The following is a 230,686-nucleotide window of genomic DNA, read 5'->3' as shown; positions in this document are numbered from 1 at the left end:
TGATCGAATTGAATGGCACATACCTGAAGTGAAACCTCTCGAAATAGAGGCTGAAGATATTCCACTAGATATTATTTATGAAGATAATGATTTATTGGTTGTAAATAAGCCTCGGGGAATGGTAGTACATCCATCGGCCGGACATGGTTCCGGCACGCTTGTTAATGCGTTGTTATACCATTGCAACGACCTATCAGGAATTAATGGTGTAGAACGACCAGGTATTGTACATCGACTTGATAAAGATACTAGTGGACTTTTAATCGTTGCGAAAAATGACCAAGCACATGTGGGTTTATCAGAGCAGCTAGCAAATCGTGAAGTGGACAGAAAATATATAGCTCTTGTCCATGGGGAAATCCCGCATGAAACAGGGATGGTCGATGCACCAATTGCAAGGGATCCTAAAAATAGACAGCGTATGGCTGTAGTGGATAATGGAAAAAAAGCAATCACTCATTTCCGAGTATTAAAGAGATTTCCTGATTACTCTTATGTGGAATGTAAATTAGAAACTGGTAGAACCCACCAGATACGTGTCCATATGAGATATATCGGTTACCCATTAGTAGGTGATCCTTTATATGGACCTAGAAAAACATTGGATTTAAATGGTCAGGCTTTACACGCTAAAGAAGTTGGATTTATACATCCGATAACAGGCAAATATATGCAGTTCAGTTCCGACATTCCAGAATTTTTTACGGAAGCATTGGAAACAATTGAAAAAATGTATTGACATTTATCATGTCATTTGAAATAATGTATGGAGATGAACGACCTTTAATTATAGTCCCGTGAGGCTAAAAAGGAACGGTAAACATTGGATACATTTGTGTCTAAATCCCTTTTTTCCTCTGGAGAAAAGGGATTATTTTGTTGGAAAATGTTAGGAGGAAAACATAGCCAATGAAGAAAAAGACAGTAGTTCTTGACGCACCAGCAATCAATCGAGCACTTACACGCATGGCCCATGAAATTTTAGAAAGAAATAAAGGGGCAGATGATTTAATTCTTGTAGGAATTAAAACGCGTGGTGTTCCGTTAGCAAAACGCCTCCAGGAAAAAATTAAACAAATTGAAAATATTACAGTACCAATTGGAGAACTCGATATTACGCTTTACCGTGACGATTTAGAGAAGGTCACAGAGAACAATGACCCAGAAGTTAAATCATCGAGTATCGATGAAGAAATCACTGGAAAACTAGTCGTTTTGGTTGACGATGTATTATTCACAGGTAGAACTGTCCGAGCCGCGATGGATGCGGTCATAGACATAGGCAGGCCATCGCAAATTCAATTAGGTGTCCTGATTGATCGCGGTCATCGAGAATTACCGATTCGTGCAGACTATGTAGGGAAAAATATCCCTACTTCAGAAAAGGAAGTAATTGTTGTACGTTTGAATGAAGTGGATAAAAATGATCAAGTGTCCATCTTTGAAAAATAATATAGGAAACAACTTTTAATTAAATCCGAGAGATTTAAAAGGTTGCAAGTGTCATGTCCGTCATGGGGCATGTCTATCTTCCTGCAATCTTTTGCAGGAAGATTTTTTTTGGAAAGTTAAATCATAAATCGCTATCCAGGTGCTACACCTAGCCAACAGCCAATTCAAGGAAAGTGGAGGGAGAATGACATGAGACACTTTATTTCTGTAGACCAATTAACCACGGGGGAGATTTACAACCTACTGCAGACAGCTGAGGAATTTCGGAAAAATAAATATCAGGTCAACGAGCAAGTTTTTGGTGCGAATCTCTTTTTTGAACCAAGCACGAGAACAAAAATGAGCTTTGTCGTCGCAGAGAAGAAACTTGGTATAGAAAGTCTTGATTTTAACGCTAAGAATTCAGCCGTATTAAAAGGTGAATCATTATACGACACTGCAAAGACTTTTGAAGCGATAGGTGCGAATTTCTTAGTCATTCGACATGAATCTGACACTTGGTATGAAGCACTTGAAGGAAAGTTCTCCATTCCAATCATTAATGCAGGGGCTGGGGCGAAAGAACATCCTACACAAACAATGCTTGATTTATTGACGATCTACCAAGAGTTTGGCAAATTTGAAGGAATAAAAATTGCGATATGTGGCGATATCAAACATAGCCGGGTAGCAAGATCCAATGCAATTGCATTAAGAAAACTGGGCGCAGAAGTTTATCTTAGTGCGGCACAAGGATTTGAAAGAAATACACTGGAATTCCCTTATATGCCAATTGATGAAGCAGTAGAAGAATGTGATGTAGTCATGTTGTTGAGAATTCAACATGAACGACATGAATACTCCGTGAATACGTATGACTATCTAGAACGGTACGGCTTAACGAAGGAAAGAGAAAGCAGGATGAAAGATGATGCGATCATTATGCATCCAGCGCCGATAAATCGTGGTGTAGAGATTGATACAGACCTCGTTGAATGCAAAAAATCGCGAATCTTTGCTCAGATGGAAAATGGGGTTTATGTAAGAATGGCGATTATCACTACGCTACTAAAAGAATGGGGGATCATCAATGAGAACGTTATTAAAAAATATCAAACTGCTATCTAAAGCGGGTGAACAGTTACCACATGAAATATTAATAGAAGAAGGTCAAATCGTAAAAATTGCACAAAAAATAGATGAAACTGTGTGTGAAGAAATCGATGGCCGTGGAAAGTTAGCGTTACCTGGATTTATTGATTTGCATATCCATCTTAGAGAACCAGGTGGAGAGCATAAAGAAACAATTGAGACCGGAACGAAAGCTGCCGCAAGAGGTGGATTCACAACTGTCGCTGCAATGCCTAATACAAACCCTGTTCCGGATCATCAAGAAATACTTGATACACTCTTTGAAAAGATAGAAAAAGATGCAGTTGTACGGGTTCTTCCATACGCTTCCATCACAAAAGGCCTTGAAGGTAAAGAGCTAACTGACATGGAAAGTATGAAACATGCTTTTGCCTTTACAGATGATGGTGTTGGAATCCAAACTGCAGATATGATGTTACAAGCGATGAAACGTGCAGCAAAATTAAATAAAGCAGTTGTTGCTCATTGTGAGGATAACTCGATAGTATACGGGGGAGTCGTCCATGATGGTGAGGTAAGTGAACGTCTCGACTTACCAGGATTACCCGGTATAAGTGAATCTGTACAGATTGCAAGAGATGTTTTACTCGCTGAAGCTGCAGGTTGTCACTATCATGTTTGTCATGTAAGTACGAAAGAATCGGTACGTGTCATTCGGGATGCTAAACGAGCAGGGATTCGAGTGACTGCAGAGGTTACACCACATCACTTATTATTGAACGAAGAAGATATCATTTCAGATGACCCTAATTACAAAATGAATCCACCTTTACGTGCAAAGGAAGATCAAAAGGCATTACTTGAGGGGTTATTGGATGGCACGATTGATTTTATTGCCACGGATCATGCACCACATGCTGAAGAAGAAAAGGCTCAAGGATTCTTACATGCACCATTTGGAATTGTAGGGTTGGAAACAGCATTTCCACTTCTATACACTCACTTAGTGAAAACAGGAACCCTAAGTTTGAATCAGCTTGTGGATTATTTAACGGTAATTCCGGCAAATGTATTCAATTTACCATATGGTAGATTAGAAGAAAATCTACCAGCTGATATTGTACTTGTTGATTTAGAAAATGAAACGATTATTGATAAACATGATTTCTTATCGAAAGGCAAAAACACACCTTTCCATGATTGGAAAGTTTTTGGAGAACCAGTGTTAACGATTGTTCATGGAAAGGTAGTCTTTCAGAAAGAGTTAGTACAAGAAATTATAAATTAATAGTATAAGTGAAAATGGGGTCTTTACAATGCGAAAAGTAGAAATGAAGCTGGTTTATGCACGACAAATTGCAGAAGATACGATTGAGATGAAGTTAGAAGATAATTATATAACACAAATTGCGGAGCCCGGGCAATTTATCTACATTGCCCTACCGAACTTTACGTTGAGAAGACCAATTTCAATCGCGGATGTAGACAGAGAGCAGAAACAATTGACGATTTTATTTAAAATTTTTGGCAGAGGAACAGCATCGTTTGCTGCATATGAACCTGGTATGATTGTCGATTGTATAGGCCCAAATGGAAATGGATTTCCGTTCGATACAGACAAAATGGAAAAAGTGTTATTAATTGGGGGCGGAATAGGTGTTCCTCCTCTATATTATCTAGGGAAGAAACTTAAAAGTAAGGGAATTGAAGTCACATCTATTCTAGGATATCAAACAGCAGCCCAAGTCTTCTATGAGGAAGAATTCAATCAACTTGGAGAAACAATTGTTGTAACGGATGATGGATCTTATGGTGAGAAAGGTTATGTTACAGATATAATAACAGACTCTTTTAATTTTGATCTCTATTATTCTTGCGGGCCAACCGGAATGTTGCGTGCACTCACAAGCAAGCTCCAAGACAAGAAGGGCTATATTTCTTTAGAAGAGAGAATGGGTTGTGGTGTCGGTGCTTGTGCTGCCTGTGTAGTGTCAACAAAGAATGAACAAGGATATCTGAAGATTTGTCACGATGGTCCTGTCTTTCCAGCCAAGGAGGTCATCTTATGATGGATTTACAAGTGAAATTGCCAGGATTGAATTTGAAAAACCCTGTTATGCCCGCATCCGGTTGTTTTGGTTTCGGGAAAGAATATAGCAGGTTTTATGATCTTAGTTTACTCGGCGCTGTAATGATGAAAGCCGCGACTGGTACGGAGAGGTTAGGAAACCCCACCCCTCGAGTAGCAGAAACAAGTAGTGGGATGTTGAACGCCATCGGCTTGCAAAATCCAGGTGTAGATAAAATTATTGCAGAAGAAGTACCTTTTCTTGCTCAATATGATACAGAAATCATTGCAAATATAGCTGGAAGTACAATTGAAGAATATAAAGAGGTTGCTAAAAAGTTCAACGATGCACCTGAGGTTAAAGCGTTTGAATTAAATATTTCATGTCCTAATGTGAAAGAGGGCGGCATTCAATTTGGTACGGATCCGGACATGGCAAAAGAAGTAACAACTATCGTAAAACGTGCTAGTGATAAACCTGTATATGTGAAGCTTTCCCCGAACGTGTCCAACATTGTGGCAATGGCAAAGGCTGTAGAAGAGGCTGGAGCGGATGGTTTAACGATGATTAATACATTGACTGGGATGCAAATTCATCTTCCAAGTAGACGACCTCTAATTGCGAATAAAACCGGTGGACTTTCAGGGGCTGCTATTAAACCTATAGCAATTCGAATGATTTATGAAGTAAGGGAACAAGTTAATTTGCCGATTATCGGTATGGGTGGCATTGAAACGGCAGAGGATGTGCTGGAATTTTTACTAGCGGGTGCAAATGCAGTGGCAGTTGGAACAGCAAACTTTCAGAATCCTTTAGTCATGCCTGAAATTATTAATGAGTTACCTAAAACCTTGGAGAAATATGGATTTTCATCAGTCCATGATGCAATAGGAAAGGCGGTGTTTGTGTAATGAACCAGATTTACTTAGCACTTGATTTTCCCGACTGGGAAACTACCGATGCATTTCTCAGAAACAACGAATTACATGGTGTACCGGTAAAAATCGGTATGGAATTATTTTATCGTGAAGGTCCAGACTTGATTGAGAAGCTGAAAATGAGGGAGCATCCTATATTCTTGGATTTAAAGCTTCATGATATTCCAACTACTGTTGAACGGGCTATGCAGAATCTAGCTAAATTGAATGTTGACATGGTCAATGTTCATGCCTTCGGTGGAAGAGGAATGATAGAAAGAGCAAAAGAGGGGTTGTTGTCTGGTGGAGGAAATCGTACAAAACTATTAGCCGTTACGATACTAACTTCGATGAACGAGAGAACGTTATATCATGATTTAAATATACAGCAACCTTTGGAAGAGCAAGTCAGTCATCTAGCAAGTCTATCCAAACAAAGTGGAGCAGATGGAGTTGTATGTTCTGTTCATGAAGTGAGACATATTAAGCATCACTGTGGAGATGATTTTCTGACGGTAACACCAGGAATTCGTTTGAAGGAATCTGATGCTAATGATCAAAAGAGAGTGGCTACTCCGAGTGAAGCAGTATCTCTTGGTGCAGATTATTTAGTAATTGGACGAAGTATCACACAAGCTCATGAACCAAAAGCCGCCTATGAAAATGCGATAAAGGAGATTGCTGTACATGGTAATTGAAAAAGAATTAGTACATGATTTACTTGAAATTCAGGCAGTACAGATTAATGCTGACAATTATTTTACTTGGACCTCAGGGGTCAAGTCACCTATATATTGCGATAACCGCCTCATTATGTCATACCCTCAAATTCGAAAAAAGATAATCAATGGATTTATCGAAATCATAAATGAGAAAAAATGGCAGCCAGAAGTAATTGCAGGTTGTGCAACTGCTGGAATTCCTCACGCGGCCTGGTTGAGCGGGGCATTGGATCTTCCTATGGTTTACGTCCGATCCAAACCAAAAGGTCATGGTAAAGGAAACCAAATAGAAGGTAAAGTGTTACCTGGTCAACGGGTACTTGTCATCGAGGATCTTATCTCTACTGGTGGATCGAGCATAGAAGCAGCAAAGGCTCTTTCAGCTGAAGGTGCAGAAGTGATTAGTATAATGGCGATCTTCTCATATGGATTACCAAAAGCAAAGAAAAATTTTGAGCTTGCAGGATATATATATGATACGATTACTAATTTCGATAGATTACTTGATGCGTTAGTGGAGACAAGTCAACTTACGATTGATGAAAAAAATGGGATGATAGAGTGGAGAAATACATTATAATCACTTTTATTATGGTAGTGACCGAATGGATTTATGGTATCCATTCGGTCTTATTTTTTTGAAATTCATTGAAATGTAAATTTTTACTACTTTCCAGTGGCTGATTATTAAAGATTATTGCTATATAATAAAAGTATCTGATGAAGTAAGGGAGTTAGCTATGAAAATAAGTGATTATGAGCTCTTAATTAAATTAGATGAGATAGGCACGATTAGAGGTACAGCTAAAGTTGTTCTAATTTCCCAACCGGCGGTTACTCAAAGGTTAAAATACATAGAAGAATACTTTGGTGAACAAATATTTTTAAGAACGGCGAAGAGGTTGAAACTCACTCCGGCTGGAGAAATTATTCTTTCTCATGCGAGGGAAGTAATTAAGCGGGAGGAGGAACTTTTGAATCGGCTTGCTCAGTCAAGCGAAGAAGTACAAGGAACATTATCGATTGCTTGTTCCTCACTCATTAGCCAACGATTCTTACCAAAGATTTTAGGTGAATATACTACCAAGTTTCCTAAAGTTGCAATTAACCTCGTGACAGGGATAAGTGAAGATATACGCCAAGATCATAAGAAGTATGATGTATGTATTATCCGCGGAGAGAAATTGAAGGAAAGTGCCTGTGTCCGATTGTTTGCTGACCCATTATATATTTTTGATACAGAACCTTTTCCTGATGATGAAGTGAAAAAGAGACCATTGATATCTTTTAAAAGCGATGACAGTATGCATGAGTTAGTGGAAAATTGGCTTTATTATCATCAGGATTCGATTAAAACAATAAAGACCATGACAGTTGACCAAATTGAAACCTGTAAACAGTTTATGAAGCAAGGGATTGGTATGGCAGTTTTGCCTAAGAGTGTTTCTGACTCCATGATGAATGAGTATCCACATTTGCCTCTTATGTTAGATGGTGAGAGTGTTACAAGAGATACTTGGGTTTGTTACCAAGAGGAATCAAAACAATTGCCACAAGTAAATCATTTTATCGATGCGCTTACATCCACAAAGTTTCTTTAATGTTTTCTTTTCCTCAAAAGGGGTACAAGACTACTAGAAGAGAAAAGGAGTGGTAGTTAGTGAGTGATGTACTCTTTACTTCAAGTGCAACTGCAAAAAATGGCCGAGACGGATATGTGGAATCTTCAGACGGTACTCTTAAATTTGAGCTTGTAAACCCTCTGAAAGATAAGGAAAAAACCGGTACAAATCCAGAACAACTTTTTGCTGCTGGTTATGCAGCATGTTTCGATGGTGCATTAAATCTAGTAGCATCCAAGAAAAATAAACAAATTGAATCTGAGACAACTGCAGAAGTCAGTTTTTTAAATGATGAAGCAGATGGAGGCTATAAAATAGCCGTTACTCTAAAAATAGAAATGAACGGAGTCAGCCCTGAAGAGGCAGAAGAATTAACTCAAGCTGCACATGAGGCGTGTCCGTATTCTAAAGCAACAAGAAACAATATTGATGTTACCCTGCTTCCACAAGCTGTTGAATAGAGAACAAAGGCGTAAGCGCCCGTTTAGGTTCGTGAAGTTGGCAGTCCCTGGGCGCTGGAGCCGGACGCAAAAAGGATCATTCCACTCTCCCCTTGGAATGATCCTTTTTTAGTTTTATTTTAAATACACGTGTTGAATAATTGTAATCAGGATACTTTTCTTCCTAGAATCGCAGTCCAAATACTTTGAGACTCCTGCGGGAGGACAGGCCTAGTGGAAAACCCAAAGGGAACTTGTGCCCGAGGCAGACCGCTGTGCGTCGAAGGCTCCCCAGCCGCCCGCGGAAAGCGAAAGGTATTTGGACTGCGGACCACAGTAAGGAGTGTTTCTATACTAAACTCAATATATTAGCAGCTTGTATCAATTATATAAAGGATAGAATTATTTTTTCCTACGTTCTTTAACAAAGTCAGCTGATGGAGTGACATAGATGGTTTTTTGATTGTCATAAATGACATAGCCTGGTTTGGCACCATTTGGCTTTTTCACATGGCGAATTGCTGTATAGTCCACAGGAACGGAAGAGGAATTCTGTGATTTACTGAAATACGCAGCAAGTGTCGCTGCTTCCATTAACGTTTGTTCACTCGGTTTTGAATCGCGGATAACAACATGCGATCCTGGAATATCTTTTGTGTGGAGCCAAATTTCGTTTTTCCTTGCAAGTTTCATCGTTAAGTATTCATTTTGCTTGTTATTCTTTCCAACTAATATAATTGTTCCGTCTGAAGCGATATATGTTTCAGGATTAGGTTTTTGAACTTTGTTCTTTTGGTTTTTTCCACGTTGTTTTTTTAAGTAGCCTTCTTCACGCAGTTCCTCTCGTATTTCCTCAATGTCTTCTACGCTTGCTACTTCTATTTGTTGCAATAGTTGGTCAAGATAATCAATTTCTTCTCTTGTCTTTTCAATTTCTTTTTCAACGATTTTTCTCGAGTTCTTTAGCTTTTGATAAGTTTTATAAAAACGTTGTGCGTTCTCACTAGGAGAAAGTTGTGGATTCAATTCAATCTCCATTTCTCTCTGTTCTGGATCATAGTAATCCACTACCAAGACTTTTTTGTCTCCTGGTTGAACCAAGTGGAGATGAGCTGTTAATAACTCCCCACGTTTTTGATATTCTTCTGCTTTTTCTGCTCTTTTTAATGTTTGGTAATGTTTCTTTAATTTTCTTTCGTTTTTATTTAATTCATTTTTAATGAATCGGGATAGGTCTTTGGCTTGTTGTTTCACTCTGTCGCGTTCTGCTTTACCAGAATAAAATGTATCCAGCATTTCACTTACGGATTCAAATAGCTGTTTTTGTGAGGTTCGAGAAATCATTTCGATTACATGGAAATCTTCTCTTCCATTAGTGTATATTGTAGGCTGGTAGATATTTTCTATCACCTGATGATTTACTTCTTCGAACTTTTCTCTGTAAGTGGAAATATCACCTAAATTAGCACGATGGACAATTTCCTTAGTTATAAAGGGTGAATAACCGTTAAGGATTTGAACAAGTTGTAGATCAATTTTTCCAGCGTTGAAATCAATTCTCTTGATCACTTCTTCACCGTCTGTAAACAACGGATTCAATTTATCCTGTTCAGGCGGTTTAATGTAATCTGCCCCAGGTAAAATAGTGCGATGGCGGTTTTGCGACATGGAGATATGTTTCATGCTGTCGATGATTTTCTCTGTATCTTTATTAATGAGAATAATATTACTATGCTTTCCCATCAATTCTACTATTAATTGTTTTTCACTTTCATCACCAATTTCATTTCTCGTAAGGAATGTGAAAATTATAATTCGTTCCAACTTATCCTGTTCGATGGATCGGATGCTTGCTCCACCTAAATGTTTGCGTAACACCATACAAAACATAGGGGGTTCTTTTGGATTAACATAAGTATCCTCCGTTAAATGGATACGAGCATATGATGGGTGAATAGAAAACAATAAGGAATGGTTTTTCCCTTGACTTCGAACTGTAAAAACCAGCTCTGTAGTTGTCGGTTGATAGATTTTTGAAATTCTTCCAGATTGCAGCAACTCCTGTAATTCTTGCGTTACTGCTCGTGTTACGATTCCGTCAAATGGCATATGATCACCTCTCTTAAGCATTATAGCATTATTTACAAATCGACGGCATATATATGGGTGTAGTATCGGATCATGCAATGTTGGAGGAATGCGGATGAATTGGTATCAATTAGATGTTGATAAAGTAGAAGACGAGCTACAAGTTAGTATAGTTGAAGGGTTATCGGAAAAAGAGGTACAAGCCCGCAAAAATAAGTTCGGTGAAAATGAACTGGATGCGCAAAAAAAACAACCTCGTTGGCTTTTGTTCCTGAAACAATTTCAAGATTTTATGGTTCTTGTATTATTAGGTGCTACCTTAATAGCTGGCTTATTGGGGGAGTACATTGATGCAATTGCGATTATGATCATCGTTTTAGTGAATGGTTGTATTGGATACTTCCAAGAGCAAAAAGCAGAGAATTCTCTAGAAAAAATAAAACAGCTCTCTGCACCCATCAGTAATGTAAAACGGGATGGTAGATGGGAGAAAGTTAATTCTCGTGATCTTGTCATCGGAGACGTGATTAAAATAAAAAGCGGAGACCGCGTCCCTGCAGACATTAGAATTGTTGAAGCAAGCAGCTTAGAGTTAGAAGAGTCCGCGCTAACTGGTGAATCTTTACCTGTAGCAAAAACTGGACGGGCCATACATCAGAATGACCTTGACCCGCAGGACCAACTCAATATGGGGTTTATGGGTACACTGGTCACTAAAGGAAACGGGATTGGAATTGTCGTTAAAACTGGCATGAACACAGAAATGGGAAAAATCGCATCTTTAATGATGACGACTAAAAAAATCATTACTCCGCTGGAACGGAAATTGGCTGAATTAGGCAAAATATTGATTGTCGTGGCTTTAGCACTCACTGCATTGGTTGTCGTGCTGGGGGTATTACAAGGTAGACCACTCTACGATATGTTCTTGGCCGGTGTGTCATTGGCAGTGGCTGCTATTCCGGAAGGATTACCAGCAATTGTTACCGTTGCTTTATCACTTGGCGTTCAGCGGATGATAAAAAGAAAGGCGATTGTCCGCAAACTTTCTTCTGTAGAAACGTTAGGATCCGCTTCTGTCATTTGTTCAGATAAAACCGGAACGATGACAGAAAATCAGATGACAGTTAAGAAGATTTTTCTTAATGATAATTTCCTTACCTTGAGCGGAGAAGGCTATCAAATTAATGGTGACATTTTACTTGGTGATAGAAAGGTTGGAGCAAACTACCCTAATTTAGATGCTATGTTACGTTATGGTGTGCTTTGTAATCAAGCTACTTTGAAATCTATCAATGGTCAATATGTTATCGATGGTGATCCTGTAGATGGTGCACTTATTGTTGCTGCAAGGAAGTTTGGAATGGCTGAAGATATAAAAAATGAATATCAGTTGCTAAAAGAATTCCCATTTGATTCTGAAAGAAAACGGATGAGTGTAATTGTGGAAGATGAAAATGGCAGGCGGTTCCTGATTGTAAAAGGAGCGCCGGATGTTTTACTTCCTAGATCAAGTTTTTATCTTGCCAAAGACGGCAGAAAACAATTAACTGCTTCTGATCGGGAACGGTTTAATCAAGCACTTGAAAATATGGCTAGCCAAGCACTGCGTATTATTGGAATTGGCATTAAACCATTAGGGAAAGAGCCAATTAATGATGAAGATAGATTGGAAATGGATATTACCTTCATCGGTTTGTATGGAATGATCGATCCCCCACGTAAAGAAGTTAAACCAGCCATCCTCGCTTGTAGGCAAGCTGGGATAAAAACAGTGATGATTACTGGTGACCATATCAATACAGCAACCGCAATCGCTAAGGAATTGGAACTGTTGCCGGAATCAGGACAAGTTGTTTCAGGCAGTGAACTGAATCAGATGAATCAACAAGAATTGGAAAAGAAAATAGAAGATATCTATGTGTTTGCACGGGTGACCCCGGAGCATAAACTTCGGATTGTTAAAGCTTTTCAAAGTAGAGGTCATGTTGTAGCAATGACAGGCGATGGAGTAAATGATGCACCATCTATCAAGGCAGCGGATATTGGAATTAGTATGGGAATCAGCGGGACGGATGTCACGAAGGAAGCCTCTTCGCTTATATTAATGGATGATAATTTTGCTACGATTAAAGCTGCCATTGACGAGGGAAGAAATATATATGAAAATATCCGGAAATTTATCCGTTACTTGCTCGCCTCCAATGTAGGAGAAATTCTAGTGATGTTATTTGCAGTTATGCTTAAATTGCCTTTGCCTCTAGTTCCTGTGCAAATTCTTTGGGTGAATCTTGTAACGGATGGTCTGCCAGCGATGGCCTTGGGCATGGATACATCCGAAGAAGATGTTATGAAGCGAAAACCGAGGAATCCTATGGAAGGAATTTTCGCCCGTGGTCTCGGTTATAAAATAGTCAGTCGTGGAATTATGATTGGAGTTGTATCATTAATCGCGTTCATGATAGCTTTCCAAAACAATCCAGACAATCTTATTTATGCACAAACAATGACTTTTTCTACATTAGTCATGGCGCAGTTAATCCATGTATTTGATTGTAGAAGTGAAAAATCCATTTTCTCTAGAAATCCATTCGAAAATAAGTATTTACTATTTGCAGTAATTTCGTCTATTCTCCTTTTATTGATTGTTGTTTATTGGCCACCGTTACAACCTATTTTCCATACTACTGCTCTAGGTTTATTTGATTGGATTCTAGTTTTAGGATTAAGCCTCATACCAACTGTTTTATTTGCCATAACAAAGAAATAAAAGTCTTGCCCAGCTAAATGTTTATTGTAACAATAGGCTGGGCTTTTTTTGTCTATATAAATCAAATATTTATGATACAATTAAGTACCAATATACATATTTTAAGAAGACGACAGAAGGTTGTGATCGTATGCTTTCAAGTATGACTGGATATGGAAGACAAATTGTGGAAAGAGACAGCTATCGGATTGTAGTGGAGATGCGTTCCGTCAACAATCGCTTTCTTGATATTTCTTTAAAGATGCCTAGGAGCTTATTGCATCTGGAAGATAAAATTAGAAGGATTATTAAAAATTATTTTTCACGAGGCAAATTTGAAATATATATTTCCATTACCGGCCAAGGAAATATAACTAAAAAATTACATGTCGATTGGGAGTTATTAGGACAATACATAGAACAAATTGAAGAAATAAAAAAACGGCATCAAGTAAAAGGTGAAGTTGCTGTTGATGATTTACTTAAGTTAGAAGAAATTTTTAATGTAGATGAAGAAGAAAAGCAGGATGAGGCTCTAAAGGATCTATTATTTCAAGCAGTAGAAAATTCTTGTGAGGAACTTCAGGAGATGAGGCAGACGGAAGGTACTTACCTTAAAAATGATTTGTTACTACGATTAAACAAAATGGAGGAACTAACTGAGTCTTTACAAGCGATGAGATCAAAAGTCGTACAAAGTTACCGTGAACGAATAAGAAATCGGATAAATGAGCACCTTGCACAATACGCACAAATTGAAGATGGTAGAATTATTCAAGAAGTTGCAGTGCTCGCAGAAAAAGGTGATATCACAGAGGAATTGACTCGTTTGAGTAGTCATATCAGCCAGATGAGGAAGGTAATAGATAAAGCTGGGAGCGTAGGACGTAAACTTGATTTCATTTGCCAAGAAATGCACCGTGAAGCGAATACAATTGGCTCCAAATCAACAGCCGCAGAAATTAATGAGATAGATGTATTATTAAAAACAGAAATAGAAAAAATCAAAGAGCAAGTACAAAATATTGAGTAATCCAGAATTCGATTGGATATCTTTATAAATTTTTGTTATTCTAAAGTATAGTATAGTTATGAAGTCTGTCTGGCTGAAGTTAGGGGGAGCGAAGTTGAATCTTACGCTTATAAACATAGGATTTGGCAATGTTGTTTCAGCTAACCGAATCATTTCGATTGTATCACCGGAGTCAGCTCCGATTAAACGGATTATTACGGTTGCGAGGGATAACAATAAATTAGTTGATGCTACATACGGGAGAAGAACTAGAGCAGTAATTATAACAGATAGTGATCATGTGATTCTTTCTGCTGTTCAACCAGAAACAGTAGGTCAAAGGGTCATGAACCATGAAGAAGTGACAGAAGAATCATAAGTCTGTTGCTTCGCCTTTTGGAAGGCTAATTGTGATTTTAGGAGGATATTCAATTGAAAGACGAGTCAGGTATTTTATTTGTCCTTTCTGGTCCATCTGGAGTTGGGAAAGGCACTGTTCGTCAAAGACTTTTTGAAGAACAGACCGAGTTGCAGTATTCCATTTCCATGACGACAAGAGCAATGCGTCCAGGTGAAAGAGAGGGCGTTGACTATTTTTACCGCTCAAATGAAGAATTTGAGCAAATGATTGCTAATAACGAGCTTTTAGAATATGCAAAATATGTCAATAATTATTATGGGACACCGAGAGCGTTCGTAGAGGAAACGTTGGCAAAAGGAAAAGATGTGTTCTTGGAGATTGAAGTTCAGGGAGCATTACAGGTGAAAAATAATTTTCCTCAAGGAGTTTTCATTTTTCTATTTCCTCCTAGCTTAGAAGAGCTGAAGAATCGAATTGTCGGCCGAGGGACAGAAACAGAAGAATTGGTTATCAATCGATTAAAAGAAGCTCGAAAAGAGATTGAAATGATGCACGCATATGATTATGTGGTCGTAAATGACGATGTGGATAAAGCTGTCCAACGTGTTAAATCAATTATTCAAAGTGAGCATTTGAAGAGAGAACGGGTAGAAAAGCAATATAAAAGGATATTGGAGGTAGAATAATATGATGTTGGAACCATCCATCGACCAACTACAAGAAAAAATCAATTCAAAATATGAACTTGTTACATTGTCAGCACGACGAGCTAGAACGCTTGCGGATGAGCAGAAACCATTAGTGGATGACCCGAAGTCCCATAAACTTGTCGGAGTGGCCCTAGAGGAAATCGCGGCTGGTAAATTATTCATTGCAAATGCACAAGCATAAAGTAGACCTCGCTTTTAGACAGCGAGGTCTTTTTATTTGCAAGAGGCTATTCAAATTTCAACGGCCTATAGTCGATAAGTCGAGATCTTCTCCTAGCGTTGTCCTGTCTCTTTTATCTCCTTTTGATTAAAAGGGAAGTTTGACTAAAAAGACCACATCCTGTGCGGGGCAGTTTGGAAGTCCCTAACCGCTTGCTTCCGCTTTTGGTTCGTTTAACTCCAGCAAGCAGGGACCGTCCAAACTTCCTGCACCTCCAGTCGAAAAGTCAACATCAGCTCCCTATGGTCGCTGTGTTTCCTTTATCTCCTTGCGCCGCAGTCCAGTTTGAAAGTCCCTAACCGCTTGCTTCCGCTTTTGGTATCGTCTAGCTCCAGCGTGCAGGGACTGGCAAACTTCGTACTCCTTCAATCGATAAGTCAACATCGGTTCGTCCCTCACCGTGTTTCCTTTATCTCATTCAGTAGTACTCCAGTTTGTACGTCCCTAAGCGCACGCTTCCGCTTTTGATGTAAAATATGTTAAACTTGATTCATTAGGAAAGGGGTTTGTTGTATGGTTAGTGGAAAGAATATTCTGCTGGGTGTGTCTGGTGGGATTGCTGTTTATAAGGCATGTGCTTTGACTAGTAAACTTACACAAAAAGGTGCGAATGTGAAAGTAGTCATGACTGAAAATGCTAGTAAATTTGTTTCCCCACTTACATTTCAGGCGCTATCCAGAAATCCAGTTTACATAGATACTTTTGATGAAAAAGATCCTGAGAAGATTGCCCATATCGACCTTGCTGATTGGGCGGATATTGCAATTATTGCTCCAGCTACGGCAAATATTATAGGCAAATTGGCAAACGGAATTGCTGATGATATGCTCTCTACTACACTATTAGCAACTCGGGCGGATGTCTACATCGCTCCTGCTATGAATGTACATATGTATGCACATCCTGCGGTAGTTGATAATATGAACCGATTGGATGAATTTGGTTATCATTTTATTGAACCAGGTGCAGGTTATTTAGCTTGTGGCTATGTTGGAAAAGGGAGATTGGAGGAACCTGAGACAATTATTGAAGTAGTTGAAAATCATCAACAAAAGGACGAACCATTAAAAGGAAAGAAAGTTTTGATCTCTGCCGGTCCGACCCGTGAAGTGTTGGATCCGGTCCGATTCTTTTCCAACCGTTCGTCAGGAAAAATGGGTTTTGCACTAGCAGATGCTGCTGCTGAACTAGGCGCGGAGGTGACGGTTGTAGCGGGCCCGACAGATGTTCAATTGGAATATGCTCGTATCAAACGAGTAGATGTCGTATCCGCTGAGGACATGTATACTGCGATTCATGAAGAATTTCCTCACAGTGATATTGTAATTAAAGCGGCAGCAGTCGCTGATTACCGTCCGAAACAAACCTTTACAGAGAAGATGAAGAAAACTGGAAGTGATCTCCTCGTTGAAATGGAACGTACGAAAGACATCCTAAAGTCTCTCGGGGAAGAAAAGAGCAATCAATTTTTAGTAGGATTTGCAGCAGAGACACAAACGCCTTTGGAATATGGTAAAGGCAAACTGGAAAAGAAAAAACTAGATGCTATTGTAATAAATAATGTGGCTGTTGACGGAGCAGGTTTTGCCGGAGATACAAATATTGTTACCTATTTGAACAAATCTCTTCAACAGGAGAATTTACCGTTGGCTTCAAAGAAAGATATTGCTAAAAAGCTATGGGAGTTTATTATCCGTGATATGAAGGATGAGAACAAGTGAATGTAGCAAAAGTAATCGTTGATGTGCCTTCAGCGGCCATTGACCAAACATTTGATTATGAAATCCCAGAACGTTTTATGGATATACTTACACCAGGCATGCGTGTAATTGTTCCTTTTGGTCCAAGAAAGATCATGGGATTTGTTGTTCAAATTACAGATCAATCGTCGTTTAATAAGTTAAAGCCGATTCTGGAAGTATTGGATTTAGTCCCCGTTCTTACAGAAGAATTACTTAACTTGGGAAGATGGCTGGCAAATGAAACACTCTCTCTATCAATCAATGCGTTACAGGTTATGTTACCACAAGTATTAAAATCAAAATACAAAAAAGAGATTGTCCGTTCAACCGAAGAAAATCTTCCTTTAGAACTGGAAGATTTATTTCAAGGACGGGATGTTATTCCTTTTGAGGAATTTGAAAACTCACCTCTTACATATAACCAACTAAAAAAGGCGGTAGATGCGGGTGACGTGTCCATTGATTATGTAGTGCAATCGAGAATTACCAAAAAATATATTACCATGGTTGCTCCGTTAAAGGAGATCCACTTATTAGAAGAAGCTTTACAAGACTTGCCGAAGTCAGCAAAAAAACAACGGGCAATAATTGAATATTTTATTGAACAACCAGAAGAAATTTCACAAAAACTACTCTTAAGCAAATTGCAAACAACGAGTAGTACGATTAAATCTCTAGTTGAAAAAGGCTTAATAGAGACATACCGGAAAGAAGTCTATCGAAACCCTTATGACGACGATGCAATTGAAAGGACAGCGCCTCTAACTCTAAATGCAGAACAACAGTCAGCAATTGAGCCGATATTAGAAAGTATTGAGAATGAAAAGCATGAGGTATTCCTGTTGCACGGTGTAACAGGAAGTGGAAAAACAGAAGTGTACCTTCAAGCGATACAAGAGGTTATTAATAAAGGACAAGAAGCAATTGTGCTTGTTCCAGAAATTTCGTTGACTCCACAAATGGTCAACCGTTTTAAGAGCAGGTTTGGAAAAAGTGTAGCTGTTATGCATAGTGCTTTATCAGCTGGAGAAAAGTTTGATGAATGGCGAAAAATTCAGCGTAGAGAAGTACAAGTAGTTGTCGGGGCACGTTCAGCAATATTTTCACCGTTTGAAAATCTAGGAATCATCATTATTGATGAGGAGCATGAAAATAGTTATAAACAGGAAGAACAACCACGCTATCATGCAAGAGATGTGGCTATTGAGAGAGGGAAAAATAATAGTATCCCTGTCATTCTCGGTAGTGCAACTCCTACCCTGGAATCGTTCGCTCGAGCGTCAAAAGGAGTCTATAAACTGGCAACACTTAAAAATAGAACGAATAACAAGCCGATGCCTGAAGTCATAACGGTTGATATGAGGGAGGAGCTACATGCAGGGAATCGGACCATGTTCTCCAGGTTATTGATGGATAAAACCAGGAACTGCTTGGAAAAGGGCGAACAAATAGTTTTGCTTTTGAATAGAAGAGGATACTCCACTTTTATCATGTGTCGTGATTGTGGACATGTAAAAGAATGTCCACACTGTGACATCGCCTTGACTTATCATAAAAACAATCAGACATTAAAATGCCATTATTGTTCATACGAGGAGCTTGTACCACATAGTTGTACGGAGTGCTCCAGTGATTCCATAAGATATTTTGGTACCGGTACTCAGCGGGTGGAGGAGGCATTAGCCCAAATTATTCCCGAGGCAAGAGTTATCCGTATGGATGTGGATACAACGAGGAAAAAAGGTGCTCATGAAAAGCTGCTTCGAGATTTTGCGGAGAAAAAGGGAGATATCCTCTTAGGGACTCAGATGATTGCTAAGGGATTGGATTTTGAAAATGTAACATTAGTTGGCGTACTTACCGCAGACTCTATGTTACATATACCTGACTTCCGCTCTTCAGAAAAAACTTTTCAACTTTTAACACAGGTTAGTGGTCGTGCAGGAAGACATGAGTTGACAGGGGAGGTTATTGTTCAGACCTATACCCCCGAGCACTATAGCATAGAACTTGCGAGTAAGTATAATTTTGAAGAATTTTATAAAAAAGAAATGGCTATGCGGAGGGCTTTTCAATACCCGCCTTATTATTATTTAGCATTGATTACGATTACCCATCCTAATCAAGTAGTGGTTGTACAGAGTGCACAGCAGATGGTCAAACAACTGCAGCAGATCGTCCAACCAGGATCGATAATACTAGGCCCAACCCCTTCGCCAATACCTCGCATCAAAGATAGATATCGCTATCAATGCATGATAAAATACAAACACGAACCTAACTTGCGTAAAAATATTCAAGCAGTCATGAATTATTTCAAAGACCAAATTCAAAAAAATGATTTACAAATTATAGTTGATATGCAACCTTATCAAATGATGTAACAACTTAGATGGTAAGTAAAGAAAGTAGGTAAGATTTAATGAAAAAAATCGTATTTATGGGAACGCCAGATTTTTCGGTGCCAGTTCTTGAATCACTGGCCAAGTCAGATTATGAAGTTGTTTTAGTCGTTACCCAGCCTGACAGGCCAAAGGGAAGAAAACGTATCATTACTCCATCTCCAGTGAAGCAGAAGGCAGTAGAACTAGGATTGCCAGTATTCCAACCAGAGCGCTTAAGAGATAACTTTGAAGAAATTTTACAAGTAAAACCAGATTTAATTGTAACCGCTGCGTATGGTCAATTACTACCCACTAATTTGCTAGAAGCGCCTCCGTTCGGTTGTATTAATGTGCATGCGTCGCTCCTGCCGGAATTACGAGGTGGTGCACCGATACATCATGCGATTATTCAAGGAAAAAAAGATACAGGTATAACCATTATGTATATGGTAGAGAAACTAGATGCTGGTGATATCTTAACGAAGGTTAATGTACCTATTGAAGCGGAAGATCATGTTGGGACTTTACATGATAAACTATCAGTCGCTGGGGCAAGCTTGTTAATAGAAACATTGCCTAAGTTATTTAATGAAGAGCTCACCCCGATAAAACAAGATGAGGAAAAGGCTACATTCGCTGCAAATATAAAGCGTGAGGATGAATGGATTGATTGGAGTAAAGACAACACTGATATTTATAACCAAATCCGTGGTTTACATCCATGGCCCGTTGCTTATACCACCTATCTTGGAAAGACGTTAAAAATCTGGTGGGGTGAATTGGATAACAGCGAATATGATGGGAAACCTGGAGAAATCGTAAAGAAAAATGAACAGGATGACTTTGTTGTTTTGTGCGGAAATAAGCGAGGTATTCGAATTACAGAGATTCAACCAGCAGGTAAAAAGCGGATGTCGGTGAAAGATTATTTACAAGGATCCAGTGATAGAATTAAAGTCGGTGTTATACTAGGAGAATAATATGAAAACAGCACAGTTGAGAATGTTAATTTTAGAACTATTACTCCGGATTGAAAAAGATCGCAGCTTCAGTCATCTTTTAATAAATCGGGAAATACAAAAAAGTAACCTTACAACAAAAGATGAGGCTCTCCTTACACAAATTGTATATGGAACACTTGAGAGGAAGCTGACGTTGGATTATTATCTCTCAAGCTATGTTGATCCAACAAAAAAACTCGACCTTTGGGTGAAAGTGTTACTGCGGATGTCTGTTTATCAAATGATTTTCTTGGATAAAATCCCGGATCATGCAATTATCCATGAAGCGGTAGAAATCGCTAAGCAAAAGGGGCATAGAGGAACTCAAGGGTTTATTAACGGAGTATTACGAAATGTCCAAAGAAAGGGAGTACGAGACATTTCTGAGATTAGTGATCCGGTTGAAAGATTATCGATAGAAACAAGTCATCCCCTTTGGCTGGTAAAGCGTTGGATAGAGCAATACGGTTTTCAGACCACACAAGAAATCTGTCTGGCAAATCTTGAAGAAAAACCTATATCCGTACGAATTCAACCCCTGCGAATAGCAAGGGGGGAAGCGATACAATATTTGGAGAATGAAGGCTTCCAAGTCAAACCTTCCATCTTCTCTGAACAGGGAATTATTATTGAAAAAGGAAATATTTTAACTAATAATCTATTTAAACAAGGCATGCTAACCATTCAGGATCAAAGTTCCATGTTAGTTGCTGAAGTGTTGAAACCTGAACCAGGAATGACGGTTCTTGATGCTTGTAGCGCACCAGGAGGCAAAGCAACGCATATTGCTGAGAAAATGAAAAATGATGGCATTGTTTATGCACATGATTTGCATAAAAAGAAGGTAAATCTTATAGAAGAAAAGCAAAGAAACCTTCAACTATCCATTATCGAAGCAACAGCTTATGATGCGCGTAAGCTACAAGATAAATATAAGAATACCAGCTTTGATAGAATTCTTGTTGATGCTCCTTGTTCAGGCCTTGGAGTTATTACAAGTAAGCCAGAAATTAAATACGAAAAAACTGCCGAAGACATTGAGCGGTTACAATCGGTTCAATCGGACATCTTGAATCATGCAGCACAACTTCTAAAAGACGATGGATTATTGGTCTATAGTACATGTACGATTGAGAAAACAGAAAATGAAGAGGTAATTCATCAGTTTCTAGAAAAAAATCCAGAATTTATCGTAGATACAAGCTTTTTCAACGAGTTGCCAGAAGTCCTCCAATCTTCTATAGGAATAACTGAATTTGGGGTACAACTATTTCCGCAAAGTTTCAAGACAGATGGTTTTTTCCTGACTCGTTTGAAAAAAGTTAAATAAACTATTCTTTATTATTTCTTATTATGCAATAATCAAAGAAGAATGGAATGGAAATGTTTGGATTAGGGGGGGCAATATGAAGGCTTGTTTTATGACTGATGTAGGAAAAGTAAGGAGTAATAACGAAGATTCTGGTGGAATTTTTCGCAATAAAAGTAAACAAGTGTTGGCCGTTGTTGCTGATGGGATGGGTGGCCATGCTGGTGGAGAAATCGCTAGCCAGTTAGCAACGCAAATTGTTCAGGATAAATGGGAAAAAACAGAAGTTTTTCAAACTGCAGCTAACATTGAACAATGGATCTCGGAGACGGTTTCAGAAGCAAACCAAATCGTTTATAAGGAATCTAAGGAGAAAGCAGATTTGGAAGGAATGGGCACCACACTTGTTCTAGCTGCTTGTATGGAAGAATTTATAACGGTTGCACATATTGGAGATAGCCGTTGTTACCTTTCGAACGAAGGGGGATTAAAGCAGCTTACTGAGGATCACTCGTTAGTTAACGAGCTCCTTCGCGCTGGTCAAATCTCACCCGATGATGCTGCATATCATCCAAGGAAAAATGTCGTATCCCGGGCATTAGGCACGGATAAAGCAGTGAAAACCGATATTCAGACAATTGGTTGGGAATATGGTGACAAGATACTGCTTTGCTCTGACGGACTAACGGATAAAGTCCATGCTGATGAACTGGCAGAATTTTTGGGTAAGGATGAAGCGATTAGCGAAATAGGGGAGCAATTAGTAGATCTTGCCAATGGCCGTGGTGGAGAAGACAATATTTCATTGGCAATTGTACATTATGACTGGACAGCGAGAGCAGGTGAGAATGAATGAGAAAAGGCCATCTTTTGAATGAACGCTACAAGATAATAAGAAAAATAGGTAGCGGCGGAATGGCTGAAGTTTATCTTGCAAGAGATACAATTTTGGAAAGAGATGTAGCAATAAAGGCTCTTAAAAGTGAATATATCAATGACCATGAATTTACGACTCGCTTTGATCGTGAAGCTCAAGCTGCAACCAGTTTAAGTCATCCAAACATTGTAAGTATATATGATGTCGGGGAAGAAGAAGACATCCTATATATGGTTATGGAATATGTAGACGGCTTAACGTTGAAGGAATACATACAACAGTACGGTCCAATTAATGTTAATGATGCGATCGATATTATGAAGCAGGTCACTTCTGCTATTGCTCATGCTCATGATAATGACATTGTTCATCGTGATATTAAGCCACAAAATATACTAATGAATAACTTTGGAGAAGTGAAGGTCACAGACTTTGGAATTGCTATTGCGTTGAGTGCAACTGCACTTACTCAAACGAATTCGATTTTGGGTTCCGTCCATTATTTATCACCAGAACAAGCAAGAGGTGGGATGGCTACTAAAAAATCGGATATATACTCAATTGGCATCTTATTTTATGAATTATTAACAGGAAGACTACCTTTTTCTGGCCAGTCTCCCGTTTCCATAGCTTTAAAACATTTGCAAAATGAGACCCCTTCGATAAGGAAACATAATCCAAGCATCCCACAGAGTGTAGAAAATATTGTTCTAAAGGCGACTGCGAAAGACCCATTCCATCGTTATGATTCGATTTATGATTTGGAAGATACAATTAACAGTGCATTAGATCCTGAACGGCTAAACGAAGAACCATATGAGCCTCCGATAGAAGTTGGTGAGGAGACCAAGGCAATCCCTATCATTACGGATGATCAATTTTCTGGATCAGAAAATGAAGATACGATAATAAGTAACACAGGTACTGTAAATAAGACAAAGGCCTACCCACCAAATAAAAAGGCCAAAAAGAAAAAAACAAAAGAAAAAAAGAAAAAAGGTAAGAAGAAAAAATTCTTAGTTATATTCAGTATTTTGTTTATACTTCTTGCAGCAGGTATTACAGCATTGTTCTTCATCCCCGGATTACTGCAACCAAAGGACGTTGAGTTGATGGATGTTGTGGGCATGGAATATGAAGAGGCAAAAGAAGCACTCGAAAGTTTGAATCTGGTCGTTGAAGAGGAATTGACCTATTCTGAAGATGTGGAAGAAGGGTATGTTGTTTCCATGAGTCCATCTGCGGGAAGAACTGTAAAAGAAGAATCAACAGTCACATTAGTAGTTAGTGAGGGTAAGGAACGGATTGTCGTAGACGACTACGTTGGACAGGATATAAATCAAGTTGTGAAGATTCTAGAAGGGCTTGGTTTTGAGTCGGATAGTATTATAACGATTGAGAAGTATTCAGATCAGCCGAACGGTGAAATTTTAAACCAACTTCAACCTTCACCGGAAACAGAGGTTATTCCGAGCGAGAGTAAGGTCATATTTGAAGTTAGTATGGGACCTGAAAAGATAAGCTTGAATAATTTAACCGGTATGACAGAATCACAAGCGCGCGACTATTTGGATGAAAATAATCTCGTATTCAGGAAACATGAGGAACATTCTGATACGGTGGAAGAAGGAAAGGTAATCCGGCAATCTCCAGATTCAGGCACTGAATTACAAGAAGGGGATGCTGTAGATGTATACATTTCCATCGGTCCTGAGGAAGTCCGCCCGGCTTCCCATCGAATAACTCATACAGTCCTCTACACAGGTGATGAAGGGGAAGAGGAAGCTGATGATGGAAATGAAGAAGAAAGTTCCGAACCTGTTGAGCAAATCGTGCGGATATATATTAGGGATGTCAACAATGATATTGCTGATGTCTATGAGGAAATACCTATTACAGAAGATACTCCGGTTACTTTCACATTGCTTATACCTCCCAACGGAGATGCGGAGTATATAATTAAAAGAGACGATGAGACCGTAGCAAATGATGTAATATCTTACGAAGAAGGTGACTAAATGGCAGAAGGCAGAATTATTAAGGCGTTGAGTGGTTTTTATTATGTTAAAACTGATGAAGGTCTGATAGTCCAATGCCGTGGTAGAGGGGTATTCCGTAATCAGAAGATAACCCCTCTAGTTGGGGATCTTGTTGTCTTTGAATATGACGATCCTAATGAAGGATATATCATGGAAATTAAAAACCGTTCAAATGAACTAATACGTCCACCTATATCCAATATAACCCAGGCAATTATTGTGACTTCTGCAAAAGCGCCAGATTTTAATCATTCTTTATTAGATCGTTTTCTTGTACTGATTGAATCTATGGATATCAAGCCTGTGATTTTTATTACAAAAATGGACTTGGTATCACTGGAAGAAAGGAAGGAAATCGAATCTTACCAAGAGGCTTATGAAAAGATTGGATATAGCGTGGAATTATTATCGAAAAAAGATAAACCCTCTTTTGAAGAATTAAAGAATTATTTTAAAGACCACATTACTGTCATTGCAGGTCAATCAGGAGTCGGAAAATCTTCCATACTTAATATGCTGGATAGCAACCTCGATTTAAAAACTGGCGAAATATCGGAAAGCCTAGGCAGGGGGAAACATACAACACGTCATGTTGAATTGATTGAGATTCATGGCGGGCTTGTCGCTGATACTCCCGGGTTTAGTTCGCTGGATCTTGAAACATTAGAAGCGGATGAATTGTCTTACTGTTTTCCAGAATTCCGCAATCGAATGCAGGGTTGCAAATTTAGGGGTTGCATGCATGTGAAAGAACCGAAATGTGCTGTGAAAGCTGCTGTTTCTGACAAAGAGATAGCGTCCTTTCGCTATGATAATTATCAAAGGTTTTTAGAAGAAATAATGTTAAGAAAGCCGAGGTATTAATATGGTAAAAATTGCACCATCTATATTATCAGCTGACTTTGCAAAATTAGGAGAGGAAATCAAGGAAGTAGAAGCTCATGGTGCCGATTATATTCATGTAGACGTGATGGATGGTCATTTTGTTCCCAATATAACAATTGGTCCTTTAATTGTCGAAGCAATCAGACCTGTGACCAGCCTTCCTCTTGATGTACATCTAATGGTTGAGAATCCTGATGAGTTTATTCCGGAATTTGCAAAAACCGGGGCTGATATCCTTACTGTTCATCAAGAGGCTTGTGTACACCTTGATCGAACCATACAACTGATTAAAGATAACGATGTAAAAGCGGGGGTCGTGATTAATCCTGCTACACCTGCCGAACTTTTGAAGCCTATTCTTCCAAACGTAGATCTTGTCCTTGTTATGACTGTGAACCCAGGATTTGGTGGTCAAAAGTTTATTGAGGGAGCTGTAGAGAAAATTAGGCAACTCCGCACATGGAGAGAGGAAATGAGCCTTTCATATGAGATTGAGGTAGATGGCGGAGTTAATGTGGAAACTATTAAGTTATGCACCGATGCAGGAGCGGACGTCCTTGTAGCCGGCAGTGCTATCTTTGATAAGTCAGATAGGAAGCAAGCTATCCAGGATCTGCTACATGCAATAAGGGATTAAGCATGGAAAAGATAACAATTGGAATTGTCGGGAGCGGTCCAGAAGGGGCAATTCCCGATCTCCTCCCTTACGATAAAAATATCGACTTATGGATCGGTGCAGACAGAGGTGCTTTATATTTATTGAAACACAAGCTCAACATCGATTATGCCGTTGGGGATTTCGATTCGGTCACAGCTGATGAAATAGCGAAAATCAGGGAGAATACAAAAGAAATGATTCGGATGCCCAGCGAGAAAGATGAAACGGATCTTGAATTGGCAATAAACCTCGCGTGTAAGTTGAAGCCTGAGACCATTTGCTTGTTCGGAGTAACGGCAGGACGGAAAGATCATGAATTAATCAATATCCAATTGCTATACCGATTGTTAGAGCAAGGGATTACAGGTAAGATAATTGATGAACAAAATGAAATCATAATGACGAAACCAGGTTCCTATCTGATTACTAGAAATCCCGAATTCCCGTATATTTCTTTTATTCCGTTTACTGAAAAAGTGGAAGGTATCCATTTGGAAGGATTTTATTATCCGTTGAATAATGCTGATATATCTTGGGGATCCACACTTTGCATATCAAATGAACTATCTTCAGAAAGTGGGAATTTTTCGTACAGACGAGGCATATTATTATTAATAAAGAGTCGAGATTCCTTTAAAATGTAAAGCCTTGTTTTACGAAGGAGGGGGAACCTATTAAATTCTATACGATTAAGCTCCCAAGGTTTATCGGTGGTTTTGTCAAAGTAGTCATGGGTGTTTTTAAAAAAGATAAATAAAGAACACAGCTTTTGTCCCTTCCGTGGCAGAAGCTGTGTTTTTTGTGCATGTCCAGGAATAATATTATTTGAACTATAAATCCTTCAGTTCTCACAAGATTGTTAGTATCTTGGAGAAGCCAAAATACGACGGGCAATAGGCTTCACTCACCACAGGAAGTCTTGAGTAAGTAGATTTTACGCTCGTCGTATTTCCCTTAAAATAAAAAAAGCACTCGTTAATAGAGTACTTTTTTGATCGTAAATTCATACGATTGAGTCTTGTAGTTGTGTAGATTATACACGTTCTACTTTTCCTGATTTTAGTGCACGAGCTGATACATATACGCGTTTTGGCTTACCATCTACCATGATACGTACTTTTTGTACATTAGCTTTCCATTTACGTTTGTTGGAGTTCATAGCGTGAGAACGTAGATTTCCTGTGCTAGTTTTACGTCCAGTTACAACACATTTTCTAGCCATGACAGTCCCTCCTTACTTTACCAAATATCGTTTTTCATACTTATACAATTTACCATAAGTTCGTTAAGAATGCAATTAAACTTTTCTGTTGAGAAGAACGTTAAGTTGTAGAATAATTTCTGTATTCAATCATGCAAAGAAGATATACTTGACAGATGGAATAAATTCCGCCATTCTTATAAGAGAAAATTACTAGTAAGGAATTCAGTAGCCGCTTTTAAATTATGTCGGGATGTAGTAGAATAACCTTATGCTTTATATGTTATAGGATGGACTTATAAAAAAGTGTTTTTTATTTATATTGAATGAGATGAAGGAGGATGCTCATGTCCATTGAACTTCACACCAATGACGGTCAAGTGACAATTACAAATGATGTGATTGCAACAATTGCTGGTGGAACTGCGGTTGAATGTTATGGAATCGTAGGAATGGCATCAAAAAGTCAAATACGCGATGGTATCGCAGAAATACTTAGAAAAGAGAATTATTCTCGTGGAATAGTAGTACGTCAGGAAAATGACGAGCTGCACATTGATTTATATATTATTGTCAGTTACGGTACAAAAATTTCTGAGGTTGCAAGTAACGTACAATCCCAGGTGAAGTACACGTTAGAGCAATCTCTAGGTCTATCCATTGACTCGGTAAATATATACATTCAAGGTGTTAGGGTATCTAAAGATTAATGAGTCTATTAAAGAATGCCTGTCTTAGCACTTCACTATAAACTGTTCGGTAAAAATTACTGAACAGTTCTTGGTGCGTAATAACAAATGAAGACAGGCTTGGTTTAATTAAGGAGGAAATATGGTGTCTATACATAGTGTGAATGGTAGTCTTTTAACACAAATGATCCTCTCTGGAGCTCATCACTTATCTAATAATGCGGATAAGATTGATGCATTAAATGTCTTTCCGGTTCCAGATGGAGATACAGGAACAAATATGAATCTTTCCATGACTTCAGGCGTTAATGAAGTGAAACAAAATGAATCGGATAATGCTTCCGCAGTAGCTAATGCACTTGCAAAAGGTTTATTGATGGGTGCAAGAGGTAATTCAGGGGTAATCTTATCACAAATATTCCGTGGCTTTGCTAAAGGGATGGGGAGCAAGGAAACTCTTGATGCGAAAGACTTTGCCGAAGCGTTTGATGCAGGAGTTGCGACTGCTTATAAAGCAGTGATGAAACCGGTGGAGGGTACAATCCTTACGGTAGCAAAAGATGCTGCACGTGCAGCAGTTGAAGCGGCAGAAACAGAGACAGAAATCATTGCGTTGATGGAGAAGATACTATCAGAGGCAAAAGCTTCTCTAAAGCGTACACCAGATTTACTTCCTGTTCTAAAAGAAGTGGGAGTAGTCGATTCAGGAGGGCAAGGTCTTGTAACCATTTACGAAGGTTTTCTTGCAGCGTTAAAAGGTGAAGAACTTCCTGAAGACACAGGAATTGAAATGGAAGAACTCATAAATGCTGAACATCACAAAGTAACCCAAGATTTTATGGATACTTCAGAAATTGTCTATGGTTACTGTACGGAGTTTATGGTTAAGTTTGAAGATGATAAATTACAGAATAACCCATACGATGAAGAAAAATTCCGCCAAGAGTTAAGTGAATTTGGTGATTCATTACTAGTCGTTTCTGACGATGAAATTGTTAAGGTTCACGTCCATTCAGAAAGGCCAGGAGATTGCTTGACGCTAGGCCAGCGTTTTGGAAGTTTAATCAATATGAAAATAGAAAATATGCGTGAACAGCATAGTGCAATCGTTGGTAAGAAAGAGAAGGATAATAAACCAAAGCAAAAATCTGAGTATGCTGTAGTTACTGTTGCTATGGGGAATGGCCTCAAAACCTTATTTGAAAGTTTGGGTGTGACCGTCGTTATTGAAGGTGGACAAACCATGAATCCTAGTACACAGGACATTGCGGATGCAATTACATCAGCTAATGCGAAAAAAGTCATTGTGCTACCTAATAATAAAAATATTCAAATGGCAGCAGAGCAAGCTGCTGAATTATCTGAAGCAGATGTCGCAGTGGTTCCGACTCGTACCATTCCTCAAGGTATAAGTGCGATGCTTGTATTTGATCCAGAAGTTGATCTTGTTTCAAATCAGCAGACAATGGAATCTGCAAGTAAGGAAGTTAAAACTGGTCAAATAACTTATGCTGTACGAGATACTCAAATAGATGGCATCACAATTGAAAAAGATCATTTCATGGGAATTGAAGATGGTAAAATCATTACCTCCCATGAGAGTAAACAAGAAGCCGTCAAATTATTACTGAATAAATTGATTACTGAAGATGATGAAATATTAACTATTCTTTATGGTGAGGATATCAGTCAAGAAGAAGTAGATGAAATCGAAGCTTTTGTTGAAGAAAACTTCGAAGACGTCGAAATTGAGATTCACAATGGAGAACAGCCAATCTATTCTTATATCTTCTCAGTAGAATAATCATAACCGCATCAACCAATCAATGGTCTGATGCGGTTATTTTGTTTTCTATATGAAATTAGTCTTACATTCTTCCTGAGGTTCGCAGACCCCGATACACCTTCGCTCCCAGAGGAGTCTCTGGTGTATCGGGGCTGCGGACTACCAGGAGCAATTCATTTTTATGTATTTATCATTTGCTCAAACAATTTTCTTTATAATAATTCAAATGATTCAGTCTCTTGTCAGTGAATTAATGCAGATTCTTGCTATTTTTGATATACTTATAGAGAAATTTACTAGTCTGTAAAGGCGGTGCTAAAATGAAGTATAATTCCGTTTTTGATATAATCGGTCCGGTTATGATAGGACCTTCCAGTTCACATACTGCGGGAGCAGCACGAATCGGACTTGCTGCACGTAATCTATTTGGTAAGCAGCCTAGTTGGGCAAAAATCTATCTATATGAATCCTTTGCGAAAACATATAAAGGCCATGGGACGGATTTTGCACTAGCTGGAGGTCTATTAGGATTTGCTACTGATGATCTTCGTATGAGTAAGGCACTAGATATAGCAAAAGAAGCTGGTTTAAAAATAGAATTTATTGAAGACAATTCTGGAGTCGATCATCCAAATACAGCTAGGCTTGTAATTGGTGATGAGAATGACCAATTAGAATTGGTCGGAATTTCCATAGGTGGTGGAAAAGTCGAGATAACAGAATTAAACGGTTTTGAACTCCGATTATCTGGAAATCATCCAGCAATACTTATCATGCATAATGATAGGTTCGGAGCGATTGCTTCCGTGACAAGAATACTGGCTAAACATGAAATAAATATCGGCCACATGGAAGTGAATCGTAAAGATGTTGGTAAGGAAGCGTTGATGGTCATTGAAGTCGACCAAAATGTTGGAGATGATATATTACAAGAACTGCAATATGCTGACCATATCATTCAAATTTCGAAAATAGATAGTTAGAAGGGGGTAAAATAATGTTTCGTACAATCGCTGAATTAGTTGAAATTGCAGAAACGAAAGAAATACCGATTTCAGAAGTAATGATTCTACAAGAAATGGATGTTAAAGAAAAAACTCGTGAAGAAGTATTTGCTGAAATGGAAAAAAATCTGCAAGTTATGGAAGATGCAATAGAGAGGGCGCTTCAAGGAGTCCAGTCTGTAACAGGGCTTACTGGGGGAGATGCTGTGCGCGTCCAACAATATATGAAAGAAAAAACCCCTTTATCAGGACCGATTTTACTTGACGCGGTAAGTAAAGCGATGGGGACTAATGAAGTAAATGCAGCTATGGGTGTCATTTGTGCCACACCTACGGCAGGAAGTGCAGGATGTGTACCTGGTACCCTATTTGCTGTGAAAAATCAGCTCAACCCGACTAGAGAACAGATGATCCGTTATTTGTTTACAGCAGGTGCGTTTGGTTTTGTTGTGGCCAATAATGCATTCATCTCAGGTGCTGCGGGAGGATGTCAGGCTGAAGTTGGTTCAGCTGGTGCAATGGCTGCAGCCGCGATCGTTGAGATGGCTGGCGGGACACCACAGCAATCAGCTGATGCTTTTGCCATCACATTAAAAAACATGCTCGGATTAGTATGTGACCCTGTTGCAGGTTTAGTTGAAGTACCTTGTGTGAAACGTAATGCATTAGGTTCCTCACAAGCTATTGTTTCTGCAGACCTTGCTTTGGCAGGTGTTACTAGCCGTATTCCTGCTGATGAAGTAGTGGGTGCAATGTATCGTATAGGCAGACAGATGCCTCCAAGTCTACGTGAAACAGGTGAAGGTGGACTTGCTGACACACCTACTGGGAGACTTCTGAAAGAAAAAATATTTGGCGTATCTGTTTAGAAGAGAAAGAGTGATTTTGTGCTTAATCAACCCGTATTACAAGTCAAAGGTATTGGAGAAAAATTCGCTGAAGACTTAGCCAATATGCGTATCTTCACGATTGAAGATTTACTTCATTATTTACCGTATAAATATAATGTGCTGGAAATCTTACCACTGAGCGAACTTATTCATGATGATAAAGTAACCATTATGGGAAGGGTTTTATACGAGCCTTCCCTTACTTTTTATGGACGTAAAAAGTCCCGATTAGTATTGACGGTAGAAGTGGAAAATGTTGCGATTAAGGCGGTGATGTTTAATCGTTCGTTCGCCAAGAAACAATTAAAGCCAGGTGATATAGTGACGCTCACTGGGAAGTGGGATGCACATCGTCTGCAGATTACGGTAAGTAACTATCGAAAAGGTGCTCAAGAGGAGAGTACTGATATCCAACCAATTTATTCCGTAAAAGGTGATGTGACATCTTATAAATTAAAAAAAGTTATTTCTCAGGCATTCAAAGATTATGGAGACGAAATAACCGAGATTCTACCATCATCTTATTTGAAGTCGTATAAACTTCCGACGAGAAAGGACACTCTTCGGATGTTGCATTTTCCACAAAACAACCTCGAATTGAAGCATTCCCGCAGAAGGTATATTTATGAAGAACTACTACTTTTTCAATTGAAAATGCAATTACTACGGAAAAAACATCGAGAAGCGACGGATGGAAATACCCAAAACTATGATGAAGATAAACTTGAACAGTTCATTCAACGTTTTCCGTTTCAATTAACGAATGCACAAAAATCATCATTAGAACAAATTTTGAGGGATATGCGTTCTCCATACCGTATGAACCGTTTACTTCAAGGTGATGTAGGTTCAGGAAAAACAGCAGTTGCTGCCGTTTCGTTATACGCTTCTGTTACAGCTGGAAAACAGGGTGCATTAATGGTTCCAACAGAAATTCTTGCCGAACAGCATTATCAATCATTGAAGGAATTATTTGGAGATTTGGCGAGCGTTCATTTGCTTACAGGATCAACAAAGACAAAAGAGAGAAGGACTATTCTTGAAGGCCTTGAAAATGGTGAGGTAGACATCATCATCGGCACACATGCCTTAATACAAGATGATGTAAAATTTAATGATTTGGGTCTTGTGATTGTTGATGAACAACATAGATTTGGAGTGGAACAGAGACGCACACTTAGGGATAAAGGCCTCCAACCCGATGTCCTGTTTATGACCGCAACGCCTATACCAAGAACCCTTGCGATTACGGCATTTGGTGATATGGACGTTTCAGCCATCAATGAGATGCCAGCTGGGAGAAAAGCAGTGGAGACGCTTTGGGTTAAAGAGAATATGTTTGAGCGAATTCTCAAGTTTATTGAAAAACATGTAAATAATGGCGAGCAAGCATATCTCATTAGCCCACTTATTGAGGAATCGGATAAATTGGATATCCAAAATGCCGTAGATTTATATCATACTCTATTAGAGTTTTTCCCGCCGGAAATCAAAGTTGGTTTAATGCACGGTCGGCTTCCGTCCGATGAAAAAGAATCAGTTATGAAAGAATTCGCAGAAAATAATATTCAAGTTTTAGTATCTACGACTGTTGTCGAAGTAGGTGTTAATGTTCCAAATGCTACAATTATGGTCATCTATGATGCAGAAAGGTTTGGGCTGTCTCAGCTTCATCAACTTCGTGGAAGAGTAGGTAGAGGTGATAAGCAGAGTTACTGTATTTTAATAGCCGAACCTAAAAATGAAGTTGGAAAAGAACGAATGAGTATTATGACTGAAACCAATAACGGTTTTGAATTGGCGGAAAGAGATTTGCAACTTAGAGGTCCAGGGGATTTCTTTGGCAGAAAACAAAGTGGAGTTCCCGAGTTCAAATTGGCAGACATGGTTCATGATTATCGAGCTTTGGAGACAGCGAGACAAGATGCTGAAGATATCGTGCAAAATGGTCTGCTTTACAATGATCCTTCTTATGAGAATCTACGTAAACTTCTAGAAAAAGATCCAAGTCTTCAGACAAAAATGGATTAATTCTTTTGGAGAATTGCTTGCATAATTATTTTTCGTATTATATATTACTATTAGTACCAAGTCATAAAATGATGTTATATGGTGGACGGTGCATACATTGAAAATAACAAAAGCAGAGAGGCAACAACTATTAAAGGGAAAGATAGAGGAAATTCCTTTTGTAACAGATGAACAATTAGCTAAAGAATTCGGAGTGAGTATCCAAACAATCCGTTTAGATAGGATGGAACTAGGAATACCTGAAATGCGTGAGCGGATAAAATCTGTTGCAAAGGACCAATGGAACGAGACGTTACGGACTTTACAAATCGATGAAGTAATTGGTGAAATCATAGATTTAGAGCTTGATCAACGAGCCATATCTATCCTGGATATTACTGGAGATCTTGTTTTTTCAAGAAATAAAATTGCCAGAGGGCATCATTTGTTTGCACAGGCAAATTCACTTGCTGTTGCTGTAATAAATGATGAACTGGCTTTAACGGCAAAGTCTGAAATCACTTTTACCCGTCAGGTAAAAGAAGGTGAAAGGGTTATCGCCAAGGCAATAGTTGCTGGTAAAAATGATAAAGGGCTTACTGTTGTTGAAGTGGAAAGTTTTGTAGATAAAGAAATTGTATTTACTGGGACATTCCAGATGTACCAATCCAATGAAGAGATAGGTGACAACTAAATGAAACTAGCAATAGATGCAATGGGTGGCGACCATGCCCCTAAGGAAATTGTATTAGGGGCGATGGAAGCCATTTCGCAATTTGATGACTTAACAATCACCTTAGTGGGTGACGAATCGAAAATTAGACAGCATTTAACAAACCCAAAAAATATTTCTATTATACATACAGAAGAGGTAATTACAGGAGAAGATGAACCTGTACGAGCAGTACGTCGCAAAAAAAATGCATCCCTCGTCCTAATGGCAAAAGAAGTTAAAGAGGGTAGGGCTGATGCTTGTATCTCAGCAGGGAATACAGGTGCTTTAATGAGTGCGGGATTGTTTATTGTTGGCCGAATACCAGGCATTGCCCGCCCGGCCTTAAGTCCAACACTGCCGACGATCAACGAGAAAGGCTTTTTATTTTTAGATGTTGGTGCCAATGTAGAGGCAAAACCGAGTCATCTTTTACAATACGGCATCATGGGTTCTGTCTATTCGGAAAAGGTTAGAGGCATTCCTAATCCTCGCGTGGCCCTGCTAAACGTAGGTACTGAAGATTCGAAAGGAAACGACCTGACAAAAAATGCCTTTGAATTACTAAAAAATGCACCAATTAATTTTGTAGGAAATGTGGAAGCAAGGGACTTGTTTGATCATGTTGCTGATGTTGTTGTAACAGATGGTTATAGCGGAAATGTTGCACTTAAAACAATCGAGGGAACTGCCCAAACGGTATTCTCGTTACTGAAAGAAACATTTTCCTCGTCATTGAAAACAAAATTGGCTGCTGGTCTTGTAATGAATGATTTGCGTGCTTTGAAAAATCGCCTTGATTATTCCGAGTATGGTGGAGCCGGATTATTTGGCTTAGCTGCTCCAGTTATTAAAGCTCATGGTTCGTCTAAAGCAAAAGCGATCGTCAGTGCGATTCGTCAGGCGAAGCATATGGTGGATCATGATGTAACGGAAACAATCCGCAAAACAGTTGAAACTATGAATATTGAGGAGTGAACGTCGTGAAACGTGTTGCATTTATGTTCCCTGGTCAAGGCTCTCAAGCAGTCGGGATGGGAAAGGAATTTTATGATGCTTATCCGCAGGTTCAGGAGCTATTTCATCAAGCAAATGATTATTTAAATAAAGATATAAAAGAAATTATGTTTTCTGGTCCAGAGGAAACGTTGACAGAAACTGAAAATGCACAACCTGCACTATTACTTACAAGTGCGGCTATCCAACAAGTGTTGATATCTGAAGGCATTCAACCTGTTATGACTGTTGGTCATAGTTTAGGTGAATATAGTGCATTAGTTGCTGCAGGATCCATTTCAGTTGATGATGCTTTGCCTCTTGTCGCAACTCGTGGGCGTTTAATGGAACAAGCTTTTCCAAAAGGGCAGGGAACGATGGCGGCTGTCCTTGGTCTCAAAGAAGCAGAAATTACTGAAGTGCTAGAAGGCATCACAGATGAAGTTGTCGACCTTGCCAACTTGAATTGCCCAGGACAAATTGTCATCTCCGGCTCACAAGCAGGAGTGGAGATAGCATCGGAACAGTTGAAACAAAAAGGTGCAAAGCGGGTTATCCCTTTAAATGTCAGTGGCCCGTTCCATTCAAGACTGATGAAAGCTGCTAATAAGGAATTTGCAAATTATTTGGATAGAATAACGATTAACAATGCCAGTATTCCTGTTTACGCAAATGTTTCGGCTTCTCCTGTAACAGAAAAGGAGCAAATTAAAGAATTGCTCATTAAGCAACTTTATTCTCCAGTTCGCTTTGAAGAATCCATTCGTGCGATGATGGAAGAAGAAGTTGATGCATTCGTAGAAGTCGGCAATGGGAAAGTCCTCTCCGGTCTATTAAGAAAAATTGATAGGAAGACAAAAACCTTTGCCGTGCAAGATATAAAATCATTACAAGAATTTGTCGCGTGGTTTAAGGGAGATGAGTAAATGTTAAAAGGAAAAAATGTCCTGGTCACCGGTGCTTCAAGAGGTATTGGTAGAACAATTGCTATTGAGTTTGCGAAACAGGGAGCAAACGTAGCGGTTAACTATGCAGGAAGTGAGGCGAAAGCTAAGGAAGTAGTGGAGGAGCTTATCAGTTATGACGTTAAAGCATTCCCTATTCAAGCTGATGTCTCTGATGAAAATAGTGTAAAAGCAATGGTGAAAGAAGTTATTGGTCAATTTGGAAGTTTAGATATCCTTGTGAATAATGCTGGAGTTACGAGAGATAATTTATTAATGCGTATGAAAGAAGACGAATTTGACGAAGTGATCAATACGAATTTAAAAGGTGTGTTCCTATGCACTAAAGCTGTAACAAGACAAATGATGAAGCAACGTGCTGGTCGAATTATTAATGTTGCTTCAATTGTCGGTGTGAGTGGAAATCCAGGACAAGCCAACTATGTTGCTGCAAAAGCAGGGGTAATTGGATTGACAAAGACAACTGCGAAAGAGCTTGCAACAAGAAATATTTTAGTCAATGCTGTTGCACCAGGTTTCATTTCTACGGATATGACCGATGCACTTACAGATGAACAAAAAGAAGCAATGCTTGCCATGATTCCACTTGAAAGATTTGGCGCGCCTGAAGATGTGGCAAAAGTTGTCCGCTTTTTGGCTTCAGACGATGCAAGCTATATTACTGGCCAAACGATACATATCGACGGTGGAATGGTAATGTAGATTATTATCCTTTTGAAGGGAGGTGAACGGTGTGGCCGATGTTTTTGACCGTGTTAAAGCAATCATTGTCGATCGTCTAGATGTAGATGAGGAAAAAGTAACATTAGAAGCATCTTTTAAAGATGACCTGGAAGCTGATTCTCTTGACGTTGTTGAGCTTGTAATGGAGCTTGAGGACGAATTCGATATGGAAATTGCTGATGAAGAAGCTGAAAAGATTAATACAGTTGGTGATGCTGTAAATTATATCAACAGTGTTAAATAATAAGGGAAGTCTCGCTTGATGCGAGACTTTCAACTATTTATACGAGGTGAGCTGTATGGACATAAGTGAATTAGAAAAACAGCTGAACATAGAATTTAAGCAGAAAGAATTACTCGTCCAGGCTTTTACCCATTCATCTTATGTGAATGAGCATCGTCAGGAACAATTTGAAGACAATGAGAGGCTAGAGTTTCTTGGAGATGCGGTTCTAGAATTAGGAGTCTCACAATACCTATTCAATACGTATAAGCAGCTACCTGAGGGAGAATTGACAAAATTACGGGCAGCCATTGTTTGTGAACCGTCTTTAATGAACTTTGCCCAGGAATTAGACTTCGGTAAGTTTCTTTTACTTGGAAAAGGTGAGGCGCAAACTGGCGGAAGAGAACGTCCTGCTATCTTGGCAGACGTATTCGAATCTTTCTTAGGAGCTCTTTATCTCGATCAAGGGTATGAAAAGGTGATTCAATTTCTAGAGAAGCATGTCTTCCCGAAAATCAACACTGGCGCTTTTTCGCATGGGATGGATTATAAAAGTCAACTGCAAGAAATTATCCAACAAGATAAAAATCAAAAGGTGACCTATAAAGTAATCGAAGAGAAGGGTCCTTCGCATGACAAGGAATTCCTGGTTCGTGTTTATATTAATGATGATGCTGCAGGAGAAGGGGTTGGCCGTTCCAAAAAAGAAGCGGAACAACATGCGGCAAAAATCGCTTTAGGTAAGATTAATGCATCAAATTAAAAAAACAGTGGGGCTATACCCCACTGAATTTATTTCTTGCGGATTGCCGCTAATTCATCAACGAATGCTTGTGTCTCTGACGCACTTAATCTTCCTTTGTCTACAACTACTTGATAAAGAAATTTCAAATCTTTATATTTACTTAAATCATAGTCTTCGACATCAAATAGCCCACGATTAGCAACATTCATACGATCTGCCAGTTCATTCAGCATCAATGCCAGATTTGTTTTGTTTGCATCCTCTAAATTCATGAAAACTCTCCCCTAACTCATTTATTTATAAGCCTGTAAGAAATGAAAATATACCTCTAAATATATCAATATAACGAGCTACATGCAAGACAACCTGAAAATATTGGCCAGACTTCTTTTGGCTGTTAGATTATGATAAAATGAATAGGTTGAAAACCCTGTATGCACAATCATTTAATGCAGGTTGATCTAGCAAATCAATTTTAACCGAAACATCATTCAACGGGAATTCCATTCAAAATGTTTTTTAACTCCCGTTGTAAGAAAGCCCAAGTGGTTTTGGATCGTCCGTTTTTTATTATTTATTCTTGTAAACATCTGTTTTTATGGACGGTTGCACTTTGGTATATAGGAGAATGTGTATGTATTTGAAAAAATTAGACAGTGTCGGCTTTAAATCATTTGCCGAACGTATTTCTATTGAATTCGTTCCAGGAGTAACTGCAGTTGTAGGACCCAATGGAAGTGGCAAAAGTAATATTACAGATGCGATCCGTTGGGTACTCGGTGAACAATCTGCTAAATCTTTACGTGGCTCCAAAATGGAGGATATTATTTTTCAGGGTAGTGATACACGTAAAGCATTGAATGTTGCTGAAGTTACCTTGGTCTTGGATAACCAAGACAAATCACTGCCGCTTGATTATGAAGAGGTTAGTGTAACTAGAAGAGTATATCGTTCAGGAGAAAGTGAGTTTTATATTAATAAACAATCTTGTCGTTTAAAGGATATCATTGATTTATTTATGGACTCCGGTCTAGGTAGAGAAGCTTTCTCCATCATCAGCCAAGGTAAAGTGGAAGAAATTTTGAGTTCAAAAGCCGAAGAACGGCGTACAATCTTTGAAGAAGCGGCTGGTGTCCTTAAATATAAGCAAAGAAAGAAAAAATCTGAATATAAGTTAGCTGAAACCCAAGAGAACCTCAACCGTGTAGAGGATATCCTGTACGAATTGGAATCACAGCTGGGTCCTTTGGAAAGACAAAAAAATATTGCTAATCAGTATTTAGAGTTGAAGGAGCAATTGAAGGAAAAAGAAATCTCACTGCTCATTGCTGAAATTGAAACGTTGCATATTAAATGGGAACGGATAAAACAAGAGATTGAAAAAGAAAGACAAAAGCAAATTGCCCTTTCCACGAGTATCCAAAAGCGGGAAGCGTGGATTGAAGAGCAAAAACAAGCAAATTTAAAACTTGATCAACAAATTGAGGAAATGCAAGGAAAGCTACTTAAATCAACCGAACAGCTTGAAAAATTAGAAGGAAAGAAGCAGCTGTTCTCGGAGCGTTCTAAGCATTTTGGGGAGAATAAACAAAAGTTAATTGAAGAGAAAAAACAGACTGAAATCCAGCTGGCTAATCATGAAAATGAATTGGCCGAAGAAAAAGAGAAACTGGAACAGCTTAAACATGAAAAGGAAAAAACGAAAGCTAGTATTAAAGAATTGGAGACGAAGCTTCAACGAAATGAAGAGGCCATAGCCGATCAGATTGAGGATTTAAAATCGGAATACATTGAGCAGTTAAATGTTCAAGCAGCATCACGTAATGAGAAGCAATCCATTGAAAAACAGCTTGAACAGCTCTACTCTAAGAATTCGAGACAGTCTGAAAGGTTTCAAGCGTCATTAGAAGAACGTAAGAAACTAGAAGAAGAAAAACAAAAATTGCAAGAAAGACTTTCCTCGCATAAAGAAATCTGTTCAAACAGTGAGCAACATATAAAACAATTGAAATCCGATATTGAAAGAGATCGAAAACAGTTTCAAGAAATGCAGACCAAGTTATATCAAGGATATCAATATATTGAGAAGTTAAAATCAAGAAAAGAAATGCTCGAGGAAATGAAAGAAGACTTCCAAGGATTCTTCCATGGTGTAAAAGCTGTTTTGAAAGCGCGGGAAAATGGCAGTTTACAGCAGATTGCTGGAGCAGTCATTGAATTGATTGATGTTCCAAAACAGTTTATACCCGCTATAGAAGTTGTACTAGGTGGGCAAGCGCAACACATTGTTGTCCAGGATGAGAGTACAGCGCGGACTGCTATTTCCTGGTTAAAGAAAACGAATAATGGAAGAGCAACTTTTCTACCGCTAAACACAATCCAAGAGCGTTTTATCCCTGATCATCTTATTGAACGGATAAAAAGTCATCACGGATTTGTAGGAGTAGCTGCTGACTTAGTATCAACTGAAACGGAGTATCAACGAGCTGTTAATCATTTGATGGGACATGTATTAATTACCGAAACACTAAAGGATGCCAATGAAATTGCCGCCATAACGGGCCGGAAATACCGTATTGTTACACTTGAAGGTGATGTCGTTGCCCCTGGTGGAGCTATGACGGGCGGAGCCAATAGAAAAACAAACCAATCATTGTTTACGAGAGAAAAAGAATTGGAAGAAATCCGTGAAAAGTTAACGAACTATGAAGAACGAGCAAATATGTTTGCGGAGAAAGTAAAAGAACAACAATCAATCATAGATGATAGAGAGAATCAACTCGAAATGTCGGAGATAAAATTTGCAAAAGAACAACAAGACCTTCAGGAGTTGCAAACATCCTTCCATGAGATTGAACTGAACTTAAAATCATTAAATGACAGCCTTTCAATCTATGATCAAGAGGAAAAATTATATCAAGAAGATACAAACTATCTGAAACAAAGAAAAGCTGAACTTGATGACCAACTCACTGCACTTCAAGAGAAGCTTAATGAGATTGAGCAACACATACAAAAGCTGACGGAAGAAGAAGCCGCTGTGAAAGAAAATAAAGCGTTATTGCAAGAGAAATATCATGAACAGAAACTAATCTTTGCTAAACAAGAAGAGCGTTATCGTAATCAGTATGACAGGGTTAAAAGCCTCGAGGAGCTCGTACAAACAACAAAAAACTTGTTGGCTGAAGAAGCTCAAAAGCTAATGGATTTGGCTGAATTTGCTGCTAATATAGAATCCGAAGAAACAATTGATCAATCAATAGCGGAAGAAAAAACAAAGAAAACCGAATACACACAAGTAATTCAGGAATTGCGTAATGAACGAAGCAGGATAACCCATGAAATTAGTGATGAAGAAATGGAACTGAAGGAAGAAAATAAACGCAGCCAGATCCTACTTGCTGAGATCCAAGATAAAGAAGTACAAATAACCCGTTTAGATGTAGGATTAGAAAATCGTCTAAACCATCTTCAGACCGAGTATACAATCACGTATGAAAGAGCAAGGAAAGAATATGAAAAAACTGATGATGTGGACAAATCACAACAAGAAGTACAGGAATTAAAACGTAAAATCACTGATTTAGGCACGGTCAACCTCGGATCCATCGATGAATATGACCGGATCCACGAAAGGTATACGTTTTTAAGTGAGCAACAACAAGATTTGCTTAATGCAAAGAACACACTGTTCAATGTAATCAGTGAACTGGATAAAGAGATGATTGAGCGCTTTGAAACAACCTTTGAAGCGATTAAAAAAGAGTTTACAATTGTATTTAAAGAACTTTTTGGTGGAGGTAAGGCTGAGCTGAAGCTTACTGATCCAAGCCATTTGTTAGAAACCGGAGTAGAAATTATTGCACAACCGCCTGGTAAGAAATTGCAGCATTTAGGTCTTCTCTCAGGTGGTGAACGGGCTTTGACAGCGATAGCGTTATTGTTCGCCATTTTAAGGGTGCGTCCTGTTCCGTTTTGTATCCTTGATGAGGTCGAAGCTGCGCTGGATGAAGCGAATGTCAGCCGGTTTGCTAAATATGTAAAACTTTATAGCAAACATACGCAGTTTATTGTAATTACCCACCGAAAAGGGACGATGGAAGAGGCTGATGTATTATATGGGGTTACGATGCAAGAATCGGGCGTCAGCCGTTTGGTATCTGTAAAATTAGAGGAAACTGCTACATTAATTGAATCATAAGGAGGCTAGGAAAATGAGTTTTTTTGAAAAAATTAAGCAACGTTTTAAACAAGATGAAAAGACAGAACAAGTCCAAGAAACATATAAAGAAGGTATGAAAAAGACCCGGGGAGCATTTTCAGGGAGAATCAATGATTTAATTGCAAGGTATCGAAAAGTGGATGAGGACTTTTTCGAGGAGCTGGAAGAAGTTCTAATTTCAGCCGACGTCGGTGTCACCACTGTGATGGATTTAGTGGATGAATTGAAACTGGAAGTCAAACGCCGGAATATAAAGGACACAGAAGAAGTAAAGGAAGTCATTTCTGAAAAACTTGTTGAGATTTATTACGGCGATGATAGCGGTGAAGTTGAGAAGTTAAATATCCAAGAAAATGCAATGACGGTTATTCTTGTTGTAGGAGTTAATGGTGTAGGTAAAACAACTTCCATCGGTAAACTTGCTCATCGATTTAAGCAGGAAGGGAAGAAAGTCATGCTTGCTGCTGGAGACACATTCAGAGCTGGTGCGATCGAGCAATTGGAAGAATGGGGTAAGCGTGCTGACGTTGAAGTGATTAAACAAAGTGCTGGAAGTGATCCAGCTGCAGTTATCTATGATGGAATCCGGGCTGCCAAATCTCGTGAAGCGGATGTATTGCTTTGTGATACTGCAGGAAGATTGCAAAATAAAGTGAACTTGATGAAAGAACTGGAAAAAATTAAACGGGTAATTGAAAGAGAAATTCCCGGGGCGCCACATGAGGTGCTGCTTGTGTTGGATGCTACTACTGGACAAAACGCTCTTAATCAAGCGAAAACTTTTTCGCAAGCTACAGATGTCTCCGGAATCGTATTAACAAAGCTTGACGGTACAGCAAAAGGTGGAATTGTACTTGCGATTCGAAAAGACTTGGATATTCCAGTGAAATTTGTAGGGTTAGGAGAAAAGATGGAAGATCTTCAAGAATTCGATGCTTCCCTTTTCGTTTATGGCCTGTTTGCTGACATGTTGGAAGAAGAAGCTTAATATAAACCTTTCTTGACATAGAAGCAACTGATTCGTTATGATGTTTTGTAAAGAGATTTCACTTAACAAGGGGCGTTTTCATTGCTGGAAAAGACAATGCGCATTAACTTTTTATTTGATTTTTATCAGGATCTCTTAACCGAAAAACAACAGAAATACATGAAAATGTATTATTTGGAGGATCTTTCACTTAGTGAGATATCTGAGGAGTTTTCCGTTTCACGTCAGGCTGTCTATGACAATATTAAACGTACTGAATCTATGCTTGAATCCTATGAGGATAAGTTGAATCTATACGAGAAATTTACAAGACGCCAAGAGATTATTGAAGAATTGGAAAAAAATGCTCCGAACAAAGAAATAAAGCAATTGCTAAATAAACTAAAAGAATTAGATTAGGAGGTTACCTTCTATGGCATTTGAAGGGTTAGCCGAACGCCTGCAAAGTACGATTAAAAAAATTACTGGGAAGGGAAAAGTCTCGGAACAAGATATTAAAGAAATGTCCCGTGAAATTAGACTTGCTCTTCTAGAAGCTGATGTTAACTTTAAAGTAGTAAAAGACTTGATCAACCGTATTAAAGAACGAGCGGTAGGTCAGGAAGTAATGGAAAGTCTTACTCCTGGACAACAAGTTATTAAAATTGTCCGTGATGAATTAACCGAACTAATGGGTGGGGAAAACAGCAAGATTGCTGTAGCAGACCGTCCACCTACTGTAATCATGATGGTTGGATTGCAAGGGGCAGGTAAAACAACGACAACTGGGAAACTGGCAAATTTACTGAGAAAAAAGCATAATCGCAAACCATTGCTTGTTGCCTGTGACGTATATCGTCCTGCTGCGATCCAGCAATTGGAAACATTAGGTACACAATTGAATATGCCTGTGTTTTCCCTAGGTACAGAAGCAAATCCTGTTGATATTGCAAAACAAGCGATGGATAAAGCGAAAGAAGAACATCATGACTATGTCATCATTGATACTGCTGGTCGCTTACATGTCGACTCTGACTTAATGAATGAATTAGCGGAAATAAAAGCAGCTGTTTCCCCGGACGAAATTTTCCTTGTTGTGGATGCGATGACGGGTCAAGATGCAGTAAACGTAGCGGAAAGCTTCAATGAACAACTCGATATCACTGGTGTAGTACTGACGAAGCTTGATGGGGATACGCGGGGTGGAGCTGCACTATCCATTAAAGCGGTAACGGATAAACCTATAAAATTTGCTGGTATGGGTGAGAAACTCGATCAGCTAGAAGCCTTCCACCCTGAACGGATGGCCTCCCGGATTCTTGGTATGGGTGATGTACTATCGTTAATAGAAAAGGCACAAACTAACGTAGATGAACAACAAGCCAAAGCTTTGGAAGAAAAAATGCGTTCGATGTCATTTACTTTTGATGACTTTCTTGAACAAATGGCCCAAGTCAAACAGATGGGTCCACTTGATGAGCTGCTTGATATGCTTCCGGGTGCTGGAAAGATGAAAGGCTTGAAAAATGTACAAGTAGATGAAAAACAATTAGGTCAAGTTGAAGCAATTGTAAAATCTATGACAAAACAAGAGCGCCAAGAACCAAGTATCATTAACGCAAGCAGGAAGAAGCGGATTGCAAAGGGATCAGGTACGACTGTATCCCAAGTAAATAGATTGCTGAAGCAGTTCGAAGACATGAAGAAAATGATGAAACAAATGACGAATATGCAAAAAGGCAAGGGTAAAAAAGGTAGAGGTGGCTTTAAACTGCCGTTTATGTAAAATGTTTTTTCTTTGTAATGTAAAAACACTTTACAGACCTATTATTTTCTGTTAGAATTTAAACTTGTGAATAACTATTAATTGGAGGTGCAATTTACATGGCTGTTAAAATTCGTTTAAAACGTATGGGTTCTAAAAGAAATCCATTTTATCGTATCGTTGTAGCAGATTCTCGTTCTCCACGTGACGGACGTCAAATCGAACAAATCGGAACATATAACCCGGTATCTAACCCGGTTGAAGTGAAGATTGATGAAGAAAAAGCTCTTAAATGGTTAGCTGATGGTGCTAAACCAAGTGATACAGTACGTAATCTATTTTCAACTGAAGGCATCATGAAGAAATTCCACGAACAGAAAAATCAAGCAAAGTAGTGTGATACCATGAAAGCCCTAATTGAAACTATTGTCACTTCTCTTGTCGATCATCCAGAGGATATCGTAGTTACAGAAAGAGAAGAGGAAACAAAAGTTGTTTACCATCTTCAAGTTCATGAAGAAGATGTTGGCAAAGTTATCGGCAAAAATGGACGTATTGCAAAAGCGATCCGAACCGTTGTATACGCAGCGAAAACGGATGAGAACAAGCGAATCTACTTAGATATTATGTAAAAGGGAAAGGAGCCAATGGTTCTTCTTTCCCTTTTTATACATTCTCACCGAATCACCTGAAGATAATGGGAGCTCAAGAATACAACTATTGATACTCGAGAGTGGGGGAACATGGTGAAAATTATTAAAAAAGTTGAAATTAAGCAGGTAATTACCGAACAAAGTAAAGCCAAAATAAAATCCAATTTCTTTGAACAAAAAATGCGACTTGAACAAGAGTGTCAACAACTCCTATTTGAAAAGCGAAAAATGCTGAATAAAAAAGGTGTGCCGAAGCAGGAGATAGAGTTGAGGTTCCAAAAGGAAATCAGTAAACGTAAGGATGAAATTGAACTGATTACATTTAAAGAGGAACAACTAGAAATATTGGAAGACGGAAGTGAAATTGTCGAGGGGGAAGTTGAATCTCTTGTTGAAGTAAGTATTGGTGCAAATTGGGAACAATTAATGAAGAGACAAGCGATTGTGATTAAAGATGACATCGTTGTGCGAATAGACGAATAGGTAGGTGGAAGTAATGGCGAATAAAATGTTTAATATCGGTAAAATTGTAAATACCCATGGGATTCGTGGAGAAGTGAAAGTAAAAAGAATTACAGACTTTGAAGAACGGTTTGCAAGCGGTGAAACAGTTTATATTAAGGATGAAAATCATACAGTACCCTTGATTATTGAAAGTCATCGAATACATAAAGGTTTTGACCTTTTAAAGTTCAAGAACCTGAACAACATCAATGATGTCGAAAAATATAAGGGACTCTACTTGCAAATTCATGAAGAACAACAATTAGAGTTACCAGAGGATGAATTCTATTACCATGAGATTATTGGATGTGAAGTATTCGATCTCAATGGTGAAAAGTTAGGCGATATTAAAGAAATACTAGCCCCCGGTGCGAATGATGTATGGGTGTTGAGCCGTCATGGAAAAAAAGATGCTTATATCCCTTATATAGAGCCTGTTGTAAAAAAAGTTGACATTGAAAATAAGAAAATTTTTATTGAACTGATGGAAGGACTGCTGGATTAATGCATATAGATATTTTAACGTTATTTCCCGAAATGATGGAAGGGGTATTTCAATCGTCCATATTAAAAAAAGCTCAAGAAAAAGATAAATTTTCATATAATCTAGTGAATTTCAGAGATTATACAGAAAATAAACATAGAAAAGTTGATGATTATCCCTATGGCGGAGGAGCCGGGATGGTTCTCACTCCCCAGCCTGTATTTGATGCTGTAGATGCCCTGCTTGAAGAGAAAGATACGAAGCCGCGGATTGTTCTACTTTGCCCTCAAGGGGAACAGTATACACAAAAAAAGGCTGAGGAATTGGCAAAAGAGGATCATCTCATTTTTATTTGTGGACATTATGAAGGTTATGATGAACGTATTCGCTTAGGATTAGCAACGGATGAAATTTCGATTGGGGATTATGTATTGACTGGTGGCGAGCTGGGAGCAATGGTGATTGTTGACAGTGTTGTCCGTTTGTTGCCTGATGTATTAGGAAATGAAGAGTCCGCGGTAGAAGATTCGTTTTCAACTGGTCTACTGGAACATCCTCATTATACAAGACCAGCAACTTATCGCAATATGAGCGTGCCTGATGTTCTGCTCTCTGGAGACCATGCTAAAATTGCCAAATGGAGAAAAACACAATCCCTAAAACGCACACTTGAACGCAGACCCGATCTCCTAGAAACCTATCCACTCACAGAAGAAGAAAAACAAATCATACAAGAACTAAAACGAATAGAATAAAAAACATTTCCATATGAAGTCCGCAGTCCAAATACCTCTCGCTTTCGGCGAGCGGTTGGGGGAGCCTCCGTGGGCATAAATGCCCTATGGGGTCTCCCCCCTAGGCCTTTCCTTCCGCAGGAGTTACGAGGTATTTGGACTGCTCCCTGCTATACATTTATTAGTTCAGTGGATTATGGGTATTGTATATAGCGACAATTATTTCATTACATTTCTATTAATTGTTAATTTATAATATATATTAGTAAGTAAAAGCTTATATATTAATTAATACCATTCAAAGATCCAACTAATAGATTTTTCTGGGAGCGGCTCGGATACACCGAAGACTCCTGCGGGAAGAGAGGCATCGATGAGACCCCGCGGGGCGTAGCCCGAGGAGGCTCATCAGCCGCCCGCGGAAAGCGAAGGTGTATCCGGACTGCGGACCTTGGAGCGGAGTTGCCTCGCATAAAAAGAAATCATTAATTATTATACAATCTATGTAAGCTACAAAATTTACAAAGATTATTTTTAAAAATAAGTTGAATATGTTGTTTGTTTATGCTATATTTAAACTTGTGTTTATGCACGTATAAACGATGTTCCGCTGTTCCTATAGAGAATGATGAACATTGGTTTGGAAGGAGTGAAGCAAATGCAAGAACTAATTGCAGAAATTACTAAAGATCAGCTTCGTACAGATCACCCAGAATTCAGAGCTGGAGATACGGTAAAAGTTCACGTGAAAGTTGTTGAAGGAACTCGTGAGCGTATCCAGATTTTTGAGGGTGTAGTAATCAAACGTCAAAACGGTGGTATCAGTGAAACATTCACAGTAAGAAAAATCTCTTACGGTGTAGGTGTGGAACGTACTTTCCCAGTACACTCACCACGTGTTGACAAAATTGAAGTTACTCGTCGTGGTATTGTACGTCGTGCTAAGCTTTACTATCTACGTAATCTACGTGGAAAAGCTGCACGTATTAAAGAACGTCGCTAATTTCAAAACAGATCAAATAAAACACGAAAGGAGCTTGAGCAATTGTTCAAGCTCCTTTTATAATTTTATAGTTAGTCGTTAAATGTTATAATGTACATACTTATTGATTAAACTTATGAATGGATAAGGAAATGTGAGTGTCGGAGGAGAACTATGGCGAAAAAGAAGAAGAATGAATGGTTAGAATGGATGAAAGCTTTATTGGTCGCGCTTGGTATAGCTTTTATCGTTCGGATGTTTTTATTCGCTCCAATCATTGTAGACGGTCCATCCATGTTGCCAACATTACATGACCGGGATCAGATGATTGTGAATAAGTTCAGTTATAACTTTAAAGATCCAGAGCGATTCGATATTGTGGTTTTTCATGCGGACGCCCAAAAAGATTTCATTAAGCGTGTAGTTGGTCTACCTGGTGAGCATGTAGCAGTGGTCGATAATGTTCTCCACATAAACGGTGAGCCTGTTGAAGAGGAATTTTTACCGGAAAATAAGCAATCGGCTACATTCCAGTCTGTAAAGAATGATTTTACTCTCGAAGAACTACCAGGCAATCATGAAGTAATCCCAGAGGGTTATGTATTGGTACTAGGTGACAATCGTGGGAATTCCACTGATAGTCGAATGATCGGATTAATAGATATGGATCAAATTGTAGGAAAAGCCAGTCTGATTTATTGGCCATTTGATCGTATTCAATTTGTGGGAGAATAGGTGATATAGATGCAAGTACAATGGTTTCCAGGCCATATGGCCAAAGCTAGACGAGAAGTCGAACAAAACTTAAAACTAGTTGACTTTGTAATAGAACTCTTGGATGCTCGGGCACCACAGTCGTCAGAGAACCCCTTACTGCACCAGATTATCCAGAATAAAGATAAAATGGTAGTTCTAATGAAGCGGGATCTCGCTGACCCAAAAGTAACAGAAAAATGGTTATCTTATTATAAAGACAACGATATACCAGCAGTGGCTGTGGATGTGAACAATAAAGAAGATATAAAACAAGTTATATCATTAGCGAAAAAAATCGGTCAAAAGAAAATTGATAAGTTAGTGGCTAAGGGGGTAAAACCCAGGGCACATCGCGCAATGATACTTGGTATACCTAATGTAGGGAAATCCACTTTAATCAATCGATTAGCCAATAGAAAAGCAGCTAAAACGGGTGACCGTCCAGGAATAACTAAACAACAGTTATGGATTAAAATAAAAAAAGATTTTGAACTGCTAGATACTCCAGGTATTCTATGGCCAAAATTTGAAGATCAAACGGTAGGATATCGTCTTGCAGCCATTGGCACTATTAAAGATACAATCTTATCTTTACAAGATATTACAGTATATGTGATCCGCTTTCTGCAAGTACATTATCCTAATGAGCTTTTTGATCGTTTTTCAGTACCGGCAGAATTAGACGATATGTTGGAAGTGTTTGAAATTATCGGCAAAAAGCGTGGTGCATTGGAAAGCGGAGGAGAAGTTGATTTCGATAAAGTCTCTGAGTTACTCCTACGCGATCTTCGTGCTGGCAGAATAGGGCGGATTTCACTAGAAGAACCGGAACAACTAGAATCATGAACAAGATGTGTGCGGGGGAAATGTTGAATATGAATACTAAATCGATTGCTGTTATAAGACAGATGTTTGAACATAATGAAATCACGGAGGAATTAATAGAGCAATTAAAGCGGGATGAACGCAAAGGGGTTCAAGTTCTCCTTCATAAATATGAGAAAGAAAAATTAAAGAAAGAGCAACAGCTTGCTAACTTTGAAGAAATGTTGACATATGAGAAACATGCTAAGAATAACGGTCATCAATATATAGCGGGTGTAGATGAAGCTGGGCGTGGTCCTTTAGCGGGGCCTGTAGTCGCGGCTTCTGTTATTTTACCGGATGATTTTGTCCTGCTTGGCTTGAATGATTCCAAACAACTTACGGAAAAAGAAAGAGAGAATTTCTTTGACATCATCATAGAACAAGCTGTTAGTTATAATGTGGCAGTGATTTCCAACGAACAAATTGACCATTTAAATATACTGGAAGCTACAAAGCTTGCTATGTATCAAGCGGTTGATGGTTTATCGCAAAAGCCTGATCATGTGCTTCTTGACGCAGTTGCCTTACCTCAATTGACTATGTCGTTTGATGTAATCGTTAAGGGTGATGCAAAAAGTATTACTATTGCAGCTGCAAGTATATTGGCTAAGGTGACACGTGATCGTTTAATGAGAAAAATACATAATGAATACCCGATGTATGACTTTAATTCTAATATGGGTTACGGTACAAAAAAACATATGGAAAGCTTAGAAAGGTATGGTGCGTCTCCATATCATCGTAGATCTTTCGCACCAGTCCGGAAATTCATTGGTCAATAAAGGAGGTTTCACCATTGCATTTTTCCAAAGTATCAAACATGCCCTCTTTAAATCCAATACGCAATGGTCCAGTACCACTCCGTTCAGGTCAAATCATTCAGGGGAAAGTACTAAAACTTTATCCGGAAAATAAGGCTGAAATCAGTCTTGGTGGAAACCGTTTTGTTGCCAAGCTAGAGGTTGGATTAGAGCTTGGAGCAAGATATCATTTTCAGGTTACTGCAAATGCAAGTATGCTGCAATTAAGAGTGCTTGGAGACCAATTGAAAAGAGAAGAAACAACCAATTTAGCCAAACTATTAAAAAGTCTTGGAATTAAGAGCTCAAAGCAAAATTTGCAGTTGCTGCAACTGCTTACAAATTATGCTATACCTTTTGATAAAGCTGAGCTTCAATCCGCTATTCAACTCCTAAAGGGGGAGAAAAATAGTGGATTGGTTTCCATGGTTTTATTTGAAATGATTTTAAAAAAGTTGCCGATTACTGAATCTACTTTTCAGTCTCTTTTAGCTAGCAAGTCGACAAGTATTAGTGAGGAATTGACTGCCTTAAAGGAGCATTCCTCTTCTAACTTGAACTTTCTTACTAGTGAAAATAGGAGGAATTTAGACAGACATTTTGTCAACACGGAGCGGCAACTGCTTGAAATGATTGATAAATTAACTGAAAAGCCAGTGAGCTTTCGGGATGGATTATTACAATATATCAACACCCAAAATAAATCTAATAACGATGCGATGTATCGGATCTTAAAAGGTTTAGGCTTTATTTCACATAAGGTGGACTTTACAACATGGGTCAAAGAATGGAGTCATTTTACGGGAAAAAATCTAACTAATCCCACTAATCAACTCCCTATTCAATTGAATGACCGAGATATTCTGCGGGTATTTTATCATATCGATTCACGAAGAAACGAATTTACGAAAGCAGTGCAATTATTCCTAGATAAATGGACTCCGAGAATCATGCTTCAACAAGCAACAGGAAACGCATTATCAGGTGAGTTATTGAATTCATTGCAAAGCGAGTTGAAACAGCACATTTTTCCTTTTATTCCGCAAAACCACCATCAAACTTTAAATTCTCTACTTCAATCACAGCAAAATATTTTAGCTGTATACCGAGGGTTGCAAGCATTAAATAATGGGGAGCATCTGGATCATATATTACGCTTAGCAAGGACCACGATGGAACAAGAGAACTTTTTGGAACTCTCTACGAAAGAGAAGTTTATTGAGCATATCCGCCAATCATATACAATGTTGGGTTTGGACTATGAACATCGCTTGGTAACTGAGAAGGTTCCCAGTAACTTACAACAGACGATAAAAGGATTGTTACTCCAGCTAATAGGAGGACAGGAGTATATCAGCCAGGATCAGTATTCAAGATTACTTAACGTCATTCAAGGAGTACAAATACAAAGCGTCAATGATACGGCAACTTTTGTACAGGCTGCTCTGCAGCTTCCTGCAGAAAGATTGGGGCTCGTCAATGATCTCGCCCTTGAATTCGAAGGTAAGAAAAATGAAGATGGAGAAATTGACCCTGATTACTGTCGAATCATTTTTTACCTAGAATTAGAGAAGCTTAAAGAGACGGTGATTGATGTAAACATCCAACAACGGGCTGTGGCAATTACTGTTTTTAATAATACAAAAGGTCTTCCAGTCATTTCGAAACAATTTAAAGAAAAACTTGAAACAGGTCTGGACGCTTTAAATTATCGGCTATCTTCTATTCAATTTAGAAAGTTGAAAGAGAAGGAGAAGCATTCTATCGGTCAAGAAGCATATCGCAGGGATGATAGCCAGGGGGTGGATTTTCGTATATGATGGAAAGCCAAAGGAAGGCCGTGAGCCTACGTTATAACAAAGATAAGGACTCCGCTCCATTTGTAAGTGCAGCTGGAAAAGGATATATCGCTGAAGAAATTATTAAACTTGCTGATCAGCATGATATCCCAGTCGTTGAAGATTCCTCATTAGTAGAGCTATTGGCTGAATTGAATGTGAATGAATATATACCTGAGGAACTTTATCAAGTTGTCGCTGAAGTATTCGCTTTTATCTATGAAACAGATAAACAATTGGAAGATAAAGAGTGAATGAATAAAAGATTTACAATCTCATATCTCTTATCTCTTGTGAAAACGGTTTTAATTTAATACAATGGAATTGCATTTAATATGTTGGGGAGGATGAAAGATGAACATTCACGAATATCAAGCTAAAGAATTACTGCGCGATTTTGGTGTGAAAGTTCCTAGAGGGCATGTAGCTTATTCCGTTGATGAAGCGGTAGAGGCTGCTGAAAAGCTTGGAACTGATGTAACTGTAGTAAAGGCGCAGATTCACGCAGGGGGACGTGGAAAAGCCGGAGGAGTCAAAGTAGCTAAAGGTTTGGATGAGGTTCGTACATATGCTGATGAAATACTAGGCAAAGTACTTGTTACGCATCAAACTGGGCCGGAAGGTAAAGAAGTTAAAAGACTCTTGATTGAAGAAGGCTGCGATATTAAAAAAGAATATTACATAGGTGTGGTTCTTGATAGAGCAACATCCCGTGTCGTGCTAATGGGTTCCGAAGAAGGAGGAACCGAAATTGAAGAGGTTGCAGCGGCAACACCTGAGAAAATCTTTAAAGAGGTTGTTGATCCTGTAGTTGGACTAGCACCTTACCAAGCTAGAAGATTGGCATTCAATATGAATATCCCGCATGAATTAATAAATAAAGCAGTCGGATTTATGACTTCATTATATGAAGCGTTTGTCGCTAAAGATTGCTCGATTGCTGAAATTAACCCACTCGTTACAACTGGTGACGGAGAAGTATTGGCATTGGACGCAAAGTTGAACTTTGATGATAATGCGTTATATCGTCACCCAGACATTGTCGAATTACGTGACTTAGATGAAGAAGATGAAAAAGAAATCGAAGCTTCCAAACATGACTTAAGCTATGTTTCGCTTGACGGAAACATTGGTTGTATGGTTAATGGGGCAGGTCTTGCCATGTCAACGATGGATATCATCAAATATTATGGTGGCGATCCGGCAAACTTCCTTGATGTTGGAGGTGGCGCTACGGCTGAGAAAGTTACGGAAGCGTTTAAGATCATCCTTTCAGATCCAAATGTTAAAGGGATTTTTGTTAATATATTCGGTGGAATTATGAAATGTGATGTTATTGCTGAGGGAGTTGTTGCCGCTACAAAAGAGGTTGGCTTACAAATTCCGTTAGTAGTCCGTTTAGAAGGAACAAACGTAGATTTAGGTAAGAAAATTCTAAACGAATCTGGTTTAGATATCACACCAGCGAACTCCATGGCTGATGGGGCACAGAAAATTGTTTCTCTAGTAAAATAACTCAAATTAGAAATCAGAAAAACGTAATTTTGGAGAAAGGGCGGACGAAACGATATGGGCGTATTTGTTGATAAAGATACAAAAGTAATTGTCCAAGGTATTACCGGGGGAACTGCTAGATTTCATACGAAGCAAATGCTAGAATACGGGACAAAAATTGTTGGAGGTACCTCTCCGAAAAAAGGTGGAACAGAAGTCGAAGGTGTACCGGTGTTTAACACTGTTCAGGAAGCGGTGGAGGCTACGGGTGCTACAGCATCTGTAATCTACGTACCTGCTCCATTCGCTGCGGATGCAATCATCGAAGCTACAGATGCGGAGCTAGATCTTGTCATCTGTATTACCGAGCATATACCAGTATTAGATATGGTAAAAGTAAAACGATATATGGAAGGTAAGAAAACGCGATTAATTGGTCCAAACTGCCCAGGTGTCATTACGGCTGATGAATGTAAAATCGGTATTATGCCTGGATATATCCATAAAAAAGGTCATATTGGGGTTGTTTCCCGTTCAGGTACATTGACATATGAAGCTGTACATCAATTGACTGAAGCAGGATACGGGCAAACTACCGCAGTAGGGATCGGTGGCGACCCTGTTAACGGTACAAACTTTATTGATGTGTTGGATGCATTCAATAAAGACCCTGAAACTGAAGCAGTTATCATGATTGGTGAAATCGGTGGAACAGCCGAAGAAGAAGCTGCACAATGGGTAAAAGAGAATATGACAAAACCTGTAGTTGGATTCATTGGCGGAGCAACAGCACCTCCAGGTAAAAGAATGGGGCATGCTGGTGCAATCATTTCTGGCGGCGAAGGAACTGCTGAAGCGAAAAATCGTGTGATGAAGGAATGTGGAATTGCGGTTGCAGAAACTCCTTCCGTCATGGGCGAAACAATGATCAAACTCCTTAAAGAAAAAGGATTGGCGGAAAAGTGTAAGACACATTAAGCTATAAATCATACAATGAGCTTAAATGATGATTTTTGCACGGTATGACTTATGTGATACCTGTAGTAAAAGGGCTAAAAGTGCTGACTTTTGGCCCTTTTTTCTAATAAATATAAGAGGAAGTGAGTAAATGAAACGAACCCGTTACCGATTAATCCATCTCTCCATGACTAACCTTTTAAGCAGACGGTTATTACGTCAATTTTTGTCGAAGGATCCCACTTTATCATCGATATATGAATTTAGCCCTGCGGAACTGAATCTCCATTACTCTATACCAATGAAAACAGCAACCCATCTGTATCAAACCCTCCGTGACCCACACCTCAGAAAAATTGTTATCGATGCACTTAACACATACAAAATAATTACAATAGTTGACGAAACCTATCCAGCTGTGTTAAGAACGATAAAGGATGCTCCAATGGTATTATACTGTCTTGGCGACATAGAAATACTAAAGCAGAATAAATTGCTTAGTGTGATAGGTTCTAGAAAACCATCAATGGAAGCAAGGCCAAAAATGGATTATATTCTTACGCCACTGGTGAAGGAGCATTGGGTTATTGTCAGTGGGATGGCAAGAGGAATTGATGGTTATGCACATGAGCTCGCTTTAAAGTTAAAAGGTAGGACAATTGCAATTTTAGGTGGCGGATTCGAATATATTTATCCGTCAGAACATATTCCATTATTTAAAGAGATTGTTCAAACAGGTCTCGTTATTAGCGAGTACCCTCCTTTTACAAAACCTGCGAGGTACCATTTCCCCGAGCGCAATCGAATTATTAGTGGCCTATCATTTGGTACACTTGTGATTGAAGCAATGGAAAAAAGTGGAACAATGATTACCGTTGACCAAGCGTTGGAGCAGGGTAGGGAAGTTTTTGCTGTACCAGGATCCCCTCTGATTCAACAAACGAAAGGTTGCCATCTCCTGATACAAGAAGGTGCAAAATTGACCCACCATGCCAATGATATACGTGAAGAATGGTTGAGGCAGCAGGAGTATGGGAAAGAAAATACAGCAGTTAGCACATCTAACTAAAAGACTTCAATTATTGATGAGATAAATAGTTATTTTAGATAATAAGTTTGACAAAACAAGATTAAGTCATTAGTATAAGTGAGGATTTCACTTTTAACAGTTTGCTTGAAATCTTTACTTTTAAAAAACTTCGAGGAAATAATGTAAATCCTAAAGGTATAAGTTTATACCTTCATTCATTCAATTGGAAAATTGATGGCTTGGACAAGATTGTCCTCGTCAATCAATTCAATTTATCAGAACTTGTTTTACAACCTCATTTTAGGAGGAAACAGTATGGCAGATTATTTAGTGATTGTAGAGTCGCCTGCTAAGGCCAAAACAATCGAACGTTATTTAGGAAAAAAATATGAAGTTAAAGCTTCCATGGGTCATGTTCGTGACTTGCCTAAGAGCCAAATGGGCGTTGATATAGAGAATGGTTACGAGCCAAAATACATTACCATCCGTGGTAAAGGTGAAGTGTTGAAAGAACTTCGCAAGTCTGCAAAAAAGGCGAAGAAAATCTATCTTGCAGCTGACCCGGATCGCGAAGGTGAAGCAATTGCTTGGCATTTGGCCCATGCACTCAATGTTGACGGGGATTCCGATTGTCGGGTCGTTTTCAACGAGATTACCAAGGATGCTATCAAAGAATCGTTTAAACATCCACGATCCATTAATCATGACTTAGTAGATGCCCAACAAGCGAGGAGAATACTTGATCGATTAGTCGGCTACAATATTAGTCCTCTGCTTTGGAAAAAAGTGAAAAAAGGACTAAGTGCTGGTAGGGTGCAATCTGTTGCACTTAAGATGATCATCGACCGAGAAAAAGAAATTGAAAATTTCAAACCAGAAGAGTATTGGTCAATTGAAGCTGTTTTTGAAAAGGAAAAAGAAATTTTTGAAGGAGCTTTTTACGGAGTAGGCGGTAAAAAACAAGAATTGAAATCAGAAGAAGATGTCAAAAAGATTCAACAACAAATGAAGGGAAATAGTTTCCTTATCGATAAGGTAAATAAACGAGAAAGAAAACGTAATCCCGCAAAACCGTTCATTACTTCTTCGCTACAACAAGAAGCAGCTAGGAAATTAAATTTCCGAGCAAGAAAAACAATGATGGTGGCTCAGCAACTTTATGAAGGTATTGATCTTGGAAGAGGAGCAGGAGGCATTACCGGTTTAATTACCTACATGCGTACAGATTCTACACGAATCTCTGAAACTGCAAAAAAAGAAGCGAAGGAATATATTGAGAGTAAATATGGAAATAAATACGTAGGCTCTCAAAAGGATACTGCGAATAAGCAAGGAGCCCAAGACGCCCACGAGGCTATTCGTCCGACTTCCGCCTTACGTGACCCACGTTCTTTGAAAGATGTTCTGAGCAATGATCAATATCGACTGTATAAACTGATTTGGGAGAGGTTCATTGCGAGCCAAATGGCACCAGCTATTATGGACACGGTAACTGTACATCTCAAAAATAATGAGGTGGAGTTTAGAGCTACCGGTTCGCAGGTGAAATTTAGTGGATTTATGAAGGTTTACGTTGAAGGTACCGACGACAATAAAAAAGTGGAAGATAAACTGCTTCCTGAACTGGAAGAAGGAACAGTAGTAACTTCAAAAGAAATTAACCCGAATCAACATTTTACTCAACCTCCACCACGTTTTACAGAAGCAAGACTAGTCCGTGCGATGGAAGAATTGGGAATCGGAAGGCCATCCACTTATGCGCCGACATTAGATACCATTCAACGAAGAGGCTATGTTTCTATCGATAACAAAAGATTTATTCCAACAGAATTAGGAACAATTGTAAGTGAAGCCGTAGAAGAGTATTTTCCTGAAATCATCGATGTGGATTTTACTGCATCAATGGAAAAAGATTTAGACACAATTGAAGAAGGAAAAACAGAATGGGTAAAAGTTATTGATGAGTTTTATCAAGACTTTAAAAAACGGTTAAGTTTTGCGGAAGAAGAGATGGAAAAAATCGAAATTAAAGATGAACCTGCTGGCATAGATTGTGAAAAGTGTGGACATGAAATGGTCTATAAGCTTGGTCGGTATGGTACATTTATGGCTTGCTCCAATTTCCCGGATTGCCGCAATACAAAACCGATATTGAAAGAAATTGGTGTAGATTGCCCGAAATGTAAAGAAGGCAATATAGTTGAACGTAAATCGAAAAAACGCCGAGTGTTCTATGGTTGCGATCGCTTTCCGGAATGTGATTTCGTATCATGGGATAAACCAATTGCGCGTCCTTGTCCAAAATGCGAATCACTTTTAGTGGAGAAGAAAGTCAAAAAGGCAACTCAAGTCCAATGTACCAATTGTGACTATAAAGAAGTAGAACAAAGCTAGCTGTTCCATGATACGAACGGCTAGTTTTATTTTGCCGTGGTTTTAACGTAATTATAATTCATTTGGATTGTTCGCTATTTCTTAAAAATTCTTTCAAAGCATGAATATATATGGAATAGAATGGCAATATTGATAATAATATAATTGATAGTATTGTTTTGTTTGGTAATTTTCCTGAAATATGAGATACTAATCAACGGAATTTTTGTACTGCTGCTCGTCAATGTAAAAATATATTCACAAAATGTTCACCAAATTGTATTTTTCTAAGAAAAATCTAATATATTCTGATTGACTCGAGTATTACAAATGAATATAATTACCAGGTGGTGGGTAAAATAACAAACTAGACCGAGTGAATAAGTCGAATTATTTTGATATGCCATAATGTAGACCGATTCTGAATTTTGTTTTAATTTTGGTAAATCAATTGATTTTGAAGATAGGCTATGTTATTATTTATTCAGGAAAAATATGGGGTGAAGAATTGGAGAATTTTGTACAAAATTGTCAAGGATTTGTAGCTTATTTACAAATTGAAAAAAATGCTTCCCCTTATACTATCAAATATTATCAAGACGATCTTCACTCCTTTCACCAATTTCTGAAAGGAGAAGGAATTACTGATCTTTCCAATGTGGATGCACAAGTAGTCCGCTTATATCTTACTCAACTATATGATCAACAATTATCGAGAAAATCCGTTTCCAGAAAAATTTCATCTCTTCGTAGCTTTTTCAAGTATTTGGAGAGAGAGGATGATGCGATAGTCAATCCGTTCATTCATATCCATTTGCCAAAACAAGAACGAAACGTTCCTGGTTTTCTTTATGAAGAGGAATTGGAAAAGCTTTTTGAGGTGAATGACATGACGCAGCCTCTTGGTCAAAGAGATCAAGCATTGTTGGAAGTTCTTTACGGAACGGGAATCCGTGTAAGTGAATGTCAGGGATTGCGGCTAGGTGACATCGACTTTACTATTGGAACCATTTTTGTTAGAGGGAAAGGCAGAAAAGAAAGATATGTACCTTTTGGGAGATTTGCAGAGATAGCTCTTGAAACATATATTAATGAAGGTCGTTTAAGTTTAGTTGAAAAATCAAATCAACAAACGGATGCCTTATTTCTGAATGCAAGGGGAAATCCGCTCACTACAAGAGGAATCAGACTCATCCTGAATAAGATGGTAGAAACCGCTGCTCTTACAATAAACCTCCATCCACATAAATTACGTCATACATTTGCTACCCACTTATTGAATGAAGGAGCAGATTTACGTACTGTGCAAGAGTTATTAGGGCATGAAAATCTATCTTCCACGCAAATCTATACCCACGTTACAAAAGATCATTTGCGTGAGGTTTATATGAAGACACACCCGAGGGCAAATGATAATTAGTTAAATCAGATGCGAGGTGATGGGAATTGACCCAAGAGATGCATGCCACAACGATATTCGCTATTCAACATGATGGTGCATGTGCCATGTGTGGTGACGGTCAAGTCACAATGGGGAATGCAGTAGTGATGAAACACCGAGCAAAAAAAGTACGAAAACTGTATAACGGCCAAGTTTTAGCAGGTTTTGCCGGTTCTGTTGCAGATGCATTCACACTTTTTGAAAAGTTTGAGAGCAATTTGAATGCATATAATGGGAACTTGGCCCGCGCGGCCGTTGAACTGGCTAAGGAATGGCGCAGTGACCGAGTGCTCAGGAAGCTGGAAGCGATGTTGATCGTCATGAACAAGGAAAGTATGTATCTTGTTTCCGGAACAGGGGAAGTAATAGAACCTGATGACGGAATTCTCGCTATCGGTTCGGGTGGGAATTACGCCTTGAGTGCAGGTAGAGCACTTGTCAAACATGCAAATAGTTTGTCTGCCGAACAAATAGCGCGAACTGCTCTGGAAATCGCTGGAGAGATTGATGTTTATACAAATAATCAGCTGACTGTAGAGGTACTTAATTAATAGGAGGTATTTCCAAAATATGGGGATGGAGCTTACTCCAAGACAAATTGTTGAACAATTAGATAAGTACGTTGTCGGGCAGAAGAATGCCAAACGCTCTGTAGCAGTAGCCCTAAGAAACAGATACCGACGGATGAAGCTGGATGAGCAAATCAAAGATGAAATTGTACCGAAAAACATTTTGATGATCGGACCAACTGGTGTAGGTAAGACTGAGATTGCAAGGAGACTTGCTAAGTTGGTAAAAGCACCATTTGTAAAAGTTGAAGCAACAAAGTTTACTGAAGTTGGGTATGTCGGCAGAGATGTAGAATCCATGGTTCGAGACTTGGTTGAGATGTCGGTTCGAATGGTAAAAGAGGAGAAGTTGGCAAAAGTCCAAGATGCTGCGAAAAAAGAAGCAGATAAACGTTTAGTCAACTTACTCGTACCTCAGACTAAAAAGCAGACATCCATTAAAAATCCGTTTGAGATGCTCTTCAATCAAACTCCTCATGATAGTGAAACACAGAATGACACGCAGGATGAGGAAGTTAGAAATAAACGTCAACAAGTAGAGCGTATGCTTGCACTTGGAGAGTTGGAGGATAAGATAGTAACGGTTGAAATTACCGAAACTCCGCCCTCCATGTTTGACTTGCTGCAGGGTTCGGGTATGGAACAAATGGGGATGAATATGCAAGATGCATTTGGACAATTCATGCCAACTAAAAAGAAAAAACGAAAGGTCCCTGTTCGGGAAGCTAGAAAAATATTGACTCAACAAGAAGCACAGAAATTAGTCGATATGGAAGAGGTTTCCCAGGAGGCTACTGAGCGTGCTGAACAAGCGGGTATCATCTTCATTGATGAAATCGATAAGGTTGCCGGTGGTGCAAAAGAGCAGGCGAATGTTTCTCGGGAAGGTGTTCAACGCGATATCTTGCCGATAGTGGAAGGTTCTACCGTTGTGACCAAACATGGGCCGGTAAAAACAGATCACATTCTTTTTATAGCTGCCGGTGCATTTCATATGTCAAAACCATCCGACTTAATACCTGAATTACAAGGAAGATTTCCGATTCGTGTCGAATTGGAGAAATTGTCCGTAGAGGACTTTAAACTAATACTGACCGATCCTTCGAATGCTCTAACAAAACAATATGAGGCTCTTTTAAGGACGGAAGGAATAGAAGTTGTATTTAAAGAAGATTCCATTGAACGTATTGCGGAAGTAGCATACCAAGTGAATCAGGATACTGACAATATTGGTGCACGTAGACTCCATACAATTTTGGAAAAATTACTCGAAGATTTATTGTTCGAGGCACCGGATATTACCCTGGAAAGAATTGATATCACTTCTGCTTACGTGGATCAAAAACTAGGAAATATAGTAAAGAACAAGGACTTAAGTCAATTTATATTATAAAAATTCAAATGCAAATGGAGGATTATCATGAAACTATTAGATCGAGCAAGAAAAATTAATGCAATGTTACAAAAAGCGGCAGGTAAATCAGTTAACTTCAACGAAATGTCCGCAACTCTACGAGATGTAATTGGCGGTAACGTATATATCGTCAGCAGGAGAGGTAAGCTTTTAGGAGTTGCAGTAAGCCAAGAAATTCAAAATGAGCGCATGAAGAATATGCTGGAGCAAAGACAGTTCCCAGAGGATTATACTCAAGGTTTATATAACGTATATGAGACAACAGCTAACTTAGATATAAATAGTCCGCAAACTGTGTTTCCGGTAGAGAACAAAGAACTATTTCAGAATGGTTTAACGACTATTGTTCCGATTCTTGGCGGTGGAGAACGTCTTGGTACGTTAATCCTAGGCCGTGTGGAAGAGGCTTTTAATGATGATGATTTATTACTTGCAGAATATGGTGCAACTGTTGTAGGTATGGAAATCTTACAAGAAAAAACAGAAGAGATCGAGATGGAGGCAAGAAGTAAAGCAGTTGTTCAGATGGCTATCAGCTCTCTATCTTACAGTGAACTTGAGGCAATTGATCATATTTTCGAAGAGCTTAATGGTAATGAAGGCCTGCTTGTTGCAAGTAAAATTGCAGACCGTGTAGGTATTACACGTTCAGTTATTGTAAATGCACTTCGTAAGCTAGAAAGTGCGGGTGTCATCGAATCTCGTTCTCTAGGTATGAAAGGGACGTATATTAAAGTATTGAATGACAAGTTCCTTGTAGAATTAGAAAAATTACGTTCTAGATAAGAAGTTACAAGCTGAGAGGTTTGATTATCTTGGGCTGCTGAATAATGTGATCAGCGTTTAGCTGATGCTTATATATTAAATTGGAAAACATTCAAATGAGTGTTTTCCAATTTTTTTTGGGGAAAAACTTAGTTATATTAATAAGGATTTATACCCCTACAAAATTTACTAGATAACAAATCTATGGTATAATATGGAAATGTTGGTACCAAAAACAGCAAAATAACCATTTTTCAGCCAAAATTCAAATAATTAAAACTGAAATTTAGTGCTAAAGAACTGGTATTTTATAATTATTTTGTCGAAAGTTGGAGTAAATTAGCGAAAAAGATAGACTTTGATAATGAATTAACATACAATGTTCGTAGGAGTTAGCTATTATATGTCCGTAGGAATGATACTTTTTAATTAGGAGGAAGTTGACATGGACTTGTTTGGAGGAACTATATCCAACTTAGAGCAGTCGCTGAATTACTCAGCTACGAAAAACCGTACGATTTCTAGCAATATAGCAAACGTAGACACACCAAATTACAAGTCGAAAGAAGTGGTTTTTAAAGAAGTATTGAACGATACCCTCAGTAATTCTTTTCATGCAAAGCGTACAAATCCACGGCATATCCCCTTTAACAGTTCTAAAGGAGCGGGCCATCAAATAATTACAAACAACCGTACGACTTACAACCATAATGGAAATAATGTTGATATTGATAAAGAAATGTCTGAGTTAGCTAAAAACCAAATCTATTATAATAGTTTAATTGATCGAATCAATGGAAAGTTCGGAAGTCTTCAAACTGTAATTAAAGGAGGGAGATAGGGATGTCTATTTTCCATAGTATGAATATTAGTTCTAGTGCACTTACCGCACAACGTCTACGTATGGATGTCGTATCCTCAAATATTGCGAATAGCGAGTCTACACGCGCTAGAGTGAATGAAAATGGAGAGTGGGAGCCTTATCGTAGAAAGTTAGTTTCTTTTAACAGCGATGGAAGCAGCTTTAAATCACATTTTAATGCTGCAAGAAATAACGGGATCGAGACATCAGGTGTGAAAGCTTCAGTTATCACGGAAGCTCAGACACCTTTTAAAATGGTCTTTAATCCAAACCACCCAGATGCTAACGAGACTGGTTACGTACAAATGCCTAATGTGGACCCTTTACAAGAAATGGTTGACCTTATGAGCGCAACCAGGTCCTATGAAGCGAATATTACTGCATTAAATGCTAGTAAAGGGATGCTCATGAAGGCACTAGAGATTGGTAAATAACGGGAGTAAGGAGTTGCCATAATGAATATTAATTTAAATCCTAACGTTGGGACTGAAAGGATACTTACATCTACAAACAAGTCTACCCCAGCTGAAGCACAATCAAACTTTGCAAACACACTAAAAGGGGCAATTGAAAAACTAAATGAAGCTCAAAATAAATCGGATCAAATGACTAATATGTTAGCGACAGGACAAGTGAAGGATTTACATAACGTTATGATTACAGCTCAAAAAGCGAGTATTACACTTGAAATGACTGTTCAGGTCCAACAAAAAGTAATCGATGCTTATAATGAGGTAATGAGGATGCAAGTCTAGTTTAATAATTGGTATATTGCGATATAGAGAAAAATAATCGCTTTAGCGTACACATTGGTGGAGGATGCTATGAAGGAAAAGTTATTACATTGGAAAGATTCATCTAAGGACTTTTGGAAAAGGCAATCAAAAAAAAATCAAAAAATATATATTGGGACGGCAGTTGCAAGCATCCTAGTTATCATTGCCATCTCTTTTTTTACGTTTAATTCCAAAGAGAAATTGGTTCCATTGTATTCGGATTTATCCGTGCAGGAAGCAAGTCAAATAAAAGCGGAATTGGATTCTAGAGGTGTTGCGTATGAATTGAAGGACGGTGGTACAACCATTACCGTTCCAGAAAATCAAGTGGACACTTTGCTGGTGGAATTGGCAGGTAAAGGTCTACCGAATAATGGTAATATCGATTATTCCATATTTAGCGAGAATTCGTCTTTCGGTATCACTGATAATGAATTCAATATGATGAAACTTGATGCAATGCAGTCAGAACTTGCTAATCTAATCACTAGCATCGAAGGTATTCAAAAAGCAGAAGTTATGATCAATCTTCCGGAAGAAACGGTGTTTGTTGGCGACAATGCAGGAGAAACATCAGCTGCCATTGTACTGCATACTCAACCAGGTTATCAATTTGAGGAACATCAAATACGTGCGCTCTATCATTTGGTTTCAAAAGCAGTTCCTAATCTTACGGAAGAAAATATCGGGATTATGAACCAATACTTTGAGTACTTTGATCTGAATAGCACATCTCAATATGCAACACAAAATTCACATACATATCAACAAACCGTGAAGAAGGATGTTGAGCGAGATATTCAACGTAGACTGCAACAAATGCTAGGTGCGATGGTAGGACTAGATAACATTATTGTATCGGTTACCGCAGATATTGATTTTACACAAGAAAACCGAGTTGAAGAACTAGTTGAGCCGGTAGATATTGAAAATATGGAAGGGTTGCCTGTCAGTTTAGAAACTATCCAAGAATCTTACACTGGGAATCCTCCAGAAGGTGGTACAGTAGGCGCGGGAGAGGATGATGTACCAAATTATCCTGGTGCGGCTTCTGGCGATAATGGAGATTATGAATTTGACAAAGAGATGATCAATTATGAATTCAATCGTATACGGAAAGAAATTGTAGAAAGTCCGTACAAAATTCGTGACTTGGGAATTCAAGTTGCCGTGGACAACGTGAAAGATGTTAACGGGGAAGAAACTGAGTTCTTAACTTTACAGGAACAGAGTGATGTAGAAGAAGGCATAGGATCTATTCTAGAATCTATTGTCAGCACGTCAATTGACACAACTTATGGAGAAGTGGAAACAGATAATAAGTATTCAATCGTATTTCAAGAATTTAGTGGTAATCCGGTTATGGAAGAAACGGAATCGCCGGCCATACCGACATGGGTATATATAGTGGCAGGGATATTACTAGTACTTATCATTCTATTAATCTTCCTTCTTATTCGTAGTCGCCGAGGGGAGACTGAGGAAGTAGTTGAAGAAATTTCACTTAATGAGTTTTCGGAAGATGTGCCAGATTTACCTCAACAAAAAGAGGATGAGTCAATTGTCCGAAGAAAACAATTAGAAAAAATTGCTCAGGAGAAACCGGAAGACTTTGCGAAGTTATTAAGAAGTTGGATTGGTGAAGATTAGGGAGGAAATTGTTAATGGCAAGACATAAACTCAGTGGGAAACAGAAAGCGGCGATTTTATTAGTTTCCCTTGGTCCCGATGTCTCCGCACAAGTGTATAAGCATTTGACGGATGAAGAAATTGAAAAATTAAGTTTAGAAATTTCTTCTGTGAAAAAAGTGGATTCAGTGATGAAGGACGAGATCATTGAGCAATTTCATCAAATTGCAGTTGCTCAAGATTTTATCACTCAAGGCGGGATCGGATACGCAAAAACGGTGCTGGAAAAAGCGTTTGGCAAACAGGAGGCTGCCTCCATCATTAACCGTCTTACCTCTTCTTTACAAGTAAGACCATTCGACTTTGCAAGAAAAGCTGATCCACAACAAGTACTTAATTTTATCCAAAATGAACATCCTCAAACCATTGCACTAGTATTATCTTACTTGGACGCTGAACAAGCAGGTCAGATTCTTTCTGAATTACCACAAGAAATGCAAGCTGATGTAGCAAAAAGAATCGCAACAATGGATTCTACTTCACCTGAAATCATCAGTCAGGTAGAGCGTGTACTTGAAAGTAATTTGTCAGCATCATTAACAGAGGATTACACACAGACTGGTGGAATCCAAGCGGTTGTCGAAGTGTTGAATGGAGTCGACCGTAGTACAGAAAGAACCATTCTTGATACTTTAGAAGTCCAAGATCCAGATCTTGCTGAGGAGATCAAGAAGCGGATGTTCGTGTTTGAAGATATCGTCATTCTCGATAACCGGGCTATTCAACGAGTGATTCGTGAAGTGGAAAATGATGACTTACGTCTCGCACTAAAAGTTGCTAGTGAAGAAGTTAAAGATATTATATTTAATAACATGTCACAACGAATGGCGGAAACATTTAAAGAAGAAATGGAATATATGGGACCAGTCCGTTTACGAGATGTGGAAGAAGCACAAACCAATATTGTATCAACCATCCGCAGATTAGAAGATATCGGTGAAATTGTTATCGCAAGGGGTGGGGGGGACGATATCATTGTCTAAATTGAGAAACAATGAGCTCCCTCGTAGAGAAATAAAAATCAAACCGATTGAACAAATCAGAAAAAGTATGAATGAAACAAACCCTGAGGATGAAATAAAAAAGACTTCAGCTGAACTTGAACAACTAAAAAGAGAACTCCTACAAATTGAACAACAGCAGAAAGCATTGCTTGAGAATGTTCAATCTGAAATAGAAGCGGAAAAAGAAAATTGGCATATCGAGAAAAGTCAGTTGATTGATAAAGCAAGAGAACAGGGGTTCCAAATTGGCTATCAAGAAGGAGTGCGATCTGGCAGGGAAGTATACCAGAATTTAATTACAGAGGTAAATGACATCGTCGACCTTGTAAAAGTGGACTATCAACGAACACTGGAACAAACGGAGAATGTGATTATTGACCTGGCTATTTATACAGCGGAAAAGATTCTAGTTGATAAATTACGAGATGACCCAAGCAGCTTCGTGCCAATTGTACAAGCTGCCCTACGAGAAATTAAAAATCAACCAGTAGTATCAATATATTTACATCCTGTAAATTACCACACAGTTTTAGAACAAAAGGAAGAGCTTAAACGGTCATTAGGCAAAGAGACGAAGCTATCATTATATATTAATGATGAATTAAAAGAACATAGTTGTGTGATAGAACATCCATTTGGTAAAGTTGATGCTTCTGTTGACACTCAACTTGAAGAAATCCGTCTCGCATTGAAAGAATTTGTACGGGAGAAAGAACAATGATGATAGAAGATTATCTTCTCACAATTGACAAAACAGACCCTTATAAACGATACGGTAAAGTCTCGCAAGTTGTCGGAATTATGATTGAGTCCCAAGGACCAGAGGCAAATATTGGTGAAGTATGTCTTATTCATTCAGCTACTAAAAAACGGAAACCAATACTGGCAGAAGTTGTTGGCTTTAATAATGAAAATATCATACTAATGCCTTATAGCGATGTAACCGAGATTGGTCCAGGTTGTTTAGTTGAATCAACCGGTAAGCCTTTAACAATTAAAGTAGGTAGAGGCTTGATAGGACAGGTTGTGGATTCTTTAGGGAAGCCTCTGGATGGTTCTACATTGCCTAGTGGCTTATCTACATATATGACAGAGCAAACCCCGCCAAACCCTTTGGAACGCCCTCCCATATATGAAGTAAATCAAGTAGGCGTAAAAGTTATTGATACGTTACTAACGATGGGGAAAGGTCAGAGGGTTGGTTTGTTTGCTGGGAGTGGTGTAGGTAAGAGTACATTACTTGGAATGATTGCTCGCAATAGTAATGCAGATATAAATGTTATTGCGTTAATCGGTGAACGGGGCAGGGAAGTACGTGAGTTTATTGAGAAAGACTTGGGACCGGAAGGATTAAAAAAATCAATTGTAGTAGTTGCTACTTCGGATCAACCCGCACTAATGCGCATAAAAGGAGCTTATACTGCCACAGCAATCAGTGAGTACTTCCGTGATCTTGGGTTGCAAGTGAACATATTGATGGATTCTGTGACTAGAGTAGCGATGGCACAAAGGGAGGTTGGTCTTGCAGTTGGCGAACCACCAACAACAAAGGGATATACCCCTTCTGTTTTTTCAATCCTACCCAAATTACTGGAACGGACTGGAACAAATAAAAATGGTGCTATTTCAGCTTTTTATACTGTCCTTGTGGATGGTGATGATATGAATGAACCGATTGCTGATGCGGTGCGAGGAATACTGGATGGTCACTTTGTAATGGACCGTAAACTTGCCGAACGCGGCCAGTATCCAGCAATAAATGTATTAAAATCCATTAGTCGTGTAATGAATCAAATAGCAAATGCAGAGCATAAAGAGATTGCAAAAGAAATACGAGCGATAATGGCAGTGTATGAAGAGAATAGTGAATTAATAAATATCGGTGCCTACAAAAAAGGTTCGAACCAAGAAATTGATCGAGCAATAAACTATTATCCCAAAATCCTACATTTCTTACAGCAGGATATTCATGAATTTATCACTTTAGAGGAAGCGATAGACAAGTTGTATCGTCTAATTAATGGAGGAATGACCTAATGTCACAAACAGTTTCGTTAACTAAAGTGCTGCACCTTCGGGAAAACGAGAAAAAAATTGCGCAGAAAGCATTTTTATCTTCCCAAGAAGCTTTTGAAGAGGTCGCTACAAAACTATATCACTTGTTGAAAAAAAAGGAGTTTGCTGAGGCGTCATACGATGAGTTTATCCAACAAGCGACACCGATTGAGAGAATCAAAGAACAAATCGCATACATTGAAAAATTAAATAATGAAATAAATATGCTTCAACGGGAAGTTCAATTTGCTAGAAACCAGATGGAAAAGAAGCAACAGGTTTTATCTGATGCATACATAGAAGTAAAAAAATTTGAAACGATTATTGATAAACGAAAGCAAGACGAACTTCATGAACTGGCTAAAAAGGAAAAAGCCTTTTTAGACGAGATTTCGATTAATCAATATTTAAGTAATAAAAATAGGTGAACAGAATGACGTCGAAAAAGCAAACAGAAAAAAAGAAAATGAACCCGATACTATGGTTTTTATTTGCGATTGTTATACCACTGATTATAGTGTTGATTATTATTGCAGTTATCTTAAGTTTTTCAGGGTTCAATATCGTAGACTGGGTAAAGAAAACAGGGAGCAATACACCAGTAATCTCTCATTTGATCACGAGTCAAGAAGAAGACCAATTAGAGGAAGAGCTGGAGCGTTTGAACCAAGAACTACAATCGAGAAATGAAGAGCTTGATCAATTGAACACGCTCAAGACAAACTTAGAGGCAACAATTGAAGAGTTAGAGACTGAATTATCCAAACAAGAGGCAACCATTTCCCGCTATGAGTCTGAGAATCATGTAGACAGTGATAGTGAGGAAATTGAAAGTGAAGTATCGCTTAAAAACCTTGCAAAAACCTTTGAGGAAATGAAACCAGTTAGAGCAGCAGATATACTCAGCAATATGACTCAAGAAGAAGTTATACTCATTCTTAAAGAACTTTCCGACGACGTGCGTGGTGGTATTTTAGAAGCGATGGATGCTGAACTTGCAGCTAATATTGCAAGTGAAATGCTAAATTAACTGAATGAATTTTGAGGGGAGGTGAATACAATTCAAGCGAAAATGTTATTATGGCCAATGGGAGAGATGAACACTCCTATAGGTAAAAAAAAGCAAGCGACAACGACTGCAGAAAGTGGCTCCCAAACGTCAAACTTTCATCATCTACTTGATGAAAAGTTAACTAAAAAAAATAGTAATGAACCTATATCACGAGTTGCTACTAATACGGTTGAGGCAGAATCATTAAGCAACGTCCGTTCAAAGTTAATGGAGCTTGAGGAAGCGGAATTTCTATTATTTTTATCAGAGTTGAAGGAAGTAATGGGAGAATCTTATAGTGAGTCTATAGAGAATGTTAATCACCTACTTAGTATAATAGAGTCTTATTTGTCTTCAGAGAAAATGGAAGAAGAAAGCCTATCTGAAGTTAATAAAGGGGAGCTAGTAGAACAAATTCTAACTTATTTCAGATCGATACCTGAGGTAGAGCAGGAAGATTTTATTAACCCAATCGAGCAGTTCTCCAGTCTATTCAATGATAGTAGCAAAAACGGTATGGATGATAGTCTTCTAATACCGTTAAGTATGAGTCAGATTAATAGTCAAGCTATAGGAATACCAAATGAGGAAAGTGTGGCTCAATTTTTAACACAAATCGAGCAGGCTTTAAGTCAGATTAGGGACGATTCTGATATTGAAACTCTTGCACCTAAGTTACTTCGATATTTGGAAGCTTGGCAACAAATAGACGGTAAAAGTGGTATTTCTCAGTTGTCGTTGAAAGAGAGCAATACTCCATTGAGGAGTGTTTGGCAAGAACTTGTCCAACTATACCAACAAAAAACTAATCTACATACTAAGAATATATATGCATTGGAATCAGAGGTAACAACCACAGATGTGATTCGTTGGTTAGGGAAAATTTTAGGTGCCTATAGCCAAAAGGTTGCAAATTCCTACATAGTACCTGCTCAACTTCCAATATCCAACGTTGAACAACATGTCATCCAACTTCCACAAGCGGTTGGAAGTCAAAGTAAGTTAGGTTCTGAATCGTTTATGGAGCAATTTAATCGTTTGATTGATGTGAATAAGGTTGCTCTTCAACAGCCAAAGGGACAATTAGCTATTATGTTAAGACCTGCTAATCTTGGGGAAATGATGGTGCGATTTACACAAGTAAACGGCGAAATCATTGTTAAAATTATGGTTACAACTAAAGTTGCAAAAGAGATGTTAGAGGGCAACATGCAGCAATTAAGGCATATGTTTGCACCACATCAGGTCGTCGTTGAAAGGCAAGATAATGTGACTCAACAAGCACAGAATCAATATGATGAAGATAATCAACATCAAGAACAGTCATCGAGTCACCAATCTGCATCTGAAGGTGAAGATAAAGATGAAGAACAATCTTTCTCTCAAATGTTTGAAGAATTAATTCTCAATGAAAAAGTGTAGGTGAAAACCATGAATAAAATTGATCCGTCATTATTCTTAACTAATCAAACGAAAACAAGGGAACCAAATCCACAACTTGATAAAGAAGGTTTTCTGAAAATATTGATGGCTCAAATGCAGCAACAGGATCCAACCGATCCAATGAATAGTAAAGAAATGGTAGCTCAGATGACACAACTTTCTTCCCTTGAGCAAATCATGAATATGACGAATTCGATTGAAATGCTAGTGCAAAGTCAATTGATTTCACCAGTAATTGAATATAGCCATATGATTGGAAAAGTTGTTTCTTATGAAAAGGAAAATCTAGCATCTCCAGAAGAAGCTTCAGAAAACAAAACAAGTGAAGTGATAGCTGTGAGCCAAAAGGATGGTTGGGCTATTCTAGAATTAGAGAACGGTGATAAGATTTACGCGGATGCAGTGATAACAGTGAAAAGCAAGGGAAACGAATAAGAATTAAAAGGATGTGAATGGTATGGACCATCGGATACATCAAGTACCAAAGCATGCAGTACAATTTCCCACTTCCATTCCGCCAAAGCAAAAAAAACCGAGTATTACATTTAGGGAAGTTCTAAATGAACAACATCCACTTAAAATAAGCAAGCATGCATCAGAGCGGATTCGTGAGCGGAATATCGATATTCCTGAAAAGCTTTGGCACACGATTGGCGAAAAAGTAAATGAAGCTAGACAGAAAGGCGTCACTGATTCACTGGTTGTTTTGAATAATGCAACTCTATTAATCAGTGCAAAAAATAATACAGTGGTAACCGCTATGGACCGTGGAGAGAATGATAGCCGAATATTCACGAATATTAACGGTACCATTCTAATTGATGAGTAGGCTGGACCTGTAAAGGAAGCCTTCATAGCTATGGACAGATAGAAATAGCTAATCAAATTGACAACAATTAAAGGAGAAATGAAAAATGTTACGATCAATGTATGCTGGAATTTCAGGTATGAAAAACTTCCAAACTAAATTGGATGTCATCGGGAACAACATTGCAAACGTTAGTACAGTAGGTTTTAAGAAAGGACAAGTTACGTTCCAAGAAATGATGAGTCAAACAGCATCGGGTGCACAAGGATCGACTGGTGCGCGTGGTGGTGTGAACGCCTCTCAGATTGGACTAGGGGCACAATTAGGTACGATTAATAACATTCATACACAAGGGTTTCGTCAAACAACAAACAATCCACTAGACCTTTCCATTCAGGGAGATGGGATGTTTGAAGTTGTGCTTGTTGAAACCCCAAATGGTGAGGGAAATACTTTTGTTCCGATTAATTTTGATGCTGCCGGCGGTGGAAATGCAGCACAAGTAGAAGACCGTTTCTATACAAGAGCTGGTAACTTTTACTTGGATGACCGTGGGTTTATTGTAAACTCAGAAGGTATGTATTTAGTAGGTTTCGAATATGTGGATGGGAATCCTGTCGACAGTAACGCTCCGGGTGTGCTTCGTATTCCGTTAGATGCACAAAGTTTCAATATTTCAACAAATGGAACGGTTAATTACATTGATGCCAACGGGGAGAATCAAGTAGCAGGGCAAATTGGACTTGCCAACTTCGCGAACCCAACTGGCCTAACGAAAGAAGGAAATAATTTATATAGAGAGTCGCAAAACTCTGGTGGAGTTGAAAGAGTACTGCCTGAAGAAAGTACTTCATCACAAATAATCAGCAATTCTTTAGAAATGTCCAATGTTGATTTAGCAGAAGAGTTTACAGAGATGATCTCTGCACAACGTGGTTTCCAAGCGAATTCGAGAATAATTACCACGTCTGATGAAATTCTACAAGAACTAGTAAATCTAAAACGATAATAAGGAGGTAGGGAGTGCTTGAACTGTATAGGCACTCCCGCCCAAATCTATGATTCAATTGAAGAAGTTGAACGGCGATTTATTTTCTTTAAACGCACTTTTAATTGAGCAGGTCCAGGCGATGCCAGATACGACGATCACCTTAATCAATGGCAAGAAAGTAATCGTTCAAAATCCGCCTGAAGAAGTGCTCGTATTGATTCAAAATTATTATAAAGAAATTGGCCTGCAACAGGTATATAAACAAGTAGGTGACCAGAATGAGTAAATTAGTAAAGATTATGATGACATCGTTAGCTATCCTATTAATTGCTGCCATTGCATTCATTATTGTTATTCTTAATGTAGAAGGGGCAGATGACGAAAAAGAATTGACGATTGATGAGATTGTCGAATATTCCTATCAAACCCCGGAAATTACTACAGACTTGCAGGACGGTACTTTTGTCAGAATTCAATTTCAGATTTTGACAGATGGAAAAGACGCTCACGCTGAAGTTAGTAAACGGGACTTTCAATTAGTAAATATTTTAATTAAAGAGTTAGCCGTTATGAACGAAGAAGATTTCAAAGAAGGTTTAACAGGACTTGAAGCAACTATTAAAGATAGACTTAATGAAGTGATGGTTGATGGTGCCGTTACGGAAGTCTATACCATTAATAAGATATTGCAGTAAAAGGCTCCTGCTTGGAGGTGAGGTTACAAGATGGAGGAAATTCTTTCTCAAAATGAAATTGATGTATTACTTTCTGCAATCACATCAGGTGAAATGGATGCAGAAGAATTAAAAAAAGAAGAAGAGGAAAAGAAAATCCGTGTATATGACTTTAAACGGGCGTTACGGTTTTCAAAGGATCAGATTCGCAGTATTTCAAGAATCCATGAAAACTATGCGAGAATGTTGACAACTTTCCTATCTTCACAGTTACGCACTTACGTACATATTGGTGTAGAATCGGTGGACCAAGTGCCATATGAGGAATTTATCCGCTCGATTTCATCTTTAACCGTGTTGAACATTTATAGTATGTCACCACTTAAAGGGAGCATGGTCATTGAAATCAACCCTAATGTTGCATACGCATTGCTAGACCGTATCCTTGGTGGTAAGGGGACTTCAGTGACAAAAACGGAAAGCCTCACTGAAATTGAAAAGATACTATTAAATCAGATATTTGAAAAGGCAACAGGGACGTTAAAAGAGGCATGGTCCTCACTCGTAGATGTATCCCCAGTACTCGAAGAATTTGAAGAAAATCCACAATTTATTCAAATGGTGGCACCTAATGACACAGTAGTTGTCGTATCTATGTCTGCCGAAATCGGAGAAGCTTCAGGAATGATTAATTTATGTATTCCACACACATTATTAGAGCCAATCATTCCTAAATTATCTGCCCACTATTGGATGGATAACACGACTGATGAACGAGATGAGGAAGCTTTTCAAAAGCTTAGCAGCAATCTCCAAACAACGAAAGTAGATGTTCAAGCAATATTAGGCGAAACAAGAATAACCATTAATGAATTTTTAAAGCTGGGCATAAATGATGTTGTTTCTCTAGAGCAACAAATTGGTGACCCACTAACTTTGACGATTAATCAAGAACCTAAGTTTTATGTACAACCTGGTCAACTAAAGAAAAAAATAGCCGTACAAATATTGGAAGAAATTGAAAAGGGGGTAAACACCCATGAATGACGGTATGTTATCTCAAGATGAAATTGATGCATTATTAAATATAAGTACAGAAAATGATAAAAACCACGAAGCAGAACCATCTATACACTTATCAGACATAGAGATTGATACAATCGGTGAAATTGGGAATATTTCATTTGGAAGTTCTGCTACTGCACTTTCCACTTTACTTAACCAGAAAGTCGAAATCACTACTCCTTCCGTTAGTATTATTGAAAAGGATGAATTAGCAGGTGAATTAACTTTTCAACCTGTTAGTATTCAGGTCGATTATACAAAAGGATTCAGTGGAAGAAATGTACTCGTTATAAAAGCTAGAGATGCTGCAATAATTGCAGATATTATGCTCGGAGGAGATGGCACAAACCCAGATGAATCTTTACCAGAAATATATTTGAGTGCAGTTCAAGAAGCGATGAATCAGATGATGGGAACTGCAGCAACAAGTATGTCGACCGTGTTTAATAAAACAGTCGATATTTCTCCACCAACAATTATTGAAGGTACAATTGAAAGTGATGCAAAAGAAATATTTCAAGAAGATGTATATGTAAAAGTGTTTTTCAGGCTTATCGTAGGTGACCTGATTGATTCAAATATGATGCAGTTGATTCCTCTTAGCTTTGCTAAAGAATTAGTGAATCAGTTGTTGGATACAGGAGATTCGGAGCCGATCGACATACCTGTGCAAGAGGAAACTGCAGCTACAACTATTGTAGAAAATCCTGTCAAAATACCAGATAGATCAATAGAATCCAATGAACAAGTTGATTCCACGTTTATGGATCGGGAATCCTTTGATGATCGTGTTGATAACAAGAGGAATCAACCTCAATTTCTAGGTAATACATACAATCAGCAAGATGCATCAATTGAACAGGCGACATTCGCAGAATTTGAACCAACACAATTATCCAGCAACGAACAAAGTAATTTGAACATGTTATTGGATATTCCTCTTAAAGTGACGGTCGAACTAGGCAGGACAAAGAAAACCATCAAAGATATTCTTGACTTATCTCAAGGATCCATTGTTGAGTTAGATAAACTTGCAGGTGAACCAGTTGATATCTTGGTTAATGGCAAGTTGATTGCAGAAGGCGAAGTCGTTGTCATTGAGGAAAATTTCGGAGTACGGGTAACAGATATTATTAGTCAATCTGATCGAATAATGAAATTAAAATAACTTGATTTTTAGGAGGAATTTAGATGTCTAAGAAAATTTTAATTGTCGATGATGCAGCATTTATGCGTATGATGATAAAAGATATACTTACAAAAAATGGCTATGAGGTTGTAGGAGAGGCTCAAGATGGAAGAGAAGCAGTGGAGAAATTCAAGGAACTGCAGCCAGATTTAGTGACGATGGATATTACCATGCCTGAAATGGATGGAATTTCAGCTTTAAAGGAAATTAAAACAATCAACCCAGATGCAGTTGTCATCATGTGTTCTGCTATGGGACAGCAAGCAATGGTAATTGATGCAATCCAAGCTGGTGCGAAAGACTTTATTGTTAAACCATTCCAGGCAGATCGTGTATTGGAAGCTATTCAAAAGGCATTAGGATAGAGATCACTGTTAAATGAAGAATGTATTAAAGCTTTTTGTAATTTTATTGGCTGTAAGTTTTTTGTCTTTCATTGAGCCCGTCTCTATCCAAGCTGAGGTAGATTATGTAAATGAATGTTTAGAGCAACCGGAATCTTGTGAAGAACCACTCATCGATGAGGAAGAACAAGATCAGACAGTTGTTTTACAGGAGGAGGAGCCCGGCTCCTTGTTTTTTGAGCTCGTAAGGTTAGTATTCGCTTTATTGCTCGTACTTGGTCTAATTTATGCATCATTGTACTTCTTAAAACGGAGAAATAAGATTGGTAACCAAATCAATAGTCTAGAAAATGTTGGCGGAATTTCTGTCGGTCAAAATAAATCTGTACAATTAGTCCGGTTAGGCGACCGAATCTATTTAATTGGTGTTGGAGAAAATGTCACTTTATTAGAAGAAGTTGAAGATCAAAGTATTATAAAAGAAATTATGCAGGCGAGGCAGGCTAGGGAAGAACAATCTTTGGAAATGAGTGCTAAGAATATAGTTTCTTCAGTATTTCAACATAAAAAGACTAGTGGTAATAAAGAAAAGCCTTTTAATAAGCTTTTTCAACAGGAGCTGAATCGCCTGCAAAAAAATCGTAGAACTATCATTGATAGGCGCAAGGAAGATCGAGAATGAATGAATTCATAGATATATTTTCAAGTTCGGACCCAACGAATGTAGCTACATCCGTTAAATTAATCCTCTTACTGACTATTTTTTCTTTAGCTCCTGGAATTCTAATATTAATGACCAGTTTTACAAGGATTATCATTGTTCTATCATTCGTCCGAACGAGTCTTGCTACTCAACAAATGCCACCCAATCAAGTATTGATTGGTTTGGCATTGTTTCTGACCTTTTTTATTATGGCACCTACTTTTTCTGAAGTATATGATGACGCCCTTGATCCCTTATTTTCTGAAGAAATTTCTTTGGATGAGGCATACGAGAATGCTAGTGTACCGATGAAGGAGTTTATGGCGCAACATACTCGTCAAAAGGATCTTGCTTTATTTCTAAACTATTCCGGTGCTGAACCACCGGAGACCATTCAGGATATACCATTAACTACATTAATTCCTGCTTTTGCAATAAGTGAATTGAAAACAGCATTTCAAATGGGTTTTATGATTTTCATCCCATTTTTAGTTATTGATATGGCAGTTGCGAGTATATTGATGTCAATGGGGATGATGATGCTGCCACCTGTAATGATATCACTACCCTTTAAGATATTGTTATTTGTACTGGTAGATGGATGGTATCTCATTACGCATTCCTTGTTAAGTGGATTTTAGCTTGTATATTTCTAAAAGAAGGTGTTTCAAATGTCGAGCGAACTTGTTTTAGCGTTGGCTGAGCGAGGCATTTATACGGTATTACTTGTTACAGGGCCGTTGCTCATCCTTGCTTTAGCGGTTGGGCTTTTGGTCAGTATCTTTCAGGCGACAACACAAATACAGGAACAAACGTTAGCATTTATACCAAAAATAGTGGCAGTTTTGATTGGACTCATATTTTTTGGTCCCTGGATGTTATCAACCATGGTTGAATTTGCTGCCGACATATTTCAAAATTTAAATGCATTAGTAGGTTAGAAGATGTTGTTAGAATTGATAGATATAAATCGGTTACCGATATTTTTACTCGTGTTTGTGCGATTATTGTCGTTTTTCTTAGTTGTTCCATTGTTTTCTTATCGGACGATTCCATTACCATTCCGTATTGGTTTCAGTTTCTTTTTAGCATTAATTTTGTTCCAAACAATAGATTCAACTTTATTTGTACTTGACCATACATATATTTTTTTGATTGTTAAGGAAGCACTTGTGGGGCTGCTCGTAGGACTGCTTGCATTCATTATTGTGTCCGCCATTCAAGTTGCGGGTGGGTTTGTTGACTTTCAAATGGGGTTTGCGATTGCGAATGTGGTCGATCCCCAGACTGGTGCACAAAGTCCACTGACTGGACAATACTTCTATATGATTGCTTTATTATTTTTATTAGCAGTGGATGGTCATCACTTAATAATTGATGGGATATTTACAAGTTATCAGTTTATTTCAATCGATGCGTTCATCCCGTTTGAAGATGGCTCGATTACAGAATTCATTATACAATCTTTCAACTATATGTTTATTATTGCTTTTCAAATGGCAATCCCTATTGTTGGTACATTATTTCTTGTTGATATCGCTCTAGGGATTATTGCTCGTACTGTCCCACAACTGAATGTGTTTGTTGTTGGTTTGCCATTGAAAATACTAGTGAGCTTTGTAGCGATTTTAATTTTCCTATCTTTATACATTACTGCGATAGAGAATTTATTCGGAACAATGTTTCGAGCAATGCGCGGATTACTGCAAATATTCGGGGGTGCTTGATAGATGCAATTGAAGATGGATCTACAGTTTTTTTCAGGTGAAAAAACCGAAAAAGCGACCCCGAAAAAACGGCAGGATGAGCGGAGAAAAGGAAGAGTCGCAAAAAGTCAGGATATAAATACCGTTATCTTGTTGACATTTTGTTTGTTTGCTCTGTTCATTTTTGGCGGTTTTATGTTGGAGACGATGACATTATTATTTATTGAAGCATTCACGAACTTGATACACTGGGATGTTACGAGTGAATCTGTTGCTTATGTATTCAATGGGGCAAGTTTGGAGGCAGCAAAAATCCTTGCGCCTATTATGCTGCTTGCAATCATTGCCGGAATCAGTTCAAATTTAATTCAAACCAGGGGCTTCTTATTGTCGACGGAGCCGCTTAAATTTGATTTGAAGAGATTGGATCCAATTCAAGGTGCTAAGCGGATTTTTTCTGTAAGAGCGTTAGTGGAATTGTTAAAATCATTATTAAAAATCACGTTTATTGGTACAATCACCTTTGTTGTCATTTGGTTGTATAAAGATGAAGTGCTCATGCTTATATTTAAAAATGCTGAGAATGCTTTGTCATTATTTGGCCGGATAGCTATCATTATGGGGTTTGCTGCTACGGCGGCACTTTTATTTTTGGCAGTACTCGATTATTTATATCAGCGCTATGACTTTGAAAAAAATATGCGTATGTCAAAACAGGATATAAAGGATGAGTATAAAAATATGGAGGGTGACCCACTCATCAAATCTAAGATTAAAGAACAACAGCGTATGATGGCTACCAGACGTATGATGGCTGAAGTGCCAGAAGCTGATGTAGTCATCACCAACCCGACCCATTATGCAATAGCGTTAAAATATGATGAAGAAAAGGCATTAGCACCATATGTAGTAGCTAAAGGTATGGATAGAACCGCACTTAAAATTAGAGAAATTGCTGAAAAGCATCAAGTCGTTACCGTAGAGGATAAACCACTTGCCAGGTCTCTATACGGCATGGTTGAAATCGGGGAATCTATACCCGAAGAATTTTATCAAGCTGTAGCAGAAGTTCTGGCTTATGTTTACCAATTAGAGAATAAAGTGTAATTTTTGGAGGAGAGACATCACACATGAAGGCACGTGATTTAACCGTATTAATGGGTGTTATTTTAATAATTTTAATCCTAGTTATCCCGCTTCCGGGAGGAGTTTTAAGTGTACTTATCCTTACGAATATCAGTATTTCGCTTTTAGTAATTTTAGTGGCGATGAATACGACGCATGTCCTTCAATTCTCCGTCTTTCCAACCCTCCTCTTACTGGTGACTTTGTTCAGGTTAGGTTTGAATGTTTCCACTACAAGAGCAATCCTTTCTGAAGGGGATGCTGGTGGAGTGGTCGAAACATTTGGTTCTTTCGTAATCGGAGATAATCCGCTTGTTGGTTTTGTGGTGTTCATTATCCTTGTTATTATCAACTTTATTGTAATTACTAAGGGTGCCGAACGTGTTTCTGAGGTAGGAGCAAGGTTTTCTCTTGATTCGATGCCTGGTAAACAGATGAGTGTCGATGCAGATCTAAATGCTGGTCTTATTACGGAGCAAGAGGCTAAAGAGCGTCGTAAAACAATTGAAAAAGAAGCGGATTTCCATGGGTCAATGGATGGTGCGAGTAAATTCGTTAAGGGAGATGCAATTGCATCCATTATCACTGTTTTAATCAATATTATCGTTGGAATAATAATTGGTATGGTTCAGATGGGACTCTCAATAGGTGAATCCGTTGAATTATTTACCCGACTGACAGTAGGTGACGGATTAGTTAGTCAAATTCCTGCATTGCTCATGTCAACAGCAACAGCAATCGTTGTAACACGATCGAGTGACGGAAGTAATCTAAGTGCGGATGTTGTTACTCAAATGACTCAATATCCTAAGCTATTATATGTAGCGGCCGGAACGATTTTTCTACTTGGGTTAACACCGATTAATTTCTTTCTAACAACAACGATAGCAGGTGTCCTAGCATTTACAGCTTATATGCTGCAAAGAGAACCTGATATTCCAACTGATTTGGATGAAGATGAGCTGGATGAAGCAGAAAGCTCAGAACTGCGTGCCCCCGAAAATGTGGTCAGCTTAATTAACCTGGATCCGATTGAATTTGAGTTTGGTTATGCACTAATTCCGCTTGCCGATGCAAATCAGGGTGGGGACCTATTGGAAAGGATTATTATGATTCGCAGACAGTTGGCCATTGAACTAGGAATGGTTATACCTGTTGTACGAATCAGAGATAATATCCAATTGAACCCAAATGAGTATCGCCTGAAAATTAAGGGAAATGAAGTTGCTGGTGGTGAATTGATGCTGGATCACTATTTGGCAATGGCACCTGATATGGAGGACGACGGGATTGAAGGCATTGACACGGAGGAGCCTGCATTTGGCTTGCCTGCAAAGTGGATTAACGAGGAATTTAAAGATGAGGCTGAACTTTCAGGTTATACGGTCGTTGATCCTCCATCAGTAGTTTCTACACATATAACAGAGGTAATCAAACGTCATGCTCATACATTGCTCGGCCGTGAAGAAACAAAACAACTTATTGACCACTTGAAAGAAAGTCATCCGATACTAGTCGAAGAGGTTACGCCTGAGCCTCTCGCAGTTGGTGATGTACAAAAAGTACTTGCCAAGTTACTGAGAGAAAATGTTTCCATCCGCAATCTTCCAGTTATATTCGAGACGTTAGCTGACTTTTCGAAAATGACGAATGATACAGATTTACTGGCTGAGTATGTGAGACAATCCTTATCTGCACAAATTACGAAACAGTACATGAAACAAGATAAGACGCTGCCGGTGATCACTGTTTCAGGAAAGGTAGAGAAACTGATTGCCGAGAACATTCAGCAGACCGAACATGGTAATTTTTTATCATTAGATCCAGATAAGCAGCAAGAAATTATTACAACCATACATCAGGAAGCTGAGAAAGTTTCACTACAGGAAGAAACAGCAATTGTACTATGCTCACCAGCAGTTCGAATGTACTTGAAACAGTTGCTTGACCGTTTTCTTCCTCATGTTATTGTTTTATCCTATAATGAACTAGAACCAGATGTGCAGGTTCAAAGTCTAGGGGTGGTGAATATTGCGTGAAGGTAAAAAAATATATCTCAGATTCCATGCCTGAAGCAATGAATGAGGTTAGAAAAGATCTTGGATCGGATGCGGTTATTCTTCAATCGAAAGAAATAAAACAAAAAGGTTTTCTTGGCTTGTTTCAAAAGAAAAAAATAGAAGTCATCGCAGCTAAAGATCCTGACTTAATAAAAGATGCGAAGAACGAACCAACGCATCGGAAAACAGATACAGTTCCAATAAATCCTGTAGTAAAAGAAGAGGTAGATTCTAACCTTGCCATTCTTCAAGAAATCAGAAGCTTAAAGGAAGTTATTAAACTTGAAACGGCTGACAATGAATTAAACATACCGGTAGATTATAAGCTAGCCTATCATCAGCTCATTGACCAAGAAGTCAATCCGAAGCTTGCTGATGAAATTATTCAACATACAGTCCGACTGTTGGCAAGTAAAAAAGAAGAAGTGACCCAACACGAAATAAAAGCAGAGGTTAAACGAGTAATTGCTGAAAAATATAGAGACAAGGAGTCTGAGGGGATTAACGGAAAACACAAAATTGTACAATTTGTGGGACCGACAGGAGTTGGCAAAACAACAACGATTGCGAAAGTTGCCGCTAAACTTATGCTGAAAAAGCAGAAGAAAGTGGCGTTCATTACTACTGATACGTATCGAATTGCTGCTATTGAGCAATTAAAAATTTATGCCAGGATTCTTAATATCCCGGTTGAGGTTGCTTATAATGTGGATGATTACAAACAAGCCATTCAAAAACTTTCTAACTATGATGTTATCCTTGTCGACACAGCAGGTAGGAACTTCCGTAATCCTGTCTATATCAAACAACTGAAAGAACTGATGGGAAACGTAGACCATATCGCCACTTATTTGGTGTTATCTCTTACTGCGAAGCCAAAGGATTTACAAGATATTTTCATACAGTTCGAGGAGATTCCACTGAAGGAAATAATCTTTACCAAACTCGATGAAACCAGCCAATACGGTAGTATTCTAAATATAAGTTTGATGAACAATATCGGTATAGCCTATATGACAAATGGACAAGATGTTCCAGATGATTTGGTTCAACCAACTGCTGCAAGTATAAGCGAATGGATAATGGAGAATGGAAAATGACTGATCAGGCAGAAAATTTACGAAGAAAAATGGGTGTTTCATTTTCATATAGAAAGAGTCAGGCGAAGACGATTGCTGTCATTAGTGGAAAAGGTGGAGTCGGAAAATCGAATTTCGCCTTGAATTTCTCTTTGGAATTGATAAATCGGGATAAGAAAGTAGTTATTGTGGATTTGGATGTTGGTATGGGAAATATCAATATTCTACTTGGATTGCAGCCGAAAAGAACAATCGTGGATCTTTTTAATGACCAGCTATCTATCTTTGAGATTTTAGAAAAAGGTCCAAGAAATTTATCATATATTGCTGGCGGGACTGGATTAAGTCAATTCATTACAATGGGTGACCAACAGAAGGAATTCTTTTTTGAACAATACAGGCAACTGGTAGAGGTGTACGATTATATAATATTTGACATGGGGGCAGGGGTTACTGAAGAAAGCTTATACTTCATTCTTGCCGCTGATGAATGCATCACTATCACAACTGGTGAACCGACCTCGATTACAGATGCTTACAGCATGATAAAGCAAGTTGTAATCAATGGGGGGGAAATGCCAATACATGTTATTTTAAACCGTGCCCGATCCCGTAATGAATGGAGCGGTTTAAAACAATTTCAGCAAGTTGTCCAACAGTTTTTGCAAATTAGAGTTCATCCTTTAGGGATCATTCCGGAAGATAAAAATGTAACAGAAGCAGTAATTCGTCAAATTCCATATATTTTATTAAATAAAAAAGCGCCGTCTGCAAAGTCCTTAAGGCAATTGACTGACAACTATCTTATCAATAGTGATGAAATTCAATTAACCTATCAACCGGCATTTTTAGACCGGTTTAAAAATCTATTAAGAGGTAAAATTTAATGAATCCAATTCGTGTACTAGTTATTGATGATTCTGCTTTTATGCGAAAAATGCTTACAGATATTCTAGAAGGTGACCCACGTGTGATAGTCGTTGGCACAGCAAGGAATGGCGAGGATGGTATTAGTAAAGTAAAAGAACTGGCTCCTGATGTTGTAACGATGGATGTTAATATGCCTGTATTAGATGGTATAACTGCACTTGAAGAAATAATGCGTACGACACCTGTACCTGTAATCATGTTATCAAGTGAGGTTCGTAGTGGCACCGAAAATACAATTAGAGCTATTGAAAACGGAGCGGTTGATTTTATCATGAAACCATCCGGGGAAATCTCCTTAGATATCGAATCGATTAAGGAAGAAATTATCTCTAAAGTAATTGCGGCAAAAGATGCAACTCTTCAGTCCCCTCAAAGTAAAATGAATAAACGTTTCGTTAATCCTGATCGTTTAACGATACAATCATCACCAAATATAACCAAAGATGCTTTCGTTGTAATCGGTACGTCAACTGGAGGACCAAGAGCGCTCCAACGTATCTTGAAGGATTTACCAGCGGATTATCCAATGCCAATTCTCATTGTGCAACATATGCCGCCGCATTTCACAAAATCACTGGCTGACCGATTGGACGCTTTATCAGGTATTCATGTAAAGGAAGCTGTAAACGGAGAAATTATCAGGGCAGGTACGGCTTATATCGCTCCTGGTGATTTTCATATGACTGTTGTAAAAGCTGGCACAAGTTATGTCATCAAGTTAAACAAGGAACAACCTATAAATAATCATCGTCCATCGGTGGATGCTTTATTCGATTCTGTTGCAACTTTAAATCGGACTTGTAAAATAGCGATCGTTCTGACAGGAATGGGTAGTGACGGAGCCGAGGGTATCAGAAGTATTAAACGGATGGACAAGGATGCGATCACCATCTCCGAGTCGGAGGAAACAGCAGTTATTTATGGTATGCCTAAAGCTGCAAAGGAAACCGAATTCGTGGATGAAGTAATGCCGTTAAACCAAATCGGTCACTACTTGAAAGGTTTGAGCTAGTTAGCTGTATTTGGTGCCGGTAAAAGCATAGAGAGGACAGATAAAGATGGAAGATACGTTATTAGAAAATCAAAAGGTAATAGTATTTCAATTACAAAATGAGGAATATGCGCTTCCTGTAGAATACGTTGGTGCGATTGAAAGAATGCATCCGATAACAAGAGTTCCCCAGACAGCTAGCTTTGTAAAAGGGGTCATTAATTTGCGGGGTGTCGTTATTCCTATCATCGACCTTCGATTACGATTTGGAATTGCAGAAAAGGAAGTGTCGGAAGAGCAGCGGATGATTATCGTATCAGTGAATGGGGTGGAAGTAGGTATAATTGTAGATGCGGCTAGTGATGTCATCGATTTGCCGGTTGACAGTATCGAACCGAATCCTGAAGTTGTAGGTTCTGCAGCAGTAGATTATATTGATGGTGTCGTAAAAATAAATGACCGACTGATCATCCTTTTAAACCTGGAAAAGGTTCTTATTTCTGAACAACATCAATTGACTGTTAAAGCGGAAGGATAAGAGCGATATGACCTATGAAAATTTATCTCCAATACAATTTGATGCCTTAAGGGAAATTGGAAATATAGGAGCTGGTAATGCTGCCACGGCTTTATCACAGCTGTTAGATCAGAAGGTCAATATGGTTATTCCAACAGTAAAGATTGTAACATTTGATGAAATGATGGATTTAATCGGTGGTCCAGATGCTTCGGTGGTGGCGATTCTTTTTAGAGTTTTTGGTGATGCTCCTCTGCATGTATTCTTTGTTCTTTCCATTGAAGAAGCAGAAGTACTAGTGCAAACCATGACACATAATTCTACATTTTCCTTAATGGATGAAAATAGCGCAAATAAAATTAACTATTCTGTACTTGAAGAAGTGGGGAATATAGTTGCTGGATCTTATATTTCTGCTCTTTCTGATTTTACAAACCTGAATTTTCAACCATCTGTTCCGCACTTGGGTATAGATATGGCTGCAGCGATTCTTACATATGGTTTAATTGATATTTCGCAGGTTTCAGACTATGCAATTGTAATTGACTCAAAAGTTAATAGTGAAGATAGTGACAATACCATGAAAGGTAATCTTTTTTTGTTACCTCATCCAGAATCACTGCAAACAATATTTTCATCGCTAGGAATCAAAGAATATGTATAAGGTCGGAACGGTTGTTAGAGTTGGGATAGCTGATTTGAATACGGTCAGGGAACCAAATACGATACGTACTTTAGGACTTGGATCTTGTGTAGGAATTGTCATCTATGATGAACAAAAGAGAGTTGCGGGATTAGCCCATATTTTGTTGCCAGATTCCAGTGTTACAAAACAAAAATCAATAAATGAATATAAGTATGCAGATACAGCTATACCGGTACTGGTGGACCGTTTATTAGAAATAGGTGCTAGAAAGCATGCCTTGAAGGCGAAAATTGCTGGTGGTGCCGAAATGTTTAAGTTCAGTTCTGGTTCTGATTTATTGCGTATTGGCCCTCGAAATATCGATGCGTCCTTAAATGAGTTGAATAAGTTGAAGATTCCAGTCATCGCTCAAGATGTTGGAGGGAATATTGGGAGAACAATAGAATTCGATCCAGCAACTGCAAAACTTAAAATCCGAAGAGTAAACAGGGAAGAAATAATAATTTGATTCCTGTTTTGATCAATCCATGAATTTAGGAAGGAGTGGAGAGCCATGAGTTCAAAATCATCATATGAACAGTTACTTTGGCAACGGTGGCAAGAAAAAGAAGATGAAGCGACATTAAATGAAATCATTCATTACTATACATATTTAGTTGATTATCATGTAGAGCGTATTTCCAGCCATTTACCAAACAATGTGAGTAAGGATGATATTAGAAGCTTTGGTCTCCTCGGCCTATATGATGCAATTAAAAAGTTTGAGTTCGAGCGAAACTTAAAATTCGATACATATGCTTCCTTCCGAATAAAAGGAACAATAATTGATGGTTTAAGGAAGGAAGACTGGCTTCCGCGCTCTTTAAGGGAAAAAGCGAAAAAAGTTGAACGGGTTTCTCAGGAATTGGAACAAGAATTACAACGGATACCTACATCAAAAGAAATTGGCAATCGTTTAGAGATGTCTGAAGATGAAGTGGAATCCGTTGTCAGAGATGCTCTATTTTCAAATGTATTATCAATTGAAGAAAAACCGAAAAAAGAACAAGAATTCAGTGAAGGTATTGGTTACACCATTCCCGATGTAAATGCAGCTTCTCCAGAAGAGAACATGACTAAAGACGAATTAAAACAAGAACTGATAGAAGGTTTGAAGAGTCTAAATAAAAATGAACAAATGGTTATCAGTCTTTTTTATTACGATGAATTGACATTGACCGAAATAGGAGAAGTATTAAATTTAACTACCTCTAGAATTTCACAAATACATAAAAAAGCAATTTATAAACTGAAAGATATTCTAGCGAAGGTTGCAGAGCATTAACGTTATCTTGGGGGAATCAATTTGGAAAGATTACGGCAGTATTTTCGAATTCATTTTAGAGAGAAAGACATGATAGCGGAAGTGGATTGTAGGGAACCGTTTTTGGAGCTTGAGGAAAAGTTGGAAGTTGATATCGATATCTGGAAGAGTTTTTTAACTGCATCAAATGTTAGGTTCGGTATCCAATATCAAGCAATCGCGCAGTTGGCAGAGGACCCGACGGACATGGAATACCCTATTGTCGTTGCGAAAGGATTATCCCCTGTAAACGGTATAGACGGTAAAATTGAATATCTTGTGGATATAGAGCAAGAAATGCAGATAAGTGAAAACTGGAACTTTCGAGAAGTAATGAAAATTCCTTCGGTGATGAAAGGTCAAAAGCTGGCTAAAATTTCAGAACCCACTTCAGGTATTGATGGTAAGAACGTAATGGGGGAGGTCGTAAAAGCACCTCCCGGGAAATCTGTAGTATTAAGACCAGGGAAGAATGTTGTATTTAATGCTCTGGATAATTGTTATTATGCTACAGAAGATGGGCAATTCAGTATAAAGGGGAAGCATATTCAAGTACTACCTGAATTTCATGTGAACGAAACGGTATCGATGAAGACCGGTAATATTGACTTTATAGGGACCGTGATTATTCATGGAGATGTGCCAACTGGTTACACAGTTAAAGCTGCAGGCGATATAAAAATTTTCGGCATGGTGGAAGCGGCAACAATTATTGCTGGAGGATCGATATATGTTGCTGAGGGCATTGCCGGCCAAGATAAAGGGGTCCTGCAGGCAGGGGATAACCTAAAGATAGGATATATCAATCAGGCGAAAGTATCAGTTGGAAAGGACCTATACGTCGAGAATTCCATCCTTCATAGCGAGTGTGTAGTATGCGGTCATGTTTATTCCCAAAAAGGGAATATTATAGGCGGAATATTATCTGCTGGTAAAACAATTGAAGCTAGAGATATCGGATCTAGATTAAATACGAAGACGGAAATTCATCTAGGGATAAATAAAATAATGGCAGATACGATAGAATCCCTAAATAAAAAGCATCGAGAATTGGAAGAGAAGCAATTAAAACTTAAATTACTCGGTGACAAGCTGGCTGTAAAAGACCCAATGAATCCAAGGGTCCGGATTTCGAAGTTGCGGCAAAAGCACTCTATGAAGCTGGTTGCAGAGGAGCTTGATCGTGTAAAGGAAAGACTTTCTGAATTGGACGCTGATATAGGAGACGAAAATAAATCAAGCTTAACTGTAAGAAATAATATTTACGAAAATGTTATTGTGGCTTTCGGGAAATATAAGCGAATCATGCATTCCAATTATCATTATGTTCAGTTAAGTTTATATCAGAAAGAAATAGAACTTCAGCAATTGTTCTAAACGATTTGTTCAGTAAGTGGAAAGGATCGGTGGAGGAATGGGGCTAAAATCGATTGAAATGCAAGTAGCATTACCACGTACGCAGGATTCAGGTAAGATTCAAGAACAAGTGCATAAACAAGGAGAACATGTTCAGAGTACCCTAACAGCTTCGCAACTCAAGGAGGATAAAATCAAACGGAACAGGATACAGGAATTAGAAAACACCAATTCTTTTTTAGAAAAGAATTCTGATACTTTAAAGCAAGATGTATACGGAAAGCAAAGTGGAGGGGCAACATCCAGGCATCCTTTTCTTGGAAAACGTATCGACTATAACGGTTAAAGGGGCGTTGATATGGTTTCATTTCTTTTAATCATAAGTTTTTTATTACATTTAATCACATTGGCGGCAATTTTCCAGTTGGTCAAAAAAATCCCGGCATCAGAATCCGACACTGCTTCTGATGAAATTGTCCAAGCTCTGGAACGCTCCTTAGCGGAAATTAAAGAGGAAAATAATCGTCTGCAAGCATTATTAGATCACAAGGAACCTGTGTCAGAGAAGAAAATTCAATCAAAAATCAAGAAAGAATCAACTTCGGATAAGCAGAGGGTACCTGTAAAAAATGAGAAGCCACAAGATGATATAGATCGTCTATTGGGTACAGATTCTGGTTATAAAGTGGAAGCGTCCCTAGAATCTCGAGTTTTGCAATTATATGCCGCAGGAAAAAATGTGGAGGAAATCGCAAAAACCTTAAATTGTGGTAAAACGGAGGCGGAATTGATTATAAAGCTTTATAATCAGTAAATTTATTTTATAGATAAACTTGCTTCCGCGCCCCAGTTATGATATATTAATTTCTGGTGTAAAACTCTTGTCGAATGAAGGCAAGGCAAAACACACGATTGGGGATTCACTTGTAAGGTGCCACTGCCAATGGTCTATAAGTGGAAATGAACTGGTCGGAGGAAAATATAAAACCCTTAGGAGGAATTTAAAATGGCAGCAATTTCAATGAAGCAATTACTTGAAGCTGGTGTACATTTCGGTCACCAGACACGCCGTTGGAATCCAAAGATGAAGAAATACATCTTCACTGAGCGTAACGGCATCTACATCATCGACTTGCAAAAAACAGTTAAAAAGGTTGATGAAGCATACAACTATGTAAGAGAATTAGCGGCTAATGGCGGAACAGTTCTTTTCGTAGGTACAAAGAAACAAGCACAGGATTCTGTTCGTGATGAAGCAATCCGTTCAGGAATGTTCTATGTTAACCAACGTTGGTTAGGTGGAACACTTACTAACTTCGAGACTATCCGTAAACGTATCGAACGATTAAAACAAATTGAAAGAATGGAAGAAGACGGTACATTTGAAGTACTTCCTAAAAAAGAAGTAACACTTCTTCTAAAAGAAAAAGAACGTCTTGTAAAATTCTTAGGTGGAATCAAAGAAATGAAGAAGCTTCCAGATGCTTTATTCGTTATTGACCCACGTAAAGAGCGTATTGCAATTGCAGAAGCGCACAAATTAAATATACCGATCATTGGTATTGTTGATACAAACTGTGACCCGGATGAAATTGATTATGTGATCCCAGCTAACGATGATGCAATTCGTGCAGTTAAATTGTTGACTGGTAAAATCGCTGATGCTATTTTAGAAGGTAAACAAGGTGAAGAAACTGCAGAAGTTGAAGCTCCAGTTGAAGAAGCAACAGAAAAAGAAACTGAAGTGGAAGCTGAAGTAGAAGCCTCAACTCAAGAGTAATTTTTAAAATGATGAGGGTGATAAGAGGATAATTACCTTTTATCACCTTTTTTTAAAGAAAAAGCTTTGTTTCAGGTGAACTGGCTGTAAGTTCCAAATATATTTGGAGATGCTACAAATACATAGTAGCCACAGCATTCAGTATTGCCCGTTAATACGGGGAAGTAGAACCTGGTTAAAAGAAGATTCACTTTATGATTTGAAGGAGGATATAACAATGGCAATTACAGCTAAAATGGTTAAAGAACTTCGTGAAAAAACTGGTGCAGGTATGATGGATTGTAAGAAAGCACTACAAGAGACAAATGGTGATATTGATAAAGCTATTGATTTTCTACGTGAAAAAGGTATGGCATCTGCTGCTAAAAAAGCAGATCGTATTGCAGCTGAAGGTCTTACACATGTTGAAATCGATGGCAACACAGCAGTTTTACTTGAAGTAAACTGTGAAACAGACTTCGTTACGAAAAATGAAATGTTCCTTGAGTTACTTGGAAAAATTGGTAAAGCACTATTAAATAAAAAGCCTGAAACAGTTGAAGAAGCACTAGAAACTAAAGTTGAAGGTGACGAAACACTAGAAGCAGTCATCACTCGTGCTATCTCTACAATTGGTGAAAAAATCTCTCTACGTCGTTTCACAATTTTTGAGAAAACCGATAATGATGTTTTCGGTTCTTACTTGCATATGGGAGGAAGAATTGGTGTAGTTGCTGTATTGGAAAACACAAATGATGAAGCAGTTGCTAGAGATGTAGCAATGCATGCAGCAGCAATCAACCCTCGTTATGTAAACCGTGAAGATGTTCCGGAAAATGAAGTGAATCACGAACGTGAAGTTCTAAAACAACAAGCACTAAATGAAGGTAAGCCAGAGAAAATCGTTGAGAAAATGGTTGAAGGCCGTCTTGGTAAATTCTTTGAGCAAATCGTTCTAGTTGAACAAGCATTTGTTAAAGATCCAGATGTTAAAGTGAAGAAATTTGTAGCAGATAAAGGTGCAACTGTTAAGACGTTTGTCCGTTATGAAGTAGGCGAAGGTATGGAGAAACGTGAAGAAAACTTTGCTGAAGAAGTTATGAGCCAAATTAAAAAGTAAACTAAAATAGGGAACGTATCGTTCCCTATTTTACCATGTTTTTATACAACACCGTATGAATTAGAGTAATTCATTCATAATAATATCGATTGCTATGGAGGTTACTATGACAACAGCAAAGTACCGAAGAATTGTGTTGAAATTAAGTGGAGAAGCATTGAGTGGAGACCAAGGTAATGGAATAGATCCAAAGGTTATCCGGTCAATTGCGAGACAAGTAAAAGAGGTTGTAGACCTTGGGGTAGAAGTTGCCATCGTTGTTGGAGGGGGCAATATTTGGAGAGGAAAAGTCGGTAGTGAAGTAGGAATGGACCGTGCGTCTGCAGACTATATGGGGATGCTAGCTACGGTTATGAACTCACTTGCATTACAGGACGGCCTAGAGACAATTGGAATTCCAACAAGAGTCCAGACATCCATTGAGATGCGCCAGGTTGCAGAGCCGTACATAAGAAGAAAAGCAATTCGCCACTTGGAGAAAAAGCGTGTTGTCATTTTTGCCGCTGGTACAGGAAATCCTTATTTTTCTACAGATACAACTGCTGCACTTAGAGCTGCTGAAATTGAAGCGGAAGTAATTTTAATGGCTAAAAACAATGTGGATGGTGTCTACTCCGATGACCCATTGATTAATAAAGATGCAGTTAAATATGATACACTATCTTATATGGACATGTTAAATGAAGGGCTTGGGGTAATGGATTCCACAGCTTCATCATTATGCATGGATAATAATATTCCTTTAATCGTCTTCTCTATTACAGAAGAAGGGAACATCCTGAAAGTTGTAGAAGGCGAAACAATTGGAACAACAATAAGGGGGAAATAAGACGATGTCAAATACTGTTTTCACAGAAATGAAAGAAAAAATGGAACAGGCTGTTCAAGCATTCTCCAGAAACTTGGCTACTGTAAGAGCTGGAAGAGCGAATCCCAGCCTATTGGACAGTGTGTTTGTTGATTATTATGGTGCTTCTACCCCATTGAATCAACTTGCATCTGTCGGAGCACCGGAAGCTCGTCTGCTAGTTGTAACGCCTTATGATAAAACAGCGCTTGGAGAAATCGAGAAAGCAATTCAAAAGGCAGATCTTGGACTTACACCATCCAATGATGGAAATGTCATTCGAATCAATATTCCTGCACTAACAGAAGAACGAAGAAAAGAACTGGTGAAAGTTGTCGGGAAATTTGCTGAGGAATCACGGGTTCAAGTTCGAAATATTCGCAGAGATGCAAATGACCAATTAAAAGCTTTAGAAAAGCAATCTGAGATTACCGAAGATGAACTACGTAAACTACAAGATGATGTGCAAAAAGAAACCGATCAGTTCATCGGAAAAATTGAACAGCTTGCAAAAGAAAAAGAAAAAGAAATAATGGAAGTTTAACGCAATAACACTTTATTATTAGTTGCAAAACGTGTAAAATTTGAAATAGCCCTCTTTTGATAAAGGGGGCTTTTGTATTCTTATGAGTAAACCGTTATAATGAGAATGATTTACATAATATATCGAAACGCTTCTTTCTGATATGAATAATGAAATAGGCTATACTCGCATATAATTGGTAAATAAAGTTCAAAATATGAAATGTCTTTTCTTTCCTTTACATTATGCATCTAAAAGGATATGACGAAATCAAGAAATTCGGAGGACCTGAGATGTCTATGAAAATACCTTTTATTAAAAGCAAGCAGCAAAGAAACCCAATGGTGAGTTTTTCCGATAATGTCCCAAACCATGTAGCCATTATAATGGATGGAAATGGACGTTGGGCAGAGCAACGCGGATTACCTAGGGTAGCTGGGCATAAAGAAGGTGTGAAAGCAGTCATGAAAGTCGTTCGGGCTGCAAATCAATCAAAGGTTAAAATATTAACTTTGTATGCCTTTTCCACAGAAAATTGGAATCGCCCCAAATCAGAAATCGACTTCATCATGAAGTTACCAAAAGAATTTCTACATGTTTATCTTCCTGAGTTGATGGAAAATAACGTTCGTGTGGAAACGATTGGAGATTTCGACGCACTCCCTGCACATACACAGAAAGCAGTACAATATGCAAAAAACAAAACAAAAGATAATGATGGTCTTTTGCTGAATTTCGCCTTGAATTACGGTAGCAGATACGAAATAATGCAAGCAATTAAACAAATAATGGACGATATTTATGGAAACAAAGTTACACTTGATTCATTAAATGAGGAAATGTTTTCAAAATATCTTTACACGGATGGTTTATCTGATCCAGATTTACTAATACGTACAAGTGGCGAGAAACGATTAAGCAATTTCTTGCTTTGGCAATTGGCATATAGTGAATTTTGGTTCACGGATGTACTTTGGCCTGATATGGATGAAAATATATTTAACGAAGCTATACAGGATTATCAAAAAAGGAAACGACGTTACGGAGGTATTTAAGGTGATGAAAGGTATATGAAGCAACGCATTATAACTGCAATACTAGCATTAATTGTATTCCTGCCAATTGTAATCATTGGAGACCTGCCGTTCACACTATTTATTTATTTGATTGCAACGATAGGATTAATGGAGCTGCTCCGGATGAGACACATCCCGCTCGTTTCTATTCCGGGACTTATAGGGATGATAGGATTATGGCTTATCCTTTTACCGGACCAGTCAGCTATATTTCCAATAGGTTTTCTATCGATAACTGACATATATACTGTCATTATTTTATTTCTACTCGCTTATACTGTATTAGTCCGCAATAAATTCACGTTTGATGAAGCAGGATTTGTTCTGTTGACAACATTATATGTTGGAATAGGCTTTTATTTCTTGGTTGAGACAAGACTGGGAACACAAGGCTTCAGCAATATTCTATTTGCATTTTTTATTATATGGGCAACAGATACAGGTGCATATTTTGTAGGTAGGGCATTGGGGAAAAGGAAACTTTGGCCAGACATTAGTCCGAACAAAACGGTAGAGGGTGCAATTGGTGGTATCCTTGCTGCTGTAATAGTTGCAGTTATTTTCCATTTGATACAGCCATTTCCCCATTCACTAGTTATTGTCATCATCGTATCAATTTTCGCCTCGATAGTAGGACAAGTTGGTGACTTAGTGGAATCTGCGTTTAAACGGAATTATGGAGTGAAAGACTCCGGTAAACTACTGCCAGGACACGGTGGTATATTAGATCGTTTCGATAGCCTGCTTTTTGTTCTGCCTTTCTTACATTTAATCCAATTCATTTAGATGAAAAAAATGCAATTAAAGTATAGAGTAAGTTGAAGAAGTAAGAAATAGATTTTAGATTGAGAGAGGTGCTTCATTTGACCACAGTTATCGCATTTATTTTTATGTTTGGCCTGCTTGTGTTTGTCCATGAATGGGGACACTTGATTTTTGCCAAACGGGCCGGAATGTTGGCTCGTGAGTTTGCAATCGGATTTGGTCCTAAAGTCTTTTCTTTTACGAGAAATGAAACATTGTATACCATACGACTCATTCCAGCAGGTGGATATGTGCGTGTTGCAGGTGAAGACCCTGAAATTATTGAATTAAAACCTGGACATCATATTGGAATTGAGTTTAATGAGAACAATAAAATAGACAAGATTATTGTAAATAATAAGGATAAGCATCCACACGCAAGAGTTATTGAAGTTGAACGGGTGGATTTGGATCATGAATTGATCATCGAGGGATATGAACTTGATGATGAAGATACGAAGCTTACATTCCAGGTGGACGAAAAAGCTTTCTTTATTATGGATGAGCGAGAAACTCAAATAGCTCCGTACAACAGACAATTCGCTTCCAAATCACCTGGACAGCGGGCAATGCAATTATTTGCGGGTCCAATGATGAATTTCTTGCTTGCGATCTTTATTTTTATCATTCTTGGTATTGTTCAAGGGACACAGGTGGAAGAAGCTCGAATGGGAGAAATTATTGAGGATTCCCCGGCAGATGAAGCGGGTTTTGTAACTGGAGATGAAGTTGTCCGTATTGATGATACTCCTATTTCAACTTGGGAGGAATTTACTTCCATCATTCGGGAAAATCCATCTACAGAATTGCAAATGACCGTTTTACGAGACAGTCAAGAAGAGCAGATTGTAGTCATTCCGAATGAAGTTGAATCGGTAAACGAAGTTGGTGAGCCGATTCAAATAGGACAGCTAGGTGTATATCCTGCATATGAAAAGTCTGTCATTGGTACAATTACAAATGGGTTTGAACGTACTTTCGATACCACAAAACTAATACTCACAAATTTAATGATGTTAGTTACAGGGCAGGTTTCAATTGAATTATTATCAGGTCCAGTTGGGATTTATGATGCAACTGATCAAATAGTTCAAACCGGCTTTTGGAATTTCTTACTATGGACAGCAATGCTTAGTGTAAACTTAGGGGTCATCAACTTGGTGCCTCTACCGGCGCTTGATGGTGGAAGATTATTGTTTGTGGGAATTGAATTATTACGTGGCAAACCAGTCCCACCTGAAAAAGAAGGACTTTTCCACTTCGTAGGCTTTGTATTCCTCATGCTACTCATGCTTGTCGTAACATGGAATGACATCCAACGCCTATTCTTGTAATTGGTTCTATCACAGTCCGCAGTCCAAATACCTCTCGCTTTCCGCGGGCGGCTGTGGAGCCTCTTCGAGCGCAAGCGCTCTGTGGGTTCCATTAGGCCTCTGCTCCCGCAGGAGTCTCGAGGTATTTGGACTGCTCACAGTTATTCTATTATTAATATGATTGAATTTTATTTGATATAAAGTGACTATGTATTCTAGAGTTTGTTTTAAAAAGTTTATAAGTGAATGGTTATCGCATTATTTAAATTTGGCTATTGTTACATTTCGGAAAAGCCCCGAAACACCAAAGACGCCTGGAGGATGAGAGGCATTGGTGAGGCCCCACAAGGCGATACTTCCAATAGAAAGTTCAAAGCAAAACCCACAAAACGACAAATTCAATTAAAAAGGTACAAAATCAGAAACCCTTGTCTTATAATAGAGAGCAAGGGTTTTATTACGCATTAGTGGGCTATGCAAAACCTCGCTGAAGAAGTGTTACTTTTTATTATATAGAATGGACTATTATCAAAGGGGAGGAGAAGTAATGGATTTATCCAAACGTGAGAAAATGAATATCCTACTTGAGCAGATAGACATGCCTCAAGATATGATGGATCATTTTTCAAATAGTTTTTTAAATAAATTAGTAGTGATAAAAAATACTAGAGCCTGGCATTTTAATATATATTTAGATTCTATCCTTCCTTTTCAAGTATATGAAGTTTTCCGTTTGAAACTAACCGAAGCTTTCCAAGATATCGCAAAAGTGAATCTAACGATAGAAACTGGAAATACAAATATAACGGAAGATAATTTTACAAGCTATTGGAAAGATTTTCTACAAAACCTACCTCCACTATCGCCTGCGTATAGAGAGTTAGTCGCCCAACAAAAACCGGAAGTAAACAATAATAAGATTATGTTAACTGTTAGAAACGAAGCAGAAGCACAGGCTTTAAAAAACCGTTTAAGTGATGCGATGAAAGAATATTTCTCAAGTATTGGTGCTCCTCATTTGCTGCTTGAATTGAAAGTGGACAATAACTTAGTGGAAATTGAACGGTTTAGAGAGCAGACTGCTCAGGAAGATAAACAAATCGTCATGAAAACGGTGAAAGAAAAGGAGAAACGTGATCAAGCCCGTGTAGAGGATGAAAATAAACCTCTGTTGCTTGGATACCGTATCCCTGATGAACCTATGGCGATGGAAGATATTCAGGACGAGGAAAGAAAAGTTACCATACAAGGATATGTCTTCTCCTGTGAAATAAGAGAACTGAGGTCAGGTAGAAGCCTGCTTATCTTGAAAGCGACAGATTATACCGATTCCCTAGAGATTAAAATGTTCTCGCGTGGGGAAGAAGATGCAGAAAAGTTCAAAGCTGCCAAGAAGGGAATGTGGATAAAGGCTCGAGGAAGCATTCAAACAGATATGTACTCCAATGAATTAGCTATGATGGCGAATGATATTCAACAAGTAGAAGTGAAAGAGCGGGAAGATACTGCACCCGAAGATGAAAAAAGGGTGGAATTTCATGCCCATACTACGATGAGTCAAATGGATGCGGTTGTATCGCCAAGTGCATTAGTTGCTCAAGCTGCAAATTGGGGACATAAAGCTGTGGCAATTACAGACCACGCTGGTGTACAAGGCTTTCCTGAAGCTTATGCAGCAAGTAAAAAACACGGTATAAAAGTGATATACGGTGTGGAAGCAAACTTAGTGGATGATGGTGTGCCTATTGCATACAATCCGAAAGATATTGAATTGGAGGAAGCAAGCTTTGTAGTCTTTGACGTAGAGACAACAGGACTTTCAGCTGTATACGATACGATTATTGAGCTGGCTGCCGTCAGGATACAGCAAGGTGAGATTGTCGATCGTTTCGAATCTTTTGCGAATCCCCATCATGCCCTATCAGAAACAACAATTAATCTGACCGGCATTACGGATGAAATGGTCCAAGACGCACCAGAAGTTGACGACGTCTTAAAAGATTTCCACACATGGATGGGCGAAGATATTTTAGTGGCCCATAACGCAACATTTGATATTGGATTCATTAACCAGGGATTCGAGAAAATCGGACTAGGGAAAGTGGAAAATCCTGTTATTGATACATTAGAACTTGCAAGATTTCTACTTCCACAATTGAAAAATCACCGTCTAAATACATTATGTAAGCATTTGGATATCGAATTGACGCAACATCACCGTGCAATTTATGACGCTGAAGCAACTGGATATTTGACATGGAAATTAGTAAATAAATTGCTTGAACAAGGTATAACGAACCACAATAAGTTAAATGATCATATGGGTGAGGGAGATGCCTACCAACGTTCGCGTCCGTTCCATTGTACAATTATCGCTCAAAATGACACAGGTCTTAAAAACTTATATAAGCTTGTTTCTTATGCACATATTAATTATTTCTATCGAGTACCGCGTATCCCGCGTTCTGTTTTAGAAAGTCATCGTGAAGGATTACTGATTGGTACTGCTTGTGACCAAGGCGAGGTTTTCGAAACAATGATGCAAAAATCTGAGGATGAAGCGGAAAAGGTAGCCGAGTTTTACGATTACATTGAAGTGCAGCCACCTGAGAACTTCACACATTTAATTGAAAAAGAATTGGTTCAAAATGAAGCACAAATCATAGATATTATTAAAAAGCTTGTAAATTTAGGAAGTAGATTGAATAAGCCTGTAGTGGCAACTGGTAATGTCCATTATTTGAATGAAAATGACCAGCAATATCGTCAAATTTTAATCCGTTCACAGGCTGGAAACCCATTAAACAGACATTCATTGCCAAATACTCCGTTCCGGACAACGGATGAAATGTTAAATTGTTTTACATTCCTTGGTAAAGAGAAAGCCTATGAAATTGTAGTGAGCAACACTCAAGAATTAGCTGATCGCCTTGAAAATGTCTCTCCAATAAAAGATGGATTATTTGCACCGACGATTGAAGGCGCTGAAGAAGAGATGAGGGAGTTATGTTATACAAAAGCGAAGGAAATCTATGGTGAAGATTTACCAAAGATAGTAACAGACCGCTTAGAGAAAGAATTAGACAGTATTATCGGTAATGGATTTGCGGTTATCTACTTGATTTCCCATAAACTGGTGAAAAAATCATTGGATGATGGTTATCTTGTAGGTTCACGTGGTTCCGTTGGTTCTTCTTTCGTTGCCACGATGACAGAAATTACAGAAGTAAACCCATTAGTGCCACACTATATATGTCCTTCGTGTCAGTATCATGAGTTTATTACCGATGGATCCTATGCGAGTGGGTTTGATTTACCTGATAAAGCATGTCCAGAATGCGGAGAAAATTTAGCTAAAGACGGACAAGATATCCCGTTTGAAACCTTCTTAGGTTTTAAAGGAGACAAAGTGCCTGATATTGATTTGAACTTCTCCGGTATCTATCAACCAAGGGCGCATAACTATACAAAAGAGCTGTTTGGAGAAGACTATGTTTATCGTGCGGGAACAATCGGTACCGTTGCAGAAAAAACAGCTTATGGATATGTGAAAGGTTATGCGAATGATAATAATCTAAAAATTAAACGGGCAGAGATTGACAGGCTTGTTCAGGGCTGTACCGGTGTAAAACGGACAACTGGGCAACATCCGGGAGGAATCATTGTTGTACCTGACGATAAGGAAATATATGATTTTACTCCAATCCAGTATCCAGCTGATGATAGAAAAAGTGAATGGAAGACAACTCACTTTGACTTCCACTCTATTGATGAGAATCTGTTGAAGCTTGATATTCTGGGACATGATGATCCGACCGTAATTCGTATGCTTCAAGACCTCAGTGGTATCGATCCAAAAGACATTCCGACAGATGATCCCGAAGTGATGAAAATATTCTCGGGTACAGAATCTTTAGGAGTGACTCCAGAACAAATCAATTGTAAAACAGGAACTTTAGGGGTGCCTGAATTCGGTACGAAGTTCGTAAGGCAAATGCTGGAAGATACGAAACCTAGCACATTCGCGGAACTTCTGATTATCTCAGGTCTATCGCATGGTACCGATGTATGGTTAGGGAATGCGCAAGAATTGATTAATGATGGTATATGTGAGTTGTCAGATGTAATTGGTTGTCGTGACGACATTATGGTTTATTTAATGCAAAAAGGGTTAGAACCAGCTTTAGCATTTACCATCATGGAGTCCGTACGTAAAGGCAGAGGACTCAAGGATGAATGGATTGAAGAAATGAGAAAGAACGATGTGCCGAATTGGTACGTTGAGTCCTGTAAAAAGATTAAATATATGTTCCCGAAAGCCCACGCAGCTGCATATGTTTTGATGGCGATCCGGATTGCGTACTTCAAGGTACATCATCCAATTCTTTTCTACGCCGCTTACTTCACAGTTAGGGCAAGCGACTTTGAACTTGATACGATGATAAAAGGTTCGGCAGCACTTAGACAACGAATCGAATCCATAACCGTAAAAGGAAATGATGCTTCACCTAAAGAAAAGTCACTTCTAACCGTGTTAGAAGTTGCTTTGGAAATGTGTGAACGTGGATTCTCTTTCCAAAAAGTTGATTTGTACCGCTCAAGTGCTACTGAGTTTATCGTAGATGGTGACTCGCTTCTTCCTCCGTTTAATGCTGTAGATGGACTTGGAACAAACGCTGCATTAAATATAGTTGAAGCAAGAAAAGATGGAGAATTTTTATCCAAGGAAGATTTACAGGAACGTAGCAGGATTGGAAAATCAGTGTTAGAGTATCTAGAACAGCATGGTGCTTTGGAGGGTATGGAAGAGAAGAACCAATTATCTCTGTTTTAACATATTCCAGTAGACTACTTGCAAACATATTTTACCTATGGTATACTAATTTTCGGAAAGTATCGATTGAACGTTTAAGGAGTGGGTGATAACCCACTCCTTCTTCTTAAGAACTTATTCTTTAATTTTTGTCCCTAGCCCCTTTATATTAGGCTAGGGTTTTATATTGTCACTTTAAATATGAAAAAGATTAAACTTGTACATAATAAGGAATATAGGCTTGTAGAAGGAGGATGACGATGGGTTCAAAAGTAATTGAAACAACAGAAGAACTTGTTAAACCAATTTTAGTAGAAAATGACTTGGAATTAGTTGATATTGAATATGTGAAGGAAGGTAAAAACTGGTTCCTTCGTGTGTTTATTGATAAACCAGGTGGTGTAGATATCACAGAGTGTGGGATGGTGTCGGAAAAACTCAGTGAAAAGCTTGATGCAACTGATCCGATTAAAGAGGCCTATTTTCTCGAAGTTTCTTCACCTGGTGCTGAAAGGCCATTAAAAACAAAACAGGATATTGCTGACAGTGTCGGTAAAAACGTCTATGTAACGTTGTATGAACCAATTAATGGTGAGAAATCGTACGAGGGCATTTTAAAAAAACTTGAAGATGATGTGCTCACCATTGAATACAAAGTGAAGACAATGAAAAAACAGATTGACATACCATATGAAAAAATAGCTAAAGCAAGATTAGCTGTAATGTTCTAATAAGGGGGATTATGAAGTGAGTAGTCAGTTGTTTGATGCAATTGAATTTTTGGCAGAGGAAAAAGGCATTGAGAAGGAAATATTGATAGAAGCTCTTGAAGCTGCTTTAATTTCAGCCTATAAGAAAAACTTTAAGTCTGCCACTAATGTGCGCGTAGAGCTTAATGAAGAAAAAGGAACAATGAAGGTATTCTCCAGAAAGACAATTGTCGATGAAGTGGAGGATACACAACAAGAGATTTCACTTTCAGAAGCGAAACAAATTGACCCCAATTATGAAATTGACGATGTAATTGAGGTTGAAGTGACACCGAAGGACTTTGGACGTATTGCCGCTCAAGCAGCTAAACAAGTTGTAACTCAAAGAGTAAGAGAAGCTGAACGCGGTGTGATCTATTCAGAATACGTTGATCGGGAAGATGACGTAATGACAGGCATTATCCAACGTAAAGACCCAAGATTCGTTTACATTAATTTAGGTAAAATTGAAGCAAAACTTGCTGAAGCTGAACAAATGCCTACAGAAGAATACAATATCCATGATCGAATCAAAGTTTATGTCACAAAGGTTGAAAATACAAGCAAAGGTCCACAGATTTATATTTCTAGATCGCATCCTGGACTTTTAAAACGTCTATTTGAAATGGAAGTCCCTGAAATTTACGATGGAGTAGTAGAGATCAAATCGGTTGCAAGAGAAGCTGGTGACCGTTCGAAAATCTCAGTTTATGCAGATAATCCGGACGTAGATGCAGTTGGATCATGTGTCGGACCAAGAGGTCAGCGAGTCCAAGCAATCGTAGATGAATTGAAAGGTGAGAAAATCGACATCGTGGAATGGGATGAAGATCCTGTTGTATATGTCTCTAACGCACTTAGCCCTTCTAAGGTAATTGAAGTGATCGTGAATGAAGAAGAAAAAGCGACAACGGTGATCGTACCTGATTACCAGCTTTCATTGGCTATTGGTAAACGTGGCCAAAATGCGAGATTAGCTGCAAAATTAACCGGTTGGAAAATCGATATTAAGAGTGAAACGGAAGCTAGAAATCAAGGGCTATTAACAGAAGAAACAGATAACACCGTGGAAGACGAAACTTATTCAATGAATGATAATGATTTATTTGAATAGGGGGAAAGAATATGGCAACAAAACGTAAGATTCCAGAAAGAAAATGCGTCGTTACAGGTGAAATGCGGCCGAAGAAAGAATTGATCCGCATCGTACGCAATAAAGAAGGGGAAGTTTTTGTCGATCCGACAGGTAAGAAAAACGGACGGGGTGCTTATTTGACTGGAAGTTTAGAAGTAATTGATAAGGCAGAAAAAACGAACGTCCTATCCCGTGTGTTGAACACAGAAATTGACCCAGTAATCTATGAAGAGTTAAGGAAACTTGTGGGGACAAATGAATGAAAAATTATTTGAATCTACTCGGACTTGCCTTCCGAGCGGGCAAGTGTTCCACTGGTGAAGATGCAATATTAAGAGATGTACGAAGTCAAAAAGCAAAGCTAGTCATCCTTGCAAAAGACACCGGTGAGCAAACGAAAAAGAAATTAACGGATAAATGCACCTATTATAAGGTTCCATATATCATTGTGGATGAGGATCGGGAAACAATAGCCCATGCAATAGGCAAATCCCAGAGGGTTGCGATCGCTATTCTTGATGCAGGATTTGCAAAGAAAATTAAATCGTTCTTTGGGTAATCAATTTCGGGGGTGAATGTATGACTAAAATGCGTGTATATGAATATGCCAAAAAGAATAACTTGACGAGTAAACAAGTAATAAACCATCTGAAAGATATGGAAGTTGAAGTAACAAATCATATGTCTACAATTTCAGAGAATACAATAAAGTTACTCGATAAAAAATTTAACCCGCAAGAAAGCCAAGGAGAAACTAAACAGAAGAGTAATTCACAATCCAATCAGGCTAAATCTGAACGGCCTAAGTCTTCTGAGAAGAAACAAATTAATAAAGGGAGCCAACAAATGACAGGGAAAAAAGAGCAAAACAAGCAAAGTAAACCTAACAACAACAGAAATCGAAATCATAATCAAAAGAGAAGAAAAGGTAATCAGAGAGGCAGACAGCAACAAGTTCAACCTGCACCTGATTTAACACCTGACAAAATCACATATAGCAGCACTTTAACTGTAAGTGATCTTGCAAGCAAGCTGCATAAGAAAGAATCTGAAATCATTAAAAAGCTCATGTTCATGGGAGTAATGGCTACGAAAAACCAGGACTTGGACGACGATACCATTGAATTGATCTGCAGTGAATATGGTGTGGAAGTCGAGAAAGAAATTGTGTTAGAAGATACTGATTTTGAAAAGTATAAAGTAGAAGAAAAAGAAGAGGATCTAAAAGAAAGGCCAGCTGTCGTTACTATTATGGGACACGTTGACCATGGTAAAACTACGACCTTAGATTCTATCCGTCAAACAAAGGTAACTGCAGGAGAAGCTGGGGGAATTACTCAGCATATCGGAGCTTATCAAGTTGAAGTAAATGATAAGAAAATCACATTCCTTGATACACCTGGACACGCAGCTTTCACAAGCATGCGTTCACGTGGTGCACAAGTAACGGATATTGCTATCTTAGTTGTTGCAGCGGATGATGGAGTCATGCCTCAAACCGTTGAAGCAATTAATCACGCGAAGGCTGCAGAGGTTCCAATTATCGTTGCTGTGAATAAAATGGATAAAGAAACAGCGAATCCAGACCGAGTCATGCAAGAATTGACGGAATATGAGTTGATACCTGAGGACTGGGGTGGAGATACAATATTTGTTAATATCTCGGCAATCAAGCACGATGGAATCGATGACCTCCTTGAAATGGTATTACTTGTTGCTGAAGTGGAAGAATTGAAGGCGAATCCTGATGCCAATGCATCTGGTACTGTTATTGACGCAGAGCTTGATAAAGGTAAAGGGCCAGTTGCTACGCTACTTGTACAAAATGGAACGCTGCATGTTGGGGACGCACTCGTAGTTGGAAACACATACGGCCGTGTAAGAGCAATGGTTAATGATGAGGGTAACCGTGTAGAAGTGGCAGGACCATCTACTCCTGTTGAAATTACAGGATTGAATGATGTTCCACAAGCCGGAGATCAATTCCTCGTATTTGAAGATGAGAAAAAAGCAAGACAAATTGGGGAAGCTCGTCAACAAAAATTCATTGTTGAAAATCGTGGTGCCCAATCGAAAGTCAGTCTTGATGATTTGTTCGAACAAATCAAACAAGGTGATATGAAGGATTTAAATATTATCATTAAAGCAGATGTACAAGGATCTGCAGAAGCACTTTCCTCATCCCTGAAGAAGATCGAGGTGGAAGGTGTTAAAGTTAAAATTATCCATACTGGAGTTGGAGCAATAACAGAATCCGATATTATTTTGGCATCAGCATCAAATGCCATCATTATAGGATTCAACGTTAGACCAGATGTGAATGCAAGAAACGCTGCAGAAAGAGAAAAAGTTGATGTGAGATTGCATCGTGTAATTTATAAAGCCATTGAAGAGATAGAAGCAGCGATGAAAGGAATGCTTGATCCAGAGTATGAGGAGAAAGTAATCGGACAAGCGGAAGTTCGTGAAACATTTAAGGTATCCCGTATCGGTACAATTGCTGGAAGTTATGTGACCGATGGTAAAATCACAAGAGATGCCGGTGTTCGGATTATCCGTAACGGAGTAGTCTTATTTGAAGGTGAAATCGAAGCATTGAAACGATTTAAAGATGATGTCCGAGAAGTGGCACAGAACTATGAATGTGGAATTACAATCACTAACTTTAACGATATCAAAGAAGGAGATATCATCGAAGCGTTTATTATGGAGGAAATCAAACGTACATGATTTTATACGCTGAAGTAGAATGTTTTTTCTATGATGGGAATTCGCTGAAGGATAAGCGTTCCATCTTGAAGAGATTGTTTGCAAAATTGACGAATGATCATAATGTGGCTGTAGCTGAATTAGATTATCAAGATTTATGGCAACGGACAAAGTTCGGAATCGTGACTATCTCATCCAATTCGAATCATGCTGAGAAGGTGATTCAACAAGTATTGAGGATTGTAGATCAATTTCCAGAACTGGAGCGCACTATAACTACCGTTGATAAACTATAACTCTTCAAATAATTAAATGATTCACTAATGAGGTGATAACATGTCTGAATTACGTGCCAATCGTGTTGCCGAACAAATGAAGAAAGAACTGGGCGAGATTTTAACAGCAAAAATAAAAGATCCTAGAGTTGGATTTGTTACGGTGACTGATGTAGAAGTTACTGGTGACTTACAACAAGCAACCATTTATATCTCAGTATTAGGGACGGATAAAGAGAAACAAGAAACACTTCTTGGGCTCACGAAAGCTAAGGGATTTATCCGTTCGGAGATTGGTAAAAGAATCCGTCTCAGAAAAACTCCTGAGCTCCTTTTTGAATTTGATGAAGCATATGAATATGGGAACCGGATTGAAACGATTCTCAGGGATCTGAATAAATAATGGAGATTCTGACTCCTCGTTCTTATTTTCTTAAGCAGAGACTGCGAAATGGATTGGTCCTCACCTAAAAGATGGTTTTAGATGAGGATCAACTATTCGATTTGAAGAGTCAGAACTTTTCATTGCCCTTTTTTATTTATATGAGTTATGGGAGTGAATAAAATGGATGGAATCCTTCCATTATGGAAGCCAAGAGGTTGGACTTCCCATGATTGCGTTATGAAAATACGCAAAATCTTTAAAACTAAAAAAGTCGGCCATACCGGAACTTTAGACCCTGAAGTAGAAGGGGTCCTTCCTATTTGTATTGGTCAAGCTACTAAAATTGTGCCTTATTTAATGGATACGAAAAAGGTATATATCGCAGAAGTGCAACTTGGCAAAACAACGGAAACGGAAGACAGCTATGGGGAAGTAGTAGAGACAGCGGAAGTAAATTCCATGCCTTCTCTAGAACAGATCGACAAAGTGCTTCAATCATTCCTTGGTGACACAATACAAATCCCGCCAATGTATTCTGCAGTAAAAGTGAATGGAAAGAAATTATATGAATATGCGCGAGCCAACGAATCGGTCGAACGTCCAAAAAGGACCATCCATATTTATTCGATTGATCGATTACTGGTTAATGAAGAGGACCATAGTATCAAATTTCAGGTAACATGTTCAAAGGGAACTTATATCAGAACGCTTTGTGTTGATATCGGAAAAAAACTCGGTTTTCCCGCACATATGTCTTTTCTTGAAAGAATTAAAACCGGAAGCTTCGATAAAGACGGTTCATACACATTCGATGATATCCATCAGGCTCAGGAGGAAGATAAACTCCAAAAATTATTGCAGCCGATTGTGTCAGGATTGAATCACTTATCACAAATTGAAGTGGATGAATATATAAAACAAAAGATTTCATATGGACAAAAGTTACCGATGCCAGATAAGATTCCGGAGAGCACTCCATTTCTTATGATGCATCAAGATGAATTGTTAGCTATTTATCAACTGCATGAAAAGAATGAGCATGAAATAAAACCGGTCCGGATCTTTAAAGCTTTATAAAAAGTAGGTGAATTGACGTGAGAACATTCGAGTTGACTTATCCACATCATTTTGAAGTGGATGATATGCCCGAAACCGTATGTGCCATAGGTTTTTTTGACGGTATACATAAAGGACATCAGCAAGTCATTGGTAAAGCTGTACAAGTCGCGCAAGAAAACGGCATGGAAAGTGCTGTGATAACTTTTCACCCACATCCATCGGTTGTCTTGAAAAAAGGAACAAGACATGTGCAATACATTACACCTTTACGAGAAAAGCAAGAAATTCTGCAAAAGATGAATGTGGACAGATTATATATAATCGAGTTTAATAAAGAACTATCTGGGCTAAGTCCGCAAGAATTTATCGATCATTTTATTATCGGTTTGAACATAAAACACCTTGTAGCAGGTTTTGATTATAGTTTTGGACATAAAGGGTCAGGGAATATGACGAATATTTCCGACTATACCCGTGGTAAATTTGACTATACTGTTATCGATAAAGTTACCTTGGATGACGAGAAGGTGAGTTCAACACGTATCAGAGAACTGTTGAAACAAGGAAATGTTGAAACAGTTAATAAATTGCTCAAAAGGCCATTGAAGTACACAAGCGTCGTGATACGTGGAGCACAACGAGGAAGAGATCTTGGTTATCCTACTGCAAACCTAAGAATAGTTGAAGATGCTTTACTTCCTAAAATCGGTATATATGCTGTAAGAGTCATTTATAAAAACGCTGTGTATGAAGGTATGGCAAGTATCGGGACAAACCCGACATTCAAAGAGGATCAAGGTAATTTATCAGTTGAAGTGAATATCTTTGATTATAATAACGACTTATATGGGGAAGAATTACAAATAGAATGGCATAAATTTATCCGTGAGGAACAGGTGTTCCCGGATGCTGAAAGCTTAATCGAACAACTAGCCCGTGATGAAGTTGACATTCGAAATTATTTCCACTAATTATTTTTAAGTGTAAAACCTTGATTTTTTTGTCGAGGAAAGATATACTGATAAAGATAAACCATCTCTTGGCAAATCGTAACTCCGACGATTGCTAGGTGACTGGGGTTAATTTTAAGATATAGGAGGTGGACCCAATGGCGATTTCACAAGAACGTAAAAATGAACTGATCAATGAATTTAAAGTTCACGAAACTGATACTGGTTCTCCTGAAGTACAAATTGCTGTACTTACAGAAGAAATCAATCTACTGAATGAGCATCTTCGTGTTCATAAGAAGGATCATCACTCACGCCGCGGTCTGTTTAAAATGGTTGGTAAACGTCGTAACCTATTAAACTACCTACGTAACAAAGATGTTACACGTTACCGCGATTTAATTCAAAAACTTGGTCTACGTCGATAATATTTTTAGAGAAAGCAGGAGAAATCCTGCTTTTTCTTTTAATTAAAATTAGTTGATGGATGGCACATGAATAGACTTACAGTTTGATTCTCATACTACTATCGTTTATTCTAGAGTAAGAATGACTGTTTTTAGGAAAGCGGATGATTTTCCGATTTAATACATTTAAGATGATGTTGTATTGAAAGGAGCACTATATTAGATGGCAGAAGAAAAACAAATTTTTTCCACAGAAATTTCAGGCTCTACGTTCAGAGTAGAAATAGGAGAGCTTGCAAAACAGGCTGGTGGAGCGGCGATGATCCACTATGGAGATACTTCGGTGCTTGCAGTAGCTACAAGTTCAAAGGAACCAAAGGACTTACCTTTCTTTCCTCTAACAGTGAACTATGAAGAACGATTATATGCGGTTGGTAAAATTCCAGGTGGTTTTATTAAACGGGAAGGAAGACCGAGTGAAAAGGCTATTCTTGCATCTCGCCTCATCGACCGTCCAATCCGTCCTCTGTTTCCAGATGGGTATCGTAATGAAGTACAGGTTATCAGTACAGTAATGAGTGTAGACCAAGACTGTTCTTCAGAAATTGCTGCTATGATTGGATCATCAATTGCATTAAGTATATCCAACATTCCTTTTAAAGAACCGATTGCTGGAGTGCAAGTTGGACGAGTTGATGGGAAATTCATTATTAACCCTACTGTTGAGCAACAGGAAAAAAGTGATATTGAACTGACAGTTGCTGGAACAAAAGATGCCGTCAACATGGTTGAAGCAGGAGCTGAAGAAGTATCAGAAGAAGTGATGCTTGAAGCAATCATGTTCGGACATGAAGAAATCAAACGTTTAGTAGCATTTCAGGAAGAAATCATTTCCAAATTGACGATTGAAAAATCTGAAGTGGAGTTATTTGAACTGAATGAAGAGTTGAGTAAGGAACTTGAAAAAGAAGCAAAAGAGAAACTTACTGCAGCTATTCAAGTGAAGGAAAAACATGAACGAGAAGATGCTATTAAAGCGGTGAAGGACGAAATTTTAGCGAAGTATGATGAGGAGACGGAAGCAGAGACCCTTGAACAAGCAAAAAGTATTCTTGATGAAATGGTAAAAGAAGAGGTTCGTCGTCTAATTTCTCAAGAAAAAATTCGTCCTGATGGAAGAAAACCAAATGAGATTCGCCCACTTTCCAGTCGTGTTTCTATATTGCCACGTACTCACGGATCAGGTCTTTTCACACGTGGTCAAACACAAGCATTAAGTGTTTGTACTTTAGGTGCGTTAGGTGACGTGCAAATATTGGATGGGTTGGACTTGGAAGAATCAAAACGATTTATGCACCATTACAACTTCCCACAGTATAGTGTAGGTGAAACTGGTCCAATGCGTGGTCCTGGTAGAAGGGAAATCGGACACGGAGCTTTAGGTGAACGAGCACTAGAAAAAGTGATTCCTTCTGAAAAAGACTTCCCGTATACGATTAGACTTGTATCTGAAGTACTTGAATCTAATGGATCCAGTTCGCAAGCGAGTATTTGCGCAAGCACATTGGCACTAATGGATGCAGGTGTACCTATCAAAGCTCCAGTTGCCGGAATCGCGATGGGCCTTGTAAAAACTGGAGATGACTATACAATTCTTACAGATATTCAAGGGATGGAAGACGCTCTTGGCGATATGGACTTCAAGGTAGCAGGTACCGAGAAAGGGATTACTGCGCTCCAAATGGATATCAAAATTGAAGGATTATCTCAACAAATTTTAGAAGAAGCACTCGAACAAGCGAAAAATGGCCGTATGCAAATTTTAAAATCAATGCTTGAGACGATATCTCAACCTAAGCATGAACTATCACCATTTGCACCTAAAATTATGACCATGTCCATCAACCCTGATAAAATCCGTGATGTGATTGGACCAAGTGGAAAACAAATCAATCAAATCATTGATGAAACGGGAGTTAAAATCGACATTGAACAAGACGGTAAAATTTATATCTCTTCTACCGATCAGACTATGAACGATAAAGCTAAAAAGATTATTGAAGATATTGTTCGTGAAGTTGAAGTAGGACAAATGTATCTTGGTACGGTGAAGCGTATTGAGAAATTCGGCGCCTTCGTTGAATTATTTAAAGGAAAAGATGGATTAGTCCATATATCTGAGCTTCAAATTGAACGGACCAACAAAGTGGAAGACGTCGTATCGATTGGTGATGAAATTCTTGTTAAGGTCAAAGAAATTGATAACCAAGGTCGTGTAAACCTTTCAAGAAAAGCAGTTCTTCTTGAAGAAAAAGAAAGAAAAGAAAAAGCTAATCAAGAATAAACGGAAAATGGGATAGAAATCCCGTTTTCTACCCAAGATAAAAAGAAGCTGATTGATTAATTTCAGTTTCTTTTTTTAGTGTTTGCATACCTTGTCCCATTACAGCATAAATTGAGTGCAGGGGGAGGTATTATGCAAACATATAAAAAGTATGTCAATCTACTATTATTTATTCTCATCATAGTTTCTGCCTTCAGAATAGAACCTCAAGACTTTCAATGGAATGTACTGCCGGTAGTTCAGTTAAGCGCTGACGCATTATATGAAGAACTCGTTGAAAAGGCGGACGATGAACAATATTACGAAGCCCCTTCCGAACCATATATTGACCGTGTCTGGAAAAAGACACCAGGCAGGAACGGAAGGAAAATTAATGTTGAACAATCCTATGAAAAAATGAAGGAAACTGGAGTATTTGATGAGGACTTACTTGTATTTGACCAAATTGAACCGAGTGTGACATTAGCAGATCTAGGTCCATCACCTATTTACCGTGGACATCCAGAGAAGATGATGGTTTCTTTTATGATAAATGTTTCTTGGGGCGGTGAACATATACCCGCTATTTTAAATACCCTTCAGGAACATAAGGTTAAAGCAAACTTTTTTATAGAAGGAAAATGGGCAAGAGAAAATCCTGACCTAGTGAAGATGATTGCTGAGAAAGGTCATTTGATCGGAAATCATGCATACAACCATCCAGATATGGCTAGAATAAATTTATCGGAAATACAGACGCAAATCAAACAAACAAATGAGATCCTTACGGCCATTCTCGATGATACTCCATTATATTTCACCCCGCCTAGCGGTAGCTTTAATGATCAGGTTGTGAAGGTTGCTGCCGAGGAAGGAATGGAGACTGTTCTTTGGACAACAGACACGATAGATTGGAAGAAACCTTCTGTTTCTGTTATGATAAATCGAGTAAGCAACAAAGTTCACCCTGGTGCCATTATTTTAATGCATCCAACACCAGTCATTGCTGAAGGGCTAGGCGAATTAATCACACTCCTTAAAGAGAAGGATTATCGATTAGGGAGGCTCGATACGCTGTTCAGTACGGAAAGATAATTAGGAGGATATATAGGGGGAGTAATATTGATTCAAAAACATCAAAGTAAAAATGGGCTAAGAATTGTGTTGGAAAGTATCCCTACCGTTCGTTCAGTCACAATAGGAATTTGGATACTGACCGGTTCACGAAATGAAAATATAGAAAATAACGGTATCGCCCATTTCATCGAGCATATGTTATTTAAGGGAACAAAGAAACGGACTGCACAGGATATTGCGGAGGCCTTTGATTCTATTGGCGGGCAGATTAATGCATTTACTGCAAAGGAATATACCTGCTTCTATGCAAAGGTTCTCGACACCCATAAGGAGCTGGCTCTAGAGATATTGGCTGATATGTTCTTCAACTCCAAATTCGATGAAGAAGAAATGGAGCGGGAGAAAAAAGTTGTTTATGAAGAAATTAAAATGTATGAGGATACACCAGATGATATTGTTCACGATATCTTAGCGCAAGCAGCCTTTGGTGATCATCCATTAGGATTTCCTATCATAGGTTCAGAAAAACAATTAAAAACATTCAATCCTGAACTATTAAGGGAGTATACACATTCCCACTATACCCCTGAAAATATTGTTATTTCTGTTGCAGGAAATGTTGATGATTCATTTATACACACCATCGATGGATATTTTGGATCTTTTTCTGGTGCCGAACAACATGATAGTAAAGCGGTACCTGTATTTGTTGCGGATTCAATTAATCGCAAGAAAGATACAGAACAAGCGCATTTTTGTTTAGGCTATGAAGGCCTGCCAATTAATGATCCATCAACATATAGTTTGATTATACTCAACAATATATTAGGTGGAAGCATGAGTTCCCGACTGTTTCAAGAGGTTCGTGAAAAGCAAGGACTTGCTTATTCTGTATTCTCTTACCATACTTCTTATCTCGATCAAGGATTGCTGACAATTTATGCTGGTACGGGTAACGATCAATTAAATAAATTAAAACAGACGATTACCGATTCGATAGAACAACTTACGGAAAAAGGGATTACAGATAAAGAATTACATAATAGTAAGGAACAACTGAAGGGAAATCTTGTACTAAGTTTGGAAAGCACAAATAGCAGGATGAGCAGGAATGGCAGAAATGAGCTGCTGTTAAGGAAACATCGTTCTTTGGATGAAATGATTCAAGAAATTGATCGGGTTTCTCAAAGTTCTATACGTTCTGTAATCGACAAGGTGTTTCTAACAAAGCCAGCTACAGCGATTATTGCATCTGATCAAAATTAATAATGTACATATTTACAGCGAGCCTAATATTTGGCTCGCTTTTTTAATGTCTTTCACTTGGTACAGCTAATTTAGTGATAAATGTTCATGAATTACTCAACAAGAGCATAAAATTAATGAGGAGGTCATGGACATGCGCTTTAAGGAAATCAGTGGAAAAGAAATTATTGATGTGAATCAAGGAGTTAAACTAGGGGTGCTTGGCCAATCGGATTTGGAAATCGATGAACAAACCGGACAGATTGAAGCTTTCATCGTACCAAGTTATAAATGGTTCGGATTGAAAAAGGAAAGTGATGAAGTCTTAATCCGATGGAGAAATATCAAAGTGATTGGAGAAGATATGATTGTAGTGGAATCGGATAGTCTCAGCGACTAATTAGGCTGATATCGGCAGATATCAGCCTTTTTTTATTTATTGACTGGTTGGGAATCACTCTAAACTACTATCATCATATTCTATATAGAGAAAATCATGTTTGGAGGTTAGAGGCAATAATGGAGCAACTCATTGCTGTAATTGGTGGTGATGCCCGCTATCTGGAATTAATTCGCCAGATGCAAGCATTGCCAAACGTTTCCATTGTTCTAGTTGGCTACGATAAATTAGAACAAAGCTTTACAGGTTTAAAACAGACTGATTTTAATGAGATCCAGCCTGCTGATCTTGATGTTGTCATTTTACCGATTACTGGTACGGATGAATACGGTAATATAGAGGCTGTTTTTTCTGATCGGCCAATTCAATTGACTGAGGATTGGTTTAAACAATTAGATAAATCAGCAATCATTTTTACAGGTATGGCAAATCCTTATTTAACCGAAGTAACGGAACAAGTTGGATTAGAACTCGTACCCTTGCTCAACCGGGATGACGTAGCAATCTACAATTCCATACCGACAGCAGAAGGTGCGATCATGATGGCGATTGAGCATACAGATTACACGATACATTCTTCAAAAGTGGTGGTGACCGGCTTTGGAAGGATCGGTCATACAATCGCTAACAAATTTTCAAGTCTTGGTGCGAAGGTTAGTGTAGCTTCCCATCATCTAAGTGACCTCGCAAGAATCACAGAAATGAATCTTCATGCTATACCTTTGGACCAATTGACGGAACATCTGGATAATTGTGATATCTTAATCAATACCATACCAGCTCTCGTCATTAAGCAAGAAGCGATAGAGAAGTTGCCTGCCCACACAGTTATTATTGATTTAGCATCAAAACCCGGCGGCACTGATTTTGAATTTGCAAATAAACGGGGGATTAAAGCAATATTGGCAAAGAGTCTTCCAGGAGTCGTCGCACCAAAGACATCAGGAAAAATATTAGCAAATGTAATCATACAGATTTTAGAAGGAAGGAGATTGGCATGACACTGTCAGGAATGAAAATTGGATTTGGTGTTACGGGATCTCATCATTCCCATGTATTTGTGTTTAAGGAACTTACCCGGTTGGTTGAAGAAGGGGCTGAAGTATATCCGTTCATAACTGATGCAGTAAAAGTGACAGATACTGTGCATGGAAAAGCTGAGGATAAAATTAAAAAGCTGGAAGATATTACAGGAAATCCCGTTGTGTCCACGATTGTCGAAGCAGAACCATTCGGACCGAAGAATCCTCTGGATTGTATGGTAATTGCTCCTCTAACAGGAAATTCAATGAGTAAATTTGCGAATGCTCATACCGATAATGCGGTTTTAATGGCTGCTAAATCAACATTAAGAAATGATTCACCTGTCGTTTTAGGAGTTTCCACCAATGATGCTTTGGGTTTGAATGGGATGAATCTCATGAAGTTAATGGCGACAAAAAATATATTTTTTGTTCCATTCGGTCAAGATGATCCTTATAAGAAGCCAAATTCCCTTGTTGCAGACTGGCCATCCCTTATTGATACAGTTGAATATGCTGTAAAAAAACAACAGATTCAACCTGTTCTTATTTCATTTGGTTGAAAATAATGTTATAATTAACAGCTAATAATATAATAATATAATAATTTGTACAATTGAAGGGAGAAACCAGAAATGGCAGTAAAAAATGCTTATAATATAGCTGTTGTTGGGGCGACTGGAGCTGTAGGCACAAAAATTTTAGAAACATTAGAGAAGACTGAATTCCCAGTGAATGAATTGAAGGTTTTAGCATCTAAACGTTCAGCGGGAAAAACTGTCCAATTTGCTAATAATGATTATGTAATTGAGGAAGCTACTCCTGAAAGTTTTTCCGGGGTTGATATTGCATTATTTTCTGCTGGCGGGTCTGTATCTAAAGCTTTGGCTCACGAAGCAGTACAACGTGGAGCGGTTGTCGTAGATAATACGAGTGCATTCAGAATGGCTGAAAATGTACCTCTTGTTGTTCCTGAAGTGAATGAACAAGACATCGAGAGCCACCAAGGAATCATAGCAAACCCGAATTGCTCCACCATTCAAATGGTCGCAGCATTAAAACCGATCAAAGACGCATTTGGACTCTCGAGAATCATTGTTTCCACTTATCAAGCTGTATCGGGTGCAGGGGATCAAGCGATTGCTGAATTGGAAGAGCAAACAGCACAACATCTTAATGGTGATGCAATGGAAGCAAACATATTGCCAGTAAAATCTGAGGCAAAGCATTACCCAATTGCATTTAACGCACTTCCGCAAATCGATGTGTTCTCCGAGGGAGGATACACTCTAGAAGAATGGAAAATGATCAACGAGTCGAAAAAGATTTTGCATGATGAAGATTTATCTGTTGCAGCGACATGTGTTCGTTTACCGGTATTCACTTCACATGCGGAAAGCGTATATATTGAAATTGATAAAGATAATGTTAGAGTTGAAGATTTCTGGAAAGTCCTAGAAACTGCACCAGGTGTAATCTTGGAGGATCGTCCTGCTGAACAAGTATATCCTACTCCGTTATCTTCAGCGGATAAAGATGAAGTCTTTGTTGGACGTGTCAGAAGAGACCCTGATAAATCAAACGGTTTCCACTTATGGATTGTATCTGACAATCTCGTAAAAGGTGCTGCCTTAAACACTGTGCAGATTGCTCATTCATTAGTTAAAAACAATTGGTTATAAAGAACTGAAACGGCAGCTATAATTACATTCATCATATAGACGAAAAGTAATTATAGCTGCGTTATTTAACGAAAGAGGTGTGTCAATGCAAATTGTAGTACAAAAATTCGGTGGTACCTCCTTACAAAGCAAAAAAATACGTAAACATGTAATTTATCACGTGAAAAATGCACTTGAAACTCAAAATAAAGTAATCGTCGTCGTATCAGCCCTCGGTAAACAACCAACACCTTATGCAACAGACTCTCTACTTGGATTAGTAAACTATCCTCATACTAAATCTTCTGATCGTGAACTGGATCTTCTATTATCTTGTGGTGAAATCATTTCCGCCGTAGTTGTAGCAAATGAATTAAAAGAAGCAGGAGTAAACGCAGCAGCATTTACGGGTGCCCAAGCAGGTATTATTACATCAGACACTCATACAAATGCAAAAATAAAAAGTGTAAACCCTAAGCGGATCTTGCAGGCCTTAGATACACATGATTGTATTGTAGTGGCAGGATTTCAAGGGGAAACCGAAAGTGGTGATATCACCACGATAGGAAGGGGAGGCAGTGACACAACAGCTGCAGCATTGGCCGTCGCCACAGGAGCAGTTAAGGCTGAAATATTCACGGATGTAGATGGCATTATGACAGCCGATCCAAAGATTGTGAGTTCTGCACGGGTTTTACCAAACTGCACGTATACAGAAACATGTAATTTAGCATATCAAGGAGCTAAAGTTATTCATCCACAGGCAGTAGAAATTGCCATGCAAGCAAAACTTCCTCTTCATGTCCGTTCTACTTCGAAACGATTTAAGGGTACATTAATCTCAAGTAAGAGGGCATTACAGAAAAGTGCTAAAATCGAGGATAAGCCAATTACAGGAATTGCTCATTTGGCCGGAATTGCTCAAGTAAAAATTAGTAAAAGGGCAAATCCAACATACTCTATGACGGAAATATTTAAAGCATTAGCCGCTCATGGGATTTCAATCGATTTTGTTAATCTATCACCAAATCAAATCGCATTCACCCTCCCGGTGTCCATTTTAAGTCATGCTAAGCAAATCTTTAAAAAGTTGAATATCCACGCTGAGGTGACAGAAGATTGCGCCAAAGTGGCTGCTGTCGGAGCGGGTATGAGTGGGATGCCTGGGATACTTGCCAAGGTAGTATCTGCTCTAGCAAGGAAAGATATTCAAATTTTACAGGCCGCAGACAGCCATACGACGATTTGGGTCTTAGTGCATGAGAATAATTTGGCGACTGCTGTCAACGCTTTACATGACACGTTCAGTTTAAGTGAGGAAATCCCTATTTATCGATAAGGACTTGTGACCTGAAAGGTCATACGTCCTTTTTTAGTTTCTTTGAGGAGTTATACATGGATATGTAATCAATGAACATACTAATGATAATCATTAAAAGGTGGAGGGTGTGTATGAATGAATAAAGAAGAAAATCCAGGAGAAAAACAAAATAACCCATCAGATACGTTAGTGGAAAAGATTCAAGCACTCGGTCAAACAAATGTCCCACAAGCAGGAGATTCGAATATTCATGTATTAACGATTATAGGTCAAGTGGAAGGTCATATGCAGCTGCCTCCACAAAATAAAACAACGAAGTATGAGCATTTGCTGCCTCAGCTTGTAGCAATCGAACAAAACCCAAAGATTGAAGGGTTAATTGTATTATTGAATACAGTGGGTGGGGATGTCGAAGCTGGATTGGCACTGTCAGAAATGATTGCCTCCTTGTCCAAGCCGACTGTTTCTGTTGTACTTGGTGGGGGTCATTCCATTGGGGTACCAATCGCGGTCGCAACCAATTACAGCTTTATTGTACCTACAGCAACAATGACGATCCACCCGGTCCGATTGACTGGATTGGTAATAGGTGTGCCACAAACATTTGAATACTTGGATAAAATGCAAGATCGTGTCATCCAATTTGTTATCAACCACTCCAAAATAGAAGAAGAAACCTTTAAAGAATTAATGTTCGCCAAAGGTAACTTGACGAGAGATATTGGAACAAATGTTATAGGCAAAGAAGCGGTTTCCCATGGGCTCATTGATGAGGTAGGTGGCATAAAAGAAGCACTGGCGAAAATCAATGAATTGATTAAAGAAAATAAACAGGATGAAAAGGGGTTGTTACAGTGATCCTATATACGCCTCTTATGTTAGAAGAAGTGTATGCAAATAAAGATGAAGTTAAACCTGAACGCTCTTATGTTACCCATGAAGGAAAGATGTTCTGTATTGACAAATATCCGAATGGTGAATATAGATTAGCACAGCTGATTTCATCCAACCCTAGCGATTACTTGAATGAAAATTATCAACCTGGAAGTCCGCTTCATTAATCATTCAATCTCTGATAATTAGTAGAGAAATCAATTGGCAAAGTATGCTATAATAGGAAGAGATAATTGATAAGCCCTTACCAAATTTGAGGTAAGGGTTTTATAAATCAGTAAAGCAATGTGGGGTGAAGGAGTTGGCAAAAAGAAAACGCAAGAGAAAAAAGTCAACGAAAAGCTCAAAACTATTAAAATATGAATTATTAGGTCTGTTATATATCTTTTTAGCTATTTTTGGAAGTGGAGCAAGTGCGATTAGTGAAGGAGCTATTCCAGGTTGGTTGGAACACTTTTTCCATTTTTTCTTTGGTATATGGTATTTTGTGGCATCAGTATTTCTATTTGTAACTGGAATTGTTCTGTTGATAAAAAGAAAATATCCTAATTACTTTACAAGAAAAATGGTCGGGTTTTATATATTGTTTGCTGGTGTCTTACTTGTCACACATGTTCAAATATATGAACCAATCATAGGAGAGAATCAAAATATTTCAGTCTTAGCTTCGACTTGGGATTCTTTCCTATCGTATATTGGTGGACAAGTTCCATCCAGTCAAACTGGGGGTGGAATGGTTGGTGCCATATTATTTGCACTTACATATTTCCTGTTTTCTTATACTGGTACCATTATCGTCTCCATCTTTTCGATTATTATTGGCTTATTATTCATTACAGATGTTTCACTTGGAGATTTGGTTTCCAAGTGTCTAGAATTTTTCAAAAAGCATTTTTCTAGTTTGAGAGATAAGCAGCGTACGGTTAATAAGAATAAGAAAGAGAAAAAAGATGAAGCTGTATTGGCTGTTGAACCGCATATAGAAGACGCAACGCCTGATCATGAACCATTTATCAATGATTTTACAGAGATAGCTTATAAAGAGGAGCAAGCTCCACCAGCTGTGAAGGAGACTTCTGAACCGACGGAAGAAGATGAAATTGATGAACCAGCTCTTTCACAGGTGGAAAGTGAAAATCCTGAATATATCTTACCTTCATTAGACCTTCTTAATGAACCAGAACAAACGAGTCAACAATATGATAAATCTCAAGTGCAGGCAACTGTAAGAACTTTGGAGAAGACTTTCCAAAGTTTCGGAGTTAGAGCAAAAGTTACGAAAGTAAATGTAGGCCCTGCTGTCACTAAGTACGAGATTTATCCTGAAGCAGGAGTAAAGGTGAGCAAAATTGTTGGCTTGCATGATGATATCGCTCTTGCTCTAGCAGCTAAGGATATTCGTATTGAAGCACCGATTCCAGGTAAATCAGCAGTCGGGATTGAAGTGCCTAATAAAGATATTGCTATGGTTTCTTTACGTGAAGTTATGGAAGATACATGGGGAAATAAGTCATCGAAACTACTCGTCGCTTTAGGAAGAGATATTTCTGGAGATGCCATTTTGACCGAATTGAACAAGATGCCGCACTTGCTCATTGCAGGATCTACCGGTAGCGGAAAAAGTGTATGTATCAATGGCATTATCACGGCTTTATTAATGCGGACAAAACCTCATGAAGTGAAAATGATGATGATTGATCCGAAAAAAGTGGAGCTGAATGTATATAATGGTATTCCTCACTTACTTGCACCAGTTGTGACGGATCCACAAAAGGCATCTCGCGCATTGAAGAAAGTTGTAGCAGAAATGGAGAGAAGGTATGATTTATTCTCTGAAACAGGAACAAGAAATATCCAAGGTTATAATGAATATATCCGCAAATATAATCAAACTGCTGGAGAAGAAGAGCCGGAACTTCCATTTATTGTTGTCATTGTTGATGAACTTGCTGACTTGATGATGGTTGCTTCCAGTGACGTGGAAGATGCAATAACAAGACTAGCTCAAATGGCCCGTGCTGCTGGTATTCATTTAATCATCGCAACTCAACGTCCATCGGTAGACGTTATTACTGGGGTAATTAAAGCAAATATACCATCTAGAATCGCGTTTAGTGTTTCCTCTCAAACGGACTCTCGGACGATATTGGATACTGGTGGAGCGGAAAAACTATTAGGACGTGGAGATATGCTGTTTCTCCCTGTTGGATCGTCTAAACCAATCCGTGTCCAAGGGGCATTTTTATCAGATTCGGAAGTAGAACGAGTGGTTGATCATTGTATTGATCAGCAGAAAGCTTCCTATCAAGAGGAAATGATTCCTGAGGATACGAATGAAGTCGTCGAAGAGGTGGATGACGAACTATATGACGATGCCGTCCAATTGGTCATCGAAATTCAAAGTGCAAGTGTATCGATGCTTCAGCGTCGATTCCGCATCGGTTATACTCGTGCTGCACGTCTAATTGATGCAATGGAAGCAAGAGGAATTGTAGGGCCTTACGAAGGCAGCAAGCCACGCACGGTCCTAGTGTCGAATACTGAAACCGAGGAACAAGCACCTACAGTGTAAGGACGATAAGAGTCAGGGAGCTGCCCTATTACATCTTTACTCGAATTTAATCGAATGAAGATGTAGTGGAGCTAGCGACCTGATTTTTTATTCTATGGATTCAATATTGATCATTTATAGCAGTTTAATAATAAAATTTAGCATTTCTATTTATTTATTACCTTAATAGTGATATAGTATTTTATGACAAAATCGTCATATGTCATTAGTAGCATGCTCGCAGTTGTAAATGCTTTCAGTATTTCGTTGATTTTTAGGAAAAAGGTCGATATATCACTGAAATAATCGATTGTTGATAAGGGACAGACTGATTTTTTTTACAAAACCTTGAAAGCGTAGTCATAAATAATCAGGTTGTTGCTTATTTTTTGTGTGGAAAACCTTTTCATTTGCAACGTTACTGTGGCATGATACGTATGACATCAAGGGTGAATCGACATAGTATCTTTTCGAGTAATGGTTACGATATCTATTAATCTATTTATAGAAAAAGATATGTGAGTAAATTCATCCATCATGACTGTTTTGTGAGAAAAGAAAGGAATAAGGGGGCATTGCAATGAAAAAGAGTAAGTTGTTTTGGATTACATTGATTGTGGGACTTGTGGCGCTACTTGCCGCTTGCGGAAGTGGTAACGGTGACGAAACCGCCGATACGGACAACAGTAACGCTAATGAAGGTGAAGATTCATCTGATTTTTCCGTTGCGATGGTTACGGACATTGGTGGGGTAGATGACAAATCCTTTAACCAATCCGCTTGGGAAGGAATTAGTGCATGGGGAGAAGAGCATGGTCTATCGAAAGGAAACGGATTTGATTATGCACAATCCAATGCACCAGAGGATTACGTTCCAAATATTACCCGTATGGTTCGTGAAGGCTATAGCTTAATTTACGGTATTGGGTTTGAGTTGAAAGAAGATATTCAAAACTTAGCCAACCAAAACCCAGATGTCTATTTCGGAATAGTTGACGATGTTGTAGAAGGCGATAATACAGTCAGCATTACTTTTAAAGAACATGAAGGATCATTTCTAGTTGGAGTAGCAGCTGCTATGAAAACGGAAACAAATAAACTTGGTTTTGTCGGTGGGATTGACTCCCCATTAATCAATAAATTTGAAGCTGGTTTTATTGCTGGAGCAAAATCAATTAATCCTGACATTGAAGTTGATGTGCAATATGCGGAACATTTCGGGGATGCATCTAAAGGTAAAATGATAGCTAATGATATGTATAACTCTGGAGTAGATATCATTTATCATGCTGCCGGTGGAACTGGTAATGGGGTTTTCAATGAAGCAAAAGACCTTAAAAACGCAGATCCAGAGCGCGCTATCTGGGTAATCGGAGTAGACCGCGACCAACATGATGAAGGGCAAATTGGTGAACATAACGTAACACTTACTTCCATGGTTAAACGTGTAGACGTAGCTGTCCAGGATGTTGCACAACTAGCAATGGATGGTGAATTCCCTGGTGGAGAACAGTTGGAGTTTGGTCTGGAAGAGAATGCGATTTCTGTTGCTACTACTAACGAAGAAGCTATGACAGAAGAAATAATAAACGAAGTCAAAAAATGGGAAGAAAGCATTCTAAATGGTGACATTGAAATTCCTTACACACGTGAAGCTTTAGAAGAATACTTAGACTCACTTTAAAAATGTAGGGAAAAGAGTACAAGCTCTTTTCCCTTCCTTACGATTAAACCTTATTTTCATTCACACCGCATGCTGTTGCCATATCTATTCTCTATCAAGTGAGTGATGAAATAGATATTTCAACAGGATGTGAATCTTAGTTGATTAATCCAATATTTGGCCTGTGTGAACATTAGATAGGCAGCTTTATGTAAAAGGGGTGGAAAGAGAGTGGAATACGTAATAGAAATGCTAAATATACGTAAGGAATTTCCAGGTATAGTTGCAAATGATAATATTACGGTTCAATTAAAGAAAGGTGAAATACATGCTTTACTAGGCGAAAACGGTGCAGGGAAGTCTACTCTGATGAATGTATTATTCGGACTGTATCAGCCTGAACAAGGAGAGATTCGAGTTAATGGCAAGCCTGTTAAAATTACGAATCCGAACATTGCCAACGATCTCGGCATTGGTATGGTTCATCAACATTTTATGTTAGTCGAACCATTTACGGTTACTCAGAATATTATCCTTGGAAGCGAGCCGAAAACTAAATTTGGCACGATAAACCTTAAAAAAGCAGAAAAAGAGATCCAGGAATTATCGGACCGTTATGGTTTGAAAGTAGATCCGACAGCAAAAATACGTGATATATCAGTTGGGATGCAACAGCGTGTTGAAATCTTAAAAACGTTATATCGTGGTGCTGAAGTGCTTATTTTTGATGAACCAACAGCAGTACTTACACCACAGGAAATAACTGAGTTAATTGAAATCATGCAATCTCTAGTCAAAGAAGGTAAATCAATCATCTTGATTACCCACAAGTTGAAAGAAATTATGGAAGCCTGCGATCGTTGTACGGTTATTCGCAAGGGCAAGGGCATTGGAACGGTGGATGTAAAAGAAACAACTGTGAATGAATTGGCATCCCTCATGGTAGGGAGAGATGTGAATTTTCAAGTAAGCAAAACACCTGCTGAGCCGAAGCACGAGGTTCTTGAAGTAAAAGACCTTTATGTAAAGGACTCTAGAAAAGTTGACGTTGTCAAAGGACTTGATTTAAAGGTACGAGCCGGCGAAATTGTTGGAGTTGCAGGGATCGACGGCAATGGTCAAACAGAGCTTATTGAGGCAATTACAGGGCTTACGAAAAGTTATAGAGGAAACATATTACTTAATAAAAAAGATATTACGAATAAAACACCTAGAGAAGTAACTGAAAGCGGACTAGGGCATATACCTCAAGATAGACATAAGTATGGACTTGTCCTTGATTATACTATCGGAGAAAATATTGTGTTGCAAACGTACTACCAGAAACCATATTCAAAAAACACGATTCTCAATCATGATGCTATTTATAAAAAAGCTGAAGAGCTTATCGCGATGTATGATGTTCGCACTCCTAGTGCTTTTACTCCAGCCAGAGCATTATCTGGTGGTAACCAACAAAAAGCAATCATTGCTCGTGAAGTCGAACGCTCGCCTGAATTATTAATTGCAGCACAACCGACCCGAGGGCTTGATGTAGGAGCAATAGAATTTGTACATCAAAAGTTGGTTGAAGAACGAGATAAAGGAAAAGCGATTCTACTAGTATCATTTGAACTGGATGAAATTTTAGATGTAAGTGATCGAATTGTTGTCATCTATGACGGAAGAATTGTAGCAGATTTAGATGCAAAAGAAACAAATGAAAGAGAATTAGGTTTATTGATGGCCGGAAGCGGAACCGATAAGGCAGGTGTTTCAAAATGATATTCAATAAAAAATTTGCACCATTATTAATTCCTGTTATATCCGTGTTACTTGGACTCCTCGTCGGCGGCATTATCATGCTTATATCTGGATATAATCCAATTGCAGGCTATCAAGCTTTATGGTTAGGTGCATTCGGTGATGCCTTTACGATTGGTGAAACAATTAGACGAACAACACCACTTATTTTAACAGGCTTGGCTATTGCTTTTGCATTTCGATCCGGCCTATTCAATATAGGAGCTGAAGGACAAGTAATTGTAGGTTGGTTAGCTTCTGTTTGGGTGGGAATAGGAATTGAAGCACCGATGATCATTCATTTACCACTTGCTATTTTAGCTGGAATGCTTGCTGGTGCTTTATGGGGTTTAGTCCCAGGATTATTGAAAGCAACTCTTGGTGTACACGAAGTTATCGTGACAATTATGATGAACTATATTGCGCTATATGTATCAAACGAAATCATTCGTTCTGTTTTAACCGATCATGCAACGAAGACCGAACAAATCGCTAGCAGTGCATCCCTGTCAGCTGAATGGTTACAATCATTGACCATGTATTCCCGTGTTCACTACGGTATTTTGATTGCAATATTTGCAGCCGCTATCATGTGGTTCTTAATCGAACGGACGACTATTGGATATGAATTAAAGTCTGTCGGGTACAACCAATTTGCATCCAGATATGCGGGGATGAACGTCAAAAAAAATATTATCCTTTCAATGGTGATATCTGGAGGTTTCGCTGGCGTGGCTGGAGCAATGGAAGGCCTCGGTACATATGGAAATATCCATCTTATGTCTGGTTTTACTAATTTAGGATTCGATGGTATTGCAGTAGCTCTATTAGGCAGTAACCATGCACTCGGTGTAGTTATTGCAGCCTTTTTATTTGGTTCTTTAAAAGAGGGTGCAGGACAAATGCCTACATCTGCAGGGGTTCCCATTGAATTGGTAGATATAATCATCGCGTTGATTATATTCTTTGTTGCGTCAAGTTATATCATACGTTTGGCAATCCTTCGCTTTAAAAAGGAGGGGAAATAAATGATTGATTTATTACAATCGATAGTACCCACTATACTGTTCTTCTCCGCACCATTAATATTGACGGCTTTAGGCGGGGTTTTCAGTGAGCGTTCTGGTGTGGTTAATATTGGATTAGAAGGATTAATGGTAATTGGTGCATTTGTTGGTATAGTATTTAGCTTGACTTATCAGAGTACATTCGGTGCTCTAACACCTTGGATCGCCATTGTAGTAGCAGCAATTATTGGAGGAATCTTTTCTATCATCCATGCTGTGGCTTCCGTTTCATTCTACGCAAATCAAGTCGTGAGTGGAGTAGCGATTAATATGCTCGCGCTTGGCATCGGTGTCTATTTGACAAAGCAGTGGTATGATAAAGGGCAAACAGATATGGTGGAAGGTTTTTTCCGCACTGATATACCTGTATTGTCGAATATTCCTGTCATCGGTCCTATTTTCTTTGAACGGGTCTATGCGACTTCTTATTTAGCAATCATTTTAGCTTTTGTTGCTTGGTTTGTTTTATATAAAACGACTTTCGGTCTACGTTTACGTGCTGTTGGTGAACATCCAATGGCGGCAGACACAAACGGAATTAATGTGAAAAAAATACGTTATATTGCAGTTGTTTTATCAGGAATCTTAGGTGGTTTAGGCGGATCCGTATTCGCGCTTACTATCGTTTCTAACTTCTCTCAATCAACAATAGTAGGACAGGGATTCATTTCCCTCGCAGCTGTTATTTTTGGGAAATGGCATCCGCTCGGTGCAATGGGAGCAGCAATCTTCTTCGGATTTGCTCAAAGTCTAAGCATTGTCGGATCTTCTATTCCGGTAATTGAAGATATCCCACAAGTGTTTCTGTTGATAGCCCCTTACGTGTTGACTATCTTGGCACTTGCAGGGCTGATTGGCCGTGCCGATGCGCCAAAGGCAAACGGAGTACCATATATTAAAGGGAGCCGTTAAATAGTACAGGAAAAACTGACTTGATTTTTGAAATCAAGTCAGTTTTTTTCATATCATCCGATAACGGGAACTAAAATAGTCTTAAGCCGTGGAAAATAAGTATCTTTTAATGGATGAACCTATGAAAGATGTGTAGAATATTTAATATGAATAATAAGATATCATTATAGGAGGCCGTGTGATGAATTTAATTGAGGAACAAACCGTTAATAAAAACGGTTATCATATTCATTTTATCCCAACGAAAAAATTTAAGACACTCACTTTTGTTATTAAGTCGAAAGCGCCATTAAACAAAGATACGATAACCAAGCGTGCCCTGTTGCCAAATGTATTAAGAGAGGCAACGAAGAATTATCCAAGTCGGACGGAATTACAATTAAAGTTGGATGATTTATATGGAGCGGTACTATCTGTTGATGGGGCAAAAAAAGGAGAAGATCATATCATCAGCTTCCGTTTGGAAGTGGCCAATCAAAGATATCTCCCAGAGAAAGAAGAAATAACAGAAGAGGCTCTCCAACTTTTATCAGAACTGATTTTTGCTCCACATCTTGAAAATAATTCATTTGCAGAAAGAATTGTAAATCGTGAAAAGGCAACTTTGAAGCAAAGAATTCAAGCAATCCGCGATGACAAAATCCGTTATGCAAATATGCGGTTAATTGAAGAAATGTGTGAAGGTGAAGCTTATTCCATACATGTAAATGGCTATGAAGATGAACTTGAGACCATTACAGGAGCAGATCTATTTGCTTATTATAAGGAAATGGTGAAAACTGACGAAATGGATATTTATGTTGTCGGTGATATGGATCCTCAATATATTGAAGAGGCAATAACTACTATATTTGAACGAGATTCCATAAATAAAGCAGGAGCCAATCAAACTAAAACTGAGAAACAGGTTGATAAACCAAAAGAAATTATAGAAAAAGAACCAATACAACAGGCAAAGCTGCATATCGGTTATAGGACAAATACGGTTTATTCTGATAAAGAATATCCAGCTTTACAAGTTTTTAATGGTCTGTTTGGTGGTTTCCCGAGTTCTAAGCTGTTCATGAATGTAAGGGAAAAAAATAGCCTTGCCTATTATGCTTCTTCTCAAGTAGAAAGTCATAAAGGACTGCTTTTTGTCTTTAGTGGAATCGCACCTGAAGATTATGAAAAAGCACGAGATATTATTAGGGAACAAATGCAGGAAATGAAGGCTGGAAACTTTACGGAACAAGAAATGAATGAGGCGAAAGACATGATCATCCATTATTTGCGTGAGACGATGGATAACAATCATGGACTAGTCGAATTGTTTTATCAGCAAAAACTTGCAAATTATGAGCGGACCCTAGAAGAAATCATTACTAAGATTTCTGCAGTGACAAAAGAAGAAGTTGTTCGTGTTGGAGAAAAAATCCAGGAAGATACGCTATATCTCCTCACTTCAGAAGGAGGGAATTAAATGATGGATAAAAAAATATACCAGGATATTGATGAAGTGATTTATACGAAAAAATTAGAAAATGGCTTATCCGTATTCTTGATGCCGCGGCCTGAAATGGAGAAGACGTATGCAATTTTTACAACGAAGTATGGTTCTATAGACCAGACATTTGTTCCAATTGGCGAATCTGAAATGGTTACGGTTCCGGATGGAGTAGCGCATTTTCTTGAGCATAAGCTGTTTGAAAAAGAAGACGGTGACGTGTTTGCTGACTTTGGAAAGCTGGGAGCTTCAGCTAATGCTTTTACTTCTTTCACAAAAACGGCATATTTATTTACAGCAACCGATCATATTGAAGATAACGTAGAGACATTAATCAATTTTGTGCAAGATCCATATTTTACAGAACAGACCGTCGAGAAAGAAAAAGGGATTATCGCTCAAGAAATAAAAATGTATGATGACCAACCGGATTGGCAGTCGTTTATGGGTACGATTAAAGCTATGTTTAAAAACCATCCTGTCAATATTGACATTGCTGGTACGGTAGATTCTATCATGAAAATTACAAAGGATGATCTATATACATGTTACAATACGTTTTATCATCCCGAAAATATGACTTTATTCATTATTGGTAATTTTAATGTTGAATCTTTATTTACACTGATTGAAAACAACCAAGCTGGAAAGAGCTTTGAAGCAATGGGCGATATTAAACGGAAATTCCCAGACGAGCCAAGGGAAGTTGCGACGAAAAATTTAGAAATTAATATGCCAGTCTCGATACCGAAATGTACGGTTGGAATTAAAGAGTCAAGCAGCGCTTTGGAAAAGGATGAATTTCTTACAAAGGAATTATTGACTACGATGGTGGTCGATCATTATTTTGCAAAAGGCGGAGAGTTTTATCAAGAACTGTATCAGGCGGAATTAATTGACGGAAGTTTTTCGTTTGAAACGAATATTGATTTTAACTTTGGCTATACATTAATTGGCGGTAATACGACAAAACCTACTGAATTTGCTTCAAAAGTAAAAGAGTTGCTCTTATCGACCCGAAATCTGGAAATTACAGAAAAAGAGTTTTCGCGAATGAAGAAAAAGAAAATTGGACGTACGCTCCGAGCAATGAATTCCCTAGAGTATATTGCTAACCAGTTTGTGGACTATCATCGACATGGAATTAATTTCTTTGAAATGACTTCTCGAATTGAAGCTTTGACAATTTCGGATTTCAATAATTTCCTGAAAGAATGGATAGATGAAGATCGACTTGCTGTTTGTACGATTAAGAAAGGCTAGTCAATGAAGCGTACGGTTTTGATTATTGGTGCAAGCAGCGATATTGGATTAGAGATAGCGAAACAAAGAGCGGCAAAAGGGGACCAATTAATTCTCCACTATCATTCGAATAAGACAAGGATTAATGAATTAGCCGACGAAATAGCGATTGATCAAGTTCTCCAAATTATACAGGCAGATTTATCACGAACGGAAGGAATTGAACAACTACTAGCTAATCTTGTGTTTCATGTTGATATTATCATCTTCTCAAGCGGAAAAACTGAATTTGGCTTGTTTCAAGAGATGAGTCACGAATCGATGGACAGTATGCTTAAGCTCCATATTGAAGCACCGTGGAGAATTACACAGCAACTGCTTCCTTCGATGATTAAAAACAGTTTCGGCAACATTATTTTCATTACATCGATTTGGGGGGATATCGGAGCAAGCTATGAAGTGCTGTATTCGACAGTGAAGGGTGCACAAAACAGTTTTATTAAAGCTCTTGCGAAAGAAGTTGCACCAAGTAATATTACAGTAAATGGAATTAGTCCGGGATTCATTGATACGAAGATGAACGCGAGTTTATCTCAAGATGAGAAAAAGGAAATATTTCAAGAAATTCCTTTAAAACGACCTGGCTATCCCCGTGAAGTAGCTGAGGCAGTCGATTTTATATTGAATCATCCTTTTATGAACGGCCAAATCCTTCCGATTACAGGAGGATGGATGATTTAACTTCTTTTTCTAAGTGTATAAAGTAAGTGAAATGTAAAATACTAAACGTATCACTAGAAAAAGGAGGCTTTCTTAATGTCTATTCTCGATAATTTCGATTCATGGAAAGGGTTTCTTGCCAATCGATTACAACAAGCAAAAAACAGTGGGATGGATCATGAAACAATTACAAATGTAGCACATGAAGTGGGAGACTATTTAGCATCAAATATTGATGCTAAAAATAAAGAAGAAGCTGTATTGAAAGAACTTTGGAATGCAGCATCTGAAGAGGAGCAACAAGCAATCGCTAGCTCCATGGTGAGATTGGTGGAAAAACAAGGCAATAATAATGGATAAATAGTGGAAGAAGCTGTATAGTTAAACTATACAGCTTCTTTTCCATTTGTTTTATATTTCGCTTTTCACGGACTAAAAAATGATTTATAGTAGAAATAGAAAACATACGTAAATGCTGCCATTATAAAACAGGTGACCATCAGTCTGAAATATGTAAAACTGAGGCATTAATCCTGTTCCATTTGATTGTCTATTAGTGGGGATTAGAGGACCCCACTACTTGATGTTTCATTATAAAGGAGAATTGTAATGGAAAGAACAGAATGGTATCTCGAATATGAAAACCAAATTAACCGCCCAGGTTTATTAGGTGATATTTCATCTTTATTAGGTATGCTTTCGATAAATATCATCACAATAAACGGGCTTGAAAATTCAAGAAGATGCTTGTTGCTGCTCTCCGAACATGATGAAAACATCAAAAGACTGGAGTCCATTTTAGAGACTGTAGATATTATTAAAGTGTTAAAAATACGTAAACCCAAACTTAAAGACCGTATGGCCGTCAGGCACGGGAAATATATCCATACAGATAATGATGATCGGAAAACAGTTCGGTTCGTGAGGAATGAACTTGGAATTCTTGTCGATTTTATGGCAGAATTATTTAAGCAAGATGGTCATAAATTAATTGGTGTAAGAGGAATGCCCCGTGTTGGAAAGACAGAGTCCATCGTTGCAGCAAGTGTTTCGGCAAATAAACGTTGGCTCTTTGTTTCGAGTACAATGATTAAACAAACCGTAAGGAATAAACTGATTGCCGGTGAATATAATACGGATAATATTTTTATTATTGACGGTGTTGTCTCAAAAAAACGAGCAAATGAAGAACATTGGCGGCTGATTCGTGAAGTGATGCATTTGCCGGCTGTAAAAGTTGTAGAGCATCCTGATATTTTTGTACAGGCGACCGAATATACGTTGGATGATTTTGATTACATTATTGAATTAAGAAGCCACGAAGATGAAGAAATTACATACGACTCAATTGAAAGTCAATCCTTAAGTCAGAATAGTGGTTTTAATATGTTTGATTTCTGAGATGGAAGGTGTTAATTATGGATGTAGGTGCTAGGCTGAAAGAAGCGAGAATCGCAAAAGGCCTTTCATTGGAAAGTGTACAAGAAACAACAAAGATTCAAAAAAGATATTTAGTAGCAATCGAAGAAGGAAATCTTCACTTATTACCTGGTAAATTTTATGCTCGTGCATTTATTAAAGAATATGCATCTGCTGTCGGTATAGATTCTGATGAATTGCTTGAAGAGCATAAAGAAGAAATACCTAAGTCAGAAAGTGATAGTGAAATCCAATATACAAGAGTAGAACGTGCGCAAAGAGAGAATTCAGCCGAACGGTCAAATACCTTTTTCTCGTTACTCCCTAAAATAATAGTTGTTTTGTTGATCGTAGGTATTATTGGTGCTGGTATTTGGTTCTATAATCAAGCGTCATCATCAGATGAACCAGAAAAAATTGAAGAGTCGGATACAGTAATAATAACAGATGATAATAATACTCAAGATAATGGTGAGTCAGCAGTTGGTGACGATGAAAATTCTGACGACACAGCTGAAGAGACTGACGAAGAGAGTACAACTGAAGAAGATTCAAAGGATGAAGAAGGTCAGGAAGTAGTTATTGAAGTGGAAGAGGTTGGCACCGGTTCTACGCCTGAATCCACCATATCCCTAACTAATCCTAATGATGAATTGATATTTACATTCGAATCCAGTACGAATGTGTGGTTGGATGTTAAAAATACCGCAGGGGAGGCTTTCTTCGCTGATTTCGTTACAACAGCTAATTCACCTGTAGAGGTTGATTTGACTGGAGAAGAAGCAATCTATTTGAACATTGGAAGTACCCCTAACTTAGAAATTGATATCAATGGTGTTCCGTTTGAATATCCTGTTGATCCAAATGAAAGAGACCATCAGCGGTTATGGTTCAATGTTAATTAAAGTCTTGAGCATTAACCCTTCCAAATGCATGCGGAAGGGTTTTATTATGGTATAATAAGAAAAATCTGGGACTTGATTAACGAATTTACGGGTAATGCGTGTACGGAGTAGCACGAAAGATTTTTATAATTATGGTCCATTCTTAATAAAATTTCGATATTACAAATTATCATTGGAAAATCAAGGAGGAAAGTCAATGAATTTACCTAACAAACTTACTATTTCTCGTATCATTCTAATTCCGATATTTATCCTTATACTCTCTTTACCACTAGACTTCGGAGCGTGGGATATAGGAAACACTTTATTACCTATCCATCATTTCATCGCGGCAATGATATTCATCATCGCTTCTGCCACAGATTGGGTAGACGGATATTACGCAAGAAAATATAATCTCATCACCAATCTTGGTAAGTTTCTTGATCCATTAGCAGACAAGCTTCTTGTATCTGCGGCATTAATCATGTTGGTTGAAATGGATTTAGCGGCAGCATGGATTGTTATCGTCATTATCAGTAGAGAATTTGCAGTTACTGGCTTAAGACTCGTTGCTGCAGGAGAAGGAATCGTTATGGCTGCGGGGAACATGGGTAAATTAAAGACAGCAACACAGATGATTGCTATTATTTTGTTATTGCTTCATAATTTTCCGTTCTCTTACTTGAACTTTCCTCTAGGAACCATCATGCTTTACTTAGCTTTATTTTTCACTGTTGTATCTGGTATTGAATATTTTTATAAAAACTGGCATGTAATGAGGGATTCGAAGTGAAGAAACAGTACAAAGCTGAAATTGTTGCAGTCGGGACCGAATTACTTTTAGGTCAAATTGCTAATACGAATGCTCAATGGATTTCGCAACAGCTAGCATTATATGGGATCAATGTTTTTAACCATGTGGTTGTTGGTGATAATCTAAAACGTGTGACAGATACATTTAAACAAGCCCATGAGCGTTCGGATATTATCATTGTTACAGGAGGTTTAGGACCGACTGAAGACGATCTGACAAGGGAAGCGTTTCAGGCATTCAGTAATCTTTCCATGACGGAACATGAAGCTTCTATGAAAAAGATAGAGACTTGGTTCCAGAAAACTGGTTGGACGATGACACCGAATAATCGTAAACAGGCTCGTGTATTTGAAACTGCTACTGTTTTAGAGAATAAACAAGGCATGGCACCAGGAATGATTGTTCAATTTGATGAGAGGACTTGGATTTTCCTTCCTGGTGTCCCACGAGAGATGAAGTCCTTATTCAACGATGAGATTTTACCGTATCTTTATAAACTAACAGGTAAAGAACAGATGATCCGATCAACTATTTTAAAATTTCTTGGTATCGGTGAATCGACGTTAGAACATGAATTGCAAGATTTAATTCAGAAGCAAACGAATCCGACGATAGCCCCTTTAGCAACCGATGATGGAATTATCATTCGACTGACTGCCAAAGCAGATTCAAGTGAAGCCTTGGAAAGACTCCTAGCAAAAACTAAAGCAGATATTCTTGACAGGGTAGGAGATTATTTCGTAGCTGAGGGAGAAAAAACAATTGAACAAGTGATTGTTGAGAGATTGAACCACAAGAAAGTATCGATTGCAGCTGCAGAAAGCTTGACTGGTGGCAAGTTTATTGAGCGTCTCGTCACTGTTCCAGGTGCAAGTGCAGTAGTTCAGGGCGGGATTGTATGTTATAGCCCTGACGTGAAGATGAATCTATTGGAAATTCCCAAACAACTCATTGAAGAAAAAGGTACTGTAAGTGAAGAGTGCGCGATTCTGTTAGCTAGAAACGTAAGAGATAAATTAAATTCAGCTATTGGAATCAGTTTCACAGGAGTTGCTGGTCCTGGAGAAATGGAAGGCAAACAAGTGGGAACAGTCCATATCGGATTGTCTATCAAGGGTGAGGAAGATCGAGTTTATAGTTTCCAGTTACAGGGAAATCGTAATGTGATTCGTAACCGTGCACTTTTAAAAGGACTGGAATTAATTTTAAACGCTATAAAACTTTAATATCTATCGGTTTAATCACTTATAGCTTCACCTTTCTAGTCTCCAACTCTATTGAAAACTTAAAAATGACATCTTAATCCAGTATGAAAATTATCGAACGTTTATTCGTTTTTTGCTTGTCAAATGGTGAAAAAAAGCGTATGATGGAGATAGATAATTTGAGGAGGTAAATTCATTGAGTGAGAGAAAACAAGCATTAGATATGGCTTTGAGACAAATAGAGAAACAATTTGGTAAAGGATCGATCATGAAGCTTGGGGAAGAACAAAATCAAAAGATAGCTACCATCCCAAGTGGTTCTTTAGCACTTGATGTTGCGCTAGGAATTGGTGGATATCCAAAAGGTAGAGTAGTAGAGATTTACGGTCCTGAGTCCTCGGGTAAAACAACTTTTGCTTTACATGCAATTGCAGAAGCGCAAAAGCAAGGTGGACAAGCTGCTTTTATCGATGCTGAGCACGCATTGGATCCGAATTATGCTCGTGCACTTGGTGTAAACACTGATGAATTGCTGTTATCCCAGCCTGATACGGGTGAGCAGGCTCTTGAAATCACAGAAGCTCTTGTACGAAGCGGTGCTGTAGATATCATTGTTGTAGACTCAGTTGCGGCTCTTGTACCGAAGGCTGAAATTGAAGGTGAAATGGGAGACTCTCATATGGGTCTACAGGCTCGATTAATGTCACAAGCTCTTCGTAAACTATCAGGTGCAATCAATAAATCGAACGCTACTGCCATTTTCATCAACCAAGTACGTGAAAAAATTGGTGTCATGTTTGGTAACCCTGAAACGACTCCGGGGGGACGAGCATTGAAGTTCTATTCATCCGTCCGTCTAGAAGTGCGCCGAGCGGAAACATTGAAGCAAGGCAATGAAATGATCGGTAACCGAACTCGTGTCAAAGTTGTAAAAAATAAAGTAGCACCGCCATTTAAACAAGCAGAAGTGGATATAATGTATGGTGAAGGTGTTTCTAAAGAAGGCGAGATCATCGATGTGGGTGCTGAGCTGGATATCATCCAAAAAAGTGGAGCTTGGTATTCCTATAAAGGTGAACGTCTAGGTCAAGGTAGGGAAAATGCAAAACAATTTATGAAAGAAAATCCGGAAATCTTTGACGAAGTTAATAGTGAGATCCGTAAACATTATTCTCTTGAAGCAAATGCAAATGTGAATGAGGACGACGTAGCTTCACCAGAAGAGCAAGAAAGTTTAGATATATAATAAGCGAGCTGTCCATCCAATTACATTGGGTGAACAGCTTTTTTTATGTAAAATACTGCCTATGTTTCCTTGACAATAAGTAAATTGACAATTAAAATTAACAATGTATAATTTTATTCAATTATACGTTAATTATTAATCCTTGCATTGATAATGGGTACATGAAGAAAATAATGAATTGTACAACAACTTTATAGCAATAGGAGGTGAAATTATGGACCACCCTTTAATCATCTCCCTTTTGCTAGTATTCATCCTTATCATAGGTCTGTTTGTTGGTTATCTGATTCGTAAATCGATTGCTGAGGCTAAAATTTCCAGTGCAGAAAACTTGGCAAAGCAAATAGTAGAGGAAGCAAATCGAAATGCGGATGCAGCTAAAAAGGAAGCCCTCCTTGAAGCAAGAGACGAGAACCATAAATTACGTCAGCAAGCAGAGGATGAGCTGCGTGAACGTCGTGCGGAACTCCAGAGGCAAGAAAATCGTTTGACTCAAAAAGAAGATCTTCTTGACAAGAAGAGTATCACCCTTGATACACGTGAATTATCACTGGAAAAAAGGGAAGATTCTTTAGCAGAGAGACAACAACAAATTGAAGCATTAGAAAGCAAAGTGGAAGCTTTAAAAGATGAGCAGCAGGCTGAACTTGAACGTATTTCAGGATATACAACGGACCAAGCTAAACAAATTATTTTAGAACGCATTGAAAAAGAAGTTAAGCACGAAGCAGCTATCATGATTAAAGAAGCAGAAAATCAGGCGAAAGAGGAAGCGGACAAGAAAGCGAAAAATATCCTTTCATTAGCTTTACAACGCTGTGCTGCAGATCATGTTGCTGAAACAACCGTATCTGTCGTAAACCTTCCTAATGATGAGATGAAAGGTCGCATCATTGGACGAGAAGGAAGAAATATAAGGACATTAGAAACGTTGACTGGTATTGATTTAATCATTGATGATACACCAGAAGCTGTTATTTTATCTGGATTTGACCCAATTCGCCGGGAAATCGCCCGTATGGCATTAGAAAAACTCGTACAGGACGGTAGAATCCATCCAGCGCGAATTGAAGAAATGGTAGATAAGGCGAGACGTGAGGTTGATGAATATATCCGTGAAGTCGGTGAAGAAACGACATTCGAAGTTGGTGTGCACGGACTGCACCCTGATCTAGTTAAAATACTAGGTCGTCTAAAATATCGTACAAGCTATGGTCAAAACGTATTGAAACATTCAGCGGAAGTTGCTTACTTATCCGGTTTGCTTGCTGCAGAACTAGGAGAAGATGTAATATTAGCAAGAAGAGCTGGTTTACTTCATGATATCGGGAAAGCAGTTGACCATGAAGTTGAAGGCAGTCACGTAGAAATTGGTAAAGAGCTTGCTCAAAAATATAAAGAACATGAGGTTGTTATCAATTCTATCGCTTCACACCACGGTGATGAAGAACCTACCTCAATTATTTCTGTATTAGTCGCTGCAGCTGATGCTTTATCAGCAGCTAGACCTGGTGCAAGAAGTGAAACACTGGAGAATTATATTAAGCGTTTAGAAAAGCTTGAAGAGATTTCCGAGTCCTTTGAAGGAGTAGAGAAATCTTACGCTATTCAGGCGGGACGAGAAATTCGCATTATGGTTAAACCTGATGAAATTGATGATCTTGAATCCGTTCGAGTGGCGAGAGATATTCGAAATCGAATCGAAAGCGAGCTTGATTATCCAGGTCACATTAAAGTGACTGTAATTAGAGAAACAAGAGCAGTTGAATATGCCAAATAAAAGCAGTCATTTCGACTGCTTTTATTTTTTCTATTTGTTTAGTTAAACAGTGGGGATACATTATATAATAAGCTGCAAATTACTTAACTTAAAATATCCCAAGACTACTATTGGTAGTCCGCAGCCGCCGATACACCTTCGCTTTCCGTGGGCGGCTGGTGAGCCTCCTCAGGCGCAAACGCCTTGCGGGGTCTCACCTTTGCCTCTGCTCCCACAGGAGTCTTCGGTGTATCGGCGGCTGCTCCGAGCGAAATCGAAAGTTTGAACTTTGCATTATTGAGTAAAGCTAGCCACATATAGACCGTAATTTAGCATTGAAAATATGGCATTATTATATATTTTTTAGCCAAGTGAATGTTATAGCTCTATGCTGGGTATAGTACGATGTGCCAAATAAACTTAAAGCAGGGAGCAGTTTAAAAACCTCAAGACTCCTGCAGGAGGATGGAAAAGAGCGTGGCCCCGTCAGACTAAGAATGCCACGGCCTTTCCGTCGGAGGCTCACGGGCCGCCTGTTGAAAGCGAAAAGTATTTGGACTCGGACTTTAGATAGTAAGGTTTCTATTCTTAATTTGCAAAGACTATAAATAAATTATTAAAGATTAGGATGATTAAAGAATGAAAATATTATTTATTGGTGATGTGGTTGGTTCTCCAGGACGGGATATGGTGAAGGAATATCTCCCTAAACTAAAAGAAAAATACAGACCAACCATTACGATATTGAATGGTGAAAATGCTGCGGCAGGAAAAGGGATTACCGAAGAGATCTACCGAAACTTCCTTGAATGGGGTGCTCAAGCCATAACGATGGGTAACCATACTTGGGACAAAAAGGAAATATTCGACTTCATTGATGACGCAAAATATCTTATTCGACCAGCGAATTTTCCTGAGAATAACCCTGGGAAAGGTCTGGTATTTTTAACAGTTAACAATATAGAAGTAGCTGTTATTAATCTTCAAGGAAGAACTTTTCTTCCGGCAATTGACGATCCTTTCCAGAAAATCGATGAATTAATTAATGAAGCGAGCAAAAGGACAAATATAATTTTTGTGGATTTTCATGCTGAAGCCACAAGTGAAAAACAAGCTTTTGGTTGGTACGTCGATGGCCGAGTTAGTGCAGTTGTGGGAACGCACACCCATACGCAAACAGCGGATGAACGAATCTTGCCTGAAGGCACCGCATACATAACAGATGTAGGCATGACGGGACCTTATGAGGGAATACTAGGTGTCGAACGAGAAGCGGTATTAAAACGTTTTCTCACCTCCTTACCTGTACGTTTTGAAATTACAAAAAAGGGTAAAAACCAATTAAACGCAGTGCTTGTTTCCGTTGATACAAAAAGTGGGAAGTCAACAAAAATTGAACGGATCATGATCAATGATGACCATCCCTTTTTCAGCTGATTTCTTACTATGAAAGTATCAGAATTTCTTCATTGTCAGCTTTATACAGGTTAAGGGAATAAGCGTACAACTCCAAGAATATAGTAGTGATAGGACCACAAAACTGAGGTAAGGGAGGTACTAGTAATGGAAGTATTAAAAGTTTCATCTAAATCTAACCCAAATTCGGTCGCGGGGGCTCTGGCAAATGTGCTGCGGGAACGAGGAACTGCAGAAATACAAGCAATCGGTGCAGGAGCATTAAATCAATCAATTAAAGCTGTAGCGATTGCCAGAGGGTTTGTTGCGCCTAGTGGAGTAGACCTTATTTGTATACCAGCATTTACAGATATATTAATTGACAATGAAGAAAGAACAGCAATCAAATTAATCATTGAACCGAGGTAATACTGAAGTAGCTTCTACACCTTCCTTATCTGAAAGGAAGGTTTTTATTTGCAGTTTATCTGTATATATTGTTAAATTTATTTAGAAGCCTTATACTAGTATAATGTACCCTTATACATACATGACAATTAGTTGAAAGGAGATCAGTCATGAACGAGGAGCAAAGGAAAGAGCAGGCTCAAATTAGTCCGGAACAAAATGTTGAGCGTATCCGAAATACCTCAAGTGATGAAATGATCGCTAAGTATTTCCATACGAGCTATTCACCTCAAACTCCAGATATAAAGAAAGCTAGAAAAAGAAAAAGAGAAGAAGTTCAATTTAAATATGACTTCACAATTCCGGAAGATATGCAAACAATCGGACAGGGTAAAAAGTTCTTGATCCGGACATATGGTTGTCAAATGAATGAACATGATACGGAAGTGATGGCCGGTATTTTTATAGAAATGGGCTATACCGCAACTGACGATGTAAAGGATGCAGATGTAATTTTACTAAATACTTGTGCCATCCGTGAAAATGCGGAAAATAAAGTGTTTGGTGAAATAGGACATTTAAAACCATTGAAACTGGAAAATCCAGATTTAATCATAGGGATTTGTGGTTGTATGTCTCAAGAAGAGTCCGTAGTCAATAGGATCTTGAAGAAACATCAGCATATTGATCTTATCTTTGGTACCCATAATATCCATCGTCTTCCTCACTTGATTAAAGAAGCGATGTTTGGTAAGGAAATGGTCGTGGAAGTTTGGTCAAAAGAAGGCGATATTATTGAAAACCTGCCAAAAGCCCGTAATGGTAAGATTAAAGCATGGGTTAATATTATGTATGGTTGCGACAAGTTCTGTACGTACTGTATCGTACCGATGACAAGGGGTAAAGAGCGAAGTAGAAGACCTGAGGATATTATCCAAGAAGTGAGACATCTAGTCGCACAAGGATATAAAGAAGTAACTTTGCTAGGTCAAAATGTGAACGCATACGGGAAGGACTTTGAGGACATTGATTATACGTTTGGGGATCTAATGAACGACATCCATAAAATCGATATCCCGAGAGTCCGTTTTACCACGTCTCATCCACGTGATTTCGACGACCATCTAATAGAAGTATTAGCACAAGGTGGAAACTTGTTAGACCATATCCATTTGCCAGTCCAATCTGGGAGCTCTGAAATACTTAAGAAAATGAACCGTAAATATACACGAGAAGATTATCTCGAGTTAGTACGTAAAATCAAAGCTGCTATCCCAAATGTCACATTAACAACAGATATTATCGTCGGTTTCCCGAATGAAACAGAAGAACAGTTCGAGGAGACAATGACATTGATGGAAGAAGTGGGCTTTGAAGCAGCCTATACCTTTATTTATTCTCCTAGAGAGGGAACGCCTGCAGCCATGAAAAAAGACGATGTACCAGAAGAAGTGAAGAAACAACGCTTGTATCGTCTGAATGAGCTAGTAAACAGGCAAGCAGCAGAGTCAATGAAGAAATATAAAGGTAAAACCGTTAAAGTACTGGTTGAAGGTGTAAGTAAAAAGAACCCTGAAATTCTCGCAGGTTATACAGAGAAAAATAAACTTGTGAACTTTAAAGGGCCAAAATCAGCGATTGGACAAATCGTTGATGTAGAAATCACAGAAACAAAAACCTGGTCCTTAGATGGGGTTATGGTAGAAAATAAAATTGAGGTGACATAAATGGCACAATATACGAGAAAAGAAGTGCTTGAAGAAGCAAAGAGATTAGCAGAAATGCTTGCAAATACTGAGGAGATTGATCGTTTCAAAGAACTGGAAGTAAAGATCAATCAAAATATTAAGGTCCAAAGTTTGATTAAAAAGATTAAAGCTTTACAAAAACAAGCTGTAAATTTACAAGCGTATGATAAAAAAGAAGCATTAACTCGTGTCGAAGAAGAACTTGATCGCATGCAGGAAGAGCTGGATGGAATTCCAATCGTTTCTGAATTCAAGGAAATCCAAGTGACTGTAAACGATGTTCTTCAACTCGTATCCGCTACGATTTCCCGTGAAGTAACTAATCGAATTATCGAGTCAACTGGCGGAAATGTTTTAGAAGGCAAAACGGGCAAAACATTAACTAACATATCAGAGTAGTAGAAAAAACCAAGCAGAGGCAACTGCTTGGTTTTTTTTGGATTCTTTTCAAAAAAAATTACGAGAGAAATCTCCCTCGTAATTTGTTAATCTCTTTTCTTCATAAAATCTGTTTTTACATTTTCTAATTCCTCATCTGAAACCTTGTGGCCCCAGATTTCATCATCGTCGTCTTCCAACTTATCCGCTTCCCAACTAGGTACTACTTTTACAAGTAACTTTGTATCACCAATTACTTGAACGACAAATTCCCTTTCAACTTCTACAAGGACTTTATTGCCTTTTTTCTCAATCTTACACTCTAGGCAATTTGGTTGCTGCAATACTTTTGCAATTACATCGAAATCATCATCTATGCAGTTCTCGTCTTTTAAGGAAAGGGGAACGACATCCTGATATTTTACATTTTCTGTAACGACTTGTGTTTTCGTATTATCATTATAGGAATACCAAATATTGATTTCGTAACTTCCATGGATCTCCACGCTATCTGCAGATTTCATTTTAGCATGATATAGGTGATTAATTACCCAGCATCCTAGAATGCTGGATGGACGATTATTTGGAGTTACGGTATGGGTTTCCTTTGTGAATTTACGCCCTTTTCCGATCACTGCTTTAGTAATGATTTCTCTATAATCTTTTTTAAGAAAAGACATAGCTGTATTTACCTCCTCTTTTTTCATAGTCATTTTATGCAGGGCAAACACCTAAAGTGCATACTAAGATTTTTAGAAAAATATAACGTATGAAATTTGTTAATTTATCAGCAAATACAGGTTCCTGATTAATTCAGAGATTCTCTCCTGGCGGTCCGCAGCCCCCGATACACCTTCGCTTCCGTGGGAGGCTCACAGATGCCTTTGCTCCCACAGGAGTCTTCGGTGTATCGGGGGCTGCTCCCAGCAGAGCTGTTTGTTGGAGCATTGATTAATAAAAAAATCATTAATTTTGTGCTAAATCTTTATTCACATAATTGAATAATTTCTTTTAAGTTAAAATTTAATATCAGTTATAATCTTATCCTTTCAATTCACTGTGAAATTAGCCGATTAACAATTAGAAAAAACAGTCTTATAGAGCTAAGTGAATGATGTATGCTATAATTATTGAAGAAGATTAAGGGTTTTTGGAGGCTTATACATGGTAAAACACACACCAATGATGGAACAATATTTGAAAATTAAAGCTGAGCATCAAGATGCTTTTTTATTTTATAGGCTTGGAGATTTTTATGAACTATTTTTTGATGATGCAATCAAAGCAGCGAGAGAATTAGAAATAACACTGACAAAACGAGGGTCACAAGGTGATAAGGAAGGTATCCCAATGTGCGGAGTTCCCTACCACTCTGCAGAAAACTACATAAAAACATTAATTGAAAAAGGATATAAAGTTGCGATCTGTGAACAGGTGGAAGACCCTAAAACAGCTAAAGGTGTAGTGAAAAGAGAAGTTGTTCAGATCGTTACTCCTGGTACGATCATGTCTCAAACGATGTTAAAAGAGGGGGAGAATAACTACCTTTGCAGCCTTTCACATTTCCAAGATGGCTCATTTGTTGTTGTTTATAACGACTTGTCAACTGGAGAAAACCGCCTCACTCTGATTAAAGAGGGATGGGATGCTGTTCTTCATGAGTTATACAACCAACCAATACGTGAAATTGTGATTCCGTCTACGTTGAGCGAAGAATTCCAAACCCAATTACGGGAGAAGTTACAAGTTACATTATCCTATCAGGATGAAGTTACCTTCAATGCGGAGTACAGAAGCTTGACTGAAAACTTAAATGATGAACGATTAATGAAGGCGTTCAGCCGTCTTCTTAATTATATTCAAAACACGCAAATGCGCTCTTTAGATCATTTAAAACAGGCAACAATCATCGAATTGAAGGATTATTTATCTTTAGATATGTATTCCAAACGTAATTTAGAGCTTACAGAGACTATCATTAAAAAAGGGAAGCACGGAAGTTTACTCTGGGTTCTTGATAAAACTGTTACCGCTATGGGGTCACGGATGATGAAAAAATGGATTGAACGGCCTTTGCTTAACAAACAAGCTATTGAAAAGCGATTAAATATCGTTGAGTCGTTCCATGCTGGATTTATGGAAAGGGAAATGCTGAGGGAGTCTTTGAAATCTGTATATGATATGGAAAGGCTTGCCGCAAGAATCGCCTTTGGAAATGTGAACGCACGAGACCTTATTCAACTAAAACAATCCTTACGTAACATACCGGAGATCAAAAAAATACTTCAACAGTTTCCGGCACCTGAAATGAAAGAGTTAGCGGACGAATTGGTTTATCCTGAAGATATTGTAGATATATTAGAGCAAAGTATTATTGAAGATCCGCCAGCTTCGATTACAGAAGGCGGAATTATTAAAGATGGCTATAACGAGCAATTAGATTCATATCGTGATGCATCACGTAATGGTAAACAATGGATTGCAGAACTGGAACGAAAAGAAAAAGATTTAACAAATATTAAATCTTTAAAAATAGGATTTAATCGTGTGTTTGGCTACTATATTGAAGTCACGAAGTCCAATACACATCTGTTGCCTGAGGGAAGATATGAGCGGAAACAAACGCTGGCTAATGCTGAACGTTATATTACTCCAGAATTAAAAGAAAAAGAGACTTTAATTTTGGAGGCGGAAGAAAAAAGTATAGACTTGGAGCACGCACTATTCCTTGATATAAGAGAAGAGATGAAAGATCATATACCACTATTCCAACAATTAGCAGATCATATCAGTAGAATCGATTGTCTTCAGGCCTTTGCGACGGTTAGTGAAGAAAACAATTATACTAGACCACGTTTTGTGGAAGATAAGCTGACAATTAAAAATGGAAGACACCCCGTTGTTGAAAAAGTGATGTCAGATGGTACATTTGTACCGAATGACGTTTCATTGGATAAAGAAAATAGTATTCTATTAATTACGGGACCAAATATGTCTGGGAAAAGTACGTACATGCGACAACTGGCTTTAACGGTCATTATGGCCCAAATAGGGTGCTTTGTGCCTTGTGATGAAGCGGATTTAATTGTTTTTGACCAGATTTTCACTCGTATTGGTGCTGCAGATGATCTTGTTTCGGGCCAAAGTACGTTCATGGTGGAAATGCTTGAAGCAAATCATGCACTCGCTAAAGCAACGGACCGCAGTTTAATTCTTCTCGATGAAATCGGTCGGGGGACAAGTACCTATGACGGTATGGCGTTGGCACAAGCGATTGTGGAATATATCCATAATAATATTGGTGCTAAAACATTATTTTCGACACATTACCATGAGTTGACTGCCATGGAGAAGAACTTGAACCAGTTAAAAAACATTCACGTCCGTGCCGAAGAGTATGATGGGAATGTTGTATTCTTACACAAGATCAAAGAAGGATCTGCTGATAGGAGTTACGGTATTCAAGTTGCTAAACTGGCTGGTTTACCAGAAGCGTTGATTGAGCGGGCAAATACTATATTAATAGAACTGGAAGAAGGTTCGAAGCCGGCACCAGTTACAGAAAAAATCGAGTCTGGACAGCTCTCTTTCTTCATTGAGGAGAGGGAGAAAGAAAATGAGAAACAACCGACCAAAAAAGAACATCATATCATTGATGAGCTTAAAAACTTGAATTTATTTGAAATGACACCAATGGAAGCAATGAATGCATTATATAAACTCCAAAAGAAAGTGAAGTAACAGTATTTGAAAATATGAGAGGATGTTTGCATGAAAATTAAACAGATGCCTACTCAACTTGCTAATAAAATTGCAGCGGGAGAGGTTGTCGAACGTCCTGCATCTGTTGTAAAGGAGTTAGTGGAAAATAGCATTGATGCCGGCAGCAGTTTCGTTAAGGTTGAGATGGAAGAAGCCGGCATCGGGCGAATTAGAGTAACAGATAATGGAGAAGGAATGAGCTCTGAGGACAGTGAAAGAGCCTTTCTTCCTCATGCTACAAGTAAAATCAATGATGAGAATGATTTATTTCATGTCCGTACACTCGGCTTCCGTGGAGAAGCTTTAGCAAGTATTGCTGCTGTTAGTAAATTGACTTTAAAAACATCAACTGGTGAAGAAGCTGGGACAAGTCTATACTTGGAAGGCGGAGAAATCGTTGAAAAGAGCAAAAGTGATGCACGTAAAGGTACTGAGATAACTGTTGATGAGTTGTTCTACAATACACCTGCCCGTTTAAAATATATGAAGAGTCTGCACACAGAGTTAGGACATGTAACAGACTTGCTGAACCGGCTAGCTTTGTCGTATCCAGAAATCCGTTTTGAAGTTATCCATAATGGCAGAACTCTTTTTAAAACTTCTGGAAGTGGAGATTTATTACAAGTTATTGCCCAGATTTATGGGATGTCTGTTGCTAAAAAAATGCTGCCGATTGAGCATAAAACATTAGATTATGAAATAACTGGTTTTATAGCAAAACCTGAAGTGACGAGGGCATCGAGAAATTTTATCTCGACCATTATTAACGGAAGATATATAAAAAACTATCCATTATCAAAAGCTGTAGTGGATGGCTACCATACGTTATTGCCGATCGGGAAATATCCATTAGTAGTGCTTAACATTACAATGGCACCAATATTAGTGGATGTAAATGTTCACCCAACAAAATTGGAAGTAAGGTTCAGTAAGGACAAAGCTTTATATGAATCAGTAAAAGAGACTATTCAAGCAGCTCTTCGGCAGGAGACACTCATACCAGAAATGGAATATAAAGAGCCGAAAAAGAAGCCAATTTCTACACAAGAACAATTTTCATTTGATAGCAATCCGGTAGAAGAGAAGGAATTTATTGCTAATAAACCAGCTGTTGAAACTGAGCCAAACATAGAAAAATCAACAATTCCAGAAGAACCAGTACAAATGATAAGAGAACCGATAACAGTGGAGGAAAAGGAGCCGAATCCGAACCCTGTTGTAGCTACTTCAGATGAGGCAGAGCCAGAGCCACAATTTGCGGATCGGATTCCACCGATATATCCAATTGGTCAGCTTCATGGTACGTACATTCTTGGTCAGAATGATGAAGGATTTTATATGATTGATCAACACGCTGCCCAGGAACGAATAAAATACGAGTTTTATAAAGAAAAACTAGGGAAACCTAATAATGAATCACAGCAACTGTTAATTCCATTAACTTTTGATTTTTCCAATGAGGAGGCATTGTTTATTGATGCCCATCAAGATGAATTGGAGAAAGTCGGTCTTTATTTTGAGCCTTTTGGCCGTACAAGTTACGTCATTCGTTCTCATCCGAATTGGTTTCCAAAAGGTTTTGAGGAAGAAGTTATTCGCGAGATGTTGGAGCACGTCATGAAAGAAGAAAAAATCAATGTGGAACGTATTCGTGAAGAAGCAGCTATTATGATGTCGTGCAAACGTTCCATCAAAGCGAATCATTATTTAACTTTGGAAGAAATGGCTAGATTGCTGGAAGATTTAAGGAAAACGGTAGATCCATTCACTTGTCCACACGGAAGACCAATCATTATTCATTTTTCGTCCTATGAAATTGAGAAAATGTTTAAAAGAATTATGTAAAGGTATAAGATTCAACAAGCAGGACAAAACTGATAAGAAAACAGTGTGAGGTGAATAAATTGGACAATCAACGTTTAATTAATCATTTAAACCAACTGCTTTCCAACCACTTTATTCTTTATGTAAAACTTCACCGTTACCATTGGTATATCCAAGGAAGAAACTTCTTTCGGCTTCATGAATATTTTGAGGAATTGTATGAGCGGTCTTCAGAATTCTTAGATGAAGTTGCGGAAAGAATTTTAATGATAGGTGGAAAACCTTTGGCAACGATGAGTATGTATTTGAAGCAAGGCACTTTGGAAGAGGCCAACGCAGATGATACGGAAGAAGAAATAATTGCACAGCTTATTCATGACTTCGAGCAAGTAGCTTCTGAAATTAGAGAAACAGGTCTTCTTTTAGCAGAGGAGTATGAAGATGAGCCGACAACAGATATGTTAATTGAGCAATTATCAGCTTTTGAGAAAGAGTTATGGATGCTTCGCAGCTATCAAAACGAGAAATAAGTATATAGGGGTAATCCGATGAAGAAAACAGTCATAGCAGTTGTTGGACCGACAGCCGTCGGAAAGACGTCCCTCAGTATTATGTTGGCAAAACGTTTTAATGGGGAAATCATCAGCGGTGATTCCATGCAAGTATATAAGGGAATGGATATAGGAACTGCTAAGGTCAGTGAGGAAGAAATGGAAGGAATTCCTCACCATCTAATTGATATAAAAGAACCGGCTGAAGAATACTCTGCAGCAGATTTTAAAATGGATGTTTCAAAGAAGATTGATGAAATATCAGCCAAAGACCGCCTACCGATTATTGTAGGCGGTAGTGGATTATACATACAAGCCGCTCTCTATGATTATAATTTTCCTAGTATCCCAAGGGATGATAATAGGACAGAAGAACTTATGAGGGAAGCACGAGAAGCAGGGATAGAAAGGATCTATAACCGTTTAGCAGAAGTGGATCCCGAACAAGCAGAGAAGATCCATCCTAATAATCATCGCAGAGTCATCCGCGCGTTAGAAATATATGAAACTACCGGGAAGACTAAAACGACATGGGAAAAAGAGCAAAAGCTTGAATCTCCTTACAATGTATTGTTCATTGGGTTAGAGATGGATAGAGAATTGCTCTATCGTGAGATTAATAAACGTGTTGATTTGATGATGGAAAACGGCCTCTTAGAAGAAGTTACTACACTATATAATAAGGGTTACAAAGATACACAAGCTATGAAAGCTATTGGTTATAAAGAGTTTATTCCATATCTAGAGGGTAGGCAAGGATTGGATGAAACCATTGAAATATTGAAACAAAACTCTCGAAGATATGCAAAAAGACAATATACCTGGTTTAGAAATAAATTACCAGTAGACTGGTATTCCGTTGAACCAGTGGAAAAAGATAAAAAGTTTTCAATGATTTTATCTAAAGTAGCAGGAATATTGGAAATGAAGTAGAATTAAGATTATATAGATAGAAAAGGGAGGAAGTACCATGGCACAAAACGTTAACATTCAAGAGCAGTATTTAAATCAATTGAGGAAGAACCATGTTTCAGTTACCGTGTTCTTAACAAATGGTTTTCAATTAAGGGGGATCATTAAAGCATTTGATAACTTTACGGTATTATTAGAAACTGATGGCAAACAGCAATTGATATTCAAACATGCAATTTCAACTTTTGCACCAGTTAAAAATGTTAGCTTAGAAAATGAGTAATAAATAACGGATGCGAATTACTGCATCCGTTTTCTAATGAACTTATTATTTATTTTTCCAGGAACTCACTTATGCTTCACTGGGCGTTTGTCACATTTTATGGAGATAAACGTATACTGTGATGACGAAGGAGTGAGTATATGGAGACGGGAATGACAGCAAATCGGAACGGCCGCATCAATATTATTTTGCAGGATATTCCACCTCATGTAGAGCGACGAAAAGGAAATTTAAACTATAACAAACAATTTAAACAAATAGATGAGGCTTTTTCTCAGTTTGTAGGCATTCAACAAATTAAAACGACGATTAAACAAATATATTCCTACTATCTCATAAATGAAAAGCGTAAAGAATTAGGGATGGCTTCGAACGCTCAAGTTTTGCATATGCTATTCAGAGGTAATCCTGGCACTGGAAAAACAACGGTAGCAAGAAGGCTGGCAAAACTTTATTTTGATTTGGGTATACTTTCTAAAGGCCACTTTATTGAAGCTGAGCGTGCCGATCTAGTAGGGGAATACATTGGGCAGACGGCTCAAAAGACGAGGGCAATCATTGAAAAGGCAATGGGGGGTATACTATTCATCGACGAGGCGTATTCACTCGCGCGTGGTGGAGAAAAAGATTTCGGTAAAGAAGCGATAGATACACTTGTAAAGCATATGGAGGACGGCAGTGATGATTTTATCCTCATACTTGCTGGTTACCCTTATGAAATGCACCGTTTTCTAGCTACAAATCCTGGCCTCGAATCCAGATTCCCATTCATCTTGGACTTCTCTGATTACAACTTGGAAGAATTGATGGAAATAGCGCATCACATGGTAAAATCAAGGGAATATCGCTTGACGAAAGAGGCTGAAAATAAATTAAGGAACTATCTTTATCAAAAGCTAGCTGTAAAAGAAAGGAATTTTTCCAACGCACGTTCGGTAAGAAATATAATGGAGCGGGCAATCCGTATGCAGGCATATCGTCTCGTTCAAGCTGAAAATTATGAAGCAGAACGTTTGATAGAAATTACCGCAACTGATATTCAATTTGATACTACACCCGTTTAAAGAGAGGGATTATATGGAAGAAGAAAAAATCATTATTATTGCAGTAAGAAAGCCAGAACAATTAGTTGAACGGTTTGAATCTTCTTTAGAGGAAATCATTTCATTGAGTAATACTGCAGGTGGGAAGGTGGAAGGGGTTATCACCCAAAACCGAAACCGTATTCACCCTGCGACATATATAGGAGAAGGTAAACTTGAAGAGATCAAGAGGGAAATTGAAGAAAAGGATATAGACCTCGTCATTTCGAATGATGAATTGTCGAGTGGACAATTACGTAACCTCAACAATTACTTAGGCATACCAATCATCGATCGAAGTCAGTTGATACTTGATATTTTTGCTCAGCGCGCACAGACCAAGGAAGGTAAACTTCAGGTTGAACTTGCTCAATTGGAGTATCTACTGCCAAGACTTCGGGGACAGGGGATTGCATTGTCCCGTCTTGGCGGTGGAATTGGTACAAGGGGCCCTGGTGAAACCAAACTGGAGACGGATCGCCGCCATATCCAGCGAAGAATTGTAGACATTAAACGTAGGCTTGAGCAAGTGGTAAAGCAGCGGGAACAGTATCGTAAACGGAGAAGAGAAAATGATACATTTCAAATCGCGATCGTTGGCTATACAAATGCAGGCAAATCGACATTATTTAACCGACTGACCGATAGTGACACATTGGAAGAAGATAAATTATTTGCAACGCTTGATCCTTTGACAAGGAAAATTGAACTCCCTTCCGGTTTTAAAGCGTTGATTACTGACACGGTCGGTTTTCTTCAAGATTTGCCGACATCTTTGATTGCAGCTTTCCGTTCAACATTGGAAGAAGTGACAGAGGCTGATTTCCTGTTGCATGTGATTGATGCATCACATATTGATTATGAAAAACATATCGAGACAGTAGGCGAACTATTAGATGACCTAGATGCAAATAATCTACCTATGTTGTATGTCTACAATAAGAAAGATTTGTTGGAGAATGATTTTCTGCCACTACATCATCCATATATATTGTCATCGGCATACGAAACAGAGGATATTCAACATCTTCTTGAAAAAATAGAGGAAATACTGATGAAACAATGGACTCCATTCCAAGTCGCATTGGAAACAGATGCCGGCAAAGTAATGAGCCAACTTGGGAGAGAGGCAATCATTACAGAAAAAAGATTTGATGAACAAGAGAACCTATATCATATTAAAGGGTATATTCAAGAGAACCATTCATTAAATAAGATTTTAAAGGAGCAGTAAAGAAATATGCTGAAGGATTTAATCAACCAGACTGAACAAGATATAAAAGAAATAAAGGAACATATAAATAATATAGTTGAAAAAAATCAACAACGAGTATTGGATGCATTTATTGATAATCGGGTAAGCGATAGCCATTTTAATTCCACTACCGGTTACGGTTACGATGATATGGGACGAGATACACTGGAGGCGGTGTATAGGGATGTTTTCGGAACAGAAGATGCACTCGTCCGTCCCCAATTAGTTTCTGGCACTCACGCCATATCAACCGCTTTATTTGGCGTTCTACGTCCTGGAGATGAGTTAATGTATATTACAGGTAAGCCATACGATACATTAGAAGAAGTGATTGGTAAAAGAGGGAATACACCAGGTTCCCTTCGTGAGTATGCTATTTCGTATCAGGAAGTGAATTTGCTGGAGGATGGCAGCGTCGATTTTGCCCAGATTAAAGAGGCAATAAATGTTAATACAAAAGTTATTGGGATCCAACGCTCTAAAGGATATGATAATCGTCCGTCTTTTACAGTGGAAGAGATCAGAGACATGGTAGAGTTCGTTAAGGAAGTAAAAGAAGATGTCATCGTGTTCGTAGATAATTGTTATGGTGAGTTTGTTGAAGAATTTGAACCAACTCATGTTGGAGTTGATTTGATGGCCGGTTCGCTCATCAAAAATCCTGGTGGAGGAATTGTACGCTCAGGCGGTTATATCGTCGGCCGTGAAGAATTAGTGGAACAATGCGCAAATCGCTTAACGGCACCGGGACTGGGTAAAGAAAGTGGCGCAACTTTAAATATGCTTCAAGAACTGTATCAAGGTTTTTTCCTTGCACCTCATGTGGTTGGTGAAGCGTTAAAAGGAGCGATTTTCACTTCACGATTTCTCGAATTGGCTGGATTTGAAACAACACCAGCTTACCAAAGTAAACGAACGGATTTAATCCAATCTGTTAATTTCGATTCATCAGAGCAAATGATAGCATTCTGTCAAGCAATTCAAGAAAATTCTCCTGTCAATGCTTATGTCACGCCGTATCCAAGTGAAATGCCAGGTTATGAAGATCAAGTCATAATGGCAGGTGGAACGTTTATTCAAGGATCCAGTATTGAACTTTCTGCGGATGGTCCAATCCGCCCTCCATACACTGCCTATGTACAAGGTGGACTTACATATTCCCATGTGAAACTAGCTTTGACCCGTGCTGTAGCAGCCCTTGAAAGAAAAGGTTTCTTATTTGTCAAATAGGGTATAGTCAAAGTGGAATACATGTTGTACAGCTTCGTATTCAAGCGTTGGGAGGACTACATCCTCCCGCAGGCTTGGATCCAATAGCTCCATTCTATTGTATTTCTCCATAATAATATTTCATTAATTCATTTCAAGCATTTTTTATAACTCAATACTTTTACGTTACGCTGAGAAAATTGAAAAATGCGGAAAATTATGTGCAAGGAATAGGGATATTCTATTTCTTCGTATATAAATTTATACTGTTGGAGGAGATCTAGTTGGGAACGAAATTTACCAAAGATGCAATCAAAGAAAAAATTAAAGATGAAAATGTACGTTTTATACGGCTTCAATTTACCGACATGTTAGGAAAGATTAAAAACGTGGAGATCCCGCTTAGCCAACTTGATACGGCTTTGGATAATAAAATGATGTTTGACGGTTCATCCATTGAAGGGTTTGTACGGATTGAAGAATCCGATATGTATTTATGTCCTGATCTTGATTCTTTCGTAGTTTTTCCGTGGACATCCGATAAAGGAAAAGTCGCACGATTCATTTGTGATATATACAATGCGGATGGCACACCATTTTCAGGTTGTCCTCGTTATAATTTAAAGAGAAACCTAAAGCGGATGCAGTCACTTGGCTTTGATACTTTCAATATTGGAACTGAACCTGAATTCTTCCTATTTAAATTAAATCAAAAAGGGGAGCCGATCCTAGAGTTAAATGACCATGGTGGTTATTTCGATCTTGCGCCAAATGATTTGGGTGAAAGCTGTCGTCGCGACATCGTGCTGGAATTAGAGGAAATGGGCTTTAACATTGAAGCATCCCATCATGAAGGGGCTCCGGGTCAACACGAGATAGACTTCGAGTATTCCGAAGCAGTAAGGCATGCGGATGATATACAGACATTTAAACTTGTCGTAAAAACGGTTGCTAGAAAACATAATTTGCACGCTACCTTTATGCCAAAGCCTTTATTCGGTGTAGATGGTTCAGGAATGCATGTTAATATGTCGCTGTTCAAAGATGGAAAGAACGCGTTTTATGATGAATCAGGTGAAAGAGAGCTGAGCAAAACTGCATATCAATTTATTGCAGGGTTGTTAGAACATGCAACTAATTTTACTGCTATTACCAATCCGATAGTCAATTCTTATAAGCGGTTGGTTCCAGGATATGAAGCTCCTTGTTATGTTGCTTGGTCAAGTTCTAACCGCAGTCCGCTTCTTCGTATTCCAAGTTCTAGGGGAGTCGGGACTAGAATCGAAGTCCGTAGTGTAGATCCGGCTGCCAATCCATATTTGGCAATGTCCGTTCTTCTTGCAGCTGGATTAGATGGGATTGAGAATGAAAAAGAACCTCCAAAAGCAGTTGACCGAAATATCTATGCAATGACAAGAAAAGAAAGAATTGAAAATGGTGTGAAGGACTTGCCATCAACTCTTAAAGATGCACTCGATGAAATGGAAAAAGATCCAGTCATCATCAAAGCTTTAGGTGATCATCTATTTAATCATTATGTTGAAGCCAAAGAAATTGAATGGGAAATGTTTAATAATACCGTTCATCCTTGGGAACGAGAACAATATCTAACAACCTATTAATATATTAAAAAAACATCTGATCTTTGCATGCGATGCGAAGATCAGATGTTTTTTAATGGATATTGCGATATAAGCCGACTACTTTTCCTAAGATACTAACTTTATCATAGAATAATGGCTCCATCGTTGCATTTTCCGGTTGAAGACGAATTTTATTTTCTTCTTTAAAGAAGCGTTTAACCGTCGCCTCATCATCATCCGTCATTGCAACTACAATTTCCCCGTTATTGGCAGTGTTTTGTTGTTTAACAATAACCATATCACCATCTAGAATACCAGCTTCTATCATACTCTCACCTTCGATTACAAGAACAAATAGATTGTCATCTGGATTTGTGTGTGAACTTGGAACAGGGACAAATTCCTCGATGTTTTCTACTGCAGTAATAGGAATACCAGCAGTAACTTTACCAATGACAGGTGCATAGCGTGCTTTGTCCTTCGGTATATTTCCCTCTCCATCTAGATCAAGTATTTCGATAGCACGTGGTTTAGTCGGATCTCGTCGAATATAACCTTTTGCCTCAAGACGTTCCAGATGACCATGAACTGTTGAACTGGAAGCAAGACCTACTGCGACTGCAATTTCTCGGACTGAAGGTGGATAACCCTTTTCATTTACTTCCTCTTTTATGAAATCTAATATCATTTGTTGTCTTTTTGAAAGCTTAGTCATCTATTAATCACCTCGTACATAGAATTTATTATCACTAGTTTATCATCTCATATAACATAATGCAAACATTCGTTCTAAATAATGGTTGACAGGACCATTTGTTCGTGCGATAATATGTTCTGGAGAACAAAAGTTCGTGGATTGGGGAGGAATATACATGTTTAGTAAATTATTTTCTAAGTTTTCCAAGGAGGATATCTTCTTTATTGTTGTATTTGGGGTAACATTAGTATTTTTATATTTTTCTCTCATAACTAGCAGCTAATCTGGCAGAAGGAGAATTGGATCGTGAAGGCAATCATCTATTGTAGAGTGAGTACGGATAAGAAACAACAGGAAACATCATTACAAAGACAGCGTGAAGAATTATTTCAACTTGCAGATAGACATGGTCTGACAGTTGTAACTAGTATAGAAGAGCAAGAAAGCGGATATGAAATTAACAGGGATGGCATATTTAAGATGCTCGATCTATTTTCTAATGGAGAAGCACAATGTCTATTAATTCAAGATGAAACTCGATTAGGGAGAGGAAATACAAAAATCGCTTTATTCCGCCAGCTCCAAAAATTAGGGGTTTCGGTTTTAACATCTACACATGATGGAGAGCTCGAATTATCCGAGTCTGATTCTATGGTTTTACAAATCGTCGGCATAGTAGAAGAGTATCAACGTAAAATCCATAATATAAAAATCAAAAGAGGAATGCAGCGTGCAATAAAACAGGGATATAATCCTACAGATAACTTAAAAAATATTTCTAATGCACCCGGTAGAGAAAGACTGGAAGTACCCATAGAAGATATTGTTCGGCTCCGGGATAAGAACTTAACGTTTAGTGAGATAACAACCACCTTGAAAGGATTAGGATATAATATCTCTAAAGCAACCGTTCACCGTCGTTACCAAGAATACCAGGAGGATAGAAAATCTATCGATAAATAAAAACCCAAGACAAGCTGAAATGCTTGTCTTTTTTTGCCTTTTCCTTTATAAATATATTGGAAAACAAGACTAGACTTATCTTCGATATAAAAAGTTTTTATGTAATTCAGTGAAAATCTTCCGGAAGTCCGCAGTAAAATTTAATATGGAGCATTGAATATATAGGAAGAACTGGCTTCATTAGTTCAGCAATCCATTTATAATATTCTTTAATTAACGAGTAAATATGGATTATTATTTTTTGAAATAGGGTATTATTAAACTTTAGACGTAGATCTACCCTAATACTGAAATATAGTTTAAGGAGGCTTTAATCATGTTATCTCAAGAGAAGTTAGCAAGAATCAATGAGCTTGCCAATAAAGCAAAACAAACAGAGCTCACAGTTGAAGAGAGAGCAGAGCAAAAAAAACTGCGTGAGGAATATTTAGGTAACATTCGAGGATCATTTAAAAACCAATTAAAAACTTTGAAAGTAATTGATCCAGAAGGAAATGATGTAACACCACAAAAAGTAAAAGATATGCAAGAAAGAAATAGAAAGCACTAATTTGTTTACCCACTCATCTTAATTAACTTGTGAAGTTTAAACATTCATTATAGAATAGATACAGATACATACTATGAAGAAGATTGAAAGGAGAATTACATGTCTACAATCGAACAATTATCGGTAAACACAATCCGTACTTTATCCATTGATGCAATTGAAAAAGCTAATTCTGGACACCCAGGATTACCTATGGGTGCAGCACCTATGGCATATGCTCTCTGGACGGATTTCATGAATCACAATCCAAAAAACTCAAAATGGTTTAATCGCGATCGTTTTGTGCTTTCTGCAGGTCATGGTTCAATGCTATTATATAGTTTATTACATTTATCAGGCTATGATGTAACGATTGATGACCTCAAAAACTTCCGTCAATGGGATTCGCGTACACCAGGACATCCGGAAGTACATTATACAGATGGAGTTGAAGCAACTACTGGTCCATTAGGACAAGGAATTGCAATGTCTGTAGGTATGGCTATGGCAGAGGCGCATCTCGCAGCTAAATTCAATAAAGAGGATATAGCAATTATTGATCACTACACTTATGCGCTAGTAAGTGACGGTGATTTGATGGAAGGTATTTCACATGAAGCAGCATCATTAGCAGGCCATCTTGGTTTAGGAAAGCTGATTGCTTTATATGACTCAAACGACATCTCCTTAGATGGTGAGTTAGACCGTTCCTTCTCAGAAAATACAGAACAACGATTTAAAGCTTACGGTTGGCAAGTTCTTCGTGTAGAGGATGGAAATGATTTAGAAGAAATCCGTGAAGCAATTAAAGAAGCACAACAAAACACGGAACAACCAACATTGATTGAAGTGAAAACGATTATTGGATATGGTTCTCCGAATAAATCAAATTCAGCAGCTTCTCATGGTGCACCACTTGGTAAAGATGAAGTTAGTCTTACAAAAGAATATTATAAATGGTCTCATGAAGAATTCAAAGTACCGGAAGAAGTATATGGAGATTTCAAAGAAAAAATCCAAGTGAATGGACAAGAGAAAGAAGATGCATGGAACAATACTTTTTCTTCTTATAAGGAAAAGTATCCTGAAGAGGCTGCTCAATTAGAGCTTGCAATAAAAGGCGAACTTGACGTGAATTGGGAAGAAGTATTGCCAGTCTTTGAAGAAGGCAGCTCCATGGCAACTCGGGCTTCGTCTGGAAAAGTGTTGAACGCTATTGCAAACGCAGTACCGACATTCTTTGGTGGTAGTGCAGACTTAGCAGGTTCCAACAAAACTATGATGGAAGATGAAGGAGACTTCACAAAAGCAGATTACTCTGGACGTAATATTTGGTTCGGTGTTCGTGAACACGCAATGGGTGCCGCACTGAATGGTATGGCACTTCACGGTGGACTGAAAGTATATGGTGGTACATTCTTCGTATTTAGTGATTACTTACGTCCATCCATCCGTCTTGCTTCCATCATGCAAACGCCAGTGACTTACGTATTTACTCATGATTCCATAGCAGTTGGTGAAGACGGTCCGACACACGAGCCAATTGAGCATTTGGCAGCATTAAGAGCGATGCCGGGTCTATCTCTGATCCGTCCTGCAGATGCGAATGAAACAGCTGCAGCTTGGAGATTAGCTATAGAATCAACAGATCAGCCAACTGCACTTGTACTCACTCGTCAAAATCTACCTACACTTCCTGGTACAGATGAGAATGCGTACGAAGGTGTTCAGAAAGGTGCATATGTAGTCAGCAAAGCTGAAAAGGAAGCTCCGGATGCTATCCTACTTGCAACTGGATCTGAAGTTCATTTAGCGGTAGAAGCTCAAAAAGAGTTAAGAACTAAAGGTATCGATGTCTCCGTTGTCAGCATGCCATCTTGGGATCGTTTCAATAAACAAGATGAAGCGTATAAAGACAGTGTAATTCCTAAAACTGTGAAGAAACGCCTTGCAATTGAAATGGGAGCTTCCTTAGGTTGGGAACGATATGCAGGGGATGAAGGAGAAATCCTTGCTATTGACCGTTTTGGTGCATCTGCTCCTGGCGACAAAGTGGTTGCGGAATATGGCTTTACTGTAGAAAATGTAGTACAATTAACTGAAAAGTTGTTGGACAACTAAGACATAACGTTCTTTGGTTGTGAAACTAATATTCCCAAAGCTAGTATGTAATAGACTAGCTTTGGGAATGATTTATGTATTCGACAAAACTAGTGGTTGTCTTCCTACAGAAATTGACAGCAATCGTAAAAGAGAATACGTATAATGGAACGAAAAGGGGTGCTTTCCATGTATACGTATTCTATTTTTTCTATTAAGTCGAAAATAGCAAAACATTATTTTTACAAGACAGGTATCCTTTATCGTTTTTTAAATGAATTCAAAGAAAGACCAAACTTTAAATATATCCAGTTACAATATAACTATGTTATAGAACCGCTCAACTTAGATGATATTGCTAATTACATACAAGAGAAGGATGCAAGATTGATTATTGATAAACGGAATACGTACTTGAAGATTTATTGGGAAGGAAAAACGATGACTATCTACGAAGATGATCGTCATTTAGAAGTCACTTGTTCATCGATAGAAGACGTAGAAGAGTTTTTTTTCCCGGCTTTGCGTAAATCTCCACATTTTTATTTCGTAATCAGTAATTCTTTGAAAGATTATGGCTGGTTATCCGTTAAAAATAATCGGATGTTGGACAATCCAATATTGTATTCCTTCCATTAATTTTATATACTGGATGAAGATAGTCGCAGAGGAGGAAAGACACACATGGATATAATTTGGGTAGTACTAATTGCTATAGGTACTTTAATAGCAGGTGTTGCTCTTGGATTTTTTATTGCTAGAAAATATATGATGAACTACTTGAAGAAGAATCCGCCAATCAATGAGCAAATGCTTCGTACATTAATGATGCAAATGGGCCAAAAACCATCACAGAAAAAAATCAATCAAATGATGCGTGCAATGGGCAATCAAATGGATAAACAATAAGTGATGAAAAATTGAGCCTATTAATAATGTAATGTTAAAAACCACTTTTTCTGTTAAATACTAAGCAGAATGAAGTGGTTTTCGTATTTTTACTTTCATCAATGATTATGACAGGAGGGAATACTGTGAATATTGAGCCCAAGTATAACAGATTGCCTAAATCATTTTATCAACAACCAACTCTTCAACTTGCAAAGGAGCTTCTAGGAAAAATTCTTGTCCATGAACATTCAGAGGGTACTTCTTCTGGTTACATTGTTGAAACAGAAGCATATCTTGGAGCGGAAGATAAGGCAGCGCATAGCTATGGAAATAGACGGACCAAACGTACTGAAATAATGTTCCACGAAGCTGGACTTATCTATACCTATCAAATGCATACACATTGTCTTCTTAATATTGTCAGTGGGAAGGCTGATTCCCCGGAAGCGGTACTAATCCGGGCGATTGAACCTTTAGCCGGAATCGATTATATGCTCGAAAGAAGACCGGTTCGTCAATTAAAGCAATTGACGAGCGGACCTGGAAAATTAACGAAAGCAATGGGAATAACAATGAATTCATATGGAGAACCGATATATGAGCATCCTCTATATATTGCAGAAGGGCGGGAAGTAAATAATATACTGACAGGCCCAAGGATAGGGATTCCTAATACAGGTGAAGCCCGAGATTATCCTTATCGATTTTGGATCAAAAATAACCCATTCATCTCCAGGTGATTTTAATCCCCAAAATCTTAGGATTAAAATACTGACCCACTTATTAAAATGATTAATAGAATAAGCTGATTAAACGACAAGACAATAGCATTTCTATATACTAGTAATAGGAAAGTGAATAGAAACCAAATGTTGGCTAATTGTCAAAATCAGGTGAGTTTGTCTGTATTATATCTGATACTATGATATGTACACATGCATATGTAGGGGGATTAGTATGTCTGAAATTAACGTATTTCTGGCTTTTGGCGCCGGATTTCTATCATTTGTTTCACCTTGTGTGTTACCCATTTACCCTGTTTTTCTATCTTATATCACTGGAATGAGTATTAATGATTTGAATGAAGAGAATAAAAAGCTGAACCGTAAAGCTTTAATGCATACTATCTTCTTCTTAATCGGATTTTCAAGCATATTTATTGCGATTGGATTCTCAACATCCGCCATTTCTGGATTTTTATTGATGTACCAAGATATTATTAGACAGGTCGGAGCAATACTTATCATCTTCTTCGGGTTAGTAATTGTCGGTATATTGAATTTTAAATTTTTAATGAAAAATAGACAAATTCAATTTAAAAATCGTCCGAGCGGTTATTTAGGAACATTGTTGATTGGGGTTGCATTCTCATTAGGTTGGACACCTTGTACAGGACCGATTTTGGCAATCGTATTTTCACTTGCCGCAACCAATCCTGAAACAGGGATGGTGATGATGATTGCTTATATATTAGGTTTTGCCATTCCATTCCTAGTGATGGCCTTCTTCATCGGTAGAATGAATTGGATCAAAAAACACAGCATGAAAATTGTGAAATTTGGTGGATATGTTATGATATTCTTTGGTGTCGCTCTGTTTTTCGACTGGATGACAGGTGTAACTGCATTCTTAGCTGACTGGTTCGGATTTTATGGATTCTAAGATTGCTGAACTGTCAAAGGAAGAAAAAACATTGTTGATGCTGTGAATGGAAAGTATGGATTGAAATTAAATGAGAGAATAATGCTATTTTGAAAAGAGTGATTAAGCATGTTTTGGGCAGTTGCTAGTACCATCGGTGCAATGATGATGGCTATTGCAATGATATTTGTACGTATGAAGATGGTAAAAAAGCCAGCAACAGTAAAAAAGATTATTTTACCACCTTTATTTATGAGTACAGGTGCATTGATGTTCATTTTCCCTTATTTCCAAAGTAGTTGGTACCAAGTAATGGAGTCGTTTCTCGTTGGGATGATTTTCTCTATTATTTTGATTAAATCATCTAAATTTGAAATCCGGGGAGAGGCAATCTATCTAAATCCATCAAAAGCCTTTCCATACATCTTGTTCGGGTTATTGGTTGTGCGGCTCATACTTAAGATTATTATCGGTGGGTATATCTCACTTGGGGAAACAGCCGGATTATTTTTTATGCTAGCTTTCGGTATGATATTAACATGGCGGATTGTCATGCTTTATCAATTTTTACAATTAAAGAAATCAATGGAACTAAAAAAGCATCCCATTTGAAAAGCACCGCGATTGTTAGAAAACGACTAACAATTGCGGTGCTTTTCTGTGTGGGCTCTTTTTTCAAAAAAGCAATACGATTAAACAATAACAGTCATTTTTTATAACTTTCCTGCCAATTCTCTCGATAGTCACTCATGGACAAGGAAAATAGATGTTCGTAAGGAGTAACTGCTATACCTTTCTGTTTTAACTTTTTTCGAAGGAACTTATGATCTCGCTTAGGAGTCGCCAAGATATATCCTTCAATAACCGTTTCTTGTGATATGGAATTTTCTTGTTTTTCTAATGCAACTTCACCTATTTTACTGGCTATCTTTTGTCTAGCGACATCCCGAAACAGTTCAGGTACAGGTGAAACAAGCTCTTCCAGCAGGGCTTTTTCATTTTCCGACCACAAATGTTTTGTTTCTTCTACATAATGTGCTTCCCAATCCAGTATGGATTTACCATCTTCCTTCGGTAAGCTTTTAAGGAATTTACGGAACATGAAGTAACCACCGATAGCCATTAACGAGATCAGTAGAAACCCCCATAATACGATGATAATACTCAATTTAAATCACCTATTCTTTAATTTACACTTAAAATTATCACTAATTGATAAATTTATCTTAGAGATAATTTATTTTTATTTATTTTTATAGTAAGATAAAAATATATCTAACCATATTATATGGATAAAATGTCTAAGTAACAAGTTTAATAATTTCATGGTTACTGGCATATGATTGAATGAGAGAGAAATTAGTCGAATTAACAGGGAATTTATATATAGAATTTGAGTGAATACGTGAAAGCTATAGTTATTATTGACTAAGGGGAGAATCGGATGAAGATTGGAGAGGTTTATTCATTAGGTTTAAATGATCAACTATCTGCAATAGCTGACTTTTCAAGATTGCCAACGAAAGTGTTGGATTGGATGGGTAAGTATTCGAATGAGTCGTTTGTTGTTTGGGATGAGCAAGATCAGATCCGTTTTGTCAGTGAGTCAGTAAAAAAAATACTTGGGTATGGGCAGGATGAGTTGATAGGCAAACCTTGGTATGAGCGTATTCAACCCATTGAAAAGGAAAAAATAGAGCAATATTTGACAGAGGAAAGCGATGCTGGATTGCGAACGGAGCTACAGCACAAAAATAAGCAGGAAGAGATTTATGTAGAAATTCATGCGGCAAGGATAACAGATGAATTTTCTGAACAAAAATTTGTTGTAAGCAAAATTATGGACTTAAGTTCAATAAAAAGAGAGAAAGAATTGATGATCCAAGCGGAGAAAATGTCTGTACTGGGTCAGCTTACGGCAGGTATTGCTCATGAGATACGGAACCCTTTAACTGCAATTAAAGGTTTTCTACAACTTCTTCAAGCTGGAGTAAATCATAAAGATGAATACTATAGAATTATGCAGGATGAAATTGAAAAGATTGAAGTAATTACATCCGAGCTTTTGTCTTTATCCAAACCATCAACACATACAAGAAAAAATGAAAACGTAGGAAATTTAATTCGTGACGTAGTTTTATTATTACAATCGCAAGCAAGATTGAAGAATGTGACATTACAAGTTGATGAGCCAATAAATGAGAAGATATACTGCGACAGCTCACAAATTAAGCAGGTATTGATAAATTTAATTAAAAATGCAATAGAAGCGATGAATGAACCTGGTAATATCAACTTATTCGTGGAAACCATCGATGAACATACAGTAATTAATGTACAAGATGAAGGTGTTGGCATATCACAAGAAGTTATCGATCAAATTGGGGTGGCTTTCTTTACGACAAAAGAGAATGGCACAGGATTGGGATTGAATATAACAAAGCAGATTCTTGAAGGACATGGCGGTTTTTTAAAAGTTATGAAAAACGATATTAAAGGCAGTACTTTTCAATTATATTTTCCAAAAGTAACGACGAGCTGAGAATGGACTATAAATCACTATAGTCCATTCTTATTATCAGAATGATAAGTAGAACTTATCACAAACCATAACAATATTATATAGGAGATTATTGACTAATGATTTGTTTTATCGCTTACAATCCGATAATATAGTAAGTAAAGGTCTATTAATCTTTCTTTTTTTTGTGATGGGATGGTTAAACACCAATTTGTTAGAAACAAAGATTGGCAGCAACTAAGAAAGGGGTAAAATTATGTCAAATGATGCATTTAAAGCGAGAAAGCAATTCGATTTAAACGGTAAGACTTATAACTATTACCATTTAAAAACACTTGAAGAACAGGGGTTAGGTAAGATTGACCGTCTACCATTCTCCGTACGTGTTCTTCTAGAATCCGTACTGCGTCAGCATGATAATCATCAAATTAAAGATGAGCATGTAGAAGCCCTTGCAAAATGGGGCAGTAAAGAATCCAAAGGTGTGGACGTACCTTTCAAGGTTTCCCGTGTCATCCTTCAGGACTTTACTGGAGTGCCGGCTGTCGTGGACTTGGCATCTTTAAGAAAAGCAATGGTAGATCTAGGTGGAGAACCTAATGAAATCAATCCAGAAGTACCAGTTGATCTAGTAATTGACCACTCGGTACAAGTTGACCAATATGGAACACCAAATGCACTTCAAGCAAACATGGATATTGAATTTGAAAGAAATGCGGAGCGTTATGAGTTTCTTAACTGGGCGCAAAAAGCATTTGATAACTATCGTGCAGTTCCTCCTGCAACGGGGATCGTACACCAAGTGAACTTGGAGTACCTCGCGAATGTAGTTCATGCACTTGAGAACGATGAAGGAAATTACGAAGCTTTCCCAGATACACTTGTAGGAACAGACTCTCATACGACAATGATCAACGGTCTAGGTGTTCTTGGTTGGGGTGTTGGTGGAATTGAGGCAGAAGCCGGAATGTTAGGAAAGCCATCTTACTTCCCATCTCCTGAAGTAATTGGAGTTAAGTTTGTAGGCAGCTTCCCGAATGGAACAACTGCAACAGACCTTGCGTTGAAAGTCACTCAAGTATTGCGTGAAAAGAATGTCGTTGGGAAATTTGTTGAATATTTCGGACCAGGTTTGAAAGACTTGCCTCTTGCAGACCGTGCAACAATTTCCAACATGGCTCCAGAATATGGTGCAACTTGTGGATTCTTCCCTGTGGATGAAGAAACGTTGAACTATTTATATTTAACTGGACGTAGCCAAGAGCAGATTGATCTTGTTGAGAAATACAGTAAAGAAAATAATCTTTGGTATGATCCAGAAGAAGGCGATCCAGAGTATTCCGATGTTGTAATCATTGATTTATCAAAACTTGAACCTAATCTGTCTGGTCCAAAACGTCCGCAAGACCTGATTGCTTTATCCGACATGCAGAAGGAATTCAAGAAAGCAATTACTGCTAAAGAGGGTAACCAAGGATTCGGTAAAGATAAATCCGAGTTTGATAAAGAAGTGATCGTTACCCATAAAAATGGAAAAACATCAGTTATGCGAACAGGATCTCTTGCTATCGCTGCAATTACATCTTGTACGAATACTTCAAACCCGTATGTTATGTTAGGTGCAGGTTTGCTGGCGAAAAATGCGGTTGAAAAAGGTCTATCTGTGCCAGAGCATGTAAAAACTTCACTAGCTCCTGGTTCTAAAGTGGTTACACGTTACCTGGAGGATGCTGGTCTACAGACATACCTTGATAAATTAGGATTTAACCTAGTTGGTTATGGATGTACAACTTGTATCGGTAACTCAGGGCCATTATTGGAAGAGATTGAGCAAGCTATTATGGAATCAGATCTTATCGCTTCATCTGTATTATCTGGTAACCGTAACTTTGAAGGAAGAATTCACCCGTTAGTGAAGGCTAACTATCTTGCTTCACCTCCACTAGTAGTTGCTTATGCTCTTGCTGGAACAGTTGATATCAATCTAAGAAAAGATCCATTAGGAACAGATAAAGATGGAAACCCAGTTTACATGGATGATATCTGGCCATCTGCTCAAGAAATCAAGGAAGAAGTAGCTAAAGTAGTTACTCCTGAGATTTTCCGTAAAGAGTATGAAAACGTATTTGATTCTAATGAAAAATGGAATGAAATCGAAACTACAGATGAGCCATTATTTGAGTGGGATGAAGATTCAACGTACATCCAAAACCCTCCATTCTTTGAAGGTCTATCCAAAGATGCAGGTAAGGTAGAACCACTTAAAAACTTACGTGCTATTGGTTACTTCGGCGACTCTGTAACAACTGACCATATTTCACCTGCTGGAGCAATCGCTAAAGATATGCCAGCCGGAAAATATTTACAAGATAAAGGTGTATCACCTAGAAACTTTAACTCTTACGGATCAAGACGTGGAAACCATGAAGTTATGATGCGTGGTACATTTGCAAATATCCGTATTCGCAATAAATTGGCTCCAGGCACAGAAGGCGGATATACAACTTACTGGCCAACTGGAGAGGTCATGCCAATTTATGATGCCGCAATGAAATATAAAGAAAACAACACTGGCTTGGTTGTAATTGGTGGTAAGGACTACGGTATGGGATCTTCCCGTGACTGGGCTGCGAAGGGTACTAACTTACTCGGCATCAAAACAGTTATTACAGAAAGCTATGAGCGTATCCACCGTTCCAACCTTGTAATGATGGGTGTTTTACCACTTCAATTTGCAAAAGGTGATAGTGCTGAAAAGCTTGGATTAACTGGTACAGAAACATTCTCAGTTGATATTGATGAAAACATTCAACCAAATAGTCCGGTAAAAGTTACTGCTGTAGCGGAAGATGGAAAAGTAACTGAGTTTACTGCGATTGCTCGATTTGACAGTCCAGTGGAAATTGATTACTACCGCCATGGTGGTATTTTACAAATGGTATTACGTGAGAAACTTGCATAAATAATGATATTTAAAAACCGTTAAGTCATTGAAATGACTTAGCGGTTTTTTCTTTTTTAATGACTAAATTCCGAACAATGATGCGAATACCTTTACTTCTATTTACATAGTATTTACTATTAAAGTAAAGTTAATTGTCGTTAATGACTATTAATAATTTAGTGGCATTTACCTAAAAATGCAGCGAAATAACTAACATAGTAAAAGATGTCGGAGGAGATCTTGTGAAAAAAATTGTTTTTGGAATTAGTTTTATTATCATACTCGTTGGTATAATGATTTATAACACTTTTGCTGAAACAAATGAAGTGGAAGATACAGGATCAAATTTATATGACGTGACAGGAGATACATCGGTATCAGGAGGAATGATTGCCCCGGCTGAGAGTGTCGGTATACAACCAGGTGAAATTGCACCTGATTTTGAATTAGAAACTTTAGATGGTGCAGTTGTAAAGCTTTCAGAATTAAAGGGTGAAAAAGTTATTCTAAACTTTTGGGCCACTTGGTGTCCTCCTTGCAAGGAAGAAATGCCAGAAATGCAAGAGTTTTATGATAAATATGGGGACGACATTAATGTAATCGCAGTAAACTTCAAGGAAAAAAATGATAAAGTTGCTGAATTCCTCAACGAATATGGTTATACTTTCCCTTCACCTTTAGACAGTGAAGGATTGGTAGGTCATGAATATGGAGTTCTCACATTGCCGACAACATACTTTATTAATTCAGATGGTGTCATTCAAGAACCTCGGCATGTTGGTCCAATGACATATGAGTTCATGGAAGAAATGCTCCACACTTTAAATTGATGAGCATATTTTCATCGATTCAACACAACATACAAATACTATGATTGAAAGGAGTATTTGTATGCCACATAAAAATAAACCAAAACCTGATGACAGAAGTGACAATGCCGATAAATTACAAGATATGATTCATGAAACTTTAGAAAATATCGAGAAAGCCGAAGAGACGATGGAGTTCTCCGATGGATTGGATAAAGAACAAATAGCCGCCAAGAATAAGCGACGTAGAGAAGCGATTGAAGGATTCAGATCTGAAATTAAGGATGAGTATCACGATCGACATTAACTAATAAAGGGACCTTAAATCATCAATGATTTAAGGTCCACTTCTTTGTTTGAACTTCGTTGTACAACGTTTGGTTTGAAATATGATAGGATAATGACATAGATAAGATTAAACTTTTAGTTATGGGGGATTACATATTGAATAAAGTAAGGACACCAATTGAAGTACGCTACCAGGAAACAGACCAAATGGGTGTTGTATATCATGCTAATTATTTAATCTGGTTTGAAATTGGAAGGACTAAGTTGATTGATGCCCTAGGTTTATCCTATCCAGAAATGGAGAGGAAAGGTGTCGTTTCACCAGTTATTGATGCTCAGGTTTCATTTATAAAACCTGTACGGTATGGAGATGCTGTATCCATTGACACATGGTTGTCGAGTTACAATGGGATACGTTCGGAATACAGTTATGAGGTTATTAGGGAAGATAATGAGGTTGCAGTTCGAGGAACAACGAAGCATGTAATTGTTGATAAAGAAACATTTCGTCCTCTTTCATTGAGAAGAAAATTTCCGGATTGGCATGAAATTTATAGTAAGTTGATTGAAGGGGAATAAAGATGGCGTTTGGAATAAATCGTGCAGAATTAAAGCAGTGGAAAGCGAAAGTCCGTAATGGACAAATAGCCTTCCTTACTCATTATTGGCTAGATGATCGCTTTCCTGGTTGTAATACCGTGACTAAAGTTGGATGTAATGATGTAGAACGACTTAAAGCCTGGGGAAGGCAACATGGACTTAGAGAAGAATGGATTGACTATAAAGCTAGCTATCCGCATTATGACCTTTTTGGAGAACAACAGCGGAAAATACTAGAACGTGAAGGCGTCAGGGAACAAATAGAACGCTTTAATCTATAAAAAAGACCAAACGATTGCGATATCTGCAATCATTTGGTCTTTTTCTTTTTATCTATTTTTTCAGGTACATAGTCTACCCCTCCAGGATGGAAAGGATGGCATTTACTGATTCGTTTAACACTGAGATAAAAGCCTTTAAAAACGCCAAACCGTTTGAAAGCTTCTAAGCTGTAACTGGAACAAGTTGGATAAAATCTGCAAGATGCAGGTGTATAGGGACTTATTGCAAGCTGATAGAATCGTATCATTCCAATGAAAATATATTTCATTTTACATCACTTCAGTAAATTTATCAAAGGTGACAGAAGCTATTGCATCATGTAAATGAATTGATTCTTCATTTCTGCAAGTGACCTTAAACTTGGATACAAAGTCCAACTCATATAGGTCAGCAGCTACTAGTCTCACCATATCTTCGACAAAACGAGGATTTTCATATGCATGCTCTGTAACCATCTTTTCATCCGGCCGTTTTAGAACAGGATAAAGTCGGCTCGATGCATTACTTTCCGCTGCTTCTAATAAATGGAGCTTCCAGTCGGTTTCTTTGTCATTAAAGTCCTCCGTAAATCCGATTTCCATTGTGATTGTGCCCCTCTGATTATGGGCGCTGTATTCACTGATTTCTTTTGAGCAAGGGCATAGGGTAGTGATTTTACCGCCTAGACTTGCATTAATATGAAATCCTGATTCCCTGTCATATGTTACAGACATACTAACATCCGCATGGTTTAAACCAGATTGACCGGTTTGAGGAGCTTTTCTTTCAAAAAACCAAGGGAAACTGACTTCAATAGTCGCATCTTTTTGATCAAGTCGTTCACTTAGTTCTTTTGTAAATTTTTTGAGAGATTCAAAGTTTACAACGAATCCTTCTTGATAATACGTATTTAACTGTTCTGTGAAGCGACTCATATTTGTACCTTTACTTGTTTGCGAAAGAGATGAGGTAAATTTAAAATTACCAATCGTTGTTTGTTTATATGGTTTTATATGACTTTCTACAATAATTGGATGTTTAACGTTTGCAATACCGACAGCATCCAAAGCAAATAAGAAATCTTTCTTCTGATTCTGAAGGTCTGCCATGTCTTCTTTTTCTGTAGGTTTCGTCTTTAGAGTAGGTTCTACAGAACCAAAAAGTTTATGCCTGTCCGATTTATTCGGTAGTTTTTTGATAGAATAAGTTTTGGTCATGAACTTGCCTTCTTTCTATTATTGACTAGATTATAGTATACTGAATCGTCTGAGCTAATTCAATATATTCGTTTTGAATAGAGCAATTGATCTCTAGTATTTAATCAACAGTAGCAGACAATTTGCATACATACTAAATTGAATAAAATACTTCTACCCAAGGTCCACAGTCCAAATACTCTTGCTTTCCACAGGCGGCCCGTTAGCCTCCGACGGCACAGGTCGTGACCTCTTAGTCTGCCTCTCTGGGCTGCGGAGCCACAGAAGGAAGCAATTATATAAAGCAATAAATTATAATAAAAATGAAGTGAGCTTTTTAGCTGCACTTCATTTTTTACATCCATTTAATTTTTGGTTCAGTTCCATTTTTGATTCGTTTCAAATTATCTTTATGGCGATAAATAACAAATGCCGTTAAACAAGAAATAACGATGATCAATACAAGATCTTGGTAGAATAATGATAAAAGGATACTAACAACACCTGTTATCATGGACGATAGTGAAACATACTTCGATAGATATAAAGTCAATAAAAAGGTTGAAATCATAATTACGAATAAAATTGGAAAACTGCCAAGAATAATGCCACCAGATGTTGCCACAGCTTTTCCACCTTTAAATCGAGCGAATACGGGATAAGTATGACCAACAACTGCAAATAATCCAATTATCAGAGGATGAACCGATACATCAAATAATAGTGGTAAAACTGTAGCCAAAGTTCCTTTCAATATATCCGATAATGTAACAATAATACCAGCTTTGATCCCAAGTACACGAAATGCATTGGTAGCGCCTAAGTTACCACTTCCATGTTCACGGATATCTTTGTTATAACCTAATTTTCCAACCCATAATGCAGAAGGAATAGAGCCCAGTAGGTAAGCAACTAAGGCCAACACAACAATTTCCATACATCATCCTACTTCCTTCATCAATAGTATAACCACACTGCCGTAGCAAAATAATAATATTATTTCTATATTTAGTCAACAGTATGTTAAGCTTATTCTAGCATGAATTGTATGTAAAGAGTATTATTTTTTCGGGTAGTGAATGCTTGTTATTGAAATACCATCTAGTTGACTATCCTGCCTAATCTACTTATGATGTGACTAAAGTAAGTGTATAAACCATAGAAGGAAAGGAAGGGTATGTATGAGCTGGGAAAACCCATCAAAAGAATCATTAAAAAAGATCTTGGAAGATGCAAAAACAATTGCGGTAGTTGGACTTTCAAACAATGAAGAGAAAACAGCGTATCAGATTTCAAAAATTATGCAGGCACAAGGCTATCGAATTATTCCCGTTAACCCAACCGTCGACGAAGTTCTTGGAGAAAAAGCTTATCCAACTCTAGAAGCTGTTCCTGATGAAATTGATATCATCAATGTGTTTCGCCGTCCCGAGTATTTACCAGAGGTGGCCGCAGATGCAGCAAAAACAAATTGTCGCGTATTTTGGGCACAACAGGGTATTGTCAATGAAGAAGCCTATCATTATTTAAAAGAAAGAGACTTTACTGTTATTATGGATTTATGTATTAAAGTAGTCCATGCAGTTCTCGTAAAATAACAATATCAACAGGGTGGCTATGTTCATCCTGTTATTTTTTTCAATATGCTCCTATCCTGAATTTCTAAGAAATAGTATATTTTTTTCCTTTTTTAGGTTAAGATAGTTTAGTAAAAGCTTGTCGTTACAATGTTTTCATTTACATTTACAAACATTTGTTCTAAGATTGATATAGAGAAACGAGAATAGGTATAAAATTGTTTTGCTTTATTTAACGTATTGAAAGGGGAAAATTAACTTTGGCTAATCAAGCGAATAAATATTCTGATGATTCCATTCAGGTGCTGGAAGGTCTTGATGCAGTAAGAAAGAGACCGGGAATGTATATAGGCAGCACTGACGAACGTGGACTCCATCATTTAGTATTTGAAATCGTGGACAATGCAGTTGATGAAGCATTGTCTGGACATGGAAATGAAATTAAAGTTACGATACATAAAGATAATAGTATTTCTGTTTTAGATAATGGAAGAGGAATCCCTACAGGTATGCATGCAACGGGTACTTCTACGGTAGAAGTTATTTTTACTGTACTTCATGCAGGGGGGAAATTTGGCCAAGGAGGCTATAAAACAAGTGGTGGTCTTCATGGAGTCGGAGCGTCTGTAGTGAATGCTTTATCAGAATGGATGGAAGTAACTGTTTTCCGGGATGGTTTTACGTATTTTCAAAGGTTTGAAAACGGCGGAAAACCAGTAGGTAACTTGGAAAAAAGAAAACCAACTAGAAAAACAGGAACACTTATCCATTTCAAGCCGGATGAATCGATTTTCTCTACAACTGTCTACGATTATGAAGTCATTTCAGAAAGACTCCGTGAATCTGCATTTTTATTGAAAAACCTTCATATTGAGTTGGAGGATAAACGCTCCGATGAAAAAGAAGTATTTCAATATCCAGATGGATTGAAATCTTTTGTGGAATATCTAAATGAAGATAAAGATGTACTTCATCCTGTGGCATTTTTCGAAGGGATGAGTAATGGCATAGAAGTGGAGTTTGCTTTCCAATTCAATGATGGGTATGCAGAGAGCATGCTTTCGTTTGTGAACCATGTAAGGACAAGGGACGGAGGCACGCATGAGGTTGGGACTCGTACAGCCATTACGAGAACTTTTAATGAGTACGCAAGAAGAACTTCCATTTTAAAAGATAAAGACAAAAATCTTGAGGGAGCGGATGTCCGTGAAGGGCTAACTGCCATTGTTTCTGTGCGGATCCCTGAAAATTTATTGCAATTTGAAGGGCAAACGAAAGGGAAATTAGGAACCCCAGAAGCCCGTTCGGCAGTGGATCAAGTTATTTCCGAACAGATAGCATATTTCCTTGAGGAAAATGCCGATACGTCCAGACTTCTGATCAATAAGGCTATTAAGGCAAAAGAAGCGAGAGAAGCTGCTAGAAAAGCTAGAGAAGAAGCAAGAACAGGAAAGCAACGAAAAAGAAGAGACACGCTGTTAAGTGGTAAATTAACACCTGCACAATCAAGAAATCCAAAGAGAAATGAACTTTATCTAGTAGAGGGAGACTCAGCAGGCGGCTCGGCAAAGCAAGGAAGAGACCGGAAATTCCAAGCTATACTACCTCTCAGAGGAAAAGTAATCAATACAGAAAAAGCAAAAATTGAAGATATCTTTAAAAATGAAGAGATAGCTACTATGATCCACACTATAGGCGCCGGTGTTGGTGGAGATTTTGATCTGGATGATGTTCAATATGATAAAATCATCATTATGACGGATGCCGATACAGACGGTGCACATATACAAGTGCTGCTTCTCACTTTCTTTTATCGATATATGAGAAAACTCATCGAAGCAGGTAAGGTGTTTATCGCACTTCCTCCTCTGTTTAAAATATCAAAAGGAAAAGGCAAGAATGAACAGGTAGTGTATGCTTGGGATGAGTCAGAGATGAAAGAAGCGATAGAAAAATTTAAAACTGGTTATATCGTCCAACGTTATAAAGGTTTAGGTGAAATGAATGCAGACCAATTATGGGAGACGACGATGAATCCTGAGACTCGGACATTAATACGTGTGACTATTGAAGATTTCCCTCGTGCAGAACGGAGAATAACCACCCTGATGGGAGATAAAGTGGAACCGCGACGCAATTGGATTGAATCAAACGTGAAATTCGGGCTAGATGAAGACACAAATATCATTGATAATGAAAAGATTCGCAAGGAATCATGATGAAGATTGCAAGTTTAGATATAGCACGGCTATGACGATAGTAGAAGGGGATATTAGGTAATGCAAAAAGAAAAATTTCTTGATTTATCCTTAGAAGAAGTGATCGGTGATCGCTTCGGCAGATATAGTAAATATATAATACAAGACCGGGCACTTCCAGATGCTCGAGACGGTTTAAAACCTGTTCAAAGAAGAATCCTGTATGCAATGCATGAAGAAAAAAATACAGCTGATAAAGGTTTCAGGAAATCGGCTAAAACAGTTGGTACCGTTATCGGTAATTACCACCCACATGGAGATACTTCTGTTTATGATGCGATGGTCCGATTAAGCCAGGACTGGAAATTACAAGAAGAGCTGATTGAAATGCATGGTAATAATGGGAGTATTGATGGGGACCCTCCTGCGGCAATGCGTTATACAGAGGCGAGGTTATCACCAATTGCTTCTGAACTATTGCGTGATATCGACAAGGAAACGGTTGACTTCATTTACAACTTCGACGAAACGACTCTCGAGCCTGTTGTGCTGCCTGCAAAATTTCCGAATTTATTAGTGAACGGTTCAACGGGAATTTCAGCTGGTTATGCAACAGATATACCGCCTCATAACCTTGAGGAAGTCATTGATGCAGTAATTATGAAAATAGATAAACCCCAGGCTACAGTAGAACAATTGATGTCAGTCCTCCAGGGACCAGATTTTCCTACCGGTGGAATCATTCAAGGGGTCGACGGAATAAAGAAGGCTTACGAAACGGGTCGCGGCCGGATAATCGTCCGGGGTAAAACAAGAATCGAAAATCTGCGCGGCAGTCGACAACAAATTGTCATTGAAGAGATTCCATATGAAGTGAATAAAGCTAATATGGTTAAAAAGATGGACGAGTTACGAGTTGATCGTAAAGTGGATGGGATAGCGGAAGTTAGAGATGAATCTGACCGTACAGGTTTGCGCGTTGTAGTTGAGTTAAAGAAGGATGCAGATGCTGAAGGAATTCTAAACTACTTTTTTAAGAATACGGATCTGCAAGTTTCTTATAATTTTAATATGGTAGCGATTGAAGATAAAACACCTAAGCTCATGACTTTACCTCAAATGTTGGATGCATTCATCAATCATCAAAAAGAGGTTGTTACAAGGCAAGTAACCTATGATTTGAATAAAGCAAATAAAAGAGCACATATCATAGAAGGACTAATCAAAGCCATCTCCATTTTAGATGATGTCATTGCAACGATAAGGGCTTCAAAAGATAAGGCGGATGCAAAAAGGCAACTAATAAAGGCTTATGGATTTACAGAAGAGCAATCAGAAGCCATTGTGAATCTTCAACTATATCGCCTAACAAACACCGATATCACTCAACTGCAAAAAGAGGCGAAAGAGCTAGAAGAAAGCATTAAAACATACGAAGCAATATTAGCTAGTGAAGCTATGCTAATGAAAACAATCAAAAAAGATTTAAGAGACATTAAGAAAAGATTTAAATCACGTCGCGGGACCCAAATAGAAGAAAAAATTGAAGAAATAAAAATCAATATTGAAGTATTGATTCCAAGTGAAGATGTAGTCGTATCTGTAACGAAAGATGGTTATATCAAACGCACGAGCTTACGTTCTTATGGAGCTTCCAACAATGATGATATTACGATGAAAGACTTAGATTACTTGTTAGGGCTATTTGAAATAAATACTACTGACCATCTCCTTTTATTTACTGATAAAGGCAGGTTCATCTATTTCCCTGTCCATGAACTGCCAGACATACGCTGGAAGGAACTCGGAGCTCACATTTCTCATTTTACCAGTCTCGAAAAGGACGAAAAGTTAATTCAAGCTTTACCTATTAGAGAATATACGAATAATAAATATCTTCTCTTCATCACTAAGAACGGGATGATTAAACGAACAGAATTGGACAAGTATGAAACTCAAAGACATGGTAGAGCAATGATCGGAATTAACCTTAAAGGTGATGATGAATTACTTAATGTATATGAAACGAAGGGTTATTCTGATATATTTATTGCATCCAATACTGGATATGGTCTTTGGTATCATGAGTCAGAGGTAAAACCGACTGGTCAGAGAACTGCTGGAGTTAAAGCAATCCAATTGAAAGATGGAGAGTATGTTGTTAGCGGTCAAATCTTTGATGATTTAGCTGATCCATCCCTTGTAATCATTACACAAAGAGGTGCCGTCAAACGGATGAATCTCAACGATTTTCAAAAGTCAACAAGAGCAAAACGTGGCCTTCTCATGCTTAGAGAATTAAAAAGTAAACCACACCGCTTAGTGGGATTCTTTACGGCAGATGAAGAGGATAGCATCAGCATACAGACATCAAATGGAGAGGTCCATTCGATCTATCCATTGGAACTATCGGTCAGCGATCGAGTAAGCAATGGATCATTCGTCATTGACACGGACCATGACGGAGAAGTAATCCAGGTTTGGAAGGAACCCACTTATGAACGACCTTTCCAAGAAAACAAAGAAGAATAATCACCGAAAAGTGAAGAAAACTACAACATAATCGTTCAATAATTGATAAGCAAGCAAATTTTCATGCAAATTTGCTTGCTTATTTTATCCAAAAAATAGAGGTGAGATATTTATTAAAGCAGAGAATTTTAAACTCTCTGCATTTTTTGTTGTGAAAAATGTGCGAGAATTTGATATATATTGTAAATGCGATTTTTTCATCAAATAACTGGACAGCTGTATCTTAGAAATGTATCATTTTTTACGGTTGCAATTCATCGTTTAAGCTATAGAAACTTAGGGAAAATTAAATGAAATTGGCGAATCAATGATTTATATCGAATATGCCATGGAAGAAAGGGAAGGTTATTAATAGAAAAGTATTATGTAATAATGGGGTAAATTTTGAGGAAATTAATTTTCTGTAGCTTAGATTTATAAGGTGATTGTACCTTACTACGTTTAATTTAACCAAAGAAGGTGGAGTAATGGGAATTCTAGTTGGAGTTTTAGGGCTAATCTTTGTATTTGGCCTGTCATATTTACTGAGCAATGATAAGAAAGGGATTAACTATAAAGCAATAGGTATTTTAATCGTACTTCAATTTATTGTGACGATTATTGCATTTCGGACTTCATTTGGACTTAGGATTGTTGAAGTGATCTCCAATGGAGTAACTGCTGTTCTTAGTTATGGCTATGAAGGTGTAGATTTTGTTGTGGGTGGACTTTTGATCGAAGAAGGGGCCTCTGTATTTTTCATCAATGTGTTGATGTTGATTATATTCACGTCCACACTTCTTGCCATTTTAACACATATTAGAGTACTTCCTCTTGCCATTAAGTACATTGGTGGACTTTTAGCAAAGGTAACAGGGTTGTCCAAGGTTACGACATTTAATGCCATTAACAGTATTTTCTTTGGTCAGAGTGAAGCGGTACTTGCGATTAAGTCACACTTGGACAATATGAGCAAGAACAAGCTATTTATTATTTCCACTTCAGCAATGGCTTCTGTATCATCATCTATTATGGGAGCTTATATGTTGCTGATTCCACCGCAATATGTTCTTGTTGCAATGGTGTTGAACTCCATGTCTGCTTTGGTGATTACTTCCTTCATGACACCAATTAAAGATGAGGAAGATGAACAAATTGATATAAAAGATATATCAGACTCTGGATCGATATTCCAATCAATTTCTCAAGGTGCACTAGACGGTGGGAAGGTTGCCTTGATTGTAGCTGCGATGCTGGTTGCTTATAATGGGTTAATCGCACTTGTCAATGGTCTTTTTATGAATATTCTCGGGATTGATTTTACTACAATTCTAGGATATATCTTTGCACCGGCTGCGTGGCTGATGGGAATTCCATCTCATGAAATCGTATCGGCAGGTGCTGTCATGGCGACGAAATTAGTGACGAATGAGTTTGTTGCTATGCTACAATTTCAACCGCTTATTCCTGAACTTTCCGCTAAAACGGTAGCGATTGTATCCACATTCACGGTTTCGTTCGCAAACTTTTCTTCCATCGGGATCATTAGTGGTTCCATTCAGGCCGTAAACGGTGAAAAGGCAAATCAAGTTGCTCGGTTTGGAATGAAGATGCTGCTTGCTTCTACGTTAACATCGATGGCAACAGCTACTATCGTAGGTTTCTTTTTCTAAAAAAATAAAAATCAAGTAATCAAAAATCTTACTTTGACGCTAAGAAAAATGATTTGGGACAGGAGGTTTTACCTCTTGTCCCAATTTTACTGTTGAATTAATTTGTAAAAATTGTTAGTATAGCATTTGTGTTTAATTTTATTGGGCTAATTAACCCTGATTAACATGAATTTTCGCAATATTATTTTTTGTATTGCTGGAGGGGAAGAAGATGGTAAAACGAAAAAAAGGATTTTTTCAACGGTCCTTAGATAGTGTAGAAGTCGTTGGGAACAAGCTGCCACATCCGGCTACATTGTTTGCCTTGTTGGCGCTGTTAGTTATTTTGCTCTCAGCAGCTCTGCAGCCATTAGGTATCAGTGTAGAGCATCCTGGTGAAGAAGGCACAATGGTCGAAATTAAAAACCTGCTGAGTGCAGAAGGCATCCAATATATCTTTACTAATATGACTGCAAATTTCATTGGATTTGCACCGTTAGGCGTTGTACTATTGACAATGCTGGGAATTGGAATTGCCGAAAGAACTGGTTTGATAAGTGCTGTACTTAGAGGATTTGTATTATCAGTACCTAATCGATTTATTACTTTAGGTTTAGTTTTTGCAGGGATCATGTCAAGTGTTGCTTCGGACGCTGGATATGTAGTACTACCTCCGCTTGGAGCATTAATCTTTGCAGCTCTCGGAAGACATCCACTTGCAGGACTTGCTGCAGCATTTGCAGGTGTTTCTGGTGGGTTTAGTGCGAACCTCTTGTTGTCAGGTACAGATGCGATGCTTGGAGAAATGACTATCGCAGCAGCAGCAATCATTGATCCTGCATATGCAGAAACAATGAACATAGCGATGAACTGGCTATTTATTGCTGTTTCTGTATTCCTATTGACTTTCATTGGCGCATGGGTAACGGAAAAAATCGTAGAACCTCGACTTGGTTCATATAATGGTGATCAAAAAGAAGAGCTGAAAGGCTTGGAACCATTAGAGAAAAAAGGGCTTGTTTGGGCTGTAATCGCTGCTGTAGTTGGTGTCGTGCTTGCATTATTGCTTGTATTGCCGCCAAACGCTCCTTTACGCGGTACAGAAGGAGATACCATGGCTCAGATTGTGCAATCCCCCTTTATGAGTTCGTTAGTTCCAATTATTGCGATTATCTTTTTCATTCCTGGAATAGCTTATGGAATTGTTACGAAATCCATCAAGAATGATAAAGATGTTGCAAACCAAATGTCGGACACGATGGCTTCTATGGGTACATTCATCGTGCTTGCATTCACGGCTGGACAGTTCGTTGCATTTTTCAACGAAACGAATATGGGGCTTGTCTTAGGTGTATACGGTGCAGAATTTTTAGATAGTGTTAATTTAACAGGAATTCCGCTCATCTTATTGTTCATTTTGATAACGTCTGTAATCAATATCTTTATTGGTAGTGCTACTGCGAAATGGGCAATGATGGCTCCAGTATTTGTGCCGATTATGATGCAGCTTGGATATTCTCCAGAACTGACACAAATGGCATATCGTATTGCGGATTCATCTACAAATATCATTTCACCATTAATGACATATTTTGCAATCATTATTGCATTTGCACAGAAATATGATAAGAAAATAGGGATTGGAACATTGGTTTCTACAATGATACCTTACTCCATTTTCTTCTTGATTGGCTGGACTTTGATGCTGATCGTCTGGATGGTGCTAGGTATTCCACTCGGACCAGGTGGTCCATTACTATATCAACCATAAAATTGGACAGGGCTTCACGGCTCTGTCTTATTTTTTTGCCTTGATTCATTTCGGAACTTGGTTTTAACAGGAGGTGTTTATGATACGAGAAAAAGAATTTTAACATCATGAAAGAAACAGATTATTCTTTATCTATGTAAAATTGTATGATAAAGTATTAGTAAAAGTATGAGAAAGGGGGTTGCATGGAGACGGAACTTAGGGAGCGTATTATCAATGCATCGTTGGTATTGTTTGAACGACACGGATTTCATGGCGTTACTGTGAATCAAATTGTAGAAACTGCCGGCATTTCTAAAGGCGGATTTTACCACCATTTTTCCTCAAAAGATGAACTATTGTTTGTTATCCATGACATTTTTATAACGTATGTGCTCGAACGGGCTGCCAGTTCTAACCAACAAAGTCTTCCACCTGCTACTCGATTGCGTTCAATCATCAAAGATTTTGTAAGCGTTTTCGACATATATAAAGCCCATTTGACGGTATTCTACCAGGAAAGTATTTATCTTAAACCCGAACATGAAGAAATTGTAAAACGTAAGCGGCAACAATTTAAAGGGATAATTCAATCCGTTATTCGAGAAGGTGTGGATACTGGAGAGTTCCGCAAAGATCTTTCTATTGAGATTACAACAATGGCGATTCTCGGAATGGTGAACTGGACATATAAATGGTATCAAAGAAGTGGTGAAAAAAGTATAGAGGAAATTGCTGATTATTATATTGACTTAATATTACACGCTGTATTATCCGATTCAACTAAATAGTGGAGACAGAGTCACACTTCTTTTCAGAGGTATTTTTTAGGCTCAATACCGACCAACCAGTCGGTCATAAATGAATAGGGGGTATAGATGGCGATGAATTTTGAATTGACTAAGGAACAATCAATGATTAAGAAAATGGTCCGTGACTTTGCTGAAGGTGTCATACGGCCACGTGCAATTGAAATTGATAAAAAAGCGGAATTTCCTGAGGATATCTTCAAGCAAATGGGAGAATTAGGGCTACTTGGATTACCATTCCCAGAAGAAGTCGGCGGAGCAGGAGGAGATACGTTATCTTATGCTCTTGCTGTTGAAGAAGTTGGTCGAGTCTGCGGGAGTACTGGGTTAAGTTATGCTGCAGCTGTTTCATTGGGTGCAAGCCCTTTATATTATTTTGGAACAGAAAAGCAAAAAGAAGAATTCCTAAAGCCATTGGCTGAAGGAAGAGCATTGGGTTCCTTCGGCTTGACGGAGCCAAATGCAGGCTCAGATGCTGGTGGGACGAAAACTACGGCAGTTTCAGATGGAGACTACTATGTAATTAATGGTGAGAAATGTTTTATAACAAATGCCAGTTTTGCCAAAGTGATAATTGTCACAGCAGTAACCGATAAAAGCGACGATGGAAAGAATCTTATCTCGTCCATCATCGTGCCGACAGATACAGAAGGCGTTAAGATAAAAAGCGACTACGATAAAATGGGAGTACGAGGCTCAGATACAGCTGAGATTGTTCTTGATAATGTGAGAGTTCCAAAAGAAAATGTGTTAGGGGAAGTTAATAAGGGATTCAAGCAATTTTTATCGACGTTGGATGGAGGAAGGATATCTATTGCAGCATTAGGTGTGGGAATTGCTCAAGCGTCTTTAGATAAAGCGTTGGAGTATGCTAAAGAAAGAAAGCAGTTCGGACAATCGATATCCAAATTCCAGGCTATTCAATTTAAATTGGCAGATATGGCAATGGAAGTGGAATTAGCAAGAAATATGGTACTAAAAGCGGCCTGGTTAAAGGATAAAGGAAAACCATTCGGAAAGGAAGCAGCCTTTGCGAAATTATTTGCATCTGAAGCTGCTGTACGAGCTGCTGATCAAGCCATTCAAATTCATGGTGGCTATGGATATATGCGGGAGTATGAAGTCGAGCGTTATTTACGGGATGCAAAGTTACTGGAAATTGGAGAAGGTACGTCAGAAGTTCAACGTTTAGTAATTGCTAGATATTTAGGTTGTTAGGATTATAGATGTAGAATGAGGAGGCAGTCTATGATAAAGAAAATCTTAATAGCGAATAGAGGGGAAATTGCATCTCGAATCATCCGGACATGTAAACGCCTTGGTATCACTTCTGTAGCTGTCTATTCAGAGGCTGATCAGAATGCACCATTTGTGAACGCAGCGGATGAGTCGTATTTGCTAGGAGGTTCTCACGTAAACGAAAGTTATATGAACATGGACAAAATATTTGAGATTGCTAAAGAAGCCCAAGTGGATGCAATCCACCCAGGATATGGATTTTTTAGTGAAAATGCTTTGTTCACCGAACGTTGTGAACAGGAGGGAATTCGTTTTATTGGACCTACCAGCTCTGTAATCGAGCAGATGGGAGATAAAGTGAATGCCAGGAATGCAATGATGTCTGCTGGTGTACCAGTTGTTCCCGGTACGGATGCAGCCGTTGATAATGTAAATCATGCGATAGAATTGGCGAGAAGAATCGGTTATCCGATTATGCTGAAAGCTGCTGCTGGTGGTGGAGGTATTGGGATGCAGGTCGTCAACGATGAAGAAGAATTGAGGAAAGCATTTAAAAATAATTCGGAAAGAGCTTTAAATTTCTTTGGGAACGGTTCCATGTTCTTGGAGAAGAAAATAGAGAATGCTCATCATATCGAAATTCAAATACTTGCAGATGAATTTGGGAATGTTGTCCATCTATTTGATCGTGAATGCTCGATTCAACGCCGTAATCAAAAAGTGATCGAAGAAGCTCCATCTCCGTTCATTTCTGATAAAACGAGAGAAGCAATGGGAGCAGATGCTGTACGGGCAGCGATGGCCATTAATTATACAAATGCGGGCACAATTGAATTTCTTGTCGATGAAGAAGAAAATTACTACTTTCTCGAAATGAATACCAGAATTCAAGTGGAACATCCAGTTACAGAAGAAATTACTGGTCTGGATATTGTCGAACTCCAAATTAAAATTGCAAATCAGGAAGCACTGCCTTTCAATCAACATGAAATTGAGCGGAATGGTCATGCGATTGAAGCGAGGATCTATGCAGAGGATCCGATTCGATTTTTCCCATCACCAGGTACAATCACGAATGTAAAATTCCCTTCGGGTGAAGGTATCCGCAATGAAATCAGTTTCACAGAAAATTACAAAGTGACGCCATTTTATGATCCGATGATAGGAAAATTAGTCGTAAGGGGCAATACGAGAGAAGAGGCAGTAAAACGTCTAGAGAACGCGTTGAAAGAATATGTAATTGATGGAATTAAAACGAATCTGCCAATGCTGGAAACAACAGTAGGTTTGCAAGCATTCCGTGAAGGAAACACGACTACGAGTTTCGTAGAGACGCATTATATACCACAAACTAAAAAGTCTTAAGGAGGATATGAAAATGGAAAAATTAGTAGCAAGTATGGCCGGAAATGTTTGGAAAATAGTGAAGCATGAAGGTGATTCAGTTGGTGCAGGAGAGGACGTAGTGATCCTTGAATCGATGAAGATGGAGATTCCTATTTCTGCCGAAACGGACGGTGTTATTAAAGAATTAAAAGTGGCAGAAGGGGATTTTGTTAATGAAGGAGACGAGATAGCTGTTATTGAATGAATTACGTAAGGGGGAATAGGGATGATTGATCTCCATGTAGAGAATAACGTGTCGATTGTAACGCTGAATCGACCGAATGCGTCAAATGCCTTGTCTATCGAGCTATTAGAACAATTAAATCAAACGCTTGATTTAATTGATGAAAATCGTGACAGCTTTTGTACAATTATAACCGGAAAAGGCGAAAAAGCTTTTTGTGCAGGGGCAGACTTGAAAGAACGTATAGGTATGAACGACCGTCAAGTAGTGAATACGGTCCGATATATTGGCCATACAATTAATCGAGTTGAAGCAATGCGAATGCCTGTTATAGCAGCGATCAATGGTGTCGCATTCGGTGGTGGTCTTGAATTGGCTCTAGCTTGTGATGTACGGATTGCTGCAGAGCATGTGAAGTTAGGTCTAACGGAAACTTCATTAGCAATTATACCTGGTGCAGGTGGAACGCAGCGCTTACCACGCTTAATTGGAATTGGTAAAGCGAAGCAGCTAATCTATTCTGCTCAGCGGATTACTGCAGAGAAAGCTGGAAAATTAGGCATTTTAGAAAGTGTTGTTCCTTCTGATAGATTGATGGATGAAGCCATGGGCTTAGCAGAAAAAATTTCAGCAAATGGACCAATTGCTTTAGAACAGGCAAAACTTGCGATCAATCGTGGATTGGAAACAGACTTGGATACTGGATTAGCAATAGAACATCTTGCCTACCAACAAACAATTCCAACTGAAGACCGTAAAGAAGGATTGAGAGCATTCAATGAAAAACGTAAACCAATTTACAAAGGCGAATAGTTAGGGAGGATGGACAGATGACTTTTATCAAAGATTTGGAAGAACGGATTGAAACGGTTAAACAAGGTGGGAAAACAAAATATCACGAAGCGAACGCAGAGAAGGGTAAGTTATTTGTCAGAAAAAGGTTAGAGCTTTTATTCGACGATAATCTTGATATAGAAGATGCTTTTTTTGCAAATTGCATGGCTGGAGATTTGCCTTCTGATGGTGTCGTAACAGGAATCGGGAAAATCAACGGACAAAATGTTTGTGTGATGGCGAACGACTCTACAGTTAAGGCCGGTTCTTGGGGGAAACGGACCGTTGAGAAAATACTCCGGATTCAAGAGACCGCATTGAAGCTGGAGATACCAATTATTTATCTTGTTGACTCTGCGGGCGCACGTATTACAGATCAGATTGAAATGTTCCCTGGAAGAAGGGGAGCAGGTAGGATTTTTCATAATCAGATTAAATTATCCGGTAGAGTCCCTCAAATTTGTTTATTGTTTGGCCCCTCTGCTGCAGGTGGAGCTTATATCCCTGCCTTTTGCGATATAGTCGTCATGGTGGAAGGAAACGCATCGATGTATTTAGGGTCCCCAAGAATGGCTGAAAAAGTTATTGGAGAAAAAGTGTCTTTGGAAGAAATGGGCGGAGCAAGGATGCATTGCACTGTTTCTGGTGTCGGTGATGTACTAGTGAAAACAGAAGAGGAAGCAATCGATTATGCCAGGAAGTATATGAGTTATTTTCCAGCAAATTTTAGGAATCAGCCTCCAGTTCATGAACCAAAAAGTGTAAAAGCATCAGAGAAAACGATTGTCGATATTGTGCCGGAAAATCAAAATGCAGCATTTAATATGTTTGATTTAATTGACCAAATAATTGATGAAGATAGTTTCTGTGAAATTAAAAAAGAATTTGCGAAAGAATTAGTCACGGGACTAGCAAGGATTGACGGACATAGCGTAGGTATTATCGCAAATCAACCACGTGTAAAAGGTGGAGTGTTATTCACAGATTCTGCTGATAAGGCTGCGAAATTTATCCAACTTTGTGATGCTTTTAATATTCCTCTATTGTTCTTAACCGATGTTCCAGGGTTTATGATCGGAACAAAAGTGGAGCGGGAAGGAATTATTCGTCATGGTGCTAAAATGCTCTCCAGTATGAGTGAAGCAACCGTTCCAAAGATTTCCGTAATTGTGAGAAAAGCATATGGAGCTGGTTTGTATGCAATGGCAGGTCCAGCATTTGAACCAGATTGTGTCCTAGCATTCCCGAATGCCCAAATTGCAGTAATGGGTCCTGAAGCGGCCGTAAACGCGGTTCATGCCAACAAGATTGCTCAATTACCAGAAGAAGAGAGAAGTGCATTTATAAAAGAAAAACAAGATGCCTACAAAGAAGAAATTGATATTTACCGTCTTGCTTCGGAAATGGTGGTTGATGATATCATTCATCCGAATCAGTTACGAAATGAGTTAATTAAACGATATGAAGTGTATGCTGATAAAAGCCTTCCGTTTACAGAAAGGAAGCACGGAGTATATCCGGTTTAAGAAAAAGCCTTGGCGACTAGTTGAACTGACCCAGTGAAACGAGACTAGAAAAAACACCTATGCTGCCACGGTCCTATATTCTACAGGACTGTGGCAATTTAATTTAGAAAAAGGTCGTATATAATTGTAATAATACATGTAATTTACTACTTTTTCGATTACAATAGTAGTTGTTAGAGTCGCTCTAAACTGAGCGGCGAATTCTTCCGACTTTAGCGAGGAGTGGAAGGATTCGATGACGGCATTATCAAAGCAATTGCCTTTGCGGGACATGCTGGTGGTAATGCCGTTTTCTTTTGCCAATGCTTGAAATGAATAGGACGTGTATTGAGCTCCTTGATCGCTGTGTAAAATCAAATCATGAGTCTCTCGACCGTTACAAGCATCAAGCAATGTGTCTAACACAAAATCAACGCTTTGTGTATCGCTAATTTTATAAGCTATCACTTCGTTATTGTACAAGTCCATAATGGTTGATAAATACAACATCTTCGGCCCGTACGGTAAGTACGTAATATCTGTCACCCACTTCTGATTCGGTTTATCTGCTTTAAAATCTTGGTTTAACAGATTAGGAACAACGATCTTGCTTTCTCCTGCAATATACTTTTGTCGCTTTACTTTAACGCGACACTGAATCTTGTATTTTTGCATCACCTTTTGAACAGTCTTTCGGTTAACCTTTACATCATAATCCTTTCGTAAAATGTCTTTCACTTTCCGATGACCAATACGATGCGAAAGCTGTTTACAAATACTAATAATCCATTGATGTAACTTAGGAATTTCCTGACCCGCCTGACTTTTCCATCGGTAATAAGTTGATCGGGGAATCCCAAAGCATTCACAGATATCCGACGCCGTATATCGGTCTTTAAGAGCTTCAACCACTTCTACAAAAACTTCTGGTACCACTTCCTTTCGATTTCTTGGTACTTTCCCGATAATTCATCTCGCATTTCATAATAAGCCACTTTGCGTCGTAGTTGATTGATTTCACTTTCGTCATCTGGCCCTTTACCGTAGGTATATTGCTTACCGATAGGTTGAGCTAATCGGTGTTGTTCATTGTTTCGATGCCATTTCATCCAAGTTTTAATTTGCGTTTTATTCTTGATTCCAAACTTCTCCATGATTTGCTTATTGGTCCATTCACCAGACAACTTTAACCGTATTACTTCTTGTTTCACTTCTTCAGGATAAAATCGTTTTTTACCCATAAGGAAAAACACCTCCTAAATTGTCGAATACTGTTATATACGACATAAGGGGTGTTTTTTCCTGTCTCATATTATTGGGTCACTCTAAGTTGCCAAGGCTTTTTTGTTTTTAATTAACTATAATTACATTATGTAAACAAGATTAGAACAAAAGATACTTGTAACGAGGCAAGGTAGAAATTAACGTCAATTTTACGTATAATGGAGTCAAACTGGTAAAATGAGGGGCAGGAGAAAGAAGACATGATTCAGACAAATACAGGGGTAAAGACAAATGAAGAGCAGCTCGCAGCTCTTTATCAAATGATGCAAGCAAATAATGATGAAGAAAATGCTAAAAAGGTCTTGGATTTATACGATAAGTTATACAATGAAGAACTGATTGTCAGTTTCTCAGGCCACTTTTCGGCGGGTAAATCCTCGATGATCAATACACTACTTGGTAAAGATATCTTACCGAAGAGTCCGATACCGACAAGTGCAAATATTGTTAAGATCAATTCTGGTGAAGGCTGGGCAAGAGTCTTTTTCACAGATGGAGATCCTGTTGAATATCAAGAACCTTATGATTTGGATATGATTAAAACTTATTCTAAAGATAAAGAAACGATACAGCGTATTGAAATCAGCACTAAAGATAAGCTGATTCCAAATGGGGCAGCTATCATGGACACTCCAGGTATTGACGCAGCTGATGACGCAGATCGATTAATGACAGAAAGTGCATTACATTTAGTTGATGTCCTGTTCTATGTGATGGATTATAATCATGTCCAATCCGAAGTCAATCTATATTTTCTTCAATCATTACAAAATAATCATATTCCATTTTATTTAATAATTAATCAGATTGATAAGCATAATGAAGAGGAATTGTCGTTTGCAAGTTTTAAAGAAAGCATAAGAAAAACTTTTTCCGACTGGGATATACATCCCCTAGGAGTTTTTTATACATCTCTCTTTGACTCATCTTTACCTACAAATGAGCTGGATAGAGTAAAAGAAACGTTATTTTCTATATTGCAAAATGAGGAGAAGAAATACTTTAATATAGATGCTTCAGTTCAACAAGTGATTAACAAGCACAAATTATTTTTAGAAGAACAATATGAAGCATTGAAGAGTGATATAGAAATCGATGAAGATATAGAAGCGAGATTAGATGAAATTGAAAAAATTGAGGACAGATTAGCGGAAATCTCTAAAGAGCCGGAAGAATTGGAGCAAGCATTCCAGCATGAATTAAAATATACATTACAAAACGCATATCTCATGCCTAAAGCGTTACGTGATAAAGCGCAACAATTCTTAGAGTCACAGCAACCAGGGTTCAAAGTTGGTTTATTTGGTTCCAAAAGAAAGACCGAGGAAGAAAAATCCAAACGATTAGAAGATTTTATGCAGTCTTTACAAGAGACAATGGAAACTGCAATCCGCTGGAAATTGCGAGATAAATATTTGCAGCTACTTAGAGATTTCAATTTATCTGATCAAGCTTTAATAGAAAAGGTAAACCAATTCGTGATAGAATATGATAGTTCCGAATTATTGAATCTGCTAAAACCAGGTGCTCAAATTAATGGAGAATATGTTTTAAATTACACCAATGATGTAGCAGCTGACGTGAAATCTAAATACAAACGGAAATCCTTGGATTTATTGCATTCTATGAAAAAGGCGCTCCAAGACAAACATGCATCCACAGTATCGGAGAATCAATCGATTTATGATAATCTGCAAGAAGTAAAGGAAATCCAGAGTAAGTATAATAAAATAGAACAGGAAATGATATCCAAGCAGGAAGCAATTGATCGGATGTTGCATGATCCAATTATAAATAAAGAGGATTGGCAAAGAACAGTTGAACTCCTTCATGAAAGGCAAGAATTCATAAAGGGGGAACAACCAGTCATCAAGAGTAATGATTTGACAGTCGAGGCGGAACAGGAAATTGACTCTAGCCATCCATCTGACTCAACTGAATTTACAGTAGATCAGGTCATTGAGTATATTGAACAAGCAATAAACTTAACGGAAAGTCTGCCAGGTTTCAACAATTTAATTGATGAATTACAAGTGAAAAAAGACCGTCTAGCCAATCGGACCTTTACCATTGCTTTATTTGGTGCATTCAGTGCTGGAAAGTCGTCTTTCTCGAATGCGCTAATTGGCGAAAAAGTATTACCGGTTTCACCGAACCCGACAACTGCTACAGTGAATCGGATTCATCCGGTTTCGGTCGAACATCCACATGGAACGATAGTAGTCACAATGAAAAAAGAAGAGGATTTACGTGAAGAATTAATAGCAATGACAAAGAACTTATCCCCCAAGGGTGAGGACTTACATCGATTACTTTCTTGGATGGAAAAGAAAAGCATTGTTGAGGACAGACAATTAAACAATATGTATCAAGCCTATATTCATGCATTGTTGAAAGGATATCCGGCGAATAAAGAAAATCTAGGGAAAAAGGTTACGATTACGCTGGATGATTTTGCGAAATACGTGACAGATGAAACGATTGCCTGCTATATAGAGGCAATTGACTTGTATTATGATTGTTCGATTACGAGGCAAGGAATCACCTTAGTAGACACTCCTGGTGCAGACTCGGTTAACGCTAGGCATACAAATGTTGCCTTCAATTATATTAAACATGCAGATGCGATTCTATATGTCACCTATTATAATCACGCCCTGTCGCGTGCTGATCGCGATTTTCTCATGCAGCTTGGCCGAGTGAAAGAAGCTTTTCAGTTGGATAAAATGTTTTTTATTGTCAATGCCGCAGACCTTGCTGAAAGTGAGGAAGAACTGCAACTTGTCACATCGTATGTAAATGAGGAATTGCTGAGATTAGGGATAAGACAGGCGAGAATCTTCCCTGTATCAAGCAAACAGTCTTTAGTCGAGAAACTGAATAGTCATCCATTGAATGAGTTGATGAAAGATTTTGAGGACCATTTCTATTCATTCATCCATCGTGATTTGGCTGCACTAACTATTGAAAGTGCCTTATGGGACATCAAGCGTCTTCAACAGACGATGGAACAATATATTTCTACAGCATCTCTGGATGCATCTGACAAAGCAAAACAAATAGAGAAGATCAAACAAGAGCAGAAGCAGGCTATAACCTTGATTAAATCCTATGAAACAGATGTTTACGATAAGCAAATTATTCAGCGCATAGAAAAGCAATTATATTATGTTATTGAACGCTTGGCTATCCGTTACCACGATATGTTTAAAGAAATGTTCAACCCAACGACAATCACAGAAAATGGTAGGAAGGCCTATTTACAGTTAAAGCTTGCTTTAGAGAACTTGATTGAATATATACGATTTGAATTAAACCAGGAACTACAAGCAATCTCGCTTAGGATAGAAGGTTATTCTCTAGAACTGGCGAATGAGGTTTATCAAGTGATGAACGAAAAAATTATAGATATAAATGATTTGTTTACTCTATCGAAGCAATTTGATTACGAACTGAACACTCCTGAATATGAAAAAGAGTTAGTTGATATCCAATTAAAAGATTTCCAATTCATTCTTGGTAAATATAAAGGAACAAAGGCATTCTTTGTTCAAAATGAAAAGGAAATAATGAAGGAGCAGCTTTACGAAGCATTATTACCATCTATTAAAACATTCATAAAAACGAATCAGGGGAAGATGCTTACAAGTTATGTCGATCAATGGAAGGAACTAATAGTGGAATTGAAAAATTCTGCTTCGGGAGGACTTAATCAACAGGTGGAAAATTACTTTACCATGTTGGAGGCCCCGACAAATCTTGAAAAAATGCAGCAAAATTTACAAGAGCTTAGAAAGCTTGCAAAGAGAAAGTAGGAATAGTAATTAAATGGATAAAAATAGGATTTTAATTGTAGACGGAATGGCACTATTATTTAGAGGTTTCTTTGCCACAGCTTTCAGAGGAAATTTTATGAAAACCAGTACAGGAGTACCAACGAACGGAATCTATCAATTTTTACGGTATTTTTTAGATGCTGTAGAAACATATGATCCTACTCATGTCGTTTGTTGCTGGGATATGGGAAGTAAAACTTTCCGGAATCAGATTTTTCCAGCCTATAAAGCGAATCGTGAAGCACCACCCGTCGAGCTTATACCACAATTTGATTTAATGAAAGAAGTTGTAGACTCGTTTAATATTCCAAATATCGGTTTGGTTGACTATGAGGCTGATGATTGTATTGGTACACTTGCAAAAGTATATAGTGACCAAGATGAAGTCATCATCTTAACCGGTGACCAAGATATGTTACAACTTGTTGATGAGAATATCTCTGTTGCGATTATGAGAAAAGGGCAGGGGAATTACGAATTATTTACTTCTGTGAACTTTTATGAGAAAAGAGGGATCTATCCTTCGCAAGTCATTGATGTAAAAGCATTAATGGGGGACACCGCGGACAATTATCCTGGCGTAAAAGGGATAGGTGAGAAGACTGCTCTCCGATTAATTAAAGAATATCATACAATTGAAGGATTATTAGAGAACCTCGATAAACTTACAAATGGAATCAGAACAAAGATTAAAAACGACTTAGAAATGTTATATATATCCAGAAAGCTGGCAGCAATTAAGAGTGATGTACCTGTATATTGTGAATTAGAATCAGCCAAAAAGAACTTCCAACGATGGAAAATAGAAGCGAAACTAGAGGAATTGGAGTTTAAGAATCTAGATAGAATGCTTGTAGCAAGTGTGCAATAGGGAGGAAGCATATGTATTTTCCATCGCTAAGAGATAAATGGATAACAGGTCTCATATGGGGAATCACTCTATCAGGTGTGTTGTTTCCTCTTATTAAAGGGCAATTTACGACTATGATGATCATGATTATATTAGGCAGCTTCCTTCTGTGGTTTTGGTTTCGTACAGGCTATAAAATCGAAGGTGAAAAAATTAAAGTATATTATGGACCAATTCGGCAGACAATCCATATACCTGAAATAAAATTAATTCTCAAATCCAAAATGCCAATCAATTCTCCAGCTTTATCGTTTAACCGAATTCAAATATCTTGTGGTAAATACGACGTCGTAGCGATTTCACCTCAAGACAGGGAAAAATTCATAAGTGCACTATTAGATATAAAGCCGGATATTCCAATTGATGAAAGATTAATGCCACATAACAAGAAATAAAGAAACGACCTCGATAATTCGAGGTCGTTTTAATTATATTCTTATTCTTCGATATAAGCTTGTTTGATTTGGTAAATACCTTGAGCATCAACATAGAAGTCTTTTACGCTATCATTTACACCAAGAATATATTCAGAGTGGTTCAAGTAGATCATTGGCGCAAGTTCAACTAGTTTTTCTTGTGCTTTAGAATATAGATCTTGTCTTACTTCAGGATCTGTTTCTTGACGAGCATCATCAAGCAATTTGTCTAGTTCTTCATCCTCTAAGAATGAACGGTTACCAGTTGCACCTACAGCAGATGAGTGGAATAGTGGATACATTCCATAGTCTGCGTCAGATGTTACAACAGACCAGCCAAGGATGAACATATCATGGTCACCATTTGCTGTTCTTTCGAGGTAAGCACCCCATTCAAGTTCTTCAATCTCAACATCGATTCCGATTTCAGCTAGCTGTGCTTGAATATTTACAGCTGTGTCTACACGTTGTTCGTTATCGTTTGTCCAAATTGTAGTTGTGAAGCCATCTTCATAACCAGCTTCTGCCAGTAATTCTTTAGCAGCTTCTGGATCATACTCTAATCCACTTACGTTTTCGTCATATCCGAAAACAGGAGGAGCAAGAGGTCCAACTGCTGGGATTCCGATACCATTGTAAACACCTTGAATGATTTGTTCTTTGTCAATTGCCATTGAGATGGCTTGACGAACTCTTACATCATCAAATGGTTCTTTTTGAACGTTGAAACCAACATAAGCTAAGGAAACACTTGGTTCTTGAACTACATGTACTCCGTCTGTACCTTCAACACGAGATACGTTGTTCGGTCCAATGTTGTCAGCAACATGACTCACACCTGTTTCTAGCTCAGCGATACGTGCACTTTGCTCAGAAACAACTTTGAATGTAACTTGGTCAAGCTTCGCAGGCTCTCCCCAGTAATCTTCATATTTTGTCAACACTACATCTGCACCTGGATTACGGCTTTCAAATTTGAAAGGACCTGTACCGATTGGATTTTGGTTGATATATGCATCAACTTCTCCTCCGTTAGCATCCTCTTCAATAATGTTAGGACTCATAATCGCTGTACCGCTATGAGCTAATACAGAAAGAAGTGGAGCATATGGGTATTGCAGATTGATACGTAATGTTAAATCATCAACGACTTCAACACTTTCCACTGCTTCAAATAAGAATGCACGTGGTGATGCGATTTCCTCATCAACTAGACGATCAAAGTTCATTTTTACAACTTCAGCTGTAAGTTCTGCACCGTCGTGGAATGTTACTCCTTCACGAAGTTTAAATTCCCAAGTAGTTTCATCTACTTCTTCCCAAGATTCAGCTAGAGCTGGTTGTACTTCTTGGTTAGCATCAAGTTTAGTAAGACCTTCGTAAATGTTTTCGGCTACGTTACTTGATGGAACGTCGTTAGAGCCTTGTGTAGATAGAGATACTGCATCAGATGGAATTGCAATAACTAGATTTCCACCTTCTCCGTCTGCTGCGCCTTCTGATTCACCCTCAGTTCCGCTTTCAGTTTCTTCTGCAGAATCATCCGGCTCTTCAGTTGTTGGCTCACCGTCTCCAGCACAGGCAGCTAGTACTAATGCTAGTGCTAAAAATAGAGATACGAGAAACCAATGTTTCTGTGACTTCATGCGTAAAACCCCCTCAATAAAATAATTTCCCGAATTATGCAACTCACATAATTCTTAATTAATATTAAATTATTATTTTGTAAATTGCAAGTTAATATATCTTTTTCTGTCTTATTGTTTACTAAAAATTAATTATACTTTATACTTATTTTTATGGTGATAAGACCAAAAAAAGAATAAAACCGTGGAAAAAGGAAGTAGAATGTTCAAAATTTTCCTCTGACAAGAAAATTTTGATTTATTTAGCATTTACCATAATATGTAAGCTTTTTTATTTTATGGACTTCTAATATAAAAAAGTTTACTAATATTAGTAATGCTTAAAAACAGGGGCAATCTACTACCAAAAAGAAGTATTTCATGTACCAAAGGAGGTTTTTTAATCAAATGTCTAGTAATCTATCAAATCCAAACTTAGAGCAATCACAAAAAGGGTCCCTCTTTTTAAATAATCTCAAGGATTTCTACAGACGATTATCAAGAAACAAAGCAGCGTTAATCGGAGGTTATCTTATTCTTTTCCTCATTCTCGTTGCCATATTTGGACCTTTATTTACTGTCCATGATCCAAATGAGCCAGATTATGCCGTGAAATTGGCAGGACCATCAGCGGAACATTGGTTTGGTACTGACCATCATGGTAGGGACATCTTTACAAGAGTTATCCATGGTATAGGAATAACAATGACAATCGGGGTTCTTTCTACTATTTTAGGTGGAGTTGTTGGGATTATTCTCGGTATTGTCTCTGGATATTACGGCGGTAAGCTGGACACGGTTATTATGAGGCTAATGGATATTTTATTAGCTTTCCCAGGTATTCTTTTGGCATTGGCACTAATCAGTATACTTGGTGCAAGCCGACAAAACGTAATCATTGCTATAGCACTGTTTGCAGTGCCAACGTTTGCGAGGATAGTAAGAGGTTCCACACTTTCAGTTAGAAACCTCGAGTATATTGATGCAATGAAAGCCTTAGGAGCATCCGATTTTAGAATTATCTTTCTTCATATACTACCTAATATCTTATCACCAATCATTGTACAAGGTAGTATCTTCATTGCAAGTGCTGTACTATCAGCGAGTGGGCTATCCTTCCTTGGCTTAGGTGAGCAACCACCTTCTCCAGAACTAGGGGCACTACTAAGTGATGGACGTGATTTCATCTGGGATGCTGGTCATATTGCTTTCTTCCCAGGACTCGTGATTATGTTAATAGTACTAGCGTTCAACGTGTTTGGAGACGGTTTACGTGATGCGCTTGATCCGAAAATGAGGTAAGGGAGGTTAGTTACGAATGCTTAAATTTATAATACGTAGATTATTACAATTAATACCTGTATTACTTGGAGTAACCATTATTGTGTTCTCTCTCATGCATTTAACGCCAGGTAATCCGGCACATATTATAGCTGGAGAGAATGCGCCACCGGAAACTGTAGCTCAAATTGAGAAAAGATTAGGATTGGATGAACCTATACCGGTTCAGTTTTATCATTTTGTGAAAGATGCTGTGATGCTTGATTTTGGTAACTCATGGAGAACTAGTCTACCAGTGACTACAGAATTATGGCCGAGATTTTGGGTAACCTTTGAGTTAGCGGTTTACAGTATGATCTTTAGTATCGTAGTAGGTATGGCAGCTGGAATTATATCTGCTGTCCGACAATACTCTTGGGCCGACGTTACTGTTATGCTTGTCGCACTATTTGGACTATCCATGCCAAACTTCTGGCTCGGACTAATGTTAATGCAGTGGTTTTCGATTAATTTAGGCTGGCTACCGCCTACTGGCTGGGGTTCACCTGAACAAATTATACTGCCGGTTATTACATTAGGAACCTCTGGTGCTGCAGTTATCGCAAGAATGACACGTTCAAGTATGTTGGATGTCATTTCTCAAGATTATATCCGTACAGCACGTGCTAAAGGATTAAAAGAGCGTGTGATTACATATCGACATGCATTGAAAAACGCATTGATCCCAATTGTAACCGTAATTGGACTACAGTTTGGTGGTTTACTTGCAGGTGCGGTTCTTACTGAATCAGTTTTTGCAATCAACGGGATGGGTAAGCTGATTGTTGATAGAATACTAGCTAGAGATTTCCCTGTTGTTCAAGCAGGAATACTAGTTATTGCAGTAGTCTTTGTATTTATCAATCTACTTGTAGATATATCCTATAAATTCTTAAATAAACGTATTGATATGGATTAGGCTATTGATTTAGGAAAGAGGTGGAAACATGAAAGAAGAAATCATTTTGGATGTGAGAGATTTAAGAACCTCATTCTTTGATGATGAAGGCTTTGAAATAAAAGCAGTTGATGGTGTCTCTTTTGAATTGCCAAAAGGTAAGACTCTAGGAATTGTTGGAGAGTCTGGTTCAGGTAAAAGTATTACCGCTCTTTCCATACTCCGCTTAATTGCCAAAAACGGTAAAATAGCTGGTGGAGAGATTCTTTTCAATAATAGAGATCTCACAAAGTTAAGTGAAAAAGATATCCGTTCGATTCGTGGTAACGATATTTCAATGATTTTCCAGGAACCAATGACTTCATTGAATCCTGTATATACAATAGGGAAACAAATTTATGAGGCTTTAAAGATTCACCAAGGAATGGATAAAGAACAAGGAAAAAAACGTATCATTGAATTGTTGGAGCTTGTTGGGATTCCATCACCTGAACAAAGGATGAAACAGTATCCGCACGAGCTGTCAGGTGGTATGCGTCAACGTGTTATGATCGCCATGGCCCTTGCTTGTAATCCAAAACTATTAATTGCTGATGAGCCGACAACTGCATTGGACGTTACGATTCAGGCGCAAATACTTGAATTGATAAACAGTTTGCAGGAAGAATTAGGAATGTCAGTAATCATGATTACCCACGATTTAGGAGTAGTTGCAGAGACTTGTGACTATGTAGCGGTAATGTATGGTGGACAAGTAGTTGAATATCAGGAAGTTAAGGAACTCTTTAAAAACCCAAAACATCCTTACACTGTTGGACTTTTAAATTCCATGCCCCGTCATGATGTCGACGTGGATGAGTTAGAACCGATTAAAGGTAATGTTCCTAGTATTAAGAACATGCCAAAAGGTTGCCGTTTTGCACCAAGATGCCCATTTGCAACTGAACTATGTGTAACTGAGCTTCCGAAATTAGATAGAAAAGAAGATGGCTCTGAAGTACGTTGCTGGATCTACAGCGACAAATGGGATGGAGATCCGGAGGTGAAAGTTAGAAATGAAGAAAGAACTTCTTAAAGTTAATAATTTAAAGCAATACTTTCCAGTAAAAGGTGGTTTCCTTGGTAGAACAGTGAACCATGTAAAAGCTGTTGATGATATTTCCTTTGAGATTTACGAAGGTGAAACTTTAAGTGTCGTTGGTGAGTCTGGTTGCGGAAAATCGACTACAGGTCGTGCAATTCTTCGATTAGAAGAACCAACTGATGGAGAAGTTTACTTTGAAGGTGAAGATCTTCTCGCTTTGAACAAGAGCCAAATGAGGGAAAAACGAAAAGATTTGCAAGTTATTTTCCAAGATCCTTACGCTTCACTAAACCCTAGACATACGGTGGGACAAATTCTGACTGAAGCGATGCAAATTCAAAAAATTGCTCCAAGAAGTGAATTGCGTAAACGAGCAATTGAATTAATGGAAATCGTTGGACTAAATGCTGAACAAATTGACCGCTATCCACATGAGTTCTCTGGTGGTCAACGTCAACGTATTGGAATCGCAAGAGCATTATCCGTTGACCCGAAATTAATTATTGCTGATGAAGCTGTTTCTGCACTAGATGTGTCGATCCAAGCTCAAGTTCTAAACCTTCTAAAGAGGTTACAACGAGAGTTTAATTTAACTTATTTATTCATCGCTCATGACCTCGGTGTTGTTCGTCATATTTCTGACCGAATTATCGTAATGTACTTAGGGAAAATTGTGGAGATTGCTGATAAAAAATCACTATTTGAAAATCCACAACACCCTTATACAAAAGCATTATTATCTGCTATACCTATACCGGATCCGGAGAAGAAGAAAGAGCGGATTGTATTAAAAGGAGACGTTCCTTCACCAATTAATCCGCCACAAGGATGTCGTTTCCATACTAGGTGTCCATTTGCTACGGAGATTTGTCGTACGAAGGTACCTGAACTTCGCAATCTTGATCATATGAAGGAAGGCCACCGTGCAGCATGTCACCACATTGAAAAAATTCACTCTGGTGAAATGGCATTACAAAAGTAAAGTTGAAAATCAATCCCAAGTGTTCCTATAATAGGAATACTTGGGATTTTTATTTTTATAGGGAGGGAAAGGCATGGACTATATCGAATATATTCAACAGTTATTTAATGAACACGAAGACAAGGAAAATGCATTCCACATGGAAAAATATATGCGGAATAAATTTCCTTTTCTCGGCATAAAAACTCCATTACGTAGAAAATTAATGCAGCAATTTCTAAAAGAAAGTGGAATAAGAAAAGAGAAATTTCAACGTACATTCGTCCGTTCTTTATGGAATCTAAAAGAAAGAGAATATCAGTATGCAGCATTAGACTATATTGGGGTTTCATTGGAGAAGTTAGATAAAAGCGATATAAGTTTAATGGAAGAATTGATCACTTCAAAATCATGGTGGGATACCGTGGATATGCTTGCACAAAAAGCAGTGGGAAAGATATCAAGGAGCTTTCCTGGTGTAATAGAAGAGAACATAGAGTTTTGGAATGATAGTGATCATCTTTGGTTGCAACGCAGTGCCATCCTCTTTCAATTAAAGTATAAGGAACAGACCAATGAAGATTTACTCTATCGATATATAATAACTCATTCACAGAGCAAGGAATTTTTTATTCAAAAGGCAATAGGTTGGGCACTCAGAGAATATTCCAAAACTAATCCAGATTCTGTTAGACAGTTTATGGAAAAGCATCCGCTTTCTAAGTTGAGTGTCAGAGAAGGGAGTAAGTATATATAAAACATATAAATGAAGATAAAGGAGGTGAGTGTTCAAATTCACCACTACGAAAACTTTCGCTCCATCTTTCATGTTTGTATCATCTTCGGTTAATAATTACATAGTACATTGTAAAATATTAGTTCTGATTATTCTTTCTAGAATTAAAGTTAGACATGGGGGAGAACAGTGCAGAAATGGAAAGTATTAGAGCGGTCTTATCTTTATAAAACACCACATGGTAATTTAAGAAAAGACAAATGTTTAATAGAAGATAAAAATCACATAATCGATGCTTACCATGTGAATGAATTTGAAAACTGGGTAAATGCAGTTGTATTAACAGATCAAGAGGAAATGGTACTGATAAAGCAATACCGACATGGTGCTGAAGGCTTCTTTTATGAAATTCCAGCTGGAAAAACCGAATATAGAGAATCATATGAGCAAGCAATTCAACGAGAAGTCTTGGAAGAAACTGGTTATCAAACAAACACATCGCCAATTTACTTAGGTGAATTCTTTGTCAATCCAGCAACACAAAATAATAAAGTGATCAGTTACTTGATGCTTCATGCTGTAAAGGTAAAAGAGCAAGATTTAGATGTTGGGGAAGTTATCGATATTTTCAAGATACCATTTGAAAACGTAGAAAAGCTAGTCAAAACAGGAGAACTACAGCAACTTTTTTCTGTAACAGCATTCTGTTTAGCGAAAAACTATCTTATCGAAATTAATACAAAGGGGAGAATCTAATGACCAAGCAAACTCTAGAAATAGATGAGGTTATGAGTCACATTGAAATGATGTTGAATGAAAGGCCGGAACCGATTAAAAATATGAAAGCGATTTATCTATTCGATATCACAGATATCGACGATGGAACCTATCTACTAAGTATCCAAAATGGGGTTGCTGAAGTATCGAAGGATGCCGATAAAAATAAGGCGGATTGCAATTTGAAAATGAATACTGAAAGCTTTCAAAAATTCTTATCTGGAAATTTAAAAGGGACAGTTGCCTTTATGACTGGAAAACTCAAAATAAATGGTGATATGGGCAAAGCATTACAGCTTGAATCATTGTTGAAGCAATATAAGTAGGTTAAAGACAAATCATTCATAGCGACATTATAATAAATCGCTCATAAATCTCCATCAATTGAAGAATATATAGATGGAGGTGTTGAAATGACTAAGAAAAAGTTAAGTAATGGCGGTTTTAGTGATGAGCAAGCTGTAAGAAAGAAGCTGACCAAAAATTTTGATCACGAGTTTGCTAATGAACCATTAACTGCAAACGAAAAGTTAAATAATAAGAAGACAAAAAAACGTCAATAATTAGTCTTTCATTAAGCTGCAGTTCACTTAAGAACTGCAGCCTATTTATGTTAATTAAGATTGAAATGGAGAATCGATATAGTTCAGGATAGCAATATGTGAATTCCTATCTTTGAGGAAGGTAGTGGTGCAGACGCTGCGTAATATTTTGTCTAATATTCTTTTGCAGTTCATCGGTTTGATTCTCAACTTTTTCCATTTCTAATGAGCTCAGTACAGATATAATACTTTGAAATGTAGATAAGATGATAGGCGTTTTACCATTTTTCATATGTGTCGAGATGGTCGATGTCGTTCTTCCAAGATGTTCACTCACTTTATTTTGCTGGCCAAGCATTAAATAAAGTGAAGTGACAAGAGACTGTATCTCTGTTTGTTCATTCATTAGTTCTTGCAGCAAGGATAGATTCATATTCAACAACGTCTCAAACTGTTCGTAATAAACTTCAAAGCCTTGGCTAGCTGTTGACTGGGATAGTTGAAATCGAAACTGCATCTTGTCAGTTTCGTTTTTTGCCGATTCGTTTGCTTTTCTTGCTTGTTTCAGTAAAGGGTGAATCCAAGACTCGATATTTATTGTGTTAAAACCTTCTTCTATATTACCGAAACTGAGACCAAAATATGGTCGATCACCGAAATTCCAAATTCGACTTATATAGAAAGAAAGAACGTAGGCAGTTGCATAACCACTGCATAGAACAATCAATTCTTCACCGCGATGAGTTACTTTTGTAGGGACAATATATTGTGTCCAGTACGATGTGCTGATTTGCAGTTGTTCTAAATACTCGCTTAGTTCATAACCGATATCGGCTGATGAATTGCTTATGGACATGACAAAAACGGATACTTCATTTCGCATTACAACCAGCTCCTTATCCATGAATTCGATTGTTTTATCGAATATATCAGAATTCAGATGAAAAGGTCAATTTTTTTGAAAGTTAGACGATTTATACGAATTTAACAGTCTAATTTAGCTTCTGGTTGATGTTTTCTGATTCATGGATTATGATATACATAAATACGAACATATATTCTGATGAGAAGGGGAGAGTGAATTGGATAAACTATTAAGGAAGAGAATTTTGGAGACTGATGAAATTATAAAATTATATCTAGATGGGAAGAGCACCACATCAATTGCAAAACTTGCGAATGTGTCACCGAGGTATATTCGCATGTTATTGAAAGAAAATAATGTGGAGATGCGGCCGAGAGGGAGCTGGAGGAGAATATATACGGTAAATGAAGATTATTTCAAAACCTGGTCAAATAATATGGCATATATATTAGGTTTTTTTATCGCGGATGGTATGGTTTCCAGTAATCATCAAATGATTAGTTTTTCACAAAAAGAAAAATATATATTAGAAAATATCAGATCTGAACTTGATTCCAACCACAAAATTACCAAGAATAACTCCGACGTTTATCTATTGAATATAAATAGCAAAGAAATGAAGAAAGATTTGAAAGAAATTCACGGTGTTGGGCCAAACAAAACGAGTAATATTAAATTTCCGTATGTACCAAAGGAATATATGAGTCACTTTGTACGGGGATATTTTGATGGAGACGGTTTTGTTAAGTATGAAAAATACTTTATCAGTTTTGTTGGAGGATCTAAGTTATTTATGCAATCATTAAGAAATGTAATTGATGAATACGGATTTGAAACTAATTTTACAGAACATGACACATATTATCGTGTTTATGTAAGTGGACGAAAAACTATAAAATTGTTTTCCGACTGGATGTATCAAAACAAAGGATTATACCTCAGAAGAAAATACGAAGCTTTTCAGAAGGAAACTTTACCTTTAGATCAATTAAAGGATAGAGGAATTAAAGTTCATAAAAATGCTATTAAAAATCGGAAGCTCGAAAGAAAGAATTGTGATTAGTGAAGTATTTATAAGGAAGAGGGGCTTGAATACTTTATTACTGCATAATCTGTTTAACAGACTATGCAATTTATTTTTCGGATTTTCTAGTAGACATAATATATATTATAGGAAGTTATGTACCAGAGAGCTAATTTTGTCTCATTAATAAAGTTTACTCTAGATAGTGAGATGAAATTGAAGTTTTAACCAAATAATAAATACCTCACAAAACAAAAAAAACAAAAAAAGTCGCATACATTCCAGTATGCGACTACAAATAATTATCTGTCCTCAAAGAACTTACGATTTATTTCAATGTATTGATATTCTGATTCAGGAACTTCATCCTCAATAAATATTGCTTCTACAGGACAAACTGCTTCACACGCTCCACAATCTATACAAATATCGGGATCGATATAAAACATATCTTCGCCTTCTTCAATACAGTCCACCGGACAAACTTCTACACATTCACCTGCTTTTTCCGTTTTACATGGTGAAGTAATAATAAATGCCAAATCAAACGCCTCCCTTGCTGCAAATTTACCATTTTAAATACTTCATATATTATACATGAATTTTTTGCATCAAACAAAAAACAACTGTCGTGATACAGCTTAGATTTCTTTAAAATATTCTTTTAGAAATCCACCAACACGATCACTGTTATCGATGATGAAATAAAATTCATCCGTTTCATTAATTACATTATATTTCTTTCCGGGAGTCAATTTTTTGTTAACGATAAACTTCTTTGCGTCTGTATGGACACATTCTATTTGTTTAATAACTTGTCTATTTTTCCAGTTTAAATGAATCATTTCGCTCTCCTTAGTTTAAATAATTAAGATATAGTTAACTTCAATCTTCAAATAGGTATAAATACTTTTCATAACCTTCTTCTTTCATTTTCTCTTTAGGTACAAATCGCATAGCAGCTGAATTAATGCAATATCGTAAACCCCCAGCTTCTACTGGTCCATCTTCAAATACATGGCCAAGGTGTGAATCTGCTGTTTTACTTCTTACTTCCGTCCGGATCATGCCATGAGTTGTATCCATTTTCTCATCAATTTCATAATGGTCGATTGGTCTTGTAAAGCTTGGCCAACCACAGCCAGCATCATATTGATCTTTAGATGAAAATAATGGCTTTCCAGATATGATATCCACATAAATTCCATCTTTAAAATGGTTCCAATATTCGTTTTGGAATGGCCGCTCGGTACCATTTTCTTGGGTAACATGATATTGTATAGGTGTTAATTTTTTCTTTAATTCTTTTTTGTCATATTTTTGCTTCCAATGTTTGTTGATGAAATCTTCTCTCCCCGATCCTTTTTTGTATAGACGATAATGGAAAGACTGTTTTTTATAATAATCCTGATGTTCTTCTTCAGCTGGGTAGAATGGCTTTGCTGGAAGTATCTTCGTTGCTATCGGCTTAGAAAATTTCCCACTTGCTTCTAATTGTTGTTTGGATTCTTCTGCAGTTTTTCTTTGCTCTTCAGTATGATAAAAAATTGCTGTTTGGTAGGATTCCCCTCGATCATTAAACTGACCGCCTGGATCGGTAGGATCTATTTGCTGCCAAAAAGTCTCCAACAATTGCTCATATGGCATGATATTCGGATCGAAGGTTATCTGTACAGCTTCAACATGACCTGTCGTGTTGGAACATACTTGTTCATAAGTGGGATTCTCTAATTCCCCACCTGTATAACCGGAAATGATGCTTTCGACACCTGGTCGGCTGTCAAATGGTTCGACCATACACCAGAAGCAGCCGCCAGCAAATGTTGCTTTCTCATAGGTTTGAGACATGATCATTCCTCCATTGCTCTCATGATAGTATCTATTTTTCCGTTTTTTCACCTATAATGCAAGTATACTGCATATTTTTCAAATATAAAGCTTTGGAGTTGATACGCCATTACTTTTGCGACTTGTCTCTCCAACAGTCTCTTTCGGCACGTTTTCACTTTGCTCAATCGAATCTTTCTCATTTTCGTGAACAACTGAATCCTTATCTTTAGAAACATCTATATCCTTTTCCGTTTCATCATCCATAGAATCTACCTTTTTAAAAGCTTTGACCATCCGATACATCGCAGGCAAATTTTTGATCATTGGTCCATACTCTTTGATTAATGGGGTAGTTGTATCCACAATCTTCAACACCTGTTGTACATTATCAAGTATACCCGAAAATCCATCAATTCCTTTACTAATATGAGGACTATTTAATAAGTTTAATGGATTTAGTTGTTGTTTTGCAAATGAACTTCGCCGTATAGGAGGCTGAGCATTACCAAACATAAAACCATCTACTCCTGATGTTGATCGCTGCCTGATGCCGTATTCAGGTCTTCTATGAGTCGGTTGGAACATTTTTCACCCTGCCTTCCACTTTAAAATCTTTATATAGGAAATAATCTCTCTAATAATGTACGTTACAACTAGTGAAAAAGTGTAGGCAATATAATATTTCCCGGGTAAGCGCATAAATCTACAAATTACCCACTATTCTCTTTTAGTTCAGATAAAAATTTGTCAAACAAATTTCAAACAAACGTTTGATTTAATTATTAATCCTCTCTCCTCTTTGCTGTTACAAGAAGAATTTATTAAGTACCTAATCAACAATCTATAGTTTAACTGACAATTTACCATGTATCACATTTTTAGCAAATTACTGGAACGGTCATAATATTAAACGACACGCTAAGCGTGCCCATCTCTGAAACAAATATATAAATACTTACCACCTCCCCTTACATCTCATAACAGATGTGAAAATAAAAAATAGACTGGGATAGAGTATCTACCCAGTCTATTTTTTATTTGTTTTGATATAAATCCCAGATCTCATCGAAAGTCCGTAATGCATTTGCAAAGGGGCTATTCCATTCCAAGTAATTGCTCAGTTCGTCATAGTCATTTGAATGCTTTGGAAAATCGTGATCGAAGAATGCCCAATCAGCAAGTCTAGATTTATCATCAGGAACTCTTTTTCCGCGGAAAGTCATTAAATGTTGATAAAACGTCTTCATAGTAACACCTCAGTTAATACTCAAGCTTACGTTGCGGATCCTTCTTCCATAAACTCTTTATGTTTTTTCAGTTTCTTGCGATAGACGATTTTTGCCAATTGCAGACTGATTTCGTATAGAACAATAAGTGGTACTGCGACAACAAGCTGCAAGACAAAGTCTGGTGGTGTAAGTAGGACACCAGCAACGATAAGTCCAAAATAGGCATACTTCCTATTCTTAATCATAAAGTCTGGTGTAAGTATACCAAGACTGGTTAAAAACATAACAATAATCGGAAGTTCAAAAAGTATAGCAATCGGTACCGTAATCCGTAATAGAAACTTAAAGTAGCGATCGACCGTGAACATAATATTGAACATCCCGTCGTTTAAAGATAGCAAAAACGGCATGATCAGTTCAACAAATATATAATAACCAAATACTAAACCACCTATAAATAGTAGGAAAATAGCAGGTATGTACCCAATCGTAGCTTTTCTCTCATGCGGCAGCAAGCCCGGCTTAACAAAAGCCCAAATTTGATATGTAAGAATGGGAATTGTTCCGACAATTGCTACAATCCCTGCCATTGAAAAATAAATCCAAATTATTTCTGTTGGGCTGATTGCAGTCAGCTCCAAATCAATATCGTTAACAAAAAACCAATAAATATCTTTAATATAAATGAAACCAACAATAAAGAAAGCAATAAAGAATAGAGCTGTAACAATCAATCGGTTACGGAGCTCAGCAAGATGATCGACAAGATTCATCTCTTTTTCTTCACTTTGATTCTTCTCCACCATAAGTGACACTCCTCTAATGTAAAAAACACAAAAGAAGATGTAAGATAAAATAAAACTTACATCTTCATTTATCTATTCTATTTATTATGTCCTTCTCTCGAAATCAAGAAAGGTAGAACAAGGAATTTTCCCCTGTCTTTAAACAATATTTTATTTTGTTTTTTCCTCATTACTTGTGAGGCCTTTAGTTGCATTTTTGAACTCTTTCAAAGAATGGCCAAATGCTTTACCGATTTCCGGCAGTTTATTTGGACCAAAAACGATGAGGGCAACAATAACAATCAATATCAACCCTGGAATTCCAATATTACTTAACATCTTTCATCACCCCGTTTTATTTGGTATTGTCTTCCTTAACGAGTGACTTGACTTCATCTACTTCTTTTGTAACATCACTTGTTAAATCTCTAGCTGACTTCTTGAATTCACGTAATGTATCTCCAGCTGCTCTACCAATTTCAGGAAGTTTACTAGGCCCGAATACAATAAGAGCAACGATAAGAATCAGAATCAGTCCGGGAAAACCTATGTTTGCAAGCAAATCTATCAACTCCATTATTATGTCTTGATGCTAATTCTAGTATATAGCAACAAAACAAAGTGTACAAGTACTACTCCTCACGCTTTTTTTCTATCATATACCAGGTAATAATAATCGTACGGATTTTTTTCGTCTTTCTTTCCTTTCGTTTTAGAAGTTAATTCCCACTCATGAAGTGAAAACTCTGGGAAGAAAGTATCTCCTTCAAACTCCTCGTCAATCCAAGTAATGTACATACGATCGGCAAAAGGAAGAACTTGCTTAAAAATTTCTCCGCCACCAATTACGAAAAACTCCTCCGCAGAATTGTTATCATTCCATTCTTTAAGGGTCTCTAAATTATGGATAACTTCCACCCCATCCGGTAAATCAGGGTTGTTGCTACGAGTAATTACTACATTTCTTCGGTTTGGTAATACACGGCCAATGGAATCAAAAGTTTTTCTTCCCATAATCATCGTATTTCCTGTTGTTTTTTCTTTAAAGTAACGTAAATCATCCGGCAAATGCCATGGCAGATCATTTTGCGATCCAATCACGTGATTCCGGTCCATTGCAACAAGTAATGATATCATCTTGGTCCTCCTTTTAAACGGCGATAGGTGCTTTAATTGCTGGATGTGGATTGTAATCAACAAGTTCAAAGTCCGACAACTCAAAGTCAAATACAGACTGCTTGTCTGATTTCAACTTAAGTTTCGGTAGTGGGCGAGTTTCTCGCTTCAACTGAGTTTTGACTTGTTCGACATGGTTGGAGTAGATATGTGCGTCTCCGATTGTATGTACAAATTCACCTACTTCTAGTCCACATTCATGTGCAATCAAATGAGTTAATAAAGCATAGCTGGCAATATTAAATGGAACTCCTAAGAAAACATCTCCACTCCGCTGATATAATTGGCAGGAAAGCTTGCCATCCGCTACATAGAACTGGAATAATGTATGACAAGGCGGAAGTGCCATAAAAGGAATATCTTCGGGATTCCATGCAGAAACAATATGTCTTCTTGAGTCTGGGTTCGTACGAATGGATTCAATAACATTTTTTAACTGATCGATTGCCTCTCCTGTCTTGGTTTCCCACTTTCTCCATTGTTTTCCGTAAACAAATCCTAAATCTCCATACTTTTTGGCAAAAGCATCATCATGTAGGATTCTTTCCTTAAAAATATCCATCTGCTTTTTATACTCCATGTTAAATTCTTCATCTTGTAGACTTCTCAGGCCAAAGTCAGTCATATCTGGGCCATTATAATCTTCACTTGCAACCCATCTTTCAAAAGCCCATTCATTCCAGATATTATTATTGTTTTCCAATAGGTATTTGATATTCGTATCTCCCTTGATAAACCAAAGCAACTCGGAAGCAATTAACCTGAAATTCACTTTTTTCGTAGTTAATAAAGGAAAACCTTCGTTTAAATCAAACCGCATTTGATGACCAAATACGGAATATGTACCTGTGCCGGTCCGGTCCTCTTTTTTATGTCCTTCTTCTAGAATTAATTTACACAAATCTAGATATGCTTGTTCTCCTTGTAACATTTGACGTCCTCCTATTTCTTCTTATGTATTCACGAATTGTTTGCCATCTGAATTTCGTAGAGTTTATATCCACTCTTTATGAAATTGATCCAAAAACTCCAACAGCCAGTTATGGCGTTCTTCTGCGATCTTTCTTGCAGAGGCTGTATGGATACCTTCTTTCAGCTTTAGTAGTTTATCATAAAAATGCTGTATGGAGGTGTTGGGATCATCTGGCTTGTAGATTAGTTGGTTATTCGCCCCACCATAATGGAAAGTCCTTGCAATTCCAATAGCTCCAATTGCATCCAAACGGTCTGCATCTTGAACGATTTTCCCAGCTAAAGTGGTCGGAGTTTTCCCTCCCGAGAAGGAAATGGTTGATATCACATGATTAATTTCCCTTTTACTGTCTTCATTGAGACCAATCGAATTTAAAAAATCATTCATATTTTCTAGAACTCTCAGAGGGTCATTAAACAGCTTTCGATCCCCTACATCATGCAACCATCCTGCAGCTTCACATATGAAGAGATCGCCCTCCTCATCTATTGCAAGCTCTCTTGCCATGTGAGCCACCCGCTTCATGTGGTAGTAGTCATGACCAGTATGATCATTATGAAATAGCTGATGAGCGTACGAACGAATGGCGTCAAGCTGTTTATTTCTGTCCATGACCTTCCCCCTTCCTTCTATCATACTTTATTTGCTTCTATATGCATAATGGATATTATACTACATTCAATTTAGGTTGCATATTTTACAACTTTCAGAAAAAAGTTGAGTGAATTTCTTGACTAGTCTAATTAAATAAGTTATTATAGGTTCAACAAAGCAGAAGTACGGATTCATTAAATACCAGACAGCTTCTTTGAAGTGGATGTGTTAGTAATCCTACTCTCAATAGATGCTGTCTATTTTAATGTTTTTGTGTCCTCTCTTTGTATTATAACCACGTTTTATCGTGAAAGGTTTTAGGAGGAGTTTACATGCAAAACGGTGTAGTAAAATGGTTCAATGCAGAAAAAGGCTTTGGATTCATCCAGCTGGAAGAAGGTAACGATGTATTCGTTCACTATTCAGCCATCCAAGAAGAAGGATTCAAATCTTTGGAAGAAGGTCAAGAAGTTTCCTTTGAAATTGTTGAAGGCGAACGAGGACCACAAGCGGCTAACGTAACTAAACTATAAAAAAACTTGAGCAGTATTCTTAAATGAATACTGCTTTTTTTGTGTTTGTATATTCATAAGATCCTCCTGTAAGAACTACCTCACCCTTTAATCAACTGTTCTTCCACCAGCAGGATAACTTAATCCATAATACTTACCCTTTTCTAAAAAAAGTTCCATTTTATCATCTCTTTAAGATTTTTGTAAGCATTTATATTTGTTTGTCATACAAAATTCACATACTTTTATAACTAAAAAGTTAGTAAAATCATCATTTCAATGAGTTTGAGAACTATTGAACAAATTGTGAAAGCTGATGTGTAGCCATAAATTCCATTTTCAATTTGTGTATGATGAAAATAGTAGTAAAGAAATCTCTAGGAGGGATTAACCAATGGTTACTAAGAACCAGAAACATGTAAATACCAATCCAGAAAGCGAACCAAACCTTAAAGGTACATTAATATCTGTATCTATCTTGGGAGCAATCTTATTGGTGACTTGGATTGGAGCGCTTATGCTATTCCTTTTAAGATAATGAAAATTAAGGAGTGATCATTGATGCATCTACACAAATATGAGAAATATTGGCTTGGTGCAGGGATTGTAGGACTAATTGTATTTTTAATTATTTTAGGATTCGGTGCTTTTTATTTAGGCACACATCCTCAAAGCCACGGAGAAATTATTGATCCCGAAAACATTGAAGCAAATGACGCTTTTAAACCTGAGAACCGGGGTTTAACAAAAGTTGATGAAGGTAGATATGTACTTAATATCGTTGCTTCTGCATTTAACTATGATTTGGGTACCGATGAATCCGGAGCACCAATAAAAAATATTGAAATCCCAGCTGGATCAAAAGTACTCGTCCAAGCAACGACACCAGATGTCATCCACGGCCTGAATTTTGCAGGAACAAATATTAATATGATGGTTGAACCTGGTTATGTGAGTACGATGGAAGTAGAGTTGAACAATCCAGGAGAATACACCTTAGTGTGCAATGAATACTGTGGGGTTGGACATCACTTAATGTATGGATCTTTGGAGGTGGTTGAATAATGGCTACACCAGCAAATGTAGTAGAAAAGTTTTCATCGAAAGTATTCCATAACTATGGAACTGTAGAACTTAGCCTATCAAAGAGAGAACGTAGACTAATTATGTCTTATATGTACGTAGCAATGATATCATTGCTCGTCGGTGGTTTGATGGGGTTATTACAGGTACTTGCTCGTTCTGGTGAATTTGAGTTACCTTGGGGAATTAATTACTATACGATCCTTACGGTACACGGAGTAATTTTAGCACTTGTTATGACTAGCTTTTTTATCATTGGATTCCAAAATGCCCTTATGGGAAAAACAATTGGATTTTCAAAAAAACAATTAAATTGGGCGTGGGTTGGTTTCTGGATCATGTTGATTGGAACAGTTATTGCTGCTGTTACCATTTTGATTGGAAAAGCAAATGTTCTTTATACATTTTATGCACCATTAAAAGCACATCCGCTATTTTACATTGGTATTACTCTCGTTGTGGTAGGAAGTTGGGTAACTGCTGCAGTAAACTTCCGGCAATTCTATCTCTGGAAGAAAGCTCATCCTAATGAGAAATCACCATTGCTTGCATTCATGGTAATTATCAATATGCTCATGTGGTGTATTGCTACCATTGGCGTTGCAACTTCTATGTTAATTGAAATCATACCTTGGTCTTTAGGTTATAAAAATACAATTAACGTGCTGTTAAGTCGTACTTTATTCTGGTATTTTGGTCACCCATTAGTTTATTTCTGGCTATTACCCGCCTACATGGCATGGTATGCAATTATTCCTAAGGTCATCGGTGGAAAGATCTTCAGTGACAGTTTAGCACGATTTTCATTTATCTTATTCTTGTTCTTCTCTATCCCAGTTGGACTGCATCACCAACTGACTGAACCTGGACTGGATTCAACATGGAAGTTTATTCAAGTTATTTTAACTTTCATGGTTGTTATACCAAGTTTGATGACTGCATTCTCTATGTTTGCAACTTTTGAGATTACTGGGCGTAAGAAAGGCTATGGTGGACTATTTGGTTGGTTGAAGCATCTTCCTTGGAAAGATGTTCGTTTCCTAGCACCATTTGTTGGTATGCTTGCATTCATTCCTGGTGGAGCTGGAGGAATTATCAATGCTTCTTACCAGATTAATACTATGGTTCATAACACTATCTGGGTACCAGGCCATTTCCATTTAACAGCGGCTACAACTGTAGTGTTAACATTCTTTGGTATTGCTTACTGGCTTATCCCCCATTTAACAGGGCGTAAATTAACAGATGCTGTGAACCGGCTAGGGATTTATCAGACAATACTTTGGGGTGTCGGTATGACCATCATGTCAACTGCTATGCATATTCAAGGATTAGCAGGTGCACCTCGACGTTCAAATTTCTCTGATTATGGTGGAACAGAACAAGCAGCTGAATGGGGAGCTTATCAAATGGCTCAAGCTGTTGGAGGTACAATTTTATTTTTTGCAATCCTTTTAATGATTTTTATTTTCATTAAGATGATATTCTTCTCGCCTAAAGGTGAACAGGAATTCCCAATCGCACAGGAAGAAGATCATGCAGAACCTACACCAAAATGGACAGAAAACTGGAAGCTTTGGATTGCGATAACTTTAGTATTAATTTTATTCGCTTATACAGTTCCTATTATGGACGTTATCCAAAATGCACCCCCAGGATCAGCCCCATTCGACTGGCCAATAGGAAGCTAACAAAATTCAAAGGACAGAGAACTTATTGGATCTCTGTCCTTTTGTTATTTATTAAATAGTTATGATCTTTTACTGATAATGTTCCATTTATTAGTTTTTCCACGGAGCAGCCCCGATCACCGAAGACTCCTGCGGGAAGAAAGGCATCGTTGAGACCCCACAGGGCCATAGCCCGAGGCATACTAAGAACGCCACGACCTGTAGCAACGTCTGCACTAGCACGTTCTGTGCGTCGGAGGCTCATCAGCCTCCCGCGGAAAGCGAAGGTGTATCGGGGCTGCGGACTTCAGGAAGTAGTATTCTAAAGACTTTTTGGGCAAAGTCAATTTATTTCGTATTATTAATTTAACTAAAACCCATATATTTCACTATATTTCTCTGTTAAATATTGCACTAAATAATCTGGGTTTAATGATTCGTTTGTGATGTCCTGTAAGAGTTCCAATGGTTTTTTCATTTTACCGTATTGATGAATATGTTCTTTTAACCATGTAGTGATAGGTGTGAAATCTCCTGATTGCACAATCGCTTCCACATCTAACTGTTGCCTTAATGTATGGTTAAACTGCGCGGCATACATATAACCTAATGCATAGGAAGGGAAATAACCAAAATCCCCGCTTGACCAATGGATATCTTGCAGCACCCCTTCCCCATCATTTTCAGGCTCTACCCCTAAATACTCAACCATTTTCTTATTCCACAATTCTGGTAAATCTTTCACCTTGATCTCATCACTTATTAAAGCTTTCTCCAATTCATATCGAATCATGATGTGCAGTGGATAAGTCATTTCATCCGCTTCAATTCGTATCAAGCTTGGACTTACCGTGTTTATTGCTTTATAAAATTGTTCTGTTTCTAAAGCTTGAAGGAAATCCGGAGCATATTGTTTAAACGTTTCATAATTCGTTCTCCAAAAATCCCTACTCCTGCCAATCATATTTTCCCAAAATAAAGATTGTGATTCGTGGATTCCCATGGATGTTCCAGACGCTAATGGGGTCCGGGCAAGCTCTGGATTAATATTTTGTTCATACAGGGCATGGCCACCCTCATGGATAATACCGAACACAGCCATACGAAAGTCGTTTTCATAATATCTCGTTGTTATTCTTACATCCTGTAAATTCAGAGTGATTTCAAAAGGGTGAATCGTATCATCCAGTCTTCCTGCTTCAAAATCATAACCCATTTGCTTTAATACGTGTACAGCAAATTCACGCTGATTGTTCTTAGGGAAATGTCCTAAGACTACGGAAGAATTGGTGTCTGTACTTTTTTCAGTCACTTTTTGCAATAAATCTGTAAGCGACTTGCGTAGTGCTGGAAATACATCATCCAACATTTTAGTTGTAACACCTGGTTCATACTGGTTTAATAACGCATCATAAATATGATCTTTATAGCCCCAATAATTGGAAAATTTCTTATTATAGTCAACAAGCTTTTCTAAATACGGTTGAAATAACTGGAAGTCTGCCTTTTCCCTTGCTTCCTGCCAAGCAGCTTCGGATTGACTTTGCAAGGTAACATAGGCCTTATACTCGTCTTGAGGAATTTTATGATTACGCTCATAAATCAATTCACTTTCCTCAATTGCCTTTTGTGTAATCTTATCGGTTTCAGTACTTTTCAGCTCATCGATAAAGTGTTTCATCCTATCAGAGGTTTGCAATTCATGAACCTTTGCTGAAAGTATACCGATGGCTTGCGATCGAGTCTCTACACCTTTTTTAGGAACTTTTGTACGAAGATCCCAATGCGCTAACGTGATTAATTCACGATAAGCATCGATTTCATGTAAATAAGCCAAAAATTCTTTTTCTAATGCAGACAATACGATAACCCCTTTACTTTATTTTGTTTCCAAAGTATTGATAATAATTGGTTTGAATAAAACCGTTAAATAGCTTTCGCTTTTTCGTTGCCTGCTTACCATATTCTTTTTCAAACGTTTCATATGCCGTAATAATATAGACACTCCATGATGGGTGTTCGTTCATAATACGGCCGAGGTCTTGATACATTTGGATAACCTCTTCTCTTTCGCTTAGCCGTTCACCATATGGCGGGTTACTTACAAGATAACCATTTTCGCTTTTAATGGTTAAATCACTCACTTGCATCTGTTTCCATGTGATTAGATCACTAAGACCGGCTTCCATTGCATTTTCTCCAGCAATCTGAATCAGTTTATGGCTAATATCGGAACCTGTAATATCAAGAGGCTGATCATATTTAGCCAGGTCTTCTGCTTCGTTCAATGCTTCATCCCAATGTTTTCGCTTGATCCATGGCCATTCCTCTGAAGCAAACTCCCTGTTGAATCCGGGAGCAATATTCTGACCGATTAAAGCTGCTTCAATAGGGATTGTTCCCGAACCGCAAAATGGATCGATAAATGGTTCATCAGGTTGCCAATTTGTCAGCAATACTAACGCAGCGGCCATTGTCTCTTTAAGTGGTGCTTCACCCTGTCCAATCCGATAACCCCTCTTATGCAGACCGACCCCTGATGTATCCAATGTCAGTGTAACCATGTCTTTCAGTAGAGCTACTTCCACTTTAAACAGACCACCAGTCTCAGGCATTTTCGTAACCATACCGTATTTCAACTTCAATCTTTCAGCTATAGCTTTTTTTACGATCGCTTGACAGTCTGGAACACTGTATAAGGTAGATTTCACCGATTTTCCACTTACAGGAAACTGACCATCTTCGGCAATATACCTCTCCCAATTCAATGCCTTTGTGCCTTCGAATAATTCATCAAATGTTTCGGCTTTAAATTCTCCTACAATAATCTTTATACGATCCGCTGTTCTGAGCCACAGATTACATCGAGGAATAGCGGAAATAGGTGCTTCAAATATAACTTTTCCGTTCTCTACTTCTACTTCATATCCTAATTGTTTCACTTCCATTGCTACAATTGATTCTAAACCCATTGCAGCTGTTGCAACTAATTTAACCTTTTGCATATACTGTTAGTCCCTTCATTTGCAGATTAGTATTAGTTTACCATATAAAGAAAAATAAAAAACCTAATTCTTCTGCAAAAAGTATGCGAAAGAATTAGGTTTAATTTAAATGTGAAGACCGTTAAATACTCGATAAGCCATGTTCTGTCCCGCTGTACTGCAAACGGCGGTCTTTAACCTCGTACATGCGGGTGTAATCATCTATCTACAGACTTCCTAAAGCCTGTCTCTCTTTCGGTTCAATTCCCTAATGGAGAGTGCCCCTACCAAAATTTGGGTTGCTCACTCGTGGGGTTTACCTCGTTCCACCTGAATCGTTTCCGACCCAGCTTCGTCACTGTGGCACTTTCAAGGAGTTTCTTCCATATCTTAAAGACTTAGGAATTCCTCCTGCCGTTGACTAGATAGTCACCTTGACTTATGGTTTCGTCAAGCACGAACACTACAAGCATCTCAGCTTGTGTGAGCATGGACTTTCCTCTGCATGCAAATGCACACAGCGATTACATGAGTATTTAACTTCCTGCTACAGTCATTTTAACATAAAAATGTTCCGTGGACAATATGTGGTAAAAGTTAACAATCATTCCGTAGAACTGGATACTTTCTTCCCAAATACTGCTTTTTCCAGATTCGATAACCGTTTCAATACATCGTAGTTAACTTGTGTATTTTGTTGTGGTGGTCGGATTCTAGTATGTTGATGATCTTCAGAAGTTCTTTTCAGTCTTTCATTTTCTTGTTTTAATCGTTGGATTTCTTGTTGGAAGGCATCATAGTCTTGGATAATAACATCTAAGAATTCATCCACTTCTTTTTGGCTATAACCCCGAAATTCAGTTTTGAAATCTTTCTCATAAATATCTTTGGCATTTAATTGGGTTTGATCAAAACTCATCACTATCACCTCTTATATGCAATTTTCCTGTTTCATTAGTATTCAATTATTTTGTTTATAGATTGCTTCATTATATAGTATATCATCAAAAAAGGAAACTGAGAAATCAGCTTCCGATAAATTGGTGATTCTATTCACCTAATAAATCTGCCTCCGTGAAAGAAAATGGTAAAAGGCTTTCCATTGTAAAAGTAGTAACTTCCTTGTTGAGGTTGGTTAAATGGATGTTCATGTCTTTAGGGAAGAATTCACTCATTACTTGTCTGCAGGAGCCACACGGAGGTACAGGGCGCGTTGTGTCAGCTGCAACAGCCATTTCAACAAATTCTAAATCACCTTCAGAAATTGCTTTAAATATGGCAACCCGTTCTGCACAACAAGTAACCGGATACGCTGCGTTTTCGATGTTACATCCAGTATAAACTTTGCCTGATTTTGTTCGTAGTGCTGCTCCTACTGCAAATTTAGAATATGGAATATAAGCATGTTTTCTGATTTCAATCGCTTTTTCAATTAATGTTTGTTGATCCATGTGCTTACCCTCGCTTCATATACTATTCGATTTCATCTACGATTTGGTCAAATATATAGAGAATGGATTTATAGAGTTCCATATAACGCTTCGGTCGTGCATCGATAAAATAACTATGCATGAGCAGAAGCTCCATATTCTCTCTTGTCGAAACAACTTGTTGTGGATGAACCTTTAACTTTCGTTCTTTAACAACAAGTAGTGTTTTCTCCTCCCAAGTCACTAAGAGTTCGTAAACAGGTGTTGTTTCCTCTTTCACCTTATTAAAGAAATCACGATCTCGCCTGTTTTCAGGAGGATCATTATTTTCAAATCTATCTTTTAATCGTTCTAGGTGGTTTCTAAGTTCTATAGTCTGTTTTTTTACGTCTAACATGGTCGGATCCCCTTGTCGTTATTACCTTTAAGTTGCTCATAAGTTAACTGTACCATGTTCGTCGTAACTTCGCATCTATTTGTATGGCAATAATTCTTTTATTGTCAATTCCACTTTATATACTTCTTGCTGTTGTTCCTGAAAAAGCCTCCAAGTTTCGTTATCCGTCCTTACTTTTAACTGCTGGTCCATTTTCTCCAATTGATAGGCAATATGAAGTAAAACTTTTTCAACTTCTTCTTTATTCATTCCTTCCGCCGACTGAAACCGTTTAAGAGCTATCGCCATAGCTATCCCCTCCTTAAATAGTTATTCGATGGGAAAAGCCAGTATCCTGCACAGTCGACAAAACTAGAAAAGAACAGTCAAAACTAGTTCATTTCATGCAAGTGCTGACAGTATCCACGTGTATTGTCTCCAATATATATGTCCAATTTATAAACTTATTTATACCATTTCTTTTACTGGAATTTCTTCTAGATTAGGTGTAAATGGTGAATTTGTTATATAATAAATAAGTATAGTTGCTTTATGGTAATTAGAAAGGGAGGAATATTGCAGCAGTAATTAGGAGGATTAAATGATGAATTACCCAAATGGACAGAAAAAGCGTCCATTAAAAAAAGAAAACACCGGGATGAAGATTAATAATTACAGTAATCGGGGAATGACTTTAGAAGAAGATATTAACGTTACTAACGAATATTATTTGGAACAGAATCGCGCGGTAGTACATAAAAAGCCTACACCGATTCAAGTCGTAAAGGTCCATTATCCTGAACGCAGTGCCGCTGTCATTACGGAGGCCTACTATAAACGAGCTTCGACTACCGATTATAATGGACTGTACCGGGGGAAATATATCGATTTTGAAGCAAAAGAAACTAAAAATAAAACACGCTTTCCTCTAGCGAATATTCACGAACATCAAATTGTCCATATGGAGCGCGTGATTAAACACGGAGGAATTTCATTTATTATTATCCGCTTTTCCAGTTTCAGTGAAACTTATTTACTGGAAATAGAGAAACTTCTTCCGTTCTGGTTTGAGCAGTTCCATAAAGGCAAGAAATCTATTTCTTATGAGATCATTCAACAAGAGGGTCACCTTATACCTTTAAAATACCAAGCAAGAGTAGACTATTTATCAATAATCGATCAGCTATACTTCAATGAGGAATAGTTCTATTGATGGAGGTTTTATTATGGCAGATAAGATGTCAAGAACAGCAAGAAGAAATCAACAAAAGAAAACACCGAATACAAAATCTAAAAAATCGACTAAAAGACCACTCTGGAAAACTATTTTATTAAGTATCCTATTTGTAGGAATCGCAGCTGGAATTGTTGTCGGAGCAGTCGGAATATACTGGATTGCCACTGCACCAGATTTGGACCCAGATAAATTGGATGTCCCCCTCTCTTCTGTCTTTTATGATAAAAACGGCAATTCCTTCGCTACGTTAGGTGCGGAAAACCGTGAACTTGTTCGTTATGAAGAGTTGCCGCAGGTATTGATTGATGCAGTCATCGCCACTGAAGATGCCCGATTCTTTGAACATTCAGGGATTGACTTCAGGCGGCTTGGTGGAGCGATCATGGCTAATATCACCGATGGTTTTGGCTCACAAGGTGCAAGTACAATTACACACCAAGTGGTTGAAAACTTTTTCTTATCTAATGAAAAGCAAATTAAGTTAAAAGTTCAAGAACAATGGCTTGCATTACAACTTGAACGACAGTATTCAAAAGAAGAAATTTTGGAAATGTACTTAAATAAAATCTTCTATGGCGATAATTCTTATGGTGTTGCCGCAGCTGCAAAGAACTACTTTGGAATAACAGACTGGGATGAGTTGACGTTACCGCAAGCTGCTATCTTGGCCGGGCTTCCACAACGGCCGACAGCCTATAATCCATATCGAAATCCTGAGTTGACTGCGGAACGTATGGATACTGTATTAAAACTAATGGTACGTCACGGTAAAATTACTGAAGAAGAAGCTGATGAAGCACGTCAAGTAGATATTACTTCGCTACTAGCCGAACCTACGGATAGCGCAACACCATATGGTGCATTTATCAACAGGGTTGAAGAAGAAATCAATGAAAAACTGCCGGGAACCGATATTTATTCCGACGGTTTAAAAATACACACGACAATTGATACGAGTGTACAAGATAGAGTTGAATTTTTACTGACGGATAGTGCAGAAAACCCAATAGATTACGGTGATGAGAAAGTTCAAGGTACGATTGTTGTCCTTGATACAAAAACAGGTGCCATTCAAGGTATTGGTGGTCGCCGTAATAGTACAAGAGTTGGTGATTTAAGTTACGCTACGAAGAAATTCCAGCCTGGTTCCACGATCAAGCCAATTTTAGCTTATGGTCCGGCAATTGAATATAATCAAATGTCCACTTATCATCAGATTCTTGACGAGCCTTATGAGGTTGATGGAAAGTCGATCAATAACTTTTCAAGGACGTTTTCCGGTTGGGTATCAGCCCGAACCGCATTAAGTAAATCGTTAAATGTGCCTACCATTAAATTGTTCGAAGAAGAAGTAGATCGTGCAAACGCAATCGAATTCGGAGAGAAATTAGGGTTAGACATGCCTAGTGATCTTGTACCATCTGACTCACTTGGTGGGGGTAATCTACTAGTCAGCCCACTTCAACTCGCGGGTGCATTCAGCGTATTTGGAAATGAAGGTATTTATAATGAACCATATGCAGTTACATCTGTCGAATTTCCAGATGGAAGTACGGTTGATCTCCGCCCTGAGTCGGAAGCAGTGATTCATGATTACACGGCATATATGATCACCGATATGTTGAAAGACGCCATTACTGATGGTACCTGGGAAGCTGGAAGTCTCGGCGGATTACCTGTAGCAGGTAAAACAGGAACGACAAACCTTGGAGATACAGCACCAGAACGTTGGTTTGCCGGATACACGACAAACTATACAGTAGTATCTTTAGTTGGGGATTACCAAGATGAAAATGGTAAAAGAATAGGTTTACCAGACTCCGTTCATTGGACGATCGCACAGCAAATGTTCAGGGAAACGATACTGCCTATTTCGGAAGGCTTGGAGACGCCAGACTTTACGAAACCTGATTCTGTCGTTGAGGTGGCCGTTGAACGTGGAACAAATCCACCAGAGCTAGCGAGTGAGTTTACTCCTGCTTCTCAGAAAGTCATAGAGCTTTTCGTCAAAGGTACGGAGCCGAAAAAGACTTCCGAGAAATTCGATCGACTTGATCCTGTCACAGGTCTGAATGCAACTTATAACGAAGAAAGTAATTCGATTGCTGTTGAATGGAGTTATGATACAGAACGAGATGTTTCGTTTGTGGTAAGTGCAAGTGTCAATGACGGATCGATGCAGGAACTTTCTACGACCGAAGATTTATCACTCGATATTTCGGAAGTTGAAGAAGGTGCATCTTACACCATTCAAGTTGTCGTGGTAAGTAATGAGAGCAGTTCCTTAACTAGTGAACCGGTAACCACTTCACTCACGATAGAAGCACAAGAGGAAGAAGAGGAAACCGAAGAAGATACGGAAGAAGAAACAGAACCTGAAGAAGAGGCTGAAGAAGAAAATAATGAAGGAAACATTCCTCCGGTATCCGGACTTACAGCTTCCTACTTGGAAGATCAAGGATTCATTGATGTTTCCTGGACATATAATGGGCCACCAGCTTCATTTGAAGTAGTCGTTAATGGAGGACAAACTCGAACCGTCCAATCGCAGGGTATTGAAATTAGTGGAACATTCACACCAGGAGAAACATATTCCATTACTGTCACTCCGATTGGACAAAATGGAGCCAATAGCGGAGTACGCGGTGAAACCCAATCGACATCTGTTACTATCCCTCAAACCGAGGAACCTGAAGATGAAGAAACATCAACGGATGAAGAAGAATAATTGATATAAATTAAAGGGAAGCTTATCGTCTGGATAAGCTTCCCTTTTTATTTACCGAGATTTCATTCATTTAATCATTACATCAAATGAAACTGCCACTTTAGCTTTAAACTTAAACGTTTATTTTTTTCATCCGTTTTTTTCCTTCTCTACATAATTCCAATAAAGGACATTCCGGACAATTTGGATTTCTTGCTTTACAATGATATCTTCCAAAAAATATTAAGCGGTGATGAGTTACAGACCATTCTTCACGCGGGACTTTCCTCATGAGGGTCTCTTCTACCTCTAAAACAGAATCTTTCCAACGGCATATGCCTAACCTTTTGGAAACTCTCTCTACATGGGTATCTACAGCTATCGCCGGCTCTCCAAATGCAATAGATGCCACGACATTCGCAGTTTTCCTCCCAACACCGGGTAGTTCCATCAGCTCTTCTTTTGTTCTTGGTACTTCACCATTATACTCATCGATTAATATCTGACATAACTTCTGGATATTTTTTGCTTTTGATCTCCATAAACCAATGGAACGAATATCCTGCTGTACTTCTTCTAATGGAACAGCAACATAATCTTCAGGTGTTTTATATTTTTTAAACAAATCTGCAGTTACCTTGTTCACTAACTTATCTGTACATTGTGCCGATAATACAACAGCAATCAACAATTCAAATGCATTTGAATGATTTAACTCTCCTTCAGCATCAGGAAACATTTCTGCAATAGTATCTAAACAGTATCTAATTTCTTTTAAATTCAGCATCTAACTAGTCTTCCCCTTCTAGCCAGTTATAATATATTGAAGTATCTCTGTTCTGCGGTTGAACCGCTTGGTTTACTTTTTGATGGCGATGGAATTGTCTGCTTGCATTACGTGCCTGCTCCACAGATTTGATTCCTTTTTTATTCCACTCTCTCAATATACGATCTATATACTTGAAATTCAATTTACCCATTAATACCGCTTCTCTAAGTCCTGCTTTAATTAAGGACGGACTTATCTTATCTTCATCAAGCCAAGCGCTGACCATCTCAATTTCAAATGGTGAAAGTGGTCTCCCGAATTCCTGTTCGAATAGAATAAATATTGTACCAGTATTATTCTCTTCCACTACTTCTTCTTTTTCCTCTTGGTATAACTTTACAAGTAATGGTTCAATGGAATATACTTCCGAAATTTGACCTTTAGCATTTTCTTTTTGTTCGATTTTCAATAAATCCTTTTGAATAAGTTTCCTTAATATATCAGAGCAATGCTCTTCATTAATCGTAAGGGGGGTTGCTAATTCGGAAGGAGTCGGAAAATGGTTCTTTTCTTTGAAAAAATGGATGAGCTGAAGTATAAGAACTACTTCTGTTTCATTTAAACCTAGTTTCGTGTAGGATGTAAGTAATTTTCCCGGGATATGTAATTGATCATGTAAAATCGCTTGAAGCGAATTGGTTTCAAACATGTAAGGACACCTCTCTATCAGTATAACACGGAATTCCGATTTTCAGGAGCAATTTAAAATCCCTTGCTCCTATATGCAAGGGATTTTAAGGTCAATCCAGCTCCAATTGGATTTCTGGATAAATTATGGATACAAACGATTTAATAGTCGAGGGAATGGGATTGTTTCACGAATATGCTCCACTCCTGACAACCAAGCTACTGTACGTTCTAATCCTAGACCAAAACCTGAATGTGGTACACTTCCGTATTTACTTAACTCCAGATACCATTCATATGCAGGGCCAGTTAGACCATGCTCCTCATAACGCTGTTTCATTAAGTCATAATCAGCGATTCGCTCGGATCCACCGATGATTTCACCATACCCTTCCGGTGCAATTAAATCAGCACAGAGCACTACATCATCGCGCTCCGGATGTGGTTTCATATAGAAGGCTTTAATATCTTTCGGGTAGTTTGTAATGAATACAGGACTGTCAAAGCTTTCTGCAATTGCGGTTTCATGTGGCGCACCAAAGTCCTCGCCCCATTCGATATCGTTAAAGCCTTTTTCCTTTAATAATTCAATCGCTTCATCATATGTGATTCTCGGGAATGGCGTTTTAATATTTTCTAACTTGGATAAATCTCTACCTAATACGCCTAATTCTAATTTACAGTTCTTCAATACGGATTCAACAAGAAATGCGACGTAATTCTCCTGAACAACTAAGCTTTCGTCATGTTCTACAAAAGCCATTTCAGGCTCAATCATCCAAAATTCAATTAAATGCCTGCGTGTTTTGGATTTTTCAGCCCGGAAAGTCGGACCGAACGAAAATACTTTACCTAAGGCCATTGCAGCAGCTTCCATATACAACTGTCCGCTTTGTGACAAATAAGCATCTTCATCGAAATATTTCGTATGGAATAATTCTGTTGTGCCTTCTGCAGAAGAGGCAGTCAGTATTGGTGGGTCGACTTTTACAAATCCTTGATCATTAAAGAATTCATAAGTTGCTCGAATAATTTCATTACGGACTTTCATAATTGCATGTTGTTTCTTAGAACGTAACCACAAATGACGATGGTCCATTAAAAATTCTGTACCATGCTCTTTTGGAGTGATTGGATAATCTTCCGCAACGTGAATCACTTCCAGATCGGACACTTGCATTTCAAATCCGAAAGGTGAACGTTTATCCTCCACAATTTTTCCTGTAATGTAGATTGAAGTTTCTTGGGTTAAATTTTTAGCCGCTTGAAATACTTCTTCTGATACATCACTTTTTACGACTACCGCTTGCATAAAGCCTGTACCATCACGCAATTGTAAAAACGCGATTTTTCCACTTGAACGTTTGTTTGCAAGCCATGCGCCAATCGTTACTTCTTTTTCATTGTAATCTGGTGCTTGTGAAATTGTAATTTTCATCTTATTACCTCCATAATGCCGTCGTCTAGTGATTTTCGACAAATCGCTTAATACGTTTTGCCGCTTCTTTTATGTCTTCAATCGAAAGTGCATAAGATACCCTTACATAATCAGGTGCTCCAAACCCTGAACCAGGCACTAATGCAACCTTTTCTTCTTCTAATATAGCTGTTACCCATGCATCAACGGAATCAAAGCCATTCTTCTCAACCGCTTCAGAAACGTTCGGGAATAAATAAAATGCTCCTTTTGGCTTCACGCAATGTATCCCTGGTATCTCACCGATTAAACGATAAAATAATTCTAATCTCTCAGCAAAAATATCTTTCATTTTTGTCACTTCATTCTCATCTAATGAAAGTGCAGCAACAGATGCATATTGCGCAATGGACACCGGATTGGATGTCGAGTGGGAAGCAACGTTTTTCATGGCTTTAATAATTTTTTCATCTCCCGCAGCATATCCTATTCTCCAGCCTGTCATTGCATAAGTTTTTGAAACTCCATTTATAATAACTGTTTGTTTCTTTAGCTCTGGACTTAAACTGGCTATAGATACATGAGGTTGATCGGAATATATCAGCTTTTCATAAATTTCATCTGAGATAATAACTATACCATATTTCAAACAAACTTCTCCAAGTTTACGAAGCTCTTCCTCGGTATACATCATTCCTGTTGGGTTACTTGGAGAGTTGATGATAAGTGCTTTCGTTTTACTGCTGATCGCTTTTTCCAAGTCTTCAGGTTGCAGTTTAAATTCATTTTCCTCCGCTGTATCCAATATGACTGGAACGCCTTGAGCTAATTTGACTTGTTCAGGATAACTTACCCAATATGGTGCTGGGATGATTACTTCATCTCCCTCATTCAAAAGAACTTGAAAGACGGAATAAAGAGCATGCTTTGCCCCTAACGTAACGATTATTTCGTTTTTATTATAAGATAATTGATGGTCTTGCTGGAACTTATTCTGAACAGCAGTTATTAATTCAGAAATACCACCAGTTGGGGTGTATTTTGTATGACCTGCCTGCATCGCCTCCACAGCAGCATCTCTGATCTGCACTGGAGTGTTGAAATCAGGTTCACCAGCCCCTAACCCGATAATGTCGTATCCTTGTTTTTTTAATTCATTTGCTTTAGCTGTAATCGCTAATGTAGATGAGGGAGTAATTGTTTTGACCCGATTTGCTAATTCCATCCATTTACCTCCTAATTAAACTGTCTTAAATAGCGGATATCTTCATAGTGGGAGCCGTCATAAATAGAGCGATAATCAAATACATAGTGATTTTCCTCATCATAGTATACGAGTTCCCATAATAGTTCGTTATCCAATAAAGCCGGAGTTGCTTTCACTAATTGGCATGACGGGCATTCAGACTGCCACATACCGATCATCTTAGATTCAGGAAGAATTTCATCCGCATCCACGGTAGTCAGTTGCTTTTCACTGCCTGCCAACGGGTAGAAAATAATTTTTTCGCTTCCATCTTCTGTTTTTCCGTATACTACATGATAGGCTTGTTCACCATTAAATTTTTCAATTTTTTCAATGTCCGTAATCGAAGTTTGTTGAATTAAATCCCTTTGTGTCTTACTGAATCCTTTAGTTCTTTCTTCGTTTAAATCCATGTATAAAAAGATACCATATATTACAAGAGAAATAAATAAGATACTGAAGATTAACAGGCTATTTCGCAACCATCTGCGATTCATTTTCGTCATTTTAACATCTCACACCTTTACAATGACTTACTTCCTAAAATCTTCCTATAATTTTATCAAAATTTACTAGCCATAGTACAATTAGAAATGTGAACAATATAGATAGTAAATTGTTTAAAGCCGTGTTTATTTACAGCCTTATCCTGCACTGATAAATGCCACGGCTATAAGCAAATTACCAAAATTCACTTGCTCATACCACCTGCACACCACTTATTATGCTACTGTATCTCTATACAGTAGCATCTTTTTTAAAACCATTCTTTTGCTTTAGAAAGCAGCGCATGGGTTGAGTCATAATGAACAGGGACATCAGGAATCGATTCTGTGAAGTACTTTCCATAGCGTGCCTTCACAATCCTCGCATCACAAATAAATACAATACCCCGATCACTTGTGGAGCGGATTAACCGGCCAAATCCCTGCTTGAATTTAATAACAGCATTAGGTAATGACAGCTCCATGAATGCATTTTTATGATTTTCTTTTATTTCTAAAGCTTTTGCTTCATATACCGGATGATCCGGCGGTTGGAATGGTAAACGGACAATCACCAGGCAGGAAAGATCCTTTCCAGGTATGTCAACCCCTTCCCAGAAGGAACTTGTTCCTAACAAGATAGAGCGTTCGAAGCTTTGAAAATTCTTCTTCAATCTAGCTCTGCTACCGCTTGTAATTCCTTGTCCGATAAGCATGTATTTTTCTTCCGTCATTATTTCCTTCAATAACTTGTACGATTTTCTCAACATATCATACGAAGTGAATAAAACGAGCATCCTTCCATCAGTGACTTCTGCCAATGATAGAATCGCCTCACTCGTAGCATAAATGTAATCATCCATGTTGCCATATTTGATATCTGGAAAATCATTCGGTACTAAAACCTGAACTTGGTCTTTAAATGAGAATGGCGAGTTTATTCTTTTCGTAATCAGCCGGTCCTCAGTCAAACCAAGTTGTTGTATGATAAACTGGAAAGAATTTCTCATCGTTAAAGTAGCACTTGTCAATACAACACTATCCTTCTTAACGAACAGTTCATCATTAAGTAATTGGGATACTGACGTTGGCTCACTATACAAATACACGGCTTGATTAGAGCCCTTTGTATCAATTTCAATCCATTGTACATGATTGATATCGGGCTTTGGCAAAAATAATAGTTGCAATTGATCGATTTGCATCTTAAGCCGCTCAATCATTTGAAGAATTTCCTGCTTATCATACTTATTATAATTCGTCGCTTTTTCGAGGGTCGAGTCGAGTGTCGATAGAAAATGGACCAAGTCACGATAGTAAAAGATAATTCGGTTAACCATCTCAATAATGGTATCCCAATCCTTTTCATCAATTTCATTTTTACTGAAACGGAATTGAATTCTTCCTACATCACTTAAAGATTTATCATTTTTACGCTGTTTTTGAACGAAATGATATAAGTAATGAAAAAGCTCATCAAGTTCATATTTTGTATCATCCATCAATTGATCCCACTTATCAAACCCGATATGTTCAAGCGAATCTTTATACTTACCGATAACTTGATTCAGCATACGATTCTCTTCATAGCGACCAATTTGATTTAAAGTAAAGTGCATGGATATATTATCCAACTTGAGACCATAATGATGTGCGGCCGTTGTCTCTAAATGATGTGCTTCGTCGATGATTAATTTATCGTATGTAGGCAAAAATTGATAATCATTAAACATGTCCGTACACAGTAAAGCATGGTTGGTTATAATGAGATCTGCACGTTGCGCACGACGTTTCGCTCTCGTATAGAAAGAATAACTGAACCACGGTGAAGTGACATCCAGCCGTCTTTCGGAATCAGCGGAGATACGATTAAAAAAGTTATATCCACTAGATGGCAGCTGAATCTCATCAATATCTCCTGTAACAGTTTCTGTTAACCAGACAAGGAGAATTGCTTTTGTCAAGATGATATCGTAATTGTCCCGCTCCTTAGAATTTAATTCATGAGCAAAACGTTCCAGACTCAAATAGTGGTTTCTTCCTTTTAAAACCATTGCTTCAATTGGGAAATCCACTAAGTTCTTCACTAGAGGAATTTCTTCTTCCAACAACTGTGTTTGAAGTTGTGTCGTATATGTGCTGATAATAATGCGTTTCTTTTGTTGAACAGACTCATACAAAGCTGGAAGAAGGTATGCGAGAGATTTACCAGTGCCAGTTTCTGCTTCAATTAATGCATGTTTTTTCATTTGAAATGCATCATATATGGTTTCTGACATTTCCCGCTGGCCAGTTCTTTTCTCGTACGATTTAAGATTGTTTTCCAACGCGCCATTTTCCTCATAAATCTGGTCTAAATATTCACCAAAAGAAGTCTTCATCTGTACCTCTTCTCTTGGAGAGTCCTCAGTTAATTTGAAAGCAAGCCCTTGGTACGTAATAAACTCTTCATCTCTAACTTCTAATTCAGCCTGTTCCATCGCTTGCTGCAGCAAATCGTGAAGGTCAGACTTGAGCATTTTCTCCAATTTTGCCAGATTGGCTAGTGTTTCATAAGGCAGATTAAATAACTTCTGTTTTAATAACAGGAATATTTCTGCTGTTACATATGCGTCTGATAATGCTCGATGGGGTTCATCATGATGGATATCCAGATATTCTGCAAGCTGAGATAATTTATAGCTTGGTGCTTTCGGAAACAGGATTCGTGAAAGTTCCACTGTATCGATGACTGGATTTTTTAGAATCATTCTTCCACTATTTTTCAATTCCGCATTTAGAAATCCCAAATCAAAAGGCACGTTATGGGCAATCAGGTAACCGTCTTGAAATAGGTCGATGACTTTATCTGCTTTATCGGAAAATGCAGGTGCATCTTTCACATCTTCATTTGTTATATTTGTAAGGCTTGTAATAAATGGAGGAATGTCCTTATCTGGATTCAATAAAGTATTTCGTTTATCGACAATTGTATTATCCTCTATTGTAACCATACCAATTTCTATAATTTTATCCTCATTTTCAGGTGAATGTCCTGTAGTTTCTAAATCAATGACAACAAATTTATTCAATTCCACACCTCCATCCCTTCTATTATATACAGCATTCATACGAAAAGAAAACTCTTATCTTCAGTAGGATAAGAGTTTTATATGATCTGGAGTCACATTTCGGTGGTCGCCGGTTCTTCATGAATCAATTCTTCAATTTCATTATTCTCGTTCATTATTGCAACTACTGGCTGAAAAGATGCTAATTCACTTTCAGCAATCATTGCATAAGAAACGATGATAACTACATCATCCGGTTGCACCAGCCTGGCTGCCGCTCCATTCAAACATATAATTCCAGTCCCTCTGTCGCCGGGGATTACGTACGTTTCAAGCCTTGCTCCATTATTATTATTTACTACTTGAACCTTTTCATGGGGCAAAATATTAACTTGCTCCATAATATCTAGGTCAATTGTGATACTCCCAACGTAATTCAAATTTGCCTCAGTTACTCTAGCACGATGTATTTTACTTTTCATCATAGTGCGAAACATGAATATTTCCCCCTCAACCTTCTGCTTCTATAATCAAATTATCGATTAATCTCGCATTTTTAAACTGAACGGCGACAGCTAAGATGACTCGCCCCTTAATGGTTTGAATGTACTTTAATGCAGGGTAACTTAATACCTCTACATAATCAATCTCTCCCGAAGAATGATGTTCAATATGATGTTTCACTTTTGAAATGACAACTGAGGGGTCTTTTTCTCCATTTACGACCAGTTTATTTCCTTCTCGTAATGCCTGGTACAAATGAACAGCATTCGCTCTTTCTTCTTTTGTTAACCGCACATTTCTGCTGCTTTTAGCCAAACCATCTTCTTCCCTTACTGTTGGCACGCTGACGAGTTCAACAGGGAAATTGAGTTCAGTGATCAAGGCATCGACTACAGCAACTTGCTGAGCATCCTTCTTCCCAAAATAAGTACGGTCAGGCTGGACGAGATGAAACAGCTTGGTCAGGACGGTAATCACACCATCAAAATGCCCTGGGCGGGAACGTCCACATAATACGTCTACCCGATCGGTAATCTTCATGCTGACCATTGGTTCATTTGGATACATTTCTGTCACTTCAGGAACAAACAAATAATCAACGCCTGCTTCCTTGGCTTTTGCTATATCTCTTTCTTCATTGCGTGGATACGCATCATAATCTTCATTCGGCCCAAATTGTAAAGGATTTACAAAGATGCTTGCAATGACGATATCGTTTTCCCTAGCTGCTTTGATTAAACTGATATGCCCCTCATGTAAATAGCCCATCGTTGGAACAAAACCAATTGATTTATTTTGTTTCTTATGTTGCGTTGCAATATCCTGGATTTCTTTTGCTTTACGAATGACTTTCATATTCTTCACCCTAATTATTCTAAAATGGAACGGTCTTTAAGTAGGAAAGAATATTCCTCACTTGGGAAAGTTCCACCTTTCACATCATTTACATAATTTGTAATGGCTTCTACCCCAGCTCCATTAAAGTCAGCATAGGTTTTTACGAATTTGGGTAACCGATCGACACCATACTGCATCACATCATGATAAACAAGAACTTGACCATCACAATGAACACCAGCCCCAATTCCGATAGTAGGTATATCAATTTCATTAGTGATCACCTCAGCTAATTCAAGGGGAACACACTCCAACACTAGTGCAATCGCTCCAGCTGATGCTACTGCTTTGGCATCCTCGATTAATTGCTTAGCAGTTTCTTTATCTCTCCCTTGAACTTTATAACCACCAAGTACATTAAAGGTCTGCGGAGTAAGGCCTAAATGTGCCACTATTGGAATTCCTGCATCTTGTAAACGTTTAATTAAGGTTATATTCTCCTTAGAACCACCTTCAATTTTTAATGCTTGAGCATTTGTTTCCTGGAATAAGGCAGCGGCATTTTTAAGTGATTCTTCTAAGGAAACATGATAAGACATGAAAGGCATATCCACCACGACGAATGTGTTCGGAGCACCCCTTCTTACCGCTTTACCATGGTGGATCATATCTTCTAGCTTTACTTGTACAGTGCTATCATAACCCAATACGACGTTACCTAATGAATCACCTACTAAAATCATATCAATACCAGCAGCCTCAGCCTGTTTTGCTGCTGGATAATCATAAGCAGTGATCATCGTTATTCTATCGGTTTCTTTCTTCATTTTTAACAAATCAAGTGTTGTTTTCAATTGAGTTCTCCCCCCATGTTTATTCAAACCAATGGATTTCTCCTGAATATAATTTTTCCTTTTCTCCCAATGAGTTAATGATTAACAGTGCCCCGTCTTCAGCGATACCATGGAATACAGCTTCTGTATCCCCTTTTGGAGTCGTTATTTTTATCTTCTCACCAAGCTTAAACCCATAACTTTCCCATTTTTGTTTTACTTCGGTGAAGCCGTCTTTAACATACTTATCAAATGATACTTCGAATTCATTTAAAAATTGTTGAATAATCATTTGCGTCGACCAAGATTTTCCTGTCTCATGATATAAAGAAGTAGCCTGATAGGAAAATGATTCTGGTAATTCAACATTGGAGTGATTAATGTTCAACCCTACTCCGATGACAATGTATTGAATTCTGTCTTGTTCTGCTTGCATCTCGGTCAATATCCCTGCGATTTTTTTCTTATTTAATAAGATATCATTCGGCCATTTGATCATCGGTTCCACTTGAGTATATTTTTTCAATACATCAGCAAGCACTGTAGCAGTAAGCAAAGTCAACTGTGGTGCTTGTTGAGGCAATATCATCGGACGAAGAAGC

The 230,686-nt window shown here is 38.1% G+C and carries 233 protein-coding genes and 1 other RNA gene (2 of these 234 cut by a window edge); 192 read left to right on the top strand and 42 right to left on the bottom strand.

Going from position 1 to position 230,686, the window contains the following annotated elements; genetic code table 11:
* From M3210_RS02420 to M3210_RS02375, 10 genes are all read left to right on the top strand, one after another.
* Positions 1-739, top strand: the 3' portion of a protein-coding gene (locus M3210_RS02420; RefSeq protein WP_251510905.1) for an RluA family pseudouridine synthase. The gene continues 173 nt to the left of window position 1, outside the view; 739 of the gene's 912 nt are visible here — the last part of the coding sequence; its start codon lies off the left edge, out of view; its stop codon occupies positions 737-739.
* Positions 740-909: 170 nt separating this feature from the next.
* Complete coding sequence (gene pyrR / locus M3210_RS02415) at positions 910-1,452, top strand: bifunctional pyr operon transcriptional regulator/uracil phosphoribosyltransferase PyrR (RefSeq protein WP_251510902.1); 543 nt, start codon at positions 910-912, stop codon at positions 1,450-1,452.
* A 189-nt stretch (positions 1,453-1,641) separates the two neighbouring features.
* A complete protein-coding gene (locus tag M3210_RS02410; RefSeq protein ID WP_251510900.1) occupies positions 1,642-2,559 on the top strand; it encodes an aspartate carbamoyltransferase catalytic subunit in 918 nt (305 codons plus the stop codon).
* On the top strand, positions 2,522-3,811 hold the full coding sequence (pyrC, locus tag M3210_RS02405; protein ID WP_251510897.1) for a dihydroorotase: 1,290 nt from the start codon (positions 2,522-2,524) through the stop codon (positions 3,809-3,811). The genes M3210_RS02410 and pyrC overlap by 38 nt, the downstream gene beginning before the upstream one ends.
* A 28-nt stretch (positions 3,812-3,839) precedes the next feature.
* Complete coding sequence (locus tag M3210_RS02400) at positions 3,840-4,592, top strand: dihydroorotate dehydrogenase electron transfer subunit (RefSeq protein WP_251510895.1); 753 nt, start codon at positions 3,840-3,842, stop codon at positions 4,590-4,592.
* Positions 4,592-5,503 carry a dihydroorotate dehydrogenase gene (locus M3210_RS02395; RefSeq protein WP_251511123.1) on the top strand — a complete coding sequence of 304 codons (912 nt, stop codon included), beginning with the start codon at positions 4,592-4,594 and terminating at the stop codon, positions 5,501-5,503. Before M3210_RS02400 ends, M3210_RS02395 begins: the two co-directional genes overlap by 1 nt.
* Positions 5,503-6,207, top strand: a complete 705-nt coding sequence (gene pyrF, locus M3210_RS02390; protein WP_251510893.1) for an orotidine-5'-phosphate decarboxylase — start codon at positions 5,503-5,505, stop codon at positions 6,205-6,207. Before M3210_RS02395 ends, pyrF begins: the two co-directional genes overlap by 1 nt.
* On the top strand, positions 6,197-6,811 hold the full coding sequence (pyrE, locus tag M3210_RS02385) for an orotate phosphoribosyltransferase (RefSeq protein WP_285853517.1): 615 nt from the start codon (positions 6,197-6,199) through the stop codon (positions 6,809-6,811). Before pyrF ends, pyrE begins: the two co-directional genes overlap by 11 nt.
* A gap of 160 nt (positions 6,812-6,971) precedes the next feature.
* Positions 6,972-7,832, top strand: a complete 861-nt coding sequence (locus tag M3210_RS02380; RefSeq protein ID WP_251510891.1) for a LysR family transcriptional regulator — start codon at positions 6,972-6,974, stop codon at positions 7,830-7,832.
* Positions 7,833-7,891: 59 nt separating this feature from the next.
* Positions 7,892-8,314, top strand: coding sequence for an organic hydroperoxide resistance protein (locus M3210_RS02375; protein ID WP_251510888.1), 423 nt, complete (start codon positions 7,892-7,894; stop codon positions 8,312-8,314).
* A gap of 381 nt (positions 8,315-8,695) precedes the next feature.
* Here the strand turns inward: M3210_RS02375 and M3210_RS02370 are convergent, their stop codons facing one another.
* On the bottom strand, positions 8,696-10,402 hold the full coding sequence (locus tag M3210_RS02370) for an Rqc2 family fibronectin-binding protein (protein ID WP_251510886.1): 1,707 nt from the start codon (positions 10,400-10,402) through the stop codon (positions 8,696-8,698).
* Between the two features lie 94 nt (positions 10,403-10,496).
* Here M3210_RS02370 and M3210_RS02365 point away from each other — a divergent pair, with 94 nt between their 5' ends.
* The 5 genes from M3210_RS02365 (at position 10,497) to rpoZ (ending at position 15,394) form a co-directional block, all read left to right on the top strand.
* Positions 10,497-13,151 (top strand): cation-translocating P-type ATPase, encoded by a 2,655-nt coding sequence (locus tag M3210_RS02365; protein WP_251510884.1) that lies wholly within the window; start codon positions 10,497-10,499, stop codon positions 13,149-13,151.
* A 130-nt stretch (positions 13,152-13,281) separates the two neighbouring features.
* Positions 13,282-14,163, top strand: coding sequence for a YicC/YloC family endoribonuclease (locus M3210_RS02360; RefSeq protein ID WP_251510882.1), 882 nt, complete (start codon positions 13,282-13,284; stop codon positions 14,161-14,163).
* A gap of 94 nt (positions 14,164-14,257) precedes the next feature.
* Positions 14,258-14,521 carry an extracellular matrix/biofilm regulator RemA gene (remA, locus tag M3210_RS02355; RefSeq protein ID WP_251510879.1) on the top strand — a complete coding sequence of 88 codons (264 nt, stop codon included), beginning with the start codon at positions 14,258-14,260 and terminating at the stop codon, positions 14,519-14,521.
* A 53-nt stretch (positions 14,522-14,574) separates the two neighbouring features.
* Entirely contained in the window at positions 14,575-15,189 is a 615-nt protein-coding gene (gmk, locus tag M3210_RS02350) for a guanylate kinase (RefSeq protein WP_251510877.1), read from the top strand.
* Position 15,190: 1 nt separating this feature from the next.
* The gene (gene rpoZ / locus M3210_RS02345; RefSeq protein ID WP_251510874.1) at positions 15,191-15,394 is read left to right on the top strand and encodes a DNA-directed RNA polymerase subunit omega; all 204 of its coding nucleotides are present in this window, start codon (positions 15,191-15,193) and stop codon (positions 15,392-15,394) included.
* 279 nt (positions 15,395-15,673) lie between these two features.
* Here the strand turns inward: rpoZ and M3210_RS02340 are convergent, their stop codons facing one another.
* Complete coding sequence (locus M3210_RS02340) at positions 15,674-15,817, bottom strand: hypothetical protein (RefSeq protein WP_251510872.1); 144 nt, start codon at positions 15,815-15,817, stop codon at positions 15,674-15,676.
* 129 nt (positions 15,818-15,946) lie between these two features.
* Here M3210_RS02340 and coaBC point away from each other — a divergent pair, with 129 nt between their 5' ends.
* The 10 genes from coaBC (at position 15,947) to spoVM (ending at position 27,086) form a co-directional block, all read left to right on the top strand.
* Entirely contained in the window at positions 15,947-17,155 is a 1,209-nt protein-coding gene (gene coaBC, locus M3210_RS02335; protein ID WP_251510870.1) for a bifunctional phosphopantothenoylcysteine decarboxylase/phosphopantothenate--cysteine ligase CoaBC, read from the top strand.
* Positions 17,152-19,560, top strand: a complete 2,409-nt coding sequence (gene priA, locus M3210_RS02330; protein ID WP_251510865.1) for a primosomal protein N' — start codon at positions 17,152-17,154, stop codon at positions 19,558-19,560. Before coaBC ends, priA begins: the two co-directional genes overlap by 4 nt.
* A gap of 38 nt (positions 19,561-19,598) precedes the next feature.
* Positions 19,599-20,540, top strand: a complete 942-nt coding sequence (fmt, locus tag M3210_RS02325; RefSeq protein ID WP_251510864.1) for a methionyl-tRNA formyltransferase — start codon at positions 19,599-19,601, stop codon at positions 20,538-20,540.
* Position 20,541: 1 nt separating this feature from the next.
* Entirely contained in the window at positions 20,542-21,891 is a 1,350-nt protein-coding gene (gene rsmB / locus M3210_RS02320) for a 16S rRNA (cytosine(967)-C(5))-methyltransferase RsmB (protein ID WP_251510863.1), read from the top strand.
* Positions 21,892-21,967: 76 nt separating this feature from the next.
* Positions 21,968-22,726 carry a Stp1/IreP family PP2C-type Ser/Thr phosphatase gene (locus M3210_RS02315; RefSeq protein ID WP_251510861.1) on the top strand — a complete coding sequence of 253 codons (759 nt, stop codon included), beginning with the start codon at positions 21,968-21,970 and terminating at the stop codon, positions 22,724-22,726.
* Positions 22,723-24,765 carry a Stk1 family PASTA domain-containing Ser/Thr kinase gene (gene pknB, locus M3210_RS02310; RefSeq protein WP_251510860.1) on the top strand — a complete coding sequence of 681 codons (2,043 nt, stop codon included), beginning with the start codon at positions 22,723-22,725 and terminating at the stop codon, positions 24,763-24,765. The genes M3210_RS02315 and pknB overlap by 4 nt, the downstream gene beginning before the upstream one ends.
* Entirely contained in the window at positions 24,766-25,650 is an 885-nt protein-coding gene (gene rsgA / locus M3210_RS02305) for a ribosome small subunit-dependent GTPase A (RefSeq protein WP_251510859.1), read from the top strand.
* A gap of 1 nt (position 25,651) precedes the next feature.
* Positions 25,652-26,308, top strand: a complete 657-nt coding sequence (gene rpe, locus M3210_RS02300; protein ID WP_251510858.1) for a ribulose-phosphate 3-epimerase — start codon at positions 25,652-25,654, stop codon at positions 26,306-26,308.
* Positions 26,309-26,310: 2 nt separating this feature from the next.
* The gene (locus M3210_RS02295) at positions 26,311-26,973 is read left to right on the top strand and encodes a thiamine diphosphokinase (protein WP_251510857.1); all 663 of its coding nucleotides are present in this window, start codon (positions 26,311-26,313) and stop codon (positions 26,971-26,973) included.
* Positions 26,974-27,002: 29 nt separating this feature from the next.
* Entirely contained in the window at positions 27,003-27,086 is an 84-nt protein-coding gene (gene spoVM / locus M3210_RS02290; RefSeq protein WP_156855553.1) for a stage V sporulation protein SpoVM, read from the top strand.
* Between the two features lie 276 nt (positions 27,087-27,362).
* Here spoVM and rpmB read toward each other — a convergent pair whose 3' ends face one another.
* The gene (rpmB, locus tag M3210_RS02285; protein ID WP_251510856.1) at positions 27,363-27,551 is read right to left on the bottom strand and encodes a 50S ribosomal protein L28; all 189 of its coding nucleotides are present in this window, start codon (positions 27,549-27,551) and stop codon (positions 27,363-27,365) included.
* 326 nt (positions 27,552-27,877) lie between these two features.
* Between rpmB and M3210_RS02280 the strand changes: the two genes are divergently transcribed.
* The 11 genes from M3210_RS02280 (at position 27,878) to rnc (ending at position 38,294) form a co-directional block, all read left to right on the top strand.
* Positions 27,878-28,240, top strand: coding sequence for an Asp23/Gls24 family envelope stress response protein (locus M3210_RS02280; RefSeq protein ID WP_251510855.1), 363 nt, complete (start codon positions 27,878-27,880; stop codon positions 28,238-28,240).
* Between the two features lie 124 nt (positions 28,241-28,364).
* Positions 28,365-30,023 carry a DAK2 domain-containing protein gene (locus tag M3210_RS02275; RefSeq protein ID WP_251510854.1) on the top strand — a complete coding sequence of 553 codons (1,659 nt, stop codon included), beginning with the start codon at positions 28,365-28,367 and terminating at the stop codon, positions 30,021-30,023.
* 302 nt (positions 30,024-30,325) lie between these two features.
* Positions 30,326-30,988: an L-serine ammonia-lyase, iron-sulfur-dependent subunit beta gene (gene sdaAB, locus M3210_RS02270; protein WP_251510853.1), complete on the top strand. Its 663-nt coding sequence runs from the start codon at positions 30,326-30,328 to the stop codon at positions 30,986-30,988.
* Between the two features lie 14 nt (positions 30,989-31,002).
* Complete coding sequence (sdaAA, locus tag M3210_RS02265; RefSeq protein WP_251510852.1) at positions 31,003-31,878, top strand: L-serine ammonia-lyase, iron-sulfur-dependent, subunit alpha; 876 nt, start codon at positions 31,003-31,005, stop codon at positions 31,876-31,878.
* 18 nt (positions 31,879-31,896) lie between these two features.
* On the top strand, positions 31,897-33,930 hold the full coding sequence (recG, locus tag M3210_RS02260) for an ATP-dependent DNA helicase RecG (RefSeq protein ID WP_251510851.1): 2,034 nt from the start codon (positions 31,897-31,899) through the stop codon (positions 33,928-33,930).
* A 97-nt stretch (positions 33,931-34,027) separates the two neighbouring features.
* On the top strand, positions 34,028-34,603 hold the full coding sequence (gene fapR, locus M3210_RS02255) for a transcription factor FapR (RefSeq protein ID WP_251510850.1): 576 nt from the start codon (positions 34,028-34,030) through the stop codon (positions 34,601-34,603).
* The gene (gene plsX, locus M3210_RS02250) at positions 34,604-35,599 is read left to right on the top strand and encodes a phosphate acyltransferase PlsX (RefSeq protein ID WP_251510849.1); all 996 of its coding nucleotides are present in this window, start codon (positions 34,604-34,606) and stop codon (positions 35,597-35,599) included. It abuts the gene before it with no gap.
* 5 nt (positions 35,600-35,604) lie between these two features.
* Complete coding sequence (fabD, locus tag M3210_RS02245; RefSeq protein ID WP_251510848.1) at positions 35,605-36,543, top strand: ACP S-malonyltransferase; 939 nt, start codon at positions 35,605-35,607, stop codon at positions 36,541-36,543.
* Positions 36,544-37,284 carry a 3-oxoacyl-[acyl-carrier-protein] reductase gene (fabG, locus tag M3210_RS02240; protein ID WP_251510847.1) on the top strand — a complete coding sequence of 247 codons (741 nt, stop codon included), beginning with the start codon at positions 36,544-36,546 and terminating at the stop codon, positions 37,282-37,284.
* A 31-nt stretch (positions 37,285-37,315) separates the two neighbouring features.
* Positions 37,316-37,549 carry an acyl carrier protein gene (gene acpP / locus M3210_RS02235; RefSeq protein WP_251510846.1) on the top strand — a complete coding sequence of 78 codons (234 nt, stop codon included), beginning with the start codon at positions 37,316-37,318 and terminating at the stop codon, positions 37,547-37,549.
* A gap of 55 nt (positions 37,550-37,604) precedes the next feature.
* Positions 37,605-38,294, top strand: coding sequence for a ribonuclease III (gene rnc, locus M3210_RS02230; RefSeq protein ID WP_251510844.1), 690 nt, complete (start codon positions 37,605-37,607; stop codon positions 38,292-38,294).
* Positions 38,295-38,323: 29 nt separating this feature from the next.
* On the opposite strand, the gene M3210_RS02225 is transcribed toward rnc, so the two are convergent.
* Positions 38,324-38,548 (bottom strand): DUF1128 domain-containing protein, encoded by a 225-nt coding sequence (locus M3210_RS02225; RefSeq protein ID WP_251510842.1) that lies wholly within the window; start codon positions 38,546-38,548, stop codon positions 38,324-38,326.
* Positions 38,549-38,910: 362 nt separating this feature from the next.
* On the opposite strand from M3210_RS02225, the gene smc reads away from it, so the two are divergent.
* From smc to M3210_RS01705, 104 genes are all read left to right on the top strand, one after another.
* Positions 38,911-42,477, top strand: coding sequence for a chromosome segregation protein SMC (smc, locus tag M3210_RS02220; RefSeq protein ID WP_251510841.1), 3,567 nt, complete (start codon positions 38,911-38,913; stop codon positions 42,475-42,477).
* A 13-nt stretch (positions 42,478-42,490) separates the two neighbouring features.
* The gene (gene ftsY, locus M3210_RS02215; RefSeq protein ID WP_251510838.1) at positions 42,491-43,486 is read left to right on the top strand and encodes a signal recognition particle-docking protein FtsY; all 996 of its coding nucleotides are present in this window, start codon (positions 42,491-42,493) and stop codon (positions 43,484-43,486) included.
* Between the two features lie 81 nt (positions 43,487-43,567).
* Positions 43,568-43,885 (top strand): putative DNA-binding protein, encoded by a 318-nt coding sequence (locus M3210_RS02210; RefSeq protein ID WP_251510827.1) that lies wholly within the window; start codon positions 43,568-43,570, stop codon positions 43,883-43,885.
* 13 nt (positions 43,886-43,898) lie between these two features.
* Complete coding sequence (gene ffh / locus M3210_RS02205) at positions 43,899-45,251, top strand: signal recognition particle protein (RefSeq protein ID WP_251510825.1); 1,353 nt, start codon at positions 43,899-43,901, stop codon at positions 45,249-45,251.
* Positions 45,252-45,349: 98 nt separating this feature from the next.
* On the top strand, positions 45,350-45,625 hold the full coding sequence (rpsP, locus tag M3210_RS02200; protein ID WP_251510823.1) for a 30S ribosomal protein S16: 276 nt from the start codon (positions 45,350-45,352) through the stop codon (positions 45,623-45,625).
* 9 nt (positions 45,626-45,634) lie between these two features.
* Entirely contained in the window at positions 45,635-45,862 is a 228-nt protein-coding gene (locus M3210_RS02195) for a KH domain-containing protein (RefSeq protein WP_251510821.1), read from the top strand.
* Positions 45,863-45,973: 111 nt separating this feature from the next.
* A complete protein-coding gene (locus M3210_RS02190) occupies positions 45,974-46,366 on the top strand; it encodes a YlqD family protein (protein ID WP_285853514.1) in 393 nt (130 codons plus the stop codon).
* Between the two features lie 13 nt (positions 46,367-46,379).
* Positions 46,380-46,892 (top strand): ribosome maturation factor RimM, encoded by a 513-nt coding sequence (gene rimM / locus M3210_RS02185; RefSeq protein ID WP_251510817.1) that lies wholly within the window; start codon positions 46,380-46,382, stop codon positions 46,890-46,892.
* Entirely contained in the window at positions 46,892-47,626 is a 735-nt protein-coding gene (gene trmD, locus M3210_RS02180; protein ID WP_251510815.1) for a tRNA (guanosine(37)-N1)-methyltransferase TrmD, read from the top strand. The genes rimM and trmD overlap by 1 nt, the downstream gene beginning before the upstream one ends.
* Before the next feature lie 637 nt (positions 47,627-48,263).
* Positions 48,264-48,608 (top strand): 50S ribosomal protein L19, encoded by a 345-nt coding sequence (rplS, locus tag M3210_RS02175; RefSeq protein ID WP_251510813.1) that lies wholly within the window; start codon positions 48,264-48,266, stop codon positions 48,606-48,608.
* Positions 48,609-48,761: 153 nt separating this feature from the next.
* Positions 48,762-49,322: a signal peptidase I gene (lepB, locus tag M3210_RS02170; RefSeq protein ID WP_251510811.1), complete on the top strand. Its 561-nt coding sequence runs from the start codon at positions 48,762-48,764 to the stop codon at positions 49,320-49,322.
* Between the two features lie 9 nt (positions 49,323-49,331).
* Positions 49,332-50,189 carry a ribosome biogenesis GTPase YlqF gene (gene ylqF, locus M3210_RS02165; protein WP_251510809.1) on the top strand — a complete coding sequence of 286 codons (858 nt, stop codon included), beginning with the start codon at positions 49,332-49,334 and terminating at the stop codon, positions 50,187-50,189.
* 29 nt (positions 50,190-50,218) lie between these two features.
* Positions 50,219-50,992, top strand: coding sequence for a ribonuclease HII (rnhB, locus tag M3210_RS02160; protein ID WP_251510807.1), 774 nt, complete (start codon positions 50,219-50,221; stop codon positions 50,990-50,992).
* 14 nt (positions 50,993-51,006) lie between these two features.
* On the top strand, positions 51,007-52,830 hold the full coding sequence (locus tag M3210_RS02155) for a TP0910 N-terminal domain-containing protein (RefSeq protein WP_251510805.1): 1,824 nt from the start codon (positions 51,007-51,009) through the stop codon (positions 52,828-52,830).
* Positions 52,827-53,102, top strand: coding sequence for an EscU/YscU/HrcU family type III secretion system export apparatus switch protein (locus M3210_RS02150; protein ID WP_251510803.1), 276 nt, complete (start codon positions 52,827-52,829; stop codon positions 53,100-53,102). Before M3210_RS02155 ends, M3210_RS02150 begins: the two co-directional genes overlap by 4 nt.
* Before the next feature lie 100 nt (positions 53,103-53,202).
* The gene (gene sucC / locus M3210_RS02145) at positions 53,203-54,363 is read left to right on the top strand and encodes an ADP-forming succinate--CoA ligase subunit beta (protein ID WP_251510801.1); all 1,161 of its coding nucleotides are present in this window, start codon (positions 53,203-53,205) and stop codon (positions 54,361-54,363) included.
* A 54-nt stretch (positions 54,364-54,417) separates the two neighbouring features.
* A complete protein-coding gene (gene sucD, locus M3210_RS02140) occupies positions 54,418-55,320 on the top strand; it encodes a succinate--CoA ligase subunit alpha (protein ID WP_251510798.1) in 903 nt (300 codons plus the stop codon).
* 130 nt (positions 55,321-55,450) lie between these two features.
* Positions 55,451-56,368, top strand: coding sequence for a DNA-processing protein DprA (dprA, locus tag M3210_RS02135; RefSeq protein ID WP_251510796.1), 918 nt, complete (start codon positions 55,451-55,453; stop codon positions 56,366-56,368).
* Positions 56,369-56,644: 276 nt separating this feature from the next.
* Entirely contained in the window at positions 56,645-58,723 is a 2,079-nt protein-coding gene (topA, locus tag M3210_RS02130) for a type I DNA topoisomerase (protein WP_251510794.1), read from the top strand.
* A 487-nt stretch (positions 58,724-59,210) separates the two neighbouring features.
* Positions 59,211-60,122, top strand: coding sequence for a tyrosine recombinase XerC (gene xerC, locus M3210_RS02125; RefSeq protein WP_251510793.1), 912 nt, complete (start codon positions 59,211-59,213; stop codon positions 60,120-60,122).
* Positions 60,123-60,148: 26 nt separating this feature from the next.
* A complete protein-coding gene (hslV, locus tag M3210_RS02120; protein WP_285853512.1) occupies positions 60,149-60,694 on the top strand; it encodes an ATP-dependent protease subunit HslV in 546 nt (181 codons plus the stop codon).
* A 19-nt stretch (positions 60,695-60,713) separates the two neighbouring features.
* Positions 60,714-62,105: an ATP-dependent protease ATPase subunit HslU gene (gene hslU, locus M3210_RS02115; protein ID WP_379597045.1), complete on the top strand. Its 1,392-nt coding sequence runs from the start codon at positions 60,714-60,716 to the stop codon at positions 62,103-62,105.
* A gap of 27 nt (positions 62,106-62,132) precedes the next feature.
* A complete protein-coding gene (gene codY, locus M3210_RS02110) occupies positions 62,133-62,912 on the top strand; it encodes a GTP-sensing pleiotropic transcriptional regulator CodY (RefSeq protein WP_251510791.1) in 780 nt (259 codons plus the stop codon).
* A 424-nt stretch (positions 62,913-63,336) separates the two neighbouring features.
* Positions 63,337-63,732: a flagellar basal body rod protein FlgB gene (gene flgB / locus M3210_RS02105; RefSeq protein WP_251510784.1), complete on the top strand. Its 396-nt coding sequence runs from the start codon at positions 63,337-63,339 to the stop codon at positions 63,730-63,732.
* Between the two features lie 2 nt (positions 63,733-63,734).
* Entirely contained in the window at positions 63,735-64,187 is a 453-nt protein-coding gene (flgC, locus tag M3210_RS02100) for a flagellar basal body rod protein FlgC (RefSeq protein WP_251510782.1), read from the top strand.
* Between the two features lie 21 nt (positions 64,188-64,208).
* Positions 64,209-64,508: a flagellar hook-basal body complex protein FliE gene (fliE, locus tag M3210_RS02095; RefSeq protein WP_251510780.1), complete on the top strand. Its 300-nt coding sequence runs from the start codon at positions 64,209-64,211 to the stop codon at positions 64,506-64,508.
* A gap of 69 nt (positions 64,509-64,577) precedes the next feature.
* Complete coding sequence (fliF, locus tag M3210_RS02090; RefSeq protein ID WP_251510778.1) at positions 64,578-66,179, top strand: flagellar basal-body MS-ring/collar protein FliF; 1,602 nt, start codon at positions 64,578-64,580, stop codon at positions 66,177-66,179.
* Between the two features lie 14 nt (positions 66,180-66,193).
* Positions 66,194-67,201, top strand: coding sequence for a flagellar motor switch protein FliG (fliG, locus tag M3210_RS02085; protein WP_251510776.1), 1,008 nt, complete (start codon positions 66,194-66,196; stop codon positions 67,199-67,201).
* Positions 67,194-67,943, top strand: coding sequence for a flagellar assembly protein FliH (gene fliH / locus M3210_RS02080; protein WP_251510774.1), 750 nt, complete (start codon positions 67,194-67,196; stop codon positions 67,941-67,943). The genes fliG and fliH overlap by 8 nt, the downstream gene beginning before the upstream one ends.
* Positions 67,940-69,259 carry a flagellar protein export ATPase FliI gene (gene fliI / locus M3210_RS02075; RefSeq protein WP_251510772.1) on the top strand — a complete coding sequence of 440 codons (1,320 nt, stop codon included), beginning with the start codon at positions 67,940-67,942 and terminating at the stop codon, positions 69,257-69,259. The genes fliH and fliI overlap by 4 nt, the downstream gene beginning before the upstream one ends.
* Positions 69,259-69,705, top strand: coding sequence for a flagellar export protein FliJ (gene fliJ / locus M3210_RS02070; protein WP_251510770.1), 447 nt, complete (start codon positions 69,259-69,261; stop codon positions 69,703-69,705). Before fliI ends, fliJ begins: the two co-directional genes overlap by 1 nt.
* 5 nt (positions 69,706-69,710) lie before the next feature.
* On the top strand, positions 69,711-70,307 hold the full coding sequence (locus M3210_RS02065; protein ID WP_251510768.1) for a MotE family protein: 597 nt from the start codon (positions 69,711-69,713) through the stop codon (positions 70,305-70,307).
* A gap of 21 nt (positions 70,308-70,328) precedes the next feature.
* Positions 70,329-71,750 carry a flagellar hook-length control protein FliK gene (locus tag M3210_RS20570; protein ID WP_251510765.1) on the top strand — a complete coding sequence of 474 codons (1,422 nt, stop codon included), beginning with the start codon at positions 70,329-70,331 and terminating at the stop codon, positions 71,748-71,750.
* A gap of 9 nt (positions 71,751-71,759) precedes the next feature.
* On the top strand, positions 71,760-72,206 hold the full coding sequence (locus M3210_RS02055; RefSeq protein ID WP_251510763.1) for a flagellar hook capping FlgD N-terminal domain-containing protein: 447 nt from the start codon (positions 71,760-71,762) through the stop codon (positions 72,204-72,206).
* 22 nt (positions 72,207-72,228) lie between these two features.
* Positions 72,229-72,600: a TIGR02530 family flagellar biosynthesis protein gene (locus M3210_RS02050; RefSeq protein WP_251510761.1), complete on the top strand. Its 372-nt coding sequence runs from the start codon at positions 72,229-72,231 to the stop codon at positions 72,598-72,600.
* A gap of 85 nt (positions 72,601-72,685) precedes the next feature.
* Positions 72,686-73,588 carry a flagellar basal body rod protein FlgG gene (gene flgG, locus M3210_RS02045; protein WP_251510759.1) on the top strand — a complete coding sequence of 301 codons (903 nt, stop codon included), beginning with the start codon at positions 72,686-72,688 and terminating at the stop codon, positions 73,586-73,588.
* Between the two features lie 49 nt (positions 73,589-73,637).
* Positions 73,638-73,856, top strand: coding sequence for a flagellar FlbD family protein (locus M3210_RS02040; protein WP_251510757.1), 219 nt, complete (start codon positions 73,638-73,640; stop codon positions 73,854-73,856).
* Positions 73,849-74,265: a flagellar basal body-associated protein FliL gene (gene fliL / locus M3210_RS02035; protein ID WP_251510755.1), complete on the top strand. Its 417-nt coding sequence runs from the start codon at positions 73,849-73,851 to the stop codon at positions 74,263-74,265. Before M3210_RS02040 ends, fliL begins: the two co-directional genes overlap by 8 nt.
* Positions 74,266-74,295: 30 nt before the next feature.
* On the top strand, positions 74,296-75,291 hold the full coding sequence (fliM, locus tag M3210_RS02030; protein WP_251510753.1) for a flagellar motor switch protein FliM: 996 nt from the start codon (positions 74,296-74,298) through the stop codon (positions 75,289-75,291).
* Complete coding sequence (gene fliY, locus M3210_RS02025; protein ID WP_251510751.1) at positions 75,284-76,477, top strand: flagellar motor switch phosphatase FliY; 1,194 nt, start codon at positions 75,284-75,286, stop codon at positions 76,475-76,477. The genes fliM and fliY overlap by 8 nt, the downstream gene beginning before the upstream one ends.
* Positions 76,478-76,500: 23 nt before the next feature.
* Positions 76,501-76,863, top strand: coding sequence for a response regulator (locus tag M3210_RS02020; protein ID WP_251510749.1), 363 nt, complete (start codon positions 76,501-76,503; stop codon positions 76,861-76,863).
* Between the two features lie 13 nt (positions 76,864-76,876).
* Entirely contained in the window at positions 76,877-77,524 is a 648-nt protein-coding gene (fliO, locus tag M3210_RS02015) for a flagellar biosynthetic protein FliO (protein WP_251510747.1), read from the top strand.
* A complete protein-coding gene (gene fliP, locus M3210_RS02010; RefSeq protein ID WP_251510745.1) occupies positions 77,521-78,186 on the top strand; it encodes a flagellar type III secretion system pore protein FliP in 666 nt (221 codons plus the stop codon). Before fliO ends, fliP begins: the two co-directional genes overlap by 4 nt.
* A 30-nt stretch (positions 78,187-78,216) precedes the next feature.
* Positions 78,217-78,486 carry a flagellar biosynthesis protein FliQ gene (gene fliQ / locus M3210_RS02005; protein ID WP_251510743.1) on the top strand — a complete coding sequence of 90 codons (270 nt, stop codon included), beginning with the start codon at positions 78,217-78,219 and terminating at the stop codon, positions 78,484-78,486.
* Positions 78,487-78,492: 6 nt separating this feature from the next.
* On the top strand, positions 78,493-79,272 hold the full coding sequence (fliR, locus tag M3210_RS02000) for a flagellar biosynthetic protein FliR (protein WP_251511104.1): 780 nt from the start codon (positions 78,493-78,495) through the stop codon (positions 79,270-79,272).
* Positions 79,273-79,275: 3 nt separating this feature from the next.
* A complete protein-coding gene (gene flhB / locus M3210_RS01995; RefSeq protein WP_251510741.1) occupies positions 79,276-80,358 on the top strand; it encodes a flagellar biosynthesis protein FlhB in 1,083 nt (360 codons plus the stop codon).
* A 23-nt stretch (positions 80,359-80,381) separates the two neighbouring features.
* Positions 80,382-82,415, top strand: coding sequence for a flagellar biosynthesis protein FlhA (gene flhA, locus M3210_RS01990; RefSeq protein WP_251510739.1), 2,034 nt, complete (start codon positions 80,382-80,384; stop codon positions 82,413-82,415).
* Positions 82,412-83,536: a flagellar biosynthesis GTPase FlhF gene (gene flhF, locus M3210_RS01985; protein WP_251510737.1), complete on the top strand. Its 1,125-nt coding sequence runs from the start codon at positions 82,412-82,414 to the stop codon at positions 83,534-83,536. The genes flhA and flhF overlap by 4 nt, the downstream gene beginning before the upstream one ends.
* Positions 83,533-84,402, top strand: coding sequence for a MinD/ParA family protein (locus M3210_RS01980; RefSeq protein WP_251510735.1), 870 nt, complete (start codon positions 83,533-83,535; stop codon positions 84,400-84,402). The genes flhF and M3210_RS01980 overlap by 4 nt, the downstream gene beginning before the upstream one ends.
* On the top strand, positions 84,402-85,457 hold the full coding sequence (locus M3210_RS01975) for a protein-glutamate methylesterase/protein-glutamine glutaminase (protein ID WP_251510733.1): 1,056 nt from the start codon (positions 84,402-84,404) through the stop codon (positions 85,455-85,457). The genes M3210_RS01980 and M3210_RS01975 overlap by 1 nt, the downstream gene beginning before the upstream one ends.
* A 46-nt stretch (positions 85,458-85,503) precedes the next feature.
* Complete coding sequence (locus M3210_RS01970) at positions 85,504-85,974, top strand: chemotaxis protein CheW (protein WP_251510731.1); 471 nt, start codon at positions 85,504-85,506, stop codon at positions 85,972-85,974.
* A gap of 7 nt (positions 85,975-85,981) precedes the next feature.
* Positions 85,982-86,617, top strand: coding sequence for a chemotaxis protein CheC (locus M3210_RS01965; RefSeq protein WP_251510729.1), 636 nt, complete (start codon positions 85,982-85,984; stop codon positions 86,615-86,617).
* Positions 86,610-87,107 carry a chemotaxis protein CheD gene (locus tag M3210_RS01960; protein ID WP_251510727.1) on the top strand — a complete coding sequence of 166 codons (498 nt, stop codon included), beginning with the start codon at positions 86,610-86,612 and terminating at the stop codon, positions 87,105-87,107. The genes M3210_RS01965 and M3210_RS01960 overlap by 8 nt, the downstream gene beginning before the upstream one ends.
* A gap of 45 nt (positions 87,108-87,152) precedes the next feature.
* On the top strand, positions 87,153-87,923 hold the full coding sequence (locus M3210_RS01955) for a FliA/WhiG family RNA polymerase sigma factor (protein WP_251510725.1): 771 nt from the start codon (positions 87,153-87,155) through the stop codon (positions 87,921-87,923).
* Positions 87,924-87,944: 21 nt separating this feature from the next.
* Positions 87,945-89,318: a flagellar assembly protein A gene (locus tag M3210_RS01950; RefSeq protein WP_251510722.1), complete on the top strand. Its 1,374-nt coding sequence runs from the start codon at positions 87,945-87,947 to the stop codon at positions 89,316-89,318.
* Positions 89,319-89,355: 37 nt separating this feature from the next.
* Positions 89,356-89,643: a hypothetical protein gene (locus tag M3210_RS01945; RefSeq protein ID WP_251510720.1), complete on the top strand. Its 288-nt coding sequence runs from the start codon at positions 89,356-89,358 to the stop codon at positions 89,641-89,643.
* 12 nt (positions 89,644-89,655) lie between these two features.
* A complete protein-coding gene (locus M3210_RS01940; protein ID WP_251510718.1) occupies positions 89,656-90,111 on the top strand; it encodes a DUF6115 domain-containing protein in 456 nt (151 codons plus the stop codon).
* Positions 90,112-90,303: 192 nt separating this feature from the next.
* Positions 90,304-91,077, top strand: a complete 774-nt coding sequence (gene rpsB, locus M3210_RS01935) for a 30S ribosomal protein S2 (protein WP_251510715.1) — start codon at positions 90,304-90,306, stop codon at positions 91,075-91,077.
* 217 nt (positions 91,078-91,294) lie between these two features.
* Entirely contained in the window at positions 91,295-92,176 is an 882-nt protein-coding gene (gene tsf / locus M3210_RS01930) for a translation elongation factor Ts (protein WP_251510713.1), read from the top strand.
* Between the two features lie 106 nt (positions 92,177-92,282).
* Positions 92,283-93,005, top strand: a complete 723-nt coding sequence (gene pyrH, locus M3210_RS01925; protein WP_251510710.1) for a UMP kinase — start codon at positions 92,283-92,285, stop codon at positions 93,003-93,005.
* 4 nt (positions 93,006-93,009) lie between these two features.
* Entirely contained in the window at positions 93,010-93,567 is a 558-nt protein-coding gene (gene frr / locus M3210_RS01920; protein WP_251510708.1) for a ribosome recycling factor, read from the top strand.
* Positions 93,568-93,839: 272 nt separating this feature from the next.
* On the top strand, positions 93,840-94,601 hold the full coding sequence (uppS, locus tag M3210_RS01915; protein ID WP_251510706.1) for an undecaprenyl pyrophosphate synthase: 762 nt from the start codon (positions 93,840-93,842) through the stop codon (positions 94,599-94,601).
* 15 nt (positions 94,602-94,616) lie between these two features.
* Positions 94,617-95,408, top strand: coding sequence for a phosphatidate cytidylyltransferase (locus tag M3210_RS01910; RefSeq protein WP_251510704.1), 792 nt, complete (start codon positions 94,617-94,619; stop codon positions 95,406-95,408).
* A 77-nt stretch (positions 95,409-95,485) separates the two neighbouring features.
* Positions 95,486-96,760: an RIP metalloprotease RseP gene (gene rseP, locus M3210_RS01905; protein ID WP_251510701.1), complete on the top strand. Its 1,275-nt coding sequence runs from the start codon at positions 95,486-95,488 to the stop codon at positions 96,758-96,760.
* 526 nt (positions 96,761-97,286) lie between these two features.
* Entirely contained in the window at positions 97,287-101,573 is a 4,287-nt protein-coding gene (locus M3210_RS01900; RefSeq protein WP_251510698.1) for a PolC-type DNA polymerase III, read from the top strand.
* 239 nt (positions 101,574-101,812) lie between these two features.
* On the top strand, positions 101,813-102,283 hold the full coding sequence (rimP, locus tag M3210_RS01895; protein WP_251510696.1) for a ribosome maturation factor RimP: 471 nt from the start codon (positions 101,813-101,815) through the stop codon (positions 102,281-102,283).
* Between the two features lie 16 nt (positions 102,284-102,299).
* Entirely contained in the window at positions 102,300-103,415 is a 1,116-nt protein-coding gene (gene nusA / locus M3210_RS01890) for a transcription termination factor NusA (protein WP_251510694.1), read from the top strand.
* Positions 103,416-103,426: 11 nt separating this feature from the next.
* The gene (gene rnpM, locus M3210_RS01885) at positions 103,427-103,699 is read left to right on the top strand and encodes an RNase P modulator RnpM (RefSeq protein ID WP_251510692.1); all 273 of its coding nucleotides are present in this window, start codon (positions 103,427-103,429) and stop codon (positions 103,697-103,699) included.
* A complete protein-coding gene (locus M3210_RS01880) occupies positions 103,696-103,995 on the top strand; it encodes a YlxQ family RNA-binding protein (protein WP_251510689.1) in 300 nt (99 codons plus the stop codon). The genes rnpM and M3210_RS01880 overlap by 4 nt, the downstream gene beginning before the upstream one ends.
* 20 nt (positions 103,996-104,015) lie before the next feature.
* Complete coding sequence (gene infB / locus M3210_RS01875) at positions 104,016-106,166, top strand: translation initiation factor IF-2 (RefSeq protein WP_251510686.1); 2,151 nt, start codon at positions 104,016-104,018, stop codon at positions 106,164-106,166.
* Positions 106,163-106,441: a DUF503 domain-containing protein gene (locus M3210_RS01870; protein ID WP_251510684.1), complete on the top strand. Its 279-nt coding sequence runs from the start codon at positions 106,163-106,165 to the stop codon at positions 106,439-106,441. The genes infB and M3210_RS01870 overlap by 4 nt, the downstream gene beginning before the upstream one ends.
* A 40-nt stretch (positions 106,442-106,481) precedes the next feature.
* Positions 106,482-106,823, top strand: coding sequence for a 30S ribosome-binding factor RbfA (gene rbfA, locus M3210_RS01865; RefSeq protein WP_251510682.1), 342 nt, complete (start codon positions 106,482-106,484; stop codon positions 106,821-106,823).
* 162 nt (positions 106,824-106,985) lie between these two features.
* Entirely contained in the window at positions 106,986-107,882 is an 897-nt protein-coding gene (gene truB, locus M3210_RS01860; protein WP_251510680.1) for a tRNA pseudouridine(55) synthase TruB, read from the top strand.
* A gap of 17 nt (positions 107,883-107,899) precedes the next feature.
* Positions 107,900-108,835, top strand: coding sequence for a riboflavin biosynthesis protein RibF (gene ribF / locus M3210_RS01855; protein WP_251510677.1), 936 nt, complete (start codon positions 107,900-107,902; stop codon positions 108,833-108,835).
* 137 nt (positions 108,836-108,972) lie between these two features.
* Positions 108,973-109,242: a 30S ribosomal protein S15 gene (gene rpsO, locus M3210_RS01850; protein WP_251510675.1), complete on the top strand. Its 270-nt coding sequence runs from the start codon at positions 108,973-108,975 to the stop codon at positions 109,240-109,242.
* 202 nt (positions 109,243-109,444) lie between these two features.
* A complete protein-coding gene (gene pnp / locus M3210_RS01845) occupies positions 109,445-111,565 on the top strand; it encodes a polyribonucleotide nucleotidyltransferase (RefSeq protein WP_251510666.1) in 2,121 nt (706 codons plus the stop codon).
* A 132-nt stretch (positions 111,566-111,697) separates the two neighbouring features.
* Complete coding sequence (locus tag M3210_RS01840) at positions 111,698-112,639, top strand: polysaccharide deacetylase family protein (protein ID WP_251510658.1); 942 nt, start codon at positions 111,698-111,700, stop codon at positions 112,637-112,639.
* Positions 112,640-112,666: 27 nt separating this feature from the next.
* Complete coding sequence (locus M3210_RS01835) at positions 112,667-113,887, top strand: M16 family metallopeptidase (protein WP_251510651.1); 1,221 nt, start codon at positions 112,667-112,669, stop codon at positions 113,885-113,887.
* A gap of 133 nt (positions 113,888-114,020) precedes the next feature.
* Positions 114,021-114,266 (top strand): YlmC/YmxH family sporulation protein, encoded by a 246-nt coding sequence (locus M3210_RS01830; protein WP_251510650.1) that lies wholly within the window; start codon positions 114,021-114,023, stop codon positions 114,264-114,266.
* Positions 114,267-114,385: 119 nt separating this feature from the next.
* The gene (gene dpaA, locus M3210_RS01825) at positions 114,386-115,267 is read left to right on the top strand and encodes a dipicolinic acid synthetase subunit A (RefSeq protein WP_251510649.1); all 882 of its coding nucleotides are present in this window, start codon (positions 114,386-114,388) and stop codon (positions 115,265-115,267) included.
* Positions 115,264-115,851 (top strand): dipicolinate synthase subunit B, encoded by a 588-nt coding sequence (dpaB, locus tag M3210_RS01820; RefSeq protein WP_251510648.1) that lies wholly within the window; start codon positions 115,264-115,266, stop codon positions 115,849-115,851. Before dpaA ends, dpaB begins: the two co-directional genes overlap by 4 nt.
* A 72-nt stretch (positions 115,852-115,923) precedes the next feature.
* Entirely contained in the window at positions 115,924-116,970 is a 1,047-nt protein-coding gene (locus tag M3210_RS01815; protein ID WP_251510647.1) for an aspartate-semialdehyde dehydrogenase, read from the top strand.
* Positions 116,971-117,055: 85 nt separating this feature from the next.
* Entirely contained in the window at positions 117,056-118,288 is a 1,233-nt protein-coding gene (dapG, locus tag M3210_RS01810; RefSeq protein ID WP_251510635.1) for an aspartate kinase, read from the top strand.
* A gap of 117 nt (positions 118,289-118,405) precedes the next feature.
* A complete protein-coding gene (locus M3210_RS01805; protein ID WP_251510632.1) occupies positions 118,406-119,128 on the top strand; it encodes a ClpP family protease in 723 nt (240 codons plus the stop codon).
* Positions 119,125-119,331, top strand: a complete 207-nt coding sequence (locus M3210_RS01800; RefSeq protein ID WP_251510629.1) for a YlzJ-like family protein — start codon at positions 119,125-119,127, stop codon at positions 119,329-119,331. The genes M3210_RS01805 and M3210_RS01800 overlap by 4 nt, the downstream gene beginning before the upstream one ends.
* Before the next feature lie 134 nt (positions 119,332-119,465).
* Positions 119,466-121,736 carry a DNA translocase FtsK gene (locus M3210_RS01795; RefSeq protein ID WP_251510628.1) on the top strand — a complete coding sequence of 757 codons (2,271 nt, stop codon included), beginning with the start codon at positions 119,466-119,468 and terminating at the stop codon, positions 121,734-121,736.
* A gap of 559 nt (positions 121,737-122,295) precedes the next feature.
* Positions 122,296-123,399 (top strand): BMP family lipoprotein, encoded by a 1,104-nt coding sequence (locus M3210_RS01790; protein WP_251510625.1) that lies wholly within the window; start codon positions 122,296-122,298, stop codon positions 123,397-123,399.
* A gap of 210 nt (positions 123,400-123,609) precedes the next feature.
* Entirely contained in the window at positions 123,610-125,142 is a 1,533-nt protein-coding gene (locus M3210_RS01785; protein WP_251510623.1) for an ABC transporter ATP-binding protein, read from the top strand.
* The gene (locus tag M3210_RS01780; protein WP_251510611.1) at positions 125,139-126,188 is read left to right on the top strand and encodes an ABC transporter permease; all 1,050 of its coding nucleotides are present in this window, start codon (positions 125,139-125,141) and stop codon (positions 126,186-126,188) included. Before M3210_RS01785 ends, M3210_RS01780 begins: the two co-directional genes overlap by 4 nt.
* Positions 126,189-127,139: an ABC transporter permease gene (locus M3210_RS01775; RefSeq protein WP_251510608.1), complete on the top strand. Its 951-nt coding sequence runs from the start codon at positions 126,189-126,191 to the stop codon at positions 127,137-127,139. It begins immediately after the preceding gene.
* A 181-nt stretch (positions 127,140-127,320) separates the two neighbouring features.
* Positions 127,321-128,601, top strand: coding sequence for an EF-P 5-aminopentanol modification-associated protein YfmF (gene yfmF / locus M3210_RS01770; RefSeq protein WP_251510605.1), 1,281 nt, complete (start codon positions 127,321-127,323; stop codon positions 128,599-128,601).
* A gap of 3 nt (positions 128,602-128,604) precedes the next feature.
* Complete coding sequence (gene yfmH / locus M3210_RS01765) at positions 128,605-129,888, top strand: EF-P 5-aminopentanol modification-associated protein YfmH (protein WP_251511103.1); 1,284 nt, start codon at positions 128,605-128,607, stop codon at positions 129,886-129,888.
* A gap of 3 nt (positions 129,889-129,891) precedes the next feature.
* Positions 129,892-130,608 (top strand): elongation factor P 5-aminopentanone reductase, encoded by a 717-nt coding sequence (gene ymfI, locus M3210_RS01760; RefSeq protein WP_251510602.1) that lies wholly within the window; start codon positions 129,892-129,894, stop codon positions 130,606-130,608.
* 75 nt (positions 130,609-130,683) lie between these two features.
* Positions 130,684-130,947, top strand: a complete 264-nt coding sequence (locus M3210_RS01755; protein ID WP_251510599.1) for a DUF3243 domain-containing protein — start codon at positions 130,684-130,686, stop codon at positions 130,945-130,947.
* Positions 130,948-131,196: 249 nt separating this feature from the next.
* On the top strand, positions 131,197-131,988 hold the full coding sequence (locus M3210_RS01750; protein ID WP_251510597.1) for a DUF3388 domain-containing protein: 792 nt from the start codon (positions 131,197-131,199) through the stop codon (positions 131,986-131,988).
* A gap of 17 nt (positions 131,989-132,005) precedes the next feature.
* Positions 132,006-132,911, top strand: coding sequence for a helix-turn-helix domain-containing protein (locus tag M3210_RS01745; RefSeq protein WP_251510595.1), 906 nt, complete (start codon positions 132,006-132,008; stop codon positions 132,909-132,911).
* 196 nt (positions 132,912-133,107) lie between these two features.
* On the top strand, positions 133,108-133,686 hold the full coding sequence (gene pgsA, locus M3210_RS01740; protein WP_251510591.1) for a CDP-diacylglycerol--glycerol-3-phosphate 3-phosphatidyltransferase: 579 nt from the start codon (positions 133,108-133,110) through the stop codon (positions 133,684-133,686).
* Positions 133,683-134,933, top strand: coding sequence for a competence/damage-inducible protein A (locus M3210_RS01735; protein ID WP_251510589.1), 1,251 nt, complete (start codon positions 133,683-133,685; stop codon positions 134,931-134,933). Before pgsA ends, M3210_RS01735 begins: the two co-directional genes overlap by 4 nt.
* A 175-nt stretch (positions 134,934-135,108) precedes the next feature.
* Complete coding sequence (recA, locus tag M3210_RS01730) at positions 135,109-136,158, top strand: recombinase RecA (protein WP_285853509.1); 1,050 nt, start codon at positions 135,109-135,111, stop codon at positions 136,156-136,158.
* Positions 136,159-136,372: 214 nt separating this feature from the next.
* Complete coding sequence (rny, locus tag M3210_RS01725; protein WP_251510587.1) at positions 136,373-137,938, top strand: ribonuclease Y; 1,566 nt, start codon at positions 136,373-136,375, stop codon at positions 137,936-137,938.
* Positions 137,939-138,556: 618 nt separating this feature from the next.
* A complete protein-coding gene (locus tag M3210_RS01720; RefSeq protein ID WP_251510583.1) occupies positions 138,557-139,354 on the top strand; it encodes a TIGR00282 family metallophosphoesterase in 798 nt (265 codons plus the stop codon).
* A 126-nt stretch (positions 139,355-139,480) separates the two neighbouring features.
* Complete coding sequence (locus M3210_RS01715; protein WP_251510580.1) at positions 139,481-139,741, top strand: stage V sporulation protein S; 261 nt, start codon at positions 139,481-139,483, stop codon at positions 139,739-139,741.
* A gap of 149 nt (positions 139,742-139,890) precedes the next feature.
* Entirely contained in the window at positions 139,891-141,447 is a 1,557-nt protein-coding gene (gene miaB / locus M3210_RS01710) for a tRNA (N6-isopentenyl adenosine(37)-C2)-methylthiotransferase MiaB (protein ID WP_251510577.1), read from the top strand.
* Positions 141,448-141,867: a YlbF/YmcA family competence regulator gene (locus tag M3210_RS01705; protein WP_251510564.1), complete on the top strand. Its 420-nt coding sequence runs from the start codon at positions 141,448-141,450 to the stop codon at positions 141,865-141,867.
* A gap of 86 nt (positions 141,868-141,953) precedes the next feature.
* Here M3210_RS01705 and M3210_RS01700 read toward each other — a convergent pair whose 3' ends face one another.
* Positions 141,954-142,526: an outer spore coat protein CotE gene (locus M3210_RS01700; RefSeq protein WP_251510562.1), complete on the bottom strand. Its 573-nt coding sequence runs from the start codon at positions 142,524-142,526 to the stop codon at positions 141,954-141,956.
* A gap of 484 nt (positions 142,527-143,010) precedes the next feature.
* Here M3210_RS01700 and mutS point away from each other — a divergent pair, with 484 nt between their 5' ends.
* The 9 genes from mutS (at position 143,011) to glnA (ending at position 154,346) form a co-directional block, all read left to right on the top strand.
* Positions 143,011-145,587 (top strand): DNA mismatch repair protein MutS, encoded by a 2,577-nt coding sequence (gene mutS, locus M3210_RS01695; RefSeq protein ID WP_251510559.1) that lies wholly within the window; start codon positions 143,011-143,013, stop codon positions 145,585-145,587.
* Between the two features lie 30 nt (positions 145,588-145,617).
* The gene (gene mutL / locus M3210_RS01690) at positions 145,618-147,453 is read left to right on the top strand and encodes a DNA mismatch repair endonuclease MutL (protein WP_251510556.1); all 1,836 of its coding nucleotides are present in this window, start codon (positions 145,618-145,620) and stop codon (positions 147,451-147,453) included.
* A 59-nt stretch (positions 147,454-147,512) separates the two neighbouring features.
* Positions 147,513-147,962 (top strand): Dps family protein, encoded by a 450-nt coding sequence (locus M3210_RS01685; protein ID WP_251510553.1) that lies wholly within the window; start codon positions 147,513-147,515, stop codon positions 147,960-147,962.
* 18 nt (positions 147,963-147,980) lie between these two features.
* Entirely contained in the window at positions 147,981-148,916 is a 936-nt protein-coding gene (miaA, locus tag M3210_RS01680) for a tRNA (adenosine(37)-N6)-dimethylallyltransferase MiaA (protein WP_251510550.1), read from the top strand.
* A 37-nt stretch (positions 148,917-148,953) separates the two neighbouring features.
* The gene (hfq, locus tag M3210_RS01675; RefSeq protein ID WP_251510547.1) at positions 148,954-149,178 is read left to right on the top strand and encodes an RNA chaperone Hfq; all 225 of its coding nucleotides are present in this window, start codon (positions 148,954-148,956) and stop codon (positions 149,176-149,178) included.
* 140 nt (positions 149,179-149,318) lie between these two features.
* Positions 149,319-150,242 carry an AAA family ATPase gene (locus tag M3210_RS01670; RefSeq protein WP_251510537.1) on the top strand — a complete coding sequence of 308 codons (924 nt, stop codon included), beginning with the start codon at positions 149,319-149,321 and terminating at the stop codon, positions 150,240-150,242.
* A gap of 13 nt (positions 150,243-150,255) precedes the next feature.
* The gene (gene hflX / locus M3210_RS01665; RefSeq protein ID WP_251510534.1) at positions 150,256-151,494 is read left to right on the top strand and encodes a GTPase HflX; all 1,239 of its coding nucleotides are present in this window, start codon (positions 150,256-150,258) and stop codon (positions 151,492-151,494) included.
* 6 nt (positions 151,495-151,500) lie between these two features.
* On the top strand, positions 151,501-152,745 hold the full coding sequence (locus M3210_RS01660) for a methionine gamma-lyase family protein (RefSeq protein ID WP_251510530.1): 1,245 nt from the start codon (positions 151,501-151,503) through the stop codon (positions 152,743-152,745).
* Between the two features lie 263 nt (positions 152,746-153,008).
* Complete coding sequence (gene glnA, locus M3210_RS01655) at positions 153,009-154,346, top strand: type I glutamate--ammonia ligase (protein ID WP_251510528.1); 1,338 nt, start codon at positions 153,009-153,011, stop codon at positions 154,344-154,346.
* A 52-nt stretch (positions 154,347-154,398) separates the two neighbouring features.
* Here the strand turns inward: glnA and lexA are convergent, their stop codons facing one another.
* Positions 154,399-155,022, bottom strand: coding sequence for a transcriptional repressor LexA (lexA, locus tag M3210_RS01650; RefSeq protein WP_251510526.1), 624 nt, complete (start codon positions 155,020-155,022; stop codon positions 154,399-154,401).
* Between the two features lie 288 nt (positions 155,023-155,310).
* On the opposite strand from lexA, the gene M3210_RS01645 reads away from it, so the two are divergent.
* The 8 genes from M3210_RS01645 (at position 155,311) to M3210_RS01610 (ending at position 161,740) form a co-directional block, all read left to right on the top strand.
* Positions 155,311-155,967: a YneB family resolvase-like protein gene (locus tag M3210_RS01645; protein ID WP_251510523.1), complete on the top strand. Its 657-nt coding sequence runs from the start codon at positions 155,311-155,313 to the stop codon at positions 155,965-155,967.
* 316 nt (positions 155,968-156,283) lie between these two features.
* Entirely contained in the window at positions 156,284-156,517 is a 234-nt protein-coding gene (locus M3210_RS01640) for a DUF896 domain-containing protein (RefSeq protein WP_251510521.1), read from the top strand.
* Between the two features lie 99 nt (positions 156,518-156,616).
* Positions 156,617-158,617 (top strand): transketolase, encoded by a 2,001-nt coding sequence (gene tkt / locus M3210_RS01635; protein WP_251510519.1) that lies wholly within the window; start codon positions 156,617-156,619, stop codon positions 158,615-158,617.
* Positions 158,618-158,761: 144 nt separating this feature from the next.
* Positions 158,762-159,235, top strand: a complete 474-nt coding sequence (gene sirA / locus M3210_RS01630; protein WP_251510517.1) for a sporulation inhibitor of replication protein SirA — start codon at positions 158,762-158,764, stop codon at positions 159,233-159,235.
* Positions 159,236-159,280: 45 nt separating this feature from the next.
* Positions 159,281-159,505, top strand: coding sequence for a YneF family protein (locus M3210_RS01625; protein WP_251510514.1), 225 nt, complete (start codon positions 159,281-159,283; stop codon positions 159,503-159,505).
* A 131-nt stretch (positions 159,506-159,636) separates the two neighbouring features.
* Positions 159,637-160,227: a DNA-3-methyladenine glycosylase gene (locus M3210_RS01620; protein ID WP_379597709.1), complete on the top strand. Its 591-nt coding sequence runs from the start codon at positions 159,637-159,639 to the stop codon at positions 160,225-160,227.
* 217 nt (positions 160,228-160,444) lie between these two features.
* Complete coding sequence (locus M3210_RS01615) at positions 160,445-161,149, top strand: cytochrome c biogenesis CcdA family protein (protein ID WP_251510511.1); 705 nt, start codon at positions 160,445-160,447, stop codon at positions 161,147-161,149.
* 108 nt (positions 161,150-161,257) lie between these two features.
* On the top strand, positions 161,258-161,740 hold the full coding sequence (locus M3210_RS01610; RefSeq protein ID WP_251510508.1) for a CcdC family protein: 483 nt from the start codon (positions 161,258-161,260) through the stop codon (positions 161,738-161,740).
* Between the two features lie 94 nt (positions 161,741-161,834).
* Here M3210_RS01610 and M3210_RS01605 read toward each other — a convergent pair whose 3' ends face one another.
* Entirely contained in the window at positions 161,835-162,296 is a 462-nt protein-coding gene (locus M3210_RS01605; RefSeq protein ID WP_285853508.1) for a DUF2621 domain-containing protein, read from the bottom strand.
* Between the two features lie 276 nt (positions 162,297-162,572).
* Between M3210_RS01605 and M3210_RS01600 the strand changes: the two genes are divergently transcribed.
* From M3210_RS01600 to M3210_RS01575, 6 genes are all read left to right on the top strand, one after another.
* Entirely contained in the window at positions 162,573-163,670 is a 1,098-nt protein-coding gene (locus M3210_RS01600; RefSeq protein ID WP_251510505.1) for an ATP-binding protein, read from the top strand.
* 235 nt (positions 163,671-163,905) lie between these two features.
* Positions 163,906-166,611 (top strand): aconitate hydratase AcnA, encoded by a 2,706-nt coding sequence (gene acnA / locus M3210_RS01595; protein WP_251510503.1) that lies wholly within the window; start codon positions 163,906-163,908, stop codon positions 166,609-166,611.
* Positions 166,612-166,835: 224 nt separating this feature from the next.
* The gene (locus M3210_RS01590; RefSeq protein ID WP_251510499.1) at positions 166,836-167,423 is read left to right on the top strand and encodes a TlpA family protein disulfide reductase; all 588 of its coding nucleotides are present in this window, start codon (positions 166,836-166,838) and stop codon (positions 167,421-167,423) included.
* Positions 167,424-167,484: 61 nt separating this feature from the next.
* On the top strand, positions 167,485-167,709 hold the full coding sequence (gene tlp, locus M3210_RS01585) for a small acid-soluble spore protein Tlp (RefSeq protein WP_251510496.1): 225 nt from the start codon (positions 167,485-167,487) through the stop codon (positions 167,707-167,709).
* Between the two features lie 137 nt (positions 167,710-167,846).
* Complete coding sequence (locus M3210_RS01580; protein ID WP_251510493.1) at positions 167,847-168,269, top strand: acyl-CoA thioesterase; 423 nt, start codon at positions 167,847-167,849, stop codon at positions 168,267-168,269.
* 2 nt (positions 168,270-168,271) lie between these two features.
* Complete coding sequence (locus tag M3210_RS01575) at positions 168,272-168,571, top strand: hypothetical protein (protein WP_251510490.1); 300 nt, start codon at positions 168,272-168,274, stop codon at positions 168,569-168,571.
* Between the two features lie 29 nt (positions 168,572-168,600).
* Here the strand turns inward: M3210_RS01575 and yidD are convergent, their stop codons facing one another.
* The 3 genes from yidD to plsY all read right to left on the bottom strand — a co-directional run bounded on the left by yidD (position 168,601) and on the right by plsY (position 170,684).
* A complete protein-coding gene (gene yidD, locus M3210_RS01570; protein WP_251510488.1) occupies positions 168,601-168,840 on the bottom strand; it encodes a membrane protein insertion efficiency factor YidD in 240 nt (79 codons plus the stop codon).
* Position 168,841: 1 nt separating this feature from the next.
* Positions 168,842-169,768, bottom strand: coding sequence for a GTP cyclohydrolase FolE2 (gene folE2 / locus M3210_RS01565; protein WP_251510486.1), 927 nt, complete (start codon positions 169,766-169,768; stop codon positions 168,842-168,844).
* 334 nt (positions 169,769-170,102) lie between these two features.
* Entirely contained in the window at positions 170,103-170,684 is a 582-nt protein-coding gene (gene plsY, locus M3210_RS01560) for a glycerol-3-phosphate 1-O-acyltransferase PlsY (RefSeq protein WP_251510475.1), read from the bottom strand.
* Positions 170,685-170,928: 244 nt separating this feature from the next.
* Here plsY and M3210_RS01555 point away from each other — a divergent pair, with 244 nt between their 5' ends.
* From M3210_RS01555 to M3210_RS01505, 11 genes are all read left to right on the top strand, one after another.
* The gene (locus M3210_RS01555; protein ID WP_251510466.1) at positions 170,929-171,345 is read left to right on the top strand and encodes a CoA-binding protein; all 417 of its coding nucleotides are present in this window, start codon (positions 170,929-170,931) and stop codon (positions 171,343-171,345) included.
* A 239-nt stretch (positions 171,346-171,584) separates the two neighbouring features.
* Complete coding sequence (parE, locus tag M3210_RS01550) at positions 171,585-173,543, top strand: DNA topoisomerase IV subunit B (RefSeq protein WP_251510464.1); 1,959 nt, start codon at positions 171,585-171,587, stop codon at positions 173,541-173,543.
* 60 nt (positions 173,544-173,603) lie between these two features.
* Positions 173,604-176,054 (top strand): DNA topoisomerase IV subunit A, encoded by a 2,451-nt coding sequence (gene parC / locus M3210_RS01545; protein WP_251510452.1) that lies wholly within the window; start codon positions 173,604-173,606, stop codon positions 176,052-176,054.
* A gap of 467 nt (positions 176,055-176,521) precedes the next feature.
* A complete protein-coding gene (locus M3210_RS01540) occupies positions 176,522-177,706 on the top strand; it encodes a NupC/NupG family nucleoside CNT transporter (RefSeq protein ID WP_251510443.1) in 1,185 nt (394 codons plus the stop codon).
* A gap of 211 nt (positions 177,707-177,917) precedes the next feature.
* Positions 177,918-179,456 (top strand): AbgT family transporter, encoded by a 1,539-nt coding sequence (locus M3210_RS01535; RefSeq protein ID WP_251510442.1) that lies wholly within the window; start codon positions 177,918-177,920, stop codon positions 179,454-179,456.
* A gap of 185 nt (positions 179,457-179,641) precedes the next feature.
* Positions 179,642-180,226 carry a TetR/AcrR family transcriptional regulator gene (locus M3210_RS01530; protein ID WP_251510441.1) on the top strand — a complete coding sequence of 195 codons (585 nt, stop codon included), beginning with the start codon at positions 179,642-179,644 and terminating at the stop codon, positions 180,224-180,226.
* A 93-nt stretch (positions 180,227-180,319) separates the two neighbouring features.
* Positions 180,320-181,462 (top strand): acyl-CoA dehydrogenase family protein, encoded by a 1,143-nt coding sequence (locus tag M3210_RS01525; protein ID WP_251511094.1) that lies wholly within the window; start codon positions 180,320-180,322, stop codon positions 181,460-181,462.
* A gap of 30 nt (positions 181,463-181,492) precedes the next feature.
* Positions 181,493-182,848 (top strand): acetyl-CoA carboxylase biotin carboxylase subunit, encoded by a 1,356-nt coding sequence (locus M3210_RS01520; protein WP_251510440.1) that lies wholly within the window; start codon positions 181,493-181,495, stop codon positions 182,846-182,848.
* Between the two features lie 13 nt (positions 182,849-182,861).
* A complete protein-coding gene (locus M3210_RS01515; protein WP_251510439.1) occupies positions 182,862-183,074 on the top strand; it encodes an acetyl-CoA carboxylase biotin carboxyl carrier protein subunit in 213 nt (70 codons plus the stop codon).
* A 21-nt stretch (positions 183,075-183,095) separates the two neighbouring features.
* Positions 183,096-183,866: an enoyl-CoA hydratase gene (locus tag M3210_RS01510; RefSeq protein ID WP_251510438.1), complete on the top strand. Its 771-nt coding sequence runs from the start codon at positions 183,096-183,098 to the stop codon at positions 183,864-183,866.
* A 17-nt stretch (positions 183,867-183,883) separates the two neighbouring features.
* Entirely contained in the window at positions 183,884-185,413 is a 1,530-nt protein-coding gene (locus M3210_RS01505) for an acyl-CoA carboxylase subunit beta (RefSeq protein ID WP_251510437.1), read from the top strand.
* A gap of 57 nt (positions 185,414-185,470) precedes the next feature.
* Here the strand turns inward: M3210_RS01505 and M3210_RS01500 are convergent.
* Positions 185,471-186,633 (bottom strand): IS3 family transposase gene (locus M3210_RS01500; protein WP_251510436.1). Its coding sequence is split into 2 segments (ribosomal slippage): positions 185,471-186,357 and positions 186,357-186,633, totalling 1,164 coding nucleotides; the frame shifts between segments, so codons are not numbered across the junction.
* Positions 186,634-186,876: 243 nt separating this feature from the next.
* Between M3210_RS01500 and M3210_RS01495 the strand changes: the two genes are divergently transcribed.
* From M3210_RS01495 to M3210_RS01485, 3 genes are read left to right on the top strand one after another with little or no spacing between them, the layout of a single operon-like run.
* Positions 186,877-190,491, top strand: a complete 3,615-nt coding sequence (locus M3210_RS01495) for a dynamin family protein (protein WP_251510435.1) — start codon at positions 186,877-186,879, stop codon at positions 190,489-190,491.
* Positions 190,492-190,504: 13 nt separating this feature from the next.
* Positions 190,505-191,383, top strand: a complete 879-nt coding sequence (locus M3210_RS01490) for a 5'-3' exonuclease (protein ID WP_251510434.1) — start codon at positions 190,505-190,507, stop codon at positions 191,381-191,383.
* A gap of 11 nt (positions 191,384-191,394) precedes the next feature.
* On the top strand, positions 191,395-191,817 hold the full coding sequence (locus M3210_RS01485; RefSeq protein ID WP_251510433.1) for a PH domain-containing protein: 423 nt from the start codon (positions 191,395-191,397) through the stop codon (positions 191,815-191,817).
* A gap of 41 nt (positions 191,818-191,858) precedes the next feature.
* On the opposite strand, the gene M3210_RS01480 is transcribed toward M3210_RS01485, so the two are convergent.
* Positions 191,859-193,484 (bottom strand): glutathione ABC transporter substrate-binding protein, encoded by a 1,626-nt coding sequence (locus M3210_RS01480; RefSeq protein ID WP_251510432.1) that lies wholly within the window; start codon positions 193,482-193,484, stop codon positions 191,859-191,861.
* Positions 193,485-193,871: 387 nt separating this feature from the next.
* Between M3210_RS01480 and M3210_RS01475 the strand changes: the two genes are divergently transcribed.
* From M3210_RS01475 to sspO, 8 genes are all read left to right on the top strand, one after another.
* On the top strand, positions 193,872-194,765 hold the full coding sequence (locus tag M3210_RS01475; RefSeq protein ID WP_251510431.1) for an ABC transporter permease: 894 nt from the start codon (positions 193,872-193,874) through the stop codon (positions 194,763-194,765).
* Between the two features lie 16 nt (positions 194,766-194,781).
* A complete protein-coding gene (locus tag M3210_RS01470; RefSeq protein ID WP_251510430.1) occupies positions 194,782-195,702 on the top strand; it encodes an ABC transporter permease in 921 nt (306 codons plus the stop codon).
* 28 nt (positions 195,703-195,730) lie between these two features.
* On the top strand, positions 195,731-196,756 hold the full coding sequence (locus M3210_RS01465) for an ABC transporter ATP-binding protein (protein ID WP_251510429.1): 1,026 nt from the start codon (positions 195,731-195,733) through the stop codon (positions 196,754-196,756).
* The gene (locus M3210_RS01460; protein WP_251510428.1) at positions 196,737-197,747 is read left to right on the top strand and encodes an ABC transporter ATP-binding protein; all 1,011 of its coding nucleotides are present in this window, start codon (positions 196,737-196,739) and stop codon (positions 197,745-197,747) included. Before M3210_RS01465 ends, M3210_RS01460 begins: the two co-directional genes overlap by 20 nt.
* Positions 197,748-197,820: 73 nt before the next feature.
* Positions 197,821-198,483 carry a DNA alkylation repair protein gene (locus M3210_RS01455; protein WP_251510427.1) on the top strand — a complete coding sequence of 221 codons (663 nt, stop codon included), beginning with the start codon at positions 197,821-197,823 and terminating at the stop codon, positions 198,481-198,483.
* A 168-nt stretch (positions 198,484-198,651) separates the two neighbouring features.
* The gene (locus tag M3210_RS01450) at positions 198,652-199,218 is read left to right on the top strand and encodes an NUDIX hydrolase (RefSeq protein WP_251510426.1); all 567 of its coding nucleotides are present in this window, start codon (positions 198,652-198,654) and stop codon (positions 199,216-199,218) included.
* Complete coding sequence (locus tag M3210_RS01445) at positions 199,218-199,565, top strand: SCP2 sterol-binding domain-containing protein (protein WP_251510425.1); 348 nt, start codon at positions 199,218-199,220, stop codon at positions 199,563-199,565. Before M3210_RS01450 ends, M3210_RS01445 begins: the two co-directional genes overlap by 1 nt.
* A gap of 87 nt (positions 199,566-199,652) precedes the next feature.
* The gene (sspO, locus tag M3210_RS01440; protein ID WP_251510424.1) at positions 199,653-199,802 is read left to right on the top strand and encodes a small acid-soluble spore protein SspO; all 150 of its coding nucleotides are present in this window, start codon (positions 199,653-199,655) and stop codon (positions 199,800-199,802) included.
* 106 nt (positions 199,803-199,908) lie between these two features.
* On the opposite strand, the gene M3210_RS01435 is transcribed toward sspO, so the two are convergent.
* Positions 199,909-200,664 (bottom strand): hypothetical protein, encoded by a 756-nt coding sequence (locus tag M3210_RS01435; RefSeq protein WP_251510423.1) that lies wholly within the window; start codon positions 200,662-200,664, stop codon positions 199,909-199,911.
* 199 nt (positions 200,665-200,863) lie between these two features.
* Here M3210_RS01435 and M3210_RS01430 point away from each other — a divergent pair, with 199 nt between their 5' ends.
* Entirely contained in the window at positions 200,864-201,709 is an 846-nt protein-coding gene (locus M3210_RS01430) for an LAGLIDADG family homing endonuclease (RefSeq protein ID WP_251510422.1), read from the top strand.
* Positions 201,710-201,972: 263 nt separating this feature from the next.
* Here M3210_RS01430 and M3210_RS01425 read toward each other — a convergent pair whose 3' ends face one another.
* From M3210_RS01425 to M3210_RS01375, 11 genes are all read right to left on the bottom strand, one after another.
* Positions 201,973-202,212, bottom strand: coding sequence for a ferredoxin family protein (locus tag M3210_RS01425; RefSeq protein ID WP_251510421.1), 240 nt, complete (start codon positions 202,210-202,212; stop codon positions 201,973-201,975).
* Between the two features lie 99 nt (positions 202,213-202,311).
* Positions 202,312-202,515, bottom strand: coding sequence for a DUF6501 family protein (locus M3210_RS01420; RefSeq protein WP_251510420.1), 204 nt, complete (start codon positions 202,513-202,515; stop codon positions 202,312-202,314).
* A gap of 40 nt (positions 202,516-202,555) precedes the next feature.
* A complete protein-coding gene (gene msrB, locus M3210_RS01415) occupies positions 202,556-203,518 on the bottom strand; it encodes a peptide-methionine (R)-S-oxide reductase MsrB (RefSeq protein WP_251510419.1) in 963 nt (320 codons plus the stop codon).
* A gap of 78 nt (positions 203,519-203,596) precedes the next feature.
* Positions 203,597-204,085, bottom strand: coding sequence for a YqfQ family protein (locus M3210_RS01410; protein WP_251510418.1), 489 nt, complete (start codon positions 204,083-204,085; stop codon positions 203,597-203,599).
* 449 nt (positions 204,086-204,534) lie between these two features.
* A complete protein-coding gene (locus M3210_RS01405) occupies positions 204,535-204,747 on the bottom strand; it encodes a YozE family protein (RefSeq protein ID WP_251510416.1) in 213 nt (70 codons plus the stop codon).
* 26 nt (positions 204,748-204,773) lie between these two features.
* The gene (tatC, locus tag M3210_RS01400; protein WP_251510415.1) at positions 204,774-205,535 is read right to left on the bottom strand and encodes a twin-arginine translocase subunit TatC; all 762 of its coding nucleotides are present in this window, start codon (positions 205,533-205,535) and stop codon (positions 204,774-204,776) included.
* A 150-nt stretch (positions 205,536-205,685) separates the two neighbouring features.
* Positions 205,686-205,853, bottom strand: a complete 168-nt coding sequence (locus M3210_RS01395; protein ID WP_251510414.1) for a twin-arginine translocase TatA/TatE family subunit — start codon at positions 205,851-205,853, stop codon at positions 205,686-205,688.
* 16 nt (positions 205,854-205,869) lie between these two features.
* The gene (tatA, locus tag M3210_RS01390) at positions 205,870-206,076 is read right to left on the bottom strand and encodes a twin-arginine translocase TatA/TatE family subunit (RefSeq protein ID WP_285853504.1); all 207 of its coding nucleotides are present in this window, start codon (positions 206,074-206,076) and stop codon (positions 205,870-205,872) included.
* A gap of 77 nt (positions 206,077-206,153) precedes the next feature.
* On the bottom strand, positions 206,154-206,651 hold the full coding sequence (locus M3210_RS01385; protein WP_251510412.1) for a dihydrofolate reductase: 498 nt from the start codon (positions 206,649-206,651) through the stop codon (positions 206,154-206,156).
* Between the two features lie 13 nt (positions 206,652-206,664).
* A complete protein-coding gene (locus M3210_RS01380; RefSeq protein ID WP_251510411.1) occupies positions 206,665-207,621 on the bottom strand; it encodes a thymidylate synthase in 957 nt (318 codons plus the stop codon).
* A gap of 63 nt (positions 207,622-207,684) precedes the next feature.
* On the bottom strand, positions 207,685-208,275 hold the full coding sequence (locus M3210_RS01375) for an HD domain-containing protein (protein ID WP_251510410.1): 591 nt from the start codon (positions 208,273-208,275) through the stop codon (positions 207,685-207,687).
* Positions 208,276-208,589: 314 nt separating this feature from the next.
* Here M3210_RS01375 and M3210_RS01370 point away from each other — a divergent pair, with 314 nt between their 5' ends.
* From M3210_RS01370 to M3210_RS01355, 4 genes are all read left to right on the top strand, one after another.
* Positions 208,590-208,790 carry a cold-shock protein gene (locus tag M3210_RS01370; RefSeq protein WP_251510409.1) on the top strand — a complete coding sequence of 67 codons (201 nt, stop codon included), beginning with the start codon at positions 208,590-208,592 and terminating at the stop codon, positions 208,788-208,790.
* Between the two features lie 373 nt (positions 208,791-209,163).
* Complete coding sequence (locus M3210_RS01365; protein WP_251510407.1) at positions 209,164-209,307, top strand: cytochrome c oxidase subunit 2A; 144 nt, start codon at positions 209,164-209,166, stop codon at positions 209,305-209,307.
* Between the two features lie 23 nt (positions 209,308-209,330).
* The gene (locus tag M3210_RS01360; protein WP_251510406.1) at positions 209,331-209,834 is read left to right on the top strand and encodes a cupredoxin domain-containing protein; all 504 of its coding nucleotides are present in this window, start codon (positions 209,331-209,333) and stop codon (positions 209,832-209,834) included.
* Between the two features lie 101 nt (positions 209,835-209,935).
* Positions 209,936-211,543, top strand: coding sequence for a b(o/a)3-type cytochrome-c oxidase subunit 1 (locus M3210_RS01355; protein ID WP_251511092.1), 1,608 nt, complete (start codon positions 209,936-209,938; stop codon positions 211,541-211,543).
* Between the two features lie 22 nt (positions 211,544-211,565).
* Here M3210_RS01355 and M3210_RS01350 read toward each other — a convergent pair whose 3' ends face one another.
* From M3210_RS01350 to M3210_RS01315, 8 genes are all read right to left on the bottom strand, one after another.
* Positions 211,566-211,787, bottom strand: coding sequence for a hypothetical protein (locus M3210_RS01350; RefSeq protein ID WP_251510405.1), 222 nt, complete (start codon positions 211,785-211,787; stop codon positions 211,566-211,568).
* Positions 211,788-211,892: 105 nt separating this feature from the next.
* On the bottom strand, positions 211,893-213,383 hold the full coding sequence (locus tag M3210_RS01345) for a carboxypeptidase M32 (RefSeq protein ID WP_251510404.1): 1,491 nt from the start codon (positions 213,381-213,383) through the stop codon (positions 211,893-211,895).
* 13 nt (positions 213,384-213,396) lie between these two features.
* Positions 213,397-214,527 carry a THUMP domain-containing class I SAM-dependent RNA methyltransferase gene (locus tag M3210_RS01340; protein WP_251510403.1) on the bottom strand — a complete coding sequence of 377 codons (1,131 nt, stop codon included), beginning with the start codon at positions 214,525-214,527 and terminating at the stop codon, positions 213,397-213,399.
* Positions 214,528-214,655: 128 nt separating this feature from the next.
* An RNA gene (rnpB, locus tag M3210_RS01335) (RNase P RNA component class B) lies at positions 214,656-215,042 on the bottom strand.
* A 68-nt stretch (positions 215,043-215,110) separates the two neighbouring features.
* Positions 215,111-215,425, bottom strand: coding sequence for a cell division regulator GpsB (gpsB, locus tag M3210_RS01330; RefSeq protein WP_251510402.1), 315 nt, complete (start codon positions 215,423-215,425; stop codon positions 215,111-215,113).
* Positions 215,426-215,555: 130 nt separating this feature from the next.
* Positions 215,556-215,957 (bottom strand): cytidine deaminase, encoded by a 402-nt coding sequence (locus tag M3210_RS01325; RefSeq protein ID WP_251510401.1) that lies wholly within the window; start codon positions 215,955-215,957, stop codon positions 215,556-215,558.
* 22 nt (positions 215,958-215,979) lie between these two features.
* Positions 215,980-216,333, bottom strand: coding sequence for a DUF1798 family protein (locus M3210_RS01320; RefSeq protein ID WP_251510400.1), 354 nt, complete (start codon positions 216,331-216,333; stop codon positions 215,980-215,982).
* Between the two features lie 75 nt (positions 216,334-216,408).
* Positions 216,409-216,621, bottom strand: a complete 213-nt coding sequence (locus M3210_RS01315) for a hypothetical protein (RefSeq protein WP_251510399.1) — start codon at positions 216,619-216,621, stop codon at positions 216,409-216,411.
* Positions 216,622-216,916: 295 nt separating this feature from the next.
* Between M3210_RS01315 and recU the strand changes: the two genes are divergently transcribed.
* Together recU and M3210_RS01305 are read left to right on the top strand one after the other, a co-directional pair.
* Positions 216,917-217,516 (top strand): Holliday junction resolvase RecU, encoded by a 600-nt coding sequence (gene recU / locus M3210_RS01310; RefSeq protein WP_251510398.1) that lies wholly within the window; start codon positions 216,917-216,919, stop codon positions 217,514-217,516.
* Between the two features lie 22 nt (positions 217,517-217,538).
* Positions 217,539-220,277, top strand: a complete 2,739-nt coding sequence (locus tag M3210_RS01305; protein ID WP_251510397.1) for a transglycosylase domain-containing protein — start codon at positions 217,539-217,541, stop codon at positions 220,275-220,277.
* Between the two features lie 112 nt (positions 220,278-220,389).
* On the opposite strand, the gene nth is transcribed toward M3210_RS01305, so the two are convergent.
* From nth to M3210_RS01255, 10 genes are all read right to left on the bottom strand, one after another.
* Positions 220,390-221,043: an endonuclease III gene (gene nth, locus M3210_RS01300; RefSeq protein ID WP_251510396.1), complete on the bottom strand. Its 654-nt coding sequence runs from the start codon at positions 221,041-221,043 to the stop codon at positions 220,390-220,392.
* Between the two features lie 4 nt (positions 221,044-221,047).
* The gene (locus M3210_RS01295) at positions 221,048-221,734 is read right to left on the bottom strand and encodes a DnaD domain-containing protein (protein ID WP_251510395.1); all 687 of its coding nucleotides are present in this window, start codon (positions 221,732-221,734) and stop codon (positions 221,048-221,050) included.
* Between the two features lie 123 nt (positions 221,735-221,857).
* Complete coding sequence (asnS, locus tag M3210_RS01290; RefSeq protein WP_251510394.1) at positions 221,858-223,150, bottom strand: asparagine--tRNA ligase; 1,293 nt, start codon at positions 223,148-223,150, stop codon at positions 221,858-221,860.
* Positions 223,151-223,175: 25 nt separating this feature from the next.
* Positions 223,176-224,354 carry a pyridoxal phosphate-dependent aminotransferase gene (locus M3210_RS01285; RefSeq protein WP_251510393.1) on the bottom strand — a complete coding sequence of 393 codons (1,179 nt, stop codon included), beginning with the start codon at positions 224,352-224,354 and terminating at the stop codon, positions 223,176-223,178.
* An 11-nt stretch (positions 224,355-224,365) separates the two neighbouring features.
* A complete protein-coding gene (locus M3210_RS01280; RefSeq protein WP_251510391.1) occupies positions 224,366-224,881 on the bottom strand; it encodes a cell wall elongation regulator TseB-like domain-containing protein in 516 nt (171 codons plus the stop codon).
* Between the two features lie 251 nt (positions 224,882-225,132).
* Positions 225,133-227,937 carry an ATP-dependent DNA helicase DinG gene (dinG, locus tag M3210_RS01275; protein WP_251511090.1) on the bottom strand — a complete coding sequence of 935 codons (2,805 nt, stop codon included), beginning with the start codon at positions 227,935-227,937 and terminating at the stop codon, positions 225,133-225,135.
* A gap of 86 nt (positions 227,938-228,023) precedes the next feature.
* The gene (gene panD / locus M3210_RS01270; protein WP_251510389.1) at positions 228,024-228,407 is read right to left on the bottom strand and encodes an aspartate 1-decarboxylase; all 384 of its coding nucleotides are present in this window, start codon (positions 228,405-228,407) and stop codon (positions 228,024-228,026) included.
* A 13-nt stretch (positions 228,408-228,420) separates the two neighbouring features.
* Positions 228,421-229,269 (bottom strand): pantoate--beta-alanine ligase, encoded by an 849-nt coding sequence (gene panC / locus M3210_RS01265; protein ID WP_251510387.1) that lies wholly within the window; start codon positions 229,267-229,269, stop codon positions 228,421-228,423.
* Between the two features lie 14 nt (positions 229,270-229,283).
* Positions 229,284-230,105 carry a 3-methyl-2-oxobutanoate hydroxymethyltransferase gene (gene panB, locus M3210_RS01260; protein ID WP_251510385.1) on the bottom strand — a complete coding sequence of 274 codons (822 nt, stop codon included), beginning with the start codon at positions 230,103-230,105 and terminating at the stop codon, positions 229,284-229,286.
* 19 nt (positions 230,106-230,124) lie between these two features.
* A protein-coding gene (locus tag M3210_RS01255) for a biotin--[acetyl-CoA-carboxylase] ligase (protein ID WP_285853502.1) crosses the window boundary here: on the bottom strand, positions 230,125-230,686 show its 3' portion. It continues 428 nt past the right edge of the window; only the last 562 of its 990 coding nucleotides appear in the window; the start codon falls outside the window, past its right edge; the stop codon is at positions 230,125-230,127.

Source organism: Oceanobacillus luteolus (genome assembly GCF_023715655.1).
Lineage (GTDB): Bacteria > Bacillota > Bacilli > Bacillales > Amphibacillaceae > Oceanobacillus > Oceanobacillus luteolus.
This window is presented reverse-complemented; position numbering and strand designations above follow the sequence as displayed.

Bases quoted from the DNA above. Each gene is read 5' to 3' on its own strand.
- M3210_RS02065 (WP_251510768.1), top strand. From the start codon at position 69,711: ATGACGTCGAAAAAGCAAACAGAAAAAAAGAAAATGAACCCGATACTA.
- M3210_RS01705 (WP_251510564.1), top strand. From the start codon at position 141,448: ATGGCACAATATACGAGAAAAGAAGTGCTTGAAGAAGCAAAGAGATTA.
- yidD (WP_251510488.1), bottom strand. From the start codon at position 168,840: ATGAAATATATTTTCATTGGAATGATACGATTCTATCAGCTTGCAATA.
- fliF (WP_251510778.1), top strand. From the start codon at position 64,578: ATGAAGGAAAAGTTATTACATTGGAAAGATTCATCTAAGGACTTTTGG.
- M3210_RS01305 (WP_251510397.1), top strand. From the start codon at position 217,539: ATGGCAGATAAGATGTCAAGAACAGCAAGAAGAAATCAACAAAAGAAA.
- M3210_RS01480 (WP_251510432.1), bottom strand. From the start codon at position 193,484: ATGAAGTCACAGAAACATTGGTTTCTCGTATCTCTATTTTTAGCACTA.
- M3210_RS01410 (WP_251510418.1), bottom strand. From the start codon at position 204,085: ATGTTCCAACCGACTCATAGAAGACCTGAATACGGCATCAGGCAGCGA.
- M3210_RS01485 (WP_251510433.1), top strand. From the start codon at position 191,395: ATGTATTTTCCATCGCTAAGAGATAAATGGATAACAGGTCTCATATGG.
- flgG (WP_251510759.1), top strand. From the start codon at position 72,686: ATGTTACGATCAATGTATGCTGGAATTTCAGGTATGAAAAACTTCCAA.
- M3210_RS01470 (WP_251510430.1), top strand. From the start codon at position 194,782: ATGCTTAAATTTATAATACGTAGATTATTACAATTAATACCTGTATTA.
- sdaAA (WP_251510852.1), top strand. From the start codon at position 31,003: ATGTTTCGTACAATCGCTGAATTAGTTGAAATTGCAGAAACGAAAGAA.
- rplS (WP_251510813.1), top strand. From the start codon at position 48,264: ATGCAAGAACTAATTGCAGAAATTACTAAAGATCAGCTTCGTACAGAT.
- M3210_RS01515 (WP_251510439.1), top strand. From the start codon at position 182,862: ATGGAAAAATTAGTAGCAAGTATGGCCGGAAATGTTTGGAAAATAGTG.
- ftsY (WP_251510838.1), top strand. From the start codon at position 42,491: ATGAGTTTTTTTGAAAAAATTAAGCAACGTTTTAAACAAGATGAAAAG.
- rnpM (WP_251510692.1), top strand. From the start codon at position 103,427: ATGGCAACAAAACGTAAGATTCCAGAAAGAAAATGCGTCGTTACAGGT.
- M3210_RS01505 (WP_251510437.1), top strand. From the start codon at position 183,884: ATGACTTTTATCAAAGATTTGGAAGAACGGATTGAAACGGTTAAACAA.
- M3210_RS01280 (WP_251510391.1), bottom strand. From the start codon at position 224,881: ATGACGAAAATGAATCGCAGATGGTTGCGAAATAGCCTGTTAATCTTC.
- fliJ (WP_251510770.1), top strand. From the start codon at position 69,259: ATGTCACAAACAGTTTCGTTAACTAAAGTGCTGCACCTTCGGGAAAAC.
- M3210_RS01455 (WP_251510427.1), top strand. From the start codon at position 197,821: ATGGACTATATCGAATATATTCAACAGTTATTTAATGAACACGAAGAC.
- uppS (WP_251510706.1), top strand. From the start codon at position 93,840: ATGTCTATGAAAATACCTTTTATTAAAAGCAAGCAGCAAAGAAACCCA.
- M3210_RS02410 (WP_251510900.1), top strand. From the start codon at position 1,642: ATGAGACACTTTATTTCTGTAGACCAATTAACCACGGGGGAGATTTAC.
- rsgA (WP_251510859.1), top strand. From the start codon at position 24,766: ATGGCAGAAGGCAGAATTATTAAGGCGTTGAGTGGTTTTTATTATGTT.
- pyrR (WP_251510902.1), top strand. From the start codon at position 910: ATGAAGAAAAAGACAGTAGTTCTTGACGCACCAGCAATCAATCGAGCA.
- M3210_RS01715 (WP_251510580.1), top strand. From the start codon at position 139,481: ATGGAAGTATTAAAAGTTTCATCTAAATCTAACCCAAATTCGGTCGCG.
- miaB (WP_251510577.1), top strand. From the start codon at position 139,891: ATGAACGAGGAGCAAAGGAAAGAGCAGGCTCAAATTAGTCCGGAACAA.
- M3210_RS01615 (WP_251510511.1), top strand. From the start codon at position 160,445: ATGTCTGAAATTAACGTATTTCTGGCTTTTGGCGCCGGATTTCTATCA.
- M3210_RS01755 (WP_251510599.1), top strand. From the start codon at position 130,684: ATGTCTATTCTCGATAATTTCGATTCATGGAAAGGGTTTCTTGCCAAT.
- M3210_RS01350 (WP_251510405.1), bottom strand. From the start codon at position 211,787: ATGAGCCTCCGACGCACAGAACGTGCTAGTGCAGACGTTGCTACAGGT.
- M3210_RS01365 (WP_251510407.1), top strand. From the start codon at position 209,164: ATGGTTACTAAGAACCAGAAACATGTAAATACCAATCCAGAAAGCGAA.
- pnp (WP_251510666.1), top strand. From the start codon at position 109,445: ATGGCAGAAGAAAAACAAATTTTTTCCACAGAAATTTCAGGCTCTACG.
- sucD (WP_251510798.1), top strand. From the start codon at position 54,418: ATGGGCGTATTTGTTGATAAAGATACAAAAGTAATTGTCCAAGGTATT.
- M3210_RS01700 (WP_251510562.1), bottom strand. From the start codon at position 142,526: ATGTCTTTTCTTAAAAAAGATTATAGAGAAATCATTACTAAAGCAGTG.
- dpaA (WP_251510649.1), top strand. From the start codon at position 114,386: ATGGAGCAACTCATTGCTGTAATTGGTGGTGATGCCCGCTATCTGGAA.
- M3210_RS01660 (WP_251510530.1), top strand. From the start codon at position 151,501: ATGCTGAAGGATTTAATCAACCAGACTGAACAAGATATAAAAGAAATA.
- M3210_RS01830 (WP_251510650.1), top strand. From the start codon at position 114,021: ATGCGCTTTAAGGAAATCAGTGGAAAAGAAATTATTGATGTGAATCAA.
- M3210_RS02040 (WP_251510757.1), top strand. From the start codon at position 73,638: ATGATTCAATTGAAGAAGTTGAACGGCGATTTATTTTCTTTAAACGCA.
- M3210_RS01980 (WP_251510735.1), top strand. From the start codon at position 83,533: ATGACTGATCAGGCAGAAAATTTACGAAGAAAAATGGGTGTTTCATTT.
- M3210_RS01355 (WP_251511092.1), top strand. From the start codon at position 209,936: ATGTCTTATATGTACGTAGCAATGATATCATTGCTCGTCGGTGGTTTG.
- pyrC (WP_251510897.1), top strand. From the start codon at position 2,522: ATGAGAACGTTATTAAAAAATATCAAACTGCTATCTAAAGCGGGTGAA.
- asnS (WP_251510394.1), bottom strand. From the start codon at position 223,150: ATGAAAATTACAATTTCACAAGCACCAGATTACAATGAAAAAGAAGTA.
- fliI (WP_251510772.1), top strand. From the start codon at position 67,940: ATGATGATAGAAGATTATCTTCTCACAATTGACAAAACAGACCCTTAT.
- pyrE (WP_285853517.1), top strand. From the start codon at position 6,197: ATGGTAATTGAAAAAGAATTAGTACATGATTTACTTGAAATTCAGGCA.
- rpmB (WP_251510856.1), bottom strand. From the start codon at position 27,551: ATGGCTAGAAAATGTGTTGTAACTGGACGTAAAACTAGCACAGGAAAT.
- sspO (WP_251510424.1), top strand. From the start codon at position 199,653: ATGACTAAGAAAAAGTTAAGTAATGGCGGTTTTAGTGATGAGCAAGCT.
- rpoZ (WP_251510874.1), top strand. From the start codon at position 15,191: ATGATGTTGGAACCATCCATCGACCAACTACAAGAAAAAATCAATTCA.
- M3210_RS01375 (WP_251510410.1), bottom strand. From the start codon at position 208,275: ATGGACAGAAATAAACAGCTTGACGCCATTCGTTCGTACGCTCATCAG.
- M3210_RS01435 (WP_251510423.1), bottom strand. From the start codon at position 200,664: ATGCGAAATGAAGTATCCGTTTTTGTCATGTCCATAAGCAATTCATCA.
- rpsO (WP_251510675.1), top strand. From the start codon at position 108,973: ATGGCGATTTCACAAGAACGTAAAAATGAACTGATCAATGAATTTAAA.
- M3210_RS02020 (WP_251510749.1), top strand. From the start codon at position 76,501: ATGTCTAAGAAAATTTTAATTGTCGATGATGCAGCATTTATGCGTATG.
- ymfI (WP_251510602.1), top strand. From the start codon at position 129,892: ATGAAGCGTACGGTTTTGATTATTGGTGCAAGCAGCGATATTGGATTA.
- M3210_RS02370 (WP_251510886.1), bottom strand. From the start codon at position 10,402: ATGCCATTTGACGGAATCGTAACACGAGCAGTAACGCAAGAATTACAG.
- M3210_RS01670 (WP_251510537.1), top strand. From the start codon at position 149,319: ATGGAGACGGGAATGACAGCAAATCGGAACGGCCGCATCAATATTATT.
- ylqF (WP_251510809.1), top strand. From the start codon at position 49,332: ATGCAAGTACAATGGTTTCCAGGCCATATGGCCAAAGCTAGACGAGAA.
- rpsB (WP_251510715.1), top strand. From the start codon at position 90,304: ATGGCAGCAATTTCAATGAAGCAATTACTTGAAGCTGGTGTACATTTC.
- smc (WP_251510841.1), top strand. From the start codon at position 38,911: ATGTATTTGAAAAAATTAGACAGTGTCGGCTTTAAATCATTTGCCGAA.
- M3210_RS01405 (WP_251510416.1), bottom strand. From the start codon at position 204,747: ATGAAGACGTTTTATCAACATTTAATGACTTTCCGCGGAAAAAGAGTT.
- M3210_RS01320 (WP_251510400.1), bottom strand. From the start codon at position 216,333: ATGTTAGACGTAAAAAAACAGACTATAGAACTTAGAAACCACCTAGAA.
- M3210_RS01780 (WP_251510611.1), top strand. From the start codon at position 125,139: ATGATATTCAATAAAAAATTTGCACCATTATTAATTCCTGTTATATCC.
- fliL (WP_251510755.1), top strand. From the start codon at position 73,849: ATGAGTAAATTAGTAAAGATTATGATGACATCGTTAGCTATCCTATTA.
- M3210_RS02360 (WP_251510882.1), top strand. From the start codon at position 13,282: ATGCTTTCAAGTATGACTGGATATGGAAGACAAATTGTGGAAAGAGAC.
- fliO (WP_251510747.1), top strand. From the start codon at position 76,877: ATGAAGAATGTATTAAAGCTTTTTGTAATTTTATTGGCTGTAAGTTTT.
- M3210_RS01325 (WP_251510401.1), bottom strand. From the start codon at position 215,957: ATGGATCAACAAACATTAATTGAAAAAGCGATTGAAATCAGAAAACAT.
- yfmH (WP_251511103.1), top strand. From the start codon at position 128,605: ATGGATAAAAAAATATACCAGGATATTGATGAAGTGATTTATACGAAA.
- M3210_RS01460 (WP_251510428.1), top strand. From the start codon at position 196,737: ATGAAGAAAGAACTTCTTAAAGTTAATAATTTAAAGCAATACTTTCCA.
- M3210_RS01535 (WP_251510442.1), top strand. From the start codon at position 177,918: ATGGTAAAACGAAAAAAAGGATTTTTTCAACGGTCCTTAGATAGTGTA.
- M3210_RS01880 (WP_251510689.1), top strand. From the start codon at position 103,696: ATGAAAAATTATTTGAATCTACTCGGACTTGCCTTCCGAGCGGGCAAG.
- M3210_RS02190 (WP_285853514.1), top strand. From the start codon at position 45,974: ATGGTGAAAATTATTAAAAAAGTTGAAATTAAGCAGGTAATTACCGAA.
- M3210_RS01530 (WP_251510441.1), top strand. From the start codon at position 179,642: ATGGAGACGGAACTTAGGGAGCGTATTATCAATGCATCGTTGGTATTG.
- M3210_RS01285 (WP_251510393.1), bottom strand. From the start codon at position 224,354: ATGGAATTAGCAAATCGGGTCAAAACAATTACTCCCTCATCTACATTA.
- sirA (WP_251510517.1), top strand. From the start codon at position 158,762: ATGGAACGAAAAGGGGTGCTTTCCATGTATACGTATTCTATTTTTTCT.
- M3210_RS01975 (WP_251510733.1), top strand. From the start codon at position 84,402: ATGAATCCAATTCGTGTACTAGTTATTGATGATTCTGCTTTTATGCGA.
- M3210_RS02050 (WP_251510761.1), top strand. From the start codon at position 72,229: ATGGACCATCGGATACATCAAGTACCAAAGCATGCAGTACAATTTCCC.
- M3210_RS01525 (WP_251511094.1), top strand. From the start codon at position 180,320: ATGAATTTTGAATTGACTAAGGAACAATCAATGATTAAGAAAATGGTC.
- M3210_RS01295 (WP_251510395.1), bottom strand. From the start codon at position 221,734: ATGTTTGAAACCAATTCGCTTCAAGCGATTTTACATGATCAATTACAT.
- flgC (WP_251510782.1), top strand. From the start codon at position 63,735: ATGTCTATTTTCCATAGTATGAATATTAGTTCTAGTGCACTTACCGCA.
- M3210_RS01840 (WP_251510658.1), top strand. From the start codon at position 111,698: ATGCAAACATATAAAAAGTATGTCAATCTACTATTATTTATTCTCATC.
- M3210_RS01360 (WP_251510406.1), top strand. From the start codon at position 209,331: ATGCATCTACACAAATATGAGAAATATTGGCTTGGTGCAGGGATTGTA.
- tlp (WP_251510496.1), top strand. From the start codon at position 167,485: ATGCCACATAAAAATAAACCAAAACCTGATGACAGAAGTGACAATGCC.
- M3210_RS02380 (WP_251510891.1), top strand. From the start codon at position 6,972: ATGAAAATAAGTGATTATGAGCTCTTAATTAAATTAGATGAGATAGGC.
- fliE (WP_251510780.1), top strand. From the start codon at position 64,209: ATGAATATTAATTTAAATCCTAACGTTGGGACTGAAAGGATACTTACA.
- pgsA (WP_251510591.1), top strand. From the start codon at position 133,108: ATGAATTTACCTAACAAACTTACTATTTCTCGTATCATTCTAATTCCG.
- M3210_RS02395 (WP_251511123.1), top strand. From the start codon at position 4,592: ATGGATTTACAAGTGAAATTGCCAGGATTGAATTTGAAAAACCCTGTT.
- M3210_RS02315 (WP_251510861.1), top strand. From the start codon at position 21,968: ATGAAGGCTTGTTTTATGACTGATGTAGGAAAAGTAAGGAGTAATAAC.
- sucC (WP_251510801.1), top strand. From the start codon at position 53,203: ATGAACATTCACGAATATCAAGCTAAAGAATTACTGCGCGATTTTGGT.
- flhB (WP_251510741.1), top strand. From the start codon at position 79,276: ATGCAATTGAAGATGGATCTACAGTTTTTTTCAGGTGAAAAAACCGAA.
- pyrF (WP_251510893.1), top strand. From the start codon at position 5,503: ATGAACCAGATTTACTTAGCACTTGATTTTCCCGACTGGGAAACTACC.
- mutS (WP_251510559.1), top strand. From the start codon at position 143,011: ATGGTAAAACACACACCAATGATGGAACAATATTTGAAAATTAAAGCT.
- acnA (WP_251510503.1), top strand. From the start codon at position 163,906: ATGTCAAATGATGCATTTAAAGCGAGAAAGCAATTCGATTTAAACGGT.
- M3210_RS01340 (WP_251510403.1), bottom strand. From the start codon at position 214,527: ATGCAAAAGGTTAAATTAGTTGCAACAGCTGCAATGGGTTTAGAATCA.
- M3210_RS02055 (WP_251510763.1), top strand. From the start codon at position 71,760: ATGAATAAAATTGATCCGTCATTATTCTTAACTAATCAAACGAAAACA.
- M3210_RS01465 (WP_251510429.1), top strand. From the start codon at position 195,731: ATGAAAGAAGAAATCATTTTGGATGTGAGAGATTTAAGAACCTCATTC.
- M3210_RS01745 (WP_251510595.1), top strand. From the start codon at position 132,006: ATGGATGTAGGTGCTAGGCTGAAAGAAGCGAGAATCGCAAAAGGCCTT.
- coaBC (WP_251510870.1), top strand. From the start codon at position 15,947: ATGGTTAGTGGAAAGAATATTCTGCTGGGTGTGTCTGGTGGGATTGCT.
- M3210_RS01315 (WP_251510399.1), bottom strand. From the start codon at position 216,621: ATGGCGATAGCTCTTAAACGGTTTCAGTCGGCGGAAGGAATGAATAAA.
- rpsP (WP_251510823.1), top strand. From the start codon at position 45,350: ATGGCTGTTAAAATTCGTTTAAAACGTATGGGTTCTAAAAGAAATCCA.
- fliM (WP_251510753.1), top strand. From the start codon at position 74,296: ATGGAGGAAATTCTTTCTCAAAATGAAATTGATGTATTACTTTCTGCA.
- fliP (WP_251510745.1), top strand. From the start codon at position 77,521: ATGAATGAATTCATAGATATATTTTCAAGTTCGGACCCAACGAATGTA.
- codY (WP_251510791.1), top strand. From the start codon at position 62,133: ATGAAACTATTAGATCGAGCAAGAAAAATTAATGCAATGTTACAAAAA.
- panD (WP_251510389.1), bottom strand. From the start codon at position 228,407: ATGTTTCGCACTATGATGAAAAGTAAAATACATCGTGCTAGAGTAACT.
- rimM (WP_251510817.1), top strand. From the start codon at position 46,380: ATGGCGAATAAAATGTTTAATATCGGTAAAATTGTAAATACCCATGGG.
- msrB (WP_251510419.1), bottom strand. From the start codon at position 203,518: ATGTCTCAAACCTATGAGAAAGCAACATTTGCTGGCGGCTGCTTCTGG.
- hfq (WP_251510547.1), top strand. From the start codon at position 148,954: ATGGCACAAAACGTTAACATTCAAGAGCAGTATTTAAATCAATTGAGG.
- fliY (WP_251510751.1), top strand. From the start codon at position 75,284: ATGAATGACGGTATGTTATCTCAAGATGAAATTGATGCATTATTAAAT.
- folE2 (WP_251510486.1), bottom strand. From the start codon at position 169,768: ATGACCAAAACTTATTCTATCAAAAAACTACCGAATAAATCGGACAGG.
- plsY (WP_251510475.1), bottom strand. From the start codon at position 170,684: ATGGAAATTGTTGTGTTGGCCTTAGTTGCTTACCTACTGGGCTCTATT.
- infB (WP_251510686.1), top strand. From the start codon at position 104,016: ATGACTAAAATGCGTGTATATGAATATGCCAAAAAGAATAACTTGACG.
- M3210_RS01775 (WP_251510608.1), top strand. From the start codon at position 126,189: ATGATTGATTTATTACAATCGATAGTACCCACTATACTGTTCTTCTCC.
- topA (WP_251510794.1), top strand. From the start codon at position 56,645: ATGGCAGATTATTTAGTGATTGTAGAGTCGCCTGCTAAGGCCAAAACA.
- fliQ (WP_251510743.1), top strand. From the start codon at position 78,217: ATGTCGAGCGAACTTGTTTTAGCGTTGGCTGAGCGAGGCATTTATACG.
- flgB (WP_251510784.1), top strand. From the start codon at position 63,337: ATGGACTTGTTTGGAGGAACTATATCCAACTTAGAGCAGTCGCTGAAT.
- M3210_RS01380 (WP_251510411.1), bottom strand. From the start codon at position 207,621: ATGTTACAAGGAGAACAAGCATATCTAGATTTGTGTAAATTAATTCTA.
- M3210_RS01395 (WP_251510414.1), bottom strand. From the start codon at position 205,853: ATGTTAAGTAATATTGGAATTCCAGGGTTGATATTGATTGTTATTGTT.
- M3210_RS01790 (WP_251510625.1), top strand. From the start codon at position 122,296: ATGAAAAAGAGTAAGTTGTTTTGGATTACATTGATTGTGGGACTTGTG.
- yfmF (WP_251510605.1), top strand. From the start codon at position 127,321: ATGAATTTAATTGAGGAACAAACCGTTAATAAAAACGGTTATCATATT.
- lexA (WP_251510526.1), bottom strand. From the start codon at position 155,022: ATGACTAAGCTTTCAAAAAGACAACAAATGATATTAGATTTCATAAAA.
- rbfA (WP_251510682.1), top strand. From the start codon at position 106,482: ATGTCTGAATTACGTGCCAATCGTGTTGCCGAACAAATGAAGAAAGAA.
- M3210_RS01640 (WP_251510521.1), top strand. From the start codon at position 156,284: ATGTTATCTCAAGAGAAGTTAGCAAGAATCAATGAGCTTGCCAATAAA.
- M3210_RS01510 (WP_251510438.1), top strand. From the start codon at position 183,096: ATGATTGATCTCCATGTAGAGAATAACGTGTCGATTGTAACGCTGAAT.
- M3210_RS01805 (WP_251510632.1), top strand. From the start codon at position 118,406: ATGAATAAAGAAGAAAATCCAGGAGAAAAACAAAATAACCCATCAGAT.
- M3210_RS02400 (WP_251510895.1), top strand. From the start codon at position 3,840: ATGCGAAAAGTAGAAATGAAGCTGGTTTATGCACGACAAATTGCAGAA.
- lepB (WP_251510811.1), top strand. From the start codon at position 48,762: ATGGCGAAAAAGAAGAAGAATGAATGGTTAGAATGGATGAAAGCTTTA.
- M3210_RS01815 (WP_251510647.1), top strand. From the start codon at position 115,924: ATGGCAGTAAAAAATGCTTATAATATAGCTGTTGTTGGGGCGACTGGA.
- tsf (WP_251510713.1), top strand. From the start codon at position 91,295: ATGGCAATTACAGCTAAAATGGTTAAAGAACTTCGTGAAAAAACTGGT.
- M3210_RS01960 (WP_251510727.1), top strand. From the start codon at position 86,610: ATGTATAAGGTCGGAACGGTTGTTAGAGTTGGGATAGCTGATTTGAAT.
- M3210_RS01965 (WP_251510729.1), top strand. From the start codon at position 85,982: ATGACCTATGAAAATTTATCTCCAATACAATTTGATGCCTTAAGGGAA.
- rny (WP_251510587.1), top strand. From the start codon at position 136,373: ATGGACCACCCTTTAATCATCTCCCTTTTGCTAGTATTCATCCTTATC.
- sdaAB (WP_251510853.1), top strand. From the start codon at position 30,326: ATGAAGTATAATTCCGTTTTTGATATAATCGGTCCGGTTATGATAGGA.
- rnc (WP_251510844.1), top strand. From the start codon at position 37,605: ATGGACATAAGTGAATTAGAAAAACAGCTGAACATAGAATTTAAGCAG.
- M3210_RS02195 (WP_251510821.1), top strand. From the start codon at position 45,635: ATGAAAGCCCTAATTGAAACTATTGTCACTTCTCTTGTCGATCATCCA.
- M3210_RS01370 (WP_251510409.1), top strand. From the start codon at position 208,590: ATGCAAAACGGTGTAGTAAAATGGTTCAATGCAGAAAAAGGCTTTGGA.
- hslU (WP_379597045.1), top strand. From the start codon at position 60,714: ATGGGGATGGAGCTTACTCCAAGACAAATTGTTGAACAATTAGATAAG.
- dprA (WP_251510796.1), top strand. From the start codon at position 55,451: ATGAAACGAACCCGTTACCGATTAATCCATCTCTCCATGACTAACCTT.
- dpaB (WP_251510648.1), top strand. From the start codon at position 115,264: ATGACACTGTCAGGAATGAAAATTGGATTTGGTGTTACGGGATCTCAT.
- M3210_RS01420 (WP_251510420.1), bottom strand. From the start codon at position 202,515: ATGATTCATTTAAACTGGAAAAATAGACAAGTTATTAAACAAATAGAA.
- fmt (WP_251510864.1), top strand. From the start codon at position 19,599: ATGAAAAAAATCGTATTTATGGGAACGCCAGATTTTTCGGTGCCAGTT.
- M3210_RS01600 (WP_251510505.1), top strand. From the start codon at position 162,573: ATGAAGATTGGAGAGGTTTATTCATTAGGTTTAAATGATCAACTATCT.
- M3210_RS01870 (WP_251510684.1), top strand. From the start codon at position 106,163: ATGATTTTATACGCTGAAGTAGAATGTTTTTTCTATGATGGGAATTCG.
- nth (WP_251510396.1), bottom strand. From the start codon at position 221,043: ATGCTGAATTTAAAAGAAATTAGATACTGTTTAGATACTATTGCAGAA.
- M3210_RS01750 (WP_251510597.1), top strand. From the start codon at position 131,197: ATGGAAAGAACAGAATGGTATCTCGAATATGAAAACCAAATTAACCGC.
- M3210_RS02365 (WP_251510884.1), top strand. From the start codon at position 10,497: ATGAATTGGTATCAATTAGATGTTGATAAAGTAGAAGACGAGCTACAA.
- pyrH (WP_251510710.1), top strand. From the start codon at position 92,283: ATGACAACAGCAAAGTACCGAAGAATTGTGTTGAAATTAAGTGGAGAA.
- tatC (WP_251510415.1), bottom strand. From the start codon at position 205,535: ATGGTGGAGAAGAATCAAAGTGAAGAAAAAGAGATGAATCTTGTCGAT.
- M3210_RS01625 (WP_251510514.1), top strand. From the start codon at position 159,281: ATGGATATAATTTGGGTAGTACTAATTGCTATAGGTACTTTAATAGCA.
- M3210_RS01475 (WP_251510431.1), top strand. From the start codon at position 193,872: ATGTCTAGTAATCTATCAAATCCAAACTTAGAGCAATCACAAAAAGGG.
- rimP (WP_251510696.1), top strand. From the start codon at position 101,813: ATGGGTTCAAAAGTAATTGAAACAACAGAAGAACTTGTTAAACCAATT.
- M3210_RS01940 (WP_251510718.1), top strand. From the start codon at position 89,656: ATGGTTTCATTTCTTTTAATCATAAGTTTTTTATTACATTTAATCACA.
- M3210_RS01575 (WP_251510490.1), top strand. From the start codon at position 168,272: ATGGCGTTTGGAATAAATCGTGCAGAATTAAAGCAGTGGAAAGCGAAA.
- M3210_RS01540 (WP_251510443.1), top strand. From the start codon at position 176,522: ATGGGAATTCTAGTTGGAGTTTTAGGGCTAATCTTTGTATTTGGCCTG.
- M3210_RS01720 (WP_251510583.1), top strand. From the start codon at position 138,557: ATGAAAATATTATTTATTGGTGATGTGGTTGGTTCTCCAGGACGGGAT.
- M3210_RS02225 (WP_251510842.1), bottom strand. From the start codon at position 38,548: ATGAATTTAGAGGATGCAAACAAAACAAATCTGGCATTGATGCTGAAT.
- rsmB (WP_251510863.1), top strand. From the start codon at position 20,542: ATGAAAACAGCACAGTTGAGAATGTTAATTTTAGAACTATTACTCCGG.
- M3210_RS01910 (WP_251510704.1), top strand. From the start codon at position 94,617: ATGAAGCAACGCATTATAACTGCAATACTAGCATTAATTGTATTCCTG.
- M3210_RS01445 (WP_251510425.1), top strand. From the start codon at position 199,218: ATGACCAAGCAAACTCTAGAAATAGATGAGGTTATGAGTCACATTGAA.
- fabG (WP_251510847.1), top strand. From the start codon at position 36,544: ATGTTAAAAGGAAAAAATGTCCTGGTCACCGGTGCTTCAAGAGGTATT.
- M3210_RS01520 (WP_251510440.1), top strand. From the start codon at position 181,493: ATGATAAAGAAAATCTTAATAGCGAATAGAGGGGAAATTGCATCTCGA.
- M3210_RS01945 (WP_251510720.1), top strand. From the start codon at position 89,356: ATGGGGCTAAAATCGATTGAAATGCAAGTAGCATTACCACGTACGCAG.
- M3210_RS02340 (WP_251510872.1), bottom strand. From the start codon at position 15,817: ATGTTGACTTATCGATTGAAGGAGTACGAAGTTTGCCAGTCCCTGCAC.
- M3210_RS01610 (WP_251510508.1), top strand. From the start codon at position 161,258: ATGTTTTGGGCAGTTGCTAGTACCATCGGTGCAATGATGATGGCTATT.
- ffh (WP_251510825.1), top strand. From the start codon at position 43,899: ATGGCATTTGAAGGGTTAGCCGAACGCCTGCAAAGTACGATTAAAAAA.
- M3210_RS01490 (WP_251510434.1), top strand. From the start codon at position 190,505: ATGGATAAAAATAGGATTTTAATTGTAGACGGAATGGCACTATTATTT.
- M3210_RS01385 (WP_251510412.1), bottom strand. From the start codon at position 206,651: ATGATATCATTACTTGTTGCAATGGACCGGAATCACGTGATTGGATCG.
- plsX (WP_251510849.1), top strand. From the start codon at position 34,604: ATGAAACTAGCAATAGATGCAATGGGTGGCGACCATGCCCCTAAGGAA.
- M3210_RS02295 (WP_251510857.1), top strand. From the start codon at position 26,311: ATGGAAAAGATAACAATTGGAATTGTCGGGAGCGGTCCAGAAGGGGCA.
- parC (WP_251510452.1), top strand. From the start codon at position 173,604: ATGCAAAAAGAAAAATTTCTTGATTTATCCTTAGAAGAAGTGATCGGT.
- dapG (WP_251510635.1), top strand. From the start codon at position 117,056: ATGCAAATTGTAGTACAAAAATTCGGTGGTACCTCCTTACAAAGCAAA.
- tkt (WP_251510519.1), top strand. From the start codon at position 156,617: ATGTCTACAATCGAACAATTATCGGTAAACACAATCCGTACTTTATCC.
- gpsB (WP_251510402.1), bottom strand. From the start codon at position 215,425: ATGAGTTTTGATCAAACCCAATTAAATGCCAAAGATATTTATGAGAAA.
- panC (WP_251510387.1), bottom strand. From the start codon at position 229,269: ATGAAAGTCATTCGTAAAGCAAAAGAAATCCAGGATATTGCAACGCAA.
- frr (WP_251510708.1), top strand. From the start codon at position 93,010: ATGTCAAATACTGTTTTCACAGAAATGAAAGAAAAAATGGAACAGGCT.
- M3210_RS01555 (WP_251510466.1), top strand. From the start codon at position 170,929: ATGAGCTGGGAAAACCCATCAAAAGAATCATTAAAAAAGATCTTGGAA.
- hflX (WP_251510534.1), top strand. From the start codon at position 150,256: ATGGAAGAAGAAAAAATCATTATTATTGCAGTAAGAAAGCCAGAACAA.
- fliG (WP_251510776.1), top strand. From the start codon at position 66,194: ATGGCAAGACATAAACTCAGTGGGAAACAGAAAGCGGCGATTTTATTA.
- miaA (WP_251510550.1), top strand. From the start codon at position 147,981: ATGAAGAAAACAGTCATAGCAGTTGTTGGACCGACAGCCGTCGGAAAG.
- M3210_RS01970 (WP_251510731.1), top strand. From the start codon at position 85,504: ATGGAAGATACGTTATTAGAAAATCAAAAGGTAATAGTATTTCAATTA.
- trmD (WP_251510815.1), top strand. From the start codon at position 46,892: ATGCATATAGATATTTTAACGTTATTTCCCGAAATGATGGAAGGGGTA.
- recU (WP_251510398.1), top strand. From the start codon at position 216,917: ATGAATTACCCAAATGGACAGAAAAAGCGTCCATTAAAAAAAGAAAAC.
- mutL (WP_251510556.1), top strand. From the start codon at position 145,618: ATGAAAATTAAACAGATGCCTACTCAACTTGCTAATAAAATTGCAGCG.
- M3210_RS01495 (WP_251510435.1), top strand. From the start codon at position 186,877: ATGATTCAGACAAATACAGGGGTAAAGACAAATGAAGAGCAGCTCGCA.
- flhA (WP_251510739.1), top strand. From the start codon at position 80,382: ATGAAGGCACGTGATTTAACCGTATTAATGGGTGTTATTTTAATAATT.
- pknB (WP_251510860.1), top strand. From the start codon at position 22,723: ATGAGAAAAGGCCATCTTTTGAATGAACGCTACAAGATAATAAGAAAA.
- M3210_RS01955 (WP_251510725.1), top strand. From the start codon at position 87,153: ATGAGTTCAAAATCATCATATGAACAGTTACTTTGGCAACGGTGGCAA.
- M3210_RS02150 (WP_251510803.1), top strand. From the start codon at position 52,827: ATGATGGAAAGCCAAAGGAAGGCCGTGAGCCTACGTTATAACAAAGAT.
- rnhB (WP_251510807.1), top strand. From the start codon at position 50,219: ATGAATACTAAATCGATTGCTGTTATAAGACAGATGTTTGAACATAAT.
- truB (WP_251510680.1), top strand. From the start codon at position 106,986: ATGGATGGAATCCTTCCATTATGGAAGCCAAGAGGTTGGACTTCCCAT.
- M3210_RS02280 (WP_251510855.1), top strand. From the start codon at position 27,878: ATGTCCATTGAACTTCACACCAATGACGGTCAAGTGACAATTACAAAT.
- rpe (WP_251510858.1), top strand. From the start codon at position 25,652: ATGGTAAAAATTGCACCATCTATATTATCAGCTGACTTTGCAAAATTA.
- M3210_RS01900 (WP_251510698.1), top strand. From the start codon at position 97,287: ATGGATTTATCCAAACGTGAGAAAATGAATATCCTACTTGAGCAGATA.